We start from the raw sequence: 230,686 nt of genomic DNA, 5'->3' as shown, positions 1-230,686 counted from the left end.
TGCGCAGAAACCCGGCGCCGAGCCGGTGTGGTGGTTCGGCGGTGGCTACGATCTCACTCCCTATTACGGCTTTGAAGAGGACGTGGTGCATTGGCACCGCACCGCGAAGGAGGCCTGTGCGCCCTTTGGCGAGGATATCCACCCGCGCTTCAAGCAGTGGTGCGACGACTACTTCTATCTCAAACATCGCCAAGAAGCCCGCGGTGTGGGCGGGCTCTTTTTCGACGACTTCAACCAGGGCGGTTTCGACAACGCCTTCGCGCTTATGCGCGCGGTGGGCGACAGCTATCTGGACGCCTACCTGCCTATAATGCAAAAACGTAAGGACACCGACTACGGCGAGCGCGAGCGGGATTTCCAACTGTACCGCCGCGGTCGCTATGTGGAGTTCAACCTGGTGTATGACCGCGGCACCCTGTTCGGGCTGCAGAGCGGCGGGCGCACTGAATCCATCCTGATGTCGCTGCCGCCGCTGGTGCGCTGGCGCTACGACTGGCGGCCGGAACCGGGCTCCGCGGAAGAGAAGCTGTACACGGATTTCCTGCCCGCGCGGGATTGGGTCTGACGAGGAGGCTGTTTTGCACAAGGCACGGCTGGAAGAAATCAACAAACTGTTCCTGCAGTACCGCCGCCATTTTGAAATCGGCGATGCGGACCAGATCGCGGACTTCTATCGTTTTCCGCTGCACTATTACCGCGAGGATGGCAGCAAGCAGACAGTGGCGCGGAGCGAATTCATACCGCAGGTGGACAAGCTGCTGCACACCTACCGCCGCCTGCAGGTGAGCCAGATTGTCGGCACCGTGACCGATGTGATCGAACTGAACGGCAACAGCAGCCTGGCGACCCTCAACTGGATACTGCTGCGCCCGGAGGGTGACAAGAGCGCGGAACTCTACACTGCCACCACCCGCTACCTGGTGAGCGAAACCGAAGACGGGCTGAAAATAGACAGTATGATCCTGGTAGACGAGGCCACGAAAATCCGCGGCGCAGTGCGCGCGCGCAAAAAGGCGGCTCCATGACAGATCACTATGCGGTTGTCGGCAACCCCATCGCCCACTCGCTGTCACCGCGCATACACCGGGCTTTCGCCGCGCAAACCGGCGAGGATATCGCCTACGAAAAGCAGCTGGTGGAAAAGGACGGTTTCGCGGAGTTCGCGCGGAATTTTTTTGCCGCCGGCGGGCGCGGGCTGAATATCACCGTGCCCTTCAAGCTGGATGCCTGCGAATTTGCCGACCAGCTCACCGAACGCGCCCGCGCCGCCGGCGCGGTGAACACCCTGGCGAAACAGGAAGACGGCAGCGTGCTCGGCGACAACACCGACGGTGCCGGCTTGGTGGTGGATATCCTGCACAACCTGCGCTGGCCGATTCGGGACAAAAAAGTGTTGCTGGTTGGCGCCGGTGGCGCTGCCCGCGGGGCCCTGCTGCCACTGCTCGGCGAAGAACCCGCGCTGGTGCATATCGCCAACCGCACCATGCAGAAAGCCGAACAGTTGGTCGCGGAGTTCGCCGGTCACGGCTCTCAGAATGGCCGCGGCGCTCAAAATAGCCGCAGCGCCCTGAGCGCCGGCGGCCTGGAGGTTTTTCCCGGCGGCTTCGATCTGGTGATCAACGCCAGTTCCGCCAGCCTGGGCGGCGAACTGCCGCCGCTGCCCCCGGAGATTATCGGTCCCGGATGCAAAGCCTACGATATGGTCTACGGTGCCGAGCCCACGCCGTTTATGCGCTGGGCCCGCGACTGCGGCGCCGAGGTGGCGGACGGCCTGGGCATGCTGGTGGGCCAGGCCGCGGAATCCTTCGCGCTCTGGCGTGGAGTGATGCCGCAGGTGGCGCCGGTGCTGGAAGCATTGCGGAAAGAATTACAAAACCAATAAAGAGGTAGATCGTGCGCGAATTTCTGCGGAATCTCTCTTTCAGTTTTACCGCCGGTGCCCTCGGCGGCCTGTGTTACCTGCTGGCCCTATGGTTGATGGGGCGCTACGGGTTCATGCATTGGGTGGGGGTGGATCTGGGCTACGGCCTCAGTCGTTATTTCATTTACCACTATGTTATTTGGGGTGGCATCTGCGGCCTGATCTTCCTGCTGCCCTGGCGAAGATCCTGGGTATCACGGGGTTTTTTCCTGTCCCTGGTGCCTGCCGGGATTCTGTTGCTACTGCTGATGCCCATGCAGGGCAATGGCCTCTTCGCCCTCTACCGCGGCGCCCTGGCGCCGTTGGTGGTTGTGCTCGCCTGCGCCGCCGGCGGCATCGCCGCCTCCGGTCTGTTGCGCGCGCAGGGAAAGTAGAGCAGCGTCTAAATCCAATACTGTTAAGTTAGGGAGAACCTCCCTGTAGGAGCCTGCTTGCAGGCGAATGGCTACGGAGCTCCGCACTTGTTGGCTTGCAAGCAGGCTTCTAAATGACATAACTCAACAATATTGCACCTACACTTCGCGGGTCTTCCACCCGCCGCGCGAGAAGAGCCACAGAGTAAACAACCCCACTGAAGTCTCGGTGACAAATACGCCCCAGAAGACCCCCGAGTGCTGCCAGTCCAGAGGCACCGCCAGGTACCAACACAACGGAATCTGGATCAGCCAGAAGAACACCAGGTTGATTTTGGTGGGGGTGGCGGTGTCGCCGGCGCCGTTGAACGCCTGCATCGAGACCATCCACCAGCCGTACACGAAATAGGAGTAGGAGAGAATCCGCAACCACTCCCCGCCGATGGCGATCACCGCCGGGTCCGCGGTGAACAGCTCCATCAGCTCCCGGGGATACACGAAATAAACCACGGATACACCGAGTAGGAAACCCATATTGTACAGGCCGATCAGCCACACGGAGGATTCCGCGCGGCTCGGCTGTCCGGCGCCCAGGTTCTGGCCCACCAGCGTGGCGGCGGCATTGGACAGGCCCCATGCAGGCATCAGGGTGAACATCATGATACGCACGGCGATGGTAGCGCCGGCCACCGCCTCGCTGCCCGCATCGGCGAGAATGCGCATTAGGAAAATCCAGGAGGTCATGGCCACGATCATCTGACCGATGCCGCCCAGGGAGGTGCGCACGATATTGAGTGCCACTTTCGTATCCCACACCAGCTGCGAGCCCAGCACGCGAATATGCTTGCCGCCGCGGAAGAGTATCCACAGTTGCATCAATACGCCCACCCCGCGCCCGATATTGGTGGCGATGGCCGCGCCCTCCACGCCCAGGGCGGGAATGGGTCCCAGGCCGAAAATCAGAATCGGATCGAGCAGTATATTGATGCCGTTGGCGATCCACAGCACACGCATGGCAATCGCCGCGTCCCCGGCCCCGCGGTAGACAGCGTTGATCACGAACAGCAGCACAATCACCGCGTTGCCGCCCAGCATCCACTGGGTGTACCTGTAGCCCTGCTCCAGGCTCCAAGCGTCCGCGCCCATCAGTGCCAGCAGCTCCCGCGCATAGAAGATACCCGCGCAGGCGAAGGGCAGCGAAATCAATAGCGCGATATAAATCGCCTGCACCGCGGCGAGCCCCGCCTCGTGTTTTTTCTTCTCGCCCACACGGCGCGCCACTATGGCGGTGACCGCGGTGGCCATGCCGATGCCGATGGCGTAGAGCAGGAACAGGTAGGTTTCGGTGAGGCCGACGGTGGCAACCGCCGAGGCGCCGAGCTTGCCCACGAAGTAGATGTCCACCACCGCAAAAGTGGCTTCCATCACCAGTTCCAGCATCATCGGCACCGCAAGCAGGAATACCGCGCGGCGCATACCGATACGGGTGTAGTCCGCCTCAGTGCCGCGGACGGCGTCACCGAGTTCGCGCCACATGGAGCGCGCAGGCGCGGGGGTAAGGCTATCGGCGTTGAGTTCGGTCATGGTCGGGTATCCACTGTGTTGTCCGGTTGAAACTGCTGATAAGACCTCCGGGCGGATTCCCGAGGGAGTACGGGCTGGTCGATTCCGCCTGCGGTCGATCGACAGCCGGTGGGAGAATAAAACCTCGAGCAGCCTTCAGGTCAAGCCTGGGTGGCCATTCATCCATAGGTGGCTTCATATTACTGACTATATATACAGCCTTGGCTTAAATGTCACATATCACTAGCCGAATTCAGCAGCAGCTTCGTCTATCTACGGAGAATTCCCGCTAAGTCATTGACTTTTAAGGGGTTCCCAATATGATCAAAAGCACTTTCGTGGGAGAGATATAAAGCAGCGCTGCACTATCTGTTTGTTGAAAATCCCGCCAACCTGACTTAACTCTTTGATTTTTCACAAAAGTTCCGGTGGCGGCAACGCGAGAGATTTGTAGATAGTGAGCTGGTAGATATAAAGCAGCGTCTTTTGAATTAACTGTTCTGCTCTATTGAGGTCGAATTAGATGGAAGTTGCTGAAGAGGCTTTCACAATAGCAAAGAGAGTATTCGATGGAGAGCTATCTCAAACTGAAGGGGCTCTCCAACTGAACACGGAACATGGAGTCAATGTTAACTCCGCGAAAATCATGATAACCGTCTATGGAAAGTTGGTGAGAGGGCTAGAATTCAAACGTGCGCTGAGCGTGCCTCACATGAGTTATTTCTTGGCTCGTCTCATGAGCGAGGGAGGTACCAATGCTCTGGCTAACCCGGTCGAGGCATTGTGGAAACACATTACTTACTACGAAGCGAAGAATAACGTCACGCTTAAGTCTCTCCGTGATCTTCATTCATCTTACCTTGTTATCGAGAAAGGCATCTCCAGCCTAGAAAATTTGAATGAATCCTTCGATAAGGAAGTCGAAAAAGCGATAAATACGCCAAAGGATGAGCGCCAAAAGCGAATCTCTGAATCGAGTGTGCTACCAAGAACCAAGCCAGTACTCGTCCATGTATATGAGCGTAATCCGTTTGTGGTGGCAGAGGTGCTTGCCCGAGCAAATGGCGTATGTGAAAGATGCAAGGCCGACGCCCCTTTTAGAAAGAAAAAGGATGGAAGCCCATACTTGGAAGTTCATCACAAAACTAGGCTTGCTGACGGAGGCGAGGACACAATAGCTAATGCCGTTGCGCTGTGCCCAAACTGTCACCGAGATTTACACTTTGGCGAGCAGAACCAGGCGTTGCACCGGACAAGCCGGTGAACGCGGCGTTAAGTGCAATAAGAAATGAATACCGAAGAAATACTCATAAAGTTCGAAAAGCTTGAAAAACAGCAAAGTATTGTCCGATGGGTAAGTGCCGCTTCGGGTTTAGTAATAATTGGAATGGCGGTTTACCTGATCGGAGATCATGATCTTGGATATAGAGATAATTTTAGTTTAGGAAATGCAATCATGCCGATCGGAGGCGCTTTGCTGGGGTTTACAATTTTCAGTTGGTCTGGTAGTTCATCGCATAAACTTCTAAGACAGATTGTCCTAAACATTCGAGGTTCCGCTGGCCGCACTTAACCAGGCCAGGCTGACGGACGGTTTACGCAACGCGCTTCGCGCTAAAAGCGCTACAATCGTCGCAGCTGGCAACGTTAGAAAAAAAGTGTTGCTGCAACCGATTCATGATTTTGGAGTAAAAAAGCTCGTATGATACATAAACTACTAATATTACTGTTCTGTATTGTATTTTCCCATTTATCCATCGCTCAAACATGGGACGAGCTGGTATTCCAAGGTCGACAATTTCATGAGAATGGTGAATTGAACAAAGCAGTCGAATACCTCGCGCTTGCAGCCGACACAAAAGGGAAAAACAACGAAAATTTATATTTGTATGCCGGAATTCTCGCCGCCCGCCTTGGCAAGGCTAACGGATCCTTCGATTTGTTGCAAAAGGCGGTAGATGCTGGCATGTGGGACATTCCACGACTGGAACGAAACAACAGGCTAGCCGAACTCAGGGAAGACGAAAGATGGGACGCTCTCATCAAGAGAATTCGAAGAAAGGAAAGTGAATACGTTGAATCTACGGATATGTCCCATCCCGAGCTTAGGGTCGAATTGAAGTCTATGTGGGTAAAGGACCAGGATCTTGTCGGAACTGAAAAGCAAAAGAGCATCATAGACTCCAATTCTGAGCGTCTGAAAGATATTGTAAATGAATACGGCTGGCCCACCAAATCGATGGTTGGCGAGGACGGGTCTTGGTTCGCATGGGCGATCGCACAGCATTCCTTTGACGGCGAATTCCAACGTACTTGTTTGGATCTAATGAAGCCTCTTCTGTCGGTCCAGGAAATCAACTCAGAGCTTTATGCAGAACTTCATGATCGAATCTCTCGGAACGCCAATGAAGAACAAACCTATGGAATGGCAATAATTTGGATTGATGGTAAAAAAGTGTTCCATCCGATTTCTAATATAGAATCGGTCGACCAAAGGAGGCAATCCATTGGATTGCCCCCACTGAAGGTCTGGGCCAACGAGAACGGCGTTGCTTATGATTCGAACTAAACTTGCTAACAAGGCCAATCACGGCGACAGCTTTTCCGTTGCGGCTTCGCCTCCACTGCAAAGCTGCGCGTGTTGGCGGCGTTAGCCACACAAGGAGAGTAGTCCTATATGAAAATACGAGCAGCATTGGCAAGCGATGCTCAGAGTATCGCCGATATACATACCACGAGCTGGCGTGATACGTATAAAAATGCCTTAACTGCGCAATATCTTTCGGATGTCGTGCCTAAAGAACGAAATGAGGTGTGGACAAGTCGGCTTGATATGCCAAAGCCTAACCAGTATGTGGCCGTTGCTGAGCAGCATGAAGAGATCGTGGGGTTCGCGTGTGCTTATGCAGGCGAAAATTCCAAATGGGGCTCCTACTTGGACAATTTGCATGTGCGTAAAACCCATCAATCAAAGGGTATCGGAAAATCGCTTTTGATCGAGGTTTCCCGTTGGTGTCACCAACAGGAGCCAATCGGCGGTTTGTGCTTGTTGGTGAACCAAGATAATGTAAAAGCGCAAGAATTCTATAAATCGCTTGGAGCTCGTAACGCGCAAGAGGGTGTATGGAATGCGCCAGATGGTAATACTGTTCCAACCTACTGGTTTGTATGGGATAAAATCAACACCTTGGCAGAAAATGGCTAACCAAGCTAGCCAAGGGACAAACTTTCCGCTGGCACTCCAAGTTTGCCCTTGCGAGCGGCGTTATACGAGGAGAAGTAAGTGAAAATCATCACAATTAATGCATTATCTATCGTGATTCTGCTGGGCGGTTGTGCTGTTCCTTATGCAGAAAAAGGAACGAAAGGGTTTAAGGGCGGATATCAAGATAAGAAGCTTGGAGAGAACCACTTTGCAATAGAGGTGGAAGGGAATGGATTTACAGATTACGCCATGCTTGAAGGTTACTTCAACCGAAGAGCAACAGAGCTTTGCGAAGGACGTGAATATGAGCACTCTTGGGAAAGAACTACTACGCAACATAGCAATTATTATTTTTCTGGCGGCGTAGGAGTAAGCAATCATACATTTCCAGTGCTTGTTGGTGAGGTTAAGTGCAAGTAGTAGGCCCATATAACCAGGCCATGCTGACGAACAGCTTACGCAACGCGCTTCGCGCTAAAAACACTCCAGCTGTCGCAGATGGCAACGTTATACGGTTGGTGCAGTAAGTCCGATTTCGGCCAAAAGCGGTCGTTGTATGAGCAGCATCGCCCACTAATAAGCAAAAAACGCCGGGATTTCCCCGTCATACATTGGGGTCAATATTAGCATTATCACTCGCTGAAAAAGGAAATTACCAATGCCGTGTTTAAAACTTGACTTAGAAAACTGCTACGGCATTCGCAAGCTTGAGCACTCATTCGATCTTGGAAAACATGAGGGTAGAGGGGGCGCATTTTCTATATACGCTCCTAATGGGGTGATGAAGAGTTCGCTGGCTAGAACATTTAAGGACTATGCGGACGAAAGGGATAGTAAAGATCTGATTTTCCCATCTCGAGCAACAACTCGGGAAATTTACTGGGACGAAAAGGATCTCGACCCAAAGACAGTTTTTGTGATTAAACCCTATGTGGAAAGTTATGAATCTGAAACGGTATCGACACTGATTGCGAACCCCGCTCTTCAGGAAGAATATTCAACGTCAGTTAAAGCTCTTATAAAAACACGGAAAACCTTAACAGATGAACTGAAGAAGTTATCCGGAATTAGCAGTCGGACAGAGACGCCTGATCTAATATTGATGTCCGACCTAGGAGCGAGTGAAGGAGACTTTCCTGAAAAGATCCAGAATCTATTGGATGAGGAGATGGCTGTTGACCACTTAGACGGGGTTAAATATGCAGAGGTGTTTAATCCAAATACACTCAAAGTTCTTACGAAAAATGATTTTCAAGAATCATTGACAGAGTATGTCGATCTTTACAATAGACTCGTTGATGAATCCCCTATTCTATGTCGAACATTTAATCACCAAGGCGCTTCCTCTGTTTGCAAGGGACTCAATGATTCAGGATTTTATACCGCAGGGCACTCTGTCACCTTAGAAAATGGTGCTTCATCTAAAGTTATAACAACACATGAAGAGCTAGATAAAACCTTCCAGCAAGAGCACGAAAAGATACTTGCAGATAAAGATTTAAAAAAGCGCTTTGAAGCTGTGGATAAATCACTGGGAAATGTAGATACAAAGAGGCTGAGAGCGCTTGTTGAGGATAATAAAGAGCTGCTAGCAGATTTAAGTGATTTAGAAATACTTAGAAAAAAGCTCTGGTATTCATATCTTCGGTCATGCGGGGATGAGTTGAAGGAGTTTTTAAAATGCTCACAGAGCACGAAAGATGTACTTGAGCAGTTGATTGCTTCGGCAAAAGAGGAGGAAACTCAGTGGAAAAAAGTGATAGACATATTTAATCGCAGGTTTGATGTCCCCTTCAATGTTTCAATAGGCAATCAAGCTGAGGTAATTCTTAAAGGTGCTGAGCCAGTCAAGGTTTTTTCGTTTTCTGACCGTGAATCTTCAGACGAAGTGGATGAAAAGACCCTGCTTTCTGTTTTGAGCCAAGGTGAAAGGCGTGCGCTTTATATCCTGAACCTATTGTTTGAGATAGAAACAAGAAAGGCATCTAACGAAGAAACTCTTTTTATCGTCGATGATATTGCAGATTCATTCGACTACCGTAATAAATACGCTATCGTGGAGTACTTGCGAGATCTTTCACAGAGGGACGAATTCTATTTTTTATTTTTGACTCACAACTTTGATTTTCACCGGACTATTTCCAGTCGTCTTGGTTTGCAACGAAATAAACGACTGGTAGGCTCCAGAGGAGCAGAGACTATCGATTTGAGAGTCGAGAAATATCAAAAGGATGTATTTGCATACTGGCGGGATCATATGGGAAATAACGAGCGAATGTTTCTAGCCTGTATTCCCTTTGTGAGAAACCTAGCTGATTACAGCGGCCAAGATGCAGTCTTTGAATCACTTACAGAGGTTCTTCATATAAAATCAAACTCTAAGTCAAAGACATTTAGAGATGTGATCAGTGACTATGGCCATATTCTGCAGAATCTACCAGCCTTTGCCCACGATAACGATGTAATTGTATTGGATAAGATACAGGCAGTTTCAATAGATATAGTTTCAGTGGAAGCAGACCATATTGATTTAGAGGAAAAAATAATTCTCGCAATGGCTATTCGGCTGATGGCAGAGGAATATATGCTTAAGCGCTTAAACAACCCGGACTGGGAGGAGCCTTCATCCAATCAAACCCGTGTTCTGTTTGATGAGTTTGCGGGTAGCTTTGGGTCAGAAGAAGACGTAATAGCAACACTTGATCAAGTCAATCTGATGACTCCGGAGAATATCCATATTAATTCGTTCATGTTTGAGCCCATTCTCGATATGTCACCTGGGCACCTTTATAGACTATACAAAGACCTAAAAATACTGATTGATGCCCTTGAATAACAAATAGAATATATGGGTAAAAGTCCTTAAGCCTGAGGGAAAATCAAAATGTCCGCTATTGACCAAAATTGGATTTAGCGAAGTTGATGCAGGTAACGTATAACAAGCGCAAGCAGTCGGAAAAATTACTCGCTGCGCTCCCAATTTTCCGCTGTTGCGAGCGTTCAGGCTGTAGAAAAACTCGAGCACTTCTTGAAGTGGCAAATTTTTCGTGCGGAGAGTGCTCTGAAATGCTTTTCACCATGCAAAACAGGACCAGAATTCACGTAGGAACGCGATTTGCTGGGCAAAATACAACCAGAAGGAAGGGGCTGGAGTTTTTCTACAGCCTCGTTATGCACGAAGGTAGCTATGAAGTACTTAGAAAAGAATCTTGTAACGATCTACGGAAAACAGGCTTTCCTTGATTGGCTGATTTCTGTCGAGCCACGTTTACATAGATGGACCTTAGATCATCTCAATAGCGATCCTGGCGCATATTTGATTGAGGTTGAAGATCAGAATTGCCAGGGAGACGCTATAGAAAAGCACTTTAAACCTATATTTGTAGAAGAACTAGGAAACCATATTTCCGAAGAAAAATGGCCAAAAGAAATGACTTACGAGAACTTTTGCAATTGGTTCACTATTAAATACCATACATGTGTAGCAGACATGACATTAAATGACGGTAAAAATGCATAACAATCACAAGCAAGGGACCAAACTACGCTTCGCCAATTTGCAGTTCGCTTCGCTCACTTTACCGCAAATTAGCTCCACTCCGTTTGGCCCCTGTTGTGGGCGTTCAGGCTGTAGAAAAACTCGAGCACTTCTTGAAGTGGCAAATTTTTCGTGCGGAGAGTGCTCTGAAATGCTTTTCACCATGCAAACAGGACCAGAATTCACGTAGGAACGCGATTTGCTGGGCAAAATACAACCAGAAGGAAGGGGCTGGAGTTTTTCTACAGCCTCGTTAGGGCTCCAAACCTATGAAAGTCGTGCCAATTGGAGAAAATGATTGGGAGTCATTAAAAGATATTCGTTTAGAGTCACTTCGTGATTCACCTGATGCATTTGGTATCACATATGAGGAAGCGAAAGAACTTTCTGCAGAAAAATGGAAATCAATCGCATCCGGGGAGAGCGGGTTAAAATTTTTACTTGCGCGTTGTAATGGCGACGACATCGGGTTAATTGGTGGGGTTTACGCTGATGGAGAGTACGAGCTAGTTTCAATGTGGGTAAACCCCACGAATAGAGGGTGTGGAGTCGGTAGCAGTCTTGTCAAAGCGTTGCTCCGCCACGCTCAGTCTGAAGGGTTTGTAAACGTTGTACTGAACGTATCTCCAACTAATGAGGCGGCATGCAGCCTATATTCGAAAATTGGGTTCAAAGCCTTAGAAGAAGCCGGCACATTAAATGGAAATAGTGGTAAGGAGCTACAGAAAATGGCTTGGCACTCCGCCTCCGAGCCCTAACCAAGCGCTGCACCGGACGGCCAACGCTAAGCACCTTTGTGCTGGTCGCTGCGCTCCCATTTTCGCACAAAGGTGCTTAGCATTGTCCGCCGGTGAGCGCGACGTTCAGGCTGTAGAAAAACTCGAGCACTTCTTGAAGTGGCAAATTTTTCGTGCGGAGAGTGCTCTGAAATGCTTTTCACCATGCAAAACAGGACCAGAATTCACGTAGGAACGCGATTTGCTGGGCAAAATACAACCAGAAGGAAGGGGCTGGAGTTTTTCTACAGCCTCGTTATGTGATTATCCTATTGAAGTATTTATATGAAAATGAGCAATACGGGGCAGGTACTTGTTGAAAAAGCATAAATACCTTGCCCTTTACTGGTGGTAGATTCAAAACCTAAATCTTAGAATCAAGGAAGGAGCATTCATAATGTCAATCATAATAAAGAACTTAGTGACAGGAGACCCCAACGTAACTTGGAACCCGGGTGCGGTGCTAAGTGTTATCGGTACGCTTGAGCTGTCAATAGGTCATGCTGCAGTACAAAAAAACATTACAAGATTGACAATCGTTCGACGCGCTGACGTTGAAGATGGTCACTGGGAACTGTTTTTAGAGGGTAATGAAGGGCTCTGCGTAAAAATTGATCTCACTGTGCATGGGTACCGGATAATCTATGGCGCAGGCATTCCACAGGTCACCGCCGAGACTGACCCCGTACAAATACATAACGCGACGCTGGGCCAAATGGTTGAATGTTTGGTGACTGTATCAACAGCGCGAGGTGATTGGACCGGTACACAACTATACAATTGCCAGGACTTCGCTGTTGAATTCATGAAAGAGCTAAATAGACAACAGATATCTACTGGGCAAGGTCTAAGCTCAAGAAGTTTCAAGTATGAACTAATGCGAAAAGTCCGAAAGAACAGGTCGCCACTGGACTGGATGGACACCAATAGCATTAGGGATTTATACGGCCTATAGAGATAAAATAAGCAATCAATAGCAAGGAGTCCATTCCAAGTTTCCTCAATTGTAGCTGAATGGAATATGCAACAAATGCTAGTGAGCCAAATAGCAGAGATTGGGTCAGTTTATATGTTTGCATAGGTTATGTGATTCTTGCAAATGTCACATAACAAACGCGTCAATCAGGACGCTCGCAGGCTCGCGCCTATTACGCGGGCGTTATCGCGCTGGGCGAAGCCCGGCGTATCTTGCAGGGTGAAAGTCCCTGCCGGGTAAGGGGCTAGCCGCCCACCCGTATCGAGTGTTGATCTCATTGCGGAGCAGGTAACTGCGAACAATATTATGAGGTAAGCGTACACAGAGAATCCAGTAGGCCGTAGGGGAGATCGCGCTCCCTGAAGAGCTGTTACAGCTTCGAAACGTCGTCGAGGTCGCCGAGGGCTTTAACGCACTCGAAGGCAACACAAAGCATCCGTTAATGGCAAGGATGTGGAGGGCCTCCGGAGTATAGGCCGTGGCATGCTGGAAGAGATACGACGAGGAACCCAGGAAGCCCCAAAAGCTCCCGGTACGAAGTGACGTGATGACATTGACAGAGTTGGGACACGGAAGGGTGAGGAGCCCGGACACGGTGTGGGCTCGGATGGAATCATGGAACAAGGAGCGACCGGGCAGGCCTGTAAAGGCCGTATGCCGAGGGGTGTCTTATCAGGCATAGTACTCCGAGAACGGGAAAGCCGTTTACATGGGGAAGGACCTGACGGAAGTACGTAGCCCGTAAAGGAAACTCATGCCGGACACAGCAGGATCGGAATACTTTGAGTCAACCTCACTGCGGGGAATAGCCATGCGGGCACGCGCCTGCAAACACCACCGATTCAGGAATCTCTATCGGGAAATCAACCTGGACCTCCTGCGGCGCAGCTTTCGAGAACTCAATCCGAAGGCCGCCAAGGGCGTGGACGAAGTCACCTACCATGACTACGCCAACGGACTGGAGGAACGGCTGAAGGACCTGGTGGAGCGCCTGAAACACAAACGCTACCGTGCCCGACTGGTGCGGCGCGTGATGATCCCAAAGGGCAAAGGCAAAGAGAGGCCCCTCGGCATCCCGGCGCTCGAAGACAAACTCGTCCAGCGGGCGGCAGCCAAACTGCTCAACGCCATCTACGAGCAAGACTTCATCCAGAGCAGCTACGGATACCGACCGAGGCGGAGTCCGAAAGAGGCCATAGAAGACCTCACCTTCAACCTCCAATACGGCAGTTACGGTTACCTCGTCGAAGCCGACATCAAAGGCTTCTTCGACCACCTGGACCACGACTGGCTCATCACCATGCTCGAACAGCGTGTGGATGACAAAGCCTTCCTGCGCCTGATCCGCAAATGGCTCAAAGCCGGCATACTCGACACAGACGGACAAGTCCTCCACCCGGAAACGGGCAGCCCGCAAGGCGGCATTATCAGCCCCATCCTGGCCAACATCTACCTTTACTACGCCCTCGACCTCTGGTTCGAGAAAGTCGTGAAGCCCGGATGTGCAGGGCGGGCGATTATCTGCCGCTACGCGGACGACTGTGCGCCACGAAGGCGCACTGGAGGATGTGAATCCTCCGTGCAGCCGTGCTGCACAAGAGATGAGGGCGGGCCCCTCGGAGCCGCCGTGCAGGCGGAGGCTTCAAACCACCTACTGCTGCTGCACTTAAAAGGTGTGGTAGTGAGCGAGTATGGAAAAGGCCGGTCAAGAACCGGTCAGGTAAGGGCCGTGAAGTCGAACGCAAGTGAACCGCTGATGACGTGTCGAAAGCGTAGGGACGACGTCAAAACCGGGGGGAAGTCGTTAACCCGGGATAAGTCTGGGAGAAACCTGTCTACTGCCCAGGCGGCGTCCGGCATAAAGGCGGCGAGAACACGGCTCAGGCTCTTGTGTGGAACGTGGGAACCTGTCACCCCGATGCTAAGGGAGCGATGCAAGTGGAAGCCCCACGAGTATCTGAGTACCAATGCGGGGTACAGGGGCGGAGCAACCTGTAGTAGTGAGGAAGGCTCTGTAATGGAGCTGGAGCGAAGGGGTTGCCCTATCCAGCCTGAGACAAGAGTGCAACCAGCAATGGGAGGACACTCTTGAATCAGGCGAAGTCATTTCCTATCACTAAACGTCAGGTGTGGGAAGCCTACAAACGAGTCAAGGCCAATAAGGGCGGGGAAGGCGTAGACGGTCAGACCCTGGAGATGTTTGAAGAGAAGCTGGAAGGCAATCTCTATAAACTCTGGAATCGACTGGCGTCTGGTAGCTACATACCCCCACCGGTCAAACGCGTGGAGATTCCCAAGGCGGACGGTGGTGTTCGTCCACTGGGAATTCCAACGGTTGCGGACCGGGTTGCCCAAATGGTAGTCAAACAAGCCCTGGAGCCGGACCTGGAACGTCATTTTCATCCGGACTCCTACGGCTATCGGCCGGGCAAGTCAGCCCGTCAGGCGATTGGACAGGCGCGCAAGCGCTGCTGGCGCAACGACTGGGTCGTTGATCTGGATATCAGGGGTTTCTTCGATAACATCGATCATGAACTCTTGATGCGAGCGGTGCGCCACCACACCCAAGACAAATGGGTGCTGCTCTACATCGAGCGATGGCTGACAGCCCCGGTGCAACTGAATGGTGGGGCATTACAGGAGAGGACCAAGGGCACCCCGCAAGGGGGTGTGGTCAGTCCTCTGCTGGCGAACCTGTTCTTGCACCATACCTTCGATGCGTGGATGCAAAGGCACTATCCGAGCATTCCCTTCGAGCGGTACGCCGATGATAGTGTTTGTCACTGCCGCACACGGAAGCAGGCCGAACATCTGAAAAATGCGCTGGAACAGCGCTTTGCAGATTGTGGACTGGAACTTCATCCGGAGAAGACCAAGATTGTCTACTGCAAAGACGACGATCGACGTCTGGACTATCCCGCCACCAGTTTCGATTTTCTGGGTTACACCTTTCGCCCGAGAAGATCGAAAAATCGGAAGGGAAAGTTCTTCATCAACTTCAGTCCGGCGATCAGCAACAAAGCGGCGAAAGCAATCCGGCAGGAAGTACGCAGCTGGAAACTGCATCTGCGCAGCGACAAGTCACTGGAAGACTTGGCAAGGATGTTCAACGCGGTGATCCGCGGCTGGATCAATTACTACAGCGCATTTTACAAGTCAGCGCTGTATACAACCCTCCGGCGGATTGACCGTAGGCTCGTAATTTGGGCAACTCGCAAGTTCAAAAGACTGCGGGGCCACAGGAGGCGAGCAACCCACTGGTTGGAGCGTATTGCGCGCAGACAGCCGGGGTTGTTTGCCCATTGGCGTTTATTACATGGACAGGCTGGGTAGGAGGAGCCGGATGAGCGGAGACGTTCACGTCCGGTTCTGTGAGCGCCTCGGGGGGAGGGTCCCCGGGGCGACTCGACTCGTCTGCGCCTTCCAGTACAAGGTAGACGCAGACGCCTTCTACCGAGAGCTGCCGAAGAGGCTGGCAAAGTTCCATCTGGCCATAGCGCAGGAGAAGACACGGATCTGTCGCTTCAGCCGCTTCCACGCCGGTCACCAGAGCGAATCAAGGATCAGCTTCCTCGGCTTCGAACTCTGGTGGGGCTGGAACCGGTGCGGAATGCCCCAAATCCAGCGACGCACGGCGCCGAAGAAACAACAGGCTGCCGAGCAGCGCATAAGGGACTGGATCAAGAGAAATCGCAACCTCCCCGGCCACGCCTTCGTGGCTGGACTGAAACGGCGATTACAGGGACACTACAACTACTACGGCATTACAGGTAATCAAAAGGGGCTCTACCGCTTCTACCGAGAAGTCCTTGGACAGGTGTTCAAATGGCTGAATCGGCGGGGAGGAAAGCGCCGCAGCTTTACCTGGCCGCAGTTCAAGCGGGCGCTTGCACGCTTATGTATCCCGAAGCCAGTCATCAGGCCATGGGCAAGGAAGCGATTGGTGTATGCATGAGTAGCCCGTCGCGAAAGCGAGTACAACCGAGGAACCGGATGCGGGAAAACCGCACGTCCGGGACTGTGCCGGGGGCCTTGGGTGACCGGGGTTCCTACGGCGAGAAATTTCTATGGTCATATTTGTAGCAACAAAAGAAGGCTTTAAAGAGCTTAAGGAAATAATCCTTACTGGTAGATACCCGGTATGGGTTGGTGCAGATGTTCTTTCAAAGGAAGAAATGGCTGAGGTTAGAGAGGATGGCGTTTACCTTACCAATTTCTTGTACCCTATAGATCTCAACAATGCGGAGGTCGTTAGTGAGGCACTGGAAAGCATAGCTTTGCATTCAGAACCAGCGGCGTTAGTGGAGAAGGTTCGTGCACTCATCAAAATGTAACGAGGTGCTGCAGCCGACGCCTTACTTTGTGCACGGTCGCTGCGCTCCCATTATCGTGCAAAAAGCACACAAATTAAGAAAAGTCTGAAAAAATTGGAGGCTAATGTATATTCGCTGGGAGAAGCTTATTCTTGCCAAATGGCTCGGAATCGACAATCCGGCGAAGACAGTGCGCAAGTCTCTGGAAGGTAAATAGCACCATGAGCAAAGTATTGTTTATCTGCAGCCGTAATCAGTGGCGAAGTCCAACGGCCGAAGCTGTGTGGCGTAAACAGCCAAACATAAGTGTTCGGTCTGCGGGTACAAGCCCAAAGGCTCGGAGAACAGTCAGCCAAGCGGACATTCGCTGGGCTGATATTATTGTTGTGATGGAGCAGAAGCATAAAAATAGGCTGGTGACAGAATTCACTTGTCTTTTAGATCACAAGCCTATTCATGTGCTGGAAATTCCCGACGAGTACAAATATATGGACCCAGAACTTGTTGAAACTTTGAAGGAAACTGTAGGTGCTTGTCTCGAACTTCAATGATCAGCTCCCCTTAACCAATTGTTCAACCGGACGCCCACTGCTGACGCAATGGCCACCGATTAATTCCGAGTTAGAAATCAATCAGGAGTAGCATGGATATCAACTGGCAAGGTTTAATCACCGGCGCAATAACAGTTTTTGTGATTACTTACTTTACGAAAAGAGCTACCTACGCTGCGCAGGAAGGCGAATTAAAATTTGGATTGTTTATGAAAGGATTGGGTCTAGTGTGCTTACTATTCTCGGCGGTTCCGTTTGTCGTATTTTTAACTGGAAACTATCAGATTGATAAACCTGGAGAAACAACAGCTCTTATTGGTTTAACCATTGGTTTTGGTGTGGGTGCTATTTACACGTTAGCTGAAGGGTTCTTTGTTAAAGGCTCTTATGATGACACTTCAATTTACTTCTCAACGCCTTGGACCGGAAAAAAGAATGAGAAATGGGATGATCTTGAATCAATAAATTTTAACGGTTGGTGTTATTGGTATGTACTCAAATTCAAAAGCGGTAAGGTAATTCGCGTATCCTCGTACTTAGGTGGTCATGGTTATTTGTTGGAGTTTTTGCAGGATCGTGGCCATGACTCTTAGTATCACTTTGAACCGCGGAAAAAACCTCAAGCGGACGCTAGAAAACGCGCCGCTTAGCTGCCGGTGTGTCCATTGATCTGGCATCGTGGGCACCGCGAGCAGGAATACCGCGCGGCGCATGTCGATACGCCGGGTGTAGTCCGTCTCGGTGCCGCGGATGGCGTCACTGAGTTCGCCTCACATAGAGCGCGTGGGTGCCGGGTTAAGGCTATCGGCGTTAAGTTCGGTCAGTGGCCGAACAACAACCGCACAGCCACGCTGAACATCATGATGGCCACACCGAGATCGAGCAGGCGCCAAGTCGCCGGTCGCGCCAGCCAGGGCGAGAGCCAGGCGGCGCCGAGGGCGAGGCCGAAGAACCAGGTCAGCGATGCGCTGGCGGCGCCCAGCGCATAGGCGCCCGGTTCGGTCTGTTGGGCGCCGAGGGAGCCGATCAGCAGCACAGTGTCCAGATAGACATGCGGGTTGAGCAGGGTCACCGCCAAGGCGGTGAGCAGTACCGCGCGACGCGAGCGCGGTCCGGCTTCCGCGGCCCCTTCGAGCCCCTGCGGGCGAAGGGCGCGGAGCAGGGCCTTGAGTCCGTACCAGAGCAGGAAGGCCGCGCCGCCCCAGCGCGCCATCGCCAGCAGCGCTGGGCTCTTCAGCAGCAGCGCGGCCAGGCCGAACACGCCGGCGGAGACCAGCACCGCATCGCACAAAACGCAGAGCGCGGCCACCGGCAGGTGGTGTTCGCGGCGCAGGCTCTGCGCCAGCACGAAGGCATTCTGCGCGCCGATGGCGACGATCAGCCCGGCGCCCAACAGCAGTCCGTTGAGGTAGCTCTGCCACATATCGATATTCCTCCGGGTTGGCCTGCCGGTACGCGGTGAGGCGGGCAGTGGTGATGCTGGCGAGTCTGGACCGGAAGGTGATATAAGAAAAACAAATCTTGCTGATTACCCATTAGGAAAATCGATATGTTCGACTACAAGCTGCTCTCCGCGCTCGCCGCCGTGGTGGAGCAGGCCGGTTTCGAGCGGGCCGCGCTGGTACTGGGCCTGTCGCAGTCGGCGGTATCGCAGCGGATCAAGCTGCTCGAGGCGCGGGTCGGCCAGCCGGTATTGGTGCGGGCGACACCGCCGCAGCCCACTGACTTGGGCCGGCGACTGCTCAACCATGTGCAGCAGGTACGCCTGCTCGAGCGCGACCTGCAGGGCCAGGTCCCGGCGCTCGACGAGGGCGGCCAGCCGGAGCGACTGCGCGTCGCGATCAACGCCGACAGCCTGGCGACCTGGTGGGCGCCGGCGGTGGCCGATTTCTGCGCTGGGCACCGGGTGTTGCTGGATCATGTGGTGGAGGATCAGGATGTCGGGCTCAAACGCATGCGTGCCGGTGAAGTGGCGGCCTGCGTCTGCGCCGCCGAGCGGCCGGTGGCCGGCGCGCGCAGTGTCGCGCTGGGGGCCATGCGCTACCGGGCGGTGGCCAGTCCGGCGTTCATCGACCGCCATTTTCCTGCCGGGGTGACGCCCGCCGCGCTGGCGCACAGCCCGGCTATCGTTTTCGGGCCGGACGATTTTCTCCAGCATCGCTATCTGGAATCGCTGGGCGTCGCGGGTGGTTTCGCCTATCACCTCTGCCCGTCTTCCGAGGGATTCGTCCACCTTACCTCGGGTGGTTTCGGTTGGGGGCTGGTGCCGGAGTTGCAGGTGGCCGGTGAGTTGGCCCGTGGCGAACTGGTCGAGCTGTTGCCGGAGCGGCCGGTGGATGTGCCGCTCTACTGGCACCACTGGCGCAACGGTGGCGAGTTGTTGGGGGAGCTCACCCGCCAGCTTGTACGGCTGGCCGAACGGCTATTGGTGCGGTAGAGGCAGGCTTACCCTCCCATGGGAGCCAGCCCTGCTGGCGAAGAGGGCTTGGCAGATAGCACCCGGATTAATCGCCTGCAAGGCAGGCTCCCACAGAGCCGGGCTGGAATATCAGGCCGCGAACTCGATTTCCACCAGGCTGCAGCTCTGCGTATAACCCATCGCCCGCTTGATGGTGGGATACACCGAGGCGGTGGCCACGCAGACTCCCAGTTCGATGCGCTGGGACTTGTCCAGCTGCGCGTCGATGCGCTCCTCCAACTGCGGATCGATATTGCGGTAGTTGGCCACCGCGGTGGCGAAATCGAAAACATCCTTCAGGTTCTCCGGCAGCCGGCTGCCACCTTGGAGGCAGGCCTGTACCAACTGCTGGTCCACGCCGGCCTCCAGCGCCATGCGCACATTGAGCTGCAAACACTCGCCGCAGTCCGCAACCTGCATCGCGGCGAGCTTGCTCACCCAATAAGTCTCCAGCGGCAGGAACTCCAGGTGGTAGGACAGCGGGCGGAAGTCGGCGAACTTTTGATAGCCCTCCGGTGAGCTTTGCAAAAACTCCTTCAGGTAGTTCACGTTGTAGCGGTAGTGGCTGGAAAAGCTCTCCAGGTTCTGCAGGTGTTCTTCGGTGGTCATCGCGTTTCTCCTAACGTTGATGAGGAGATCTCATCATCCACCAGCAAAATCGCCGGTAAAAGTTAGATTCCATCAGCTATTTCGATAGGTGGGCTGTAGTAGTTGCCATACAGGCGCCGGGCCTCCCTGGCGAACCAGCGCGCGGCGGTGCCCTGGGGTGTTTTGCCGGACCACAGCAGGTCCACGCCCAGGCTCCAGGCGCTCAGCGCGTTGGACAGGTTCAGCTCCACCAGCTTGCCGCTCTTCAGGAAATGGCGCGCCAGCTCGTAGGGGGCGTTGACCCAGCCCACGCCCTTGCAGGCCAGGTCCAGCGCCTGCAGCAGCGAATCGCTGCTCCAGGTCTGCGGGGACAGCTGCCAGCGGCGGTTGCCCGAGGGGGAGGCGGTGATGATCTGCCGGTGCCTGGCCGCCTCGTTGAGGGAGGCGGAGGGGGTTTGCGCCAGCGGGTGGTCCGGGCTGGCGAGGGTGAGAATCCGCTGCTGCCCCAGGTTGTTGAAATCCAGTTCGTCCGGATAGCCGTCGCGGGCGGTGACAAAGGCGAAATCCGCACCGCCGTCGGCGATCTGGCGGATGGCCTGTTCGTCGGTGGCGGTGCTGGCGTGGATCTGGGTGTGGGGAAAACGCTCGGCGAAGGCCGCCAGCATGTCGTTGAGCTTGTCGGGCATCACCAGCTCTTCGAACAGGACCCGCAGCAGTGGCTCCTCGCCTCGCTGGTAGGAGTCTGCCGCCTGCTGGAAGCGGCGCAGCTGGCCGATGGCCTGGCGCGCCAGGGGCAGCAGCGACTGCGCCGCCGCCGTCGGGGTCGGGTACTTGCCGCTGCGGTCGAAGAGCTCCAGCCCCAGGTCCAGTTCCAGGTTCTGGATCTGCGCGCTGACCGCCGACTGGGCGCGCCCCATCTCCCGCGCCACCGCGGAGAAGGAACCCTTTTCGCAGGCGGCGACGAAGGTGCGCAGCTGGTCCAGGTTGAGGTTGTTCATTTGGGGGTCTCTGACGAAGTATCTGTAGGAGCGGCGGGGCGGCCATCCGCCCATGGCCGCGATCAGTGGTTTTTGCGAAGTCCGATCGCGGCCATGGGCCGCTCCTACAAGGGGAGGAGGCTCAGGGCTGTTCGTGTTCGGTCAGGTACTGGTTTTTCAGTTTTACGTAATTGTCGGCGGAGTAGCGGAAGAATTCCCGCTCCTTGTCCGACAGCGGCCGCGCCTTTTTGCAGGGCGCGCCCACGTACAGGTAGCCGCTCTCCAGGGTGCGCCCGGGCGGCACCAGCGCGCCGGCGGCCACCACCACCTCGTCCTCGATCACCGCGCCGTCGAGCACAATGGCGCCGATGCCGATTAGCACGCGGCTGCCGACGGTGCAGCCGTGCAGGCAGGCCTTGTGGCCGATGGTCACGTCGTCGCCGATGGTGAGCGGCCAGCCCTCCGGATTGAAGGGGCCGGCGTGGGTGATATGCAGTACCGAGCCGTCCTGAACGCTGGTGCGCGCGCCGATGCGGATCTGGTGCATATCGCCGCGCACCACCGCCATGGGCCAGACCGAGCTGTCGTCGCCGAGGGTGACATCGCCGATCACCGAGGACTGTGGGTCGATATACACCCCGCTGCCGAGCTGGGGGGATTTCTCCCGTTCGTTGTCGCCGTGGGGGCGCAGTGGGGACATAACGCATCTCCTGTACAATCGGTCCATTATCATAGCCTTATCGATTTTTCTGCGCAGGGTGCTGTATGTCCAATCCGCTGTTGAATTTCCCCCTCCTACCATCCTTCGACCAGTTGCAGCCGGAGCAGGTGGAACCCGCTATCGCTGAATTGATTGAGCGCTGCCACGCCGAACTGGAGAGCGGGCTGAAGAACCCGGGCTGGGACACCACCCTGGCCCCGCTGGAGGAGGCCCAGGACAGGCTCAACCGGGCCTTTTCCCCGGTTGGCCACCTGAACAGCGTGCTCAGCGGCCCCTGGCGGGCGCCCTACGAGGCGGCGCTGGCCAAGGTCACCGATTACTGGACCGAACTGGGCCAGAACCGCGATCTCTACCGGGTCTACCAGCAGCTGGCCGAGACGAAGGAATTCACCGGCTGGCCCCAGGCGCGCCGGCAGGCGGTGAAGCTGGGCCTGCGGGATTTCGTGCTCGGCGGCGTGGGCCTGGAGGGCGGGGCGCGGGAGCGCTTCGCCGCCAACAGCCGCCGGCTGGCGGAGCTGGGCAGCCGCTTCGCCAACAATGTGCTGGATGCCACCAATGCCTGGACCTACCACACAGAGGACGAAGCGGAGCTGGCCGGGCTGCCGCAGACCGCGCTCGCGGCGGCCGCCGCCGCGGCGCAGGCGAAGGACCTGTCCGGCTGGCTGATCACCCTGGAGGGGCCCAGCTACCTGGCGGTGATGACCCACGCGGACAACCGCCAGCTGCGCGAGCGGGTGTACCTGGCGTTTGTCACCCGCGCCTCGGAGACCGGCCCCCAGGGCGGTCAGTTCGACAATTCCGCGGTGATGGAAGAGATACTGGCGCTGCGCGCCGAGCAGGCCAAATTGCTGGGCATGTCCAATTACGCCGAGCTTTCCCTGGCCAGCAAGATGGCACCGGACTGCGAAAAAGTACTGGAATTCCTCGAGGACCTGGCGGCGCGGGCCAGACCCGCCGCCGAGCGCGAGTTCGCCGAACTGCGGGAATTCGCCGCGGAAAAGCTACACCTCGAAAAAACAGGACTGGAAGAGCTGCAACCCTGGGATATCGCCTGGACCGCGGAGAAGCTCAAGCAGGAGCGCTATGCCGTCAGCCAGGAGGAGCTGCGCCCCTATTTCCCCTATGAAAAAGTGCTCGCCGGGCTCTTCGCGGTGGTGGAAAAACTGTTCGGCGTCACCGTGGAGGGGGACACCTCGGTGGCCACTTGGCACCGCGATGTGCAGTTCTTCTGGCTGCTGCGCGGCGGCGAGCGCATCGCCGGCTTTTATCTCGATCCCTTCGCTCGCGAGAACAAGCGCGGCGGTGCCTGGATGAATACCGTGTGCGTGCGCCGGCAGGGGGCTTCGGGCCTGCAATTGCCGGTGGCCTACTTGGTGTGCAACTTCTCTCCTCCCGCTGCAGGCGCCTCTTCACCCGCTGCGGGCGCTTCTGCTCCCGCTGGTGGCGCTCCATCGCTGCTGACCCACTACGAAGTCACCACCCTGTTCCACGAATTCGGCCACGGCCTGCATCATATGCTCACCCGGGTGAATGTGGCCGCGGTGTCCGGCATCAACGGCGTGGCCTGGGACGCGGTGGAGCTGCCCAGCCAGTTCCTGGAGAACTGGTGTTGGCAGCCCGAGGCCATCGCGATGATCTCCGGCCACCACGAGACCGGCGAGCCGCTGCCGCAAGCGCTGCTGGACAAAATGCTGGCGGCGAAGAATTTTCAGTCCGCCATGTTCACCGTGCGCCAACTGGAGTTCGCCCTATTCGATTTCCGCCTGCACTGCCGCGACAGCGGCGCCAGCGCAGAGGAAATCCAGCAACTGCTGAATGCCGTGCGCGCACAGGTGGCGGTGGTGCCGGTGGCGGAGGAGAACCGCTTCCAGCACGGCTTCAGCCATATCTTCGCCGGCGGTTATGCGGCTGGCTATTACAGCTACAAGTGGGCCGAGGTGCTGTCTGCGGACGCCTTCTCGCTGTTCGAGGAGAAGGGTATTTTCGATCGGGACACCGGCGACAGATTCCTGCACAGCATCCTCGAACAGGGCGGCAGTCGCGACGCACTGGACCTGTTCACAGAATTTCGCGGCCGCGAACCTAAAATAGACGCGCTGCTGCACCACAGCGGCATCGTAGAGTGCGACGAGACCGCCCATGAGTGACGATAACTTGAGTAACAACAGCTTGAGTAACACCAGCAAAAAACCCGTGAAGAAGCGCTTTATCGCCGGGGCCGTGTGCCCCCGCTGCGGGGAGATGGACCGGATCGTCAACTACCGCCAAGAGGGCAGGAATTTCCGCGAGTGCGTGGCCTGCGGTTTCGAGGACGAAATCCGCCTACAGTCTGCGCCGCGGGTGCCGGGTACGCGGGTCGACAATAGTGAAACCGCGAAAGAGATCGAAGTTCCGGTAAGAATCATTCAACCACCCAAAAAATAAAGCGTGAAAAAATACTATCCACTGCTGGCCTTCCTGCTGGTTATCGCCATCGCAAGTCTTTACGGTCTGGATCACTACCGCGAACTGCGCGAGCGGCAGCGGGAGCAGACGGCGCTGCTGCTGGCTCGCTGCGTCAACCAGGGCATCCTGTCGCTGTTCAAGCTGCAGGCCAACGACTGGCGTGCGCGGCCGGACTTCTACCGCGAACAGGAGGAAAAACTGGATGCGGCGGTGGCGCAGTTGCCGCCGCAGCTGCTGGAGGGCAGCCCCTTCGCCGAGTGGCAGGCGGCGGTGGAAATTTGCGGCAAGCTCACCCGCCATAGCAACCTGCAGCACCGGACTATTTTCCGCCCGCTGGGGCAGTTCTCGTCGCGGGAAATGTTCGCCCCGACGGCCCTGAAGGACCGCAGGGCCCAGGGCCAGCGCCGGCGGGTCATCGGCAAGCTGCAGGTCTCCGCGCAGGCCGCGGAACGCTACCTGGAGGACCTGCGCGCGGATGTCCGCAATCAGGTGAACAGCGGCGGCCTGTCGCCGGAGAGCCGGGAAAAGGTTCATGCGGAAATCGACGCGCAGGTGCTGGACTACTACCGCCGCGGCAACTTTTCCTCGCGACAGGTCAACGCCCACCTGGAGCGGGTGGCGCGCTACTACCAGCTGCTGGCGGAAAACCCGCGCGGCTATACGCTGCGCGGCGGCAGCCTGTACTTCTACGATAAAAACCTGCGCCGGGAGATCGACGATCTCAACAGTGCGATTCTGCAGGGCGAGGCGGAATTCTACGCAAACTGGCAGCAGATCCTGCAGCATCAGCAGGTGCGTATCTGAGAAGCTATTCGCAATCGAATGCTCCTTCGTAGGATGGGCACAAATCGGCAGGATTGCCGATTTGGACGCCGCAGGCGCCCGCGAAGCGGGCGAGCGCCATGGATGGCGCGAGTCAACGGAGCGTAGCGACGTGCCCATCTTCCGCCATGTTGATGGGCACGCTGCGCTTTGCCCATCCTACGAAAAATGCCGGGCTTACGCTTAAGTCAGTGCCATTCGGCTTTGGGCCCCCTGATTTATTAGGGCTTGCCGCCCGTCCCGCAAAGAGCCTTCCCACCCCGTCACGCTGAGCGCTGATAGCGGCGCAATTTCCAAGAACGGTGGGCCGCGGCGTGGCGCGTGCCGAGGCCGCAGTCCGGCAGCCTGCTAGGCTGAGAGATGGAACCTCGAAAAGGAAGCTCGACGGACGAAGTCGATGGAGAGACTCGGGGAGTATCGCCGCAAGCGCGACTTCACACGCACCCGCGAACCCACCGGGGAAGCGCGCAGCGCCTCGAGTTCGGGGGACCTTTACGTCATGCACAAGCACGCTGCGAGCCACGATCACTTCGACCTGCGCCTGGAACAGGATGGCGTTCTCAAAAGCTGGGCACTGCCGAAGGGGCCGAGCCTGGAGCCCGGCGAGAAGCGCCTGGCGGTGGAGGTCGAGGACCACCCCCTCGACTATGCCGACTTCGAAGGCGTAATCCCCAAAAAGGCCTACGGCGGCGGCACCGTGATGCTCTGGGATCGCGGCACCTGGCGGGTCAAGGGGCGCCCGAAAAAGGATCGCATTGATATCGAGCTCGACGGCGAGCGGCTCAAGGGAAGCTGGGTTCTGACCCGCATGACCGGCAAGAACCAGGACAGGCAGGGGCGCAACTGGTTGATGATCAAGCGCCACGACGACAAGCCGCGCATGGATGCCTCGCTCAGCGTCGACGAAGACATCAGTATCGCCAGCGGGCGCAGCATGGCGCAGATCGCCGAGGACCGCGACACCACCTGGACCTCGGGCCATGCCGAGACTTCGACATCCCCCGCCCCGCCCGATCCTTCGGAACTCGACGGCGCCCGACGCGCAAAGCTGCCCCGCGGGATCAAGCCACAGCTGGCCACCGCGGCCTGCGAAGTCCCCTTCCGGGGCGACTGGATCTACGAGATAAAGCTCGACGGCTACCGCCTGCTGGCCCGCCTCGAGCGCGGCGAGGTCCGCCTGATCACCCGCAATGGCCAGGACTGGACCGGCCGTTTTCCCGAACTGGCCGAGGCCCTGGAGGTGCTTCCGGTGGATTCGGCGCTGCTCGATGGCGAGGTGGTGGCGATGGGCAGGGATGGCATCTCCCGCTTCGGCCGGCTGCAGGAGGCGCTCTCCAGCGGCCGCACCGCCCGTCTCATCTACCAGGTCTTCGACCTGCCCTATCTCGAGGGGTACGACCTCGCCGGCGTGGCACTGCTCGAACGCAAGCGCACCCTCGAGACGTTGCTCCGCGCCGCCGATATGAAGGGCGGCATCATTCGCTACTCCGACCATATCGAGGCAAAGGGGGCAGCCTTCTTCGAGCGCGCCTGCCAGCTGGGGCTCGAGGGCATCATCTGCAAGCGCGCCGACAGCCATTACCAACAGCGGCGCAGCCGCGACTGGGTCAAGGTCAAGTGTGTCAGCCAGCAGGAGGAGTTCGTGGTCGGCGGCTATACCGACCCCGGCGGTGCGCGCCCCGGCTTTGGCGCGCTGCTGATGGGCGCCTATGGCGGCGGGGAACTGGTCTACGCCGGGCGCGTCGGCACCGGCTTCAGCCAGCGCCTGCTGGAGCGCCTGAGCGAGACCCTGCGGGCGCTGGAAACCGAGCATTCGCCCTTTCACGGCGCCGTGCCGGACAGCCGCTCGGTGCACTGGGTGCGCCCCGAGCTGGTGATCGAGGCGGAGTTCACCGAGCGCACCCGGGACGGTCGCCCGCGCCACCCGGTGTTTCGCGGGCTGCGCGAGGACCGGAATCCCCGGGAAATACGCATGACCAACTCCAAGGAGTTGGCCGCCGGCAACGGGGAGACGGACGAGCGCAAACCCGCCCGACGCAAGGCCGGCGTCAGCCGCAATGGCGAGACGGCGCTGCTCGGCGTGCGCCTGACGCATCCCGACCGGGTGCTGTTTCCCGAACTGGGGCTGACCAAGCTCGACCTGGCGCGCTTCTACGACCGGATCCAGGACTGGGTCCTGCCGCACCTGGCCCGGCGGCCGCTGGCGCTGCTGCGCTGCCCCGAGGGCCGCGACGGGGAGTGCTTTTTCCAGAAGCATCCCCGCACCGCCATTCCCCAGCGGGTGCCGCGGGTCGATGTGCCCGGGAAGGAAGGCAGTAAGGAGTACCTCTACGTCGAGTCCGCCGCCGACCTGGTCGGCCTGGTCCAGGCCGGCGCGCTGGAGATACATCCCTGGGGCAGCCGCATCGATCATCTCGAGCAGCCCGACATTCTGGTGTTCGATCTCGATCCGCACGAGGGTGTCGCCTGGCGGGAGGTCCTGCGTGTCGCCAGGACCCTGCGCGAGCGCGTCGAATCGCTGGGGCTCACGCCGTTCCTGCGCACCACCGGCGGCAAGGGACTGCACTTGGTAGTGCCACTGGAACCCGACGCCGACTGGGATCGGGCCAAGGCCTTCGCCCGCGCCATCGCCGAACAGCACGCCAGGGAGGACCCCAAACGGCTGACGGCCAACCTGTCCAAGGCCAAGCGCGAGGGGCGCGTCTTTATCGACTACCTGCGCAACGGCCGCGGGGCGACGGCGGTGGCCTCCTACACGGTGCGCGCCCGCAAAAACGCCCCGGTGGCGGTGCCCATCCGCTGGGACGAACTCAACCCGGCGCTGCGCGCCGACCGCTACAACGTTGGGAACCTGCCCCGCCGGCTCGCGGCCCTGCGCCGGGACCCCTGGGCCGGCTTCAGGGAAGCGGCCCGCCCGCTCGACGCCGGGCTGCTCGCATCGGTAGGCGTGAAATGACCGCAATCGGGAGGTGATATGAGCGAAGCACCCTGGTGGCTGCAACCCGGCCCCGAAACCTGCCAGTTCTGCCTGCGCGCATTCCACCATGAAGCGGGCTATCACTGTCTCCACTGCGACTGGGCCGTTTGTCCGGGATGCGTGGTGGAGCGCTTCGAGAATCGCGAGGCGGTGTGTCCGCAATGCCGCGGGGAGGACGTCTGATGGCCGCAAGGGCGATATGGAAGGGCGTGATTCGTTTCGGCGAGGTGAAAGTGCCCGTCAAACTCTACTCCGCGGTGCAGGACCGCAGCGTGCACTTTCGGCTGTTGCACGCCAAGGATCACTCGCCGGTGAAGCAGGCCATGGTCAACCCCGAAACCGACGAGATAGTTCCCTACGCAGAGACCCGCCGCGCCTACCGCATTGACGAGGGCAGCCTGGTGATGTTCGACCAGGAGGAGCTAGATGCGCTGGAACCGGAGTCGGAGCGCGATATCGAAGTCATCCGTTTTATGCCGCAGGAGGCGATCGACCACCGCTGGTACGACCGCCCCTACTACCTGGGCCCGGATGGCAGTGAATCGGCCTATTTCGCCCTGGCCGAGGCACTCGAGCACAGCGGCCGGGAGGGCCTGGCGCGCTGGGTCATGCGCAAGAAATCCTATGTCGGCGCCCTGCGCCTGCATCGCGGCGTGCCCATACTGATGTCGCTGCGCCACGAGGAGCAGGTGGTGCCGATGGACGCCCTGGAGCCCCCAAAGGGCAAAGCGCTCGATGCCAGGGAGCTCGACATGGCCCGCCAGCTTATCGGCATGCTGGAGGCCGAGTTCGAGCCCGAGGAATATCACGACGAATACCGCGCCCGGGTGCTGGAGTTGATCGAGGCCAAGCGGCAGGGCAAGAGCGTCAAGGTCACCCCCTTCCGCCGCCCCGAGCCCTCCGAGGATCTGTCCAAGGCCCTCGAGGCCAGCCTGAAGAAGGAGCGAAAACGTGCCTAGCCAGAGCAAGCGCAAGTCGAAGGACAAGAAGTCGAAAAACAAGGCAGAGCGCAAAGAGAAAAAGCACTTCCACCCCAGCGGCCCTCACTCATTGTGGTCGGGCACCATCACTTTTGGCCTGGTCAGCCTGCCGGTGAACCTCTACCCGGCCAACCGCCCCAAGCCGGTGTCGCTGCGCATGGTCGACCGCGACGGCACACCGCTCACGCGGTGCTATTTCTGCGAGAAGGAAGAGCGTGCGTTGGACAACGACGAACTGGTGCGCGGCTACGAGATCGAGAAGAACGAATTCGTGGTGATCGAGGATCGTGAACTCGAATCGCTGGCTCCCGAGAAATCCCAGGAGATCGACCTCAAGCGCTTCGTCGGCCTCGACGAGATCGACCCCATGTACTTCGAGCGGGCCTACCTGATGACCCCCGATAGGGGGGCCACCAAGGCTTACCGCCTGCTGGCCGAGAGTATGGAGGCATCCGGGCGTGCCGGCATCGCCACCTTCGTTATGCGCGGCAAGGAGTACCTGGTGGCGATCATCGCCGAGAAGGGCATCCTGCGCGCCGAGACCCTGCGCTTCGCCGAAGAGATACGCTCGCCGGAGGAGATCGGCCTGCCCGGGGAGCGGGCTCCCGATAAGCGGCGCGTGAAGGCCATGGAGAAAGCCATCGCCGCGCTCAGCCGCGAGACGTTCGAGCGCGAGGCGCTACAGGACCTGCAGAGCCAGCGCATCATCGAGCGCGCCGAGGAGAAACTGGCACGGGGCCAGGATGTGGTCGAGCTGGACGAAGAGGCGCCGGAAGCCGAACTGGAGCGGGGCGGCGAGGTGATCGACCTGATGCAGGTGCTCAAACAGGGCCTCGCCGAGGGGCGCCCGCCCGGAGAGCCGGGCCGGGGCCGTCGCGCGCCCTCAAAGGCCGGCGGAAAGGGTAACGGCAAGTCGGCCCGGCGGGGAAAGGGCCGCCGCACGGAGTTGAAACAACTCTCGCGAGACGAGCTGTATGAGCGCGCCCAGAAGCTCGACGTCCCCGGCCGCAGCCGGATGAACAAGGCCGAACTGGTGGAGGCAATCGCCACCCGGCGCTGAGCGTGCAGAGATCAAACGAAGGCGCGGCCAGTGGTGGTGGGTAGCAAATTGTCCCTTGGGATAACCTCTGCTGGAGCCGAAAATCGGCAAAGGCGTCACCGCAGCACTGAACCCACAGAAAGAAGATCCAGAATAAAATCGCCGCGTAACGAAAAAAAGGCGACAACTATCCTGAAAAACGCCGGTGGTATGGCGCGCTATACGACAATTTTTCGGTGCAAAAAATCCTCGAGGTTTATCCGCGACGACGCTCCAAAACTGCTGCTGTCCTGGCTCGCTGCAAATTCTAATCCATATATGGTATTTATCGTATATATATTTCCTTTGAAGTTTCGCTTTGTTAGAGTGACCCGGGTTGCGGAAAATAAACCCTGAATTGAACGCAGCCCAACCGGCCGATCATTTTACGAACAGGTAATGATGAGGTTGTCGGCGGAATTTTAATAAAGCCAAATCTTTATTTACCTTGCTGCTTGTGTCTGATCGAACTAGTTTCTAACTATTAGAAGGTGCAAGAATGAGATTCAAGAACAATAAACTCTCAGCAGTTATGGCTCTCATTACCTCAGGTGGCTTTGCCGCAATTCCTGGTGAGTCCCTGGCGATGCAATTAGAGGAATATGTAACGGATCAAGCCGGCGAACTGGAGGAAGTGTCAGTCGTTGGCATTATGGGAAGTAACAAGCGAGCGCTGGACAAGAAGCGCGCGGCTGACTCAATCGTTGACGGCATTGCTAGCGAGGACTTGGGAAAATTTCCCGATCAGAACGTCGCGGAATCCCTTCAACGCATCACCGGCATTTCAATCAACCGGAGTGGTGGTGAGGGGCGCTTCCTGACGGTGCGTGGGTTTGGGCCGGAATTTAACGCGGTGCTCTACAACGGCAGAGTACTGGCAACAGAAAACGCCGGTCGGGAATTCAGTTTCGATGTGTTGGCCGCAGAGGTAATCAGTGGTGCCGACGCCTACAAGGCTGGTACAGCAGACTTGGTCACAGGCGGTATCGGGGCCACCATCGACTTGAGCACGGCAAAACCGATGGATTTTGACGGAGTTAAAACGGCTTTTAGTGTAAAAGATACCTATGACACCCTGGCTGAGGATCACTTCCCACAGATGTCGGGCGTCTATAGCATTTCTAATGAGGACTTCGGTTTCCTGATCTCTACCACCTATTCTGAAAGAAAGTACCGTGTAGACAATGCTGGTACCGGTGGTTGGATGGAGCGGGACTTGAGTTATGTTCCCAGCCAGGTAGGTGACGCTGATTTTAGCAAATTGCGCGTTCCGAGGAACATGGATTTTTTCAGTGATATCGGAACGCGTGAACGCCTCGGCGGTACTGGTGTATTCCAGGCGAAGATCACCGATGACATTGAAATGACGGTGGACCTGCTGTATTCCAAGTTTGTCGTCGACTCATCCGTGATGACCAGCGCTAACTGGACCCATGACTGGGGGGAGTTCTTCGATTCCGTCACTGCGGACAAAAATAATACTCTGCTTGCATACTCCTATGACGGTGAATTTGACTTGGCATCGGACTTTGTGCAGCAAGAATTCAGTCGCCCAACAGAAACCCGACAGGTGGGTGTGAATTTGGCATGGGATGTAACGGAAAACTTTATCGTTGATTTTGATGCATCCTATTCAGATGCCAAAAATGACAATCGAGGTCGTGGCAAATTTGTCATTGTCGGTTCGCCAACGGCCAACCCAAGGTATGACTATACCAATGGGGGAGAATACCCGACGATCAGTCTCGATAGGGGTATAAGCGCGGCAGATCTGCGCAGCCACCAAACCTGGTTTAGCGGCGGTCTTAACGAAGACAGTATTGGCCAGTTCAGCCTCGATGGTGAATACCATTTGCCTTTCGGGAATTTTGAGAAGGTCAGCTTTGGCATTTACGGTTCTGACCGGACAAAAGGCGGCAGTGATACCGGAACCACGGAAGGCGGCATCTTTGCCGGGTACGGCTATGATTTACCGGATGAACTGTTTACCGCCGTTAACCAAGGTAGTTTCCTGGATGGCGGGGTTCCATCAACCTGGTTCACTTTTGATCCGATCGAATATGCCGAATATCTCTGGTCAACTGAGCATCTGGATAGAGTTTTTGCGGATTCACCAGAAGAACGGGCAGAAGCGGAGCTGCTTAAGCGTTCCGGCAACCCCTTCCCCCGAGCTAATCGAACTAGCGAGCACGAAGTCGATGAGCAGGTGCTCGAAGCCTTCGTGAAACTGGACTTCACTGCCGAAATAAGCGACATGGCGCTTTCCGGCAACCTGGGCGTTCGCTATGCGCAAACTGATGTTGCTTCAACCGGTTTTACCTCGGTACTGACAGATATTACCCAGGTAGAGAGCGACCCGACACTGCTTGATTTGAGATTTACGGATCCTCAAACTGTCACCGTCAAGCATGATTACAGCAATGTATTACCATCGCTTAATTTAAAGCTTGATGTCACCGACGAGCATGTAGCGCGCTTCTCTGCGTCTAAAACCATGTCTCGACCAACCCTGACCCGACTTGGCGTCGGCCTGGGCGGGTATGTGGGACGTCTGGGCGCCAGCACGGCGTCTGGCGGTAACCCTGAACTGGAACCATTTGAGTCAACCAACTACGACTTGTCCTGGTCCTGGTATTACTCCGATGCGAGTTATGTCGGTGCAGCCGCTTTTGTCAAAAAAGCTGAAAATTTCCTGTCTCAGACCACCTTGCCGGAAGACCTGCTGCCGGGCAATCCGTTTGGTGAATTCCAGGTGACGCGGGCACGCAATACGGCATCGGCAACCGTATCCGGGTTTGAGATTGCGGCGTTGCATAACTTCAGCAATGGTTTTGGCCTGCAGGCCAACTACACCATCGTTGAGTCCGACGATGATTTCGACCCGATTACAAGACCCGAAGAGTTTGCGCTGGAAGGCCTGTCTGACTCTGCAAACTTTATCGCTTTTTATGAAGCCAATGGTATTCAACTACGCGCAGCTTATAACTGGCGCGATGAATATCTGGCGCGGGCCATCGGAAGACAGAGCCAGGCAGAAATGGTCGAAGCCTACGGCCAGGTAGACTTGAGTGCGAGTTATGACGTAAACGATCGCCTCACTATTTATGGGGAGGGGATCAATGTGACCGATGAAAAAACGCGCTCATTCTCCATCTATAAGGAGCGGCTGCTGGACTACAGCGCAACTGGCGCACGCTTCTCATTAGGCTTACGCGCTAACTTCTAATTCTTACACCACACTAGGAACTGTTTAAAGCGAATGAAGAACTTGATCCAGCCAGCGACCAAGAACGGTCGCTGGCTGGATGTCCCCGGCCGCAGCCGCATGAGCAAAGCCGAGCTGGTCAAGGCAATCGCCGCCCGGCGCTGACGATGCTCTGCGGAGCGGATCAATGGGAGGTATCCACCTGCGGCGTTGCCAGCGGCACTCGCAGGGCGATGTCCAGCCGCCCGGCAAAGTCCGGCCACACTCCCGGAGTCTCGATAAAGCGATGCTTGCGCAGGACCAGCGCCACCAGGCTGTCCGGACTCAGTTGCAGGCCGCTGAAGCGGCGGCCGATCTCCACGCTGATCGCGTCCAGTTCTGCCGCGAACTCCTCGCCCAGCAGTTCGCGCACCACCAGGTTGGCCGCCATCGGGTCCATGGGCAGCAGCGGGGTCCCACAGGCGGGCTGCAGCTGGTCGTTGATCTCCTCCAGGGTGCGATGCGCCAGGTAGGCCTCGTCCAGCAACGCCCCCAGGCCCGTATGTTCCGGGTGTCGCTCCGGTGGCTGGGCGAAGGCGCAGCGGATCAGTTCGCGTACGGGCGCCAGGTCCAGTCCGGCGGCTCCACACAGGATTTCCAGCCGCTCGAGCCAATCCGGCACAGCCTGGACATAACGGATTGCAAAACCGGTGAGGTGTTTGGGGCCGTCGCCCCGGGGAAGGCGAATACTGTGGTGCAGTCCGGGAAGCGAGCGTCTGAGCGCGCGGCAGAAGCGCCCGCTGTGTCGCTCCAGGGTAACCGCGCGATCGATGCATCTCCGCATGATCTGATAGTCATCGTACATCGTTACCACTGTCGAACGGTGGAATCCCCTTTTCCGTTCTTCCGCAGCACCGCATAACGCGAAAAAAAGATTGCCTTGTACCGTCGCTCCAGTTACGTCCAGGATTTGCTTGAAGTGTAGTAGCGATAGAAAAGTAGTAGACCTATGGAACGAGCGCCAGTCCACAAAAACAGGCTGAACCAGATGCCATGGTTGCCCCAGGAGCGGGTGAACCACCAGGCAGGAAAGAAAACCAGCGCGGTGGCCACGAACATGGTATCGCGCATCTGCCGGCTTCTGCCGGCGCCGATAAAGATTCCGTCCAGTTGGTAACTCCACACCGCGACCAGGGGGAGGGCGCAAAGCCACCAGTAAACCCCTTCCGCCTGCTCGAGCACCGCCGGGATATCACTGAACAGCGGCAGTATCAGCGGCTGGCCGGCTACATAGATAGCGGTGATGGCCGCGGCGCTGGCCAGGGCCCAGGTGCCTGCGCTGCGCACGGTGGTATGAAAAAGCCTCGGCGATTTCCTGGAGATCGACTCCCCCACCAGGGCCTCTGTGGCGTGGGCGAAGCCGTCCAGGGCGTAGGAAGTCATCATCAGCAGTTGCAGCAGAATCGCGTTGGCTGAAGCACCGCATCTCCCTGCGCGGCGCCCTGGGCGGTGAAAAAAGTAAAGGTGAGCAGCAGCAGGCAGGTGCGCACAAACAGATCGCCGTTGATGCGCAACAGTTCGGTCCAGGGCGCGGGGTCGCGCCAGGGTAAAAAGCCCGGCCGGCGCAACAGGCGCACGAGCCTGGAGAATATCACCGGTTCGACGCGCCCCAGCAGGCGCAGGCCGAGTACAAAGGCCGAGATATCCGCACACACCGTCGCCATAGCCGCACCGCGGGCACCCAGTTCCAGGCCGACGATAAACACTAAATCCAGCAGGATATTGAGGGCGTTGGCGGCCAGCAGGATAAACAGCGGCGCGCGGCTGTCCTGTCGGCCGATAAAGAACCCCAGCAGGGCGAAGTTGGCCAGCGCCAGCGGCGCGCTCCACAGGCGGATCTGCAAATAGGCCAGCGCGTGGGGCCCGGTCTGCTCGCTGGCGTTCATCCAGCGGACTATGAACGGCAGCAGTGGTGAGGCCAGCAGCAACAGTACCAGGCCCAGCACCAGGGCCAGCCCAAGGGCGCGCATCAGCCACTGCTCGCCGCCGTCCCCCGAGCGGGCTACCAGGCCGGTGGTACCCATACGCAGGAACCCGAAGGCCCACAGCAGCATGGACATCACGCTCGCGCCTATGGCCACGCCGGAAAGGTATTCGGGGGAGGGCAGATGGCCCAGGATCGCGGTGTCCACCGCGCCCAACAGGGGCACCGAGATATTGCTCAGGATCATCGGCCAGGCCAGGCCCCAGACGCGGGAATGGGGCTGCTCGGCTACCTGTGACTGCTGCATGTAGAACGTTCTTATGGTTGGCGGTTTAATTGACTTTTCGACGGCGATATGTTCCTTTTAGCCGTGCAGTAGATGCGACAAATAAGTAACAGGTTGTTGGTTGACCCTTCCGGACGACGACATCTGAAGTAAAAAATCTTTGATTAGAATAACAAGTTGCACTGACGGCAGTATCGCGGGGAATCTTCTCCCCGCCCAGTGTATGTAGTCTTGTGTTACTACAGCATGTCCACAATTTTTGTGTGGAATTTCTCCGAGGCTGGCATGCCGGCGGCGGGGGGACTCCAGTTATCCGTGACGGCCGACGGCTGAAGATAAGAATAACGAGTTTCCGCACGGAGACTCGCAACACACGGAGATCTGTAGGCGATGTTGAGAGGCTTCAATCGGCTGTTCGCCTTGCTGGCCACCTCGGGTCCGGCCCATTTCGCGCTGGCGGAAGAGGGGGCGGAGCGCTGGGGGGTCAACATGACCCAGGGAGTAACTGAGGTATCCCGTACCACCTACGACCTGCACATGCTGATCTTCTGGATCTGCGTGGTCATCGGCGTACTGGTGTTCGGGGTGATGTTCTACAGCATGTGGCGCCACCGCAAGAGCAAGGGCTATCGGGCGTCGCAGTTTCACGAGAGCACCGCGGTCGAACTGGTGTGGACCATCATTCCCACCCTGATCCTGGTCGCCATGGCCGTCCCCGCCACCAAGACCCTCTACGATATCTACGACACCGGGGAAGCCGACCTGGATATCATGATCACCGGCTACCAGTGGAAGTGGAAATACGACTACCTGGGCTCCGATGTCTCCTTCTTCTCCAACCTCTCCACCCCCCGTGCACAGATCGACAACCAGCTGCCGAAAGGTCCGGACTACCTGCTGGAAGTGGACGAGCCGCTGGTGGTGCCGGTGGGCAAGAAAATCCGCTTCTTGCTGACCGCCAACGACGTAATCCACGCCTGGTGGGTGCCGGAGCTGGCGGTGAAAAGAGACGCCATCCCCGGCTTTATCAACGAGGCCTGGACCCGCATCGAAGAGCCCGGTATCTACCGCGGTCAGTGCGCCGAACTCTGCGGCAAGGACCACGGCTTTATGCCCATTGTGGTCAAGGCGGTGCCTGAGGCGGAGTACACTGCCTGGCTGGGCGAACGCGCCGAGGCCGCGGCCAAGGCCAGGGAGCTCACCGAGAAGACTTTCACCTTCGACGAACTCTACGCCCAGGGTGAGAAAGTCTACAACCGCACCTGTGCCGCCTGCCACCAGCCCAATGGCCAGGGGGTACCCGGCGCTTTCCCGGCCATCGCCGGTTCCAAGATCGCCACCGGTCCGCTGGAGGGCCACCTGAATATGGTAATCAACGGCTCGCAGAAAAACCCGGCGATGCAGGCGTTCGGCGAACAGCTCTCCGAGGTGGATCTGGCGTCGGTAATCACCTACCAGCGCAACGCCTTCGGCAACGACATGGGCGATACGGTCCAGCCCATCGACATTCTCAATTTTAAGAATAAGCAGTAAGCGCGGAGAGGAAATTCAGTATGGCACACGGTCCTCAACCCGGATTCAAGCGGTGGCTCTACACTACCAACCACAAGGACATCGGCAGCATGTACCTGTGGTTCAGCTTCGCGATGTTCCTGCTCGGCGGCTGCATGGCGCTGGTGATCCGCGCCGAGCTGTTCGAGCCCGGCCTGCAAATCGTGCAGCCGGAATTCTTCAACCAGATGACCACCATGCACGGCCTGATCATGGTGTTTGGCGCGGTGATGCCGGCCTTCGTCGGCCTCGCCAACTGGATGATCCCGATGATGATCGGCGCTCCGGACATGGCGCTGCCGCGCATGAACAACTGGAGTTTCTGGATTCTGCCCTTCGCCTTCACGATGTTGGCTTCCACGCTGTTCATGGAGGGCGGTGCCCCCAACTTCGGCTGGACTTTCTACGCTCCGCTATCCACCGAGTATGCGCCGCCGAGCGTGACTTTCTTTATTTTCTCCATCCATATTATGGGTGCCAGTTCGATCATGGGCGCGATCAATATCATCGCCACCATCCTGAACATGCGCGCGCCGGGCATGACCCTGATGAAGATGCCGCTGTTCGTGTGGACCTGGCTGATCACCGCCTACCTGCTGATCGCGGTGATGCCGGTACTGGCCGGCGTGGTGACCATGATGCTGATGGATATCCACTTCGGTACCAGCTTCTTCAGTGCCGCCGGTGGCGGCGACCCGGTGCTGTTCCAGCACGTGTTCTGGTTCTTCGGTCACCCGGAGGTGTACATCATGATCCTGCCGGCGTTCGGAATCGTGTCGGCGATCATTCCCACCTTCGCGCGCAAGCCGCTGTTCGGTTACAGCTCCATGGTGTACGCCACCGCGTCCATCGCCTTCCTGAGCTTTATTGTGTGGGCGCACCATATGTTCACCGTGGGCATGCCGGTTGCCGGTGAGCTGTTCTTTATGTATGCCACCATGCTGATCGCGGTGCCCACGGGAGTGAAGGTGTTCAACTGGGTCAGCACCATGTTCCGCGGCTCCATGAGCTTCGAGACACCGATGCTGTTTTCGGTGGCCTTTGTGATCCTGTTTACCATCGGCGGTTTCTCCGGGCTGATGCTGGCGATCGCACCGGCGGACTTCCAGTACCACGACACCTATTTCGTGGTGGCCCATTTCCACTATGTGCTGGTGCCCGGCGCCATCTTCTCGATCACCGCCGGCGTCTACTACTGGCTGCCCAAGTGGACCGGCAATATGTACAACGAGACCATGGGCAAGGTGCACTTCTGGCTGGCATTCATCGGCCTCAACCTGACCTTCTTCCCCATGCATTTCGTCGGCCTCGCCGGCATGCCGCGGCGGATCCCCGATTACGCGCTGCAATTTGCCGATTTCAACCAGATCGCGAGCATGGGCGCCTTCCTGTTCGGCGCCGCGCAGCTCGTGTTCCTGTTCAATGTGATTCGCACGGTGCAGGGCGGCAGGAAGGCCACCGACAAGGTCTGGGAGAATCCGGAGGGGTTGGAGTGGACGGTGCCTTCGCCCGCTCCCTACCACACCTTCAGCACACCGCCGGCCGTGCGTTGACGGGGCTGTGATCGATGCGGTGGAGTGAAAACGCAAAAGTAACTATCCAGATGCTGGCGCTCGCCGCCGGCATGCTGGTGTTCGCCGTTTTCATAATGCCGCCGCTGTACGACGCCTTTTGCGAGGTCACCGGCCTCAACGGCAAGACTGGCGGCCGCTACGAGGCGGTACCCGCGGCGGTGGACAACAGCAGGCTGGTCACCGTGCAATTCGTTGCGAGCAACAACGAAAACATGCCCTGGAGCTTCAAGCCCAGTGTGGTTTCAATGAAGGTACACCCGGGAGAGGCGATGGACACCGTGTTCCTGGCCGCGAATCCCACCGGCCGGGACATGGTGGGCCAGGCGATACCGAGTCTCGTGCCCTTCAAGGCCGCGGGGTATTTTCACAAAACGGAGTGCTTCTGCTTCAACCAGCAGATACTCAAGGCGGGAGAGAGCGCGGAATTGCCGCTGCGCTTTATCGTCGATCCGGACCTGCCGCCGAGCGTCAATACCATCACCCTTTCCTATACGCTGTTCGATGTCACGGAAAGAGTTAAACCTGAATCTGTAGCTTCATTGCGGCGCAGAGCACAAGCTCTTGACGCCATAGAGAATTTTCCTCAGTCGGCCGTAATCGCGGATACGCCACTCCCTCGGAAAATCCACTATGACGCCAATATCTTGCACTCTGCATCCACCCTGAAGCCACAGATCCAGGTTCCAGGCAATAACAACAAATCCGACCCCCAGCGAGAGGGATAAAAAACTATGGCCAGTGAAAGCAGCTACTATGTGCCCGAGCAGTCCCGGCTGCCCATATTCGCCACCATCGGTATGTTTATGACCGCCTTTGGTGCCGCCAATTGGATCAACGGCGGCAGCGCCTATATTTTCTTCGCCGGCGCCCTGGCCATGGCGACGGTGCTCTGGTTCTGGTTTTCCGCGGTCATCAAGGAGAATATGGCCGGCCTGAACAGTGAGCAGCTGAAGCGCTCCTATGTCTGGGGCATGGGCTGGTTTATTTTTTCCGAGGTAATGTTCTTCGCCGCCTTCTTCGGAGCCCTTTACTATATCCGCACTTTCGCGCTGCCCTGGCTGGGGGGAGAGGGCGATCGCGGAAGCTCCAATATGCTGTGGCAGGGTTTCGAAAACACCTGGCCGCTGATGGTGACTCCTGACGCCGCCGCCAACGGTGACGCGGCCCGGTTTGTCGGCCCCAAGGACATCATCGATCCCTGGCACCTGCCGCTGATCAACACGGTAATCCTGCTCGCCTCCAGTGTCACCGTGCATATTGCCCATGTGTTCCTGAAGAAGAACAAACGCACCGGTTTTAACCTATGGCTCACCGCCACCGTTGCCCTGGGTGCACTATTCCTGTTCTTCCAGGCAGAGGAATATTACGAGGCTTACCAGCACCTGGGCCTGACCCTGGAGTCCGGTATCTACGGCACCACCTTCTTCATGCTGACCGGCTTCCACGGCGCCCATGTGACCATGGGTACCATCATGTTGCTGATTATGTTGCTGCGCTCAGTGATCGCGCAGCACTTCAAGCCGGACGATCACTTCGGTTTCGAGGCGGCCAGCTGGTATTGGCACTTTGTGGATGTGGTCTGGGTGGGCCTGTTTATTTTCGTTTACGTACTCGGCGCCTGACGGCCGTTGTAGGAGCGGGCCATGCCCGCGATCGGTTTTTGTAAAGACCTCTATCGCTGGTTCGCACCGTCCCTGGCGCTCACCCTTCGGGCGCCTTCGGCGTCCAAATTTGTTCCAGACAAATTGTCGCGGGCATGGCCCGCTCCTACAGGGAATGCAGGTTTAGTATTTATCCGCCCAGGGCGCAGTATTGGAAAGGATTCCACTGTCAAACCCATACCAGATGGCCAGCAGCAACAGCGCCGCCAGGGTAATGCGGATACCCAGGGCGTAGAGGGTGCGCTTTGATTGTGGTGCACCCATGTCGCGGAGCAGGAAAAACAGCGCGCTGGACAGGCTGGCCAGCACCGCGAGAAACAAAAATACAATAACGATTTTCAGCCACATATTATTATTCGCCACTTGTTGTAGAAGATCGGCATGACGGTACATCCCCCCGCAGCGCAAGCGAAGACGGCCAGTGTAGCACCGATTCGCAACTGGCCTCTCACCCTGTTGAGCGGCCTGCTGCTACCGGTGTTGCTGGGATTGGGCCTGTGGCAGTTGCAGCGCGCGGAGGAAAAAGCGCAGCTGAACGCGGCCATCGATGCACGCCTGTCCGCGCAACCGCGGAAGCCCGCCGAGCTGGAGGCAATACAGGCCTATACGCCGGTGCGCCTGTCGGGTTACTACCGCGACGAGATCCGCTACCTGGACAACCGTACCCGCAACGGCCGCGTCGGCTACGAAATCCTGCAGGTGTTTGTCTCCGGGAAAGAGCGCTGGCTGGTCAATCGCGGCTGGGTGCCCGCGGGTGCGAACCGCGAGCAGTTGCCGGAAGTCCCGTGGCCGCGGGCGGCCAAAGTGATCACCGGCTTTTTGTATCCGCTCGATGATGCCGGCGAAGTGCCCGCCGGGCCGCGGGTCCAGAGCGCCAATCGCGCCCTGGGCAGGGAATTGGCGCTGGAACAGCCGACCTGGTCCGTCCGCCTGAGCGCCGATTCCGATACCGCGCTGCTGACCGGCTGGCAACTGATCAACAGCCCGCCCCAGCGCCACACCGCCTACGCGGTACAGTGGTTCGCCATGGCGGCCGCGCTGCTGGTACTGTGGCTCTTCGCCGCCACGGATCTGCCGCGGAAGCTGCGCAAAAAATATAGAGCCTGCCCACAGGCGGACAGCGATTAGAGGTAACCACTGTGAACAACAACTACAACCCAGCCACAGAAGAAAAGCCTACCGGTGTCGGCCGCTTCCAGGCCCTTTCCGTGATTGCCTCGGTGGTGCTGCCAATGCTCGCCGCCTATATCGTTTTCCGCACCGGCATCGGCATGCCCGAGGGCACGGTCAACCAGGGAGAACTGCTACAGCCAGCCCGCAGTATCGAGCATCTGCCGCTGTTGGAGCCCGGTGGCGCGCCCCTCGATCTCCTCTCGGAAAGCCCCAAGTGGCGCTACCTGATCCTTCCCGGTGGCGACTGTACGGCGGAGTGTGAGAAGCTGCTCTACACCACCCGGCAGGTCCATATCCGCCTGGGAGAAAAGGCGGACAGAGTGGAGCGGCTGCTGGTCAGCTCCACCCCCCTGAGCGAGGAGCGTCGCGCCCAGCTGCGGGAACAGCATCCACGTCTGCGTTTCGCTGTGCAGGAATCGGCGGCACTGGATGGGCTATTGCGCGATACTAACCATCCCCGCCTGGAGCGGGTGAGCACCCTGTTGGTAGACCAGCGGGGCTTCGCCATGATGGTGTACGACAATCACCACAGCGGTAATCAGCTGCTGAAGGATATCAAGCGGCTGTTGAAATACTCCTACGACAAATAGGTCTATTTGTGCAGCCGCGGGCTGCCCCTAGGAGTGACGCACAAGGACGTGGGTCACAAGAAGTAACCGGGAGAGATGCATGCACAATTTCACGACGGACCCCACCCAAGCCGCCAGGCCCGACTGGCGCCTGCGCCTGGCCCTCGCCGGCACTGCCCTGGCGGTGGTGGTAGTGGTACTGGGGGCCTTCACCCGCCTGGCGGATGCCGGCCTCGGCTGCCCGGACTGGCCCGGCTGCTACGGGCACCTGACCTGGCCCGATGAACATCACGAAATCGAAGCCGCCAACGCCGCTTTCCCCCACGCTCCGGTAGAAACAGGAAAAACCTGGCCGGAAATGGTGCATCGCTATTTCGCCGGCATGCTGCTGCTCCTCGTGGGCGGGCTCACGGTCATGGCCTGGCGCCGCCGCGGTCAGCGTGCTTTTATACAGATCCATATCTTGCTGGCGCTGATACTGCTGCAGGCCGCTTTCGGCATGTGGACGGTAACCCTGAAACTCTGGCCGCAGGTGGTGACTGCACACCTCCTCGGCGGTATGGCCACACTCTCCATGCTATGGCTGATCGTGGAGCGGCTGCGCAACGCTCCTCCAAATGAGGGCCGTACCATTCCCGTGCACGAATTCCGCATGTTGCAGAAAATCCGCCCGCTGGCATTTGTCGCCGTGGCTGCGGTTGCGCTGCAAATCGCCCTCGGCGGATGGACCAGCTCCAACTACGCCGCGCTGGCCTGCGCAGACTTTCCCACCTGCCACGGCCAGTGGTGGCCGCAGACCGATTTCCGGAAAGGTTTCGATCTCGCCCAGCAGATAGGCCCAAATTATCTCGGCGGCGCGCTGGAGAGCGACGCGCGCACCGCCATACATATCACTCATAGAATTGGGGCGCTGGTCGTAAGCCTGTTGGTACTCACTCTGTCCGCCCTCGCCTGGCGCGCCGGTTCGCGCCGCTGGGCCGTCGGTCTGGCCGGAGTCCTGGGCCTGCAGGTCTGCCTGGGTATCGCCAACGTGGTGATGTTCCTGCCGCTGGCAATTGCCGTTGCTCACAATGCCGGCGCGGCGCTGTTGCTGCTCGGGTTGCTGACATTCTGCTATCGGATTCAGACGGCACAGGCAGCGGGCGCAAGAGAGAGTTCTTTCGAAAAGACGGATGAGCACGAAACTGCTTTGGCGGGAGGCCTATGAAAAAAGTCACAACTCTTTTTATTACAGTCATGCTCTGCAGTTGCAGCGGCATCGAGTTCAACACTAATTTGGGAGCTTACGTCGGCAGTAAGGTGAAAACCAAGGGTGTCAAAGAGTACTCACCGGAAGAGATCGATCAATATGATGCGACCCCACTGGGTTTTGTCGAAGCCTCTTACTGCCAGGAAAAACCCGGCGAACGCAAGCCCACCAGAAGAGCACTGGTTAATGACCTGAAGGTGAAAGCTCACGGTCTGGGAGGAAACGGCATAGTGGTCGAATCCTGTGGGAAAAGTGTAGCTGCCATCTGCCAACTTTATATGGAATGTCGGGGACTTGCCTACGCGGTTCCCGAACGGAAGGGCTCGCCATAGCGTACACTTCGCCGAGCGGCCACCCAAAGATCAAGATAATAACGAGGTGAAACCATGAGCATACAAACCGCCGCATTGAGCCGCGCCAGCTGGCGCGACTACTACGAGCTCACCAAGCCGCGGGTGGTGATGCTGATGATCCTCACCTCGGTGATCGGCATGTTGCTGGCGGTGCCGGGTATGGTGCCGCTGGATATCCTGATACTCGGCAACCTGGGTATAGCGCTCTGCGCCGGCAGCGCGGCGACGGTCAATCACCTGGTGGACCGGCATATCGATCTCAAGATGGCGCGCACCAGCAACCGCCCGGTGGCGCGGGGCCGGGTCGAACCGCAAAAGGCGCTGGCCTTCGCACTGCTGCTCGGCTGCGCCGGCATGTCGATCCTGCTCGCGTTCGTGAACGCGCTCACCGCCTGGTTGACCCTGGTCTCCCTGCTCGGCTATGCGGTTGTTTACACCATGTTTTTGAAGCGCGCCACGCCGCAGAATATCGTGATTGGAGGGATCGCCGGCGCCGCGCCGCCGCTGCTGGGCTGGACCGCGGTTACCGGCGATCTGCACGGCCACGGCCTGTTGCTGGTACTGATCATCTTTGCCTGGACGCCGCCGCACTTCTGGGCACTGGCGGTGCACAGACGGGAGGAATACGCCAAGGCGGATATCCCGATGCTGCCGGTGACCCACGGCGTCGCTTATACCAAGCTACATATCCTGCTCTATACCTTCGTTTTGTTCGCCGTCAGCCTGCTGCCCTTCGCCACGGCGATGCTCGGCTGGCTCTACCTCCTCGGCGCCGTGGTGCTGGGGCTGGGTTTTGTCTACTGGGCGGTGGAAATGCTGCGGGACAAAAATCCCAATGCGGGTATGGAGACTTTCAAGTACTCCATCGTCTACCTGATGGCGCTCTTCTGCATCATGTTGCTGGACCATTATTTGATTGCGGTGTAATCCCATGGCCAATAAACCTACAGCGGAACAAAAGCGCGGTATCCTTCTAACCGTCGCGGTACTGGTGCTGTTTATGCTCGCCGTACTCGCCGGTTTCCTGCACAAATTGAATCAGCCGCGGGTGATCAGCGACTCCGAGCTGCGCGCCAACGGCGCGGTCAAGCTCGAGCGCCCGCGTATCCTGGACAATTTCGAGCTGCTGGCGGACAGCGGCGAGCCCTTCCAGACGGAAGACCTGGGCGGCCGCTGGACCCTGGTGTTCTTCGGTTTCACCCACTGCCCGGACATATGTCCCACCACCCTGGCCACCCTGAACAGTTTCTACCAGACCCTGGATGAGGAAACCCGCGCGGATACCGATATCCTGCTGGTCTCCGTGGACCCCAAACGGGACACCCCCGCGCAGCTGCGCGACTATGTGCGTTATTTCAATGACGATTTCCGCGGCGTCACCGGCGAATTCCTCAATCTCAAGCGCTTCGCCAACCAGCTCAACGTGCCCTTCAACAGGGTGTCGCTCGAGGACGGCCAGTACACCATCGACCACGGTTCCCAGGTGGTACTGATCAACCCCCGCGGCCACTACCACGGCTTTTTCAGTGCGCCGCTGGACCCGGCAAAAATGAAGCTGACTTACCGGTCCATGCGCGCTACTTTTAACGGCTGAATTCCCAACCGACAGACAGGACGCGATGCCCATCGAACAAAGGATTGAACACAGGGAAGGATCATTTGACATCAGGCGCCTCGGCTACAGCTATCTGCTGCCAGCCGCACTGCTGTTGCTATGCGCCATTCCCTTCGGCCCGACCGGCGCCGCCGCTCCACTGATCTGGCTTTCGCTCTGCGCAATCGAAGCCCACAGCGGCTGGAAACGTGCCCTCGGCTACCTGATATCCGCACTGCTGATGCTGGTCGTCGCCTTGGGCATTCTGCCCGGCGGTGCGCGCATCGAGCTGCTGCCGCCCTATAGCGACGCCGCTGGCAACACCATCTACGCCAGCTTCAATCCCGGTAAGGTGGTGATTGCCATAGCAGTAGTCGCATTTATGGTGCGACAGCGCTGCTGGCTAAAGCGGGCGGACCTTCCCTATATCCTGGCTGCAATGGCGCTGCCGTTTCTGTGCGGGCTGGCGGCGATTGGCCTGTCGCCCAAGTTCGGTGTTGCTATCGTCGTCGCCGCAATGGTCAACCTGTTGGTGGTGTGCATCAGCGAGGAGGGTTTCTTCCGCTGGGTACTGCAGCGGGGCACCGAGGAACTGCTGGGGCGTTGGCGCTGGATAGCGATATTGCTGGTGACGGCAATATTTACCCTGCTGCACATCGGCTGGGCAGCCTCGCTGCTGGCGCTGACCCTGGTGGGCGTCGCCGGCTTTTGCTATTCGCTGCTCTGGTATCTGCGCCGTAACTTCTGGGCTTGTGTGCTAGCGCATTGGGGTGTGAATGCCCTGCATCTGTTTTTGTTACCGTACCCATTGCCGGGCTAGCAACAAGTACATAACGATTTAAACGCACTAGTCTGAGTTAGAAATGAAATAGCATAATGCGAATGTGGATCTATACATTCGCAAATGAGGGTAACTTATGAGCGAACATGAAAAACTAAATTATGTCGAATTGCCATCAAGAAGCCTTCCCGACACCAAAGCCTTCTTTGAAAACGCCTTTGGCTGGTCATTTGTAGACTATGGCCCCGACTACACGGCGTTTTCCAATCAGGGTCTCGACGGCGGTTTCTTTAAGGCGGATATGAATTCATCGACGGAAAACGGGGCGGCATTGCTGGTTTTCTATAGTAGCGATCTGGAAGGCACGCTGGAGAAAGTGGCAAAATCCGGAGGCAAGATAGTAAAGCCCATATTTTCCTTTCCGGGCGGCAGGCGTTTTCATTTCACCGAGCCTTGCGGTAATGAGTTTGCGGTGTGGTCTGATATCAGCGCTGATCAACCGGACCCATAGTGGAAAATCGGCGCGCTAATTGTGTAGGCCAGGATTTGGCGATTACCAAAGAGGGTTTCCGCCATGAAAGGAGTAATATTTATCGGCCTTCAAGCCAGTGGCAAATCCTTCTTTTATCTCGAGCACTTCTATCGAACTCATATCCGCCTCAACCTGGACATGCTGAAGACAAGGCATAGAGAGAAGATTCTCTTTAATGCCTGCCTAGAGTCGAAGCAGCCGGTAGTCATCGACAACACAAACCCCACCAGGGACTGCCGGCGGAGGTACATCAGTGGCTTCAGGGAGCACCGCTTCGAGGTTGTGGGCTACTACTTTGCCGCCGGCCTGGAAGAGTGCCTGCGGAGAAATGCGCTGAGAGAGGGAAGGGAGCGAATTCCCGAGGTGGGCATCAGGGCAACCCGCAACAAGCTTCAACTGCCAGGTTATGAGGAAGGCTTCGACCAACTGTACCGGGTTTTCCTAAAAAACGGTGAATTCGTGGTGGAAGCGTGGGAAGATATGGTTGATAAATAAGAGGCAGACAAGAAAATTTACGCCACGGTTCGCGACCTGGTAGCGCGAATAGGCTGATTTCCGTCTGATACAAGTGCCAGATGGCATTCGGGTTCGCCAACAATAAATACAAGAAGGCCAACAAGTGGAACTGGATTCTCACATCATACTTTCCCTGATTTCCTACAAGATCACCTCGCTGCTGGTGGGCTGTGTGTTTGCCTATATGAGCTACCGCCTGGTTATGTCGAGGATCTTTCGTGGAGATAGCGGAAGAGGGCGACACGGATATGCCGGGGAAGGAGACTCTCTCGGCTATCGATGATGCGGAGCAATGAATAGCAGGTGGGCAGGAGATGGTTTTATGCACCAGGTTCAACATATCAGCATTTATATAGATCGCCCGCCGGAGGAGGTCTATGGGTTCGCCTCGGATCCCGCTAACCTGCCGCAGTGGGCCGCCGGCCTGGCGAGCTCCCGGGTTGAGAAGGAAGGGGATGAATGGGTCGCGGATGCGCCCTTTGGCAGGGTGAAGATAAAGTTTACGGAGCGGAACCCTTTTGGTGTCATGGACCACGACGTGCAATTGGCGTCGGGACTTACTGTCCATAACCCCATGCGGGTTATGCCCAATGGCGAGGGCAGCGAGTTCCTGTTCACCCTGATCCGGCAGCCGGACATGTCTGAAGAGCAGTTCGCCGAAGACAGGGCTGCCGTCGAGAGGGACCTGAAGGCATTGAAAGACCTGCTTGAGAATGCATAACAGTTTAATGGGACCAGCTTATGGATAAGTTTATGCAGGCAGCCATCGACGAGGCCAGGGCGGGACTGTCCGAGGGCGGTATTCCCATAGGTTCGGTACTGGTCTGCGACGGCAGGATTATCGGGCGCGGACACAACCAGCGGGTACAGAAAAAGAGTGCCGTGCTGCACGCGGAGATGGATTGCCTGGAAAATGCCGGCCGTCTCAGCGCAGCCGAATACAAAAAGTGCACTCTTTACACCACCCTCTCGCCCTGCGATATGTGCAGCGGCACCGCGCTTCTCTACGGTATTCCAAAAGTCGTCATCGGCGAGAACGAGACTTTCAAGGGCCCGGAGGACTACCTGCACTCGAGGGGAGTGGAATTACTGTTGCTGGACAGCGAGGAGTGCAAGGCGCTGATGCGTGAATTTATCCACGCTAAGCCTGAACTTTGGAATGAGGATATAGGCGCCTGACGGTGTTGTATCCCGATATATAGAAAACTCTTCCTTATGGAACTATCCGCGCCGTGGCATACAGCGTGGCAGTGAGCCAATGCTCATCCCTACCTGGAAACTGGCGGCCATCCTTGCCGATTTTCGTACCCGCGTCTCCATCCATTCACCGGGCTTCCCTAGGACGTTAAACCGTAGTCACGCAGCTACGGCGGGACTTGCAGACGAATGTGACGGAATCGGTCTTACCATCATCAGGAAAGTGGTATAACACCATTTCAGGTTTTGTCTTTCCATCACTATTAAATCAATCGACATAGGGAAGCCAAGGATATGCAATCCTTATTAGAAAAAAGTTGGCTATGCAAAGCCCACTTTATTCGCACGACTGCGCCGGATATCACTATTGCACCACCATAACAGTGGCGTAATTAGTCGGCGTTGAAAAACGTTTTCTATAACCAGCAAGGCCGGGCAGGGAAGTCCGGCTAGGCGTTGGGCGGAGTGTGAGTGATGGGTGGTAGTGCGCTGTCAAAACGCAAGAGTAAGAATGCATCGGTATGGTTACAGTTGTTACTGGTTGCCGCGTTTGTCGGAACTATCGCCATTGCGAGTTCTACGCACGGCTATCCGCCGGAAGTACTCTATTTGATTGCAGGTATGAGTCTGCTGGCGCTGATCTGTTATGGAAAGGATAAGTTGGCCGCGAGAACTAATAGCTGGCGTATCAGCGAAAACTCGCTGCATCTGATTTCTCTGATCGGCGGCTGGCCCGGTGCGATTCTGGGCCAGCGGCTGTTCAACCACAAAACCAGCAAACAGTCTTTTCGGGCCCTGTTCTGGCTGACCGTGATTATCAATTGCGGGCTGGTCGCATGGACTTTTACCGCCAGTGGAAAACAATTTTTGTATCAAGGTTTATCGGAGCTAAAGCGGTATCTTCAACCGGTAGTCGGGCATGCAATCTTGAAGAGTAATGACTTCGTGGTGAGCGATTGGGAGGCCGGAAATTCATAAAGTAAAAGCCGATACAAAACTTCGCAAGAAAATAGACGACCGGCCAAATTGGAATTTTTACAGAATATTTCCAACCGGGTGAAGTTGAAATTATATCAACCATATGAACCATGTCGCTCTTTGCCCATACCCTATGTATTAAGATTGACCCCTCAGCGAAATACGTTGATACCGATCATTTACAGACTGAAAAAAAGGAAAAAGAAATGCCTCTGCTTGACAAGTGCACAGCGGATTTACTCGCTCGAGTGACGGGCAAGTTTTCGGTACTGCTGTTGACAGCCCTGCTCGCCGCCTGTGGTGGAGGCGGAGGGGGCAGTGATGACGGAGGCAGCGGCTCTTCCAGCAGCAGTTCAAGCAGCTCTTCTTCCTCAAGCGGTTCCTCTTCTTCAAGTAGCTCTTCCTCCTCAAGTGGTTCGTCCTCGAGCAGCTCGACTTCCAGCAGCTCTTCGGGAGGCTCGGCCCAGGCGTGCGATGCCGGCACCACCACCACCGACTGGGCCACTTCCTGCCCGGTTGAGTTCAGCTGCCTCAGCGGTGAGTGGCAGGCGCCCAAGGATGGTAGCGAAACCGGCGCGCCACTGCGGCTGGAGAGCGAGCACTTCGCGTTCTACTGGCCCGACGGCACAAACGTTACGATGGAGGACGCGCAGAAGGCCGCCGATACCCTGGAAATGGTCTGGGACAATTATTTCGGCGCGACCATCGGTTTCCCTCAGCCCTACTGCGACAGTGCGACCAAGTGGAAGGCGGCGATTCATTTCGACAATGACTTCCCCTTTTTGGGCGGTGGATGGTTCCGCAACGGCATCTCTTACATGGGCATGTGGGTCGGGCCGTCTGCCGCCAATGAAGCCTGGGTGCTCGCCCACGAATTTATGCACGGCGTACAGTCACTGACGCCGGCCTTCCCCGAATGCGGCGGCAAGGGCTGCGGGATCTACGAGAGCCACGCCAACTGGATGCCACACCAGATTTTCCGCGACGACGCGCACTGCTCGGAAATGCTGGTAAACAGCAGCCATCTGCACTACGGCAACACCCGCAACCGCTACTGCAACTGGCAGATCTTTGAATATATCAAGGACAAACACTGTCCCAGTGCCGTGCACGAAATGTGGACCAGCGAGGCACCGGTGGGCCAGCGCGATCCCTGGCAGAAACTCATGTACACCCAGGGCTGGGGAATCGAGCAGCTCAATGACCTGTTTGGCGAGTGGGCCATGCACAACGTGACCTGGGATTACCGCAACCTGGATGGCTCCGATCAGGGCGCCGTTTACCGCAACGCCTACGGCCCGATCACCGACACCGATTCCAGTTACAGCCAGCGCAGGCTGCGCCTCACGCAACTGGAAACACTGGATGACAACTGGCAGCAGAACCGCCGCTTCAGCTCCCCCTATTACTGGGCGCCGCAGCGTTGGGGTTACAACGTGATCCAACTGAAACCGGAAGACAATGCAGCGAGCGTGGATATCCGCTTCCGCGGCGTAACCCAGAGCGGCGCCGACTCCGGCTGGCGCTGGGGGCTGGTGGCGACGGATTCCAATCTCGCCAATCCGCGCTACAGCAGCTTGCAGAGCGGCACCGACGGCGAGTTGTCCTTCTGCATTACCCCCGGCGAGCAGCTGTTCCTGGTGGTGCTGGCGGCACCCACCGCCTACCAGAAAATCACTTGGGAGCAGCCCATGGACGGCACTCCCTATCCCAGCATCTACCGCTATCCCTATATGGTGGAAGTGCAGGGCGCCTGGCCGGACGGCTTTACCAACGGCACGCGCGACACCTGTCCATCAGGCACCCAGCGCCACAGCAACGGCGGCGGCTGTGTGTTGCCCGGCACCCCCGACTCGGTATACGTAGGCCCCTACGCCCAGGTACTGGGCGGGAATGTGAGCGGCAATGCGCGCATCGAGGACCATGCGGCAATTATCAGCGGCACTGTGAGCGGCGGCACCGTCGGTGCCTTGACCACCCTGGGTGTTCAAGCCAATCGCCACCACGGGCCGGCGAGCTTCAATGTGAGCGACAACGCCACATTGCTGTCCACCTTCTACCCCATGGGCTGGTTTACCAATAACGCGTCCATTGGAGGTTCGGCGGTCTATATCGGCGACCTTGAAGTCCTTGCCGGCAGCAAAACCCAAAACACCTTTTACGGCAAGGTGAGTGACGACACCACCGGTGTAAGCAGTGCCACGGAAGTCACCGTTGCGCCGCCGTACCAGTGGCGCAATTAAACGGTTGGTAATAGCGGCACAGGATGTGCCGCTGCCGGCCCGTAGCCGAGGTGGAATTTTCGAAGACGTTGAACAGGTGCTTAGAGCCTGGCGCGGCCAAAACGGAGGTGGCTGTAGCGATGGATAAATTTATGAAAGCGGCCGTGGAATAGGCCAGGAAGGCGCTGTTGACGAGCGGTATCCCCAACTGCTCCTCTCACTCACACGCCGGTGCTATCCGCAATATATTCCGCCGCTTGTCGATATTCGGCCAGCCCGTTCGATTACTGCCTATAACTGTATTCAAACGGAGAACTGGTATGAAAATCTACTGGATCAGGGCCCAGGCACCGCGCCGTGTGCTGGCGCTGGCCAAGCATCTCGGCATCGAGGCGGAGCTAGTCGAAAAGGACGTGGTCACCGGCGAACTCAAGGCTCCCGACTACGTCGCGCTGAATCCCAATATGAAAGTGCCGACCCTGGTGGAGGGTGACCTGGTGCTGTGGGAATCCTCGGCGATTATGGCCCACCTCTGTATCAAAGCGGGCTCGGATATGTGGCCGGCACAGAACCCCGCCGAGCAGGTCGAGGTGTTGCGCTGGCTGTCCTGGAACGATTGCCACTGGTCACCGGCGGTGGCGCCCTTTTATTTCGAGCATATCGTCAAGGCCACCTTTGGAATCGGATCTCCGGACAGGGAATCGCTCAGGGAGAAGGCGCCGGATCTTCTCAAATACGCCGAGGTGCTCGATGGCCACCTGGAAAACCGCACCCATGTGGCGTGTGGCAGGCTCACCATCGCCGACTTCCAATTGGCATCTATGGCGAACTATTGGCGGGAGTCGGAGATGCCGCTGGAGCCATTTCCCCATATCGTTCGCTGGATCGACGAGCTGGAGCGCATCCCCGCCTGGGCCGACCCCTGGCCAACCGAGGCCGCGACACAATTGGGCGGGGCACAACATGCGTAGACGTATTTTGATGCCCTTGATTGCAATGTTGCTGGTGAACTGCGCTTATGCGCGAGAGAGCACACAGGGAGCTGTAGATATGACACCAGACCTTCAATCGAAACCACTAGAAAGCGGCCGCGCCCCGGTCAACGGCATCGATATGTACTACGAGGTGCATGGCCGTAAAGACGGTGTTCCGCTGGTCCTGCTGCACGGCGGCGGGTCCACGATAGAGGTGACTTTCAGCAAGGTAACCCCGGTTTTTTCCCGCAACCGCAAGGTCATCGCGGTGGAAGAGCAGGGACACGGCCGCACCAGCGACCGGGACGCGCCCGTCACCTTCGAGACCTCCGCAGACGATGTGGCGGCCCTCCTTCGATACCTGAAAATCGAAAAGGCGGATATCTTCGGCTTCAGCAACGGCGCCAGCATTGCGCTCCAGGTTGGGATACGGCACCCGCAGCTGGTGCGCAAAATGATATTCGCTTCCGCCGCGACCAGGAGGGATGGCTACTATCCGCAACTCTGGGAGTTTATGAAAAAGGCGAACTTCGCGAATATGCCCCAGCCGCTCAAGGACGCCTTCCTGCGCGTAAACCCGGACCGCCAGCAGCTCAGGACCATGCACGACAAGGACGCCGAAAGAGTGCGGAATTTCGAGGATGTTCCGGACGAGCTGGTGCGCTCGGTCCGCGCCCCCACACTGATCGTCCTCGGCGACCGGGATATCGTGAAACCCGAACACGCCGCCGAACTCACCCGCCTGATTCCCGATGCGCGCCTGCTGATCCTGCCCGGCGGGCACGGGGACTATATCGGCGAGATCGTGGCGACACAGGGGGACAGTCACTATCCCGAGCTGACGGGGCAGCTGATCGGCGAGTTCCTCGACGGTCGGTAATGATCGCGCGGGGTTTAACTGAGTCATGCAAAAAGGAAGGCCTGGGCCTTCCTTCTCGGTTACTTCGGGTCAGAGATAATTTACCGCAGTCGAAGCGGCTGATGGATTACTAAAAACTGTAAACCATCTTCCCATAAATAAAACGACCCCGCGGATCATGCTGACTCTGCACATAACCGTAGAGATCGGAATCGCCGTCGCCGATGGCGAAAGGCGGTTCCTCGTCCAGGGCGTTGTCGGCGCCGAGACTCAATACCATATTCTGGAAGCCGGTGTAGCGCGCCTGCAGGTTCAGCGTCACAAAGGCATCGACGGTGCGCGAGGAGTTGGTGTCGTAATCCAGGGTGCCGTCGAAGTCGATATCCGGGGTGTCTTCGAACTCGCCGATATAGTTCAGCCCCGCGGTGAATGCGAAGGTATCCCACGCCCAGTCCGCAGATGTGGACCAGCGATGCTGCGGGTACTCATATTCGCCAGCCAGGTCGCGGGTCAGGAAATTTTCGCCGGACGAGTCCAGCTCCACCCGCTCGAACTCCCGCAAGTAGGAGTAATCCAGACGCAGACCCAGATCGCCGCCGGCCAACTGCAGTCCTGAGTAGACCAGGCTCAGGTCGACGCCGGATACATTCTGCTCGCCGATATTGATAAAGCTGCTGTTGATGGACTGCAGCGAACCGAGGGAGTCCCCCGGCAGGGGTGCGGAGCGCACACATACGGTGCTGTTCTGGTCGTTACAGAACTGGCTGTACAGGTAGCCGAAGGGCACCTCGTCGATCTTGCCCTCCTGGGTGATTTCCCAGTAGTCCAGCGATAGCTGCATGCCGTCGATCGGCTTCAGAACGCCGCCGATATTGAAGGACTCGGATTCCTCAGCCTCCAGGTCGGGGTTGCCGGCGAACACGATGTTGTAGTCGGTGCTGGCGCAGTAGGCGTCGTTGATGGCGCAGCCGTAGCTGTCGGCGAAAAAGATGGACTCCTGCGACGGACCCAATCCTATCTGTGCCAGGGAAGGGGCGCGGAAGCCGGTGCCCCAGGAGGCGCGCAGGGACAGCATATCGCTGGCGGTCCACAGCAGGTTAACCATCGGATTGGTGGTGGTGCCGAAATCGCTGTAGTCGTCGTAGCGACCGGCGAGGGTCAGGTCCAGGCTGGCGGGCAGCGGTATCGCAAATTCCACGAAGGCAGAGGTGATGTCGCGGCTGGCGGAGGCGGATACCGACTCGGTGCCGAAAATCAGGCCGCGCTGGAATTGGTCGTCGGGGATATCCGAGGCCTCTTCCTCGCGGCGCTCGAGACCCGCGGCCATGGCGACAGCGCCGTTGGCGGTGTCGAACAGTTCGCCGTTGATGGTGAAGTCCACACTGGTGAGTTGCGATTTGCCCTGGCGCACCAGGCTGGTGGTGATGGCGTCGATCACCGATTCCGGGTTCTGTACGCCGCCGAAGGGGTTGTAGCGGCCCGCGTCGATTTCCTGCTGCAGCAGGTCGGTGCGCACCCAGCCCTGGGAGCGGTCGCCGGTCTGGGTGGACTCGCTGCGCGAGCGCTGTATCGATGCCTCCCAATCCCAGTCCGAGATGTTGCCGCGCAGACCGAAGACACCGCGCAGGTTGTCGGTCTCGATATCCCACTGGCGCGCGCCGGCATCCACGGTGCGGTACCGGAATATGTCAATCTCGCTGGCACCGGTGAAGGGATTGTCCGGGTGGTCCACCGGCGCCGTCAGGCCGGCGCTGTCGTCCAGCGGCGTGGGCGCGCCCTGGGCGACGGAGGTGTTGTGCTGGAAGGCTACTTGGTAAAGAACTCGACGCTGTCGCTCAGCTGGTTTTTACCCAGCAGCAGCACACCGGTGCGCTCGGCTTCAGGGGTCAGCAGGGTCCAGGGGCCGTAGTCGTAAACACAGACCTCGCCTGCATTGCGTTCAGCCGGGCAGCCCGGATCGGGCACAATACTTCCGTCGACATTAAAGCTGCCCGGATAACCGCGGGATGAACGGAAATCCATACCGCCACGGGAGGACTGGTCGGCGGTGTCCAGGCCACGGCGCTCCACACTCGCCAGGGTGCTGTTCTTGTGGTGGTCGAAGATCAGGGTCAGGTTGGAATTCTCGCCGTTGATTCCCCAGATGGCAGAGGTGGACTGCTCGTCGTAACCATCGGCGCCGCCGTAGTCGACGGAGATTTCCGCCCCTTCAAAATCGTCGCGCAGTACCAGGTTGACCACACCGGCCACCGCGTCGGAGCCGTAGATTGCGGAGGCGCCGTCCTTCAGCACCTCTACCCGCTCCACCGCCGCCAGCGGAATGGTATTGATATCGACAAAATTGGTGGTGATTCCCTCAGCGAAAGCGCTGATGGCCACGCGCCTGCCGTTGACCAACACCAGAGTCGCATCGGCGCCCATACCGCGCAGGCTCACCGCGGAGGCGCCGTTGGCGGTGGAGTCCTGGTTATTGCCGCGGGTGGAGAAAGTCCCGTTGCCCGCCGCCGGATTTTTTTCGAACATCTGCTGCAGGTTGGTGTAGCCGGATTTCTCGATGGCCTCCCGGTCCATCACCTGAATTGGTGTGGCCGTCTCAAATTCGGCATTGCGTGCGATGCGCGAACCGACAACGGCAACTTCCTCTATGGCCGTATCCTCTGCGGCGAACAGGGTATTGGGTGCGGCTGCCGCTGCGGCGGCGCTCAGTATTGCGGTTACCAGTGCCCTACGATGAAAAATTTGCTTGTCCATGATCGGTGTTCATCCTTAATTTTGATTATGGGTAGGCGACCGAAAAGTGGTCGAAGGTCAACACTAGCAATGCCCGCAAAGCGAGACAATTAGTCGAAGACAGAAAGAGGTTATATTGCGTGGGTTGGTGATCGAGATCGCAATGCTGTTGTGGCGTCGGATCCAAAATTGTACCGGCATACAACCGGATCAGATTTAAAAAAGTACTGTAGTACCAGCGGTAAAGGAACGAAAGACTGGGTATCGGCGGGTAAAGCCCCGGTTCCGGCCAGCCGGGCTCAATTCGTTTTGTGCTTTATCAAAGGGTGTAAAGGACCAGGAATGGAAGGATAGGAGAAGTGGCACAAATTTCTTTCTTAGAGCCTGTTCATAGTCTCCTGAGAAGGTTGGCAGACTGGGTGGGATGATCCTTTGCGGGACCGTATGAGGCAGGGATGCCGATTACGAGCGTACAGGGATGTATTCACAGCGTGTCCCGTAAAGGATCATCCCACCCAGTCACGCTCAGAAACATAAGATTATGAACAGGCTCTTAGGTATTCCGGGCAGACGCATCCGCCCGGCATTGGGATAACCTTCATTGGTTAGAACGCAATTGCGCAGCCAGAAATAATACGCCGGCTGCGAGCACAATCGAAGGGCCCGCCGGGGTATCCCAAAGAATCGACGCCAGCAATCCAAAAATCACTGCGCAGCAGCCGATTGCAGATGCGAAAATAGCCATCCGCTCCGGCGTGCGCGAAAGCCGGCGGGCGCTGGCGGCGGGGATAATCAGCAGGGCGGTGATCAGCAGTATGCCCACCACCTTCATGGCGATGGCGATCAGCAGCGCCAGCATCAGCATCAGCGCCAGGCGGGTTTTTTCCACCGGTACGCCTTCCACTGCGGCCAGCTCCTCGTGGAGGGTAAAGGCCAGCAGTTTTTCCCACAGGAAATACAACAGCGCGGCGATCGCGGCGGCGGCGATCGCCATTAATACCAAGTCCTGCCTGCCCACTGCGAGCAGGTCCCCCAGCAGCAGCGACAGCAGGTCCACATTGATGCCGAACAGGCTGACGGTGACGATACCCAGCGCCAGCATGGAGTGGGAGAGAATGCCGAGCAGCGTATCCACTGAGAGCTTCTGCCGGCGCTGCAAGTAAACCAGCAGTATTGCCAGCGCACAGCAGCTGGCGCCCACGGCGATGGTGGGCTGGATCTGCAGGATAAATCCCAGGGTCACGCCGAGCAGTGCCGAGTGGGCCAGGGTGTCGCCGAAGTAGGCCATGCGCCGCCATACTGCAAAGCAGCCCAGGGGGCCGCTCACCAGTGCCACCAGCAGGCCGGCGGCCAGGGCGAACCAGAGAAACTGGGTCTGCAAGAGTTCGCTGAGCTGGGTCACTGCTTGTGCTCGTCCTGATCGTGTGAATGTGAATGTGGATGAAGGATATCGCCGCCGAAATCGTGTTCGTGGTTGTGCTGGTGGGTATAGGGCACCACCTTGTCGCCGAACAGTTCCAGGTAGGCAGGGTCGCGGCTCACCTGCTCCGGGAGGCCTTCGCAGCAGATATGCTGGTTGATGCACAGCACCTTGTCGGTGGCCGCCATCACCAGGTGCAGGTCGTGGGAGACCAGCAGCACCCCGCAGCCCAGTTCGTCCCGCAGCGCGGCGATCAGCCGGTAGACCTCCCCCTGGCCGCCCAGGTCCACCCCCTGGGTGGGCTCGTCCAGCACCAGCAGCTGCGGCTTGCGCGAGGCGGCGCGGGCCAGCAGCACCCGCTGCATCTCGCCGCCGGAGAGTTCCGCCAGGCCGGTGTCCGCCAGCCGGTCCGCCCCCACCCGCGAGAGCGCCTCGCGCACGTCGACCTGCGGCTGGCCCAGCTGCAGGAAGCGCGCCACCGACATGGGCATGGAGGGGTCTATCTGCAGCCGCTGCGGCATATAGCCCAGGCCAAGGCCGGGGCGGCGCCACACCTTGCCACTGGTGGGCTTGCTCAGTCCCAGCAGCAGGCGCAGCAGGGTGGTCTTGCCGGCGCCGTTGGGGCCGATCACGGTGACTATTTCCCCCGGTTGCAGCGCCAGGTTGATATCCTGCAGCAACTGCCGCCCGGCGATTTCCAGGCCCAGGTTCTCGGCGGTGATTAGCGGTTCGGTCTGACTCAGGGGGAAATCTCCGCGGGAAAAAGTGTATGACTGGCAGGTGAAAGCTGTGTGTGATTATATCGCATTCCTTTTGCCAACCCGTGAGCCAGATGAAGTCCGCCAAGCGCTTTTTTGTTGTACTCCTGTCGATTGCCGTCACCGCCTGCGGCGAGCCCCGGCCGCAGGGCGGAGAGTTGTTGGTCAGTGTGCGCCCACTGGCGCTGATCGCGCGGGAGATCGCCGGGCCGGAACAGCCGGTGCGGCCGCTGATCGACAATGGTGACCCGCACTACTACGCACCCACGGTGGCGGACCGCGCGGCCCTGGAACGGGCACTGCTGGTGGTCTGGGTGGGGCCGCAGCTAGAGGATGTGCTGGCGAAACAGATGGCGCTGCTGCCGGCGGAGCGCCAGCTGCAGCTTCTGGAGGCAAATAGCTACGAGTATTCCGGGGCCTCGGCCAACGACGCTCACCTGTGGCTGCGCCCGCGCAACGCCGCGGTGATCGCTGCGCAGATTGCCGAGCGGTTGGCGCAGTTGCAGCCGCAACAGGCGGACGTATACCGCACCCGCGCGCGGGATTTCTCCCGCCGCATGGCCAACCTGCAGAAAGTGCTGGAGCGGGCACTCTGGGGCTACCGGGACGTGCCGGTAGCGGTGACCCACGATGCCTACGGTCACTTCTTCGGCCCCTCCGGGGTGAAGACCCTGGCCCTGAGCGACAGCAGCTTCAGCCGCCGCGGTGCCAAAACCCTGCTGGAACTGCGCGGTGTCGGGGATGGCTGCCTGTTCGGCGAGGTGCCTGCCAACGACCGCGATCGGCAGACCGCCGCCAACCTCGGCCTGCGCTACGCCACCCTGGACCCGCTCGCCACCAACCTGCCGGCGGATGCCGATTACCAGGCGCTGGTGGAGCAGCTGCTGGCGGACGCGCGCAGCTGCCTGGCGCAGATTCCCGACCGCTAAGCGGGTATGCTATCGACCTGACATTGGCCTGCGGCCAATATCCACACATCCGTGTGCGGAAGGATTAACCCGTCGGGAAAAAAAATTTTCAATTACAGAATCACTATGAGTAAAAACCAGTCCAATCGACCACCACTGATCCTGGTGGACGGCTCCTCCTATCTCTACCGTGCCTTCCACGCCCTGCCGCCGCTGGCCACCAGCAAGGGCAATCCCACCGGCGCGGTGCGCGGGGTGATCAGCATGCTGCGCCGCCATCTAAAGGAGCATCCGGACAGCACCGTCGCGGTGGTGTTCGATGCGAAGGGCAAGACCTTCCGCGACGAGCTCTTCGCCGAGTACAAATCCCACCGCCCGCCCATGCCCGACGACCTGCGCGAGCAGATACAGCCGATCCATGACCTGATCGATGCCATGGGCCTGCCGCGGCTGGTGATCGACGGCGTGGAGGCGGACGATGTGATCGGAACGCTTGCCCTTGAAGCCCTCCGGGAGGGACAGGAGGTGATTATCTCCACCGGCGACAAGGACATGGCGCAGCTGGTGCGCCCGGGTATCACCCTGGTGAACACCATGTCCAACACTTCGCTTGACAGCGAAGGTGTAAGAGAAAAGTTCGGCGTGGGCCCGGAGCTGATCATCGACTTTCTCGCGCTGATGGGTGACAAGTCCGACAACATTCCCGGGGTGCCCGGCGTCGGTGAGAAGACTGCGCTGGGACTGCTGCAGAACCTCGGCAGCCTGGAGGACATCTATGCCAACCTGGACGCGATAGCGTCATTAAGTTTTCGCGGAGCGAAAACCCTGGGTAAGAAAATGGAAGAGCACCGCGAGGCTGCGGAGCTGTCCTACAAGCTCGCCACCATAAAGACCGATGTGGAAATGCCGGTCCATCCCCGGGACCTGCACCACGGTGAACCGCACAAGGAACAACTCAAGCAGCTCTACGGTGAACTGGAATTTCGCGGCTGGCTGGAGGAACTGGACGGCGACAGCGTACAGGAAGTGGTACAGCAGGCCGCCGCCGAGCGGAATTATGAAATCATCACCGATATGGGGGATTTCGACCGCTGGCTGGATAAACTGAAAAACTCGGAAGTTTTCGCCTTCGACACCGAGACCACCAGCCTCAACTATATGCAGGCCCGATTGGTGGGCCTGTCCTTCGCCGTGGAATCCCACGAGGCCGCCTATGTGCCCCTGGCCCACGACTATATGGGCGCGCCGGACCAACTGCCCATGGAAACGGTGCTGGAAAAACTCCGGCCGCTGCTGGAGGACCCGGCGCAGAAAAAAGTCGGGCAACACCTGAAGTACGACAGCCATATCCTCGCCGGCTGCGACATCCAACTGCGCGGCGTCTACCGCGATACCATGCTCGAATCCTACGTGCTCGACAGCACCGCCAGCCGCCACGATATGGACAGCCTCGCGCTCAAGTACCTGGGCGAGCACACAGTGCATTTCGAGGACATCGCCGGCAAGGGGGCCAAGCAGCTCACCTTCAACCAGATAGAACTGGAAAAGGCCGGGCCCTACGCCGCCGAGGACGCCGACATCACCCTGCGCCTGCATAATGAGCTGAGCACGCGCCTGGCCCGCGAGCCCTCCCTGGAAAAAGTGCTGGACGAAATCGAGATGCCGCTGGTGCCGGTGCTCGCGCGCATGGAGCGTTACGGCACCTATATCGATGCCGCGATGCTGGCCAAACAGAGCGGGGAGCTGGAACAGAAAATGCGCGATGTGGAGCAGCAGGCCTTTATCGTCGCCGGTGAGGAATTCAACCTCGGCTCCACCAAGCAGCTGGGCACCATCCTGTTCGAAAAACTGCTGATCCCGGTGATCAAGAAAACCCCCAAGGGCGCCCCCTCCACCGCCGAGCCGGTGCTGCAGGAACTGGCCCACAGCCACGAGCTGCCGGCGCTGATCATGCAGTATCGGGGCCTGGCGAAACTGAAAAACACCTACACCGACAAGCTGCCGCTGATGATCGATCCTGCCAGTGGCCGCGTGCACACCTCCTACCACCAGGCGGTGGCGGCCACGGGGCGGCTGTCCTCCAGCGATCCGAATCTGCAGAATATCCCCATCCGCACCGAGGAGGGCCGGCGCATCCGCCAGGCGTTCGTGGCCCCCGAGGGCCGCGTGATCATCGCTGCGGACTACTCGCAAATCGAGCTACGCATCATGGCGCACCTGTCCGGCGACAAGGGCCTGGTGGATGCCTTTGCCCAGGGGGCCGACATCCACCGCGCCACTGCCGCCGAGGTGTTCGAGGTGGCGCCGGAGGCGGTCGACGGCGAGCAGCGCCGCCGCGCCAAGGCGATCAACTTCGGGCTGATCTACGGTATGTCCGCCTTCGGCCTGGCCAAGCAACTGGGCATCCCCCGCGCGGACGCGCAGACCTATATCGAGCGCTATTTCGAGCGCTATCCCGGTGTGCGGCGGTATATGGACAGCACCCGCAAGCAGGCGGCGGAAAAGGGCTATGTGGAAACCCTCTTCGGCCGCCGGCTCTACCTGCCGGAGATCAACTCCCGCAATGCCATGCAGCGCCAGGCTGCCGAACGCACCGCGATCAACGCGCCCATGCAGGGCAGCGCCGCGGACATCATCAAGCGCGCGATGATCACCGTGGACGCCTGGCTGGCGGAACAAAAGCTGGCCAGCAAGCTGATCATGCAGGTGCACGATGAACTGGTGCTGGAAGTGCCGGAAGACGAAGCCGCGCGGGTGAGCGAAGGCATCACCGGGCTGATGCAGGGCGCCGCCGAGCTGGCCGTGCCGCTGATCGTGGACCTGGGGCGGGGGGCCAACTGGGACGAGGCGCACTAGTGGCCCGCGGACCTTCGTTGTCTGTAGGAGCGGCGGGGCGGCCATCCGCCCATGGCCGCGATCGGACGCGCTACGTAGTGGGATCGATCGCGGCCATGGGCCGCTCCTACAGGAATTCGGTATATAGGATATTGGAAATGAGCCCTGGATTCTGGATTCGCCGCTTTCTACTGTTATACCTCGCCGCGCTACTGATGATCGTCGGCGGACAGCTACTCAGGGGACGAGCGTTTGACGACGTGGTCGGCTACGGCCTCTTCTGGGCGCTGGTGACCGCCAGCGTCTACACAGGGGCATTGTTCTACCGCCGTGCGCGGTGCCGCCACAGGGGCTGATTCCCTTTTTGTAGGAGCGGCCAGCGGCCGCTCCTACAGATACTCGTTCCCGCAGATAAAAAATTTTCATTTTTTTAAGATTTTTGGGGAACCGTTCCGGCGGCGGGCTCTCTAAACAGGCAAGATCGTTGGAATGCGTCATCATCCCCCAAGGAAGTCAGATGTTTCGCCCCGGTGCCCCCCCAAGCCCGGGGTGTTTTTTTATTCCCGATATCAAAATCGGGCGTCCGATTAAAAACCTGAAAGATCAACGGCAGTAGGCCAGCGCAGCATCCAGGTAGTCGCGGGTTTTGCGCCGCCATTTGTCCGGTTCGGGCACCTCGCCGTCCTGCAGGTGCGCCGCCGCCAGCTGCGCGCGCAGGAACGCGCGGCGGCCTTTGTAGAAGCGCAGCAGCGCTTCCGGGACCTCATCGCCGGCGTTGCGGCAGTAACCCTCCAGCAGCACCTCTCCCAGATCCTTTCGCCCCAGCAGCTCGCACTCCAGGGCCAGGTAGCCCAGTTCGTCTACCGGGTCCAGGCAGCGCAGGGGGCGGCTGAATTCCAGGCAGTCGATGATCTGTGGCGGGTCGGTCAGGAAGCAGTGCTCCGGGCGCAGGTCGCCATGGCCCTCGACGATTTTCCCGCCGTCCGCGCGCCGGGCCAGCAGGTCCGGCTGGTGCTGGATAAAGGCCAGCAGCGCCCGCGCGATATTTTCTATCTCTTCCTTCGCCAGCCCCAGTTCCGGAGCCAGCAAATCCCGGCGCAGCTGCTCGCAGTGGCGGCGCAGCCGCTCCAGGTATTGCTCCCCAATCAACGGAATCACTTCGGCGGTGCGGTAGAAATCGCACAGGCGCTGCAGCAGGGGAGCCAGGGTTTCCGCCGTGGCACTGTCGATGCGGCGGGGCAGGCTGGCCTCCTCCGGCAGGCGGCGCATCTTTACCAGCCACTCCACCGGCACCCCCGGCCCGCCCAGGGTCAGTTGGTTCTCCGCAGTCAGTCGCAGGGCCAATACTTCCAGGTAGACGCCGTCGGTCAGTCGTCGGTTCAGGCGCAGCTCCTCGCGACAGTCGCCGTAGCGCTTGTCCAGGGTACTGAAATCCAGGTAGCTGGAGCGCACCGGCTTTTTCATTTTGTAGGCGAAGCGCTCGGTCAGGAATACCCGCGCCATATGGGTTTCCACCAGTTCCACCCGGCGGGCGCCCTCCGGGTAGCTGGTGGGCGAGAGCAGGAAGCGGGTCTTCTCGCTTAAGCCCGGTGTCTTCACGGGGAAATCTGTCATAAGTCGGATTTCTAAGGCGCCTGTTTGCTAGTCTAGTTTTATCGACCACTCAATGAGCTGTACGAGGGCCGGGTTTTGATGACGCCCTTCGAGAACCGCACCGAGGCCGGCCGTCAGCTGGCTGAATCTCTCCGTCACTCTTTTGGCGACCGCAAAGACCTGATCGTCCTCGCGCTGCCCCGCGGCGGCGTACCCGTGGGCCTGGAGGTGGCGCGCGCGCTGAAGGCGCCGCTGGATCTGATACTGGTGCGCAAACTGGGGGTGCCCGGCCACAAGGAGCTGGCCATGGGGGCCATCACCAGCCACGCGCGGGTACTCAACGAAGAGGTGATACGCAGCTGCGGTGTCAGCGATGAGGCGTTGGAGGAAGTGGCCCGCGAGGAACAGCGGGAACTGGAGCGGCGCGCCGGGCGTTACCGCGGCGACAGGCCCTGGCCGGAACTCAAGGACCGCTGCGTGATCCTGGTGGACGACGGCATCGCCACCGGTGCCACCATGGAGGCGGCGGCGCGTGCAGTGCGCGAGCAGAAACCCGCGTCTCTGGTACTGGCGGTGCCGGTGGCGCCGCCCGAAACACTGCGGCGGTTTTCCTCCCTGGCGGACAAGGTGGAATGCCTGATGACCCCGGAAGCCTTCTGGGCGATCGGTGCCTGGTATCGCGACTTTTCCCAACTGAGCGACGAACAGGTGATCGCGATGATGCGCGAGGCAGAGGATTTACAGCCATGAGCGAGGTGGAGGATATAGAGCCATGAGCGAGGCGGAGGATATACAGCCATGAGCGAGCGCGAAGTAACCGTCGATGCGGCCGGTGAGCGGCTGGAGGGATTCCTTTCATTGCCGCCGGGTACGGAGTCCCTGGTGCTCTTTGCCCACGGCAGCGGCAGCAGCCGCTTCAGCCCGCGCAACCGCATGGTGGCGGAGCAATTGAACCAGGCGGGTATCGGCACCCTGCTGTTCGACCTGCTCACCGCCGACGAAAACCGTGTCGACGAGATCACCCGCGAATTCCGCTTCGATATCCCGCGCCTGGCCCGGCGCCTGGCGGCGGCGGTGGACTGGGCAGCGGGTGAGGCGGACACCGCGGAACTGCACTGCGGCCTGTTCGGCTCCAGCACCGGCGCCGCGGCGGCGCTGATCGCCGCCGCCGAGCGCCCCCGGCGGGTGGGGGCGGTGGTGTCCCGCGGCGGTCGGCCCGACCTGGCAGATGAGGCGCTGCCGAAAGTGCAGGCGCCAACCCTGCTGATCGTCGGCGGGGAGGACCTCCAGGTGATCGAACTCAACCGCGACGCGGCGGCGTGCATGACCAACGAGCCCCATCTGGAGATAGTGCGCGGTGCCACCCATCTGTTCGAGGAGCCCGGGACACTGGAAGAGGTGATCCGCCTCGCCATCGACTGGTTTCAGCACTACCTGCGCCATGCCACCGCTAAAGCTGTTTAGCCTGGATTCCGGCGTCGACTTTGCCCGCAAGGTGGCAGACGCCCTCGGCGAACCCCTGGGTGAACACGAGGAGCGGGACTTCGTCGACGGCGAGCACAAGCTGCGCCCCCTGGAGGACGTGGAGGGGGCGGATGTCTACCTGGTGCAGTCCCTGTACAGCGATGCCGAACACAGCGTGAACGACAAGCTGGTGCGCCTGCTGTTCTTTATCAGCGCGCTGAAAGACGCCGGCGCCGCCCGGGTCAGTGCGGTGATTCCCTACCTCTGTTACGCGCGCAAGGACCGCCGCACCAAGCTGCGCGATCCCCTCTCCATCCGCTACCTGGCCGGGCTGTTTGAATCCGCGGGGACGGACTGCGTGGCGACCCTGGACGCACACAACCTGGCCGCGTTCGAGAACGCTTTCCGCTGCCGCACCCTCCACCTGCCGGCGCAGCCGCTGTTTGTGGACTTCGCCGAGGCGCAGCTGCGCGACGACGACGGGCCGCTGGTGGTGGCGTCGCCGGACGTGGGCGGGGTCAAGCGCGCCGAGGCTTTCCGCCAGGCGCTGGGGGAGCGCCTGGAGCGGGAAATCGGCAGCGCCTTCGTGGAGAAGTACCGCAGCGCGGACCAACTGAGTGGCGGCACCCTGGTGGGCGAAGTGCGCGATGCCAGCGTGCTGATTGTCGACGACCTGATCTCCGGCGGCGGCACCATCCGTCGCGCCGCGGACGCCATGCACAAAGGCGGCGCCAGGCGCCTCTTCGCCCTGGCCAGCCACGGCCAGTTCTGCGGCGACGCCCTGGAAAAGCTCGGCCGGTTGCCGCTGGAGGCGATCGCAGTCACCGATTCGCTGCCGCAGGCGGACGGCTCGGACAGGCTGCAGGTGGTCAGCTGCGCGCCCCTGCTGGCGGAGGCCATCCGCCGCCTCCATGAAGGGGGTCCGGCGGTGGAGTTGAGCCTCTGATATGCACCACTTCGAGGCGGAGATATCCCGCTTTATCTGGGACACCAAGTACCGCCACCGCAACGGCGAACAGGTATTCGACAAATCGGTGGCGGACAGTTGGCGGCGGGTGGCCAATGCCCTGGCCGGGGTGGAGCCCGCGGATCGCGAACTCTGGGCCCAGCGCTTCTACCGCAACCTGGAGGGGTTCCGCTTCCTGCCCGGCGGTCGCATCCTCGCCGGCGCCGGCACCGGCCATCAGGTTACCCTGTTCAACTGCTTTGTGATGGGGGTGATCGAAGATTCCATGGACGCCATCTTCGATCAGCTCAAGGAAGCCGCGCTGACCATGCAGCAGGGCGGCGGCATCGGCTGCGACTTTTCCACCCTGCGCCCGGCGGGCAGCCGCGCCCACAAAACCGGCACCATCGCCTCCGGGCCCGTGTCCTTTATGCGCATCTGGGACAGCATGTGCGCCACCCTGTTGTCCACCGGCAGTCGGCGCGGCGCCATGATGGCCACCCTGCGCTGCGATCACCCGGATATCGAGCGCTTCGTGGCGGCCAAGAAGGACCCGCGGGAGCTGCGCCATTTCAACGTCTCGGTTCAGGTGAGCGACGACTTTATGGCCGCGGTGGACGCGGATGGCGACTGGCCGTTGGTGTTTCCCGAACAACAGTTGGAGGGGGAGGGTGGTGAACTGCTGCCGCGCCGTTGGACCGGTGAGCCGGCCGCGGTGCCCTGCCGGGTGCTGAAGCGGGTGCGCGCCCGCGAACTGTGGCACAAGATCATGCGTGCCACCTACGACTACGCCGAGCCCGGGGTGCTGTTTGTCGACCGCATCAACCAGCACAACAACCTCCACTACCGCGAACAGATCACCGCCACCAACCCCTGCGGCGAAATCCCCCTGCCGCCCTACGGCGCCTGCAATCTGGGTTCGATAAACCTGACCCGATTTGTGCGCGAGCCGTTTACCGGGCACGCGGACCTGGACTGGCCCGGTATCCGCGACTGCGTGGGCCTGGGGGTGCGCATGATGGACAATGTGATCGACCTGTCCCGCTACCCGCTGCCGGCCCAGGCGGAACAGGCCCGCGGCAGCCGGCGGCTGGGGCTGGGAATCACCGGGCTGGCAGACGTGCTGATCATGCTGGACCTGAACTATGACAGCGAAGCCGCGCGCACGCTGGCTTGGCAGGTGATGAAAGTACTGCGCGACACCGCCTACAGCGCTTCCATCGAGTTGGCGGCGGAGAAGGGCAGCTTCCCATTCTTCGAGCGCGAGGCCTACCTGGAGGGTGCCCACGCCCGCGCGCTGCCTGAGGTGCTCCGTGAGGGCATTGCCGCCAAAGGCATCCGCAACAGTCACCTGGTGGCCATAGCCCCCACCGGCACCATCAGCCTGCTCGCCAACGGCGTGTCCAGCGGCGTGGAGCCGGTGTTCGACTTCCACCACCGCCGGCGGGTGCTGACCCCGGACGGCAACTACCGGGAGTTCGATATCACCGATCCCGCCTACCGGCTCTGGTGCAAACTCGGCAACGACCCGGAGATGCTGCCGGAAATCTTTGTCTCCGCGCGCAAGCTGTCGCCGAGTGCCCACCTGCAGATGGAGGCGGCGCTGCAGCCCTATGTGGACAACGCCATCTCCAAGACAGTGAATATTCCCGAGAACTATCCCTTCGAGGACTTCGAGTCTCTCTACCGGGAGGCCTTTGAACTGGGCCTGAAAGGCTGCACCACCTTCCGCCCCAACCCGGTCACCCAGGCGGTGCTGATCGGGGCGGACGATGTTCCCGCGAGCCATTGCTGCGATATCGAGCGGGAAGGGGAATAATAATCGGACGCTTTATTGGACTCGTCATAGCGGCGCATGCGGTATCCAGTCGGTGGCCCCTGGGTTCCGGCGTGCGCCGGAACGACGGGAACAGGAAAACAAAAATTTACCGACTTACCCTGCCTCTATCTCCATCAATACCTCCCCCGGCGTCACCCGATCCCCCTTGGCCACGTGGATGGCGGTCACCACGCCGTCGATGGTGGCCTGCACCTCCGCCTCCATTTTCATCGCCTCGGTGATCAGCACCGGCTGCCCGGCGGCGATGTGGTCGCCTTCCTTCACCAGCACTTCCACGATATTGCCCGGCATGCCGGTGGTGACGTGGCCCGCCATGGTGGCCTGTTTTCGGCCGCTGCCGCCCTCCGCCCGGTATTCATTGAGCGGTTCGAACACCACCTCCTCGGGCATCCCGTCCAGGGTCAGGAAGAAATGGCGCTTGCCGGTGCCTTTCACGCCCACGCCGGTGATCGCCACCTGGTAGCTCTCCCCGTGCACGTCGATGACAAACTCGGTGGGCGTCCCCCCGTCGGCGGTCTTGAGCTGCGTTCCCTCCGGCGGCAGCAGCGGCTCCGGCTGCAGGGTGCCGGCGGCGCGCTGCTCCAGGAAGCTTTTGCCCAGGTCGGGGAACATGGCGTAGGTGAGCAGGTCCTCCTCGCTCTTCGCCAGCTCGCCGATCTCCGTGCGCAGTTTGTCCAGCTCCGGCGGCAGCAGGTCGGCGGGGCGCACGTCGATGACTTCCTCGCTGCCCACCGCGCGCCGGCGCAGTTCTTCGTTCACCGTGCCCAGGGGTTTGCCGTAGTGGCCCATCAGGTAGCGCTTCACCTCGTTGGTGATGGTCTTGTAGCGGCTGCCGGCGAGCACGTTCATCACCGCCTGGGTGCCGACGATCTGCGAGGTCGGCGTTACCAGCGGCGGGTAGCCCAGGTCCTCGCGCACCCTGGGGATTTCCGCGAACACCTCGTCGATGCGGCCCAGTGCGCCCTGTTCTTTCAGTTGGTTGGCGAGGTTGGACATCATGCCGCCGGGAACCTGGTTGATCTGCACCGACACGTCCTCCCGGGTGAACTCGCTCTCGAACTGGTGGTACTTCTTGCGCACTTCCCAGAAGTGCCGGGCGATGTCGTTCAGCAGTTCCAGGTCCAGCCCGCTGTCGCGGTCGGTGCCGGCCAGCGCCGCCACCATTGTCTCGGTGGCCGGATGGCTGGTGCCGTTGGCGAAGGCGGAGATGGCGGTATCGATGTGGTCTACGCCGTTCTCGATTGCCTTCAATTGGCACAGGGTTGCCAGTCCCGAGGTGCCGTGACTGTGCAGAAACAGTGGCAGGTCGAGTGCCTGTTTCAGCGCTCCCACCAGTTCGCCGGTGGCGCTGGGGGTGAGCAACCCGGCCATATCCTTGATGGCGATGGAGTCGCAACCCATATCCACCATGGTCTTCGCTTGCTCAACGAAAGTATCCACTGCGTGCAGGGGGCTGGTGGTGTAGCAGAGGGTGCCCTGGGCGTGCTTGCCGGATTGTTTCACCGCACGGATGGCGGTCTCGATATTGCGCAGGTCGTTCATGGCGTCGAACACCCGGAAGACGTCGATGCCGTTCTCTGCCGCCTTGGAGATGAAGGCCTCCACCACGTCGTCGGCATAGTGGCGGTAACCCAGCAGGTTCTGGCCGCGCAGCAGCATCTGCAGGCGGGTGTTTGGCAGGGCCTCGCGCAGCTTGCGCAGCCGCTCCCAGGGATCCTCCTTGAGGAAGCGCACACAGGCGTCGAAGGTGGCGCCACCCCAGACCTCCAGGGACCAGTAGCCCACCCGGTCGAGCTTGTCGCAGACCGGCAGCATGTCCTCGGTGCGCAGGCGGGTGGCGATCAGCGACTGGTGGCCGTCGCGCAGGACCACATCGGTGATCTGTATCGGTTTGGCGTTGTTCATGGTTGTGCTCCGTACTTGTTTTGGAGAGCCACAGGGCTACAGGCCGGCGTGGGCGGCGATGGCGGCGGCGATGGCCAGGGCGATGTCCTCCGGGCGGCTGCGCTCCGAATATTCGAGCAGCTCCGGGTGCTGGTCGACAAAGCTGGTATCAAAACTGCCGGCGCGGAAATCCGGGTGCTTGAGAATCTGCCGGTAGTAGGGCGCGGTGGTCTTGATGCCCTGCAGGCGCATGTCGTTGAGGGCCCGCTCGGCGCGGTTCAGCGCCTCCTCCCACTGCAGGCTCCACACGATCAGCTTCAGGCACATGGAGTCGAAGTAGGGCGGAATGTCGTAGCCGGTGTAGATGGCGGTGTCCACGCGCACGCCCGGGCCGCCGGGCGCGTAGTAGCGGCTGATGTGGCCGAAGCTGGGCAGGAAGTTGTTCTTCGGGTCTTCCGCGTTGATGCGCAGCTGCAGCGCGTAGCCGCGATAGCTGATGTCCTGCTGGCGGTAGCCCAGGGGCAGGCCCGCGGCGATGCGGATCTGCTCGCGCACTATGTCCACCCCGGTGATCTGCTCGGTGATGGTGTGCTCCACCTGCACCCGGGTATTCATCTCCATGAAGTACACCTGGTTGCCGGCGAGCAGAAATTCCACGGTGCCCGCGTTGACGTAGCCCACCGCCTCCGCGGCGCGCACCGACAGCTCGCCGACATAGGCGCGCTGCTCCCGGGTGAGCTGCGGCGACGGAGCTATCTCGATCAGTTTCTGGTTGCGGCGCTGCACCGAACAGTCGCGCTCGAACAGGTGGATAGTGTTGCCGTGGCCGTCGGCCAGCACCTGCACCTCGATGTGGCGGGGATTGACGATGCACTTTTCCAGGAAGACGTCGGCGTTGCCGAACGCCTTGGTGGCTTCCGAGATCACCCGATCGTAATTGCGCTTCAGTTCCCCCTCGTTGTCGCAGCGGCGTATGCCGCGGCCGCCGCCGCCGGAGGTGGCCTTCAGCATCACCGGGTAGCCGATGCGCGCGGCCTCGCCGAGGGCGTCCTCGACGGTGGCGAGATTGCCCTCGCTGCCGGGGGTAACCGGCACGCCGGCGGCGATCATCGCCCGGCGCGCTTCGGTCTTGTCGCCCATGCGCCGGATCACCTCCGCCGAGGGGCCGATAAAGACGATGCCGCGCTCGGCACAGATTCTCGCCAGCTCCGCGTTCTCGGACAGGAAGCCGTAGCCAGGGTGGATGGCGTCGCAGCCGGTCTCCACCGCCAGGTTGACGATATGGTGGGGGTTCAGATAGCCCGCCAGCGGGTCGCTGCCCAGGCTGTGGGCCTCGTCGGCGCGTTTGACGTGCAAGGCGTACTGGTCCGCCTCGGTATAGACGGCCACCGAGCGGATACCCATCTCGGCGCAGGCGCGCACGATGCGCACCGCGATTTCGCCCCGGTTGGCGATCAGAATTTTTTTGAACATGCCGTTTGCTCTCCCGCTGTTTTCCCGGGTTTAGGGGCTGGGAAACAGCCGACAAGCTAGCGAATGATGGCGGGGAAGAAAAATTGATATTAGGATAATCATCTATAAGTAATTCTTTATGGTAGCTACTCCCTCCCTTGTGGGAGCGGGCCATGCCCGCGATCGGCCTCAACTACGTAGCTGATGCCGATCGCGGGCATGGCCCGCTCCTACGGGGAAATTCAGTTCTGAAAGCCTTAAACCATGAAACCCTCCTACCTCCACCGCCTAACCCTGCGCCAACTGGAAATCTACCTCGCGGTCTGTCGGCTGCGCAGCTACTCCCGCGCCGCGGATGAATTGGCGCTGACCCAGCCCGCAGTCAGCGCGCAGATCCGGCAACTGGAGCAGCTGGTGGGCGAGCCCCTGCTGGACTATGTGGGTCGTCGGGTCTACCTGACGCCGGCGGGAGAACTGCTCGAGCGGGCGGCGCGGGAACTGCAGCAGCGGTTGGTGGCGGTGGAGATGGAGCTGGCGCAGTTGCAGGGGGTGATGCAGGGCACGCTCAGCATTGCGATCGAGTCCAGCGCGCAGTATTTCATGCCCGCGGTGATCGCCGACTTCTGCGCCAGCCACCCAGCGGTGGATGTGCAACTGGAGGTGGTCAACTGCGCCCGCGCACTGCGGCGGATTGCCGAGCACCGGGACGAACTGGCGGTCATGGGCTCTGTGCCCGAGGATCGGGCGCTGGCGTTTATCCCTTTCCGCGAAAACCAACTGGTCGCACTCGCCGCGCCGGACCATCCCTTCGCCGGGCGCGACTCCCTGAGCCTGCTGGACTTCGCCGGGGAAACCCTGCTGGTACGCGAGGCCGGGTCCGGCACCCGCCGCATCTTTGCGCAACATCTCCAGGAACAGGGAGTGCGCTCTTTCCGCAGCCGCCAATTGGGCTCGCTGGAGGCGGTAAAGGCCGGGGTGCTGGCAAAGCTGGGCGTCGCTGTACTGCCCCTGGACAGCTGCCGCAGCGAGCTGGAACAGCAGAAACTGGTGTCGCTGCCGGTTCAGGGATTCCCCCTGCGGCGCTCCTGGTGTGCGCTCTACCCCCGCGGCAGGCACCTGACGCCGGTGGGGCAGCGTTTTCTGGACCATTTACTCGGCGGGAAGTGAGCGCCCGGCAGCTCGTTAACGCTTCTTTACCGCCGGCCGGGGAACCCGCGCCAAAACCGCCCCTCTAAGTAGACAGATCGCAGGATGGTGCCCGTAACCCAGACAGTCAGCTTTCCCCTCGCCCCGAACAATATCGGGGCTCTTTTTTTGTAGGGCCCGATTTGTGGAATAAATTGCCGAGGCAGTTGCACCGCAAATTTTATGGGGAAACCGGTATCCCCAGCTTAAGCTTCAAATACGATTGGAAGCGGGAAAGATTGGGCGAGAGCCCAAAAGGCGTATCCGTCCCCCTGGATGCGTCTTAAGTGCCCATCCCCAAGGGCACAGACCCCTGGCCGGCAGTCCCCATCTGCCGGCTTTTTTTTGCCTTCTCGGCACCTTCCATCCCCTCTCTGCTGTAATTCTGGCGGCAGGTGTCTAGCCCGGACATTGCACCACGCCGCTCAATTTTTCTCATAACGTCAGGTGACTGTTTGCAACCCACCACCGCTGGCCGCGCCTTCACGGCCCGTGGCGCAATGTCCGGGCTAGACTTTTGTTGCAAATGATAATGAGTCGCATTAGCATGAATTATGGTTTGGGAGACTTGCTTATGAACTTGAAATTCTTGTGCGCCAACCACCTCCAGTGGTTGACCTCTGATACACAGAGATCGGAGCGCTACTGGTTGGACTGGATGGAGCAGGGCTGTGCGCTGTTCGACAGCGGAAAATACGGCGAGGCCGCGCCCTATTTCGGCTGTGCCTACGAACTCGCGGATTATCTGCTGGCGGAGAGCTGGCCCAGCTATCCGGTGGCGGTGGGCCGTTTCACCAATTGTGTGGTCTCCCTGATGTCGTCCTACCGGCAGCAGGGAGAGAGCGGCCTGTACAATTACCTGCTGGTGGGCGCCAGCTCGCGGCTGGCCCGGGAGCTGCAGCGCGACCGCAACTGCCAGGTCACCGCGGACTGTATCGAGGCGCTGTACCGCAGCGAACCGCGGATTCCGAAACACTACGAGCTGGCCGGCCGCAGCGGGGGCGCGCAGCTGAACACCTATCACTGAATCGGGGTAGCCATGGAATCGCGCTATCTGAAAATAGAGATCAGGGAGGACACCCTGGCGCTCCTACTGTTGCAGCGGCGCCTGGTCGCGGAGGAATTGCGCGGGCTGACCCCGCGGGCGCGCAGGCAGTTGCGGCGGTTGCTGCTCAATTCCCTGCTGACCCCTTCGGTATCGTGACCCTGTAGGAGCGGCCCCTGGGAACGCCGAGCTCCAGCTCGGCAAGGCCCGCCGTCGATTCGCCGCTTCCCTATGGCTCGCCCCCGGCATCCAACTTTATCGCGGCCAGTGGCCGCTCTACAGGGTTTCCGCCAGCCACTCCTTCAGCTTGCGTTCCAGCTTGTCCAGCCCGGTTTTCCTGGTGGCGGAGAAAGTCTGTACCGACACCCCGGTATCCAGCCCCTGTTCCTTCAAGGCCTTTTCCACCGCGAAGCGTGTATTGTTGGCCGGGCCGTTTTTCAGCTTGTCCGCCTTGGTCAGCAGTATATGGACCGGCAGGCCGGCGGTGTTGGCCCAGGTGAGCATATGCAGGTCGAACTCCTTGAGCGGCTGGCGGATATCCATCAGCAGCACCAGTCCCCGCAGGCATTGGCGCTGCTCCAGGTAGAAAGCCAGGTGGCGCTGCCACTCGTCCTTCATCGACCGCGCCACCTTGGCGTAGCCATAGCCGGGCAGGTCCACCAGACGCTGCTCGTCGCTCAAGCGGAAGAAATTGATCAACTGGGTGCGCCCCGGTGTCTTGGAGGTGCGCGCCAGTTTGCTGTTGCCGGTGAGCGCGTTGATCGCGCTGGACTTACCGGCGTTGGAGCGCCCGGCAAAGGCCACCTCGGCGCCGCTGTCCGGCGGACACTCCGCCAGGGTGGGGGCGCTGATCAAAAACTGTACTGCGCGGAAATTGAGAGGTTCTGGGGGGGCTTCAGACATAGGAGTGCACCGGGTACCTTCGCTTGGCGCGCAAGTATATAATGCCGCGGTTTTTGCGTCGCAGAACTCTTTTTGTTGGAGTTATTAGAGGGGGCGGCGCCAGATGGCATATTTCAGCGCGCAACGGGACGACGTATGAACAGCATTATAAAGAACACCGCTCTGCTTCTCGGCCTGGCGATGGCCGCACCCTTCGCCCTGGCGGCCGGAGATGCCGCCGCCGGCAAAGAAAAGGCCGCGGTCTGTGCCGCCTGTCACGGTGCCGATGGCAACAGCCCGGCCCCGACTTTCCCCAAGCTGGCCGGCCAGGGGGAGAACTACCTGGCCAAGCAGCTGGTGGATATCAAGAGCGGCGAGCGCAGTGTGCCGCAGATGGCCGGGCTGCTGGATAACCTCGACGAGCAAGATCTGCAGGACATCGCTGCCTACTTCGCCTCCCAGCAGACCCAACTGGCCGGTTCCGAGCCCATGTCGATAATGCTCAACAGCGGGGAGAAGGTGGATGGGCTGGCGCTGGGCCGCAAAATCTTCCGCGCCGGCAATCCGGAGACTGGCGTGCCGGCCTGCATGGGCTGCCATTCCCCCACCGGCAAGGGCAACGCCCCGGCCGGCTATCCACGCCTCTCCGGCCAATACGCCGAGTATGTGGAGACCCAGTTGAAAGCCTTCCGCGAGGGCACCCGTACCAACGACGGCGACACCCGGGTGATGCGCAGCGTCGCCAAGCCGCTGTCCGATGCCGAGATCAAGGCCCTGGCCAACTATGTGGCGGGCCTGACTGACTGATTACCCGCTGTCATTCTCCCAAAAGGCCGGTCCGAGACCGGCCTTTTGCGTTTTGAGTTTCGCTTCCTTGCTTCCTGGCCGGGGAACTTCAATAATCTGCGCTGTCCTACTGAGTCGATCGGCCCGTTTGCGGGGTCGCGAGAATAACGATTGGAGAAGACTATGAGAGCCGTCGCCGCCCCCCTTTCCCTGCTGTTCGCCCTGCTGCTCAGCCTGACCGCCTGTGCGCAGGACAGCGGCCAATTCAAAGAGGGCCAGCACTACCAGGTGTTGCCCCAGGCGGTACCGCAAAAGGATGACAGCAAAATCGAGGTGACCGAGCTGTTCTGGTATGGCTGCGGCCACTGCTACCACTTCGAGCCGATCCTTGAGAACTGGAAGAAGGGTACGCCCGAGGATGTGGCGTTGCTCAAGGTTCCCGCCATCTGGCAGCCGGTGATGGAGGTGCACGCGCGTATGTACTACGTGGCCGAAGCCATGGGGGTGCTGGACAAGATGCACCAGCCCATCTTCAACGCCATCAACAACGAGCGCAAAATGTTCGCCACCCGCGAAGGCCGCGAGTGGAACCCGGACCTGAAGGCCATCGAGGCGCTGTTCAACCAGCACGGCGCCGATGGCGCCAAGGCCGCCAAGCTGATGAACTCCTTCGCCATCAGCAGCAAGGTGAAACAGGGCTCCGCCAGCCAGCGCGCCTACCAGCTTTCCGGCACCCCGGAAGTGGTGGTGGCCGGCAAGTACCGCATCAGCACCTCCCTGCCGGGCTTCAAGGGCAAGAGCGACGGTCAGCAGATGATGCTGGAAGTCGCCGACTACTTGATTGCCAAGGAGCGCGCGGACAAAGGCTGAGCCGGCCCCCGTTTCCCGAACCCCGCCCCGTGCGGGGTTTTTTATCCGCGGTGTGCGTCGCACACCGCGGTGCTAATCTGTTGCGAAACCCCGCTAAATACCCGCCTATGCGATGTACCTGGCTATTCAGTCTCTGCCTGCTGACTCTCTCGTGGCTATCCGGCGAAGTGCGCGCCCAGGAGTCGCTGGCGTCCGAGGCCAGTAACCTGCTGTCCTACATCGCCGTGGACTACGCCGAGGCGGTGCAGGAGGGCGAGGTGCGCGATCCCTTTCTCTACCGCCAGCAGCGGCGCAATCTGGAGCGCGCATTGGAGTTGGTGCGCCAACTCCCGGATAAGCCGGGCCGCGCAGCGCTGGAAAACAGCATGCTGGAACTGGACGCGGCCGTCGCCGCAAAGCAGGATGCCGAGGAGGTGCGCCGCCGCGCCAACGCTGCCGCCGACCGCCTCGCGGCCCTCTACCAGTTACAGCGCTCGCCGGCGGATGTGTTGCCCGCGGCGAGCGCGGCGGCTCCCCTCTACGCCAGGCGTTGCGCCGCCTGTCACGGGGGACGCGGCGAGGGGGGAACCGGGGGGCCCGCGCTGGGCGATCCCGAGCGCATGGCCAATTTCAGCCTCTACGACCTCTACAACACCCTCGACCCCGCCGCGGACGCGGTGCACGGCGGTGGCATCGACGGTGACCTCACAAGCCGCCAGCGATGGGCCCTGGCGGTAACCGTTGCCCATCTGGCGGCGGCCGCGTATAAGCCCCCACCGGTGGAGCTGGCCCAGCGCTATCCGGCACTGATCGGCCTGCCCGGGATGGCCACAGCCCGGCCGGTGGAGCTTCCCGAGGACGCCGCCGCGGCACTGATGTGGTGGCGGGGAAATCCACAACGAGTGCGCGCGCTGGAACACCCCCTGGCGCGTGCCGGCGGTTTGCTGCAACTGGCGGAGACCAGCTACCGCGCCGGCGACAGTGCCGCCGCCTACCACCAGTTGATGCTTGCATTCCGCCAGGGCTACCAGCCGGTGCACGAGCAGTTGGCCGGGCGCGACGCGCCCCTGGCAACACAGCTGGCGGAGCGGTGGCAGTCGCTGCGGGGCGCGATACTGGGCGACGCCCCCAGCACTGAAGTGATTGCCGCTTTCCAGCAACTGCGCACGGCGCTGGCCCAGGCCCAGGCGCGCCTGGAACCTCCCGCCGAGAGCGGACGGGTGACTCTCTGGGCCTGGTTGCTGTTCGCCGCCGCCGCGGCCCTGGGGCTGCTGCTCTGGCTCGGACTGCGCCGCCGGCGTCTAGACTGAACAGAGAGTTTTCGCGCCAAGGGGTCTGCCATGCCGCTACGCTGTGCCCTGTTCGCCGCACTGCTGCTGTTTACCACTGCCGCCGCCTGCTCCGACCTGGACGCTTTCCCCGAGAGCCTCGACGGCAAGCGGCGCCAGGTGATTCACCTGCCCAGGGTGGCGGACGAAAGCCGCTTTATGGTGGAACTGGTGCCCGGCAAGTACGAAATGGTGGACTGTAATCTGCGCGGTTACCGCGCGCCGCTGAAACGCGGGACCCTGTCCGGCTGGGGCTATGGCTACTACGTGCTGGGCGAGCCCCGCCCCGCCCCGACCACGCTCAAGGCCTGCCCCGAAGGCAGCGAAGCGCGGCGCTTCGTACGTGTGCGTGACGAGGGCCTGATGGTCCCCTACAACAGCGAGCGGCCGCTGGTGGTTTACCTGCCCGAAGGCTTCGAGCTGAAATACCGTGTGTGGCGCGCGGACAAGACCCTCTCGGACGCCCACTCAAAATAGACTCTTCCCCGGGTTCTGTGGCGGATCAATAAAGTTTTTTGTCGTTTCCGCTGCCACGGTAGGTTTTTGCGTCTAGCCTTAAATTAGGCGGTGGCGTTCATCGCCATTGCCCAAACCCTATCTCTCAGCAGTAACAGAAGAGTTGCGCATGAAGTTTTTGCGTCGCCTGTCCCTCAGCCAAACCCTTCCCTCCCTCTGTGCCATCGCTTCGCTGATATTCCTCTTGTCGCCACCGCCGGCCGCGGCGGAGTTCCCCCAGCGTCAGTGGGCCGGCAACTGGCTGGTGGTGGGCGAGGGCGACGAACAACTGGTGTGGCAATTGCACGCCGACGGCACCGGTTTCGCCTATGGCTTCGGCGATGGTGGTCGCTTGTCCCATGGCTTCGCGATCAACTGGAAGCTGCAGGGCGACCGGGTGCGCGTGCGCACCGGCGCCTCGGTGCGCTGCACCGGCGGCGTGGTTGCGGTGGCTTTTACCGGTTGGAGCCCGGTCACCTTAAACTTCGCGATAGTGGACGGTCGCCACTGGCTCCAGGACGGCGGCGGACTGTTGAGCTTCCAGCGGCGCCTGAGCCGCTGGCAGACTCCGCGGGCGGGCAATGAGTGCCCGAAGCTCGCGGGCTCCTGAGCGATGATGAAAGCCGCCGGTTGAGACTGGAGAAACAGGAAAAAACTTCACGGAAGAATAAAGCGGATTTGGAGTAAGGCTGTGCTACAGCGGCGCTTTATTCTAGCGCTGGTGCTGATGAGTGCCTGCGCTGCGGCCCTGGCGGCGAAAGACGACGAGGACGAAGAGGTCGAGGGCTGGCAAGCCGAATCCCGTCTTTCCGCCGAACAGTGGGTAGGTTCCTGGCTGATCTCCCGGGACGGCGAGGCGCGCCACGTATGGAGCCTGAAAGGAGACGGCAGTGGCCGTTCTTACGCGTTTATCGAGCGCAACGGGGAAATGCGCTTTGTCTACGGCTACGACATCCGCTGGTACTTCGATCCCTTTACCCAGATGGCCAATATCAAAACGGAGCGGCGCATCGTATGCCGGGGCGGTAGGCTCTATCCCTATTTCCTCACTCTCAAATCCTACGAGAGCGATTACGCGGTAAAGGGAAAATTCGCCTGGCAGACCACCTGGACCGAAGCCAGTATCGGCGAAAATCACCTGCACAAATCCCTGATCGTATTTGTGGCCCCGTTGTCCGGCTGGCACAACCCGGTGAAAGATGCACCCTGCCCGGAATTTCCCGACGTCGAGCTGGAAAAAGATATCGATCTGGTGTTGGACCGCTGGGAGCGGGAGGCCCGGCGCGATATTGCCGTGGATACCACTCCGGCGGAGGGCGAGCCGGAATTTGAAGGCGAAGAGTTTACAGAGATGCCGGCCGGTGGCACCGACCCCAAGGCGAGTCGGGACTGACGGCCCGCGCCGTTGAAAAAGAGCAACAACCCGGCAACTTACCAATAAGGCGGAAGGGAAGGATACCCCTCTCCCGGGACCGTATGAGGCAGGGATGCCGATTACGAGCGTACAGGGATGTATTTACAGCGTGTCCCGGGAGAGGGGTATCCTTTCCTTCCGACCCGGTAGTATGTATGAATGCAGAAGTGCGTTTGCAAAAACTGCTACAGAATATGGAGCCCCGCCTGGAGGATGAAACCTATACTTTCTGTCTGCTGGATGAAGAGCGGGCGCGGTCCCTGTGGCAGGACTGCCTGTGCCTGTTTCGCGAAAGAGAGGGAGTAAGTGTGATTCTGCCGCAGTCGGTAGCGGAACGCGAGGAGCTGGAGGCAAGCGGCAGTTTTTGCCAGATCACCCTCCGGGTCTACTCCAGCCTCGAGGCAGCGGGCCTGACTGCCGCCATCGCCAGCGAGCTGGCGAGCGCAGGCATTAGCGCCAATGTGGTGGCGGCGCTGCGCCACGATCATGTCTTCGTGCCGCGGGATAGCGCGCAGGAGGCACTGCAGATCCTGCGCGGCGCCAGCAACCGGGCGCAGTACTCGTGACCGGCCGGCGAAACCGCGGCAATTCCCATGCGGATCGCCTACCCCCCTGCTCAACCCCACGGTAAAATCCGGCGACTGCTGCCGGAATTCTTCTGCCTGCCGGGCACAACGAAACTCGCTCCTGCCACCGTGGTCAAGCGCAATATGGGCATAGTGCGCTGTGGTGACGACCTGATACTGGTCAACCCGGTGCGCCTGCGCCCGGCGGTGGAGGAAAAACTGCTGGACTTGGGCAATATCCGCCACGCGGTGCGCCTCGGCTATTACCACGGCTGCGACGATCTCTACTACCGCGACAAATTCAATCTCACCTTCTGGCGCCAGCCCAACTCGACCTTCTATCCCGCGCCGGCGGCGGACCAGTGGCTGCGGGAGGGCGGTGATTGCCCGGTGCCCGGCGGGTACTTTTTTGAATTCAGCCGCGGCCGTTTTCCCGAGGCCGCACTTTGGGTCCCCGGGGATGGCGGCTTGCTGCTGACCTGCGACGCCCTGCAATACTGGGAGAACTGGTGCGGCTGCAGTTGGTGCGGCAAACATTTACTGCGCCTGTCCGGCTTCCGGCGCGGCATGCAGGTAGCGCCCATCTGGCGCATGCGCATGACCCCGGAGGGAAAGGACCTGGCCCACTGGCTGCTGGCGGATTTCCAGCGCCTGTTGCGCCTGCCGTTTGCGCACCTGCTGTCGGCACACGGGGATTTTTGTCCGGATACCGCCCACGAACAGGCGGCGAGAGCGATAGCGAAAAGTTTTCCGGGCGAATGAAATAAAGGCTCTTCACCTGCGCCCTGGGTAATTTGTTATCTTACGACAAACAAAAAATATCTCGGAGCACGTCGGTGATAAATCTCTCCCTGCCTGTCAAGCTTGTGGTTATAGCCGCCTGGATACTGCTGGCCCATTTTCTCGCCGGCGCGGCGGTGGGTGAGGGTCCGGAAAAGCTGGGGCTGTTTATCCTGATCTCCGCCGCCGGCCTGTGGATGAGCGAGATAGTTCCGCTCCCTGTCACCGCGCTGTTGGTGCCGGCGGCGGCCTACTTCAGCGGGTTGATGCCCGCGGCCGATGCCCTGGCCCCCTTTTCCAGTACCATTATCTTCCTGTTTATGGGCGGTTTTACCCTGGCTTCGGTGCTGCACACCCACGGTATCGACCGCCGTCTCGCGGCGGGGGTGCTGCACCTGGGAGGCGGGCACCTGTGGCTGACACTGATCGGCTTCATGGCCGTCGTATCCTTCCTGTCCATGTGGATGAGCAATACCGCCACCACTGCGATGATGTTGCCCATCGCCCTGTCGCTGGTGGACGAAAAGTTTCCGCGCACCCGCACCTACATCGTCCTCGGCACCGCCTATGCCGCCAATATCGGCGGCCTGGCCACCATCGTCGGCAGTCCGCCCAACGCCATCGCCGGACGCGCCCTGGGATTGGATTTTGCCGCCTGGCTGAAAGTGGGCCTGCCGGTAACCCTGGTGATGTTCCCCCTGGTGCTGGCCGCGCTGTGGGTGGTGCTGCGCCCGGGCAGAGAAAACGCCCGGATCATGCACGCCGAAGTGGAGACCGCCAAATGGACGCCCAGGGCTACCGGCGCGGTGGCGCTGTTTGTATGTACGGTGATCGCCTGGGTTTTCTCCTCGCAAATCAGCCGCGCGCTGGGGCTGGGCAGGAGTTTCGATGCGATCGTCGGGCTTACCATTACCGCACTGGCGCCGCTGTTTGGGCTGGTCACCTGGCCCAAACTCCAGGAGCACATCAACTGGGGCATACTGCTGCTGTTTGGCGGCGGCCTGTGCCTGTCGGTCATCCTGAAGGAAACCGGCACTTCCGTGTGGCTGGCACAGTCGCTGCTGGCAGGTCTGGGCAATGCCCCCGGCTGGCTGCTGGTCATGGCCGGCATCGCGCTGATGATCTTCCTAACAGAATTGGCCTCCAACACCGGCAGCGCCGCCATCCTGGTGCCGGTGATCTACGCCCTGGCGCAGCAGTTCGACCCGGCGATCAGCTATGCGTTGGTATTCGGTGTCGGTATCGCCGCCACCTGCGCCTTTATGCTGCCGGTGGCCACACCGCCCAATGCCCTCGCCTACGGCACCGGCGCAATCCGCCAGGGCCAGATGCTGCGCGCCGGCCTATTGTTGAACCTAGCCGCAATCCCGCTGCTGTGGGCCATGGTAACCTTACTGGCTTAATGCCCCCCTCTCCCCTCCGGGGAGAGGGCCGGGGAGAGGGACTTGTCGGACTCTCCCTCTTTCATTGATCCAAGAAAAAAGAATTCCGGATGAGAATAAAACTTCTGCTCGGCGCCCTGCTTACATGCGCCCTGGGGGCCTGCACCTCCCTCGAACCGCTGCCCACCGCCAACAGCGAAAATATCCGCCGGCATGTGGAGTACCTGGCCGCGGACGAACTGGCCGGGCGCGAGACCGGCAGCCCCGGCTACCGCCAGGCGGCGGACTATGTGGCGCGGCAATTCGAGATCCTGGGGCTGCAGCCCGCCGGCACCCAGGGCTACTTGCAGCAGGTGCCCTTCCGCCAGGCCAGTTGGGGTAATCGCGAACCCACCCTGGTGATACACAGCCGCGACGGCGATATCACGTTCAATTTCGGTGAGGACTTTATCGCCGCACCGCCCACCGTCAGCGAGGACACTGTCACCACCGCCGGACTGGTATTTGTCGGCTACGGCATAGAGGCACCGGAATACGGCGTGGACGACTACGCGAACCTGGACGTCCAGGGCAAGATCGTGGTGATACTGAGCGGCCGTCCGCAAAAACTGCCCAGCGAAGTGGGGGCTCACTATTCGTCCCGGCGCACCAAGCGCGAAACCGCCGTGCGCCACGGCGCCGTCGGGATCATCAGCCTGAACACGCCGCAGCGCGAACAGCGCTGGTCCTTCCAGCGTTCATTGGAACACCTGCACGACGACACTTTGGACTGGCTCCGCGCCGACGGCATTCCCGGCGACGCCGTCCCCGGCCTGCACCCCGGCGTCATGCTCGATATGCCGGCGGGGCGCCAGCTGTTTATCGGCGCCGAGCGCAGCCTGGACACCATCTTTACCGAGATGGAACACGGCCTGGTGCCGCGCGGCTTCGCGCTGCCCTACAGCGCCTCCCTCACCAGCGGCGCGGTGCACAAAAATATCCACAGCCCCAATGTGGTAGCGCTGTTGCCGGGCAGTGATCCCGATCTGAGAGATCAATACGTCGTGTTCTCCGCGCACCTGGACCATATCGGCGTGGACAGCGAGGGGCGCATCAACAACGGCGCCCAGGACAATGCCGCCGGCATCGCGGTGATGCTGGAGGCCGCGCGCCTGTTCCGGGAATCCGGCCGCGCGCCGCGCCGCTCACTGCTGTTCGTGGCGGTCACCGGCGAGGAAAAGGGCCTCCTGGGCTCCGACTACTTCGCCCAGCACCCCCCGGTACCGCCGCAATCCATGGTGGCCAATATCAACCTCGATATGCCCATGCTGCTCTATCCCTTCAACGACATCATCGCCTTCGGCGCCGAGCACTCCACCCTCGGCGCCACCGCTGAGCGCGCCGCCAGACGCACCGGCCTGAAGCTGAGCCCCGATCCCATGCCGGAACAGGTGATCTTTGTGCGCAGTGACCATTACAACTTTGTGCGTCAGGGCGTTCCCGCCATCTACCTGATCACCGGCCGCGAAGCGCAGAACCCGGAAATCGACGGCACCGCCATGCAGAACCGCTTTCTGCAAGAGCGTTACCATCAGCCCACCGACGTGGCGGACGAACAGATCGACTACATCGCCGCGCAGCAGTTTGCGGAGGTGAACTACGCCATTGCGCGGGAAGTGGCGGACGCCGATGAGAGACCGCGCTGGTATGAGGGGAATTTTTTTGGGGGGTTGTTTGGGGGTGAATAGCTTCGTTAAAGAACCGGGGACCGGGATACGCTCGCATTGCCTCGGTGAGCCCAAATGATGGGCGAGTAGAAAGTTCCATAAAATCAATGACTTACCGGCCTTTAAGAGAGGCATGGATATAAGGTTCACCGAATGTTTTTTTGATAGTGAGCAAATGCTGGCATTTTGCTGTAAGCTTGACGCTTCAATGGCTCCAAAGCATTGTTATACCCAAAGTGCACCAAGTAAGATTGATGCCGGTTTTTGGGCACGCTATAAATGTTATGTGTCAATTGAATTCACAGACTACTTCCGTAATAGTGGTAGCGGAAATAGAATTTTAAGATCACCACAGTGAGAAAGACGCAATATGATTAAAGGTACAGTAAAGTGGTTTAACGCAGATAAAGGCTTCGGCTTTATTACTCCCGAAGACGGTAGTAAAGATCTGTTTGTTCACCACTCGGAAATTCAAGCGGGTGGCGGCTATGCCACATTGAACGACGGCCAGGCCGTTGAGTTTGAAGTGGGTCAGGGCCAGAAAGGCCCCTGCGCAAACAAGGTTCGCCCGCTGTAAGGGAAAGCATATAATCAGGCTGGCCACCTATGCCCGCTTGGCGGGCCGGGCCTCCGCAAGCTGCGCTTGCTTTGGCCCGTACCAGCCTGGATATTGCACGAATTCAGATGCAGGAACGGCGGAATTTCTTATCGAACTGTATTAATGCAGTAATGATAAGAGGTTCCGCCGTTTTTGTATGTGCATGATGAAAAATCGAGGCTGATCCTATGGCTTTGTTGTTGGATTGGCGGCAGAACCTATGAACACGTGCGTAGATTTCAAATCGGATCTATTTCAGCCGTTTCTATCTGAAGACGCCCAGGTAAATCCCCAATGCTATGGTGCGGAACTGGCTTGGTGGCTTTCTCAAGAGCTTGCAAAGAGGGGGGTTGAGTCCAGTTACCCCAACTCCGAGGATTGGGGCTGGTTTGTCGAGTACATTGTTGATGACAATGAGTACTGGCTGTGTTGCGGTAACCTGGATGGTGAAAAGAACCACTGGAGAGTGTATCTGGACCCTAAAGCCAAGAGTATGTTTGGCCGAAACAAAGCTCCGGTTGAGATAGCGGCTCCATTACTGGAAGCCTTATCTCGGGTGCTTTCGGAATCACCGGAAATCAACGAGATTCAGTGGAGTACCGGGGCATAATTGCCGTATCCAGTTTTCTGATTGCCATGGAATCGTATGTATTTTTCAAAAAGTGCGTAAAACATGGCGCTTGACCAAAGAAGATCTTTTGTCGCTTCCCACTGCTGTTGAAAATCACAAATTTCTAAAAACTTTCTCAATGTTCATGAACGGAACGGTTTAAATTCGCCTGCAAAGCCCTGCCCAGAAAAGTAAAGTACTCTCTGAAGGCAGCATTAATGCGCTGGCGATGGTTGCCCGTTGGATAGAGACCCATGTGGGCTTCTTTAGTGGCTTTGGTTCCGGACACGAGAAAATTGTTACTGATACTGGAATCCTGGACGAATGCTTCAAACGCACGGGCGCACAGCTCTGCGGGATCGCCGTAATACACACAGCCTTTTTCTTTGTCGAACTGATTGGATATTCGCACCAGATCACTGGGTTTCCCGGTTTCCTCATCCAACATAATGCATCTGAAGCAGGCGTAGAGACAATCATTGAGGGGATGGGGCGCCGGAGTGGCGTCGCGCAGCCAGGCTTCCGATGCGAACATTCCGCGGGGAGCATCGCTGAATGCCTTGTCGGCAAGATAGTGGTCGAGTGCATGAAACCACTCATGGGCAATGGACCCAGGGCCGGCATTTTTCGCCAGTGAGAAATTCCTGGTCGAAGGCTCGTAGAAGGCCGATATCCCCGGGCGCCCGCCGATACCATATTGAAAGGACAACGTTTGCCGGAGGGAGATCAGGAGCGGAGGCCCCTGTAGTATCCACATCAAATCGGTGAGGGCCTCATAAAAAAGGCCGGCGGCTCGATCGCGCTCCTCCTGCGTGACCCAGCGGCCGATACCGATGGACCTGAAACCAAATTCTCTTCTGACGTCCGCAAAGGTGACCGGATGCTGACCCAGTCGATGGGGTCCACGGCGATAAAACTTTCGGAATGACACCATAAATTTTTCTCACTCAAGTTCCCAGAACCGGCTGAGCCCGTTTGACAGCGCTTCACCACTACTGCAGGTCTGCAGCTGCCAGTGCTCCGGATACAGAGCCCGGTAAAAGGGATCGGCGAAACGGTAATCGGCCAGGATCAATACCCCCCGGTCCGACTCAGTGCGAATCACCCGGCCAGCGGTCTGCAGCACCCGGGTCATGCCCGGGTAGCGATAGGCAATATCGAAACCGCTACCGCCAAGATGGTCTCCGGATGTATCGCAAACCCGGCGCAGCAATTCCTGCTCCTCGTTTACTTGCGGCAGGCCCACACCCACGAGGATGGTGCCCACCAGCCGTTCGCCCACATAATCCACTCCCTCGCCAAAAACGCCGCCCATAATGGCAAATCCCAGGCTCTGGCGGCCCTCGCTGAAGCATTCCAGAAACACGGCGCGTTCGCGGTCGCTGGCCCCGGGCTCCTGCAGCAGCAGCTCAATCTGCGGGAACCGCTCTGCAAAACGCTGGGCCACCTGCTGTAAAAAACGATAGGACGGGAAGAACACCAGGTAATTGCCCGGGCGACTGTGATAAACCCGGATCACCATATCTACCAGAGCATCGGTGGCCCGGTGCCTGGTCTGGTAACGGGTGTCCACATAGGAACAGAGATAGACCCCCAGCTGTTGGGACCGAAACGGCGATGGCAACATCAGGTAGGGCGACTGCGCCTGCAGCCCCAGCTGGCGATAGATATAGGCGGCAGGCCGCAGCGTGGCAGAAAATGCAATCACAGCGTGAAACTGTTGATAACACTGCTGCAGGTAATCGGCGGCGTTCAGGCACAGCAATTTCAGCTGCTGTTCCTGCCAGGGAGTGTCCCGGTTTTCCACCCGGGTCAGGCAACGATGCTGCTCCGCCTGCAATTGTTCAATACACAGGTAGCGGTAGAGCGCGGTTAACCAGTCGCCGATCGCTTCCGGAGGCGGCTGGGATAGCTCCCACAGCTGGCTGACCTCTGTCACAACTTTGTGGGCGGCGCGGGTGACGGCTGCCGGGTGGCATTCAGCTTCGGACAGGGGAGTTACCCACAGCTCGACATTCCGGTCCGCAATTGCCTCTGGTGTTGCGCCCTCCTGTCGTCGTTGCGTCACCCATTTATCCAGGGATCTCACCAGTGACTGAATACTCCGGCGCAATCCCGGGTGTGAGCCTTTACAGGCCGCCGCGGCGCGGCGACTGTCTCTGCGGCTCAAGGTGGCGCTGTACATCGCCCGGGCGCGGTCGCTCAGATTGTGGGCTTCGTCCACCAGCAGCGCCCGCCGCTGCTGTTGATCCTGCAGGGCATTCAGCCGGACCAGGGGATCAAACACATAATTGAAATCGCACACCACCAGATCGACCCAGGGCAGCATCTGCAGCGACAACTCAAACGGACACAACTGCAAGCGGTCCGCCACCCCGGCAACCACCGGCGGGGTTAACAGGGCTTCGCCCAGCAGTTGCCGTCGCGCCTCGGGCAGGCGATCAAAAAAGCCCCGGGTGCGTGGGCAGATACCATCGGCATCCCGGCTGCACAACCCCAGACGGCAGGCACAGGTTTTGTCCCGCGCCTGTATTTCCAGCAGTGAAAGTTTTAGTCCCTTGTCGTGCAGCCGCGCTGCTGTTTCCCGCACCATCTGGCGACCGGAATTTTTGGCGGTCAGGTAAACCAGCTGATCCACCTGGGCTTCCCCCAGTGCCTTGATGGCCGGGAACAGGGTGCTTACCGTTTTGCCAATGCCGGTGGGCGCTTCCACCACCAGCTCACCGCCATCGCGCAGGCAGCGGTATGCCGCCACCGCCAGCTCTCGCTGACCGGGCCGATAATCGGGAAATGGAAACGCCAGCGCCCGGGCCGACGTTTGCACCTGCTGGCGATGCTGCTGCCAGCTTCGATGCCAATGGAGATACTCGCTCACCGCTGCGTGGGCGAAGTCTTCCAGATCGGACCAACTGAACTCGTGCAGCTCCGGGTAGGTTTTTTGCTCTTTCAGGTTGTGCCACAACATCTGCAGAGCCACGCGGCCGTCATCGGTAGCGGGGTTCTCCGCATCAGCCCGCCGCTGCAACAGGTAACAGAAGCCGTAGACTTTAAGCTGGGCCCAGTGCAACTGGCGCACCGTCTCCGGCAATTGCCGGGGCGGGTAGTAGGTGGTTTTAATTTCATCCAGCTGTACCGGCCGGTGCAGGTCCGTTTGTGGGTGCAGGATATCCACCCGGCCGCTGAGGATCACCGCCTGGCCCTCGCAGTTCCATTGCACCTGTAGCCTGTACTCGGCTTCACTGCCCGGTGGGCGCTGTTTTTGCAGTTTCTGGTGAGCGCGAATTCCCTCTTGGGCCGAGGGCCCGCCCGGGGTATCGCCGATCAGGTCACCGCGGCGGCAGGCAAACGCGACCAGTTGTCCCACCGGCAGTTGCAGGGGCGGGGCATCACTCTCGGCTGTCATGTCGCTCAAGGCTGTCGTTGTCCCGCTCAAGGCTGCTGCCACTCCACATGCAAGACCCGGTGGGGGATTTGGTGTTCGGCAAAAAACGCCAGCCAGCGCAGCTGGTTTTGTTGCAGGCGATCGCCGGGCCCCTTCACTTCCACCAGCTCATAGCCGCCCGTCGCCGGAAACAGAATCAGGTCCGGCAGGCCGCTTCGGTGATGGGCGATGTCGCTCAGCAGGCGCTGAAACAACTGCCGCCAATGGTCGGCGGGGATGCGCGTCAGCGCCAGTTCCAGCAGCGTTTCCGGTAGCGCCTCCCAGGCCACCAGCGGATTGGCGATGCCCTTTTTCTCGCGATAGTGCTGCCACACCCGATGCGCCAGGCTGTTGCTGTCGAGTTCGGCCAGGCGCTGTTCGAACGCGGCCCGGCGCAACGGATAAAAGTCGGGGGTGCGAAAGTCGCTGGGCGCCGCTTGAAATGGATTAAAAAAAGCCCCGGGCACCGGGGCGAAAACGATGTCCCAGGCAAAGAGCCCCAGTATCCCGTTAAACAGGCTGTTTTCCACGTAAAAACACTGGTCTGCTTGCGGGCGGGGAGAACCCTCTTGCAGATAGGCGGCGGCCAGCAGCTCCACCCGCTCCGGCGCCTGCGGCAGTACCTCGGTTTGGGTGGGCGGCTGGTATCGGGCCGGTGGTTCCCAGCCCGCCAGGTGCCCCTCCCGCCTGGCGGTGCGGTAACCAAAACTCTCCGCAAAAACCCGCTCCGCTTCGTTGTGGGGCGCCGTCAGTATCTCCCGGCACAGGGCCAGTCCCGCATCGATATCGCCGCGCTTGACGGCGATACGTGCCCGGCGCTCCCGGGCCGGCGGCCGTGTGCAGCGCCGGTACAGCTGGTCGGCTGCCTCCAGTTCGTCCAGTCGTTCCAACTGCCTGGCCAGCGCCAGGCGCAGGCGATCCAGGCGCCGGTGCAGGGTGGCATCGCCCTCAGCCTTATCTTTGTTCTCGGGCAGTTGCTCAGCCAGCGCCAGGATCGTGTCCGGTCCGGCGCACAGCGTGCTTTCCAGCTGCTCCAGGCAGTCGTAATAGCGCAGGTGCTGGATGATCTGCGCCCGGCTCTGGAACGGCAGGTGCCGTCGATCCAGTGGGTAATTCTCGTAGCGGTACAGCCCCAGGTCCCGTAGTACATAGTCGGTCAGGTCCTGACGCAAGTTGCCAAAAAAGCAGAGCTTAAAGGTTTCGAAGTGCTCCGCCGCCTGCACCGCCAACAGGGATTCAGTCGACAACAAGGCGTCCAGCAGCGCCGTCTGGTCCGCGCCTTGCTCCAGCAACGCCAGCTCCAGTGCCTGGCGTTTCAGGGTTTTGGACAGAGGTATGGGGCTGCGGGCCAGCAATTCCGCCTTGCTGAACAGCGGCAGGCATTCCCCCAGGGGCAGTTCCGGGTCGCGCCGCAACAAACCGGCCTCAACTAACCGGTCCGCGGCCCGGGGCAGGTAATCAATTTCGGCGTAAACCAGCTTGCTCTGGCGAAACAAGGACCCCGCCGAGGACGGCACCCCCTTGCGTGACAACAGCCGCACGTACAGCCGCTGGCTGTCGATATCCAGCGCCCCGAAAGTGGTGTAAAACTGCTGCTCCCCATCCGAGAGCAGTGGCTCATAGCGAGCCATCACAAAGTCCACCAGGGCGCGGAAGTTGGTCAGGTAATAATCCGGTGCCAGTTCAACGGGGACAGCCATGTTCTACTGCGTATTGCTCGTGGTTGGTTTTCCAGGGGCTTCTGCCCCAGTACTTCTATTGGGAAGGCGTGTTCGAGGAGCTATGTGGAGAGCTTTCCCTGTCGCCTGGATACTGTACAGTTATACAGGATGCATAGGGCATGAACAAATCCCGGGAGCGACCGCCCAGCCATCCGGCGGTCAGATATGCGCAAGCTTTGTGCGCTTGCCGCGCTTCCGCTTTCCGCAAAGAATATGCACAAATTTAGCCGCGCCCGATTGCGTGGCGGTCGCCAGAGAGAGTTGTGAGGGCCGAGGTGGTCGAACGGAAGGCCTGCCGAGCGAAGATCAAACGGAATAGAGCAAGGAGCAAAAGGTATGAAAGCAAAACAATATGAAGAGCTGCTCAGTATATTGAAATCCCGTTTACAGAACTTCGCGCCCTTAAATCCTGATCGTGTGGTTTAGAAATTGCAGGCGAAAAACGACATCCGAATCTAGTGGCCAGGTGATTGCTATGCAGAGAGTCGCGGACTATTTCAATTTTCGCCAGCTGGAGACCGGTAGGGAGCACGTGGAGGTCGGCTTCTGGCGGCGGGAGGTGTTGGCGGGGTTTACCACGTTTCTGGCCATGGCCTATATCTCCATCGTCAATCCGGCGATTCTCTCCGAGGCGGGGATGGATTTCGGGGCGGTGTTTGTGGCGACTTGCCTGGCGGCGGCCTTTGGGTCCATTGCCATGGGGCTGCTGGGCAATTACCCGGTGGCGCTGGCGCCGGGGATGGGGCAGAACGCTTTCTTTACCTACGCGGTGGTGCTGGGGATGGGGCACGCCTGGCAGACAGCCCTGGGGGCGGTGTTTCTGTCCGGGATTCTGTTTGTGGCGCTGAGCCTGCTGCCGTTCCGGGAGTGGCTGATCAATGCCATTCCCCGCAACCTGAAGCTGGGTATCTCCGCGGGCATCGGGCTGTTTCTGGGCATTATCGCCCTGAGCAAGGCCGGGGTGGTGGTGGACAGCCCGGCGACCCTGGTGGCGCTGGGGGACCTGACTACGTTTGAGCCGCTGATGTGCCTGGTCGGCTTTGCGCTGATCGCCGCACTGGCGCAGCGCCGGGTGACCGGCGCGGTGGTGATCGGCATTCTGGCGGTGAGCGTTGCCGGTTGGGTGCTGGGGGAGGTGGAGTTCAAGGGATTGATGTCCCTGCCGCCATCGCCCGCGCCGGTATTTTTACAGTTGGATGTTGCCGGCGCTTTCGAGGTGTCCATGGTCACGGTGATTCTCACCATGCTGTTGGTGGATGTGTTCGACACCGCCGGCACCATGGTGGGTGTGGCCAACCGGGCGGAGCTGGTGCGCGCCGACGGTTCGCTGCCTCGGCTGGGCAAGGCGCTGCTGGCGGATTCCGGGGCTACTGTAGTGGGTGCCCTGGTGGGCACTTCCTCCACTACCAGCTATATCGAGAGCGCGGCCGGCGTCGAGGCCGGCGGGCGCACCGGGATGACGGCGATTGTCTGCGGCCTGTTGTTTTTGCTGTGTCTGTTGTTTGCGCCGCTGGCGCAGAGTGTCCCCGCCTGCGCCACGGCGGCGGCGCTGCTGTTTGTGGCCTGCCTGATGGCGCGCAGCCTGGGGGATGTGGACTGGTCCGATCACAGCGAGAGCGCGCCGGCGGTGATTACTGCGCTGGCCATGCCCCTGGGCTATTCCATCGCCGACGGTATCGGGTTGGGGTTTATCGCCTATGCGGCCATCAAGTTGTTGAACGGACAGGTGAAAACCTGCCCGCCGGTGGTTTATCTGGTGGCCGGGATTTTTGTATTGAAGTTTGGTTTTTTGTAGGAGCGGCGGGGCGGCCATCCGCCCATGGCCGCGATCGGCATTGCTTCGTAGTGCAGGCCGATCGCGGCCATGGGCCGCTCCTACAGGTGGGGGCGTGGGGCGGTGAAGCCCTGTTGCTCCAGGTGGTTGGCCACGCGCAGGCACCAGTCCTCACGCCAGGGCGCGGCGATAATCTGCACGCCGATAGGCAGGCCGCTTTTCTCGTCCAGGGTGGGAACGACGCAGCAGGGCAGGCCGGCGGTGGAGATTGGCTGGGTGAAGTAGCCCAGGTTGGGCCGCAACGGCTGTTCCTCGCCGCGGATATTCAATATTTTCTCCCCCATCCGCGGCGCCACGCAGGGCGTCGCCGCGGCGACAATTACGTCCACATTGGCGAACACCTCGCGCACCTTTTCCGCATACCAGTGCCGTACCTGCTGGGCGCGCGCGTACCAGGCCGCCGGGAGCAGGGCACCGGCGATAAAGCGGTCGCGGGTGTCCGGGTCGAAATCCTGCGGCCGGGTTTGCAGCCGCGACAGGTGCAGCCGGCTACCTTCCACATTGGTGATCAGGTAGGCCGCGGAGCGGCCCTCCAGGGTGCCGGGCAGTTCGATTTCGTCGGTGCACTCCAGGGCCCGGCACACCTTGTCCACCGCGCGCTGCGCCTGGGGAAAATCCTCCAAAGAGAAATAGCCAGCGGCGCGGGTGATGCGTAAACCATCTACACCCTTTTCCAATTCGGCCATCGTATCCATGGGTGCCCGATCTGCGCAGGCGTGGTCGCTCGCGCTGTAGCCCTGCATGGCGTCGAAACTGCGGGCCAGGTCCTCGCAGCTGCGCGCCAGGGGCCCGACGTGGTCGAGGCTGTCGCAGAACGGGTAACTACCGGTGCGCGGCAGGCGCCCATAGGTGGGCTTGAGGCCGAAGATGCCGCAGAAGGACGCGGGTACACGGATGGAGCCGTTGGTGTCGGAGCCCAGTGCCAGCGGCACCAGTCCACCGCCCACCGCGGCGCCGGAGCCGGAGGAGGAACCGCCGCTCATATGCTTGGTGTTCCAGGGGTTGGCGCAGTTGCCGTAGTGGCGATTCTCGCCGGTAAAGTCGTAGGCGTATTCGCCCATGCCCAGGGCGCCAATGAGTATCGCCCCCTTTTCCTCCAGGCGCTGGATCAGCAATGCGTCTTCGCGGGCGGGTGGGTTGCCGACGTTGATCGCCGAGCCGGCGAGGGTGGTGAGGCCGCGGATATCGAACAGGTTTTTCGCTGCAAAGGGCACTCCGGCGAGCGGGCCGGGGTTTTCTCCCCGGGCCGTCATCGCGTCCAGTTGTGCGGCCCGCTGCCTCGCCCGCTCGGCCAGCACCCGGGTAAAGGCGTTCAGGGTCGGATGCTGCTCCTCGATATGGGCGAGGAAAAAATCCACCACTTCGCTGGTGCTGAAGCGGCCGCTGTTTACACCGTCGGCGATGGCGCTGGCGGAGGAAAAGAGCAGTCCGTTCACGGCGACTTCACCCGGAAAACATTGGCGAGGTCGATGGTGTCCGGGTCTATCTCCGCCGATTCCACAATTCCCGCCATTTTTGCTGCGGTGGCCAAGTGCTGGGCCACGCCGGTTTTCCACTCGTCGCGGACGGGAATGCCCGCGACGGTTTGCATCAGTTCCAGATAAGTCTGCGGATCAAAGTGGCTTTCTGTTGCCATAGAGACTCTCAATAGTTGCGTAGGGTGGATGCGCTGTGCTTATCCACCCTATGGATCGGCCCGCTGCTCGCGGTCTGCGTACTTATTGTGGGTGTGTGTGCGCAGTTTGTACACTGGCCGCCCGGGTATCCCCCTGCTTTGGCTCCGCACCGTAGCCCAGCGGGTCGCGGGGGTAGTGGTCGGTCATGATTGTGTTTATCCTCCGTTGCGGATTAATACCCGATGCAAAAAGCTGTCCATTCGGCCTGGGGTTGGCATACCGATTGCGACTTGGTACGGCGGTTGTGACATGGATAAAGTGCGATGATCGACATAGGGAGAAAAATCCGATGCGGTGCAAATTTATAGGTCGTTTTCTGTGTGTCATGCTTTTTTCTGGTGCGGCGATCGCGGATGACAACTGGTTCGAAGTGTTCAAGCGCGACGCCAGTGACGCGGAACTCTACCGTTTCCTGTACGCCATGCCCAAGGGCGGGGATCTGCACAATCATATTTCCGGGGCCGGCTTCTCCGAGTGGTGGTACCGGCTGGCGCTGCAGCAGGAAGAGCGGGGCTACCGCTACTACACCAAGGTGCGGATCGAAAACTGCCGTGACTATGGCACCAATGAATTTTCCGCGCAGCCCTACCTGCTGCTGTTCCAGAATATCCTTTCCGCCACCTACGACAAACTCCCCGACTGCGAAAAACGCGAATACAAATCGCTGGCGGAACTGAGCAGCGAAGAGCGGCTGGGCTGGCAGAACAGCATCCGTCTGGACAAGCCCCACGAGGGCCGCGATGAATTTTTCCAGACCCACTGGCAGCGCCTGAACGAGCTGTACAAGAATCCCTATATCATCGCCGAACTGATCTACCTGAATATGAAGTATTTTGGCGAAGAGGGCCTGCTGTACTTCGAACCCCAGGTGGGCGTGCACGGATTCCTGCGCGCGGACGGCGGAGCCTTCAGCCCCGACGAGGTGGCGGCCATCTACCGCGAGCGAATCCGTCGCGCGGACGCGCGGAAGACCGGCGTGACGGTGCGCTTCCAGAGTTCGCTACTGCGCTTCCACCCGCGGGCGGAAGAGATTCTCGGTACCCTCTACCGCTTCGTGCACAACAACAGCGATCTCTGGGTGGCGGTGAATATGGTCGGCCGCGAGGACAACGATAAGGGTTACCCGCTGCGCTTCCTGCCGACACTGCGCAAACTGCGCCGGCAGTATCCCGGGGTGAAGCTGTCCATCCATGCCGGCGAGGTGGACGAGCCCAACCGCCATGTGCGCGACACATTGCTGCTGGGCGCCGACCGCATCGGTCACGGTATCAACCTGATCGATGATCCCGACACCCTGCTGGCCATGCGCCATGGGCCCTACCTGGTGGAGATCAACCTGATCAGCAACCTGCTGCTGGAATACGTGAACGACTACGGCGAGCACCCCTTTCCCGAATACCTGCGTACCGGCGTGCCGGTGGCCCTGTCCACCGATGACCGCGGCATGTGGGATTCCATCATGACCGATGAATTTTTTGTGGCGGTGAAGGAGTTCAACCTCTCCTGGGAGGAATTGGTGCTGCTCGGCCGCAACTCCCTGGCTTACAGCTTTGCCGACGAGGAGACCCGAGGAGAGCTGGTGGATAAGTTCGAGCGCCGCGTCGCCGCTTTCGAGCGCCGGGCGCAACGGGGACATTTCTGGACGCAGGGGGAAGTCCCCGTGCCGCGGGGGTTTATCTGTGCGCACTATGAGCTCTGCGCACTGAACTGAAAAAATTTGCAATTGCAGGGTGCACAAGGTTGCAACCTCCGCGACTCGCTGGATGAAGTACGCCGAAGATCCCCAGCGCCAGGCACAAAACCGCCGAGGTTGATTGCGCTCCCTGTAGACATCATGGATTGACCTGCCCAGCCTCGACATCGTGGGTTATGTTTGGAGGTTGGGAAAAAACCCTAAACACAGAGCCACATCGAGGGGGCAGGTCATGCAAGAGTTTAACAATATCTACGTCGGTTTGGATGTTCATAAGAACAGTATTGCGGTTGCGGTGGCCCGGGAAGGTCGGGACAACCCGGAGTACTTGGGAGAAATTGCGCACGACAGCACCTCTATCCGCAAGCTGCTCAAGCGCTTGAGCCCCAATGGTGAGGTACTGAACGTCTGTTATGAAGCGGGCCCCACCGGCTACGGGCTGTATCGCGAGCTGACCAACCGGGGCCATGAGTGCGACGTGGTAGCGCCATCGCTGATCCCCCGCAAGCCGGGGGAGCGGCTAAAGACGGATCGCCGGGATGCCCAGATGCTGGCGCGCCTGCACAGGGCTGGAGAGCTGACCCCGGTGTGGGTTCCGGACCAGGAACAGGAAGCCATGCGCGATCTGACCCGCGCGCGGGAGGACATGAAGGCGATAGAGCTGAAATCCCGCCAGCGACTGGGCGCCTTCCTGCTCCGGCACGGTAAGGTTTACCAGGGGAAGAGCCGCTGGACCCAGGCCCATTGGCGCTGGCTGGAGGAAGTGAAGTTTGACAGTCCCGTCCAGCAGATCGTCTTGCAGGAGTACGTCGATGCGGTCAGTGCGGCTCAGCAGCGGGTAGAAGACCTGGAGAAGGTCATGCGCGAGGCGCTGCAAGGTTGGACATTGCAGCCGGTGGCGGAAGGCCTGATGGCCCTGCGTGGTGTCGACGTGGTTACCGCGATGACGATCCTGGCGGAGCTGGGAGACATCACCCGCTTCGACTCCCCACGGGAACTGATGGCCTATCTTGGCGTGGTACCCAGCGAACACTCCAGCGGGGAGAGTCGTCGCCAGGGCGGCATCACCCGCACGGGCAACGGCCACGTGCGGCGGGTACTGGTGGAATCAGCGCACAGCTACCGCTACCCGGCGCGCAAGACACGCTGTATCCAGCGGCGGGCCGAGAAGACCTCAGACCGGGTGCAGGCCATAGCTTGGGAGAGCCAGAAGCGCTTGTGTGGGCGTTACCAGAAGCTGCTGCAGGCCGGCAAATTGAAGAACGTGGTCGTCACAGCGATAGCCCGCGAGCTGGCGGGTTTTATCTGGGCGATCGCCTGTGAAGTAGCCGGCAAGCCGCACGGCAGCAAGGTTGTGGCATGAACTGTTGTCAGTGGCTTCGGGTCAGGGCATGGGAGGCCGGTGAGGAGAACCCTAGAGGCTCCTATGTGGCGCCCTTCGAGCCCGGAGGGTGACCCACGACAGTAGAGAAAGGCAGCTCCGCGACGAAGTGAAGTCAGGTCGGTAACCAACCCACGCATATCAGAATGATCCACCGTCGCAAACAGCCTTTCATGTCCTGACCCGAAGCCACTGACAGAGAGGAACAACGGAAAATGCAGTGCCAATAGTTGACAGGTCAATCCATATCAGGAGCCTGCTTGCAGGCGAACGATTCGGAGCAGGGAAACTCCCGTAGGATGGGCAAAGGAGCGAAGCGACGTGCCCATCATAACCTACCGGAATGATGGGCACACTCGCTGCGCGAGCTTTGCCCATCCTACAAAAATAGGAATTTAACAATGCTGAAAAAAATATCAATTGTCTTTCTCACCCTCGGCCTGCTCGCCTGCAACGCCGAGCGCGAAGCCATAGCTCCGCTAACAAAAAAAGAAACTCCGCTACCGGTAAAAGTAGTGGTAGTCACCATGTTCGAAATCGGCGAGGACAGCGGCGATACCGCTGGCGAATTCCAGTTGTGGAATGAGCGCCGCAAGCTGGACCAGGTACTGCCCTTTCACGGCCATCACGACCTGCACTACAACGCGGAATCGCAGATCCTCGGCATGGTCACCGGCATAGGCACCGCCAAGTCCGCCGCCTCGGTAATGGCCCTGGGTATGGACCCGCGCTTTGACCTGAGCAAGGCCTATTGGCTGGTGGCGGGTATCTCCGGCTTCGACCCGGCAGACGCCTCCATCGGCTCCGCCGCCTGGGCCGACTACGTGGTGGACGGCGACCTGGCCCACGAAATCGACCCGCGGGAAATTCCCGAGGACTGGCCGTTCGGTTATTTCGCCCGCGACAGCAAGGGCCCCATGGACAAACGCCCGGAACCCAGCGGCGAAGTCTTCGCGCTGAATAAATCCCTGAGCGACTGGGCCTACGGGCTCACCAAGGATATGAAGCTGCAGGATTTCCCCGGCATGGAGCCCGTGCGCGCGCTCTACACCGGAACCCCTGCGGCGCAGCGCGAGCCGTTCGTGCTGAAGGGGGACAACCTGGCGGCCATGACCTACTGGCACGGCGACCTGATGAACGACTGGGCCAACCGCTGGGTGGACTACTGGACCGACGGCGAGGGCCAGTTTGTCTCCTCGGCCATGGAGGATACCGGCACCTACCAGTCGCTGCTGTGGCTGAGCAAAACCGGGCGCGCGGATGTGCAGCGCCTGATGGTGCTGCGCACCGCCAGCAACTACACCACGCCGCCTCCCGGGATGACCGCGGTGGAAAACCTGCTCAAGGACAACGAGGGCTACCCCGGCCTGCAGGCCTCACTGGAATCCGCCTACAGTGTCGGCTCGGTGGTGATCGACGAGTTGCTGGCTAACTGGGACAGCTATAAAGACACCATTCCACGCTCAATAAATTAACTTAATGACCCAAATCGCCTTCACCGCCCCCCACTTCAAGGCTACCGAAGCAGGCATGGCGATACTCCGCCGCGGCGGCTCGGCCGTGGACGCGATGATCGCCGCCGCCGCGGCCATCGCCGTGCATTACCCGCATATGAACAGCCTGGGCGGCGACGGCTTCTGGCTGATCCAGCGCAAAGATGCGCAGCCGGTCGCCATCGACGCCGCCGGCTGCGCAGCTATGGCCCTGGAACCGGAAACGGCACCGCCGAGCCGCGGCGCCGGCGCGGCCCTGACCATGGCGGGCACGGTAGCCGGCTGGCAGGCGGCGCGGGAAACTACTTCGGAATTTGCCGAGCCGTTACCGCTGGAAATTCTGTTCGCCGAAGCGCGGCGCGGCTGCGAGGAAGGCATAGAAGTCACCGCCAGCCTGCGGGCGGCGCTGCGCAAACTGGCGGGCGAGGGCTGCACGGATATCCGGAAACTCTATTACCCGGACGGGCGAATGCCGCAAGCGGGCGAGGGGCTGCGCAACCCGCGTCTGGGCCGGCTTTTCCAGCGCCTGGCGGCGGAGGGGCTGGACAGCTTCTACCGAGGCTCCCTGGCGGAGGAGATGGCCCTGGCACTGGAGGTGGCGGGCAGCCCGTTGCGCCTGGGAGATTTCCGCAGGTACCGCGCGCAATGGCAGTCGCCCCTCAATATACAGACTTCACAGGCGCAGCTGTTCAACCTGGGCCCGCCCACCCAAGGGATCGCCTCGCTGCTGATCCTGGCCATCTACGACCAGCTGTATCAATCCCACTGGGAGGAGGTGCAGCGGGTGCACCACCTGATCGAGGCCACCAAACAGGCCTTCCTGGTGCGCGACCGGGAGGTGGCGGACCCGCGTTGCCTGAGCGAACGCTGGTCCGAATTATTGCAGCCGGACCATATCCGCGAACTGGCGGGGAATATCCGCGCGGACCGGGCGTTGCCCTGGGGCAAAGAGGCGGAACCCGGCGACACCGTGTGGATGGGCGCACTGGATAAAGACGGCACTTTGGTGAGTTTTATCCAGAGCATCTACTGGGAATTCGGCTCCGGCCTGGTGCTGCCATGCCTGGGGCTGGTGTGGAACAACCGCGGCCTGGGCTTCTCCCGCGATCCGGCGTCGCGCAACTGTGCAGCGCCGGGCAAGAAACCCTTCCACACATTGAACCCGGCCATGGCGCAGTTCGCCGACGGCGCGCGCGTCGCCTACGGCACCATGGGCGGCGAGGGCCAGCCGCAGACCCAGGCGGCGCTGTTTGCGCGTTGCTTCTATGAAGGCAGGCCGCTGGCCGAGTCCGTCGCCGACGGACGCTGGCTGCTGGGGCGTACCTGGGGCGAGTCTTCCACCGACCTGAAACTGGAAGAGAACTTGTACCGGCGCATCGGCCCCGAACTGGAAGCGCTGGGACACGAAATTTCTGTAGTGCCGGAGCACAGCGAAATAATGGGTCACGCCGGCGCTATCCATATCGACGCCGCCGGCCGCGTAGAGTGCGCCACCGATCCGCGCAGCGACGGCCTGGCGCTGTGTGAAACTTATTAACCCGACAACCGAATAAGTCATTCTTGATCTATTTGGTTGTTGCCCTTGAAATACTGGCGGATGGCCGCCCCACGCATTTGCGGTCGGCGAGCGCGTCTAAAAAGCATTGCGCGCCACCGCATGGACTGCCGGGGTCTATATTCCAAATGAAGTGGACGGGGAAAAATCCGCGCGCGGGAATGCGGGAATGCGGGAATGCGGTACTGCGGACTCTCACCTGGAGCACTATTGAATTTGAATGGCGTCAAAATCCAAACCGACGCCATCCCCGCCGCCATGGACCAATACAATAGCGCCCTGTAGAAGCCTGAGAAAAAAGCGAGTAAGGATGATGAGCGAACAGAAAAACTTCGAAGACTGGCTGAAAGCCGCCCCCAAATCAGAATTGCACCTCCACCTGGACGGCACCCTGGAGGCCCGTCGCCTGCTGTCTCTGGCGGAAAAAACACATGTGCCATTGTCCTTCCAGACTCTTGAGGAAGTGGAAGCCGCCTATCAGTTCGAAAACCTGCAGAGCTTTCTTGACCTCTACTATTTGGGCGCCTCGGTGCTGCGCGACGAGGAGGATTTTTACCATCTGATGATGGACTATCTCCAGCGCTGCCGGGAAAACAATATCGTCCACACGGAAATAATGATCGAACCGCAAATCTATTTACCCAACGGTATTGAATTCCCGGTATTTATGGCCGGCTTCAAACGCGCAATCGCCGATGCCCACAGTCAGTGGGGCCAGTCCGCGCTGATGATCTTGAGCTTCCTGCGCCATATGCCGGAGGCGGATGCGCTGCACGTGCTGGATTTGGCGGAAGCCTACCGCGACGACTTCGTCGCCGTAGGCCTGGCCAGCGGGGAGAAGGGCAATCCGCCGCAAAAATTTACCGAACTCTACCGCCGCGCGCGGGAGCGCGGCTACCGCCTGACCGCCCACGCCGGCGAGGAGGGGCCGCCGGCTTATATCCGTTCGGCGCTGGAGGACTTGCAGGTGGAGCGTATCGACCACGGTGTGCGCTGTGTGGAGGACGAATCGCTGGTGGAAGAGCTGCGCGAGCGGCAAATTCCGCTGACCGTCTGCCCGTTTTCCAATGTGCGTCTGCGCGTTTTTTCCGAAATGAAACAACACAATATCCTGCAACTGTTGCAGCGGGGCCTGAAGGTCACAGTCAACTCCGACGACCCCGCCTATTTCGGCGGCTACCTGAACGACAATTTCATCGCCCTGTATCGCGAATTGAATTTAAACCGCGAACAGGCCCTGCAACTGCTGCAAAACGGCTTCGAGGCCAGTTTTCTACCAGCGGAAGCCAAACAGAATTACCTCCAACAACTGCGCAATTTCGCGGAGGGCCGGTGAGGCCGCATCTGCTGCAGCGCTGTGTTCGACTGGCGGCGACAAGGTGCAGCCAGCGCAGCGACAAGTAGAGCCAGTCGAAAGCAGTGTTTCGTTTTATTTTTGAACGAATCTCCGTATAGGGGCGTCGACCTCCAGGGATGGCGGGGTGCCGCCCAGCGGAAATGCAGATTTTGCAGGAGCAAAAATCTGTCCATGCCCGCGATCCCGGGAACGCGGAGCTCCAGCTCCGCAATGGGCCGCAGGCCCACCGTTGACTCGAGCCATCTCCGGCGCTCACCCTGCGGGCGCCTTCGGCGTCCAAATTTGTTCCAGACAAACTTGTCGGGGCCTGCGGCCGATCCTACGTGGCGATGTCCCGCGCCAGCGGATTGCGGTAAGCCAGTCTGCCGGCCACATAGGTGCGCTCGACGATGCGCTCGTCCGCCAGGGTCATGTACATAAACAGCTCCTCGCGGATATCGCGGCAGTGGCGCAGGCGCTCGCGCAGCAGGGGGTTGAGGGCGCCGTTCAGCAGCAACAGGTCCGCCTCCTTGCCCGGCGCCAGGTTGCCGATATGGCGATCCAGGTGCAGGGCGCGGGCGGCGCCCAGGCTGGCCATGTAAAAAGCTTCGGCGGCTCCCAGCGGGTAGCCCCCCAACTGACATACCTTGTAGGCATCGCCCATGCTCTGGAGCTGGCACAGGCTGGTGCCGGCGCCCACGTCCGTGGCCAGGGCCACGGGGATGCCGCGCTCGCGCAGCTTTCGCAGTTTCAACAGACCGCTGCCGAGAAACAGGTTGGACGAGGGGCAGAAGGCCACGGCGGCGCCGGCATCGGCCACGCGTTCCAGTTCCGAATCGCTGAGATGAATACAGTGGGCGTAGACGCTGCGCCCGCCGTGCAGGCCGTGCATTTCGTAGGTATGCAAATAGTCGCGGGCCTCGGGAAAGAGGGACGCGGTCCACTTCACCTCCTCGGGGTTTTCGCTTAAGTGCGTCTGCAGCCACAGGTCCGGGTGGTCCCGCAGCAGTTGCCCGGCAACGGCCAATTGCTCCCGGCTGGAGGTGCCGGCGAAGCGGGGTGTGACGGCGTAGCCCAGGCGCCCCTTGTTGTGCCACTTTTCGATCAGCGCGGCGGATTCGCGTCGGGCGCGCTCCGCCGTATCCAACAGGCCTGCCGGCGCGTTGCGGTCCATCAGCACCTTGCCGGCCACCAGGCGCATGCCCGCGCGATAAGCGGCCTCGAACAGGTGCTCCGCGGAGTGCGCGAAGCTTGTGGTGAATACCATGGCGCTGGTAGTGCCGCGGGCCAGCAGGGCGTCGATAAAGAAGTTCGACTGCCGCCGGGAGATTTCCTCGTCGGCGTACTGCAGCTCTGCGGGAAAGGTGTATTTCTCCAGCCAGTCCAGCAGCTTTTCGCCGTAACTGCCCATCACTGGCAGCTGTGGCGCATGCACATGGGCGTCGATAAAGCCGCAGGTCAGCAGCGCCTCTGGCTTGTACTCGGCGGCGGCCAGGTCCAGGCCGCGGGCGCGAGCCGCGCGTGCGTCTTCCAGCAGCGTGATGTGGCCGCCGGCAAAACCGATCACGCCGTCTTCGAAATACTCCAGCGCGGCATCGGGAGAACCGTGCCCGTCGTCGCGGAAGTGAACGATGCGGCTGCGCAGCAGCGTCTGTTCCACTCAGCTCCCCCGATAGGCGGTGTAGCCGTACTGGTTCAGCAGTAGCGGCAGGTGATAGCGACCGCCGCAGTCACCGACGCGGAATGCCAGCGATACCTGTGGAAAGAGGCAGTCCCGCTGCTGTTCGGCGAACCAGGCTTCCAGGTGAAAAACCAGGGTCCAGCGGCCGGGGTCGAGGACCAGGGGGCTGTCCCACTGATCGATACGGCCGTCGCCGTCGCTGCGGGCGGAGGTGAGCAGCTCGCCCTCCCGGTGGAGATCGACGGCAATACCCGCGGCCGGCTCGCCCCGGTGCAGGTCGAGGATATGGGTGGTGATGGGGGATCTTTGCATGTTGACTCCAATGGTTGCTGCGTAGGATGGGCAAAGGAGCGCAGCGACGTGCCCATCACTGACCGGTCGATGGGCACGCTGCGCTTTGCCCATCTGCGGGTTCTGCGCGAACAATTTCTCCCGCAGGCGGGTGATCTCCGCCTGCCGGCGGCAGCAACGCACGGTTTCCGCGCGCGGTTGTTGCCGATGGGTGCGCGTATCAGCGCAAGCATTCTCTCGCGGATTTTCCACTCGCACCGATATTGAAGATAAAATCAAACTTGTCGAAATGGGCGTCTTGAGCCGCTGCGGCTCACCGAGGGTGGTTTCGTCCGCCACGTTCGGTTCCAGGTCCCCGTGCATTGCCAGTAACAGGAGTGCAGATCAATCGTCGATGGCCATATCCGTATCGAAAATCACCGGCCGCGGAGGAGAGCCATTGGCGCTGGTGAGCAGGACGGAAAGCAGCAGGAAGAGGCAGGTGTGGATAAAGAATGGCATCGAGTGCTCGAGCTGGTTGCCGGCCGGAGGACCCGCCGCTGTTCGCGGCGGGTCCATACGTTCAAGCAAGCGGTGTGCCAGGCGGAGCGGTATCTGCCTGAGTAGAAAGCCCATTACTTGAGGGTGACCACTTCCCCTTTTAGGGTGACCCCGGCCATCACCGCTCCAGCCCCGCATTCGAATTCAGTGGGGCTGTTTATTTCGTTCTTTTTGTAGTAGCTGCGGATATTGACCACCGCGTTGCCGCCTTCCCGACGCGCGCGGTCCTGCAGTGCGATCATTGCGGAAAGGAACACCCAGCGACAGGCCTCGGTATCGGATTTGTTGAAAGCGTTGGTTTTCTTGTTGGCGGTGAATTCCCCATGGCGTTGGGTGATAGTGCCTTTTGGGGCCGCGCCGAATTGGAGCTGGATATCCCCGTCCAGCTTCGCTTTGGCATCGGGAGTGGACAGTGCATCCTGGATGGACAGCATATGCCGGGTATCCCGTGCCTGGGCGGTGTTAAGCGTAATCAACAGCAGAACAGCGGTTGCTGAGGCCAAAGTGCGTTTCATCATTTGATCTCCCTGGTTTTCCTGAATGAGCCTCCGTGTTGACGGAAGCTGGGCGAATCATACGAGAGCGCTGTGAAAACAAAAGCGCGTGGCGAAAGGAAATGAGACGCCAGTCAAGGACAAAATGTCAATTTGCTGGCGGAAATTGGTCAGTTTGGGTACCATTTCCGGCTTGTTTGCCGGTGCGGTGGCAAGCCCAAAGTGGCCGGGCTCTGATCAGAGCCACTGGGCTGTCGTATGAGGGACCGCCGGATATTGATTTCTTGGGGGGTGGGACCAGGTCCCATGATTAGCTGGTGCCAAATCATTTCACACTCTCTGCCTGGCGGGCCTGGGCACCGGGAATTGGGGATCAATCCGATTGGGTTCGATGGCGGCGAGGCGAGCTGAGCCTGGCCGGCGATGCCCTGCCGGACGTGTCATTCCTGCCCGCCATGCAGCGCCGACGCCTCAGCGCGCTGGCCAAGGCCGCCTTCTCCACTGCACAGCCGCTGCTCGCCGGGCGCGATATGCCCCTGCTGTGCTGTTCGGTGCACGGCGAGGCCCGGCGCACCTATTCCCTGTTGCAGGATGTGGTCGGTGGTGAGCCGCTGTCCCCCACCGCTTTTGGCCTGTCGGTACACAATGCCATCGCCGGCCAGCTCTCCATTCTCTGCGGTATCCGTTCCCCGGCGCTGGCCCTGGCGGGCGGCGATCTGCCATTGCAGGCGGGTCTGTTGGAGGCGGCGGGGATGCTGGCGGAAGGGCTCCCCGAGCTGGTGCTGCTGTTCTGCGAAGAGCCGCTGCCGGAACTCTACCGGCACAGCGCGCAGAGCCCGCCGTTTATCTGCGCCACCGCTCTCCATCTGAGCGCTGGCTCCGCAGAGGGGGCCGCAATCTGCGAAATGGTGCAGGCCGACGCCGGCGGGCCGGAATCCGCATTCGAGTCCGCCGAATACCAGCTGCCGTTGATTGCGGCGCTGGTGGATGGCGGCGGTCGTGTGCCCCTGGGGCAGGGCTGGGAGGTGCGCATTGGCGGTTGAGAAGATTTCCAACCTGCGGAGAGATTGCTATTGGGGGCGTTTGCTGGCCACCGCCGCCGCCTTCAGCCTGTTCGGGCTCGGCGGCCTGGTGCTGGGCCTGCTGGTGTTCCCGCCGCTCAAACTGATCTACCGCGACAGCGAAGTGTGCCGGCGCCGGGCGCGCCTGCTGGTGCACCATGCCTTCAGGGCCTTTATCGGATTTATGCATATCACCGGCATTTACACTTACCGGTTTTGCGACGAAGCGCGGCTGCGTCAACCGGGGCAGCTGGTGCTGGCCAATCACCCGTCGCTGATCGACGTGGTGTTCCTGATTTCGCGCATTCCTAACACCAACTGCATCGTCAAGGCGAGCCTGTTCCGCAATCCGTTTATGCGCTGGGTTGTGAGTACCGCCGGATATATTCCCAACGACGACCCGGAAAAAATTATCCAGCTGGCTGCGGAGTCGCTGGCGTGCGGCGAGTCGGTGGTGCTGTTTCCCGAGGGCACCCGTTCGGTGCCGGGCAGGGGGCTCAGGCTCCAGCGCGGTGCCGCCTATATGGCCCTGCGCGCCCGGGTGGCTCCCACACTGGTGACCATTCGGTGCAACCCGCCAATGCTGATGAAGAATGTTCCCTGGTACAGCATTCCGCTGTCCCGCCCGCATTTTCAATTCGAGGTCGCCACTGGCGACAGCGTCCTGGAACTGCAGGGCATCCAGGAAACGCCGCTGGCCGCCAGAAAAATAACCAGACAATTAAAAGAGTATTTCACTGAGGAGTGTGTCGCGTGAGCGAATTGGTAGAAGAGCTTAAGGGGCTGATCATAGAAGTGCTGAACCTGGAGGATATTTCCCCCGAGGATATCCAGCCGGAGGAGCCTCTATTCGGCGAGGGCCTGGGCCTGGATTCCATCGATGCGCTGGAGCTGGGTCTCGCACTGCAGAAAAAATACAACATCACTATCGACGCCGAGAGCGAAACGACAAAAACCCATTTCGCCAGTGTAAGCAACCTGGCCAACTTCGTTGCGGACAGTCGCCGCGGGTGAGAGAGATACAAAGATGTTGAATAGTAAAGAAGCGATTCTGTCGGAACTGACCGACATTCTGGTAGAGATGTTTGAAGTGGACGCCGCGGATATAACCCCCGAGGCACACCTGTCCGACGACCTGGATATCGACAGCATCGACGCGGTGGACCTGATCGTGCGGTTGAAGGAGCTTACCGGCAAAAAAATCGCCCCGGAAGAGTTCAAAAGCGTGCGCACCGTGGGCGACGTGGTCGCCGCTATCCAGACGGTTATGGGCCAGGCCTAGAAGTGTCGCGGTTCGCACAGCTGTTGCTGGCCGTTGTTGTCGGACTCTATCCGTTTGCGGTGTATTTCGGCATTCAGTACCTGTCGCTGGGTTCGCTGTTGCTGTTGCTGCTGGCGGTTGCCGGCTTGCGTCTCGCACTGGGCGGCCGCAGCGCAAAGACCGGAGCCAGGCTGGTGGCAGTGGCGATGCTGATCGTCGCCGCCTTCGCCTGGTTGCGCGGCGATGCACAGGGCCTGCTGTGGTATCCGGTGTTGTGCAACAGCATTTTGTTTGCGGTATTCGCCTACAGCCTGCGCCAGCCGCAGACGATCATCGAGCGCCTGGCGCGGCTGCGCGAACCCGATCTGCCGCCAGCGGGCGTGGCTTACACCCGCCGGGTGACCCAGGTGTGGTGCGGTTTTTTTCTGCTGAACGGCGGTATCGCGGCGGCCACCGCATTGGCCGGTGATATGCGGCTGTGGACCTTGTATAACGGCCTGATTTCCTACGGGCTGATGGGAGCGCTGTTCGCCGGTGAGTGGTTGCTGCGGCAGAGACTGATCCAAAAGGTGTAGGCGGATGCAGTTCAATTCGATATTCGGTTACGCCACCGATGACAGTCCCCTGTGCTACAGCGACGGGGGCGTGCTGAGTTTTGGCGCTTTCAAGCGGACGCTGGCCGGCGCCTGCGATGTGTTGCGCGAGCGGCTGCCGCGAGATGCCGACCGACCTTCGGTGGCCCTGTACAGCGGCGACAGCTACGAGTTCTGCGTGCTGCTGTTCGCCGCACTGGCCTGTGATTCGCAGGTGGTTATCCCGGCCAACAACAAGCGCAGCACCGTGCAGTCGCTGCAGCAGGATGTCGACCTGTGGCTTGGGGAGTGGGATGCGGAGGGAGTTGTGACGCTGGACGAGATGCCCGCGGCCGACAGCGGACTGCCGCAGAGTTTTTCCGGCGCTATCCAGCTATTCACTTCCGGCAGCAGCGGCGAGCCGCAGCGGGTGGATAAGACGCTGACGCAACTGCTGCGGGAAATCGCCGCGCAGCAGCGACACTGGGGGTCGCTGGCCGACGCCGCCACGGTGTTGGCGACTGTGAGCCACCAGCATATCTACGGCCTGCTGTTCAAAGTGTTGTGGCCGCTGGCGAACGGCTGTGCCTTTGTCGGCAAGACCTACGTGGATGTGGCGGCACTATTGAGGGACGCGCAGAGGCTGGCCCCGGCGATCTGGGTGGCCAGTCCCGCGCAACTGAGCCGTCGTATCGAAAGCTGGCCCTGGGAACGGGCGGCTTCGCTGCGCGCAATTTTTTCCTCCGGCGGACCGCTGGCGGCGGAGGATGCGAAGCAGATAGAAGCGCTCAGCGGCCTGGCGCCGATCGAGATCTACGGCAGCACCGAGACCGGTGGCATCGCCTGGCGGCGCCAGGCGGAGGGCGACCTGTGGCATCCGCTGGACGGTGTCGAGGTCGATTGCAGCGGCGAAAGCCTGCTGCGGGTGAATTCCCCCTGGCTGGACCGACCCTTCTCCGGGCAGGACCGGGTGCAGCTGGAGGCGCGGGGCTTCCGCTTGCTGGGGCGCGCGGACCGGATTGTAAAAATAGAAGAGAAACGTATCTCGCTTTCACAGATAGAGACACTGCTGTGCCGCAGCGATTGGATTGCCGCGGCCCGGGCGCTGACCCTGAAGCGCGGGCGCGAATGCGTGGCCGCAGTGGCAGTCCTCAGTGAAGAGGGCCGGCGCGAACTGGCGCAGCGGGGCAAATCCGCACTGGTGCGCGCACTGCGCGGCTATCTTGCGCCGGACCTGGAGAGTGTGGCACTGCCGCGACTGTGGCGCTTCATGCGCGAGATACCCACCAATCAGCAGGGCAAGAGCCCGAGAGAATTGTTGATGCAAGTTTTCGATGCGACGCCGTCGGCGATGTTGCCGCGGGTCGAAAGCCGCGAAGCGGAGTTGAACCGCGCGCGGATGGTGATAACTGTTCCCGCAGAACTGATCTGCCTCCCCGGGCACTTTGCCAGCGCCCCAGTAGTGCCCGGCGTGGTGCAGATCGATTGGGCAATGCACTACGGTCGCGAACTGCTGGGCATCGGCGACCGCTTCGATTCGATGGAAGTGATCAAGTTCAAGCAGCTGATGGTGCCCGGCGAGCGGGTAGAGCTGGAGCTGGAATTCAATCCTGAAAAAAACAAACTGAAATTCCGCTTCCGCTGTGCAGAGGATGAGTCCCGCGAGTACAGCAGCGGACAATTGTGTTTCGATCATGGTTAAACCCTGTTTCGTTATCCCGGTCTACAACCACGAGCGCGCCATCGCCGGTACGCTGGATTCCCTGCGCGGCTTCGGGCTGCCCTGCGTGCTGGTGGACGACGGCTGCAACAATAGCTGCCGTGAGGAATTGCAACGGCTTGCGCGGGAGCAGGGCGACTGGCTGCACCTGGTGGTGCGCGGGGAGAATGGCGGCAAGGGTGCCGCGGTAAAAACCGGCCTGCGGGCCGCGCGCGAACTGGGTTTTTCCCACGGTATCCAGGTGGATGCGGACGGCCAGCACGATCCGGCGGACATTCCCCAGTTTCTGCACCACTGCCGGGAGAACCCCACCGCGCTGATCTGTGGCTACCCGGTGTACGACCGCTCCGTGCCCCTGGCGAGGCTGCTGGGCCGCTACCTGACCCACGTGTGGGTGTGGATCAATACCCTGTCGCTGGAAATCCGGGATTCCATGTGCGGCCTGCGCTGTTATCCGCTGGTGGCGACCGTGGCGCTGATCGACGGCGAGTACACCGGTGACCGCATGGATTTCGATCCCGAGGTACTGGTGCGCTGGCACTGGCGCTGTGGGGAGCTGGTACAGCTGCCGGTGCAGGTGCGCTATCCGGTGGACGGCGTGTCCCACTTCCGCGGCCTGCAGGACAATATGCTGATCTCCGCTATGCACACCCGCCTGTTTTTCGGCATGCTGGCACGCCTGCCGCGCAGGTTGAAACCGGAGGCGGCGCTGTGAGCAGTGTGCACTGGTCGCGCTACCGCGAGCAGGGATTTTTCCTCGGGATCAAATTCCTGTTCTGGCTGCATCACTGCCTGGGGCCCGTCGCCTTCAAAATCGCGGTCTACCCGGTAGTGCTCTGTTATTACCTGAAAAATCGCAACGGGCGCCGGGCGATACGCGAATACCTGCAGCTTTTTTCCACGAAATATCCGCAGGCGGAAATTAAAGCAGACTGGTACACCGGCTTTCGGATTTTCCTGAATTTTGCCAACAGCGCGCGGGAGAAACTCGAAGCCTGGTTTGTGGGCATTCCGGCGAGCCAGGTCAATTTCCCCGAGCGCGGGGCGTTTCACCAGCTGGCCAGGAGTGGCCGCGGCGGTATACTGATCGGCTCGCACCTGGGCAACCTGGAAGTCTGCCGCGCCCTGGGCAGCGTGACGGATGTGTCGGTCAATGTATTGGTGCACACCAAGCACGCGGAGAAATTCAACCGTATGATGCGGCTGCTCAACCCCAGGAGCCAGGTGCGCCTCACGCAGGTGACCGAGGTGACCCCGGCGTTGGCCATGCAATTGTCGGAGTCGGTGGAGCGCGGCGAGTTTGTGGTAATCGTCGGCGACCGCACGCCGATCAATTCCGTCGGCCGCACCTGCATCGCGGAATTTCTCGGCCGCCCCGCACCCTTTCCCCAGGGGCCCTACATTCTCGCGGCATTGCTCAAGTGCCCGGTGTACACCCTGTTCTGCCTGCGCAGCCGCGACGGCTACGACATTTATATGGAGCAGCTGTGCGAGCAGGTGCGCATGGCCCGCGGCAACCGCGAGGGCCATATTCGCGAGCTGGTCGCCAGCTACGCGCAGCGGCTTGAACACTACTGTCGCCTGGCGCCGCTGCAGTGGTACAACTTCTATCCGTTCTGGGATCAAAATCGATGAATACAGCAGTGTTACAGCGCACGCCGGTGCTGTTCGACGGCTCCGAACTGAGCGTCGAACAGGTGGACGCAATCGCGCGCGGACGCGCCGCGGTGCAGCTGTCGGACGACGAGGGCTTCGTCGCGCGAATCAATCGGGGCGTGGAGTTTCTCGACCGCCTGTGGCAGCAGGAGGGGGTGATCTACGGCGTAACCACCGGTTACGGCGATTCCTGCACGGTGAATATTCCCGGAGAACTGGTGGAGGAACTGCCCCGCCACCTGTACACCTTTCACGGCTGTGGCCTGGGGGAAGTGTTCACCCTGGAGCAGAGCCGCGCGATTGTCGCCGCGCGCCTGGCCAGTCTCGCCCGCGGCAGTTCCGGAGTCCGTTACGAATTGCTGCAGCAGCTGGCGCGCCTGCTGCAGCAGGACGTGATTCCGGTAATTCCCCAGGAGGGATCGGTGGGCGCCAGCGGCGACCTGACCCCGCTGTCCTATGTGGCCGCGGTGGTGGCCGGTGAGCGCAAGGTCTGGTTCAAGGGCGAGCAGAGACCCACCGCGGAGGTTTTCGACGAATTGCGCATAGCGCCGCTGAAACTGCGCCCCAAGGAGGGCTTGGCGATTATGAACGGCACCGCGGCGATGACCGGCCTCGCCTGCCTGGCTTATCGCCGCGCCGAGTACCTGTGCCAGCTGAGTGCGCGCATCACCGCGCTGATGAGCGTGGCGCTGCAGGGTAACGCCTATCATTTCGACAACGCATTGTTTGCGGTCAAACCGCACCCGGGGCAGAACCGCATTGCGCGCTGGATTCACGACGACCTGAATGTGGGCGAGGCGCCGCGCCAGAGCAGCCGCCTGCAGGATCGCTACTCGCTGCGCTGTGCGCCGCACGTGATTGGCGTGGTCCAGGATTCGCTGCCCTGGCTGCGTCAGTTTATCGAGAACGAACTGAACAGTGCCAACGACAACCCCATCATCGACGGCGAAAACGAACATGTGCTGCATGGTGGCCATTTCTACGGCGGTCATATCGCCTTTGCCATGGACAGCCTGAAAAATGCCGTGGCCAACCTCGCCGATCTGCTCGACCGCCAGATAGCGCAACTCGTCGATGTGAAATTCAACAACGGCCTGCCGGCCAACCTTACCGGCGCCGAAGGTGAGCGCCGGCCCCTCAACCACGGCTTCAAGGCGGTGCAGATAGGAGCCAGCGCCTGGACCGCGGAGGCCCTCAAGCAGACGATGCCGGCGAGTGTCTTTTCCCGCTCCACCGAGTGCCACAACCAGGACAAGGTGAGTATGGGCACCATTGCCGCGCGGGATTGTATGCGGGTGCTGCAGCTCACCGAACAGGTGGCCGCCGCGGCGCTGATGACAGCCTGGCAGGGCGTGCAGCTGCGCCTGCGTGATGGCGTTGTACAGGAAGAAAATCTGTCGCCGGCGCTGCGCGCCAGTCTCCGGCAGGTCGCGGACAATTTCGCGTTGCTGGGGCAGGACCGCGAACTGGAGAGCGACCTGCGCAATTTCGTCAAACTGATACAGCAGCGCCACTGGCGTCTGTACGACGGGCAGCAGCATGGCTAAGCGGGAATTGCCGGCAAACTGGGCCGCGGAAATCGAACTGCAGGTACCCTTCCACGATGTGGATATGATGGAGGTGGCCTGGCACGGTCACTACGCCAAGTATTTCGAAATCGCCCGCTGCGCGCTGCTGGACCAACTGGACTACAACTATCCGCAGATGCGCGACTCCGGCTACGCCTGGCCGGTGATCGACCTGCGTATCCGCTACGCGAAACCGCTGCGCTTCCAGCAGTGGGTGGTGGTGCGCGCGGAAGTCGCCGAGTACGAAAACCGTCTCAAGATCGATTACCAAGTGCGCGACCGCGACAGTGGCGTGCGTCTGACCCGGGGTCATACGGTGCTGGTGGCGGTGGAGATGAGCAGCGGGGAGATGCTGTTTGCTTCGCCGCAGGTGCTGTTGCAGAAGCTGGGGGTGGAGTGATGGCTAAATTGGGTGGCTCTGATTTGAGGGGAGTGGCGGCCCTGCTACCGGTGGCCATCGCATCGCGTTTGGTTTTCGTAGGATGGGCAAAGGAGCGCAGCGACGTGCCCATCAAACCCTCGGAAGATGGGCACGCTCCGCTTTGCCCATCCTACAAGAAGAGGTGGCTTAATTTAGCGCTTTTTATAAAGACGCTTTTTGTTCTTTTGTCCGCACCGGTACAGGCCATCGACCGCCCGACGCTGGAGCAGATAGAAGCCCGGCTGCAAAAGTCCCCCAATATGCTCGGCCGTTTCGAACAGAAAAAAACACTCCCCCAGTTACCGCGGCCGCTGTTGTCCAACGGCGTGGTGGCGCTGTCGGAGGATCGCGGGGTCAGCTGGCGGGTACTGGAGCCTATCGGGTCCCACCGGATTTTCGACGGGGAAGGGCGGGACCCTATGGCCAAGCAGATCGCCTATCCGCTAATGCAGATCTTCCGCGGAAATTTCGCCGCGCTGGAAGAGCTTTTCCAGGTGGATGCTCAGTTGCTGGAAAGCGGTTGGCAGGTGACTTTGATTCCCAAAGGGGACGCGCTTGCCGGATTTGTGCAATCCATCGAAGTCTCCGGCAACGGCGATATCGAAAAACTCCGCCTGGCCGAGACGAACCAGGCGATTACCGAAATGCGCCTGATCGGATTGCAGGCCGTGGATGAACAGGACCCGAAATTCGCTGCGGAATTTGCCAGCGAACCACAAGAATAAGAATATGAAATACCGGTTTGTAATCTGGCTACTGATCGCGGCCGCCTTCGCCCTGGGCGCGGGCTCCCGCTATCAGTCCGGCTGGCTGCAAACCGATATTCTCGCCCTCGCCGGAGACATGTCGGCATCGCCCGCGGTGGCGGCGGCGCAGAAAAAGCTGAACGGCCAGCTGCAGCGGGAACTGCTGTGGATGCTGGTCGCTCCCGCTGGCGATAGCGAGCGGTTGGCGGAATCCACCGAAATACTGGCGCAAAAGCTCCAGGCCTCCGCGGCAATCGAAAAACTGGAATACCGCTGGGCCCGCGGCGAGCGCTACCGGGAGGAGTGGGCGCTGCTGTTTCCCGCGCGCCAGCAGCTGTTGTCCCGCGGCGACCGCAGCCTGCTGGCGGAGTCCCCGGACCAATTGGTGCAGAGGCAGCTGGCGGCCATCTACGGTCCCGAGGCGGGCGGCAGCCTGGACCTGGAGCGGGACCCGCTGGCGGTATTCCGCCACTATTTTGTCGCCGACGTCGCCGTTGATGCCAGCGTGTACCGGGAGATACCGGTGCAGCGCAGCGGCGAGCGCGAATTCACCCTGGTCCGCGCCACCGCAAAGCCGGCGCAGTTGAATGGAAAAATCCGTACACCGCTGCTGGACCTGCGAACGGAATTGAACTCCTGGGCGGAGGAGCGGGGATTTGAGCTGCGGGTGGCGGGCGCGCCGCTGCATACCGAGTACGCTGCCGCCGGCGCGCAGCGGGAAATCCGCCTGATCGGCGGCCTCTCCCTGGCGGCCATCTGCCTGCTCTCCCTGTGGGTGTTCCGTTCGGCACGCCCGCTGTTGCTTTCGGTGTTCGCTATCGGCTGCGGTATTTCCAGTGGCACCGCCGCGGTGATCGCGCTGTTGGGGCAGATACATATCCTCGCCTTTGTGTTCGGCACCACGGTGACCGGGCTGGCCATCGACTACGCATTCCACTTTATCTGTAACCGCCTGCGCCCGGGGCCGGCCCGGGACGGCGATGTGCTGCCCGGCCTGCTGCTGGGGCTGTTGTCCAGCTGCCTGGCTTTTTTCGCCCTGGCGCTGACACCCTTCCCGCTGCTGCGGCAGATGGGGCTCTTCGTCGGCTTCGGCCTGCTCGGCGCCTGGCTCACGGTGATTCTGCTGTTTCCCGCACTGCTGCGCCTGCGGCAAAAGCCGGTCGCACTACTGAAATACCTGCCGCGACTGTCGCGGCGCTGGTACGGCGGAGCGCTGGTCGCGCTGCTGCTGGCCGGGGGGGCAGCGGTGGGGCAGATACGTTTTGCCGACGATTTGCGCCTGTTTTACCGCGCGCCGGAGTTTCTCGCCGGGGACGAGCGCGCGCTCAACCGGCTTCTGCCGTCGCGCCCGGAATCCAGTTATTTCCTGGTGCAGGGGCGGGACCGGGATCAGGTACTGCGCCGCGAATGGCGGTTGACCGACAAGCTTCGGCCGCTGGTGCAAAAAGGACAGCTTCAGCGTTACCAGGCGCTGAGTGAAAGGTTGCCACCAGAGGAAATCCAGCGCGCTGACTGGACCCGTCTCAATCAGCTCTACGCCGGCGAATCCGTACAGGGTTTTTACACCCAACTGGGTTATTCCTCTTCGGAGGCCCGGGATCTGACCGCCGGGCTGCAACAGCCATTCCGGGAAATTTCCCTGGGGGACTGGCTGCGGGTGGCCGGCCCCGAATACCGGGACCTGTGGCTGGGCTGCGGCGACCATGGCTGCGCCTCGATAGTGCGCCTGTACGCAGTGGCTGACGATGCGGTTTTGGAGAATGTGGTCGCGGAGGGCGCGATACTGGTGGACCCGCCGCGGACAATTTCACGGGTGATGTCCCAACAGCGGGACCTGCTGCTCAAGCTGCTGCCGCTGGTGATCGCAATCGCCTACCTGGTGATTGCACTGCGTGCCGGTTTTGTCCGCGCATTGAGTATTGTGGGCCTGCCGGTGGCCGCCCTGGCGGGCTCGATGGCGGCGGTGACGATAAGCGGCGCCGGGGTGAGCCTGTTTCACGTGGCGGCGCTGCTGCTGATTTTTGGGATCGGTGTGGACTACGCGGTATTCAGCCACCTCAGCCGGCAGCGGGAAAAAAGCTACACCCTGCTGGCCATCGCGATGGCCGGGGCCACCACGCTGCTGGGTTTCGGGCTGCTGGCCCTGTCGCAGACACCGGCGATTGCCGATTTTGGATTTACTCTCGCCGTAGGCACTGGACTGACTCTATTGCTGGCGGCACTGTTTTTTTGCGAGAGCGAAAAGAGGCTTGACCGATGAAAGAAGTGGTATCGGATGTGGTAGTGATCGGCGCGGGCCCCGCGGGTGCCGTCGCCAGTGCGCTCCTGGTGCAGCGTGGCTGGAAGGTCTCGGTGGTGGAGCGGCAGGAATTTCCGCGCTTTTCCATCGGCGAGAGCCTGCTACCCCAGTGCATGGAATTCCTGGAGCGGGCGGATATGCTGGAGGCGGTGAAAAGTGCCGGCTTCCAGTTCAAGAACGGCGCCGCTTTCGAGAGGGACGGTGAGCGCACCGCCTTTGACTTTAACGACAAATTCTCCCCCGGTCACGGCACCACTTTCCAGGTGCAGCGGGCCGCCTTCGACAAGATTCTCGCCGACGAGGCGGAGAGGCAGGGAGCGGAAATCCATTATCGTCACAGCATCCGCGAGGCGGACATCAACGAAGAGGGCGTGCGCCTGCTGGCGGAATGCGACGGTGAAGAAGTGATTTTTCGCGGGCGCTTCGTCCTCGACGCCAGCGGCTTCGGCCGTGTGCTACCGCGATTGTTGAAACTGGACAGGCCGTCGGATTTTCCCGCGCGGGAATCCGTGTTCACCCACGTGCAGGACAATATCAGCGATGCCCAGTTTGACCGCAACAAGATCCTGATCACCGTGCACCCGCAGCAGCGGGATATCTGGTACTGGCTGATACCGTTTTCCGGCGGCCGCGCGTCCCTCGGTGTGGTGGGCGACAGTCGCAAAATTTCCGTGTTGGGTGACAGCCCGGAGCAGATATTGCGCCGCGCGGTGGAGGAGGCACCGGAACTGTCGAAAACCCTGCGCGACGCCGAGTTCGATACCCCGGTGCAAAAAATTTCCGGCTACGCCAGCGATGTGACCTCCCTCACCGGGCCCGGCTTCGCGCTGCTGGGCAACGCCGGGGAATTTCTCGACCCGGTGTTTTCCTCCGGCGTGACCATCGCCATGAAATCCGCTCAGCTCGCCAGCGACTGCCTGCACCGCCAGCTGGGTGGCGAGAGCGTGGATTGGCAGGCAGAGTTCGCCGAGCCGCTGAAACACGGTGTGGATGTATTCAAGACCTATGTCACCGCCTGGTACGACGGCCGCTTCCAGGACGTGATTTTCCATCGCACCGGGCAGACGGAAATCAAACGCATGATCTGCTCCATTCTCGCCGGCTACGCCTGGGACAAAAACAATCCCTACGTGGCCGGGGCGGAGCGCCGGCTGAATACCCTGGCGGAAATATGCGCGGCCAGCTGATTCTCGCAACAATTCTGGTTCTGTTCACCGGCTGCAGCAGCGCCGGAAAGGGTCCGGCGCAGATGCGACCGCTGGCCCCTCTGTTGCCCGGTGATAGCCGCCAGCTGGTGCAGCATATCGCCGTGCAGTACCGTGGCGAGCAAAAGGATCTGATGGGCGCGTCGCTGCTGGGGCCGGAGCTGGTGAAGATTTCCTTGCTCACCCCGGAGGGCGTCGGGTTGCTGGATATCTGCTACGACGGACACGAAGTGCGGGCGGAGCAGTATCTGGGCGGCAAGAGCATTCCGCCGGAGGCGCTGCTCGCGGATATGCAACTGGTGTACTGGCCGCTGCAGAGCCTGCGGGATGCGCTGCCGGTGCAGTGGAGCCTGCGCGAGGAGCGCGACGGCGGCAAGCGCAGGCGGCAACTGTTTTTTCGCGGTGAGCTGTTCACCGAAGTGACTTACAGCAGCGACGATATCTGGCGGGCCCGGGTGCAACTGGACCAGAAAGTGCTGGGTTATTCGCTGAATATCAAAAATTTGTAGATGCCTATGAGCCAGTATTTTCTCAACCAACTGGGGCTCGCCTGCGCCCTGGGCAGCGATCGGCGGGAAGTCGCCCGGCGCCTGTTCGCCGGTGACACCTCGGCTATGCGCCCCGGCTCCCCCTGGCTGGACGGACACCAGGGGCGCTTCGGCGCCATCCGGGAAAGCCTGCCGGAGCTGCCCGCGCACCTGCGCCATTTCGATTGCCGCAACAACCGCGTCGCCGCACTGGTGGCGGAACAGATAGTGCCGGCTGTCGCCGAATTGCGGGAATCCTTTGGCGCTGCCCGCCTGGGCGTGGTGATGGGTACTTCCACTTCCGGTATTGCCAGCGGCGAGGCGCGGGTGGGTGGCGGGGAGGAAACCGAATACAGCTACCGCTACCAGCAGCAGATGGCGGGGCTGGCGGAGTTCGTCGCCGGTTACCTGCACATCGAGGGGCCGCGAATCACCGTATCCACCGCCTGCTCCTCCAGCGCCAATGCCTTCGCCAGCGCGCGGCGGCTGCTGGCCGGAAATATCTGCGATGCGGTGGTGGTCGGCGGGGTGGATACCTTTTGCGGTATGACGATAAAGGGATTCCACTCCCTGAGCGCATTGAGCGGCGGGCTGACACAGCCGTTCAGCGGCGCCCGCGACGGCATCAACCTGGGCGAGGCCGGAGCGCTGTTTGTATTGAGCCGGCAGCCCGGGAAAATCCGCCTGTGCGGCGTGGCCGCCAGTTCCGATGCCCACCATATGTCGGCGCCGGAGCCGGGCGGCCGCGGTGCCGAGGCCGCGATGCGCAGTGCGCTGGCGGATGCAAATCTGGCCGCGACAGATATCGATTACCTGAACCTGCATGGCACCGGAACGCCGCAGAACGACGCCATGGAGGCACGCGCGGTGAATGCGGTGCTGGGCTCGGGCGTCCACTGCTCCTCCACCAAGCCGCTGACCGGCCACACCCTGGGTGCCGCCGGCGCGCTGGAGGCCGCATTCTGTTGGCTGGCGTTGGACGAGGGCCGGCTGCCGCCCCACCGCTTCAATGGCGATTACGATGCGGAGCTGCAGCCGGTAAAATTGTATATCGGCGAAGAGCCGGCGCAGCGATCGCTGCGCTACACCATGAGCAATTCCTTCGCCTTCGGCGGCAGCAACTGCTCGGTCATTCTCGGTTTGCAGGGGGAGCAGTAGTGCAAAACTACCCGGCGGAAGAACTGGTACCGCACAGTGGCGATATGGCGCTGCTGGACGAAGTGGTCGGCGTGGGTGAGGAAACCCTCACGGCAACGCTGCGCGTGCGCAAGGACGGGATCTTCGATCGTGAAGGCCGGGTGCCGGCCTATGTGGGCATCGAATATATGGCGCAGGCGGTGGCCGCCTTCTCCGGTTACTGGGCGAAACAGGTGGGGGAGGAGGTGCGCCTGGGCTTCCTGCTGGGTACGCGCAAGTTTCTCAGCAATATCGACAGCTTCCGCTGCGGCGACCAGCTGACTGTCGACGTGGAGCGGCTGCTGCAGGCGGAGAATGGCATGGCCACCTTCGAGTGCCGCATCAGTGGCGAAGGCGTGGAGCAGAGCGCGCGCCTGAATGTGTTTCAACCGGAAAATATCGAAGAATATCTGAAGGGAAAAAAATAAATGTCCGAGTGGATTTTGGTCACCGGCTCCAGCCGGGGAATCGGCCGCGCCATTGCGCTGCAGCTGGCGCACGACGGCTACAACATCGTGCTGCACTGCCGCAGCCGCCGGGAGCAGGCGGAAGCCGTGGCGAAAGAGATCACCGAAGTGGGGCGGGAAGCGAGAATCCTGCAGTTCGATATCCTCGATCGCAGCGGCGCGCGCGAAGCGCTGACAAACGATGTGGAAGCGCACGGCGCCTATTACGGGGTGGTGTGCAACGCGGGTCTCACCGCCGACAACGCCTTCCCGGCGATGCCCGAGGAGGATTGGGACCGGGTGGTGCACACCAACCTGGACGGTTTCTACAATGTGCTGCACCCGCTCACCATGCCCATGGTGCGGCGCAAGGCGCCGGGGCGCATCGTGGTGATGACCTCGGTCTCCGGGCTTGCCGGCAACCGCGGCCAGGTAAATTACTCCGCGTCCAAGGCCGGGTTGATCGGCGCCAGCAAGGCGCTGGCACTGGAGCTGGCCAAGCGCCAGATCACCGTCAATTGTGTGGCCCCCGGGCTGATCGATACCGAAATGGTGAACGAGGATCTGCCGGTGGATGAAATCCTGAAAATGGTTCCCGCCCGCCGCCTGGGCAAACCTGAGGAGGTGGCTGCGACGGTGGCCTTCCTGATGCACGAGCGGGCCGGCTATATCACCCGCCAGGTAATTTCCGTAAACGGTGGTCTCTACTGATGAAACGCGTGGTAGTAACCGGCATGGCCGGCATTTCCCCCATCGGCCAGGGTTGGCAGCAGGTCAGGGAATCCTTGCAAATGCGCCGTTCCGGCGTGGTGTATATGGATGACTGGGACAAATACGAGGGATTGGAGACGCGCCTGGGCGCGCCGGTGGTGGATTTCGAAAAACCCGCGCACTACACCCGCAAGCGGGTGCGCAGCATGGGCCGGGTCTCGCTGATGGCGGTGCGCGCCACCGAGCTGGCGCTGGAGGAGGCTGGCCTGCTGGACGACCCGATCCTGAAAAGCGGTGCCGCCGGTGTGGCCTACGGCTCCTCCGCGGGCACCCCGGCGGCGATCGGCGACTTCGGCAATATGCTGATCAACCACCGCACCGACGGCCTCAACGCCACCAGCTATATCAAAATGATGTCGCACACCACCGCGGTGAATATCGGTGTATTTTTCGGCCTGTGCGGGCGCGTCTACACCACCAGTTCCGCCTGCACCTCCGGCAGCCAGGGCATCGGCTATGCCTACGAGGCGATCCGCAACGGCAGCCAGACGGTGATGGTCGCCGGAGGCGCCGAGGAACTTTGCGCAACCGAGGCGGCGGTGTTCGACACCCTCTTCGCCACTTCCACCAAAAACGAAACGCCGGGCGTCACCCCGCGCCCCTTCGATCGCGAGCGCGACGGTCTGGTGATCGGCGAGGGCGCCTGCACCCTGGTGCTGGAGGAGTACGAGCAGGCGGTAGCTCGCGGCGCGCGGATTTATGCGGAGATTGTCGGCTTCGGCACCAACTCTGACGGCAGCCACGTCACCCAGCCCCAGTCGCCCACCATGCAGGTGGCCCTGGAACAGGCTATCGCCCAGGCGGGCATCGATGCGCAAGCCATCGGCTATGTCAGCGCCCACGGCACCGCCACCGACCGCGGCGACGTGGCCGAGAGCCACGCCACCCTGAACGCCTTCGGTCGCGCCGTGCCGATCAGTTCGATGAAAAGCTACACCGGCCACACCCTGGGCGCCTGCGGCGCACTGGAGTCCTGGGCCAGTATCCAGATGATGCGCGAATGCTGGTTCCACCCCACCATCAACCTGGAAAACATCGATCCGGACTGCGCCGAGCTGGACTACATCCAGGGCGATGGCCGCGCGATCGATACCGAGTATGTGATGAGCAATAACTTTGCTTTTGGCGGCATCAACACTTCGTTGATCTTTAAGCGGCGGGTTTAAGGAATAAATCATCAGGGCCTTCGCGGTTTGCTAGAACCTCTTTGTAGGAGCTTGCTTGCAAGCGAACTGTGCGGGTAGCCAATCGGGAGTTGCCGTCCTTGGCGCAACCTTACAGTGTTCGATCAAGCCCCGGCTCCGCCATCCATGGCGGAGCGCCAATCCGCGCACAAAGCGATGCTTTGTATACGCGCGGCTTGGCCCTGCAAGCAGGCTCCTACAGGGAAAGATTGTAGGATGGGCAAAGCGAAGCGTGCCCATCAATTGAATCGAGGAGAAAGCGGTGAAACAAGTTCTGATTGTGTTGGCCCTGCTGTTGCTGTGCCAATCGGCATCCGCCAACGAACTGCTGCTCAGCGCCGGCGGCGGCCCGCAGCCGGACTCCGACCAGCGCAACCGCACCTACGGCATCGACTACTCCTTCAAAAAATTCGAAAAGAGCCACCGCCAGCATATCCACCTGGGGGTGAGCTACACCAAGGTGGAAACCGATACGGACGAGCACCGCTCCTTCTACGCGATTTCCATTTACCCCCAGCTGAATCTCTACCCGCGCCGGCAGAGCTGGGGCCAGCCGTACTTTTTTGTGCGCGCCCTGGGCCCCAGCTATATCAGCAGCAACCAGCTCGGCGACCGCCACCAGGACAACCACTTCGCCTTCCAGGCCCAGGTGGGCTACGCCGCGCGTATCGACTGGCAGGGCAGGGAGGATTTGGTGCTGATGGTGTCCTGGAAGCACTTTTCCAATGCCAATATCTTCAGTGACAACGACGGTATTGATATGCCTTTTGTGGTCAATGTAGGACTGAATTTCTGATTTTCAGAAATGGTCGCGGTTCTGCAAGGTGACTTGCCGCGATGCTTTTATTTCACCTGATCCAAGAAATAAGGAAAAACCAATAATGAAAAGGCTAATTGCATTTGCCGCAGCATCTCTTGTTCTCGCCGGCTGCTCAACTTCAACCTATCTCAAGCTACCGGAAGATTCGGTACTGAAAATCAAGCGGGGAACCGAAGAACCCTTCGTTGAGGGCAAGGTGACACGGACACCGCTGTCCTGGTCTTCCGCCGGCGGCATTCCATACAAGATCGAACAGAATGGAGAAGTTGTTCAGGAGGGCAGGTTGCGGTCCAGCTTTCGACCCGCGTCCATTTTCTGGCCGCCGGCCGGCGCCATCTATTGGCCGATGGGATTTGCTTATCCCTGCTACGACCTGACGCAGAAGGACGATCAAAGATGTTCCGCTGAAACCCTGCAGGCACTGAAGTCCAAGGATCAATAAGCGCTTGATGCGAAAGGGCACAACTATTGATACTAATGGCCGTGTCGGATCCAACAATTTCAGTCAAAACTCATGCTTTCGATACAGGCAGTATTTTGATCTGGCTGAATTTTTAGAACAATAAACTGGCTATCTTGAATATTCAGATTATCGGTGCGAGCTTTGGCCGCACCGGCACCCTTTCCCTACAGCGGGCGCTGGAAGAGCTCGGTTTTGGTCCCTGCTTGCATATGAGCAACTTCGCTGCGGATACGGAGCGCTGTCGCGCATGGCTGAAGGAGTTCCATGCGAAGCGGATAAACTGGTCGCGCCTGCTCAGTGGCTTCGCATCGGCGGTGGACTGGCCTGTGTGTGTTTTCCCCGAAGAGATTCTGGAGTGGGCTCCGGAGGTCAGGGTGATTGTTACCGAGCGGGATTTTGAGAGCTGGTACCGGAGCGTCTCAGATACCGTTTTCCCAGCATTGCGCTGGGCGGAATTGATACCCGAAAAGGCGAGGCCTGAATTCGTGCAGTTGGCCAGAGAGGTGATCGGCAACAGGACTTTCGCGGGAGAATTTGATCGAGAGTCTGTCTATCGCCTCTATCGGGTCCATTTGGAAAATATTGTTAAAATGGTACCCGCGGATCGGCTGTTGCGCTTCAGTGTCAGTGACGGTTGGGGCCCGCTGTGTGGGTTTCTCGGGAGACCGGTGCCGGACAGGCCTTTTCCCCGGGAAAACTCTTCTGGCGAATTTTTTTCGCTGCTGAGCCGGATGCGGCGGGTTGAAAAGTAGAAGGGGCGAAGTGGGCCATCCGGCAACCAGGCCGCCGGATGGAAGTGTGGATTACGCTTACTTACAGGGCCAGCCGTTTGTGGATAGCGTCATACAGGTAGCTAATCCAGCTTAATAAACACAGTTACCGGCACCTGCCGAGCAACATCAGAGTCCGTCAGAGGTTTCCAAAGTCTGCCGTGCGATTTCCTCTGGATCTTTGGAAAGCCATTTGGTGAGATAGGCATCTTTCTTGGATTCAATACTCGCAGCGTTGTTTTCGGCCCACAGCAGTGAAGTCTCGGAGTTCTCTACCAATTTGGTACTGGTTGCCCAATCGTCGAAATCCTTTGAAGAAGTGCTGAAGCTGCTGTCCGCGTTCTTCTTGATCGGTTGGAAGCTGAAGCGCGCCTTCCAGGCGCCCATGCGCGGGGTTACCATCGCATAATAGGTTTTACCCGCTTCCACGTCGGCCTTCATAAAGTCGGCGGCCTCGGAAACCACCATAAAAGTATGTTCGCCGGGCTCCACTTCATGTGAGATCTTGGTGCCATTGGCTATGATGCCGATAAATTCGTTCTTATCGCCTTTGACTTCAAACAGCGAAGCGTTGATTGCTGAACCGACGAAAGACGAGCGCATAAAAACAACTTGTGCTTTGTCCGGATTCGGAGCGGTGACAGTCTGGTTGGTGCTGACAAGCATCGGATTGCCGGCACAGGCGGCCAGCCAGATGGAGCTGGCGGCAAGTACAAGTTTAACCAAGCGCAACATATTGTTATCTCCCTTTATGGTGAAAAGCGCTAGCGCAGTTTGACATTTTTTAACTTGCCTGGATAGGCTGGCGGCGGAGGAGGATAGAAAGACAGGTCAGTCCTGGATGGCACCAAGTTGAGCGATGACCATGATGCGAAGAGCCTGATGCCGGGGCTTCTTTTGTAGGAGCTTGCTTGCAAGCGAACTGTGCGGGTAGCCAATCGCGAGTGCCGTCCTTGGCGCAAGCGTACAGTGTTCGATCAAGCCCCGGCTCCGCCATCCATGGCGGAGCGCCAATCCGCGCACAAAGCGATGCTTTGTATACGCGCGGCTTGGCCTTGCAAGCAGGCTCCTACAGGGAAAGATCGTAGGATGGGCAAAGCGAAGTGTGCCCATCGACTGAATCGAGGAGAGTAGGCTAAACAAGTTCTGAATGTGTTGGTTCTGCTGTTGCTATACCAGTCGGCATCCGCCAACGAACATCCGGCAGAAGCGCTGCCGGATGGAAGTGTGGGCTGGCTTACTACAAGGCCAGCCGCTTGTGGATAGCGTTATCAAGGTAGCTGATCCAGCGGTTGTAGTTCCGGTGAATGGTGTTGTTTCTCTCGTTGTAGTCCAGCATGGAGCTGTTCTTGTAGAGAATGTTGTAGCTGTTCTTGTTGTAAGAGATTTCAGTGGTGGCCCGGTGATTGCGCACCTTGATTGAGGCTTCGATCAGGCCGGGGCTGATTTCGCGGCAGTTCCAGCCCTTGTCCACGCAGCCGGCGAGAATGCCCTGTCTGACAGTTTCCGCGGTTTGCGGCACCCCGTTCAGGCGATTGGGTACCGGGCTGTCGTTGATATTCATTACCGAGTGACTGGTACAGCCGGCCAGAACTAGTGTAAACAGGGCGATAAAAAGCCCATGTATAACTGAACGCATAAGAATTCCTCAAGTTTCAATTAAACAAAGAGTTGATGTGATTTCGGAGGTCGATTTAACCCTGGTGCTTGTTCTTGATCCACTTGGCGACGTCATTTCCAAGCGTGTGCACGCAGCGCTCCAATACCTGGCATGACCCTTTAAAGCCGCCACCAAAGCCACCACTGGAGTTTCTGGCATTTTGAAAAGAGTCGATCAGTTCGCCGTCCCTATAAAGTTCGGCCTCAACGGTTACCGACTTGCGGTGACCGGTCCAGGCATTGCCGGAGCTGACAGCGTTGAGGATACTCAATTTGAGATTGAAGCCTTCGGTTTTCAGATCCAGCTCGGGCTGCAGTGCTGCGGAAAAACCGTACTTCTCCAGGAATTGTTTCGTCGAATCGGAAAATTTGTACCCCAGATTGGTGCATTCTCGAACGATATTCGGTGCAATTACCTTGGTATCGTAGTATTCCGCTTTCTGGTTGATGATGATCTCGGCATTGTCCTGTGCCAGCGTTGAAGCACCCAACAGAGTTCCGGCCAAGAAAACTACAACTTTCCCTGTTTTCATAATTCCCCCAAATTTGATTGCTATTTGTTCATTTGATTTGTGGCTATTGAAATGCGGGCAGGTTGTTTCCGCTCAAGCACGCGAGCAAAGTTACCAGAAATTGGGGAGGGGCCAAAGTGCAAGTGGCGGGACTGATGGGAATCCTTAACTTGGCGGTATTCGAGTCAGGCCCCGGTGGCGGGGGACCTTCGCACCACCACCGCAGTACGCAACCTCTCCCGCCCAAACAGCGACATCCTGGCAAAGTCCTCCCGCGCGATCGGCAGGTACTGGCTGTCGAGGGGATTCTGCTCGTCGTCGTAGTCCGGATCGTGCACATAGAGGCACTCATCGTCGAGTCCGGTCAGGGTCACCCAGTGGGGTACCTTCCTGCCGTCCAGGCGGTAGGTGCTGATCAGCAGCAGCGCCAGGGCGCCCTGCTCCAGCCACTGTTGTAGCTGGTCCTGGGTGAAGTCCTCCTCGATAACCGGAATATCCCGCTCGTGGGCGGACCGGCGGAAGTCTGCGTCCACCTGCCGAATGACCGTTTTTTTCCTTTCCGAGCGCACGCCGTGGGCGAACAGCGGCGTCCCCTGGTTCAGATAGACGGTGCAGTGAAAGCCGCGTGCGCGCATTGCCAGCGCCAGGCCTATCGGATGGCAGCCGCCGGTCCCGGACGTCATAAAGATGGTGGTGGCCTCGCGCCAAAGGGCCAGCTCCTCGCTGACCGAGGGCCGGTAGTCGGGGCGGAGCGCTGCCATCGCCATCATCGCCGCCGCCGGGCCGCAGGTGAAATCGGTGGTCTGGCCGTACCAGGGCACTTGCAGCCTGTGCAGATTCTCCGGGCGGTAGCGGATGCGCTTCTGCATGCGCAACGCATTGGCGTCGTCTTCGTAGTAATTGGGATAGCTGCCAAAGGTGCGGTAGCCCTGCCGCTGGTAGAGGGCGATGGCGTCGTGGTTGTCCTCGGCCACCTCCAGGCGCATAAAGAGGCGACCGCTGTGGCTGCTTTCCTCTTCAGCCGCCGACAGCAGAGCGCCGCCGATTCCCTGGCCGCGCCCGGCCGGACTCACCGCCAGGGAGTAGAGCCGCGCCAGGCGGGTGCCGCGGCGCAGCAGCACCAGCACATAGCCGAGCAACTGCCCGGCCCGTTCCGCCACCAGGAAGACGCGATTGTCCGCCGCCACCCAATGGCGCAGGCGCCGGCGGGAGAGGCGGTCGCTGCTGAAACAGGCCTGTTCCAGCGTGTGCAGGGCAGGCACATCCGCCGGGCAGGCGGGGCGAATCTGGTAAGTCGGAGAGTCGGAAGAGGGCATCTGGGAGTCCGCCAACCGGCGGCCGGAAACACCGCGAAGCTGCGGCTGAGCTACATTAGCAAAAGGCGCAAAAAAAGATAGGAGCTGGACAAAATTTCTTCTATCTTTCGCGCAGTTTTTCACCCTTACCGAGGCGCCTTTCCGAATGTCCCAGGTGCTGATTGTGATCGACCAACCCGCCGACTGGGCTCCCTACTATCCCAGCGAGCGAGTGATCACCTTTGCCGACTACTTACAACTGCCCGGCCGCCACCAGCGAGTGCGGGTGATCAACCTGTGTGCCAACTACGAGTACCGCAGCGAGGGCTACTACTGCTCGCTGCTGGCGGAGGCGCGCAGCCACCACGTACTGCCCAGCGTGCGCACCCTGAACGACCTGGCGGCGCCGCAGCTGTACAAGCTGCAGCTGGCGCGGGTGCTGCCGGCGTTGGGCAAGCTGCCCCGGCCCGAAGTGCCGGGGGAGACCCTGGTGGTCAAATCCTACTTCGGCCAGTGCCCGGAACCGGCGCTGCAACCCCTGGCGCGCCTGCTGTTCGATCGCTTTGCCTGCCCGGTGCTGGAGATCCACCTGGCCTGCCAGCAGCAGTGGGAGATCGTCGACCTGCGTATCTGTTCCCACCGCGAACTCAATGAGGCGGAGGAGACGCTGTTCGCCGAGGCCCTGGACAGCTTCAGTAATAAAGTGTGGCGCCAGCGCAAAAACCAGGGCAGCACCCGCTACGACCTGGCGATCCTGGTCAACCCGGAAGAGGCGTTGCCGCCCTCGGATAAGAGTGCGATCAAGAAGTTCGTCAGCGCCGGGCGCGAGCTGGGCTTCTCGGTGGAGCTGATCACCCCCGCGGACTATATGCGCCTGCCGGAGTTCGACGCCCTTTTTATCCGCGAGACCACCGCGATAGACCACCACACCTACCGCTTCGCTAAAAAGGCGGAAGCGGAGGGGCTGGTGGTGATCGATGACCCCACCAGCATCCTGCGCTGCACCAACAAGATCTACCTGGCGGATCTGTTTGCCACCCACAAGGTGTCGGCGCCCCGGACCTGCATTCTGCGCCGCGGCGACGAGGACAGCCTGCAGAAGGCGCTTTCAGAACTGGGCCTGCCGATGGTGATTAAAATCCCCGACGGCTCCTTCTCCCGCGGCGTGGTCAAAGTGAAGAGCGAGGAGGAACTGCGGGACAAGCTGGGCGAGTTGTTCGCCGAGTCCAGCCTGCTGCTCGCGCAGGAATACCTCTATACGGAATTCGACTGGCGCATCGGCGTGCTGAACAACAAGCCGCTCTACGCCTGCCGCTACTACATGGCGAAAAACCACTGGCAGATCTACAACCACAGCAACAAGAAAAACGCCAGCGGCGGCTTCGCCACCCTGCCCACTTTCGAGGTGCCGAAAGCCGTGCTGCAGGCCGCACTCAAGGCCACCAAGCCCATCGGCAACGGGTTCTATGGCGTGGATGTGAAGGAGTCCGCCGGCCGCGGCTATGTGATCGAGGTGAATGACAACCCGTCCATCGACAGCGGCGTGGAGGACAAATACCTGGGCCGGGAACTCTACCGGCTGATTCTCCAGGAATTTCTGCAGAGGCTGGATGCGCGGCGGGCGGGGCAGCAGCAGGGATAACCGCTGAGAAGGTCCTTACAGCGCACTTTCGTCGTTCCGGCGCAGGCCGAAACCCAGGTGTCACTGGACTGGACTTGCGCTGATCATCACGGCGCCTGCCGGCACAACTCCAGCCAGCGCTCGATCCCCGCGCTGCGGTACTTCTGCCGGTGCAGGGCGAAATAGAACTCGCGGGAGAAATCCCGCTGCGGCACCGGCAGCTCCACCAGCGAGCCGCGCTTCAGCGCGTCGGACAGGGACACCCTTGAGAGACAGCTGATCCCCAGCCCCGCCTCCACCGCGCGCTTGATCGCCTCGGTGTGCTGCAGCTCCAGCCGTATATGCAACTGCGGCAGCAGCCCGGCGAGAGCGCGCTCGAAGGTCTGGCGGGTGCCGGAGCCGGGCTCGCGCACTATCCAGGTGGCTCCGCACAGGTCTTTGTCGCTCAGCCGTTTGCGCCCCGCCAGGGCATGCTGCGGCGCGCAGAAGACCACCAGCTCGTCGTCGCGCCAGGGGATCATCTCCAGGTCCGGATGGTTGAGCTCCCCCTCGATCAGCCCCAGGTCCAGCTCGAAATTCAGCACCCGCTCGGCGATGGCCGCGGTATTGGCCACCTCCAGCTCCACCCGCGCCCCCGGTTGTTCCTCCATATAAAGGGCCATCACCCCCGCGGCCAGATAGTTGCCGATGGTCAGGGTGGCGCCGATCTTCAGCCGCCCCAGGTCCTGGTGTGCGGCCAGCGTCCGCTCCAGCTCCCGCGCCCGCTCCAGCAACTCCTCCGCCCGCGGCCAAAGCTGGCGGCCCAACTCGTTCAGGCGCAGGCGTTTGCCGGTGCGTTCGAACAGGCGCAGCTCGAACTGCTGCTCGAATTCCTTGAGTGCCGTGGAGGCGGCGGACTGGGACATATTCAGGCTGACCGCCGCGCGGCTCACGTTCTCGTAGTGGGCGCAGGCGAGGAAGACTTCCAACTGGCGAAGGGAATAGCGCACGGGAAATTCTTTAATTGAGTAAATCGATAAGGAATATCGAAATATCCCATTTTGCCAATAGATATTCTAGGGCTAAAATTCAATCATTAAGAGAATTCAGGAATAAGTGGTTCTAAACTTATGTCTAATTTGAATATAGAGAAGGTGCTCGAAGTCCATCACTGGAACGAGACGCTGTTCAGCTTCAAGACCAGTCGCGATCCGGCTTTTCGCTTCGAGAACGGGCACTTTACCATGATCGGTCTGCCGCAGGACAACGGCCGTCCGCTGCTGCGCGCCTACTCTATCGCCAGCGCCAACTACGAGGATGAGCTGGAGTTCTTCAGCATCAAGGTGCCGGACGGACCGCTCACCTCCCAGCTGCAGAAGATCAAGCCCGGCGACGAGATCTTCGTCAGCCGCAAACCCACCGGCACCCTGGTGGCGGACCACCTGCTCCCCGGTAAGCGCCTGTGGCTGCTGTCCACCGGCACCGGCCTGGCGCCCTTCCTCAGCATTATCAAGGACCCGGACGTGTACGAGCGCTTCGACCAGGTGATCCTCACCCACGGCGTGCGCCACGTGTCCGAGCTGGCCTACCAGGACTATATCGAAAACGAACTGCCGAACCACGAGTACTTCGGCGAGATGGTGAGCGAACAACTGCTCTACTACCCCACGGTGACCCGCGAGCCCTACCGCAATAACGGCCGCCTCACCGACCTGATGCTGTCCGGCAAGATCTTCAAGGACCTGGGCGTGCCCCAGCCGAATGTGGAAGAAGACCGCTTTATGCTCTGCGGCAGCCCCGCGATGCTCAAGGACCTCACCACCATTCTCGATGACTGGGGTTTCCGCGAGACCCGCGCCGGCGTGCCCCACGAGTATGTGATCGAGCGGGCCTTTGTGGAAAAGTAAGCGCCGCTAATTCGTCTTTTAAAAAAACCACCCGCCGGGTGGTTTTTTTTAGCGCGCAAAGTCTCTTTAGCTCAGCAATCCCAATCTTCTTAAACTGCCAAGTAACTGCTCACCCGTAGGAGCGGCCCATGGCCGCGATCGGCTTAGCTACGAAGTCAGATCGCTGAGATAGCTCGACACATCCATGTGCCCCGGCCTTTGGCCAGCTAAAGCTGCTCAAACCCGTTCCCAGCGTATTTGCCCGTGGCGTTCACCCTACAGGGAAAATATCGGCGTTTCCGTTATGCGCCGGGCGAGCAGTTACGCTGCCACTCCATAAATCGCCACCGTTTCAGCGATCCCATGTGGCGGCTGCATCTGGTCCATCGGACTCAATACGCCTTTTCCACCCCGGTTTACCACGTGGGTATAGATCTCCGTGGTACTGATATCCGCGTGTCCTAGCAATTCCTGGATAGTGCGAAGATCATAGCCCGCCTCCAACAGATGAGTGGCAAAGCTGTGACGAAATGCGTGCGCACGTGCCGGCTTGTTGATACCCGCCTTCCGCACCGCGGCTCTAATCTGGCGGGTGAGCGTGGTCGGGTGCATATGGTGTCGGCGCAGCACACCGGAGCGAGGACAACGCCCGATAGCGTGGGCTGGGAAGAGGTATTGCCAGCCCAGTTCGCTGGCAGCGCGGGGGTATTTCCGTTCGAGGGCGTCCGGCAGATACACTCGACCATAGCCATCGAGCAGGTCTTGTTGGTGAAGCAGAGCCACGCGCCCTATTTGGTGCTTGAGGCTTGAAATCAACCCCTGTGGCAGCATCGTCGTTCGATCCTTGTTTCCCTTGCCTCCGCGCACAAAAATGTTGTTGCTGCCAAAATCGATATCCTTTACGCGCAGGGACAACAGCTCAGCACTGCGCAGCCCGGAGCCATACATCAGCGCAACCTGGAGATGATGGACTCCTTGCAAATGGGCGAGAATCGCCTTTACCTCCTCCCGGCTGTAAACCACCGGCAGGCGCCGATGCTGTTTGGCGGGATTAAAATTAAGCAGATTGATATCTTTGCTGAGGAAGCGCTTGTAAAGATACACCAGCGCGTTGAGCGCTATACGCTGGGTGTTGACAGAGCAAAAGCGTTGCGAGGCAAGAAAGCTAAGAAAGCCCTCAATTTCCACCTCCCCCATCTCGTTTGGATGCCGTAAGTCGTTGAAATGAATAAACCGTTTGATCCAATGGACATAGGTATGCTCAGTTCGATAGGCCAGTCCGTTTTGCCGAATATGATGCCGCAACTGATCCATAAACTTTTCCGGCTTCCGAGGCAATCTGTGGCGTATGTCATCCATGAGAGACTCCCAGTGAGCTGTTTATCTATACAGTATTGTCTCGAATCGCCACATGTCAATGGCAGAATTCAGCAGCAGGTTCGTCTATCTACGGAAAATTCCCGCTAAGTCATTGACTTTTAAGGGGTTCCCAATATGATCAAAAGCACTTCTGTTGAGGAGATATAAAGCAGCGGTGCGCTATCTATTTGTTGAAATATCCGCCAATATGACTTAACTCTTTGATTTTTCGCAAAAATTCCCGTGGCGGCGATGCGAGAGGCCTGTAGATAGAGAGCTGGGTAGATATAAAGCAGCGTCTTTTGAATTAACTGTTATGAGTCAAACGAACATTAAGGTATGGAGCTAGGAAAAATATATAAAGGGGTTTCCGTTGATGAACTCCACGTAAAACGTGAGGGAGATTCATTTCTAGTTTCTTTTTCTTTCGTTGCTTCTGACGACGCTGTTAACGTAAAGCTGAGTGGCGTTCGAGATCCCGATGACCTATGTGAAATATTGAGTGCTGACAGGTTGTGGATAGAAAAGTCTGAGGGCACCCAGGTTGAATTCGGAGGCTACACATTGGGCGTATCCCATGAGTATTATACGGAGATTGTCTTCGATGCATTGTTGTAGTCCAACTCATAACAAGCGCAGGCTGTCGGAACGCCTTTCCGCTCCTTCGTCGCTACAAGGCGTCCGCAGCTGCGGGCGTTAGCATCTTCCAGTGGGGATAAACTAAATATGGAAATCACCCCGGGATTTATAAAAAAATTGTGCGATGACTGGGTATGCGCGGCGTGTAAGAATGGTGGCATTTCCATTGGTTCTGATTCAGAAAAGTACAGGCTATTAGCTAATGGCGTTCAATTTCACTTGCTAGATTTCGATTCCCTAATAGCCTCGGTTTTAGGCTTGTCCAAAGTGATTTTGCTTCCCGGTATGAACAGCTTTGTGGTGCAAGACCATTTTGGTTTGTGGTCTTGGTGTGGAGAGGTTATAGCTGGAGCGGGTTCCCATTACTTTGAACCAAATGAAAGAGAGATTAAATCGCTGTTTGAAGCGTGTATTAGAGCATCCTTGACTCATTGCAGGAAACCGGCAGCGAGTCCAGAAGAGCATATGAAGCAAAGTGAGGTAGAGCAGCAGCTCCCACACAATGCACGATATTTCTTGCAGGATTCATCGCTAATTTTGGCTTACGTTTCATTTCCCATGTTGGAGGCCATTCTTAAGAAGACGTGCTCTGAATATCTCCGTATGGATGGGTCGGTTAAAAAACAGTTCCAAGTCATGAACCGAGCAAAAAAACCTAGAACATATAAGGTAAGTTCACTGTGTTCAAGCATCAGAGATGAACTGTTCTTACTATATGAGAAGGTGGCTGACAAAGAGCTGAAGACTAATCTCGATGAGTTTAGGGCGCACATTAGTTCTTTAGATTCCAGTAGCGACCCATTTGATTTGATTTACGAATGGAGAAACCAGTCGCTCCACGGCAGTTCAAATTTCCAAACTATAGGTGGAACGCTATTGAACCTTTGCATTCTCATTGCGTTACACTCTATGAAAGTCGAATTTGGCCAGTGGATCGGCAATATTTTACGGAGGTGTGAGCGAGAATCGGACCATGGATTCAGAGCAAGCTGGTCATTTTATCCTCCGTATTAATGCTAACCAAGCGATGCAGCCGACGGCTAAATTTGTGCACTTTTTGCGCGGCCGCTACGCTCCCATTATTGCGCAAAAAGCGCACAAACGTAGCCGCGTCTGATCGCGGCGTTAAGTGTCACTAAGGGAGTTTTGTGAAAAAATTTAAATATGATGAATCAATGAAGCAACGCGGAGAAGTCCTTTTGTATGCGTTTCATCATGATTTGCTTTCCGCATCAGAAAATGAACTTAAAGAGTTTCTAGAAGTGCTTACGAAGTACATCCCAAAAGAAGAAAATCCATGGAAAGGCGAGCAGCCACAATTTTGCAGCTTGGTTTTTAACCAATGGCAGCAGGCGCACTCTAATGTGTCCCAGCTTATAAAGGAAAAGATTGACTATCAGCACAACAACAGGATGTTCTTTCTTTCCTTTTTTTCTGTTTTAATTTTAGCCATAGCGCTTGGTTACAGAGTATTTGTGTCAGATTCAAAAGTTGCCAATCTTCAAGATCAGCTGAAAGCAATAGAATTACGTCAGCTGTCTAATGCAGAAAAACAACCGGCATCAAAGTTGAACAAGGACAGAACACTTAACGATCCCAGGCACAGCGACAGCTAACGCTGCGCGTGCTGGGGGCGTTATTTGCGACATGAAGTTGCATAAATATATGTTGTAATTCGAGGTTTTTCGCAGTTGACGAGTTCGTGCACTACTGGCGAATTCAACAGAAAAGTTTTCGAAAGCGCAACCTGGTGTTCTACCACCAGTATCCTACCCACCATGCGAAACGGATTTGGTATGAAGCGCTGGGGACAATGAACCCTGTTAAGAGGAACCGTGAGGGGAATCGGAACTGCCAGTGTCAGGCGGTCGGGGGCTAGGATGGAGTGACATGATGAACATATGTGAAGAATCGTTGACGTCCCGTGAGACGCCAGATCTGCCAAAGACACTGATAGGCAGTCACCAAAACGGTAAGCAATCTCGGTCGTAACCTTGATAACGTGGGTTGCGCGTAGACACCGCATTGCCGGGATACAGATTCCATCTAACTCGCTCGTTAAGGTATTTATGCAGAACATGGCAATGTCGTAGAGCCTTCACGGAGGAAGAAGGTAGCCAGTGATGGAGCCGGAGACTCTGCGTCCATGAGATGGGGGAAAAAGCGAATGATTTTCTGTAATGGAGAATATACGGATTCAAGATTTGTCCGGCACGAAAGTGAGCAGACGTCCCCTCGGTGCTTTGTTGCGAGAGAATTTGCAGAATGGATTTTATGAAGGAAGGCAAATGATGGCTGAAAAAGCTGGTGCACCTTCAAGCGATGCCCAACGATGGCTGGCGATTGACTGGCCGGAAGTGGAAAAGCACGTTTATCGACTGCAAGTGCGTATCGCAAAATCTATACGCGAACAGCGGTGGGGTAGAGCTCGCGCTCTGCAACACCTGTTATCGCGCTCGTTTGCAGCGAAAGTATTGGCTGTTAAACGGGTCATATCCAATAAAGGAAGCCGCACAGCGGGTGTTGACGGGGTGCTCTGGACGTCACCGGGTCAATACTGGCGTGCGGCGCAAAAACTAAGGACAGCCGGTTATCGAGCGCAACCGCTGCGCAGGATCTATATTCCGAAAAAGAACGGCAAACGCCGCCCTTTAGGAATACCTACCCTTCACGACCGGGCAATGCAAGCGCTCTATGCGCTGGGGCTTAAGCCGATTGCGGAAACCACGGGAGATAAACATTCCTACGGATTTCGAGAGAAGCGCAGCCTGCACGATGCCTGCAAGCAAGGTTTTATTGTTCTGGCCCAAAGGACCGCAGCACAATGGGTTCTGGAAGCTGATATCAAAGCCTGCTTTGATCGCATCAGTCATGAATGGTTGTTGACGCATATCCCGCTGCCCAAGCGGGTGTTAAGGCAATGGCTTAAAGCGGGGTATATGGACAAGGAAGCACGCTACGAAACGGAAGACGGCACCCCGCAAGGTGGCATTATATCGCCGATCCTGTGCAATATGGCACTAGACGGTTTGGAAGAGTTGGTCGTTCCTGCCTCGCGCAGTCGCGGGCGCAGTAAACTGCACGTCATTCGATATGCAGACGACTGTGCGCCACGAAGGCGCACTGGAGGATGTGAATCCTCCGTGCAGCCGTGCTGCACAAGAGATGAGGGCGGGCCCCTCGGAGCCGCCGTGCAGGCGGAGGCTTCAAACCACCTACTGCTGCTGCACTTAAAAGGTGTGGTAGTGAGCGAGTATGGAAAAGGCCGGTCAAGAACCGGTCAGGTAAGGGCCGTGAAGTCGAACGCAAGTGAACCGCTGATGACGTGTCGAAAGCGTAGGGACGACGTCAAAACCGGGGGAAGTCGTTAACCCGGGATAAGTCTGGGAGAAACCTGTCTACTGCCCAGGCGGCGTCCGGCATAAAGGCGGCGAGAACACGGCTCAGGCTCTTGTGTGGAACGTGGGAACCTGTCACCCCGATGCTAAGGGAGCGATGCAAGTGGAAGCCCCACGAGTATCTGAGTACCAATGCGGGGTACAGGGGCGGAGCAACCTGTAGTAGTGAGGAAGGCTCTGTAATGGAGCTGGAGCGAAGGGGTTGCCCTATCCAGCCTGAGACAAGAGTGCAACCAGCAATGGGAGGACACTCTTGAATCAGGCGAAGTCATTTCCTATCACTAAACGTCAGGTGTGGGAAGCCTACAAACGAGTCAAGGCCAATAAGGGCGGGGAAGGCGTAGACGGTCAGACCCTGGAGATGTTTGAAGAGAAGCTGGAAGGCAATCTCTATAAACTCTGGAATCGACTGGCGTCTGGTAGCTACATACCCCCACCGGTCAAACGCGTGGAGATTCCCAAGGCGGACGGTGGTGTTCGTCCACTGGGAATTCCAACGGTTGCGGACCGGGTTGCCCAAATGGTAGTCAAACAAGCCCTGGAGCCGGACCTGGAACGTCATTTTCATCCGGACTCCTACGGCTATCGGCCGGGCAAGTCAGCCCGTCAGGCGATTGGACAGGCGCGCAAGCGCTGCTGGCGCAACGACTGGGTCGTTGATCTGGATATCAGGGGTTTCTTCGATAACATCGATCATGAACTCTTGATGCGAGCGGTGCGCCACCACACCCAAGACAAATGGGTGCTGCTCTACATCGAGCGATGGCTGACAGCCCCGGTGCAACTGAATGGTGGGGCATTACAGGAGAGGACCAAGGGCACCCCGCAAGGGGGTGTGGTCAGTCCTCTGCTGGCGAACCTGTTCTTGCACCATACCTTCGATGCGTGGATGCAAAGGCACTATCCGAGCATTCCCTTCGAGCGGTACGCCGATGATAGTGTTTGTCACTGCCGCACACGGAAGCAGGCCGAACATCTGAAAAATGCGCTGGAACAGCGCTTTGCAGATTGTGGACTGGAACTTCATCCGGAGAAGACCAAGATTGTCTACTGCAAAGACGACGATCGACGTCTGGACTATCCCGCCACCAGTTTCGATTTTCTGGGTTACACCTTTCGCCCGAGAAGATCGAAAAATCGGAAGGGAAAGTTCTTCATCAACTTCAGTCCGGCGATCAGCAACAAAGCGGCGAAAGCAATCCGGCAGGAAGTACGCAGCTGGAAACTGCATCTGCGCAGCGACAAGTCACTGGAAGACTTGGCAAGGATGTTCAACGCGGTGATCCGCGGCTGGATCAATTACTACAGCGCATTTTACAAGTCAGCGCTGTATACAACCCTCCGGCGGATTGACCGTAGGCTCGTAATTTGGGCAACTCGCAAGTTCAAAAGACTGCGGGGCCACAGGAGGCGAGCAACCCACTGGTTGGAGCGTATTGCGCGCAGACAGCCGGGGTTGTTTGCCCATTGGCGTTTATTACATGGACAGGCTGGGTAGGAGGAGCCGGATGAGCGGAGACGTTCACGTCCGGTTCTGTGAGCGCCTCGGGGGGAGGGTCCCCGGGGCGACTCGACTCATTATTACAGGGAAGAGTCCAGCTGCTCTGGAGGAAGAGGTTCGGCCAAAGGTTGAACGTTTCCTGGCAGAGCGCGGATTACAGCTCTCAGAAGAGAAAACGCGCATCAGTCATATTGAGCAAGGCTTCAACTTTCTGGGCTTTCATTTTAAAAAGTACCGAAAAACCTTGCTGATCCAGCCTCAAGACGGTAAAACCCGAGAGTTGCTTATGAAGGTGCGAGGCGTGCTGAAGCAATATCGCGGCATTCCGTTTCACGCCCTACTGGCAAAACTCAACGCTGTGATCAGAGGCTGGGCCTATGCGTATCGACACGTGGTAGCAAAAGAACGCCTGAGTTACGTCGACGACAAGATCTATCCACTGGTGAAAAAGTGGCTTCAAAGGGAACACCGATCTAAGACGTGGGCATGGATCAGAAAACGCTACCGTGAGCGCTTCAAAGGTCGTATTGAGTACGGGTGCTACTATCCGACAACGTCGGGTCCAAAACTCATACGGTTGTTCAAGGCCAGTGACCTGCCGATTCGGTATCACAGCAAGATACGCAGTGATGCCAATCCATATGATCTGGAGGACAGCGATTACTTTGAAGCGAGAGCCAAGAAGCAGCGGGTGAATGCACGACGGGATCGAAGGTTCCTGAACAGCTCGTCGTATGAGAAACTGGCCGCCTAAATGGAGGCCATATTGGATATGAATAGGTGGGTCGCTTGTGCGGCCTTCAAAGGGCTTGAGCTGTATGATGGGAAACTATCACGTACAGTTCTTATGGGGCGAAGGGCCGCAAGGCCCTTAGCTACCAGGTGTTTGAGTGAGGGCATGCAATATTCTAAAGAAGAGATAGAAGCCGCAAGAATACGCGTAAGCACTCATGCTAAAGCGGTAGTTAATGCTCTCATGGATAGATTTTCTCTTTCTCATGCAGATGCTGCTGGGCTCCTAAATACTGTCTTGAAAAATATCGCATGGAAGAAGCGTGATCCTATAAAAGGTGATATAGAATCATTTGTCCGCTGCCAGGAAAAACCTCACGAAATAAATGAGGTGCAACTAGCAGCCTACTTGGAGGAGATGGCCATATGTCCTGCGTGGGTAGCAAACAACCTTAGAGCGGCACTAAACGACAAATTCATGAAAAACATAACTAGGCCAAGCTGACGGACAGCCTACACAATGCGCTTCGCGCAAAAAGCGTTCCGGCTGCCGCAGTTGGCAACGTTCAGGCTGTAGAAAAACTCGAGCACTTCTTGAAGTAGCAAATTTTTCGTGCGGAGAGTGCTCTGAAATGCTTTTCGCCATACAAAACAGGTCCAGAATTCACGTAGGAGCGCGATTTTCTGGGCAAAATATAACCAGAACGAAAGGCCGGAGTTTTTCTACAGCCTCGTTAGTCTTAGAGAGCGTATGAACTCGAATTTACTTCCATTCGCTGGGATAGCCATATACTTTTTCCTAGGCGGATTATTGGAGGGCTACACAGAAAAGAAAAAAATTCAGCCAGCTAAAGCATTCTGGCTGGGGTTTTCCTATCCCGTTCTAATTTTCATCCCAATGCTAGTTGGTGGATTTGTCTACAGAAAATCTAACGAGATAGTTTATAATCAAGAGTACTTAATGCCAATTTTTTGTTTAATGGCTATAGGGTTGGGGATTTATAGGGGAATAAAGCTAAAAAATCATGCGGTTGAAGTGGCAGAAAATATTTGATGTCTTAAAGAATGGGCATGGTTCGGTGCCAGGAACAAGACTAACCAGCGCAGGCACCGAGACGGCCTTTCCGTTACGGCTGCGCCTTCACTACAAGGCCGCGCGTGCTGCGGTCGTTATGCGTAAGTAGCGAACCATGACATATACGAAGTGTTTCAGATGCGGTGAAGAGTTTCATTTGAGAATTACCTCGAGTGAGGCGCTCGGTGAGCTGAGGAAGAAGGAGGCAGCAGAGGAGGTCCTTTGTCTCGGCTGCTTCAAAAGCCTCAAAGAGTATGATGTCGTTAAAGCGATCTCAAAAAACACGAATGTCCCGGAAGCTCAAGTTGGAGAACTGGGAACGATCGTTTTGGCGCACGATGACGGGCGCGATTTCGAAGTAGAATGTGTCCTAGACAATGGCGAGACAAAATGGCTGGGGACTTTCTCAAGAGAGCAATTAAAATGGGTTCAGTCACCGGCCGAGTAATCCAGAATGCGGCCCCGCATAACAAGGCCAGTCACGGCGACGGCTACTACATTGCGGCTTCGCCTTCATTTCGTAGCCGCGCGTGCTGAGCGGCGTTAGTGCGACAAGCAAAGCTTGTCGCATCTTGCAGGGTGAAAGTCCCTGTCGGGTAAGGCCTAGCCAGCCACCCGTATCGAGTCTTGCGCGCTGTGCGGAACCCGGAAATTAGGAATATTTGTGTGGCAGGAAGCACAAGGCGAACAAGCAGCGTGAAGCGTAGACAGAGAATTACATAGGCCATAGGGCGTGCCGTGCGCCTGAAGTGTTGGTATCGCTCCGAAAATAGCGAATCCTGGTTGACGAGGCTTGTAACGCCGTCGAAGTCCATGCAAAACAGCCGCCAAGGGCGAGGTTGTGGCGAGCCAGCGGAGTTATCAAACCGTGGCATGTGTAAAGAGATGCGACAGGAACTTGTGAGATCCAAGGAGGTTCCCGCAGGAAGTGGGTAGGGCTGCCGAGTAAAACGCGAGGCGAACGAAGGCCCCTTGGAAGTCGGATCGGTTCATAGTAGTCCGAAAGCGGGAAAGCCGCTTGCATGGCGAAGGGGCCGACAATGGAATCGTGGCGTTTAACAGAAACATAGTCCGGACAGGGTAGGGCTGGAAACCACTATGACAACCGCCTTAAACGCCATAGCATTTAAAGCACGTACCCATCCCCGGCACCGGTTTCAGAATTTATATGGAGAACTGAATCCCGGTTTGCTGACGCGGGGCTGGGCTAACCTCAACAAGCGATCTGCTCCCGGTGTGGACGGCGTAGAAGCCGAAGACTTCGGGGCGCGATTGCCGGAAAATATCCACCGCATCCATCAGAATCTCAAGGCAAACCGCTTTCGGGTAAATGATGTAAAGCGGGTATACATCCCCAAGGCAAACGGCGCAGAGCGTCCCCTCGGACTGCCCACGATAGAAGACAAGCTGGTGCAGCAAAGTGTTGCGGAGTTACTCCAGAGCATCTGGGAGCAAGACTTTTTGCGCAATAGCTACGGCTACCGCCCGCACAAAAGCGCGCATCAAGCCGTACACAGCTTACAGCTCAATCTTCAGTTCAAGGGCTACGGGTACATCGTCGAAGCGGATATTAAAGGCTTCTTCGATAACATGGACCACGGGTGGCTGCTGCGGATGCTGGAACAGCGCATCGACGACAAACGTCTACTCAACCTGATCAATCAATGGTTGAAGGCGCGCATCATCGAGCCGGACGGCCGTTATCACAAGCCGCTTAGCGGAACCCCGCAAGGGGGCGTGATCAGCCCGGTGCTGGCCAATATCTACTTGCACTACGTGCTCGACCTGTGGTTCGAGAAAAGGGTCAAGCCCGGACTCAGGGGGCGCGCCATGCTCATCCGTTACGCGGACGACTGTGCGCCACGAAGGCGCACTGGAGGATGTGAATCCTCCGTGCAGCCGTGCTGCACAAGAGATGAGGGCGGGCCCCTCGGAGCCGCCGTGCAGGCGGAGGCTTCAAACCACCTACTGCTGCTGCACTTAAAAGGTGTGGTAGTGAGCGAGTATGGAAAAGGCCGGTCAAGAACCGGTCAGGTAAGGGCCGTGAAGTCGAACGCAAGTGAACCGCTGATGACGTGTCGAAAGCGTAGGGACGACGTCAAAACCGGGGGGAAGTCGTTAACCCGGGATAAGTCTGGGAGAAACCTGTCTACTGCCCAGGCGGCGTCCGGCATAAAGGCGGCGAGAACACGGCTCAGGCTCTTGTGTGGAACGTGGGAACCTGTCACCCCGATGCTAAGGGAGCGATGCAAGTGGAAGCCCCACGAGTATCTGAGTACCAATGCGGGGTACAGGGGCGGAGCAACCTGTAGTAGTGAGGAAGGCTCTGTAATGGAGCTGGAGCGAAGGGGTTGCCCTATCCAGCCTGAGACAAGAGTGCAACCAGCAATGGGAGGACACTCTTGAATCAGGCGAAGTCATTTCCTATCACTAAACGTCAGGTGTGGGAAGCCTACAAACGAGTCAAGGCCAATAAGGGCGGGGAAGGCGTAGACGGTCAGACCCTGGAGATGTTTGAAGAGAAGCTGGAAGGCAATCTCTATAAACTCTGGAATCGACTGGCGTCTGGTAGCTACATACCCCCACCGGTCAAACGCGTGGAGATTCCCAAGGCGGACGGTGGTGTTCGTCCACTGGGAATTCCAACGGTTGCGGACCGGGTTGCCCAAATGGTAGTCAAACAAGCCCTGGAGCCGGACCTGGAACGTCATTTTCATCCGGACTCCTACGGCTATCGGCCGGGCAAGTCAGCCCGTCAGGCGATTGGACAGGCGCGCAAGCGCTGCTGGCGCAACGACTGGGTCGTTGATCTGGATATCAGGGGTTTCTTCGATAACATCGATCATGAACTCTTGATGCGAGCGGTGCGCCACCACACCCAAGACAAATGGGTGCTGCTCTACATCGAGCGATGGCTGACAGCCCCGGTGCAACTGAATGGTGGGGCATTACAGGAGAGGACCAAGGGCACCCCGCAAGGGGGTGTGGTCAGTCCTCTGCTGGCGAACCTGTTCTTGCACCATACCTTCGATGCGTGGATGCAAAGGCACTATCCGAGCATTCCCTTCGAGCGGTACGCCGATGATAGTGTTTGTCACTGCCGCACACGGAAGCAGGCCGAACATCTGAAAAATGCGCTGGAACAGCGCTTTGCAGATTGTGGACTGGAACTTCATCCGGAGAAGACCAAGATTGTCTACTGCAAAGACGACGATCGACGTCTGGACTATCCCGCCACCAGTTTCGATTTTCTGGGTTACACCTTTCGCCCGAGAAGATCGAAAAATCGGAAGGGAAAGTTCTTCATCAACTTCAGTCCGGCGATCAGCAACAAAGCGGCGAAAGCAATCCGGCAGGAAGTACGCAGCTGGAAACTGCATCTGCGCAGCGACAAGTCACTGGAAGACTTGGCAAGGATGTTCAACGCGGTGATCCGCGGCTGGATCAATTACTACAGCGCATTTTACAAGTCAGCGCTGTATACAACCCTCCGGCGGATTGACCGTAGGCTCGTAATTTGGGCAACTCGCAAGTTCAAAAGACTGCGGGGCCACAGGAGGCGAGCAACCCACTGGTTGGAGCGTATTGCGCGCAGACAGCCGGGGTTGTTTGCCCATTGGCGTTTATTACATGGACAGGCTGGGTAGGAGGAGCCGGATGAGCGGAGACGTTCACGTCCGGTTCTGTGAGCGCCTCGGGGGAGGGTCCCCGGGGCGACTCGACTTGTTGTAGCGTTTCAGTACCGCGACGAGGCCAACGCCTTCTACCGAGCGTTGCCATCGAGATTAAAGCAATTTAACCTTGATGTCGCGGCCGGTAAAACATCGCTCAAACGCTTCAGCCGCTTTCATCCGGGCCAGGAGCGGAGCTTTGAATTTCTGGGTTTCAGGTTCTATTGGGATGTTGACTTCGGTGGCGGACCTCGTCTGCGGCGGAAGACCGCCCCGAAGAAACACAAATCTCTGCTGCAAGCGCTCTACACATGGATCAAGGAGAATCGCCACAAACGGCTGAATCGCCTGATGCCCATGCTGAAGAGGAAGCTTGACGGAATCGGGAATTACTTCGCCCTGCCGGACAACAGTCTGAGCGTATCCCGTATCTACGGGCATGTTTTGCATAGCCTGTATAAGTGGTTGAATCGACGCAGTCAAAAGCGGAGTTTCAACTGGGTAGGCCTGAAGGAAATGTTGAGATATTACCGAATCCAGCCGTTAACAGTGCGTAAGCGCGCTGTCCCGGCGGATTGGTACTGAGGGGCCTGTGCTTTACACGGGCAATGATTCTATTGAGGAGCCGGATGCGGTAATTCCGCACGTCCGGATCTGTGTGGGGGCGTCCCGGTGACGGGGCGTTCTACCACGACTTGAGGCGGGTTCGGAAACAGAAATCGGCCTGTTGTAGCGAAAAATTTGGAGTTCTTTTTAGGTACGCAGTTGCAAGTCGTGTAAGAAATTCCAGTCCTGCAGCTTCGTTCCTGGTGCCTTCGTCAGAGATCCAGGGGCCGGCAAGTTACAGCAAGTATTGTGGGTTGCCAGTAAGAGAAATTTTGGTTGGGGAAAGCACGGTAATCTTTCCTCGTTTTATCGGGCGGTGGCCCTTCGCTGCGCTACGGGCAAAGTGCCCTTAGCGAGATCGGAGACCGCCTACAATAACCAGGCCATGCTGCGGACGGCCTACGCAACGCGCTTCGCGCTAAAGGCGCTCCGGCCGCCACAGATGGCAACGTTATTGAGGCGGGTTCGGAAACAGAAATCGGCCTGTTGTAGCGAAAAATTTGGAGTTCTTTTTAGGTACGCAGTTGCAAGTCGTGTAAGAAATTCCAGTCCTGCAGCTTCGTTCCTGGTGCCTTCGTCAGAGATCCAGGGGCCGGCAAGTTACAGCAAGTATTGTGGGTTGCCAGTAAGAGAAATTTTGGTTGGGGAAAACACGGTAATCTTTCCTCGTTTTATCGGGCGGTGGCCCTTCGCTGCGCTACGGGCAAAGTGCCCTTAGCGAGATCGGAGACCGCCTACAATAACCAGGCCATGCTGCGGACGGCCTACGCAACGCGCTTCGCGCTAAAGGCGCTCCGGCCGCCACAGATGGCAACGTTATGGTTTCAGAGAGTCCATGAGAAATTTCATACTTTTGCTAGCTGTCTTTCCAATTTTCGCAGTGGCTTATGACACAACCAGCTTGCATTCCCATCACGTCTATATAGAAGGGGTTCTTCCAGAGCCATATAAATCGGTCTCTGTAGAGATATACCTAGATCCAGAAAATGATGATTTGAAGAGTATTGCTCTCAATGTAGATGGTAAATTAATCAGTTTTCCCGAATCAGAGAAGGCAAAACTTACTGATCTTGATTTGCATACCATGAAGGTTGAGCACGGCATATTTAGTGCTCATGATAGCGAAATGAGTGATGTTCTTTATGTGAAAATTGCTAAAGGAGATAGAAAGTCATTGAAATGCAATTTTGATGAAGAAGAACTAAACCACGGCGTCTACGATGTTGCGTTAATCCAGTATAACTTCGAAGACCCGCCGGTTGTCAGGTTGGATAGCCCATATAAATACTATCGTGGCCGTTACCTGTGGTGCTTAGAGGGATGAAAAACCATAACAATCGCAGGCACCGGGACAAAATTTCCGCTGCGCTCCAATTTTTCCCATGCTGCGGGCGTTAGGGCTTGAAATGACCCTCGATGAACTTGCGAACGAACTGCACGCTGCTTCTGACGAGAAGGCCGTCCGAGATCTCGCAAAGTACATCGAAGAATGGAAAGGCGATGATCGAAATGCCGAGGCGCTTGAAAAAATGGTCGAGCGCTTCTTTGGCAACGTCTGGGTATCGAAAGAGGAAGAACATTTAAAGGCATATGGGCTCTGGTCTTCGTTCAGAGATGATGCAATTCACGGCATCGGCGGAATGACGATGAACGAAAGGCTATATGCGTTCGCTCTGTTCGAACGCTTCGATTCCTGTAAGTCCGAAGCGGAAAGGCGCGAAGTTTATGGCAAAGTGCATGCAAAGCCCTAACAATCGCATGCACTCGGACAGCAAAAAGCGGCGCTCCTCGTGCCTCGTCGCTCTGCTTTTTGCTGCCGGTGATGCGAAGCGTTAGTTTGGCGCGTTCATTACAAAACATGTGAAGTTGGTAGCGGAAAGTCCGGGGCAAGTAGCCGGCAATTCGGCATCAAAGTCAGTGCCAGATTGCCGTTAAGTAGTTTCGTTCCTGGTGCCTTCGTTCTGGCCAAAGAGTTTCGGCAGCCGCAAACCAGTATTATGTGTAGCCGGTAAGAGAATTCATCGGTGGGGAAAGTCTGGTATTCTTCTCCATATTATTCGGGCGGTGGCCCTCCGCTGCGCTCCGGGCAAAGTGCCAGTAGCAAGGTCGGTACGGCGCCGCCACTAACCATTCGTTGCAGGGGACAGTCTACAATATGCACCTTTTGCGCAGGTCGCTGCGCTCCCATTGTCGCGCAAAAGGCACATATTGCAGCCTGCCCCTGAACTCGGCGTTCAGGCTGTAGAAAAACTCTTAAAACCCAGCGTTTTTTGGTAAAATTTGACCCTCAAAGGGAGGGGATATGCCAAATTTCAGAAAATACAGCTACAGCCAGGACGCCATGGTCGTCATTAACTTCGAAGACCAACTCCAGCCTGGCACTTTCGAGTTCACTCTCCACCGTTTGATCGACGGGCGTATCGACCTCTCCCCCTTCTACGACAAATACAGCAATGATCAGGGCGGCAGAGCCGCTTACGATCCAGCGATTCTGCTCAAGATCATCCTGTTTGCCTACGCCAAAGGCATCACCTCCAGCCGCGAGATCCAGTGGCAATGTGAAAACAACATCATCTTCAAAGCCCTCTCCTGCGACGCCGTCCCCCACTTCACCAGTATCGCGAGCTTTGTCAGCGGCTACCCCGACGCCATTGAGTCTGTCTTCGAGCAGGTACTGCTTGTCTGCGACCAGCAGGGCCTACTGGGCAATGAACTCTTTGCCATTGACGGCTGCAAGATGCCCTCAGACGCCTCCAAAGAGCATTCCGGCACTTTCAAAGAACTGGAACAGAAGCGAGACAAAATCCAGAAGAAGATCCGGCATTGCATCGAAGAGCACAAACGGCTCGACGGGCGAAAGCCCAAAGAGCGAGACCGAAAGAAGCAGCTCGCCCAGGCCACTGAAACCCTCCAAAAGCACTTCGACAAGATTGATCAGTTCCTAAAGACGGCAACCCCAAGGAAGGGGCAAGGAAAGAACCAGAAAGAAGTAAAGAGCAACATCACCGATAACGAATCCGCCAAAATGACCACCAGCAAAGGCACAATACAGGGCTACAACGGTATTGCCGCCGTCGATAAGGAACACCAGATCATTGTCGAAGCCCAGGCCTTTGGCTCCGGCCAGGAACAGCATACGTTGAAGTCGATTCTGGACGGTATCAGAAAGCGGTATCGTGATACCGGAATCCATGACGATATCCTCAAAAGTCAGGTAATCGTAACCGCAGATACCGGGTTCTCCAGTGAGGAGAATAATGATTATCTCCGCAAAGAGAACATCAACGCCTACATCCCTGACAATAAGTTCCGATCCAGAGACAAAGCTTTCTCTAAGCAGAAAAAGAAGTATGGTAAGCGGAATCAGTACAATGCCAAAGGCCAGAAGAAGATCATCCCGGCCAGCGAATTTCAAATCGATGCCAAGAACAAGATCTGTATCTGTCCGGCCGGAAAGTCTCTTTGGTTCGTTGGTGAATCTCGACCTGTCAAAGGTAAAAGAAAGCTGGTCTTTGAAGGTAACCTGACCGACTGTCGCAGCTGCCAACTGAAAGACCAGTGTATGCGCAATCCAAGTGCCGCCGACACAAGGGAGGGGCACGGTCGCCAGGTATCGATTACAGTGACCAATGGCCACACCGCGACAGATTGGATGAAGCGACGCATCGACAGCCAGGAAGGAAAGGTGATCTACGGGCACCGAATGTCCGTGGTGGAGCCGGTATTTGGCAATACAGGCACCAACAAGGGCCTAAATCGATTCACGTTACGCGGCCTGGACAAGGTCCAGGGGCAATGGAGGATGTTCTGCTTGGTGCATAACATTGAAAAGCTGATGAATTATGGAGCGATTCACTGAGCCAGAAGGCTCTTGACGAAGCCTCTCGATTGACTGCGCAGATTGGATGACTATATGGAAGGACTGTGTTTAAATCGGGCTCAATGATCAATCAAAATATGGCTGGAAGAGCTGATTCTCCGAAATAGTTTTTCTACAGCCTCGTTAGCTGCATGAGAAAATAGTTCAGTGAAAAAAGTAAACCTAGATGGACAGAATCTAATTTTTCTAAATCAAGATGACATTTCTCATATATTAGAAACAGGTTCCTTTGAAGGAGATAAACTTTTTCATCTAGAGACACTCTCTCGTGCACTTCATGAATATCGAGAGTACAGAGGCGTTGAAGTCGCTTTAATGGGAGCGAAAGGCCGCTACCAGTTAATTTGCTTTATCACCATCGCTGGAGAAAAGCATCGAGTTCACATCGAAGATGTAATATGCGAGCACTGCGACAAGAGAAGCGGAATATCGGGAACCCCAGGCGTATGGGATCTCTACTTTTTCTGTACAGATCCACGTGACATGTGGAAGAGGGCAATGGCCTTACCGGTCAAAAAATGTGTACATTGTTCAGGCTCATTAAGCCTTAGGCATACTATATGGTTCGAGCATGAGGAACGCAGCTAACCAAGCGCTGCAGGGGACGGCCAACGCTATGCACCTTTGTGCTGGTCGCTGCGCTCCCATTTTTGCACAAAGGTGCATAGCATTGTCCGCCCTTGAGCGCGGCGTTAGCGGGTGAATATCGGAGCAATAGCATGATTCCCGGAATACAGGGCTACGCGGAGCAGGCGGACGAACTAATTAAACGTTACGAAGCAGTTTCGTTCGCCGAAAAGCATCAGTCGGAGCTCCACATTCTGCCTACCTCGCCGGGCCTTATCTTAGATGTTGGAGCCGGGACAGGGGCTGATGCTGCTTGGTTTGCCTCTCAAGGGCATTCTGTCGTAGCTGTGGAGCCGACCGACGAGCTGCGCGAACCCGGCAAGGCTTTGCATCCTTCCCCCTCAATCGTATGGTTAAAGGATAGCCTCCCGGACCTTGCCTTGGTGCTTGCGCGTGAGCAACAATTTGATGCCGTCATGCTCACTGCCGTATGGATGCATCTCGACGAAGAGGAGCGCCGCATAGGGATGCCAAAATTGAGCTCCCTGCTTGCTCCGGAGGGTGTCTTGGTGATATCGCTTCGTCACGGGCCGGTGCCAGCAGGGAGGCGAATGTTTGATGTAAGTGGCGAGGAAACCATTGCTTTAGCTACGGCGAGTGGTCTACGGACAGTCCTTTGCGCTCATACTGAATCAATCCAGGATTTCAATCGAGTCCAAAACGTAACTTGGACCCGCCTCGCGTTTCGGCGGTCAACTTGAGGGCGCTAACAAGCGACTATGACCCAAAGTCAACCCAATAATCCAAGTCGTAGTTTTTCAAACGTGTCAGCAGACCTCGCCACTTCGATGTGTCCACTGCTTGACCTGATAACAATAGCTCAACGATTTTGAACAGTAAGACAGCTGTATCAGTCCAGAATAAAACCCAACTGACGTGCTTTCAGTACAGCCTGCGTGCGGTTATCACAATTAAACAGCGCCAGTATATCTGACACATATTCTCTGACAGTCGCGGGAGAGATATTGAGCTGTGCTGCTATCTCCTTGTTTGGCAGGCCAAGCGCCAGCAGCTCGAGGGTATCAACCTGGCGTGGTGAAAGTGCGACAAGATCGTCGTTATCTTGTCCGCTAATAATAACCACCTCGCCTTCCATGACTTCCTTTAGCGCTTTGACCATTGTCGCTTTGGAACTGGTTTTGGCAATAAAGCCATCAGCCCCTAGCTGCAACATCTGCTGGATGCTGGCCTGATGATCAATAGTGGATACGACTACCAGTGGCAGCGCAGGGTAACGGGCTTTGATCTCCTTCAGACCATTGAGCCCACTGGTGCCCGGAATATGGATATCAAAAAGCACCAGAGCAATGTCCCGGTGAGCGGTCAGGGTGGCTTTGGCTGTAGAAAAGTCGCCCGCCTCGATGACTTGAATGGCGGGAAATGCCTCCTGCAATAATAACCGTAAACCATCCCGATAGAGTTCGTGATCTTCGGTTATCAGTACCTTAACTGTCATTCTTATGGCTCATTCTGGCCGATCTGCTTTGCCGCTTAACAGCAGATCCTTACCGGGAGTGTAATTTATCACTTCCAGCTCCCTCCCACCATATTCACTTATGCGGGTGTGAGGCTCAACTGCGACCGGCGACGCCTGAGAGCAACATTCAGCAGAGCGCGTAACTGAGAGGGGAGAACAGCGGTAGATAGAGCAATCCAGTTATCCGGCAGGGGGGTATCGGGATCACAGACACAGGCCGCCACAGTCTGCTGTGCCAACATGCCTGCAGCCTCTGAAGACAAAGATGCACTTCCGAGGCTGGGATACTCGCATAGCAGTACAGAGGCGAATGTACTGGACTGACGCGCCGCCTCGACGGAACTGAACGTCAATACTGAGCAGTGCCACCTTTCCAGTCGCTCTATAAGAGAATCCCTGAGCTCGTTGTCCTGAAAAACCAGTGCTACTACTGGCATATCCTCGGCAGGTTTAACCGTCTCATGCTGACTCGGCGACACCTCTCCCAGTCGTGGCACGCTGATTGTGAAACTACTCCCCTTTCCCGGAGCGGATGTCATATTCACCGGATGGTTCAGTAATTCAGAGATATGCTTGACGATGGACAGGCCGATACCGGAGCCATCCGTCTGTTTTGGATCTCTGGCCGAACGGTAATAAATATCAAAGATATGATTCTGGCTTTCCTTATCAATACCACACCCGGTATCCAGTACCTGGATAACAACGTTCTCGCCTCGGCGCCGACAGCCTACAATCACTTTTCCTGAATCAGTGTATTTAATCGCATTGGAGATCAGGTTGCGCAGTATCCGTTCCAACAGCACCGGATCACTGAATACTTTCAGGGAGCATGGTTGAAAAGAAAGTCCAATGTTCTTTTCTGTCGCCAGCATCCGGTACTCATGTTGTAACCGGGAAAATAAATCCGCGAGATTTACCGGTTTTGGCTCGGGTCTTATAGTCCCGGATTCGAGCTTGCTCAAGTCCATGATGGATTTGAATGACTCGCTCATCTGTCGGTGCGTATTTTTTAACCGATCAAATATTTTTGTTCCATCCAAACCATGAATATGTGGCTTTAAATACTCCAGAAAAATACTCATCGAATTGAGCGGTTGGCTCAAGTCGTGGCTGCTCTGGGCGATAAAGCGGGACTTTGCCTGGCTGATGTATTCCGCCCTCAGTTTCTCCTCCCGCAAGGCCCGTATAAGCAGTATCAGGGCGATGGTATGCAGGAACATGTGCAATATCTGTATATAGAGAACGTGAATCATCTTGTAGGAGACAGTCACTTCCCCGAGGGTTTCCCGTGGGCCCTGGGTCACCCAGGCCACCTGCAGTATGGACAGCACCATGGGAAACCACCCGAGCAGATAGATGATGTAGTAGCTGCCCTCGGTGCGGACCTTGGCAACACCCGAACCGAGAATAACCAGCGCCACAACCAGATAGCTCAATGCCGCAAGGCCCATGTTTACCTGGAATGGCAGGACCAGGCTGGCAATGCAGAGAAAGAGCGTTGTCAACGCGGCTCCTAAAAACGCGTAGTACCACTTTCCCGAGTTGCGGTTAAGCTTGAGAAAGCTCCCAGCGAACGCCAGTTGTGACAACATGGTCGAGTAGATCAATAACCAGAACAGCGCCGTCTTTTCATAGGTCGATTGCCACAGGATCGCGGGGATGCTGCTGTGTTCCAGGTAGTAGGCAAGTTGCAGACTTGCAGAAAGTGAAGCCCAGAAGAACGCTCTCTCTCTGGTTAGCAGCCAACAGGTCAGGCCAAGCAGGATAAGACCGAGAATCACTCCTACTGCAAGTTTGTAGGCAAAGTCCTGCTGAGTTTTCCAGGTCTGGTAATGGCGGTCGCTCATCAATGCGATGTACGGATGCCAGGCGGCGTGGTGCGCTTTCAGTTCAACTACCATGAGGTAGGACTTTCCCGCCGGCAGCCTGACCTTCACCGCCCGGCCGATGGTATTGATATCCGTGCCACTTTCGTAGCCTGAGTTACTGAACGTTTTGATTGTCTGCCCGCTGCCATCCCGTATCAGGACCCTGGGCCGCAGAAAACCGAAATTGCTGATGTGAAAAACCCAGTCGCTGTTTTCCGTGTTGTTCTCGATGCGCGTGTATAACCAGTACCGGTGGTGCAGACGAAAGTCCGGATCGAGGCCGAAAGTGGTTTCCTGCGGTACCAGATCCGGGGCATTGTCCAGTGCCACACCCTCCGGCGCGGGTATAAAGCCGGAGGAATTATTGAGAGATGCCAGACCGTAACGAGTATCAGTCCGTGTTAACTCTATAGGTGAGAAGCCGTTGGCCACCTGCACGGGGGAAGCCGGGCTCTTTGCCTGGGTGGGACTAAACACCATCAGCAGCACCACCACCAGACTACCGATCAGGGCCGGATAGAATTTGGATAAGTATCCAGGCAGGCACAAGGCTTGTCGATTCATGCTACTCCCCAAAGTACCTCTCGAAAATCCAGTGGTAACAGTGGCTTACGGGGGTCAAAAACAATGGTATGCAGTAGGCCGGAGATTCGGAGCGATTGCCGATTGAGTCAGAGGCTCCCCAAGCATTGGGCCAGGCTAGAACCCGGTAACATGCCAAGCTCCCCTGATTCTGTCAATGCCGCCTGAGATATTCATCAGCCGGCTTACCCCGACATCTGTCGGGTTTTCGGCTACCGCCTTATGGCGTAATGTTAACCGAACAACTTAGATCCAAATCGGGAATACACATTGCTCGTTTCGCTGCAGCGACTCGCCATACCGTGGGATGCAGTTTGGCGCCGTAAGTTGCACGACGGAATTGATAACGAATGTTGTTATCCATGAATAAAACGCAGGAAGTAGTTAGAAGGAGGATTCTATATGAGCGGCTGTTGGAATATATTTGTATGCGGCGCCAGTTCTTTCATGCCATACCAGGATATGGCCTGCCATACCTGGGCTCTGAGTGGAAGCCAAAGGTCAGGCAGAAGAACAAATGAGCGCTATGTGCAGCAGATGGATGGGTTTGGGCGACACTTTGACTACGGGGGGAACTTGAGAGGGCAAACCCTGGTTGATATACGGGAGGAGTGTATAGAATCTCTGCGCCGGCTTTGTGCGAGAAGAAAGCGGTTAACAGGGCATAGAGTATATTTATGCGGAGGTTTTAGACAGGGACAGGTTTGCCCGGAACATTTGTGGCTTGAGGATCACACCGCTGGATGGACATACGATACATTCATTGATCAGCGTATTCGCAGGGTTAATCGTATCGGTGGAAATCACCAACCGTTCCAGCCGGGGTGTGAAGCGAGACCTTTTGATGCTAATGGCATTGCCAGAATCCGGGTTGATGGATTCACTATCGGCCAACACGAATCGATTCTGAGATACTCCGAAGACGGATAGACAAGAATGGTCGGTATACGTAATTACTTTCTTCATGACCCCGCCAACTACCAGGAAAAGGTATCGTTTCATTTTTGGCCCAGATTTTTGGTCGGTGGCTGGAATTGAATGCAATTTAACAAGCGCGAGCGGTTTACTCAGCGTAGCGACCTGAGTTCCCTCCACCAGCTGAACCCCAGCAACAGTATCAACGCCAGCGCAATCCAATGCCGCGGCAGCGGATTGCGCGGGGTCTCTATATCCGCGACCGGGCCCAGGCGGGCGCTGGCCATTTGCCTGGTGTCGGTGCGCGCTATGGCCCGCTGCCACTGCGGCCAGGCGTTGCGGGGGAATACGTAGAAATCGAATTCGCCGTTACCGCCGTCGATGCGATGCCAGCCGGCCTGTTTGGGCCACCAGGAATGGCAGGCACCACCACCATCGGAGAGAAGGACCACACCGGTCAGCGGATTCCCTGTTCTCTTGTTGTCCACTGCGGCCAATTTCGGCGTCGCCTCGGAAAAAGCCGTGCTGCACAGGGTTACCCGCTGCTGCTCGCGTGGTAGCCGGGGTCGCAGTTTTATCGGCGGTCGGCTGCCGCGGTGGGCCAGCTGGTGGTCGAACAGGGTTTTCCACAGGCGGGCGTAGTCCGCGGCAAATCCGGCGGTGATCCAGCGGTAACTGCGGTCGAAGAGCACAAAACCCAGCGACTGGCCAGGATTGTTGCGCACCCAGTAAATCGGCTGGGCACCGAGTTCGATATCGCCGGGACGCGTTTGTTGCGGTTGGTAGCCGGCCAGCGCCAGCAGTGGCATTTCTCCACTGCTCGCCAATGGATTTTCGATCTCGGAGTTATTGACGGGGGCGAGTGGCATACCCTGCGCGTGGGCGTAATCCAGAAAGCCCCGCGGAGTATCGGCACTCACCAGCCACAGCAGGGATTTTCTTTCGGCCAGGGCCGGCAGTAGCCGGCGTTGCGCGGGGCTCAGTTGCGGCCATAGATGGCTGTCCAGGAGCAGCAGATCGAAGGGGCCATTGGGGGCGAGCAGCTGTGGGGTTTTTGCGTCCAGCCCGTTGAAGGATTCCCGCCGTATGATTTCCGGCGCCAGCTGGGTGACGACCCGGGCGGGGGCGCCGGACTGGCGCAGCCAGCGCGACAGGGCGGCGGTCTCAAATCCCGGGCGTGCCAGCCACAGCAAAATTCTCGGCGCCTCCGGCGCATGCACTTGGACCGGCAGTGGCTCACGGCGCACGATGGTGCCGCCGTCGGCTTTCGTCTCGATACGCAGTTGGTAGAGCCAACGGCCGGCGAGCTTGGGTGTGTCGCTGAGAACCGCCGCGCCGCCTTCCGCGGACAGCACTGCACTGTCTACCTCGCCGCCAAACGGATCTTCAAGAAACAGCCGGCTCGCGATGCCGCTACCGTGGGCGATGCGCAGCTGCAAGGGTTCGCCCAGTGATAGCCGCTGCGGCCAGTTCACCTGCCAGCCGGGAGCGTCGCTCTCTGTTTCCACACGCAGTCGCGTCGGCGGCAGGTCGCGCAGTGCGTCCCGGCTTTGCGGCAGTGCAATTTGCAGCGCGGTGGTGTCAGCCGGTGGCAGCAGCGCTGGGGGATTTACCAGTGCCCAGACGAGTCCCCAGATGGCGATCTGCAGCAGCATCGCGCCGGCGCGATGCGCACCGCCTTTTTCCCGGCGGGCGATCAGCAGCAGGGAAATTCCCAGGGTGACAATGCAGATGGCGGCGATCCAGAAATTCATTCGCGCTCTCCGCCTTGTTCCTGCAGCCAGTTGTCGAAACTGCCTGTAGTAGCGCGCTCCCTCGGCAGCGACGGCTGCGCCTGCGGCGCCGGCAGCAGCTGATACAGCAGCGCGGAAAGCTGCCGGCGACAGTCGGTGCAATCCGCCTGCTGTCGGTACAGACGCAGGTTTTTCGACAGCTCCACGCGCAATTGCGGTTGCTCGCGCAACTGCGGCAGCGACAGCAGTTCCTCCGCTGTGCCGTCATCCGGCGCGTCGCCTGCGCGTACCCGCTGCAGCAGTTTTAATAGCTGTTCGCGCTCACTGTCGCTACGCGTGGCGCTTACACGCGGTGGCTTTACGCCGTCCCGCTCGCCGCTGAGGCGTCGACTTTGGTCCAGGGCCGGCGGCTCGAAACCCACACGTTGCAGATAGATACGGGAGGCCTGCTGCACTTCCTTGATGTAACGCAGGGCAGTGTGCTGGTGGGGCAGGGAGGCGCGGGGTTCGATGACCGACAGCTCGCGCCAGGAACTCCACATGGCATTCAGCGCGTTGCGCAGCAGCTCCTTGGTCTGCGGATCGAATAGGGTTGCGTGTTCCGAGGTGTCGTGACTGTGCCCCGCAGCGGCGATTACACCGCTGGCATCGCCGAACTGTTGTGTCGGGGCTTCGTGGTCGTCTCCGTGATCTCCGTGGTTTCCATGGTCTTCGTGATCCCCGTGGTCTTTGTGTTCCTCCCCATGTGCGTCTACGCTTTCGCCGTGCGCTTCATGGTGGGGTCCGGATTCATCATCGTGTTCCAGCGCCGAGTCCTCCTCGCCGAGGAAATGGCCGTAGCGCATACGCAGCAGGTTCTGTTCGTAGGCCAGGGATTCCGAGCGTTTTCGGAAATCCCCCTCGCTGAGCTGCTCCCGTTCCGCCAGCAGCGCCTCGGTATCGATGATCAGCTGGCGCTGGCTACGGAAATATTCCGGCAGAACCTTGATCGCCATGCCCTCGGCATCGCTGAGGCCGAAAATCTCCGCCTGTGGCCAGCGGATAATAAAGTGCTGGCTCTTCCGCAGGTTCGGCTCGGGTTCGCGGTTGTCGCGCGCCTGCAGGAACCAGTAGAGTTCATCGCCGGGCTCGATCTGGTACCGCTTCACCGGCACGCTGAAGTGGTAACGCTTTGCGCCTTCAGTGGTGTCGGCCGGCTCCAGTTTTATTCTGTCATTTCGGAAGCGGACATTTTCGCCGTCGCCGCTCGCCAGGGTGATCAGCAGATCGGTTTCCGCCACCTGAAAGTCGTCCGTCACCTCGACATCGACCTGCAGCAGCGACGACCTCTCGCTGTCGGTATTGATCGTCGTCACATTGTCCCGTGGCAGGCTGAAGGAGAATTCCGGTGCGCGATCGGCTTCGATCCCGATATTGTGAATCTGTGGCAACAATATCTCCTCTTCGCCCCTGCGCGCGGACAGCTGGTAAAAATCCGCTTCCGCCAGCGTCCGCGTCAGTTGCCAGTGGCGGCTGGGCAGCGTTTCCGTTGGGGAAAAAACGAAATTCTCGCGGGCGGCGAGCATCGTCAGCGCGCCGGCGGGTGTATTCAGTGTGATCCGCCAGGTGATACGGGACTGTTCCGGCGCCTTTACCTGCAGCGACTGGGTTAGCGCGGGCAGGTCGGTGTAGGCGGGCGGGCGGATCTCGGTAATGGCCTCCACCACCTCGATCGACCCCGCTGCAGCGGCGGCCTGTGCGGCGGCCACCTGGCCGGGCGCATCCCGTTGCGGCAGCGTATTGGCAATAACAAACACCAGCAGGCCGAGACAGGCACCGGCGGCGTTGGTTACCGCGCTGCGGTGCCAAGGAGGTCGGAAATTCTTCAGTGCACTGCTATCCAGCAACTGTTGCAGTGTGGCGGCCGTGCGTTGCCGCTGTACTTTTGCCAGCGGCCCGAGTGTCTCCGGTGGCTTGTTCAATAGCTGGCTGCTGTCCTGTAGCACTGGAAAGCGGCCGTCCAGCTTGCGGCAGATGTCGGCAGTCGAGAGGCGCCAGTTGCGATCCAGCAGCAGTGCCAGTGCAATCGCGGCCAGGCATGCGAAGGGAATCCAAACCGACCACTGCAGTTGCACAATGCCGATTGCACTGATCCCGGCGACGGCCGTTGCGAGCCAGAAATAGGGCCACAGACTGCCGCTACGCCAGTTGCGCCCCGCGCGTCGCAATAATTGAGGGGCGTGATCAGTCACGGTCGCGACTCCCCGCTGCGGGGCGCGCAAGCGCGACTGTGCGCTCCAGCGCGAGCAGCAGCACAAATGCCAGCAGCAGCCAGTGCTCCATCGGCACAAGGCGCGATCGGCCCACTTTGGATTCAGGTATGGCAATGCCTGGCGGCGCGGTGACAGACCAGAGGCCGCGGCTGCGCGTTTGCAGCGCCCAGTCCTGAGCGAACCACTGTTGCCACAGTTTTTCCGGGAGATCCGGGTGCCGGAAAAAATCCTCGCTGTGCCAGTCCCGCCCGTAGCGCAGCCAGCTGCCGCGACCCAGTGCGGCGGACTGCAGCGATCCGTCGTCCGCGACTTCGACAAACGGCATTTCATCCGCCGGCTGTACGCGCCGGTCCGTGATCAGCAGGCCGCCATCGCGGATAAATTCCCGCAGCGCTGCGGGCAACGCACCGGCTGTGTCGTAGATCAGCCAGTCCTGCTCGGTCGCGCCCACGCTGTCGATCGTATCGAGTTTTTGCAACTCCAGTTGCGGCAGTTCGGTTTCCCGCAGTTGCCGCAACGCCGCTTCGAGCCACGGCGGCCCTTCGTCCAGCAATGCCAACCTCGGCAGCGGTGCGGAATTTTCCGTATTTGCATTTTCCAGCGCATGCCACTGCCAATGCGGGCTGATCCGCAGGGCGCCGTGGCCGCTCGGGTTTTCCGCACTGCGCAGCAGAATATGAGCGCGGCGGAATTCGCCGGCATCGGCGAGGCCGGAAAGCGTCTTCCAGAGATCTGGTGCCTGTGGCCGCGGCGCGGTGACCGGCACCGGTTCCGGCTGCAGCCACAGAACGGATGCAAAGCCGGGGTTTTCCTGCAGAAATGTTTCCAGTTGCCCGTGCTCGATGCGTGGGTCCACCAGCAGCAGGTCTGGGGAAGTAATACCGTCCCGTTGCAACAGCGGCTGTGCGAGCATTAATACAAGAAGCGCCAGCAGCAGCATTCTCAACAACAACAGCCATTTCTCCCGCAACAGCAGGTGCTTTGTGAACTGCGGTTTCTGTCGCAGCCAGTGCACTGCGGCAAAGGTGATTTCACGGGAGGCATTGCGCTGCAACAGGTGAACCAGCAGCGGAATCGCCAGGGCGCACAGCAACCACAGCCATTGGGAGGACTGCCAGAGCATTTCAGTCGATCCTCCCCAGATCAATCCTGGAATGCGCGCGGATAAACCGGCGCAGTGACTGATCCAGCGGCTGCTCTATGGCGACGCTGGTCAGCGGGCACTCCTGCACGGCGAAACGCGCGGCAAGCGCCTTTTGCGCGGCGCCGAACGCGTGCAGGTAATCGGCGCGCTGCTGGCGGGCACTGAGTTCGGTTACAGCGGGTGATTCCGGATCGCGGATTTTCAGTTCGCCGTCGAACGGAAATGTCTCCTCGGCTTCCACCAATAACTGCATCGGCAGGCAGGGACGGCCGGCGGCGTGCAGGCGGCCGGCGAAGGCGCTGATCTCTCCGCTACGTTCAAAAAAATCGCTGACCAGCACCACTTGGCAAGGCTGTTCAAACCGCTTCCAGAGTGGTGCCAGTTGGTCTTCTCCTGGCCAGTGACCCATTGCCTGCAACCGCTCCAGTTCCAGCGAGACGCGTCGGTGGTGCTCCTCGCCCTGGTCCTCCGGCACAAAGCGGGTGCCGCCGTCGTTCAACGCCAGCAGGGAGAAGCGATCGCCCTGGCGGTGCAGCATCCAGCATAGGGTCGCGATCCAGCACTTTGCGTACTGCAGTTTGTTCAGTTGCGGATGGATAAAACTGGGTTGCGCCATGGAGGCGCTGGTATCGAGCGCGATGCACACGTGCATCTGGCTCTCCCGTTCCGCCTCGCGCACATAGTAGCGGTCCGAGCGCGCGAACAGTTTCCAGTCGATATGACGGATGGAGTCGCCGGGCTCGTAGCTGCGGTACTGCTGGAACTCGATACCGGCGCCGCGTCGCTGGCTGTGCTGCATTCCCAGCAGCATGCCCTCGGCGATATGCCGCGACAGCCAGGCGAGGTCGCGGGTGGCGGCCAGCGTCAGCGGGTCCGTCAGTTTCAAGGTATTAGTCTCACGGTATCAGTCCCGCCCGGGTTCCGGGACGCTGTCGAGCAGCTCCCGCAGCAGTTGCGGAACCGTGACACCGTCCGCCTGGGCGTGGAAGCTGAGCAGGATGCGGTGGCGCAGTACCGGCAACAGCAGCGCCTGAATATCCGCGCGGGTGACCGCGAGGCGCTGTTGCAGAAACGCACGCGCTTTTGCGGCGACAATCAGTGCCTGGCCGGCCCGCGGTCCGGCGCCCCATTTGATCCACTGCTGTAATTTCGAATTGGTGCTCTCGCCGGTGCGGGTCGCGCGCACCAGGCGTGCGACGTAGTGATAGAGATCGTCGCTGACGTGGATCTCGCGCACCAGCCGCTGCATTTCCAGCAGCTCGGCGGCGTCCAGGCAGGGCGCGGGTTTTTCCGGGGCGCCTCCTGTCGTTGCGCGCAGTATTTCCACTTCGTCCTGTTCCGCCGGGTAATCGATATGGATATTCAGCAGGAAGCGGTCCAGTTGTGCTTCCGGCAGCGGGTAGGTGCCGGCCTGTTCGATCGGGTTCTGGGTCGCCAGCACGAAGTAGGGTTCCGGCAGCGCGATGGTTTCGCCGGCCACGGTTACCGCGTATTCCTGCATCGATTCCAACAGCGCCGCCTGGGTTTTCGGCGGTGTGCGGTTGATTTCGTCCGCGAGCAGGATATTGGTGAAAATCGGGCCGCGCTGGAATTTGAAGAAGCGTTTTCCGGTGGAGTGATCCTCTTCGAGAATCTCGCTGCCGAGAATATCCCCGGGCATCAGGTCCGGCGTGAACTGCACCCGCTTGAATGCCAGCTCGGTGCAGTCCGCCAGGGTTTTTACCAGCAGCGTCTTGCCCAGGCCGGGCACGCCTTCGAGCAACGCGTGGCCGCGGGCCAGCAGGCAGATCAGCAGTTGGTCCACCACTTCCCGCTGGCCGACGATGACCTTGCCGATCTCGCTTCTGAGTTTTTCCAGGCCGGTCAGGCGCTGCTCTACTGTTTCTTCGATGGTGCTGTCAATGGTATTTGGCATGGGAATTCAGCTTGTCAGTGCGTAGATAACGATGTTCACGGCGAATTTGGTATTGTCGATGGCGAGCCAGCGCTTGTTGCGATAATCGTAGTCCCACTCGCAACCGAAGTCCTTGTTGCTGTAGAGCACCGCGATGCGGTCGTCGACGATAATGGCTTTCAGGTAGTCGTGTACCAGGTCGTCGCCCCAGCCGTTCAGTTCGAAGCTGGTCACCGGCAGTTCATCGAACTGGAAGAAGCAGTTGTACAGGTCGTGATCGTGCGGCAGTTTCTGCAGGCAGTCTTCGCCGAACAGCTCCGCCATCTGCGCCTCGAAGGACTTGGCGAAGAGACCGTCGATATCGTGGTTGCAGTCATCCACGAAAACGAAGCCGCCGCGGTTGACGTAGTCGCGAAAATTGCGCGCCTCTGCCGTGGTGAACTCCAGCAGCTTGTGCCCGGCCAGGTAGCAGAAAGGCGCCAGCAGCATTTCCGGGTCCGCCAGCGGGACTATGTGCTCCTTCGGGTCCACCTTGAGGTTGGTGTACTCGATCAGCGAATTCAGCAGGTTGGAGGGCATGCGCTGGTCCACGTCCCAGTCGCCGGATTCGTACATCAGGCGGGTGAAGTGGAAGTCGTAGTGTTGCTCCGGCTGTGCGCGTGTGCCGATTGGCAGGAGAGCACTGCTGGTCAGCATCAGGTTTTGCAGGAAGTGTCTACGGGTTAGCGGCATGGTTTTACAGCATTAGGGTTTGATGGGCACGCTGCGCTTTGCCCATCCTACGATATTCTACTTGTCGTCATACCGGCGCAGGCCGGTATCCAGTTTCGTGGCTTCTGGATTCCGGCCTGCGCCGGAATGACGAACTAGCTTTGTAGGAGCCTGCCCTGCAGGCGAATGGTTACGGAGCTCCGCTCTTGTTCGCCTGCAAGGCAGGCTCCCACATCAGTCCTTCGGACTAGCCAATATTGCGCTTGGTATTGATTACATTCACCCCATCAAACCGCGCCGTCGAGCTGCCGTGGGACACAGCGCTGACCTGGCTCGGCTGGCCCTTGCCGTCGAAGAAGGAGCCGCCCAGGCGGTAGTCGCGCTCGTCGCAGATCTGCGAACAGGAATTCCAGAATTCCCGGGTGTTCGACTGGTAGGCGACGTCCTCGACCATGCCGGTGATCTTGCCGTCCTCGATCTCGTAGAACAGCTGGCCGCCGAACTGGAAGTTGTAGCGCTGCTGGTCGATGGAGAAGGAGCCGTCGCCGATAATGTAGATGCCTTTTTCCACATCCTTGATCATCTCGTCGACACTCAACTTGTCCTCGCCCGGCTGCAGCGACACGTTGGCCATGCGCTGGAACTGCACGCTGGACCAGCTGTCGGCGTAGCAGCAGCCCTGGGACTCTTTCTGCCCGAGCATATGCACCTGGTCGCGGATCGCCTGGTAGTTCACCAGCACGCCGTCCTTGATCAGGTCCCAGCGCTTGGTCTTCACGCCTTCGTCGTCGTAGCCGACCGCACCGAGGGAGCCGGGCTGTACCTTATCGGCAAAGAGGTTGACCTTGTCGCTGCCGTACTGGAATTTGCCGTCGCGCCATTTGTCGATGGTGGCGAAGGAGGTGCCGGCGTAGTTGGCCTCGTAGCCCAATACGCGGTCCAGTTCCAGCGGGTGGCCGACGGATTCATGGATAGTGAGCCACAGGTGGCTCGGGTCCAGCACCAGGTCGTACTTGCCAGGTTTGACGGACTTGGCCTTGAGCTTTTCCTGCGCCTGCTGCGCGGCCAGCTTGGCGTCCTCGATCATATCGTAGGAATCGCGGTACAACACCGTCTGCGACTGTATCTTGTCCTCGGCGCGGCCGTCGAGGTATTCGAAGCCGCGGCCCACCGGCTGGCCCAGGCCTTCGCGGGTGCGGAAGCCGCCGTCCTTCTTGTCCACCGCGGTAACGCTGAACGGCGCCCACAGGCGGTGTACATCCTGGTCGACATAGGAGCCGTCGGTGGAGGCGAAATACTTTTGCTCGTTGACCAGGTACAGCATGGAATTGATGAAGCTGGCACCGGCATCCAGTGCGGATTTGTTCACTTCCATCAGCAGGTCGACTTTCTCCGCCAGCGGAATCTCCATGGCGTTTTTGCGGATCGGGGTCTTCCAGCTAACTTCACCGTAGCCTTTCTGCTTTGCCAGTTGCACCGGCTCCTTCTGGTATTTGGAATTGGCCTTGGCGGTGGCGACAGCCTGTGCGGTGGCGCGGGCGATGCCGTCTGCAGTCATATCGTTGGTGGCGGCGAAGCCCCAGGTGCCGTTGGCGATCACGCGCACGCCCATACCGATGGACTCGGTATTGACCACGTTCTGCACTTTCATTTCGCGGGTGATCACATACTGGTTCAGGTAGCGGCCGATGCGCACGTCGGCATAGCTGGCGCCCAGCTTGGTGGCGGTGTTCAGCGCCGCATCCGCCAGTTCTTTCTTGACGGCGACGTCCATACCACTGTGGACCAGCTTGCTTTCCGCCACCAGGTTGCCGGACAGCGGCAGCATGGAAAAGCCCAGGCCGGCGCCGCTCAGCTGGAGAAATTTTCTTCTGTCCATTTCTGAATCCTCGATTCGCTATGGCCGTTACACGGCGTCGGAAAGGCTGCTGAAGGTGAAGTCGCGCACTTTCAGTGCGGGGATCATCGCCGAGTAACCCCACATGCCCACGCGCTCGGCGCGGCCCATGTCCTCGATGTTGTTCAGCATGATCACCGGGCTCTCATTGAAGCGGAAATTCTTGATCGGGTATTTGATCTTGCCGTTTTCGATATAGAAGGTGCCGTCGCGGGTCAGGCCGGTGAGCAGCAGGGACTGGGGGTCCACCATGCGGATATACCAGGTGCGGGTCACCAGTACGCCGCGGCGGGTGTTTTTGATCAGTTCCGCGGTCGACTTGTCGCCGCCGACCATGATCAGGTTGTTCGGCTGTGGAATCGCTTTTTCCTTTTCCTTGGATTGACTGGCCCAGTAGCGGCTGCGCGGGAGGTTCTTCACCACGCCGTCCCTGATCCAGTCGACGCGCTCCTGGGCCATGAAATCGTCCTCCGCCCAGGGCATCGCCGGCACATCCGGGTCCGCCGGGTCCGAGTAGATGTGCACGCGCTTGTCGAACATCTTTTCGCCGATGCGGTTGCCGCCGCCCTTCTTGCTCATAAAGCTGCGGCCCTCGTCGGCGCTGCGTGCGTCGTAGTTCCACATCATAAAGCCGACCAGTCCGGACACCGCACTGGGCTCCAGAATCACCGTGTATTTGCCCGGTTCCAGTGCGCGCGCTTCCTGGGATTGCACCGCCTTGTCGATGGCGATATTGGAGACGGCGCCGGTGTTCATGGTGGAGAAATCGGAAACGTCACTCTGCGCCCAGCCGGAGCCCAGGCCATTTTCCGTGCGCATGGTTACGGTGAAATTCGCCGAGGTGGAAACGTGGTAGCCGAACAGGCCCTTGGTGTTGGCCACGGCGGCGAAGGAGCGCGCGTCCTCCAGGTAGCCGGCGGCGATCACCTTTCTCTCCCTGGCCGCCATGATGGAGTCGGCCGCCGCCTTGGCGCGCTGGTCCGGAGTGATGTCCGCGGTGGATTTGGCGAAGCCGTTCACCTTCGGGTATTTCTGCTCGCCCAGCAGCGGCATGGCCTCCGGGTTGTCCGGTGACAGCTTGGCCAGCTCCTCGGCGCGGCGCATGACTTTTGCCAGCGCCGCATCGCTGAATTCGTTGATGGTGGCGATGCCGGACTTCTTGCCGAAACGCGCCTCCACCGCCAGTTCGATATCGTTGACGATACCGCTGGTGGAAACACTGTTGCGTGCGTAGCGGATATTGCCGGTCTCGGCACCGGTGAGCTGGGCGCTGGCCGCTTCGGCTTTGCTGTATTTCAGCACCTTGTCGAGAATTTGTTTCGCTTCACTTCTGGATAAAATTGCCATTTCTTTTTCTCCAAAAACTTATTGTTGTTCGTTGCTGCCTGAATAACATTTGGACCTCGTCATTCCGGCGAAGGCCGGAATCCATAGAGCTCGTAGGTAGATGGATTCCGGCCTGCGCCGGAATGACGATGTCCTTAACTAATATTGCGCTTGGTGTTGATAACGTTGATCTTGTCGAAACGGCTGGTGGAACAGCCGTGGGACACGGCGCTCACCTGGCTCGGCTGGCCCTTGCCATCGAAGAAGGTGCCGCCCAGGCGGTAGTCGCTGCTGTCGCAGACGGCGGTGCAGGAATTCCAGAATTCCTGGGTGTTCGACTGGTAGGCGACGTCCTCCACCTGGCCGACGATCTCGCCATCTTTTATCTCGTAGAACAGCTGGCCGCCGAACTGGAAGTTGTAGCGCTGCTGATCGATGGAGTAGGAGCCGCGGCCGAGAATATAGATGCCCTTCTCCACGTCGCGGATCATGTCCTTCGCCGAATACTTTTCCTTCCCCGGCGCCAGGGACACGTTGGGCATGCGCTGGAATTGCACACTGGACCAGCTGTCGGCGTAGCAGCAGCCGTGGGATTCCTTCTGGTCGATCATATGCACCTGGTCGCGGGTGGCCTGGTAGTTCACCAGAATGCCGTCCTTCACCAGGTCCCAGCGTTTGGTCTTCACGCCCTCGTCGTCGTAGCCGACCGCCCCCAGTGAACCCGGCTGCACCTTGTCAGCGAATAGATTGACCTTGTCGCTGCCGTACTGGAATTTGCCGCTGCGCCACTTGTCCAGGGTGGCGAAGGAGGTGCCGGCGTAGTTGGCCTCGTAGCCGAGTACACGGTCCAGCTCCAGCGGGTGGCCGACGGATTCGTGGATGGTGAGCATTAGGTGGGAGGGTTCCAGCACCAGATCGTACTTGCCCGGCTGGATGGATTTGGCGGACAGCTTGGCTCTCGCCTGCTCCGCGGCGAGGCGCGCGTCCTCGGCCATATCGTAGGAGTTTGTGTACAGGGTGGTCTGGCCGTGGATCTTGTCTTCCGCGCGCCCGTCCAGGTATTCGTAGCCGCGGCCGACCGGGTCGCTGAGGCCATTGCGGGTCTTGAAAACACCGGTCTTCTTGTCCACTACGGTCACTTCCATCGGCGCCCACAGGCGGTGCACGTCCTGGTCGATATAGGAGCCGTCGCTGGAGGCGAAATACTTCTGCTCGTTGACCAGGTACAGGGACGAGTTGATAAAGCTGGCCCCGGCCTTGAGCGCGCCGTTGTTCACCTCCATCAGGAAGTCGACCTTCTCGCCGATGGGTACCTCGAAGGCGTTTTTCTGGATCGGTGTCTGCCAGGAGACTTCGCCGACGCCTTTCACCGGCGCCAGCTGCACCGGCTCCGTCTGGTATTTGGCGTTGGCCTTGGCCACGGCCACCGCCTGGCGCGCCGCGCGGGCGATGCTGTCCGGGGTCAGGTCGTTGGTGGCCGAAAAGCCCCAGGTGCCGCCCGCGATCACACGGATGCCGGCGCCGAAGGATTCGGTGTTGACGATATTCTCGACGTTGGTCTCGCGGGTCAGCACGAACTGGTTCAGATAGCGGCCGATGCGCACATCGGTATAGCTGGCGCCGGCCTTGCGGGCGGTATTGAGCACGACGTCGGCAAGGGCTTTCTTTTGCCGCACATCCAGGCCATTGCCGGCCAACTGCTCCGCGGAGACCGGAACGCCGTAGACCGGCAGCAGGATACCGCCGGCGCCGACACCGGCGAGTTTGAGGAATTTTCTTCTTTGCATGGCACCTCCGGGCTGTCCCCATAACCTGGCCGTGTGGGCGGGGTCGGGACGGTTTTTATCGTTATCGCTGCCGCCCGGATCACGGGCGAACAGGTGCTCACCAATATGCGAGACTCACGCCAAAGTAAAGTGCCATGTCGTTGAGATGAGCGGGATCGGGGGCGAATCGAAGCTATCGCTATAATTCAGGCAGGTCTCGCATAACAAGCTTCAGTTGCTAGCTCCGAGGCCGGGTCTGGCATGCCTTCGACGCACAGCCTTCGCATAGCAAACCACCGGGACGATCACCAGGAACGCAAGTGCCCCCAGGACCGGGGCATGGGTCTGGTCTAATGCCGCCAGGTTTACGATCTCTCCTGCCTGCTCGTTGTTTATCTGGTTGGCGATCGAGATTGGTCCAATTGCCGCGTCTTTTGCAACAGAGAAGCCTCCGCTGAAGGCGCTCTCCCAGCCCATGGCAGAGAGCGAAGCATAGGCCTTGTATCCGATTGCCGAGGCGCCCAATGCCAGCAGGCCAATCCCTACGGTGCCCATTCCTACGATGCCAATCCCTATGGCGCCGGCTGTCACCAAACCACAGGATACGATTCCAACGCTTATCGGTGCCACTGCGAAGCCACCCCATGCGAATACCAAGCCGTACGCCCTGTCGCCTGCGGCGATCCAGCCTACAGCGGGCGCATCGCCCGCCTCTGGCTTCGCAAGTTTGACATGAAGAAGCGGCAGGCCGAACAGATGCAAGCGGCTACGGATTTCGCGCCGTTTCGACTCAGGTTGATCCTCAGGGGCCTTGAACAGATCTGGCCGTCTCAAGCGCTCAGACGCTCTCAAGGTTCGCTGGCTCTTGAGCAAATGATACGTCATCGCAACATAGCTGATAGAAAATCCAAGAACCATCGCTTGGGCCAATACGGAATAGAATTGGACGTCTTCATGCGACCCCATTGCGAGTTGCCTGAGCGCAAACATCCCTGCCACGAAGACAACCGCCGAGCCAAAGAACAGCAACGACCACTTTACGACGGACCGGCGTTCACGCCTGGTGCGCGATTGATCCAGGCTTGCACGCATGCCAAAGACCGAGCTGACCAATCCGGAAACCGTTGCCATAAACGTAGCCACACCGGCCCATTTGATCCAGGAACTCGCATGGGCCGCCAGCATGGCGGCGGTGGCAGCTTTGGCGGGAGGGGCGATCGTCGGCAAGGCGGCGAGTACGCCTATTGTAAATACCGATCCAGGAGTACTCTTGGCCAGGGCGCCTTCTACGAAAGCCAACATTCGCTCCTGCAGGATTTTTCGACCGCGTGACAGGCGCTGCTTCACTGCATCCTCTGAAAGATCGAGCTCGTCGGCCACGCGCTCCACGGACCGGTGCTCCCGGTAGTACAGAATCAAGGGTTCGCGATAGATTTCCGGCACTTTCTCCAAAGCCGTCCATAGCAAGGCCTGTTCTTCTTCCTTGATCGCCATCCCCTCGATGCCTTCATCATCGGATTCAAACGCTTCCGCTTCCTGCAAGTCCTCGGCGTGCCGCACTGGCTGCCGGGCCTCCTTTCGGCGGTGATGGCTGATCTTGAAACGCAGGATCCCGCACAACCAGGGCTTGAGTTTTTCTGGCTCGCGCAGGCTTTCAAGGCTCTTCCAGGCCTCAACAAAGGTTTCCTGGGCGACATCCTCGCTTTCGCCGAAGCTGCCCAGCGATGAATAGGCCAAGGAGCAAAGCAAGCGCTGGTAGCGGCTTACGATGCTTCCAAAGGCTTGCTGATCACCTCCAATCGATGCCAGCACCAGGGACGCGTCGCTGGCGTCTTCCAGAGTCGATCTTTTTTCGAATAGTTTCATGAGCGTCCAAATAGCCGGTGCCTGTATAGCAGGTGCCCGGTCCTGGCCCAAAGGTGACAGGATCTTTCGAAAAGGCCAAAAAAAGCGCTCCAGGGGGAATACATGAGATTTCCGTGTCACCTCCCTTTCCTCGATGGGCACTTACCGGGTGCAACAGCAAGCAATCGTCCGAAATCGCCGGACTCCGATCTGAAAATAACCGCAACCCACCAGGAAAAGCATCATGACTACATTCAACTCGCTCAATCGCCTTGTCTCCAGGACGCTGGCGACGATCGCCGTGATCGCAATCATCAACCCGGCTGTTGGCGATGAGGCACTGCAAACGGTCGACGACTTCAGCGATTCCCAGCGCAACAGCCTCGGAATCGAGCGTCAATTTATCGACGACACGACGGCGGGGGGAAATACCGCCGTTCACTATAGCATCGAAGACGGCATCCTCGTCGCCAGGGGCGAAATTGCGCCGCCACGCGGACAACCGGGTTGGGCTAGCGCGGTATTGCTACTCGATCCCCAGGGGCTGCCGATAAACGTCAGCAAATTCCAAGGCGTTCGTCTCCTGGTACGCGTCAACAAGGGCAATCTGTCCATTTCGGCCATTAGTCCGGAGGTTACGAATTTCGACTACCATGCCGCGCCGATTGCACTCCAGGCCGATGGTCAGTTCCACGAAGTCAAGATCCCCTTTGCGAGCATGAAGCGAGCCTGGTCGGAGCAAACGCCCTTGAATACGGAAACGATTTCCAGTCTCAGCATGGTCGCTTTCGACGTGCGAAGAAACGCCTTCGATTTCGAAGTGGACGAGGTGAGCTTCTACTAGCCGATCCAATCGTATCCGAATATTCAATCCAGGAATCTCGACAACCATGACTGCCACAATCGAAAGCAATCGACTCGACTACCTAGACGCCGTGCGGGCCTTCGCCCTGCTGCTCGGAATCGTCTTCCATGCCAGCTTGTCGTTTCTGCCGATCTTCATCGGCTGGGCAGTCATGGACGTGTCGACCAGCTACCTCTTGTCAAATGTCGTAATGGTAAGCCATTCCTTTCGCATGGAGCTGTTTTTCCTGATCGCAGGTTTCTTTAGCCACATGACCTTCCACCGCCAAGGGGCCGGTTCTTTTCTTCAATCGAGACTGATTCGAATCGCTATCCCATTCGTGGTTGGCTGGTTCATCCTGAGACCCTTGCTCGTCGCTTCCTGGGCCATGGGAAGCGAAAGCATGCGAGGAGAGGTCAACATCCTTTCCGGTTTGAAAATTGGCTTTCAATCGCTTGCCGAGCTTCCCAAGGGGCTTTTTACCGGCAGCCATCTCTGGTTCCTCTATTACTTGCTATTGGTGACCGGCATCACGCTTGGACTGCGTTCTCTAATTGGCCTACGGCCCCAACTGCGTGAATTCTTGACCCGAAAAGTCGATTCGGCAATCACCCGGCTGTCGGATTCTCGATTCGCCCTCATCGTCCTGGCCGCTCTCACCGCAATCAGCCTTTGGCATATGAAACTGTGGGGCATGGACACGCCCGATCAGTCGCTGGCGCCCCACCTACCTGTCCTGTTGGTGTATGGAAGCTTCTTCCTCCTCGGCTGGCTTCTGCAGCGGCAGCAGTCGCTCATCGGCCAATTCGCTCGCCTGTCGATTGCAACCGTCGCGCTCTGCATCGCCGGAATTGCCACGTCCGTTTACCTTGCTAAGTTTCAGTTAGAGTCCGGCCATCCCCAGATCACGCTGATCCGCGTCTTGTTCGTAGCCGGCTATGCGATCATGATGTGGACCTTGGTCGCCGTTGGCATCGGACTCTTCAAACGATTCTTCGACAAGCCCAGCAAGCTGGTCCGCTACATCGCGGACTCCTCTTACTGGGTCTACCTAATTCACCTGCCGATCGTAGTCTGGTTGCAGATTGCCTTCGCCGAAGTGGCCTTGCATTGGTCGCTTAAACTGGTCGCCATTTCGGCCATCACTATCGGCCTTTCGCTGATACTCTACGATCTGGTGGTTCGCTCCACTGCCATTGGAATGGTCCTCAACGGTCGAAGGAGAGATCGAGTCCTTTTCGCTTTCCCGGGATTGTTGTCGGCCAAGCTTGACGAAGGTGGCGAACGCGGGTGAGGGTGCGAGCAGGAGTGGGTGGGAAGAGGCTCGTTTCCTTCCGACACTTACTGTGTGTCGTCCAGTTTCGCAAGCGGCAAAGCCCCCACGAACAGCTTTCGGCGGGACACTGCGAGGATGGCATGAAGGGGCCTTGGTTTTTAGCGCAGCTCAGCCCGCGCGCGCACCTGGTCGAAGGATGTCTCCGTCAGTAGCCGTCCGTCCCGGAACACCGGCCGCAGCAGGTTCTCCCGTTCTCCCTGCTGTTCCAGTCGGATCGTCTCCATTTCCCCGTCCGGGTTCTCGATCAGCGCCAACCGCCCGCGCTTGGATTTCTTCTCCGGCCCGGTCACCGGATTCTTGTACACATCGTGCCACTGGCCATCGATGCGGATGGCGCTGGCCTTCATCGCGAAGCTCAGGATGTCCCGGTGCAGCTTCTGCAGCAGTTCGCCGCCCATACCGAAGGTGACGTTGTCGGCACTCTGTTTGCGCTCCTTCATCGCCTGCAGAATTTTGGGAATGGAACGCCGAGAGATGCCGTCGCCCTGGATGATGCGGATAAAGTCCGGCAGCATCCGGTAGCCCTTGCTATTCGTCTGACAGCCGAAAATACGCATCAGCCGCTCCAGGCTTTCGGTGACTATTCTCACCGGCTCGCCGGAGTCCGGCCTGATGACCAAGGTGCCGCCGTTGTCGATCACCCGCTGCCTGAGCACGCCGCCCCAGATATTCTCGATCGCATTCCAGATGTCGTAGCTGTCGCTGACCACCGCCACCAGTTTGTCCGGCCCGGCGAACTGGTCGAGCATATTGGCATAGGCGTCCGCCTCCCTTTCCTTCCCCCAGGCGGTCATGGTGCTGTGCTCGGCGGCGGGGATCGAGTAGCCGGCCATATCCGCGCCGTAATATTTTCGTGTCGCCACCAGCCCGGACACCGTGTCCGTGCCGTGGAAATTCACCAGGTGCGCCATGCCGCCGAGCATGGCCGTCTCCAGGCTGCTGGCGCCGCGGGCGCCGAAGTCGTGCAGCTTGAACGGCAGGCCGTCCAGGGAATCCGCGGTCTCCTCCAGGTAATGGGCAATGATCTTTTTGATCTCACGGCTCTGGGTGGCCACGGTCACCGGATACCAGATGGCGCGCACCAGGGCGGTCTCGATATAGGTAGTGAGCCAGAAACAGGCGGGGCAGGTGTTCACCACCTGCAGCATCACATTGTGCAGCGGCACCGCCGTGCCCTCGGGTACCGCGGATATCTCCAACGGGAGCAGGCCGCCGTGCTCCTCGACGATATGCTCCCAGCCGGCGCGGTGGCAGGGCAGGCCGTGGGCGTGCAGCATCGCCTCCGCCTCGTCGATATCCGCGGCGGAAACCGGCTGCTGCAGGTACTGCTTGATAAATGCCTGCAGCCCGAAAAACACCGCCTCGGGAAATTCGCCGCCGCGGCACTCCATGTAACTGCTCACATACTCGGAACCCGGCGGGTACTGCAGGTAGTGGCTGGCCTTGTAGCTGTCGACGTTGAGGATCAGGTTGTGCTCGGTCATCATCGGATTGTAGTTCCGCGGCCGCTCAACTTTTGCTCAAGCGGTGTCGCGGAGCCAAGAAAGGCGCGCGGCTATTCCTTCTCCTCTCCCCTTTATTTGGCGTGTATTTCTTTATAAGGAGAATTTCATCATCGGCGAAGCCGCCTCCGGCCCACCGGCAGAAGTGCGCTTCAGCGACCAGTTTGGCACCACCCATTATGTGATGGTGGAGCATCGCGCAAGGGCACCAGGCGCTGATCACCAAGGACCGGATGCGCGTGGATGTGCTCGCGGAATTCTACCTGCGGGTCAAGCCGGATAACGACGCCATCGGCAATGCCGCGCAGACTCTGGGGGTGCGCACCCTGGACCCGGAAGCCCTGGTCGGCAGCGCCCTCAAGCACCGCGCCATGGCGCCGCTGGTGGATTCCCTGCTGAAGGAGACCGGTGTCGGCGACTTCGCCAAGGTGCCGGAAACTGAAGCCTGAAACCAAAGCCGCCCAAGGACGGCTTTTTACTGGGCGATAAGACTCAACACAAATACTGGTCGAAAAAACGCAATCATGTTGTCTAATGTATCCGGTGTCCTCTTCGAAACAGCCGTCGAGAAACTCATTGTGTCCGTCGAGAAAGGCTCGTGTAACATTGCCGCATCACTTGAGGCTGACACCAGGAAGTAACTTTGAAAACGATAAATCTGTTGAGGACAATCGGCTCAATGAGCGCCAGCTTTCTGCTGGGCGCTTGCAGCGGCGATGGAGGCGAAGATTCCGGCAACGATGAGCGGGTACTTGCAACCCAGACCATTGAGGAGTTGCTGAATATCGGCGAACTCAGCGACTACATTTCTCTATATCCCACTACTCCCATGCGCGAGAGCCGCTGTGAGCTCGGCCAAGGACCGACATCAGGCGAGCTGATTGAAGAGGATGACTGCATCTACCGTTACCAGCCGGACAGCAGTTTTCTCGGCGACGATCAGGCGGTTATTAATATCCGCGGCGAAGACAGTGACGGAGGGGCGGTGCGACAGCGATTTAAGATCAATTTCTCAATACGTCTGCGCGAGCTGGATCTGGAGGCCCTCGGGGATACCGACGTGGTGAAGTTTGTCACTTTCCGGGTGGGGCCTGAATCTTTCTCTCCGCGAAACGATGTCGCTGGTCTGGGCGATTTCAACGGCGACGGGCGCGACGATTTCGGCATCCTATACAAGCGCGCGGAGACGAGTTATCCCGAAATGGCGGTGCTTTACGGCCGAGGCCAGTTCGACAGCCACTACGACCTGCTGGCGTGGCCCGAAAACATGGATCCGGCACTGGGCCACCATTTCAACTGGGGGGACTACCTGCTCGAGGTCAGCCCCCTCGGCGATTTCAATGCCGACGGCTACGACGATATCGCCCTCGGCAACCGCGTCTCCGCAGCCATCTTTGGTGGAGCCGACCCGGTGCCGGAGCCCTATACGGAAGTCACTATCAACAACAATACCCAAGTGGGCCTGCAAACGGCTGAGTTCAATGCAATCGTATCGGGGGAATCCCGCTACTTTACCCGCGGCGTGGGTGATATCAACGGTGATGGTGCCGTCGATATGGCGATGACCGGTGTCGAACCGACGGAGCCGAGCTACGGGCAGTTCTTTGTCGTACCCGGTGGAGCGGACGTCAGCGAGATTCCATCGACCGACGCGGAGTACGGAATCTATACCTTCCAGATGGCCGAGGCCGGTTACGCCGGGGACAGCTTCGGCTGGATACCGCAGGATGGTTTCGGCGACGTCAACGGAGACGGTATCGACGACCTGCTCACATCGGAAACTTCCATTGATGACCAATCCGAGGGGCGCGCCTATCTGTTTTACGGCAACGGTAATTTCCCCCGTGTGACCACGGTGGATACGTTCGCGCAGACCATCCCCGGTGGCATGGTAGTCACCTCCGTACCAGAAACCGGAACCCGCCTCGGTCGCTGCCTATCCATCGTCAATGATCTCAATGGCGATGGCTTGGACGAAATAGCCCTGGGCCAGGACGGCAACGACGAGGGAAGCGCTGAGAGACTGCGCATTATTTATGGCAGCGGCAATTTCCCGGAGACGGTGCAGCTGCAATCGGAGGAAACGGTGTTTGACGACGCGCCGAACGGCGGTTTTTCCGTGATCGGCAGAGGCTCCTGTCGGGCCTTATCCGTGGGGGATGTGAATGGCGACGACTACAACGATCTGGCCGTCATGGACACCCACGACACCTATATCAATGCGGGCAGTTTTACCCTGATTTACGGCGGTGCCGATATCCCCCGGGAAGTCTCGCTGTATGAACGTTCAAACCGTATGGTCCGCTTCTATACTGGCGGAACCTCCTTGACTGGCTATACCGGCGAAGTCTCCACTGTTGCCGGTGTGGGAGATGTCAATGGCGACGGCTACGACGACATGCTGGTGCCCACCCGCGAGAACGAAACAGGTGATGTATTCCTGTTGCTGGGAGGCAGCTACTTTTTCGAATAAGCGCCGGGGCGAGCCGGAGGAGGAGAGCGGTACGTCAGTCTCGTGGAAAATGCGGTGCTTTTCGGCTTTCCTGAATTGAGAGAGTGCCGAATCTGGTCGCAACCCCGAGCACGCATGGAATACAAGGACTACTACAAAATCCTCGGCCTCGAACGCGACGCCAGCCAGGATGAGATCAAGCGTGCCTACCGCAAGCTGGCGCGCAAATATCATCCGGACGTGAGTGCGGAGGCGAGTGCCGAGGACCGCTTCAAGGAGGTCAGCGAGGCCTACGAGGTGCTCAAGGACCCGGAGAAGCGCGCCGCCTACGACCAGTTGGGCAGCGGCTGGCAGTCGGGGCAGGAGTTCCGCCCGCCGCCGGACTGGGACCAGGGCTTCGAGTTTCACGGTGGCGGCTTTACCGAGGCGGATCCGGAGATGTTCAGCGACTTCTTCGAGAGCCTGTTTGGCCGCGGCGGATTTTCCCCGGGATTCGGCGGCGGCTTTCGGCGCGAGTACCGCGCCCGGGGCGAGAACACCTACGCCAGGATCGCCATCGACCTGGAGGACAGCTACCGCGGCGCCACCCGCCAGATCACTTTGAAGCACTCCGAACTGGGCCCGGACGGCCGCCCGCAGCTGCGCGAGCGCACCCTCAACGTGAAGATTCCCAAGGGTGTCACGGAGGGCCAGCAGATACGCCTGGCGGGTCAGGGAGAACCGGGATTCGGCGGTGGCGGCACCGGGGACCTGTACCTGGAGATCCACTTCAATCCTCACCCGTTCTATTCGGTGGAGGGCAAGACGGTGTACCTGGACCTGCCGGTAACTCCCTGGGAGGCGGCGCTGGGAGCGAAGGTGCGGGTGCCCACGCCGGAGGGCGCGGTCAATCTCACCGTGCCCGCCAACAGTGCCACCGGCGGCAAGCTGCGGCTCAGGGGCCGCGGCATACCGGCCGCGGAGCCCGGAGACTTCTATGTAGTGTTGAAGGTGGTCCCGCCGCCGGCTGACACCGAGGCGGAGAAGGAGGCCTACCGCCGCTTCGGCGACGCCTTCGACTTCAATCCGCGAAGCGGCATGGGAGGCTGACGCAATGAAAACCCAACTTGCGGAGGAGATCAGCGGCGCGCTGCTCGACGAGCGCTACGAACTCACCCTCAGCGAACTCTGCCGCGCCTGCGAACTGCCGGCGGAGGAGGTTCTCGCGCTGGTGGAGGAGGGAGTTATCGAACCCCTGGGCCAGGGGCGGACCCAGTGGCGTTTCAGCGGTATCTGCGTGCGGCGGGTGCGACGGGTGCGGAGCCTGAAGCGGGACCTGGGTGTGAACCTGCCCGGCGCGGCGCTGGCGATAGAACTGCTGGAGGAAATTGAGCACCTTCAGGCACAGCTGCGCCGTTTCGAAGAGCAACTGTAGGAGCGGGCGCCCTGGGAACGCCGAGCTCCAGCTCGGCATGCGGGCCGGAGGCTCGCCGGAGTGTTAAACCACCGCCCGCGTAATCGTCATCACCAGATAGGCGTTGTAGACGATATAGGCGAGCAGCAGCACTCCGCCCCCCCAGCGGTTGATCTGCCCCTGGCCGCGAAAGCCATAACCGAAAACGAACAGCGCCACCGTCAGCCCCACCATCACCGGCCAGTCCCGGGTCAGCACTTCCGGCGGAACGTTCGACATGGGCGCGATGGCGCCAGCGATCCCCACCACCGCCAGCAGGTTGAACATGTTCGAACCCACCACATTGCCGATGGCGATATCGTGCTCGCCCTTGCGCGCGGCGATCACCGTGGCCGCCAGTTCCGGCAGCGAGGTACCCAGGGCGACGATGGTGAGGCCGATGATCAGGTCGCTGACCCCCAGCGACTCGGCGATGGTCACCGCGCCCCAAACCAGGATGCGCGAACTGACGATCAGCAGCGTGAGGCCCACGGCCAGCCAGAAGAGTGCGCGCGGCAGCGTCATTGGATGGGCTTCCAGCTCGCTCTCCATTTCCTCGCCGAAGTCGTCCCCCTTCCCGCGCAGGGCGGAGAAAATGGACCAGCCCACCAGGCCGAAGAAGCCCAGCAGCAGCACCAGCGCCTCCCAACGCTCCAGGCTGTCGTTCCACAGGAAAGCGCCGGTCAGGCAGCTGATCGCCAGCAGCAGCGGCAGCTCCTTGCGCACAATCCTGGAGTGCATTGTCAGCGGTATCAGCAGCGCGGTGAACCCCAGGATCAGCCCGGTGTTGGCAATATTGGAGCCGTAGGCGTTGCCCAGCGCCAAGCCCGGGCTGCCGTCCAGGGCCGCCATCGCCGACACCACCATCTCCGGCGCCGAGGTGCCGAAACCGACGATCACCATGCCGATCAGCAGGGGCGGCATACCGGCGTGCTTCGCGGTGGCCGCGGCGCCGTCCACGAAGCGGTCGGCGCTCCAGATCAGCAGGGCGAAACCGGCAGCGATGGCGAGGGCGGCGAGGATCATAGGGCGTCCTGTTGTCAGTGAACTCGGGGTGGGGCTCCGCGACACGGGCCTGCAAACGGGGGCCGATTGTAACGGCTCAGCGGAATTCAGAAAGGGCGTAATTGCGATTCAGGACAAATCGCTGCTGGGCTACAGTGAATACATATCCGGTCGAGTATGACTAGGTGCCGGTGTCCACAGTGGCCGATAACCCATAGCCCCGCCGGTGCGGGGTGCCGATATGTACCCGAGAGGAGGTACCCATGAGCGTAAAGGCTTCAGCCAAAGTACTGGCGGTATTCGCATTGACCGTGTTGTTTGCGGCCTGTGCTCCACCGGATGACCAGCGGGAAAACGAACAACAGAACAGGGCTGGGGGGCCGACCGGGTGCTGCCAGAGAACGGAAACATCCTGCGCGAGCCCGGTTACCAAGGAGCAGTGCGATGAGATCAGGGGTGCTTTTCACGAGGGTGGAGACTGCAGGTCCGACACCGGCAGCTGTGGCGTGGAGCACGAATAGATTCTCCGACGCGGCCTGAGCGCCGCAGCACCCGCAAACCGCCCGCGATTCCTCCCGGCCAGGTGGCAGAGTTGCCTGGCCGGGTTCCGCCAGTTCGCTGCAGATAGGCGGCGAGATCCCAAATTCAGCCCCCTTGACTGTAGTTGCAATTGTAACTAAATTGGTTGCACTTGAAACTAATGAGTCTGCTGCCGCGCCCCGACGGCGGTGCAATGAGAGAAAAAAAGGGAGGGCCGAATGTCCGATTTGTTTGAAAACCCCATGGGTCTCGACGGCTTTGAATTTGTGGAGTTTACCGCTCCTGAGAAAGGCATCCTCGAGACCGTATTCGAGGCCATGGGCTTCGAGAAGGTCGCCCGGCACCGGTCCAAAGACGTGGAGCTGTGGCGCCAGGGCGATATCAACTTTATCACCAACTACGAGCCCAACAGCCACGCCTACTACTATGCGCAGGAGCACGGCCCCTCCGCCTGCGGCCTGGCCTTCCGGGTAAAGGACGCCAAGTTCGCCTACAGCGAAGCACTCAAAAAAGGCGCCCAGCCGGTCGACGTAGCCACCGGCCCCATGGAGCTGCGGCTGCCGGCGATCAAGGGCATCGGCGGCGCCACCCTGTACCTGATCGACCGCTACCGGGAAGGCGAAGCCATCTACGATATCGACTTCCAGTGGCTCGAAGGCGTCGACCGCCATCCGCAGGGCTGCGGCTTCCACACCCTGGATCACCTGACCCACAACGTCTACCGCGGCCGCATGGAGTACTGGGCCAACTACTACACCGAGCTGTTCAACTTCCGCGAAATCCGCTACTTCGACATCAAGGGCGAGTACACCGGCCTGCTCTCCAAGGCCATGACCGCACCGGACGGCAAGATCCGCATCCCCCTGAACGAAGAGGCCGCCGGTGGCGGCGGCCAGATCGAAGAGTTCCTGATGAAATACAACGGCGAGGGCATCCAGCACATCGCTTTCGCCTGTGACGATCTGCTCGCCTGCTGGGACAGGCTCAAGGCCCGCGGCATGGAATTCATGACCCCGCCGCCAGAGACCTACTACGAAATGCTGGAAGAGCGCCTGCCCGGCCACGGTGAGCCCACCGGGGAATTGAAATCCCGCGGCATCCTGCTGGACGGCACCACCGAGGGCGGCCAGCCGCGCCTGCTGCTGCAGATCTTCTCCGCCAACATGCTCGGCCCGGTGTTCTTCGAGTTTATCCAGCGCAAGGAAGACGAGGGCTTCGGCGAGGGCAACTTCAAGGCCCTGTTCGAGTCCATCGAGCGCGACCAACTGCAGCGCGGCGCAATCAAGAAAGAAGAGAAGGCGAGGGCCTGATGGCGATCAAACGCATTCACCACGTGGCCTATCGCTGCAGGGATGCCAGGGAGACGGTGGAGTTCTACCGCGATCTCCTCGGCATGGACTTCCAACTGGCCATCGCCGAAGACAAGGTGCCCTCCACCGGCGCGCCGGACCCCTACATGCACGTGTTCCTCGACGCAGGCATGGGCAATGTGCTGGCTTTCTTCGAGCTGCCCAACTCCCCGGAGATGGGCCGCGACGAAAATACGCCCCAATGGGTGCAGCACATCGCCCTGGAGGTGGAGAGTATGGACGAACTGCTGGCGGCCAAGGACAAACTGGAAGCCGCCGGCATCGACGTGCTCGGCCCGACGGATCACACCATTTTCAAATCCATCTATTTCTTCGACCCCAACGGCCATCGCATCGAGTTGGCCGCCAATACCGCCAGGCCGGGGATGCACAAAGAGCTGAAGCGGGTGGCGGAAGACATGCTCGAGGAGTGGTCCAGAACCAAAAAAGCACCCAGGCACGCCGCGTGGATGCACGGCGAGGAAGAGTTTGTACCGATTGTTGACGAGAAGCGGAGTTGAGCCTGCATTGATTGCGAAAGCCGGCGGAGCGCCTTTCCGGGACAGTCGTAGGGTGCGCCGTGCGCACCAAAAAACCTGAGGTCCCCGGCAGCCCTGGAGCGGTGCGCACGGCGCACCCTACGGTTGAACTCCGAAACTTGGAAAGAACTACTCTGTAGGAGCCTGTTGTGACCGCCATGGATGGCGGAAATGCAGATTTTGCAGGAGCAAAAATCTGCCAGGCGAACGGCTGCGGAGTTCCGTTGTTGTTCGCCTGCAAGCAGGCTCCTACAGCGGGGAGTAGTTCGCGACGGGCAGTTGGTGGTGGTCTTAGGTGAGGGGCGCCGCGCGGCAATGCTGCTCGATAAACTCGTCATGTGTCGGCATGGCCTCGGCGCCGCGGCGCAGTAACTGGCGCATCTCCTCCAGCATACCCAGCAGTTTCCGCTCCGGCTTGTTGTCCACCACTGGATCGTGGTGCTCCGGGACAATACCCTGACCCATCAACACCGCCAGCCAGCTTGCGCTCTTGAACAGGTCTTCCTCGCGCTCAAAGATGCGGCCTCGGTTGCGGAACAGGGCGACGCGGTGTGCGAGCGTCTGCGGAACCGGCATCTCGCGACAGTATTGCCACAGCGGTTCGCTGCGCGCATTGGCGCAGTAGTGGAGGATGATGAAATCGCGGATAAACTCATATTCCCGGGCCGTTTGCGCGTTGAATTCGTCGATGTCCGCTTGGTGGAACTCGCGTCCGGGAAACAGCAGCAACAGCCGCGAAATACCGGTCTGTACCAGGTGGATGGCCGTCGACTCCAGCGGCTCCATAAAACCCGCCGCCAGTCCCAGCGCCAGGCAGTTCCGGTGCCAGAATTCCCGGCGCCGGCCGGTGGTGAAGCGCAGGCGTTTCGGTTCCGCCAGCGGCTGCCCCTCCAGGTTGGCGAGCAGTGTGGCGACGGCTTCGTCTTCGGAGAGGTGGTCGCTGCAGTAGACCAGGCCATTGCCGGTGCGGTGCTGCAGGGGAATACGCCACTGCCAGCCGGCGGCGCTGGCGGTGGATTGGGTATAGGGCCTTGTAGGACCGACATTTTCCGAGGGCACCGCCACGGCGCTGTCCGCCGGCAGGTGGTGAGACCAGTCCTCGTAGCCGACGTTCAGGGCCCCGCCAATCAGCAGCCCGGCAAAGCCGCTGCAGTCGATAAAGAAATCCCCCTCCAGCATCTGCCCCGACTCCAGCACCAGACTGCGGATATGGCCGTTACCCGTGTGCAGGGTCACATCCACCACCTTCCCCTCTACTCGCTTCACGCCCAGCCCCTCGGCGTAATGGCGCAGGAATTTCGCGTAGAGGCCGGCATCGAAATGGTAGGCGTAGCCGAGCGAGGAGAGTATCGAGCCGGGGTCGGAGTTCGCGGGCAGGAAGCGCCCCAATTCCGCCGCCACGGCGCACAGGGAGTAGTCGGACAGGCTGCCGCAGTCGGCAATGGTGCTGCCGCGCAGCCAGTACTGGTGAAACGGAATCGAGTCGAATTCGCGGCCGTAGTGACCAAAGGGGTGGAAGTAGCGGCCGTCGGGTTTGCCCCAGCCGCGGAATTCGATACCCAGTTTAAAGGTGGCCTGGGTCGCGCGGATAAAATCCACTTCGCGGATTCCCAGCATTTTGTGAAAAGTCTGGATGGTGGGAATGGTGGCCTCGCCGACACCGACGGTACCGATGGCCTCGGACTCGACCAGGGTAATGTCGCAGTGGTCCCGGCCCAGTACCCGCGCCAGTGCCGCAGCTGCGGTCCAGCCGGCGGTGCCGCCGCCGGCGATAACGATGCGGCGGATTTTATTGTTGCTTGTCTGCTGTTCTGTCATTGTTTTTATAGAAAGTTTTTCATAAAAGTAACTACTCACCCCTGTAGGAGCGGGGGGGCGGCCATCCGCTCCTACAGGGTGGTTCCCTTAAGCCAATGCAGGTTCCCTGTGAGTGAGTAGTTACCCATAAAAAAGGGTCCAGCCGCAAGCGGCTGAACCAGGGCGTCGTGCGGTACAACGTAACAACGCGAGAGGGCTTCTGATTAAAAGCGATAGGCAAAACGCAATCCGGCCTCCCGCGACGGAGCCCAGGTGTAGGCAGTCTGGACGCCGCCGATAAACAACTCCTGTTTGATGCCCTCGTCGGTCAGGTTGTTGCCGTAGAGTTCCGCCGTCCAGCTGTCGTCGGCACTGGCATAGGTCAGGCTCGCATCGAATTTCGCATAGGCTTCCTGCACGTCGAAATCCCTTTCGCCGGGGTCATTCGGGGCCAGGGTGCCGGCGGGTCGGTCGCCGCGGTTTTCGTAGGTCAGGTAGGTATCATCCTGGTAGGTCACGCGAATCCGCGGTGTGAGGATGTCCCCGTTGCCCATGGGAATATCGTGCTTGTAAGACACGCTCAGGGTTACCTCCGGCGCGTTCGGCAGGGTGTTGCCGGAAAAATCCCACAGGTCGTTTTCACAGGTGGAACCGGCGCCGGGGCCGATCGCGCAGGAGTTCCAGTTCAGGCCGGCATCGCTGTTGAAATTGGTTTCCTGGCCGTCGTAGTCGTCGTAGGTGGCATCCAGCAGGGAACCGGTGGCAGTGAGCACGCCGTTTTCGGTCACCGCGTAATTCATGGTGAATTCCAGCCCTTGAATAGTGGCGGAACCGGCATTGGTTTTGGTCAGCCGCGACTCGCCGGTAACCGGATCGATCACCGCGGAGGTCACCTGCATGTCGGTGTAGTCCATCAGGAACAGGTTGGCGTTCAGCGTCATGCGGTTGTCGAGCAGGTAGGACTTGATACCCAGTTCCAGGCTGTTGTTTTCTTCCGGTTGCTGAACCAGCTGGCTGTTGCCGGCTACATCCGGATTTTCATTGGTATTGGTGGGGCTGGCGTTCTGGCCGTCCTGCAGCACGCCGGACTTCCAGCCGGTGGCGTAGGACAGGAAGAGCATCACGTCCGCGCTGATATCCTTTTCCAGGCGGACGAGGTAGGTGGTGTCGCTCCAGTCGTCCTTCATGTCGTTGATCTGGCGGTAGTAGCAGCCCTGGCCGCCGTCGGCAACGATTTCAGCCTGGCTGCCGAAGCCGATATCGATCGGGCCGGGCCCGTGGGCATAAGTGCAGTCGATGCTGCGGCCGCCCTTGTCCTCGCGGGTGTCGTCGGTATAGCGCAGGCCGGCGGTGGCGCGCCAGGTGTCGGTGAGATCCAGGGTGCCCTGCACATAGGCGCTGCGGGATTCGGTGCTGCGGTTCGGCTGCTGGAAGGAGGACAGGGTGACATCCTGGTCCTGGGGGGTGAAGCCCCAACTGCCGTGCAGCATGTCGAAGCGGATATCGTTTTCCTCCTCGAAAGCGTAGAGGCCGGCGGTCCAGCGAAAACGGTTGTCGTCGGAGTTTTTCAGCTGCAGCTCGTGGGAGCTGGCCTCGTGACCCGAGGACACGGTGTTGCGGGTATCGCCCTGGAACTGGTTGCCGTACAGCTGGCTCTGGGACATGTCGGTGTAGCCGCCGATATAGCTCAGCATCATGTCGTTGCCGAAGGTGTAGTCGAGGCGGGTGCGGATGGTATCGGTTTCCAGGTCGATGTCACCGGCCGCGGTTGCATCGTTCACTTGATCGTCGAAATCCGTGCTGGGCAGGTCGCCGGTCCCCTGATTGGCGAAATATTCGTAGGACAGGAACCACTCCAGGTTTTCCGTCGGCCGGAACAGGGAGCTGGCGCGGAAAGACGACAGGTCTTTGGTGCCGTATTCATCTTCTCCCGCAAACGGATTGCCGTCGGCGTAGTCGGTTTCCCCGTCCTGCTGGTCGGTGACGCCGGCAAAGCGCAGCGCCCACTGGTCGTTGATCGGCGTGTTGAGCATAAAGCGCAGCGCCTGCCGGCTGCGCTCGCCCAGGGTGGCGCTGACCGAACCGGCGAAGTCGTCACTGGGCTTGGCGGTCACCAGCGATACCGCACCGGCGGTGGAGTTGCGGCCGAACAGTGTCCCCTGAGGCCCGCGCAGAACCTCCACTCGCTCCATATCGTACATCAGCGCGGTGGCGCCCTGGGCGCGCGCGGAAAAGACGCCGTCGGTATAGAAGGCGACACCGCCGTCGCCGGCTTCCGTCTGGTCGATGGTGCCCTGGCCGCGGATGAAAATCAGCGGCACGCCGTGGTCGCCGTTGGAGCGGATCTGCAGGCTGGGGGCCATGCCGCGCAGATCGAAGATATTGGTTACGTGGTTTTCCACCAGGGTATTTTCGCTGAAGGCAGAAATGGCCAGCGGGGTATCCTGCAGGTTTGTGGTCCGCTTGGTCGCGGTCACAGTCACTTCTTCCAACTCGTAGGCCAGGGCGCCGCCGGCCTGCAGTGCCACCGCGGAAGCGATCACGGTGGCCAGCTTGTTATTCCTGAATGACTTGCTCATTCTCTCTCTCCGTTGTTTTCTCCATGAAGGGCGCGCATTTGTGATAATGCATTTTGCGCGCAAACATGAAACGGACAGGGAGGGTAAAACGTCTCCCCCGGAGTGCGTTTTATTTCTTAATTCGCCGCGAACCGAGGCTGATCGCGGGCATGTCGGATGGCCGCCCCGCCGCTCCTACAGGTGGCTCCCTTAAGCCAATGCAGGTTACCTATGAGTGAGGAGTTACCTTAGGGAACCTCTGAACATCGTCATTCCGGCGAAGGCCGGAATCCAAAGGACGGTGATTTCTCTGGGCTCCGGCCTTCGCCGGAGTGACGAAATAGAGTATTCAGAACTTGAGTTAATTTGCAGTCGTCCGCGGCCAGATCACGATGCGGTTGTCGGCTTCGCGATAGACGCTGACCGGCAGTGATTGTTCCAGCATGGAAATCATGGTCTCCACCTGGTTCACGGAAAAGGAAGTGGTCACTCGCAGCTCCGCCAGCTGCGGCGCACCGAGAAGGATGCCGCCCGGCCGATAGCGGTTGGCGTCCGCCACTACTTCAGAGAGCCGTGCATTCCGGTAGACGAGCTTGCCGCGGCGCCAGCTCGCGAGTTCGTCTGCGCCGATTGTTTCCACGTTGCCGCTGCCCTCCGCACTCACGCGCACCCGTTGGCCCGCGAGCAGTCGCACTCTTGTAGCCGCGGTGTTGCGGTTTTCTTTGCGGCTCTTGTGATCCACGTGATCCACGTGAGTTACGTCCACTATGCCCTCCTCGACGGACACCTTCACGCCGCCGGGCGCGCGATGCACCTCGAAGCGCGTACCCACCACCCTGACGCTGGCATTGTCCGTGTTGACGAAGAAGGGCCGCGCGGGATCGGTGGCGACCGAGAAAAAAGCCTGGCCCTTCAGCAGGGAGATATCGCGGCGGCGCTCCGCGAAAGTGAACTCGATCTGCGAGTCGGCCCCGAGGGTGACTTCGCTGCCGTCCTGCAGCGTGATGGTGCGCGTCTGCGCGATACCGGTCTTATAAGAGCCGGGTGCGGGGTCACTGCCGGGTGCCCCCAAATTGATACTTGCCAGCCCTACAGCCATAAACACTACCAGTGCCATAGCGAGCGCCGGGGCCGGCGCCGGCGCCGGCGCGCCGCGCAGGAAACCGCTCAGGGTTCTCTGCAGTCGCTCGCGCCAGCCAGTTCGCGCAGTCTGCGCGCGCAGACGCTCGCCCTCCGCGGTGGCGGCAATCGCCAGCAGGCCGCGGTCCACCTGTTCCAGTTGCCGGTAGCTGGCCCGGTGCGAAGGCTCCTCCATCCACCGCTCGAATTCCGCCTCTTCCCGCGGGCTGAGGTTGCGCTCGTGCCGGAGCATAAACCACGACCGCGCCCGCTCATCCACAAGCCTCTGACTGCGCCCCTGCGCCATTACAAGTCCCCCCCATTGGCACGAAGCTCGGCCTGGCACGCGGCCAGCGCTTTAGCGACATGCTTTTTAACTACGGTTGCCGACAGACCCTCCCGCCGCGCTATCTCCGCGTAAGACAGCCCGTCGACACGATTCATCAACAACAGTCTCCGCCGCTTCTGCGGCATGCCCCAGAGCGCGCGACTGATCAATCCCAACAGCTGGCGCCCGACCGCGACCCGCTCCGGGCTGACGCTGTCGATTTCGATTTCGGGGTCGCTCTCTGCCGATTGCGCGAAGTCCCTGCGTACCTGGTTGCGGCGCAGCAGGTCGATGGCGGCGTTGCTGACCGTCCTGTACAGGAAGGCGCGGACATTCTCCACTTCCGCCGACTCGAACAGCGGCGCAAACCGGGTAAAGGCGGCCTGCATTACGTCCTCGGCCTCGACCGCAGTCAGGCCGAACTTACCGGTCGCGTAGCGGCACAATTCCCGGTGGTGTTCGCGGTAGTAGTCGCTCAGGGCTTTCCCTCTATCGCTGAGGGCTTTTTCCTCGCCGAGCGCTTTTTCTTCCCCGCTGAGGGCTCTTTTGTTATTGGCCGCCAAGGGGCTGGCCGAGGCTTGCAACATGGAAATTGTTCACCATTTCTTCTCTCTTGGGGATTCCCCGCATCGTTTTTTGCCCGGGAATTCCGCGGCGGAGTTCCGGGCATTTTTTTATTCTCGACCGCTTGAGACGCAGCGGCCTTGGCAATCGTCCCCCCTTGGATGGAAAAAGGTTGGTTAGTCGAACTGCACGCCCAGGTGAACGCCGAGGGTGCGCGGCGGGGCGAGGTAGAATTCCGGGCGCGTCAGCTCCGGGGTCTCGACGTCGTAGCGCACCAGTTCGTCGGTGAGATTCTCTCCGTACAGCTCCACCCACCAGTTGCCAGCGCTCGGCTCTATCCTGATACCAGCATCCCACAGCCAGTAGGCCGGCTGAGAGTCGATGCTTGCGGCGGGGCCATTGGGGTCTTCCACCCAGAGGCCGGTGCGATTGTCCCGCAGCTTGCCACTGCGCTGTCCGCGGTTGGCCTCATCGAAATAGACCCGGTCGGAATAGCGCACGCCGAGCCGCGAGGTGAGCCGCGCCAGGTCGCGGATGGTCACGCTGTGGCTGTAATTCAGGCCGAAGCTCAGCTTCGGCGCCTGCTTGAGCTGGTTGCCGCTGAAATCCATCAGGTCGGGGATGTCGGTATCGCCAGCGCTGGGGTTCCAGGTCTGGCCGTAGCGCGGAAAGTCGTTGTCGACACCGAGAAAACGGTCGTAGCGGGCATCGAGCAGCGACAGGAAACCGCCCAGATGCCCGTTGAGGCTGGTGGCCCAGTTGAGTTCCAGCTCCAGGCCGCGGATGGTGGCCGAGGCGGCGCTGGTGCTGCGCACCCGCTCAAAGCCCCGTTCGTCCACGGCCACACCGGACACCTGCAGATCCCGGTAGTGTGTATTGAACAGGGCGCCGTTGAGGGTCATGGCGCCGTCGAGGAGCCCCAGCTTGAAACCCAGCTCCAGGTTGGTGCTGGTCTCCGGTTCCACATAGGCGCGCGCCTGGGGATTGTCGCTGTTGTTGGTGGCGATCAGATCGGCCAGCGCCGCGCGGAAGCGGGGATCGTCGGCGCCGGCATAGACACCTTCCAGGCTGCCACCATCCTCGACGATACCGGGCTTGAAGCCTTCGGCGTAGAGCAGGTACAGCAGGGCTCGCGGCCGCGGTCGCCAGGACACCCGTGCCATGGTGGTGGTGCTGTCCCACGACTGCGATACGTCGTTGTAGTTGCTGACGAAACACTGTCCCTCCGCGGCGGACTCCCGGTTCACCGCCACCTGGCCCAGCTCTCCGCCGCGGTCGGAGCGGATCAGGTCGGGGCAGCCGATATTGCGTCCGCCGCGATCATAGCGCCGGTCGCGCCCGGTCCTCGCGCCGGCGGACAGCTGCCACTGGTGTGGCAGATCGATATCCAGCTGGCCGTAGAAGGCACTCAGCCGCGAGCCGCGGTCCGGCTGCTGGAAACTGTGCGCGGGCGCACCGCCCCAGCCGCTGCCGTCGCTGGTCTGGTGCTCGAGGTCGAAGCGTATATCGTTGCGTTCACTGAAGTCGAAATAGGCCAGCAGCCAGCGCAGCGGCTGGTCGTCGTCGCTCTTGAGCTGCAGTTCGTGCTGGCGCGAGATATGGTCCGCCCAGACGGTGCGGTTGCTCTGGTGGTATTCGCGCGGATCCGTCTCGCTGCCGAGAGCGCCGCTGCGGTCGCCGTCCCAGTCCTGGCTGCGGTGCATGCGACTGTAGCCGGCGATATAGGTGAGGCCCATGCCGTTGTCGAATGTCCACTCGAGGCGGCTGCGATAGGTGTCCTGCACCAGGTCCGTCTTGCCGGGGGTGTCGATCCGCACCGGTGTGTGGTGGTCCGCCACTGGCAGGCTGCCCGCGCCGCGATCTTCGAAGCGCTCGTAGCTGGACCACCAGTTGAGGTTGTCGCTCGCGCGCCAGCTGGAACTCAGGCGGTAGCCGAAGCGGTCCGCATTGTTGTAGCGTTCCGACGCGCCGGCGGACGCGGAGTCCGGCGCAAACCTGGTATAGCCGTCGGCCTCGTCGGAGGCGCCGGCCAAGCGCAGTGCCCAGTCGTCCGTCACCGGCAGGTTGACGACGCCGGTCAGCTTCCTGCGCCGGTAATTGCCGAAGGTGGCGCCGAAGCGGGAAAATGCCTCCTGTTCCGGCCGCGCCGTGTGGTAATTGATGACCCCGGCAGTGGAGTTGCGCCCGAACAGGGTGCCCTGCGGGCCGCGCAGCACCTCCACCCGGCCCAGGTCGTAGAACATTGCGGAAGAGCCCTGGTTGCGACTGCTGTAGATGCCGTCCACATGGGTGGCGAGACCCGGGTCGCCGGCTTCGGTGTAATTGTCCGAGCCGACGCCGCGCAGGTACAGCATCGATGCCGTGTGGTCGCCGTTGCGCGCAATCTCCAGGCTGGGAACCTGCCGCACCAGCTTGAACAGACCGTCGATCTGGCGCTCTTGCAGCAGTTCGTCGCCGAGCGCGGTCACCGCCATCGGGGTTTCCTGCAGCTTGGTGGGCCTTTTACTGGCCACCACCACCACCTCGTCGAGATAGGGTCCGTCCTCCGCCGTTTTTGCAGAGGCGCGGTCTCTTCCGGCCCGGCCGGCAGGCGCGGGCAGTATCACCAGACCCTGGCCGTCCACCTGCCTGAAGGTCAAGCCGGAACCCTCCAGCAACAGCGCCAGTGCCTCCCGGGCCGGCATTTCCGCGTTGAGTGGTGGCGACTCTCCCGTCAGGTCGAGCTCCGATGAGGCCAGTACCGCGAGTCCCGACTGGTGGGAGAATTCCAGCAGCGCCTGGCTCAAGGGTTGCGGGGGAATATCGAAGCGGAAAGGTGCATACGGCTGCGGAGCCGCTGCGGGGACAGTTTCCGCCGCGTACGAGAGGGCGCCACCGGCACCCAGAAATGCCGCCAGCAATAACGGGAAACCTGACCTCGTACGGGCCGCAAGCATGGGCATTTCATATCGCCGGAAGGCGCGGGGCGGGGCCGGAGAGGCCGCAGACAACGGCGGGCCGCCAACGCAAATTTTATTTTCGTGAGCGCCCGAAAATACACCAGTAAACCGAAGCAAATCAACAGCGCGCGGCCGCCCGAGATTATGGGGCGACAGCGCGTTGCAAACGACCGGAATTTGCCGGACCGTTCATCGGATGACCTTTTAATGGCCCCTTGACATTGGTTTCAGTTGCAACTAATTTCGCTGCCTCTGAAACTAAGAGGCTTGCCGCACCGCCAGGCCCGGCATGCACGGCGAAGAAGAATTTGTACGACTGTTAAAGGGGAGGCACAGTGAAGTTAGCCAGTCTTAAATCCGGTCGCGACGGCCAGTTGGTGGTGGTCAGCAATGACCTGACCCGCATGATCTCCGCCGCCGGAATTGCGCCGACACTGCAGAGTGCGCTGGACAACTGGCCCGCGGCGTCGGCAGACCTGGAAGCGTTGCACGCCAGCTTGGAAAGCGGCGAAATCCGGGGCGAAGCCTTCGACCAGGCCAAATGCCACTCGCCCCTGCCGCGGGCCTACCACTGGGCCGACGGCAGTGCCTACGTCAACCACGTCGAACTGGTGCGCAAGGCCAGGGGCGCGGAAATTCCGGAGAGCTTCTGGACCGACCCGCTGATGTACCAGGGCGGCTCCGACACCTTCCTGGCCCCGCGCGAACCGATCCTGATGCCGCAAAGCGAGGGCTTCGGCATCGACTTCGAAGCGGAAATCGCCGTGATCACCGACGACGTGCCCATGGGGGTGTCCCCGGGAGATGCGCTCGCGCACATCGTGCTGGTAATGCTGGTCAACGACGTCTCCCTGCGCGGCCTCATTCCCTCCGAACTCGCCAAAGGCTTCGGCTTCTACCAGTCCAAACCCTCCAGCGCCTTCTCCCCGGTGTGCGTCACCCCGCAGCAGCTCGGCGAAAAATGGCGGGACGGCAAGCTGCACCTGCCACTGGTCTCCCACCTGAACGGCAAAAAATTCGGCGAGCCCAACGCCGGCGTGAACATGACCTTCCACTTCGGCCAACTGATCGCCCACGCCGCCAAAACCCGCAGGCTCGCCGCCGGCACCATCATCGGCTCCGGCACCGTGTCCAACAAACTGGACGGCGGCCCCGGCAAGCCGGTCTCCGAGGGCGGCGTCGGTTACAGCTGCATCGCCGAGATCCGCATGATCGAGACGATTCAGAATGGTGAGCCGGGCACGCCGTTTATGCAGTTCGGCGACCGGATTGCGATCGAGATGCTGGACGACAACGGCCAATCCATCTTCGGGCGTATTGAGCAGACGGTTCAGCAGGCCTGATGCCGTAAGGGGGGGCAGGTTTACACCGTGCCATCACAGTGCGAAATCGCTATTTAGCCTGCTCCAATGCACTTTCAGAGCTTCTTTGTGCCCGCTATTCATCGGCGCTTGCCGGAGATAATCCGGCCACAGGCTGCGGGCTTTTTCCATCACATCATCCAGGTGTGGCTTGATCGTTCGCCAAGGCACGCTAACTGAATTCGCCCAGGATTCAAAATGCCCTAAATGCAATTTGTACCAGTCCTTGCTGCCGGCCAGATTAAGCGAAGCTTGCGACTCGCCGGGAATATACGCCTGGGTATAGACAATATCGTATGCCGGGGCCAGCTCTGCAGTTATTTGATCCGGGTAAATCAGGCTCCAGTTTTTCAGGTGGGCATCGCCATTGCCCAGCAGAATATTTACCAGCAGGCGCCTCGCCAGTTGTTGTGTGTTAGCCAGTTTGTGCCCGGTGAACTGGTAAACAACTCTGCCGATATGTTCGAAATTGGTGGAGCCATATTTTTCGTGGGCGTACTTGAACAGCACCTGGGCGAAATCTTCGGCGTGAATGCGCTTGCGGTGAGCGTCCCGGTCATAGCGGCGGATCGCGTAGGCGTAATGCTCCTCAGGCAGATTGATCGGCGGCAGGTCCAGCAGTTGATCCAGCATAATCAGCTTTACCTCGGGAATATCCACCCCCACCAGTTCCGCCAGCTTCATCGCAGTGTACTCGTTGAGCGGTACATCGCGGTGGCGGGTGGAAGGCGTTTTTACGATCCACTCGCCGAGGCTATCCGGCTGGGAGATATTGAAGCGCCCGTCAGATTCGTGCATGGAAAACTTCATCTGCACGCCCGCCAGGGAAAAGTGTGGACGTCCGTCCATAATCATACGCGGCACCGACTCGATCCGCGTGCGATGATCCAGCACACCTACGGGGATTTGCTCCGGCACAACCGGTTCGGCTGTCAGCGCGCCGGGCAGATCCGCGGCCAATTGTGCGAACAGCGGGAATTCGTTGTCCGGATGTACCTTGAGCATCTGCGCAAACCAGTCACGCAGAGCGCCCTCGGGCAGCAGGTTGGATAGCACTGGGTGGAGCCGCTGCTGCCTGACCCAGGGGCTCGCATACAACTTTCTGCAGGCAGGATGATCGGCAATGCCTGACAGGGTAAAGGTGGGACGATCGGGATCAGCGATATAGGCCGGGTTAAAAACCAGAATGTTCCTGCCGCCCTGATAGCCGGCCAGATGGCCCAGGGTGACTCCATGCAGGCGGAGCTCGAGCACCTCAACAGCTTCAGTTGCCATTTTTTGCTTCCGCGCTATTTCAGAATATCTGACCAGGGATCTTCGTCTGCTCTGGGTTTATCCTTACCTTCGTTTTTCCTTGGCCCATTGTCGCTGAGCAGCGTCCTCACGGCTCGAAGCTTCTCTTTTGGTATCAGGAGCAGCTCCGCATCCAGTCCTTCGGCAACCAGCTCCAAGGTATTCAGGCGCGGATTACCGCCGGCCTCTATGCGTTGGAACTGCTGCTGGTTCATTCCGATGCGCAGCTTCATGTCCTTCTGTTGAAGGCCCAGTTGCAGACGACGGTTCTTGATTTGCGAGGTCAGTTTCACAGGAGGCACCCGATCAAACATCAGATAAATTGTCTATAGCATAAATACAACTTTTATATTGTTCAATATTGAAATTACAGCATATAAATTGTTTCTGAGTCCCTCTATAGTTGGCCAGAGTAAATAACAACTCATAAGTTGTACTGAATAATGGGCTTTCGCGCTGGACTTTGGTTCACTATAGTGATCCATCAGTTCAGTATCAGGCTCTTTGGATCACTATAGTGGCCCAAAGAGCTGGCCGCGGAGGCCTGCGCCAAACAACACCAAGGGTTGAGAAGATCGAATGAAGTTGACCCGGGAACAGATTACGGAGCAAAAGCAGCTCCTGAAACAAAATATAGAGAAGGGCGAGCTGACCCTCGGCCAGGCCGTGCGCCAGATGCGCGGGATCACCGGCATGAATCAGAAAGAATACGCACAGAAAATTGTCGGCATCTCCCCGAGGATCCTCGCAGAAATCGAACGCGATGCCGGCAACCCGACGCTGGAGACACTCAACAAAATCGGCCGCCCCTTCGGCTATCGGGTTGGCTTTGTTGCGAAAAAACCAGCAGGTTAGATTTGACTCCAATGTATGGATTTAAGACGAACTCCATGTAGGAGCCTGTTGTGACCGCCATGGATGGCGGAATGCCGCCCAGCGGAATGCCGCCCAGCGGAATGCCGCCCAGCGGAATGCCGCCCAACGGAGTGCCGCCCAACGGAAATGCAGATTTTGCAGGAGCAAAAATCTGTCAGGCGAAAGAAAAATGCACCAAAGCCCGACGAATTGCTGAGCCTTGGGCAGAACGGGAAAAGTAACAGTAGGATGGTCATAAGAAGTGCAGCGACGCGCCCATCATCTGACGTTCGGACTCGAAGATAAACCGGAGAACAAAATAATGGTATCAAGGCTTCAGAAATTTCTGTCTGTCCTTTATGTAGTCGCCTGGTTATTCGCCCCCGCTGCCCAAGCCGCCACGGCCACCGAGCAGCTGCAAAGCATTATCGACGACCACTGGCAGTTCAGCCTCAAAGAAGACCCGATCATGGCAGGCCGCATGGGGGTGCCCGACTACAACGACCGCCTGCCAGCCGTCGCCGCCGAAGACCGCGCGCGGCGCCTGAAGAAAGAGAAAGAGTTTCTCACCCGCCTCGAAGCAATTGACGCGGCCCAGCTGAGCGAGTCGGACCGGGTGAATCGCGATCTGCTGACCTGGGTGCTGGAAAACTCCCTCGAGTCCAACGAACTGTTCCTCGACCGCATCCCCCTCAACACCTTCTACAGCTTTTACACATCGGCGCTGGACGCCAGCGACGGCCTGGCCATGAACCGTGCGGCCGACTACCAGGACTACATTGCGCGGATTCGGGATTTCGACCGCTACTTCAACGAAAACATCGTCAATATGCGCGAGGGAATCAAAAGCGGTTTCGTGCTACCGAAAATCGTCGTCGAGGGCATAGCGCCCACGGTGCGCGCCCAGGTCTACAGCGACCCGAAAAAGAGCAGCCTCTACGAGCCGTTTGAGAATATGCCCGCGTCCATTCCGCAAAAGGAACAACAGCGGCTGCGCAAAGCCGGCGAGCACGCAATAAAAGAAACCGCCATTCCCGCCTTCGCCCGGGTGGCGGACTTTCTCGAAGGCGACTACATGCGAGCCGCCCCCGAAACCCTCGGCGCTGAACAGCTGCCCGGCGGCAAGGCTTACTACCGCCACACCATTCGCACCTACGTCACCCAGGATATGGACCCGGCAGAAATCCACAAAATCGGCCTCGCCGAAGTGCAGCGCATCCGCGCGGAAATGGATGAATTGATTAAGGCATCCGGCTTCGACGGGGACTTCAAGGCATTCACCAAATTCCTGCGCACCGACCCGCAGTTCTACGCCAAAACCCCCGAGGAACTGCTCAAAGAGGCCTCCTATATCGCCAAGCGCATCGACTACCGCCTGCCGGAATTCTTCGGCAAACTCCCGCGCCTGCCCTACGGCATAGTACCGGTGCCGGACGAAATCGCCCCCAACTACACCACCGCCTCCTACAATCCTGCGGCCATCGGCGGCGTCCGCGGGGGCGCCTATTGGCTCAACACCCACGGCCTGGACCAGCGCCCCCTGTACGAACTGCCGGCCCTGACCCTGCACGAAGCCGTCCCCGGCCACCACCTGCAGAACGCCCTGTCCCAGGAACTGGAAAACGTCCCCGACTTCCGCCGCAACCTCTACCTCAGCGCTTTCGGCGAGGGCTGGGGCCTTTACTCGGAACGCCTGGGCAAAGAGATGGGCATCTACACCACCCCCTACCAACACTTCGGCCGCCTGAGCTATGAAATGTGGCGCGCCTGCCGGCTGGTGATCGACACCGGCATCCACTCCCAGGGCTGGACCCGCCAACAGGCCCTGGACTTCCTCGCCGACAACACCTCCCTGTCAAAAGCCAACGTGCGCGCGGAAGTGGACCGCTATATCTCCTGGCCGGGGCAGGCGCTGTCTTACAAGATGGGAGAGATCGAGATTCGCGAACTGCGGGCCAGGGCTGAGAAAGCGCTCGGGGATCAGTTCGATCTGCGGGAGTTTCACGATGCGGTGCTGGCCAATGGCGCCTTACCGCTGTCGATGCTGGAAGAACAGATGGAGCGCTATATTATCGAGGTAAGAAGCCAGTAAGAACCGAGAGCGCAGTGCCCGCCGGCATTTTGGCGGGCATTAGCTATTTTCCTTTGATTCGATGCAAAAATTCTTTGTATCCCTGCTCCTGTCCTTCATTACTATGCCAGCTTTCCAATGATTTCAGATTAATTGGCTGGGCTTTGGCAACCAAAACAGCCTGTTCGAGGCACTGGTTATCCCTGAAATAGTAGTAGTTTGCCAGGCGATCCTTAACACAATCGGTCGGCGTGAGCAGACGCAATGTTCCTATTGTTGTATGCAAATTATTGACGGCTGATGAAGGGATGTGTTCGTCACCCACTGTCAGGGGTGCAGAGGGAAATTCCACGCTCAAGTCGGACTCCGAATGGACGAAATGTCGGCTGTTCCTGGGCCAGTTTTCAAAGCCCAGCGATTGAATCGCCTTGGCTACCTGCCGGTTGGATTTCAAGCTGATATCAATAAAATCCAGGTCTTTTGAGACATACTGCTCTGATGAGTAAATTGAAACGCAAGAGCCGCCGGATAACACGACATCAATGCTCTGTTTTCTCAGGGTTTCGCAAATCAATGCAGCCAGTTCCAGGCGCGTTAGCCTGGCAATCGGTTTCATAGCGGTTTAGATTTCTTGCGAGGGCGGCGTCTATCGAGGAGCAGGCTGTTTTTTATTTCCTCCGGGTATAGATCCAGGGCTTTATTTAGTAGTGATTGCAACTCTGCGACAAAGGGGTTGCGGGGATTGAACTCGTAAACTCGTGTCCGGCCCACGGTGCGGCTAATGAGCAAGCCGTCGCGCTCCATTCTTTCCAGCTGCTTCTGGATAGGGCTGAGGTCTGTTTCAAATGCCCTGGCTATTTCGGCTGCATAGCCGCTTTCCCTTGCACAGAGAAACAGCAGAACACGTTCGGCGCTTGTTGAACCTAAGATAGCTTCGAGCACGGCGATCACTAAAACCTTAAAAGTAGGTTTATACACCTACATTATAGGTATGTAAACTTGAATGATGTCGATGGGCTTCCTCCCACCAGGGTGCAAGCCCAGCCCGCCCAGGATTGCGTCTACCCATTTCATGTAATACTCTAAGTTACATGAAAAGAGACAGCAGACTATCCGGCGTACTTCACGTACTCCTGCATATGGCCGAAGCCGAAGGCCCCGTCACGTCCGATGCCCTCGCAGGCATGATGCACACCAATCCCGTGGTGATCCGGCGCATTCTGGGCGGCCTGCGCAAGCAGGGCCTGGTGCAATCCGGGAAGGGCCACGGCGGCGGTTGGCGGCTGGCCCGCGACCTGGAATCTGTCACCCTGTACGACATCCACCTCGCCCTCGGCGCGCCCGGCGTACTCGCCCTCGGCCATCGCACTGAGGAGCCCGACTGCCTGGTGGAGCAGGCTGTGAATGCGGCCATGAATGACGCCTTTGCCGAGGCCGAGGCGTTGCTGCTGAACCGATTTCGCACCATCACCCTGGCGGCCCTGAGCCGGGATTTCCAGCGGCGAAAAAAGTGCGGGGGCCGACAGTGTTCCGTCCACAAGCGGAGCCCATCGAAAGAAAACCATTGATGCAGTGATCGGCAGTGACAGTTATGTCGTCGGGCGGTCACATGGATTGATTTTCGGAGAACCAAAATGCAGCGCGATTCAATACGAAAAATTTTTGACCAGCAGGCCGCATCGTACGACCAGCAGTGGAGCAAAATGGCCCCGCTGCGCGATGCGTTGCACCTGCTGATGGGGGCGGTGTTTTCCGACCTTCCCGAAGACGCCCATATTCTCTGCGTGGGAGCGGGAACCGGTGCCGAGTTAATCTATCTCGCCGAGCGCTTCCCGCAGTGGCGCTTTACCGTGGTGGAGCCCTCCGCGGCGATGCTGGAGGTCTGCCGTCGCCGGGCCGGGGAGCAGGGGATTGCGCCCCTCTGTCACTTTCACGAAGGCTATGTCGAAGCGCTCGACCCCGAGGAAAACTTCGACGCGGCCACCGCCCTGCTCGTTTCCCAATTTATCCTGGAGCGAGAGGCCCGCGCTGAATTCTTCCGCGCTATCGCCCGGCGACTGCGCCCGGGCGGCATGCTTGCGAGCTCGGATCTGGCTTCCGATACGGATTCCGCCGCCTATCAACGCCTGCTCGAGGTTTGGCTGCAAATGATGCGGGCCGGCGGTATCCCGCCCGAAGGCCTCGAGCGAATGCGTGCCGCCTATGACCGCGACGTTGCCCTACTGCCGCCAGAGCAGGTGGAAGACATCATCATGTCCGGCGGCTTCAGGACGCCAACACAGTTCTTACAGACGGGCCTGATTCGCGCCTGGTATGCCAAGCGGGCGCCAGACGCCTGACAGGCCCTCGCCGGGATTTCGTTGTCCATTTTTGAACTCCGGTTTGCTCGTGACCGGTAGGCGCCTCTGGATTACAGTCGCCGGAAGAACTTACTTACCGCCGTAGAGTGGGCCGTTTCTTCCCGTGAATCAACGGGTTACGATAAGAGACGATCGCCACTAAAACTGGAAACATTCGAAGGCACGATGATAGAAATAGAGAGCGCCCTGCAAAACCTGGACCGCGCCGCCATGGCCCGCCTGCTGGAGAGAATCTACGGCATCCACCACGATATCGATGAAATCATCGAGTCCCATATCGAATCGGCAGGCTTTGCACCGGGGGAGAGCAACAACGTTGCCGCGAGCATGATGCGGCGGATAGAGCAAATTGCCAGCGAACACGAATTTGTCGGTTACCGCCAAAGCTACGCCTTTGCCGGCCGCCTGCGCAGCCTGCTGGAGGATATCGACACCCTGCTGCGGGAGCAGGAAGCGATTGCGGCACTGGAGTCGACCGAGCGCTTCCTGCAACTCATCGAGCCGGTGATGAATCGCGTGGACGACTCGGGCGGAGATCTGGGGGAAGTATTCCGCCAGGCGGTGGACCAGTGGCTGGACACGGCCGCCCAGGTGCGGGCCGTAAGTCCGGGCCACCTGAACTGGGTGGAGAAGGTTCTCTATTTCTTCGATCACAACGACTACGGCTGCCTGGACAATATCATCAGCCACAGCCGCAAACTCCTCAGCGAAGAGGAACTGCGGCAGCTGGCCTGGCGTTTCGAAAATGAAGCCCGCAAGGCGCTGGCATCACAGGCCAACGACCGCGACTACAACTCCGCCGCCGCTCACGCCTGTCTGGGCCTGCGTTCCGTGGCCGAGGCGCTGGACGATATGGGCCTGTATGAGAAAAGCACACTGATCGCCAGCCCAGAGCCCAATCACCGGCAACTGGAATCCATCATCCAGTTCGCTCTGGAGATCAACGATCTGGAGCGCGCCGACTACTGGCTGCAGCAGCCCCAGTGGCAGGGCGACCCCGCCCGACAGTCACGCCTGCGCGCCGAGCTGCTGCGGCAGCAGGGCTGTATCGAGCAACTGAAAGCCCACTTGCTGCAGGCCTTCCTGGACCGCCCCAGTGAATCGACTCTGGGCCACTACTGGGGGTTTGCCAGCGAGCAGGAGCGCGCGGGTATCAAACAACAAGCGGAAACGATGGCCCGGGAATGCGATGACCCGGCGAATGCCATCGGGATGCTGCTGACCCTCGGCAATACTTTACTGGCGGCCGAGACGGCTATAGACAGGGCGGACAGTCTGCCGGCGCGTCTCTACAGCACAATGCAGGAGTGGGCAGAGCAGTTTGAGGCCGCGGGACAGACGTTGGCCGCTGCAGTCTGTTACCGCGCCTTGCTGACGGACCTGCTCGGGCGCGGCTACAGCAAAGCCTACCACCACGGCGCGCGCTACTTTCACAAGCTGATCGAGCTGGACCGGCACATCGACGATTACGGCGGCCTCGCCGACGGCGAGGCCTTCATCCGCCAGTTGCAAAAACAGCACTGGCGCAAACGCGCCTTTTGGGCCGGGGCCGGATATCCGAACAAAAGCCCATAGGTCAGATTGCGAGACGCATCTTGTTGGGCCTGCTGTCGCTTAATATTCTGAAGTTTGGCGCTCCGGTGACTCTTACTCATAGTTGTCGGGCACCATGATCCTCACCCGCAAACCTGCTAATCTTCGCAGCTAAAATCGCCGCCATTGGTCGTGACGATTGCTCGTTTTTTGATCGATTTTCGTTCGATATCCACGGCTGCTGGTGATAAGGAAACCCTGTGACCACGACTTTGCGCAAGCGCGACCTGCTGGCATTGCTGGAGCGCAAAACCCTTTGCAAGATCGTCGATGCCTTCGAGCTGTCCAGGCGGGCCAACGCCGCCGAAGCCTCCTTGACCAAGACATTGATGAGGAAGTACAGCATCAAGGTCAGCGACCTATTGCCCTTCCTGGGCCGCCTGGAATTGAAGGCGGCCTGCGAGGCGGCCGGAATTAGCAACCACGGCAACAAGGCGGAGCTGCGCCACCGGTTGCAGGTGTACTTCGGCATCACCAAGGCCCCGGCGCCGAGCAGAGAAATAGAACAACAGCCGCGCACACCCCGTCCCGCGGACAAGCAGTATCAGGCAAGAACCAAAATGAGTAGTAAAAAGGCGGCGAAGGCCGCACAAGAAGACCAGACACTGGCGAATATCGAAAAGACCCTCTGGGCCGCCGCCGACAAGCTGCGGGCCAATATGGACGCCGCCGAGTACAAGCATGTAGTACTGGGACTGATCTTCCTCAAATACATCTCCGACAGCTTCGACGAGTTCCGCAGTCAGCTTAGCCGTCGCATCCAGGACCCTAAGGATGAGCTCTACTGGGAGGACGCCAGCGAAGAGGATATCGAGGCAGAGCTGGAGGACCGGGACTATTACCTCGCCGCCAATATCTTCTGGGTACCGGCGGAGGCCCGCTGGGCGAACATTCGCGGGAAAGCCAGAGAGGCGGATATCGGTCGCACCATCGACAACGCCATGGCCGCCATCGAAAAAGAGAACCCGCGTCTCAAGGGTATCCTCAACCGCGAGTACGGCCGCGAGCGCATGAAGCAGGTGCGCCTGGGCGAGCTAATCGACCTGATCGCCACCATCGGCTTCAACGACACCCAGCACCGCGCCAAGGACGTGCTCGGCCATGTGTACGAATACTTCCTCGGCCAGTTTGCCAGCGCCGAGGGCAAGAAGGGCGGCCAGTTCTATACCCCCAAGTCCATCGTCGGCCTGATCGTCGAGATGCTGGAGCCCTACAAGGGCCGCGTCTACGACCCGGCCATGGGCTCCGGCGGCTTCTTCGTGTCCTCCGAGAAGTTCATCGAATCCCACGGCGGCAAATTAAAGAATATCTCCATTTACGGCCAGGAATCCAACCCCACCACCTGGCGGCTGGCGTCCATGAACATGGCAATCCGCGGCATAGACTTCAATTTCGGCAAGGAGCCGGCGGACAGCTTCCACAACGACCAGCACCCGGACCTCAAGGCCGACTACGTGATGGCCAACCCGCCGTTCAATATCTCCGACTGGGGCGGCGAGGCACTGGCGAGCGACAAGCGCTGGCAGTTCGGCACCCCGCCGGCGGGCAACGCCAACTTCGCCTGGGTCCAGCATATGCTCCACCACCTGGCGCCCAACGGCCGCGCCGGTATCGTGCTGGCCAACGGCTCCATGAGTTCCAACACTAATAACGAGGGCAATATCCGCAAGGCGCTGGTGGAGGCGGACCTGGTGGAGTGCATGGTGGCGCTGCCGGGGCAGCTGTTCACCAACACCCAGATCCCCGCGTGTATCTGGTTCCTGGCCCGCAACAAGCCGCGCAGAAGCGAGGTGCTGTTTATCGATGCCCGCGGGAGGGGCGAGATGGCCAGTCGGGTGCTGAAGACCTTTCCGGATGAGGATATTGCCGCGATTGCCGATGTGTACCACCAGTGGCGCAACGGCGATGCCGAGTATCGGGACGTGCCGGCCTTTGTGAAGAGCGCGGCGTTGGAGGAGATCCGCAACCACGAACACGTGCTGACGCCGGGGCGCTATGTGGGTGCCGCGGATGAGGAAGATGATGGGGTGCCGTTTGCTGAGAAGATGGCAATACTAACCGATCTGCTAAAAGATCAGTTTGAGGCTGGAGAAGTGCTAAGCGCAGAAATCTCTCAAAATTTGAGGGGGCTTGGCTATGAACTCTGATTGGAAGCTTTCGAAACTAGGTGAGTTACTGGAAACGATAATTGATTATCGTGGTAAAACGCCGCCAAAGTCCCCGAAAGGCATCCCTACACTCACGGCAGCTAACGTTAAGTCTGGTCGTATCGATCTTTCCAAGGTTTCGTATGTTTCTCGGGAAACGTATGACAGATGGACCACTCGAGGATTTCCCGAGGGTGGTGATGTTTTAATAACGACTGAGGCTCCGGTCGGAGAAGTCGCTCCCTTCCCAATTGATCAAACGTACTTAATTACGCGTCGTGTAATTGCATTAAGAGCAAAAAAGGGCGTGCTAGATAGTAAATATCTACTCTATGCTTTGCTGTCGCCAAAATACCGCGACGCCCTGTTGACAAATGTCCGAGGCTCCACAGTATCTCGAGTTCTGAAAACTGATATCACTGGTCTAGATTTACTACTTCCAGAGTATGAGTATCAAAGATCGGTTGCAAAGATCTTTCATGATATAGATTCAAAAATTGATCTAAATAGAAAAACCAACCAAACCCTAGAACAAATCGCCCAGACCTTGTTCAAAAGCTGGTTTGTGGACTTCGAGCCGGTGCGCGCCAAGGTGGTCGTGCGCGAGCATTTCGAGCGGCGCGCCGCCGAGCAGGGCGAGCCGCTGCCGGCACCAGGCGCCCTCGAGCAAGCCCAGAACACCGCCGCCGCCGCCACCATCGCCGGCCTCAGTTTCGACCCCGCCGATATTGACGGCACCCGTGCGCTGCTGGAGGCCAAGTTGGCCGGCATGGGGGTAGAGCAGCGGGAGCAGTTGATGGAGACTGCTGCGCTTTTTCCGGATGAGTTTTCTGAAACCGAGCTGGGTAAAACACCTGCTGGATGGAACGTAACCACGCTAGATGAGCTTCTTGAGTTTAATCCGCGCAGAATATTGAAAAAGGGAGCGAAGGCTCCGTACTTGGATATGAAAAATGTGCCTACGCAGGGGCATCTCGCGGAAGACGTTTATCAACGTGAATTCGGTAGTGGTACCAAGTTCATTAATGGAGATACTTTACTGGCCCGGATTACGCCATGTTTGGAAAACGGTAAAACCGCCTATGTAGATTTTCTTGACGCGGAGCAAGTGGGTTGGGGCTCGACAGAGTTTATAGTTTTGAGGCCGAAGGGCGGGCGCCCGCTGTCGCTAGGTTATTTAATGGCTCGCCTAGAAAGTTTTCGATCTTTGGCCATCCAATCGATGACCGGAACAAGTGGTCGACAACGAGCCAATGCTAAAGCATTGGCAATGGCTCGTTGGCTTGATTACCCGCTAGATCTCCTAGAACGCTTCGATGATATTGCCGGAGCGTATCTAAGAATGGCGAAAAATAACGGTATCGAAAGTAAGGCCCTGTCCCAGCTTCGCGATACGTTGCTGCCAAAACTCCTTTCCGGTGAAATCCAGCTCAACCCAGAACCCGTTGCCGAGGCCAGCTAGTGTACCAGATTGACAAGGACGCCAACCGCATCTCCCCACTGCAGCAAAAGAGATTCTCCGAACTGGGCCTCCGCGAGCGCGAGCATCTGCAGGAGTGGCTCGCCGCCAATCCTGAAGTGCTGGGCGAGGATCTGCTGATTATCCAGAAGGAGTTCGACGGTTTCGACGAAACCCGCGAGCGCCTCGATCTGTTGGCGTTGGACAAGCAGGGCCACTTGGTAATCATCGAGAACAAGCTGGACGACTCCGGCCGCGACGTGGTGTGGCAGGCGCTCAAGTACGCCTCCTACTGCGCGGGCCTCACCAAGAGCCAGCTAGTCGCCATCTACCAGCAGTACCTGGAAAAGTACGAACCCGGTCAGAGCGCCCAGCAGCGCCTGAGCGAATTCTTCGACGATACCGAGTTCGACGAGCTGACCCTGAACCCCGGCTCCGACCAGCGCATCATTTTCGTCGCCGCCAACTTCCGCCGCGAGGTCACCTCCACCGCTCTGTGGCTGATGGAGCACCGCATCCGCATTCAGTGTATCAAGGCCGCGCCCTATGCTTTGGGCGATCAGCTGTTCTTGAGCCTGGATCAGATAATCCCGGTGAAGGAGGCCGAGGAGTATATGATCGGGATCAGGGACAAATCTGAAGAGGTGCGTAGCGAGCGTCGGCAACAGGAGAATAACAGGGTTGTATTCGGGAGATTCTGGAGTCAGTTTCGTGAAGTTTTGGAAGGTGACATAAAGGAGATTTTTTCCGAAAGAGGCGAGACACTAAATGGGTACTTGATTCATCACTGTCGCAGTGGCGATGTGAAGATCGTGCTCAGATTGATGAAGACGCAGGTGCGCGTAAAACTGGAGTTTAAAGGTAAGTCTGCGGGAGATATCTACCAGAATTTTGATAGGGCGAGATTTCTTGAGGCCATCGGCATGGGGGTTGAAGAAAAATCGGTATCTGCGGACTTCTATCAATTTATCATCAAGGAACCCGTTTCCGGTTTCGACGAATCTCAATGGCCGAGCATCAACAAGTGGATGGTCGCTACATTGCAAAGAGTGATTGATGCGGCAAAACCACAATTAAAGAATCTGGACATCGATTTATTAGTCTGACTTTCGGTATTGATCCAGGGAGAATGGAATATGGAGCAATTCAGGACTGTTGAGGATTTGCGTGAGTACATCAAGAAGCTGGGGCCATTCTATGCTCGCCCTACGGAGCAGGGAGCTCACCCCACTTTATATAGAAACAGCAATGATTCCTCTATCATATTCGGCGTCAGGAAACGGGATTACCTTTTTTCGCAGGATGAACGATGGGTCTTGCCTCACCCGGAGATGGGGCTTTCATTTTCTGCCCACTGGCAGCACCTGAAGCGCATCTACAAAATGAAGAAGAAGGTAACCAGAGGGGCGTCAATCGACGTTTTCTGGGTGATAGAGAAGGCCGATATTCCAAGTGGCCTAGCGTTTGTTGCTGACCCGAAAGACGAGAATCATTACCTGTTGGCAGTAACCGAAAGAATGCGTATAGAAACCCTGGCTGAAAAGTTGACCTGGGTTGCAGACAGAATGTCAGTCATCAGGGAGGCGCAGGAGGCACTATGATCGAGTACAAATACCCGGAAGAAGAAGCCATTCTCCTCCACTACGCCGATAAAATGGGCGATGAGAAAGCCAGGACCATCCTCGAAAACCGCGGCGTAAAAGACAGCCGCGAGGCAGAAATCTTATCCGCTTTTTACTGGAAAATGCTCGATGTCATGGCCGATGACGGCGGCAAGGGTGTGCCGGTCCTGGAGCGGGAAGGGTTCGAGGCCTGGGCCGAGTATATATTCCATTCCCTGAACGGCTATTTCGTGAGCAACGGTTATGAAGCAGAATGGGACAGGGAAGAGTAGCTCCCTGTCTACTCGGTATCTGGTGGCCTAGGCTGCCCAGTCCAGCAGTGCGAACAAAAGAAAAACAATGATCAGTGAAGACCAGCTCGAAACCCTCTGCCAGACCTGGTTCGAAGACCTCGGCTACCAAGTGATTGCCGGCGAGACCATCGCCCCGGACAGCGACGGTGCCGAACGCAACGACTGGCAGCAGGTGATCCTGCGCCCGCGCCTCAAGGCCGCCATCGAGCGACTGAACCGCTACCTGCCGGAAGTGGCGCGGGAGGAGGCCTTCCATGTGGTTACCAACCACGAGACGCCGGTGCTCGCGCAGGCCAACCGCGGCTTTCACAAACTGCTCGTGGATGGCGTCAATGTGGACGTGGCGGGCAAGGAAGTGACCGAGGGCGTGTTCGTGCGTCTGCTGGACTTCGATCGCCCGGAGAATAACGACTGGCTGGTGGTGCGCCAGTTCACCGTGGTGGGCAGCCGCAAGCGGCGGACAGATATGGTGGTGTTCGTCAACGGCCTGCCGCTGGCGGTGATCGAACTCAAGAACCCCGCCGACGAGAAAACCGATATCTGGTCCGCCTACAACCAGATCGGCACCTATAAGGAGCAGATTCCGGACCTGTTTGCGCCCAATGTGGCACTGGTGATCTCCGACGGCCAGGAAGCGCGTCTTGGCTCCCTCACCGCCAATCGGGAACGCTACCTGCCGTGGCGCAGCATCACCGGCGCGCGGGACGAGGATACCGGCAAGCTGGAGCTGGAAGTGCTGGTGCGCGGCCTGTTCGCCCAGGGGCACTGGCTGGACTACCTGCGCCACTTCGTGATCTTCGAGGAGGACCGCGGCAAGGTGATCAAGAAGATCGCCGGCTACCACCAGTTCTTTGCCGTGCGCGCGGCTACCCGCACGGCCATCGAGGCGCATAAGGCTGGCAGCAACCGCGGCGGCGTGGTCTGGCATACCCAGGGTTCCGGCAAGAGCATCTCCATGTGCTGTTTTGCCGCCAAGCTGGCCGGCAGCCCGGAGTTGGGCAACCCGACGCTGGTGATCGTTACCGACCGCAATGACCTCGACGGCCAGCTGTTCAAGACATTCAGCCAGGCGCGGCAACTGCTGCGCCAGTTGCCGGTCCAGGCAGACAGCCGCGACGAACTGCGCCGGCTGCTGTTGGAGCGGGCTTCCGGCGGCATCATCTTTACCACCATCCAGAAGTTCGCCCTCCTGGACGGCGAGCAGCGCCACCCGGTGCTGAGCGAGCGCGACAATGTGCTGGTGATCAGCGACGAGGCCCACCGCAGTCAGTACGGGCTCAAGGCGCGACTGACGGAGTCCGGCAAATACCAGTACGGCTACGCCAAGCACCTGCGCGATGCCCTGCCCAACGCCGCCTTCGTCGGTTTTACCGGCACGCCCATCGAGCTGGAGGACAAGGACACCCGCGCGGTGTTCGGCGACTACATCCATGTGTACGACGTGGAGCAGGCGGTCAAGGACGGCGCCACTGTGCCGATCTTCTATGAATCGCGCTTGGCCAAGATAGAGCTGCGCGAGGATGCGCTGCCGAAGATCGACGCCGAGGTGGACGAAATCACCGAGCTGGACGAGGAAGAGGTGGGCGAGCGCTTCAAAGGCCGCTGGGCGGCGCTGGCAGCGGTGGTGGGCGCCGAGCCGCGCATTCAGCAGGTGGCCAAGGATCTGGTAGGGCACTTCGCCAACCGGCAGGGGGCGATGCCGGGCAAGGGCATGATCGTGTGTATGAGCCGCGCCATCTGTGTGGATATGTACAACGCGATCATCGCCATACACCCGGAATGGCACGATAGAGACCCGGAAAAGGGCGCGATAAAAGTGGTGATGACCGGCTCCGCCGCCGATCTGGTTCAGTTCCAGCCGCATCTCTATAGCAAAGAGACCCTCAAGCGCTTCGAGGAGCGGGTGAAGGACCCGGACGATCCCCTGCAACTGGTGATCGTGCGCGATATGTGGCTAACCGGCTTCGACGCCCCCTGCCTGCACACCCTGTATATCGACAAACCCATGAAGGGCCACAACCTGATGCAGGCCATCGCCCGGGTTAACCGGGTATTCGGCGATAAACCCGGCGGGCTGGTAGTGGACTATATCGGTATCGCCACCGAGCTGAAGGAGGCGCTCAAGACCTATACCGCCAACCACGGCCGCGGCAAGCCCACCGTCGACGCCCACGAGGCGCTGGCACTGCTGTTGGAAAAGCTGGAGGTGGTACGGGCGCTGCTCCACGGCTGCGATTATTCGGACTTCGCCAGCCGGCCGCTGCAGCTGATGGCCCCGGTGCTGGATTTCGTGCTCGGGCTCGAGGACGGCAAAACCCGCTACTGCGACACAGTGCTGGCCATCAGTAAGGCCTATGCCCTCTGCGGAACCTTGGACGAAGCGGCGACCCACAAGGAAGAGATCGCCTTCCTGCAGGCGGTGCGGGCGGCACTGATCAAGCGTGGGCAGTCCGATAAGAAACTCACAGACGCGGACAAGCAGGCGCGCATGCGCCAGGTATTGAGCAACGCCATAGTCTCCGACCGGGTGGTGGATATCTTCGAGGCAGTGGGGCTCGACAAGCCGAATATCTCCATCCTCTCCGAGGAGTTTATGCAAGATGTGGCGGCGATGAAGCACCGCAACCTGGCAGTGGAGATTCTCGAACGGCTGCTGGCGGACGAGATCAGGACCCGCAGCGCCAAGAACGTGGTCCAGGCCAAGAAGTACTCCGACCGGCTCAAGGATACCCTGGTGAAGTACCAGAACCGCTCCATCCAGACCGCCCAGGTGATCGAAGAACTGATCGCCATGGCCAGGGAATTCAAGGCGGCCGCCAACCGCGGCGAGCAATTGCGTCTGAGCGACGACGAACTGGCCTTCTACGAGGCGCTGGAGGCCAATGAAGCCTCCGTGCGAGACCTCGGAGAGGAAGTGCTGCGTACCATCGCCGTGGAACTCACTTTGCGGCTGCGCAACAGCACAACGGTAGATTGGCAGAAGCGGGAATCTGTGCGGGCAAAATTGCGGCTGCTAGTGAAGCGGATACTGAAGAAATACAAGTACCCGCCGGATCGGCAAGAGGAGGCGGTGGAACTGGTGCTGAAGCAGGCTGAGGTTTTGTCTGAAGGTTGGGCTGCGTAACTACATAGTTAATAATGGTGCAATCATTAGTCGATCTTCCCCGTGGACAGCCAACGTGCGTGCCGAGGTAGACCGCTATAGCTTCTGGCCGGGGCAGGCGATGTCCTACAAGATGGCAGAGATCAAGGTTCGGGAGTAGCGGGAGAAGCCTGAGGGGAGGAGCTTGGGGATAAGTTTGATCTGTGGGAGTTCGATACCGAACGGCATCTGCTCTACGTAGCCTGGACCAAGGCTCGGAACCACCTATTGATCAGTGGAGTTGATCCAATTTCCGAGTTCTTGGACGATTTTGGCGCGTAGCTTTAGCTGCCGGGGATCCATAGCGTGAGTAGGCTTAATCTTGGCTGTACCTGTAGTCTTGTGACCGTGGCGGCCGATTGGTCACCATGGGTGTCAGTATTTGATAGCGCCTCTAAATTTCATTCAGCGGGCAAACCTCGCTATCATTGCACTCCACGGGAGTGAACATACTATGGCTACGGCAGAGCAGATAAAGGCACTATTGAAGAGTCACGCTGATCATGATGACCAGCGATTCTATTCTATTGCCTTGCAGGTGGCAGCAAAGGAGGCTAGACAGGGGCATCATAAACTGGCTCGCGATATAAAATCTCTGATTGAGAAATCCCAGCGCGAAAAGAAGGAAGCGAATCTCTCTTCTGTCAAACCGACTCCATTGGTACAACAGCCCAAAGGTGACCTGAAAGGACTACTTGAACTCACACACCCTTCAGTTAGAAGTGGTGAACTGGTCCTTTCGCCCGAGGTCAAGGACCGGCTCAATCAAGTCTTGCTTGAACAGCGTCAAAAGGATCGACTAGCTAAGTTTGGGCTCCTACCCCGGCGTAAACTTCTGTTTACCGGCCCTCCTGGAACAGGAAAGACGATGTCCGCTGCCGTCTTGGCGACAGAACTGCGACTACCGATGTATACCATCGTATTGGATAACTTGATCACCCGTTTTATGGGCGAAACTGCGGCGAAGCTTAGATTGATCTTTGATCATATCCGCCAGGCTCGTGCCGTTTACTTGTTTGATGAATTTGATGCGATTGGTACACAACGGGGAGCACAGAACGACGTCGGCGAAATCCGCCGAGTATTGAACTCTTTTTTGCTGTTTGTAGAGCAGGATGCGTCGGAAAGCGTAATCGTAGCTGCAACCAATCACCCTGAATTACTTGATAAGGCACTTTATCGTCGGTTCGATGACATCATTCCGTTTGAAAAGCCGGGTGAAGAGCAAGTCAGGAAAATTATTGAAAACCGGCTCAATCTATTTGATACAGAGTCAATGAAATGGTCTGAGATTTCTTCGGCTGCTGTCGGGCTGAGCTCGGCAGAGGTCGCGAGAGCATGTGAAGATGCCGCCAAAGATGCGGTGCTTCACCACGATGCCCAAATTAATACGGCATTGCTGCTAAAAGCGATAAAACGTCGACAATCTGGAAATATATAAGTAGCGGCCCCTATGGCGGAACGGAAACCCCATATTTTATTGAGCGGATTTGTTCAGAACGAAGACTTTCAATCTCGCCGAACGGGGCGTGGTGCACAGGTTCCTCTCCAAAACCGAGCCTCTCACGGTCAAGAATTGACTCAGCAGTATGCCGCGATCCAGAGCGGCTACGACAGCCAGCGAGAGGTAGCCCCTGAACCAATCACTGAAGATATCGGAATTTATGTCGAGATCATCGGCATACCAGATTACCCATTGGCGCTGGATAGCTTGGATGGCCGCGATTTTAAACTCAGGTCTTGCCGAAAAGTTGATGATCGAGATGTGGCTGTCGTCTTTGTTCCGGAAAGCCGCAGAAATGTATTCCAGAAAAAGCTGGATCAATACCTAGATCCACAGAAGGACAGCAAGGGCGGAGAGCCCAGAAACCATAAGTTGATTGACAGCATATCTGAAGTCAGGCTCGCTGATCTCCATTCATTCTGGACCGATGATGTTTCGCTATTTCCGGAAGATGAGCAGCAAGTGGTTTGGTGGGAGCTTTGGCTGAAGAGGCGGCCTGAAGACGAGGATTCTATCGGTATCGCGCATCAGTTGGCGCAACGCATTGAGGCTCGCTTAGGCAATACCTCTCTTAGCTTTTTTGACAGCGTGGTAGTGCTCATCCGGGCATCAGCAAATCAGCTGAAATCTGCCCCGGAATTGATCTCGAACCTGCAAGAATTAAGGCGCGCAAAAGAGACTCCAACTGTACTGGTTGAGTCTTCACCAAAAGAGCAGCAGGAATGGGTGGCTGACCTCAATGAGCGCGTTCAAATCGACGAAAAGGTATCCACGGCGGTAACCATCCTTGATGCTGGGGTTAACTACAATCACCCATTACTGAAGCTGGTTTGCTCTGATGATCAAGCAGCATGTTGGGAACCTGATTGGCCACACTTCGATACTTATGGTGCGCTCGAATTTAATGATCACGGGTCCAGGCTGGCGGGACTTGCGGTATTTGGAGATTTACACTTAGCGGTGGTAAGTAAAGAGACTATCGAGCTAAATCATTGCATCGAGTCTGCCCGAATTCTGCCGCCAACCGGTAATAACGAGCCGGAGCTGTATGGGGATATTACTGTGGGCACAGCCTCAAAGCTGGAAATTGGCGCCCCAGATATCAATCGTATCTTTTCTCTGTCGGTAACCGCAGAGCCTGATTCCCTAGGGGGTCTACCATCCTCCTGGTCCTCGGAGCTAGACCAATTTTCTTCGGGGTTTGAGGATGGAAAGCAGAGATTGTTCGTAATTTCAGCCGGCAATAACCGTTCTATAGCTGCGGCTCTCGACTACTGGGAGCAAGTTCAGTTGGCTGAGATAGAGGACCCGGCACAATCCTGGAATGCATTAACGATAGGCGCTTATACAGAGCTCACTACGAATGATGACCCGAGTTTCGCAGAGTGGTCTCCGCTAGCGGTTGCCGGCGATATAGCGCCCGCTTCACGCTCATCGGTTAATTGGGATTGGAGGAAGTTTGCTCCTTTTAAACCAGAATTGGTCGCAGAGGGTGGAAATCGGCTGCTCTCGCCTGACAAAACTGAAGTTACTGACGCTGACACCGTCTCTTTACTGACGACGTCCGGCCGAAGCAGTGTGCAGTTGTTCGAAGTGTCTGCAGATACAAGTGCAGCCTGTGCTCAGGTATCGGGACATGCCGCTATTTTGATGGCTGAGTATCCAGAGTTTTGGCCGGAATCCATCCGCGCATTACTTGTCCATTCGGCCGAATGGACTCCCAGAATGTGGGAGCGATTCGGGCTGCTGAATAAAAGCCATAGTCCGAAAGTCGCGAAAGAGAGTATGCTGCGAACATTTGGATTTGGTGTGCCCAATCTGGAGCGGGCGCGGTACAGCGCGAATCATATGCTCACACTGATTGCACAAGGTGAATTGCAACCATTTGTAAAAGAGAGCAGTGCGTCGGCTTCAGCGGATCCGAAGCTGAACGAGATGAGGTTGCATGAATTGCCGTGGCCAATCGAGGCGCTACAACAGTTACCTCCTGAGCTCGAAGTACAGTTTCGTGTGACTCTGTCGTATTTTGTAGAGCCGAACCCGGGACGCCGAGGTTATAGAAGCCGGTATACCTACCCATCTCATGGGTTGCGATTCGACGTCATTCGTCCCGGTCAATCGCTTGAAAATTTCCGCGCTTCAATCAACAAAGTAGCAAACGAAACGATGGAGGGTTATACCGGTCCTGAGGGCGACAACGACGGGTGGCGTTTAGGTCCTACATTGCGTTCGCGAGGCTCATTGCATTCTGATACCTGGATTGGCTCCGCAGCGGACCTTGCAGATATGCACACGATTGCCGTTTACCCGGTCGGTGGCTGGTGGAAGTACCGCACGGCACTGGATCGCTGGAAGAATGAGGTGCGTTATAGTCTCGTTGTCAGTATTGATACCCCTGATGAAAGCATCGATATTTATACGACAGTTGAGACTCTAGTGGAGGCTTCAGTAGCAGTGACAGTTTAATGTGCGGTAGATTTGCAGTAACTATGCAGAATACCCATCTACTACATCATTGCTTATTAATGAGAATAATCTGTTGAGACTAGCGTGGCACTGATGAATGCCTGCAATTTATTCGGTTCTGGTTATTGCTGAACTTGATAGCGCATCAACAAAATATCGCGCCCCTGCCTCCGGTAGGTTTGGAACCGATCGACGATTGCCGAGGGCTGCCCATCCGTATCTGCCTCTACAAATCCCAAAGACCGGTAAAATGGCACCAGATGCGAATAGGGAAAGTAAAGGTCCGCTCGTCAAAAGCTTCTGCCATGCTGTTCAGCAGTTGTCGGGCAACACCCTGACCCTGGTAGTCCGGCACAACCGCAACCCCCGCCAGCAATTGACACTCCGCTGACTGCCTCAGGCACCCGCAGGCAATAATCTGCTTCTGCTCGTCCCTGATCACCATACAGGGATCATGCCGCCGCGCTTTGCCGCGGAATTTATGCGTGCGGTAAAATTTGTTGGCCAGGGGTATCTCTGCTTCAGAGAGCCACTGCGCCGAAAAAGAGTGAGCCGGGGAATCCTGATTTTCAGTCATCTATGTCGCGTCAAATCTGCCCAACCTGCCAACGCCCGCTGAAGGTCTGTTACTGCAGCGCACTGGTCCATATCGCCAATCGCATCAGGATGCTGATCATACGGCACCCCCCCTGGAACAGAAGCACCCGTTCAACACCGGGCGCATGGCACCCTGTGCCTGGAGAACAGTGAACTGGTGGTGGCGGAGAGCCTGTCTGAGGCGGAGTTGGCGCGGTTCCTGGTATCCTGTTCGGCCTTGCTCTATCTTTCCTTGAGCTGGCTGCCGGCAGTACCCGAGACCAGAAGCAGCTGGTGGTGATTGACGCTAGTTGGCGCAAGTCCAAGAGAATACTGCGCCTTCACCCGGCGTTGCAGCAGTTGCCCCGGGTCAGCCTTGAGGGAGACCTGCACTCCAACTACCAGATTCGTCACTCCTCTCTCGCCCAACAGTCTGTCGACATTCGAAAGCATTGTGGTGGCCATGGAGAAACTGCAGTGGGGCGGGATTTTCTGGGGATGCTGCAGTCGTTTGCAAAGATGATCAGCTCGACTGGGGCATATTCAGGGGAGTTAAGGCCGTCCGGCCACTGCTTGCCATCGGCCATGGACAGGTCGGTCAGCGGCAGCTGCTTCTAGCCCAGCTTGAAATCTCCACTGTCGCCGTCGTGGCTGATAGGTGCACCATAGTCGGTCTTCTTCCGGGCCCATCAGGGCTTCCAGCGACTTGAGGCCTTCCTGCGCAATGGTGCGTGTGGCCTGGGGCATAGGTGGTATTCCTGTAAATCCGTCGCGCTTATGGCGCAGCTGGTAATTGAAATCCTGCCACAATCGGGCATAGTCGTTACTGAGCAATAAACAGAAGGTGAAGGATCATGGCTCTCGATTACGCACTCCTCAATGTATTTGCCGATGTACCTTTCCAGGGCTCCCAGATTCCGGTGGTGAAGCTGGATGGGGCAACTGTCAGCGATGACGGTAAGATGGCCATCGCCGGTGAGTTCCAGCAGACCCAGACGGTGTTCATCGAGCCGGATAACGCCGCCGCGCCGGTGAGCGTGTTCAGCAGCAGGGGGAGGGAGTTGTTTGGCGCACACACCATTCTGGCCGCTTCCTATGTGGCCCATGAAATGGGGCTGACCAAGGACGAAGGGAGTTTCGCTTCCTTCCTGCTGAAGCAGAATGACCAGCTGATCGAGAGCTTTATCGACAAGGGGGACGGGGCCCCGGGCTCCATCCAGTTTGCCCGCCTGCTCAGCCCCACCATCGACCGCTACACCCCGGAAATTCCCCGCTTGGCGGCGGCTCTGAACATCGATGAAAAGCACATCGCGTTCAGCAAGTACAAGCCCATGGTGGTGAGTGTGGATACGCCGACCCTGATAGTGCCCTTCACCCGCCCGGAACATGTGATGGCGGCCAGCCTGAACCACGGGTACTGGGCGGAGCTGTCCGGCGATGTGTACACCTCTGAGCTGTTCCTGTTTGCACCGGGTTCCATTACCGGTTCTTCCCAATTCCACGGCCGCCTGCTCAACCCGGATATGCCCCGGGGTGCTTTTCCGCCTATTGGTAATGTGATGCCGGAATTTATTGCCTATCTGGCCGAGCAGCCGGATACCGCGGCCGGTACCCACACATTCTCTATCGACCGCGGCAGCAACGATACCCGCAAGAGCATTCTGCATGCGGAATTCGACAAGAAGCCGGGCAAGGAAGTGCGTTGCCGGATCGGCGGCAATGTGATCAAGATAGGGGTGGGTTCGCTGCTGTATCCCTGAGCCGTTCACCAGGTATATGGGCTCCTATGACAGCATGATTGTCGGTCATGCCAGGGCCCAAATGCCTGGGGCTGACCAAACGAGAAGAGCCTCAAGCGGTGCGCGAACCGGAAGTAGCTTCAGCCTTCCCACCAGCGCAGAAACAGCTTTCCGATAGTCTCCTTTGCTGCCGCCGGCCAGAGGCCGGCGCAAACCTGCGGAATACCAGCGGATTATGCCCTCGGCAGATTTGCTGTGGTCTCGCTTCGGTCGGCTCGCGCACTTAGGCCATTATTTCGCGAGTGGTGATTAGTTGACCAGAAAAGTCTATTTGGTCGCAGGTTTAATAATAAAAGCGTTAATTAAGCTCTTGGAGTAGGGGGATCATGGAGCTCGCTTCTTGTGTGTTTCCTCCGAAATTGATCAAATGGATAGGTTGTTGGATGATTGGTTCTCTTGCCGGAATTGTCCAGGCCTGAAGTTTTATTCCATCCTTTGTTCGTAATTCTTCGGAGAAATCTGCAAATTTCCTGTAGTTTAGAAAATCAGGTTTGCTTGGATAGAATACAAGATGGCTTTGGGCCAGATAGAGTGTGCTTATATAAAGAAAGTAGGCTCCTGACAAGGAGCCTACTGTGACCATCGCAATGGTAAGAAGCATTGGTCAGGGACAGTTTATTTGCGTTATATCAATATCTGCCGACTCAACCGGGACGATGCAGATACAAACATCTTTATCGACAACGCCAAGAACGGCGTAACTCCCAGCCTCTATTTCTTCTGCTTCGGGCTTTGGTGCGACTACCTTTAGACTTTTCCCGTTAATTACGGTGCCCTTGTTCTGGACAACGCCTGTAATGACGGTGGGCTCTGGGATATTTGATGCGAAAGACGGTGATTTTTTCAGTCCAAAAAGACCTGAATCCTGGGCCTTAACCTTTTCAACCTTGATAAGAAACCGGTCTTCAATCGCTCGATCAGCCGGCCACTCCCATTTCAATTCTATGTCTGCGGACATTGCACATCCTCCGATAAGTGATAGCGTCAACATGGCGACGAATTTGACTGCTATTGAAGTTTTCTTACTCAACGACAAGATCATATCTATCTCCGCCACGGGCTCCGCCCCCATGTGTCCACTATACAATTTTTGTGTGTTTTGATGTTTGGCTTGCCGAGGGTGAAGTAACCTCAACCTCCCCAATAGCCTTCTGCGGCAGCGAGCGACACCGGGAGGTAGATAAACTTCATGTCGAATCCGCTCTTAGAGATTCTTCAGATAACCGGCGCCACCCAGTTTCCGCACCTGTCTGTGAATGGTCGATGCGCGGCTGCGCACATAACGGGAAGGCGCTTTTACGGACATCCGCTTCGGGCTTGGCAGCACCGCGGCCATAAGCCCCGCCTGCCAATGGCTGATATTTTGCGCGGATGCGCCGAAAAAGCTTCTTGCCGCGGCCTCGGCACCGTAAATCCCCTCCCCGAATTCGGCGATATTCAGGTAGACCTCCAGAATCCGTTCCTTGGGCCAGAGCAATTCCATCAACAGGGTAAACCAGGCTTCCAGCCCTTTGCGCAGGTAGCTGCGGCCGTTCCACAGGAACAGGTTTTTGGCGGTCTGCTGGGTAATGGTACTGGCGCCGCGGGTGCGTTTGCGGTTTTCGCTGATGGCTTTTTTGAGCGCGGCGAAATCGAAACCGTAGTGCTCGGGGAACTTCTGGTCTTCCGCGGCGATAACGGCCATCTGCAGGTTGGGGGAAATCTTCTCCAGCGGGCGCCACTGCTGCTGCGCCCTTTGGCCGCTGTGCTGCTGCCAGAACTGGATCACCGCGGAAGAGGGTGGATCTACCCAGCGCAGCATCAGCACCAGCAGGACTGTTGCAGTCGCGAAGGCAGCGCAGAGCCAGAGGACGAATTTGAAAGGGGTTCTCAGAAATCGGAGCATAGTGGGGTCTGGTTGCCGGTTATCCTGGCCTAAGCAGTGAGATGCCTGCGGGCGCTGGAGGTTCCGGTACCCAATATATCGTGCATTTTTGTTGTCACATAGGCCTGGTCGGGGTGGTTGACGACTTCCGGGTGCAGGTAATCCAGCAGTCTCTGCTTGCGCTTCCCGGTGAGACGACCGGTCTTCAAGTGCGTGACCTGCTGGTCAAGCATGTTCGCCAACGTCTCGGCTTTACAGGCTTGCAGGGCACACAGCCACAGTATCACCGGCCAAAGCTTGTCCTGGTGAGCCTTGGGCGTAAGCGCTGCTTTCCGCTCCTGTAATGCGGATGGAAGGTCACCTGTATCGATATCGAGGTCACTCGAATTTGCGCCCGCTTCACCACCGTCAAGAGCATTCGCACAGAAGCTGCATCGGTTCTCAATAGTTGATGCCATTTCATGAGTGCGATGATAAGTAAAGGCCAACAAGTACCGTGCCAGAGTCAAAAATAAATGGTGCCAGAGTCGAATTTATGGACTTTCTGTTGAGAAATTAATCTGTTTAAATATCTCTCAATGCAACTCACGGGCGTTTCCCGCGCGTGCCATTAAAAAGGAGTCTACTTAATGGAAGTGGTATCTGTATGGCTTATTTACCATAAAGCCTCTCTCGATGAGCTTTCCCCAATGAATGAGGATGGTTCGGAGTACATGGTGGGCACCGGGTTTGTGCCAGCCACAAGTATTAAAGAAGCTGTCTCTCTCTTTGAGAAGTACCTCGAAGGGCAGAAGATGGAAATTCTGGAGCTTACCAAGTGTGCGCAATTCGATCCCGCCAATTTTAGCGAGTCTAACGAAGATGATAGACAAATCATCCGTGCGGCCTCTAGCTCTCTGGAAGATGGGCAGATCCGCTACGTAGGCATTTCCTCTGAAGCAATGGAGTGTGACGAGGGTGAGGATGATGACTAAGCAACCTAAAGGAGCTATGACATTTGCCGAAGGCTTGTATGACTACAAAGTGGATGTAGATATCATCTTTAATAACGGCAAAGAAAAGAAGGATTTTGTACTTAGAACTTGTTTGGATCAGTACAGCGTCTGGAAAGCCAGGTATGCGAAAGGTGCATCTCCCTTCAAGGCCTTTATCAAGGGAGCCATGAGGGAAGCGGCAATCATTGATCGTGAGGTTTGGGTTTTTGGCATTGATGCTACCAACTCTCATGATATTGTTGCTGCTGTGAACATAGGTACAGATTACTTTAAAGTTAGGCCCGATGACATAATCGGTGATGTCTACGTCAAGAACTTAAATGCTGAAAGTGAGCACGATATGCTTCGTCAAGCTCTGGTTAAGGCGAATAAAAGTCTGTATGAGAAGACTTGTAGTGCGATCATGGAAGCAGCGAGACTTCTGGGCTGTTCGAAGCCATTGAATTTCTGGGTCTACAGCAATAGCAAGAACCCTAAAATTAATCAGGAAGCTTTGCATAATGCCTTAAGAGATGGTGGGGCATCTAGCGTTGAGACTGATACGGCTAAGCACAACTACTGGGTAGGTAGTAATGATGGTTTGCAAGAAAGGAAAATTAGGACCAACTTGCATTTGGCTAAGCTGAATATCCAGTAAGTAATGACACCCTCTCAGTAGCTCGCCGGCATTCATTCCCAATAAGCTATAGAGAGGGTGCTGTTAGCTGGATTGGTTAAGATCTTTGCTCCTGTCATCTGCTCGTATCACCGTCCCCACCGCAAAAACTCCGGCCCCACCGCATGCTGCGGCAGCGAATGCGACTCCCCCTCAATCCCCTGTTCTTTTTCCATTTCGGTAACCCGCTCATTGGCGGCGGCGAACCAGGCGGCGGGGTCGGCGGCACTCGTGTCCAGCGCATCGCCATACAGGGCCGCGCTGAACCAAGTGCGCTCGGAGTCGTCCCCGCAACCGAAGGAGGTGCGGTCCGGGGCGGCGGAGGTGAATACCACCCGGTTGGGGTTGGCCTGGGCCTCTTTCCACAGGCCGGGAGCGGTCTGCCTGGCGGCGGTTCTTTTATCTACCGTTTAAGCATCTACCCGGTATTCGCGTACCGCTTCCTCTATTTTCCGCTGTACGAGCGCCCGCTCCCGTTCCAGCTCGCGTTTCAGTTCCTCTTCGCTGGGCAATATGGTCAGGTATTTGGAGGCGAAGAGCTGTTGGCTGTCTTTGAGCACTGAATACTGCGCAACCGTGTGGTTGTGCTCACTGCAAAGGATCAGGCCGATGGTGGGGTTGTCGTCCGAGCCGCGTTTCTGTTCTTCGTAAAGCCGCACGTACATATCCATCTGGCCAACATCCTGGTGCGTAAGCTTGTTCATCTTCAGGTCGATCAGAACGAAGCATTTCAGGTAGTAGTTGTAGAAGACCAGGTCGATATAGTAATCGCCATCCTCGGTGCGGATGCGCTGCTGCCGCTCGACAAACGCGAAGCCCTTGCCCAGTTCCAACAGAAAGCGTTGCAGGTTGCTGATGATGCCCTGCTCGAGATTGCTCTCCTGATAAGGTTGGCTGTCCAGATTCAGGAAATCGAGGATATAGGGGTCACGCAGATAGTCTTTGGGGTCTTCGGCAAGGGGCTCGGTTTTCTCCTGGGCCTCGATCTCCACTGGGACCCTGTCCTTGCTGGAGAGCAGACGTTCGTAGTAGAGCACGCCTATCTGGCGTTCCAGGGCGCGGACACTCCAGCCTTGGTTTGCTGCTTCCTGCATGTACCAGATACGGGCCTCGGGGTTCACCACCCGGGCCAGAATGTTGTAGTGAGACCAGCTCAATTCGAGAGACAGTGTCTCTCGAATTGGGAAGGTCTCATAGAAGCGCCGCATATTGCGCAGATTGGTGACGTCGAACCCCTTGCCGAACCGACCAGTCAGCCGTTCGGATAGAAGTTTGAGTTGTCCCTTGCCGTAGGCCGCGCGCCGCTCACCCTGCTGTTCGTGCTCCAGAATCAGGCGCCCTATGTGCCAGTACGTCTGCACCATGGCCGTGTTTACACTGCGCTGCACCCGGTTGCGGGCTTGCTCGACTATCTGACTGATTTCCTCGAACAGGTCGTCGGGTCGGGGCAGGTTATTCATGTTTCGGTTCCTTCGAGTGGTTGTTTTCCTTGTATTGGTTCGGGTACGAATCGAGATCATTTTGCAGGGGTGGAGTTAATGTTTCCACCACCGCAGGAACTCTTGCCCAACCGCGTGCTGCGGCAGTGAGTGCGATTCCCCCTCAATCCCCTGTTCCTTTTCCATCTCGGTAACCCGCTTGTTGGCGGCGGCGAACCAGGCCGCTGGGTCGCCGACACCCGTATTCAGTGCCTCATCGTACAGCGCCGCGCTGAACCAGGTGCGCTCGGAGTCGTCACTGCAGCCGAAGGAAGTGCGGTCCGGGGCGGCGGAGGTGAATACCACCCGGTTGGGGTTGGCCAGGGCCTCCTTCCACAGACCGGAGTAGCAGGCGGAGATCACTATCCATTGGTGGCGTGCGTTCAGGCCGTCCAGCCATTGCTTGCCGTCCGCCACCGACAGATCGTTCAGCGGCAGCTTCTTCTCGGCGAGCTTGAAGTCTCCATTGTCGTCGCCGTGGCTGACCAGGTGCACCAGCAGCAGGTCTTCTTCCGGGTCCATCAGGGCATCCAGCGCCTTGAGGCTTTCCCGCACGCTGGTGCGGGTGGCGAGAGGAAATTTATCGCCGCCGCCGTTGGAGAGGCGCAGCTGCCGTTGCTTGACATCGAATACGCTGCTCAGCCGTTCCGACACCCAGTCCACTTCCTTGGCAAACACGGGTGAGGTGCCGTCACCGCCAACCACCAGCAGGTATACATCGCGCACGCCCGGCCGCTGCGGGGCCAGTGAGGCGAGTGTCGATTGCAGTCGGTCGGCCTCGGAGTAGAGGCGCGCTTCCACGGCTGCCTTCTGTTGCCTGTGGTTGCCCTGCCAGGCCTGTTTGCTGGGGTAATACTGGCCGGATGCGAAATAGCCCGTTTCCTCCAGCGGTTCGCCCTTGTCATCCTTGCGAATGCGAACACCCTCGCCATTCGCCTCGCCGTACTCGAAGGTGGCCCGGATAACGGTGCCGTCCGGCTGGGTCAGCTCCCCCTCGCCGGCGTAATAGGAGTATTCAAAACCGCCCTGGTAGCGATAGCCCTGTTCGTCCCGATAGCTGCCCTGCACCAGATAGCCGTCTTCAAAGGTGCCTTCGTAGTGGGCGCCCTCGGTGGTCGTCTGGTGTCCCTGGCCGTGAGGCTCCCAGTCCTGGAACTCCCCTTCGTAGGCTCCCCCTTCCTCCCAGGAAACCGATCCTTTCAGCAGCTCTCCCTGCTGGAATTGCCCCTCCCAGGCGGTCTCTCCACATTCATAGCGACCGCTGCCATTGAGATCGCCGTCGAGAAATTCACCCTCGTAGATACAGCCATCGCCGTAATCGAACCGCCCCCGGCCGGTCATCCGGCCCTGCCGGAATTCCCCCTCGTAGAAGCGGCCATCCGGCCAGGTCAGCTTGCCCTGGCCGTGAAACAGGCCATTCTCCAGATCTCCGGCATAGATGGAGCCGTCCGGCAGGGCGGTGCCGCCGGCGAACTGCACCGGCTCGCAGCCGGTGAGGAGTAGCAACAGGGCGGCGAGATAGGTGTGTTTCATGGTCGATTTCATATTCTTAGCGGTGCTTTTCTGGCTATTGGAGGCAGGCTAACAAATTGGTGTCTGTCCCGAATCACTTGGGCTATCTGCCGATTGGACTTCAAACTAAAACGTACCGTTCTGATGAATAGATAGAAACGCAGGAGCCGCCGGATAGCACCACGTCGATCCCGTGATTTTTCAGGGTTTCGCAGCAGGGCCGCCAATTCCAGCCGAGATAACTCGCCGATCGATTTCATAGCGGTTTGCTCTTTTTGCGAGGACGTCGTCGATCGAGGAGCAGGTTTTCTTTTATCTGTTCCGGATACAGATCGAGCGCTTTTTGCAGGAGTGATTTCAACTCAGGGACAAAGGGATTGCGGGGATTGAATTCATAGACCCTCGTGCGGCCGATAGTGCGACTGATCAGCAGGCCATCGCGCTCCATCCTCTCCAGCTGTTTCTGAATGGGGCTGAGGTCAGTTGCGAATGCCCTGGCTATCTCGGCGGCGTAGCCGCCTTCTCTGGCGCAGAGGAATACCAGAACCCTCTCGGCGCTGGTTGAGCCCAATATGGCTTCAAGCACGGTAATCACCAAAACCTTAAAAGTAGGTTTATATACCTATATTTTAAGGTATGTAAACAGGGTTAATGCGGCACAAGGTCTTGTTCCGGGTCCGTCAGAACATCGGCTCAAATTTGCAAAGAGCTGAGAGGGCGACGCTGGCCGTAACCAACTAGCCAGCTTCTCCGTTTCTTAGTACAGCTGTCATATTCTCCCCTTAGCCTGATAGAGTACCCCCAACAACCAGAAAAAAGACAACCGTGAAAAGATTCACCCGACGCGATTTTATCAAGGCCGCCCTGGCCGCCTCCGGCGGCGTGCTGGTATCCACCCCGCTGCAGGCCATGACCAGGCCTGCCTTGCCCTCCGAGGTCACTTTCCAGCACGGCGTCGCCAGCGGCGATCCGCTGCAGGATGCCGTCATCCTCTGGACCCGGGCCACGCCGGCTAAGGGCGGTGAGCCGGTGGGCCCGGTGAAAGTGACCTGGGAGCTGGCCCGGGACAGCCAGTTCACGGATGTTTTGCGTAGGGGCAGCGCGAATACGGATCTCGCCCGGGATTACACCATCAAGATCGACGTGCGCGGGCTGGAGCCGGGCGCCAGCTACTTTTACCGCTTTATCGGCGCCAGTGAACAAAGCCCCGTGGGCCGCACCAGGACCCTGCCCGAGGGCGGGGTGGAGCAGGTGAAACTGGCCGTTTTCTCCTGCTCCAACTATCCCGCCGGCTATTTCAATGCCTACCAGTTGGCGGCGCAGAGAGACGATTGGGACGCGGTGCTGCACCTGGGCGACTACATCTACGAATACCCCGCCGACGGCTATGCCACGGAGCGCTCCGCGGAAATAGGGCGCGCGCTGCCGGAAGACAACGGCGGCGAACTATTGACCCTGACGGATTACCGCAAGCGCTACGCCCTCTACCGCACCGATGCCGGCCTGCAGGCGCTGCATGCGGCCGCGCCCTTTATCGCCGTGTGGGACGATCACGAGATCACCAACGATACCTGGACAGGCGGTGCGGAAAACCACAATGAGGGCGAGGGCGATTTCTTCGCCCGCCGCGCCGCCGCGGTGCAGGCCTATTATGAGTGGCTGCCGATCCGCCCGCCGCGGGGGGAGAGAAATCCGCAGATCTACCGCAGCTTCCGCTTCGGCGATCTGCTGGACCTGCACATGCTGGACACTCGCGTCATCGGCCGCGACCAACAGGTAGACTTCGCGGCCTACATCGGCGAAGACGGCGCCCTCGACGGCCAGTCCTTCGCCGCGGCGCTGGCGGACCCGGCGCGTTCCCTCCTCGGCCGGAAGCAGCTCTCCTGGCTGGAGAAAACCCTGGAAAAATCCGATGGCCACTGGCAGCTGCTGGGCCAGCAGGTGCTGATGGGCAGAATGCACCTGCCGGCGGAGATCATGACCAATTACGCCACCGGCGGAAAGGAAAATCCCACCGCCGAACTGGTGGCGTTGAAAGCGGCCAGCTTGCGGGGCGAGCCGTTGAGCGACGCCCAGCGCGCTCGGCTGGAACAGCTTGTGCCCTACAACCTCGACGCCTGGGACGGCTATGCCGTGGAGCGCGAGGCGCTGTACCGGCGCGTTACCGAGCTGAACAAAAACCTGGTGGTGGTGGCGGGGGATACCCACAACGCCTGGTACAGCCACCTGAAAGACGTCAGTGGGCGCATGGTGGGGCTGGAATTCGCCACGCCCAGTGTCACTTCACCGGGGATGGAAAGTTATCTCAAGCTGGACGACAAGTCCGCCCAGGAACTGGCTCAGGGTATGTCGCTGCTGATCGACGACCTGCAGTACTGCAACCTGCACCAGCGCGGTTATATGGCGCTGACTTTCAGCAAGGCACAGGTGCAAGCGGAGTGGAAATTCATCGATAACATCGACAGCACCGAATTTGCCGAGGCCGGCAGCCACAGCGTAGTGCACAGCCTGGCCTGATCCGGGCTCTCTGAATCAAGCCCATTCGTCGCTCCGGCGTAGGCCGGAGCCCAGGTGCCACCAAGCTGGATTCCGGTACCGGATCAAGCCCGGCACAGGCTCTACGCCGGAATGACGAATGTACGCTGTAGGAGCCAGTTTGTAGGATGGGCACACTGCGCTTTGCCCATCCTACACAACAAATGCCAGCGCCCGGGTTGGTGGGAATCTTAAGAAGGGTGACTCGCCGAATATCGCGAATCCGCTCCAGAGGATTAGCTTCGCCCTGCGGGCTTGCTGCTCTCCGCTACGCTCCGAGTCGAACGGAGGTTCTCATCGGGCCCTGAGGCAATCCGTATACAAAAAAGGCCACCGCAAGGGTGGCCTTTTTTGTATATGGCCCCCCCAGATGGTCCGAAAAGCATGCATAAGTTATTGATTTTATTGTGACTGGCTAAGCTGATTTGTCTTTGATACCCCCAAATGTACCCCCAAATGCTTCTGCTTGAGGGGCTTCCAGCCGGTGGTCGTGCGGCTTCCGGCGGTCTCATGAGCGACAGAATGCTCAGCCCCCGTCAGTGCGGGGCGCCCTTAAAATGCGAGCGGGCCGTATCAGCAGAGAACCGGAAAGCAAGGACAGCGCTGTCAGTACGGGGTGGTTGTGGTTGGTTATCCGCAGGGGCGCCGGTGCCGCAAGGGGCCGCCCCCGCGGAGAACAGGGCGAACTTCACCCGCTCAAGGGCGAAGCCGGCCCCGGCCGCCAGCAGACGCACGGGGTGGTGTCGGCGAGGGATCGGCAGGCGGCCCCCAGGGTCATTGCGTGTCTTCGGTGAGAGTGTCGGCGTGGCCCCATCTGAGGCGGTCCACATCGTCGAACACATCCATACGCGCGGCCTGTGCGTACAGCAGGCGCTCCAGATGGGAGAAAAAGCCCACATGGCACCCCTTGGCGGCGGTGCTGTCCTGATAGTCGATATCGGCCAGGATATGGCCCAGCAGGTTCTTGCCCACCCAGAACGGATTGTCTTTCAGGTACTGGACGAAGTGGGCGGCGTATTCGCGCCCCAGGTCGCAGGCCAGACCGTAATCATCGACCGGCGGCAGCTTCCAGTTACTGCGCTTGGCTTTCTTGTTGCCCCGGCCCGGCCGGTAGACGAAGGGCAGGGTTTCCAGTGGGGCGGGCTCAGGTCTGTAGTCCCGACGAGCGGGCAGGGTGATCTTCATGGCAATAGCTCCTGATATGAGGTGGCCACCGCCGCGGTTCCAATCGTGGTTGGGTGGCAGGCTGAACGTAGGTTGGAACTACCGCTATCAGGTAACGGCGGGCACAAATGTCCCCTACGCCAGCCCGCCATAACAGGGAGCTGTCGCGCACAAAAAAAGCCGCGTACAACGGTAGGCGACTTTGACGCGCCTGATAGTTCCGGGGTTCCAATCCCGGCCGCGGATTTTGCCGCGACGGAATTAGGATAGGCCATTAGATTAACTGGGGTCAATAACTGCGGGGCTGTTCATCAGCTGGGGGTGGCCCCTGATTCGTGAATGGCCTTGAGGCGCCTGTGTGCCGTTCTGAGCGCGTTTTCTTGTTCGGGGCATGTTGGCCTGGCCCATTTACTTCGCCCCTGTATTTCCGTACAGGGCCGCTTTTGTGGCCTGGCAGCATTCAGCGGGGCCGCCAGTAGGGGAGGCGACCGCCCCCCTCCTCGCGTAGGGGGCTCGGCGCCGAGCCCGCGGGGCGCCACGGTGACACCCATGCCAGACTGTCACCCCTGACAGAGAGTCCGCCCCGGCACCAGGTGCCGCCCACTCCGGTACAGGGCCGCTTCGCTGGTAACGCATAGGTAACTCCGGGTGCGTTACTCGATTGGGCAGCCGGCACCAGGAACAGGAGCGCACGCCGAATGCCAAACACGGAACCGCCGGCTGTGAGGGCTGTAGTTGGTCATTCGCGCCGGCCCCGGTGGATGCCGCCAATGCGGTTGCGGCCTATTTTTCTAGGGGTTTTGGGGCCGCGCCCCGTAATGGCTGCGCCGCACCAATGACCAACCACCAACCCCCTGAAAAAATGCGCTGTAAATAGCGAAACCACGCGCTGCTGCGGACCCGTGAGCGCGAACCCCCGGGAAGGACCCGCGCCGCCCAGGGGAGGCGGCGGTGTAGCCGGCGCGCACGCTCCTGCGAGCCCGCCCACTGGATAAATACCCTATGGGTACATGGTATATATCTAGAAAGGTGTCCGTGTGGCGGCCTAGGGAAGGGGCGAAAATCGCAAATATAGGGCCGTGTGGCGGTCTAGAGGCGAACGAATTGCCGCGCTATAGGGCCGCATGGCGGCCTAAGCCTAGGCCGTGTGGCGGCCATCAGAAAATCGAAAGTTGTTACCTCTGGCCCTCCCAGCTGTTCGGCGCGGTTACCGTTGCCGCCAGTTCGTGCTTGCCTGCGCACTCGTCGATTGGGCGCCAGCTCAGTGCGTAGAGGCTGGCCAGGTTCGGGCGGCGGCCCTGGCGAGTCTGGATCAGGAAGCCTGCGGCCAGCAGCTCCCGCAGCGCTTTCTGTAGCTGGTCATTGCTGGTCCAGCCGTGCGGGCGCATAACCGAAAAGGAGGCGCACAGGTCGCCGTTATTACGCCCGTTGTACTGGGCTGCCAGCGGGAACAGCAGGGCCTTGGCTCGAGGGGAGAGCGCGGCAAAGTTCTGGTGATTCAGCATGCGCGCAGGAAAGGCGGCAAACTTAGGCCCGCCCGCCTTCCGCGCCCCCTGCTTGTATCCCTTGGCCATTACTCCCCCAGCTTCCTCGCGGAGCGGATCCGCGGCAACTGCGCTATGGGGTCACCCACCGATTCGGGGCCGCCGGCCGGCGATCGCTGTAGCAGCTGCGTTGCCAGCGCCCGCGCCTCCCGCTCGCTGTTGGCCTCCACCACCATGGGGACAGTTATTACCTGCTCTATCTCGACAACAAATCTCATGACGCACCCCCAAGGCGGGAAGGGGTCTGGGAGGCAATGCACAACCGCCGGAATAGTGGTTTCCAGCGCTTTTCTATCCCTTGGGTGGCCCTACCTATTGCTGCCGCCCCTTTGTCCCCTATAGTCCCCCGCATTTTTTCCACGCCGCCAGGCTTCACATACTCAAGCATGTACATGCAAACCGGCTCGCCTTTCAGGTAGGTGCGCTTGTCCCGCCCGGGATCGAATGGGCAGATAGGCGCGCTACAGCTGTCGAACTTGGGGCACTTCATGGGGATACCCCCCGGCGCTTGCGCATTGCGAAAACCCGTTGCCACGCTTGCGCCTGTTCTTCCCGCCCCAGCCAGTAACGGGCGACGCGGGTAGGGTGGCCATGCCAGCCAGGGACGGTTTCATACCTCACCCGATAGGGAATACACAGGCCGTGCTTAATCTCGCTCATGGTGCTGGGGAGGCAGTGGTCGTTAACCTCCCGCTCTGCCTCAAAGCGGTGGAGGCTGCGCCCGGTGGCCAGATAGGCCAATACCCGCTCCAGCTTGGTGGGATCTTTGGGGGTGTTATTATTCGGGGTGATAACAGCTTGTTTGGGGCCGCTTCTGCTCGGGGTGGCCTTTTTCTTTTCCATGGTTCACCCCCAACTATGCGTTTGCTTGTTCGATCAGCTTGCGCTGAAACTCGCGGATATAGCCGGCCTTCCAGACGGATGTTTTCGGGCCCAGCTTGATGGGGCGCTTCACCTTGCCCTGATTCACCCATAGCCACCAGGTGCTCAGGCCAATGCCCAGATAACGGGCACATTCCTTTGCCCTGCAAAAGGCGTCGGGATCTTGGGGAAGAATGGAGGTGGTCGCGGTAGCGGTCATGATTGTTCCTCGCGTTGTCTAGTTAACGCAAAGAAATATAAAAACCGCTACTGTGTAAAAATACAGCAAAAAATTTCGCCGAATCAGCGCCTTTGATTTTCTAGAAAAATCAGTGGATCAATTTTTATACTGTTTCGGTTTGGCATGCTGCGAAGAAGAAAGACGGCTCCAAGGCTGCTTCTGCCAGGGGGCGCAGCGTAGTGCGGACATAATCTTCCCGCTTGGGGGCCATCGGGAATAGAACCCGGATATAGAGGGGGTTGCTGATAGTGTGGCCATGAATCTCGGCCCACAAACTCAGGTCCACAAACGCCAAAATCTTGTTTTGCCGAATCCTTGCCAAGTTGAATCCCGATCCTCCGCCATAAACAACGGGGGTGATACCAGCTGCTTTGCGGTATTTGGTGATTAGACTCTGAACGGCTTCTAGAATTTCCGCGTCAGTTGCTCTTAGTCTGATAGCTATATGTGCGCGATCAATACCATAAACGTCGTCTACGGCGACCCCGTCTGATTCGCTCCCGCTAAAGGTTCTTGCGATATGTTTTATCTCTGACATGGAGATGGGGGCGGCAATGCGGTTGCGGGCGTCTCGGAACCTCGAATTTTTGAATGCTTCCTCGAGCAAATCTGAATCATCAGAATCATCTGAATGATCAGATGCGGCCTGATTCACGCAAAACGACTCCTCCCACTCGGCTGGGTCCGGGATTGGTGCCCTTTCCCCATCGATTTCGAACCTGGCGCAAAATCTCGCTATCCGCCTGGCTTCGAAGTTGTCGGCCCATTCTTGAGCAGTGAAGCCATCGCAAATTTGGTAATCAGCAAGATTAAACCAAGGCGCGAGTTCTCTTAGTCTCTCGACGGTTGTAATTTTGGCCAATGATCTCCCCCTTACAGAGAACCCCCTTGATCTAGATTCAGCGCCAGGCCGCCAAGGGTCGCGGCTTTTCGGGAGCTACCCTAGGCGCTGAAATTCGGTGGCTATTGGGCGCCGAACTTGACGGTTACCACGTTGCCCGCCTTCGTCTGCTCGCGCAGGTTGTCCAGGTAATCCGCCCACCGTTGCATCATGACCACTCGCTGCGGCAGGTGCTTTGTGCGGTTGTAGGCGGTGCCGTTGGCGTCCCTGACTGAGTGCGCCAACTGATGCTCGATGTACTCCACCCGCTCGTTAAGCTCTTCGTCCAGCAGGGTGCGCGCCATTGCGCGGAAGCCGTGGCCGGTCATTTGGTCATTGCCATAGCCCATATTGCGCAGGGCGACGCGTACGGCGTTTTCAGACATGCAACGGCTGGCCCCCTTGGGAGAGGGGAACACATAGCGGAAACGGCCTGTAAGCGGCTCCAGCTCGCGCAGAATGGCCACCGCTTGGCGGGCCAGTGGGATTATGTGCGGTTCCCGCATTTTCATCTTGGAGGCGGGCAGTTCTATCCGCTGGTCCTCCCAGTTGATTTCCGCCCACTCCAGGGCGCGGAGCTCGCCGGGGCGACAGAACAGCAGCGGGGCCAGTTTCAGCGCCGCCCGCACTGTTGGGGTGCCCTGATAGCCGTTTATGGCCACCAGCAGCTTGCCGGCGGCCGCTGGGGTGGTTATCGCGGAGAAGTGCCGTTTCTGCGCCGGTTGCAACTGGTCGCCCACCACGGCGGCGGGGTCATTGGTGGCGCGGCCCCCGGCAATGGCGAAGCGGAAAACCTTGCTCGCGGTTTGCTTGGCGCCCTTGGCTGTGTCGATAGCGCCGCGCCCCTCGATCCGCTTTAGGACGGTCAGCAGTTCCGGCGGGGTGATTTCGGCAACGGGGCGGCTGCCCAGGTAGGGGAATAAATCGCGCTCCAGCATTCGCAAGGTGCGGTACCGGTAGCTCTCCGACTTGCCGCCCATCTTAGTTGCGTACCATTCGCGGCCCACCGCCTCAAAGGTGTTGGTGGCTGCGGTGTAGTTCTCTGCCTGGCGGGCTTTGCGGTGGTCGCTCGGGTCTATGCCGTCCACCAGCAACTGGCGGGCCTCGTCGCGCTTCTGGCGGGCTTTCTTGAGGCTGGTTTCCGGGTACACCCCCAGGGCCAATACGCGCTCTTTTCTGGTGTGGGGGTGGCGGTACTTGAGCCGCCAGTAACGGGCGCCGGTTTTCGTCACCAGCAGGAACATTCCCTTTCCGTCGCTGAGCTTGTAGTCCCTGTCCCGTGGCTTCGCCTGCTTTACCTGTAGTTCCGTCAGTGCCATTGCGCTATCCCAATATTGGCGGGGCCTGCGGCGGAGTTTGGGGGTATCTATTGGCGCGGCCCCCCCCAAATACCCCCAAATGTGCCCCCAGATACCCCCAGTTTTGGGGGTACAAGTTAGACTAATCTGGACGCAAATATAACGCGGAACACTAGGCGTGTCGCGGGGTGTAAGGCTTTACTGGATTAACTGAGAAGAGGATATGGCCCGCCCCAGAGGATTCGAACCTCTGACCTTCGCCTCCGGAGGGCGACGCTCTATCCAGCTGAGCTAGGGGCGGGTCGCGGTCTGGCCTGTTGCCAGTGCGGACGCGGATTATACAGAAGGGGGGCTACGCGGCAAAGCGGATTGGGGCTATAGAGGCTATAAAGACCGGCGCTCTTCGCAGCGGGCGCCGCAATGCTTATAATGCGCCGCTTGGTAGAGGTGTGCGGCACAGTGCCGAAAGTCTACGAGCCGCCTGTAGCGGCCGCTAGGGGGATTTGATGAAGAGTATTCTGGGTGTAGTGGCGGCGCTGGCCTTGGGCGCGGCGGCCGCGGTGGCGCAGTCGGTGGACGAAGAGATTGCCGAACGTATCGCGCCGGTGGGCGAGACCTGCATGAAGGGCGAGGAGTGCGCCGCGGCGGTTGCGGCGGCGCCCGCGGCAGGCGGCGGTGCACGCAGTGGTGAAGCAGTGTACAAAGGTTCCTGTTTCAGCTGCCACGGCACCGGCGCTGCCGGAGCCCCCAAGTTCGGAGACGCCGCTGCCTGGGGGCCGCGGATCGACAAGGGCATCGACACCCTGTACACCCACGCGATCAACGGCTTCAACGCCATGCCGCCCAAGGGGCTGTGTATGGACTGCAGCGAGGACGAGGTGAAGGCCGCTGTGGACTATATGGTGGAAAGCAGTAAGTAAATAGTTGCTTACTTCTGTTGCGAAAAGGCCGCTCGTTGAGCGGCCTTTTTGTTTGGGGAGGTGGATGTGTTCACCCTCTGGCGGGCCTTTGGCCCGCTTGCCGAGCTGGGGCTCGGCGCTGACTCGCGCCATCCATGGCGCTCGGGGCCTTTGCCCCGCCGCCGCAAGCGGCGGCGCCCAAATCGGCTGTCCTGCCGATTTGTCCCAGGGCGGGCCTGCGGCCCGCTTGCGGAGCTGGAGCTCCGCGGTCCCGGGGCGGCCCTCTCCCATAAATGGGAGAGGGGAGCATTCAATCAAACATGCTGAGCAGCGACCCCAGCGTCTCCTCCCCCTTGGCCTGATTCTGCTCCGGGGTGGCCTTGCCGAATCCCTCCAGTTCCACATCCTCCTCCGGCAGCTCATCCAAAAAGCGGCTGGGGGTGGTGTCGTGGTTTTCGCCGAACATCTTGCGTTTGCCGGCCAGGGTCATGGTGAGGGTCTTCTGGGCGCGGGTGATGCCCACGTAGGTGAGGCGGCGTTCTTCCTCGATATTGTCGTCTTCGATGCTGTTGCGGTGCGGCAGCAGGTTTTCCTCCATGCCGATCATAAATACGTGGGGGAATTCCAGGCCTTTGGCCGCGTGCAGGGTCATCAGGCTGACCTTGTCGGTGGCCTCTTCCTCTTCCTGGCGGTCGAGCATATCGCGCAGGATCAGCTTGGCGATGGCCTGTTCCAGGCGGATGTCCTGCTCCAGTTCGTCGTCGATCTTCTCCATGCTCTTGTTCAGGGATTCCAGCAGCCAGAAGACGTTCTCCATGCGCTTCTCGGCGACTTTTTCGCTGCTGGCGTTCTGGTTCAGCCAGCCGGCGTAGTCGATATCGTCGAGCATTTCGCGCAGGGCGGCGTCCGGGCTGTTCTCGCGGCAGTTGCGGGCCACGCCTTCCAGCCACAGCGCGAAGCGGTTCAGCCGCTCGTAGCCCTGCTCGTTGATATGCTCCTTGAAGCCGATCTCAGAGCAGGCGCTGAACATGGAGATTTCGCGGGTTTTCGCATAGTTGCCCAGGGCCTCCAGGGTGCTGGTGCCTATCTGCCGGCGCGGGGTGTTGATGATGCGCAGGAAGGCGTTGTCGTCGTCCGGGTTCACCAGCAGGCGCAGGTAGGCCATCACGTCCTTGATCTCGGCGCGGGCGAAAAACGAGGTGCCGCCGGACATCTGGTAGGGGATCTGGTGCTCCTGCAGTTTCATTTCCAGCAGGCGCGCCTGGTGGTTGCCGCGGTAGAGCACCGCGAAGTCCATGAACTTGCAGCCGCGACGGGATTTCTGCAGGAAGATTTCGTTGGCGATCCGCTCCGCCTCCTCGTTCTCGCTGCCCACCTTGATCACGCGGATCTCCTCGCCCATGCCGCGGTCGGACCACAGCGCCTTGTCGAACTCGTGAGGGTTGTGGGCGATCAGGTGGTTGGCCACCTTGAGGATGCGGCTGGTGGAGCGGTAGTTCTGCTCCAGCTTGATCAGGCGCAGGTTGGGGAAGTCCACCTTCAACTGGCTCATATTCTCCGGGCGCGCGCCGCGCCAGGCGTAGATGGACTGGTCGTCGTCCCCCACCACGGTGAGGCCGCCGCGGCCGCCCACCAGCAGTTTCACCAGCAGGTACTGGGAGTTGTTGGTGTCCTGGTACTCGTCCACCAGCAGGTAGCGGATCTTCCTGCGCCAGCGGGCCAGCAGTTCCGGGTCCTGCTCGAACAGCTGCACCGGGATCAGGATCAGGTCGTCGAAGTCCACCGCGTTGTAGGCCTTGAGCGCGTCGCAGTAGCGCCCGTACGCAATAGCGATGGCTTGCTCACCGGCGCTCTGGGCCTGTTCCAGGGCCCGGCGCGGCGTGAGCATGTCGTTCTTCCAGTTGGAGATCTGGTTCTGCACCCGGTCCAGCAGGTCGGTGTCCAGGTCGCCGTCGCGCAGCATCAGCTCCTTGATCAGGCCGCGGCTGTCCTCGCTGTCGAACAGGGAGAAGCCGGGCTTGAAGCCGGCGGTGCGGTACTCCCGGCGCAGGATGTTCAGCCCCAGGTTATGGAAGGTGGACACGGTGAGCCCGCGGGAATTGCGCGATTTGCTGCCGCCGGGCCCGCTCAACAGCTTGCTCACCCGCTCCTTCATCTCCCGCGCCGCCTTGTTGGTGAAGGTGAGCGCGGCGATATGGCGCGCGGCGTAGCCGCACTCCTCGATCAGGTAGGCGATCTTGCGGGTGATCACGCTGGTCTTGCCGGAACCGGCGCCGGCCAGCACCAGGCAGGGCCCGTCGATATACTTCACCGCTTCCGCCTGGCGGGGGTTGAGCTGGGACATGGACAGAGATACATCGCAAATGGGTGTCGAGGCGGCGATTCTACCAGTCCTGGCTGCCTGTGAGTGGTTGCCCGCAGCCGCGCCTGCCGCTCCGGCGAAGCCCCGGCCGGCAAGCGCTCAAAAAACAACCAAATCGTAAGGAAAACTTTGTGGCCCACTAGGGGAAAATTTTCCGCGAGTCGTCTACCTGCGTGGAGACATCATAATTTCAATAATTCAGAGATGTTCTATGGCGAAGGATGAGACTCTGGCGGACATCTTTATCGGCGTTCGCGGCAGCCTGGCGCGGCTGGTTTCCAGCATAGCGCCGCCGAAGGAGATAGAGGACATAGTCCAGGAGACCTATGTGCGCGTCTGCCAGGCGGCCAGGCGTGGGCCTATCGACCAGCCGCGCTCCTTTATGATGCGCACCGCCCGCAACCTGGCGCTCGACTACGTCAAGCGCGCCGAGTCGCGGCTGGCGGTGAGCATGGATGAGGAATTCGATCTCAGCCCTGAGCTGGGTCACGGGACTGACCGCACCTACGAAATTGTCGCCAGCAACGAGGAATTCGCGCACTTCTGCGAGGCGGTGCGGCAGCTGCCGGTTCAGTGTCGCCGCGCATTCGTGTTGAAAAAAGTTTACGGCTATTCGCAGCGGGAAATCGCCCGCCAGCTGAATATCAGTGAGAGTACGGTGGAAAAACATATCGCCACAGGAATCAAGCGCTGCACCCTGTTCATGCTGCAGCAGCGCAACAGCGGCTCCCCGGATGCCGGCCCGCGCACCGTGTCCGGCGCCGGCCGTGGGGGGCGCCCATGAGCAACGTCTACCAATTGCCCGACCGCGAGCGCTGCCTCGACGAGGCCAGCGAATGGCTGGCCAGGCTCGACCGCGGCCTGGACGAATCCGAGACCCGCGACTTCCAGCGCTGGCTGGCGGCCAGCCGTGAGAACAGCGACACCTTCATGCAGATTGCCGAGCTGTGGGACAAGATGGACGCGCTATCGCGGCTCGCCGA

Annotated in this window: 220 protein-coding genes and 1 tRNA gene (2 of these 221 cut by a window edge); 148 read left to right on the top strand and 73 right to left on the bottom strand. The window is 59.1% G+C overall.

The window, feature by feature from the left end; all coding sequences use genetic code 11:
* The 4 genes in view from hemF to PP263_RS15560 are tightly spaced (at most 13 nt apart) and all read left to right on the top strand, a layout consistent with a single transcriptional unit that may run on beyond the window.
* Positions 1-565, top strand: partial view of an oxygen-dependent coproporphyrinogen oxidase gene (gene hemF / locus PP263_RS15575; protein ID WP_308364580.1) — the 3' portion only. 341 nt of this gene lie to the left of the window's left edge; only the last 565 of its 906 coding nucleotides appear in the window; its start codon lies off the left edge, out of view; the stop codon is at positions 563-565.
* A gap of 13 nt (positions 566-578) precedes the next feature.
* Complete coding sequence (locus PP263_RS15570) at positions 579-1,025, top strand: hypothetical protein (RefSeq protein WP_308364579.1); 447 nt, start codon at positions 579-581, stop codon at positions 1,023-1,025.
* Entirely contained in the window at positions 1,022-1,882 is an 861-nt protein-coding gene (gene aroE / locus PP263_RS15565; RefSeq protein ID WP_308364578.1) for a shikimate dehydrogenase, read from the top strand. Before PP263_RS15570 ends, aroE begins: the two co-directional genes overlap by 4 nt.
* 11 nt (positions 1,883-1,893) lie before the next feature.
* A complete protein-coding gene (locus PP263_RS15560) occupies positions 1,894-2,295 on the top strand; it encodes a hypothetical protein (protein WP_308364577.1) in 402 nt (133 codons plus the stop codon).
* A gap of 138 nt (positions 2,296-2,433) precedes the next feature.
* Here PP263_RS15560 and PP263_RS15555 read toward each other — a convergent pair whose 3' ends face one another.
* Positions 2,434-3,858 (bottom strand): MATE family efflux transporter, encoded by a 1,425-nt coding sequence (locus tag PP263_RS15555; RefSeq protein ID WP_308364576.1) that lies wholly within the window; start codon positions 3,856-3,858, stop codon positions 2,434-2,436.
* 502 nt (positions 3,859-4,360) lie between these two features.
* Between PP263_RS15555 and PP263_RS15550 the strand changes: the two genes are divergently transcribed.
* From PP263_RS15550 to PP263_RS15480, 15 genes are all read left to right on the top strand, one after another.
* Positions 4,361-5,101, top strand: coding sequence for an HNH endonuclease (locus tag PP263_RS15550; RefSeq protein WP_308364574.1), 741 nt, complete (start codon positions 4,361-4,363; stop codon positions 5,099-5,101).
* A gap of 24 nt (positions 5,102-5,125) precedes the next feature.
* Positions 5,126-5,410: a hypothetical protein gene (locus PP263_RS15545; RefSeq protein WP_308364573.1), complete on the top strand. Its 285-nt coding sequence runs from the start codon at positions 5,126-5,128 to the stop codon at positions 5,408-5,410.
* A gap of 129 nt (positions 5,411-5,539) precedes the next feature.
* Positions 5,540-6,406 (top strand): DUF6624 domain-containing protein, encoded by an 867-nt coding sequence (locus PP263_RS15540; protein ID WP_308364572.1) that lies wholly within the window; start codon positions 5,540-5,542, stop codon positions 6,404-6,406.
* A 108-nt stretch (positions 6,407-6,514) separates the two neighbouring features.
* Positions 6,515-7,042, top strand: coding sequence for a GNAT family N-acetyltransferase (locus tag PP263_RS15535; RefSeq protein ID WP_308364571.1), 528 nt, complete (start codon positions 6,515-6,517; stop codon positions 7,040-7,042).
* A 78-nt stretch (positions 7,043-7,120) separates the two neighbouring features.
* Entirely contained in the window at positions 7,121-7,462 is a 342-nt protein-coding gene (locus tag PP263_RS15530) for a hypothetical protein (protein ID WP_308364570.1), read from the top strand.
* A gap of 238 nt (positions 7,463-7,700) precedes the next feature.
* Positions 7,701-9,878, top strand: coding sequence for a hypothetical protein (locus PP263_RS15525; RefSeq protein ID WP_308364569.1), 2,178 nt, complete (start codon positions 7,701-7,703; stop codon positions 9,876-9,878).
* A gap of 351 nt (positions 9,879-10,229) precedes the next feature.
* A complete protein-coding gene (locus PP263_RS15520; RefSeq protein ID WP_308364568.1) occupies positions 10,230-10,562 on the top strand; it encodes a hypothetical protein in 333 nt (110 codons plus the stop codon).
* 287 nt (positions 10,563-10,849) lie between these two features.
* On the top strand, positions 10,850-11,338 hold the full coding sequence (locus PP263_RS15515) for a GNAT family N-acetyltransferase (protein WP_308364566.1): 489 nt from the start codon (positions 10,850-10,852) through the stop codon (positions 11,336-11,338).
* Between the two features lie 415 nt (positions 11,339-11,753).
* On the top strand, positions 11,754-12,311 hold the full coding sequence (locus PP263_RS15510; RefSeq protein WP_308364565.1) for a hypothetical protein: 558 nt from the start codon (positions 11,754-11,756) through the stop codon (positions 12,309-12,311).
* Between the two features lie 832 nt (positions 12,312-13,143).
* Positions 13,144-14,424, top strand: coding sequence for a reverse transcriptase domain-containing protein (locus tag PP263_RS15505; protein WP_308364564.1), 1,281 nt, complete (start codon positions 13,144-13,146; stop codon positions 14,422-14,424).
* 35 nt (positions 14,425-14,459) lie between these two features.
* Positions 14,460-15,665, top strand: coding sequence for a group II intron reverse transcriptase/maturase (gene ltrA / locus PP263_RS15500; RefSeq protein ID WP_308364412.1), 1,206 nt, complete (start codon positions 14,460-14,462; stop codon positions 15,663-15,665).
* 10 nt (positions 15,666-15,675) lie between these two features.
* Positions 15,676-16,287, top strand: a complete 612-nt coding sequence (locus PP263_RS15495; protein ID WP_308364562.1) for a group II intron maturase-specific domain-containing protein — start codon at positions 15,676-15,678, stop codon at positions 16,285-16,287.
* A gap of 112 nt (positions 16,288-16,399) precedes the next feature.
* Positions 16,400-16,666 (top strand): hypothetical protein, encoded by a 267-nt coding sequence (locus tag PP263_RS15490; RefSeq protein WP_308364561.1) that lies wholly within the window; start codon positions 16,400-16,402, stop codon positions 16,664-16,666.
* 200 nt (positions 16,667-16,866) lie between these two features.
* The gene (locus PP263_RS15485) at positions 16,867-17,196 is read left to right on the top strand and encodes a phosphotyrosine protein phosphatase (protein WP_308364559.1); all 330 of its coding nucleotides are present in this window, start codon (positions 16,867-16,869) and stop codon (positions 17,194-17,196) included.
* 92 nt (positions 17,197-17,288) lie between these two features.
* Positions 17,289-17,789, top strand: coding sequence for a hypothetical protein (locus PP263_RS15480; RefSeq protein WP_308364558.1), 501 nt, complete (start codon positions 17,289-17,291; stop codon positions 17,787-17,789).
* 227 nt (positions 17,790-18,016) lie between these two features.
* Here PP263_RS15480 and PP263_RS15475 read toward each other — a convergent pair whose 3' ends face one another.
* Positions 18,017-18,619 carry a LysE/ArgO family amino acid transporter gene (locus tag PP263_RS15475; protein ID WP_308364557.1) on the bottom strand — a complete coding sequence of 201 codons (603 nt, stop codon included), beginning with the start codon at positions 18,617-18,619 and terminating at the stop codon, positions 18,017-18,019.
* Between the two features lie 126 nt (positions 18,620-18,745).
* Between PP263_RS15475 and PP263_RS15470 the strand changes: the two genes are divergently transcribed.
* On the top strand, positions 18,746-19,633 hold the full coding sequence (locus tag PP263_RS15470; protein ID WP_308364556.1) for a LysR family transcriptional regulator ArgP: 888 nt from the start codon (positions 18,746-18,748) through the stop codon (positions 19,631-19,633).
* Positions 19,634-19,744: 111 nt separating this feature from the next.
* Here the strand turns inward: PP263_RS15470 and PP263_RS15465 are convergent, their stop codons facing one another.
* From PP263_RS15465 to PP263_RS15455, 3 genes are all read right to left on the bottom strand, one after another.
* On the bottom strand, positions 19,745-20,263 hold the full coding sequence (locus tag PP263_RS15465; protein ID WP_308364555.1) for a hypothetical protein: 519 nt from the start codon (positions 20,261-20,263) through the stop codon (positions 19,745-19,747).
* A gap of 62 nt (positions 20,264-20,325) precedes the next feature.
* Positions 20,326-21,240 carry a LysR family transcriptional regulator gene (locus tag PP263_RS15460; RefSeq protein ID WP_308364553.1) on the bottom strand — a complete coding sequence of 305 codons (915 nt, stop codon included), beginning with the start codon at positions 21,238-21,240 and terminating at the stop codon, positions 20,326-20,328.
* A 121-nt stretch (positions 21,241-21,361) separates the two neighbouring features.
* Complete coding sequence (locus tag PP263_RS15455; protein WP_308364552.1) at positions 21,362-21,919, bottom strand: gamma carbonic anhydrase family protein; 558 nt, start codon at positions 21,917-21,919, stop codon at positions 21,362-21,364.
* Positions 21,920-21,984: 65 nt separating this feature from the next.
* Between PP263_RS15455 and PP263_RS15450 the strand changes: the two genes are divergently transcribed.
* The 8 genes from PP263_RS15450 (at position 21,985) to PP263_RS15415 (ending at position 33,468) form a co-directional block, all read left to right on the top strand.
* Positions 21,985-24,087 carry a M3 family metallopeptidase gene (locus tag PP263_RS15450; protein ID WP_308364551.1) on the top strand — a complete coding sequence of 701 codons (2,103 nt, stop codon included), beginning with the start codon at positions 21,985-21,987 and terminating at the stop codon, positions 24,085-24,087.
* On the top strand, positions 24,080-24,364 hold the full coding sequence (locus tag PP263_RS15445; RefSeq protein WP_374693665.1) for a YheV family putative zinc ribbon protein: 285 nt from the start codon (positions 24,080-24,082) through the stop codon (positions 24,362-24,364). Before PP263_RS15450 ends, PP263_RS15445 begins: the two co-directional genes overlap by 8 nt.
* A gap of 3 nt (positions 24,365-24,367) precedes the next feature.
* Entirely contained in the window at positions 24,368-25,189 is an 822-nt protein-coding gene (locus PP263_RS15440) for a hypothetical protein (protein ID WP_308364550.1), read from the top strand.
* A gap of 415 nt (positions 25,190-25,604) precedes the next feature.
* Complete coding sequence (gene ligD / locus PP263_RS15435; protein ID WP_308364549.1) at positions 25,605-28,163, top strand: DNA ligase D; 2,559 nt, start codon at positions 25,605-25,607, stop codon at positions 28,161-28,163.
* 18 nt (positions 28,164-28,181) lie between these two features.
* Positions 28,182-28,367 (top strand): hypothetical protein, encoded by a 186-nt coding sequence (locus tag PP263_RS15430; RefSeq protein WP_308364547.1) that lies wholly within the window; start codon positions 28,182-28,184, stop codon positions 28,365-28,367.
* The gene (locus PP263_RS15425) at positions 28,367-29,143 is read left to right on the top strand and encodes a Ku protein (RefSeq protein WP_308364545.1); all 777 of its coding nucleotides are present in this window, start codon (positions 28,367-28,369) and stop codon (positions 29,141-29,143) included. The genes PP263_RS15430 and PP263_RS15425 overlap by 1 nt, the downstream gene beginning before the upstream one ends.
* Positions 29,136-30,224: a Ku protein gene (locus PP263_RS15420; protein ID WP_308364543.1), complete on the top strand. Its 1,089-nt coding sequence runs from the start codon at positions 29,136-29,138 to the stop codon at positions 30,222-30,224. The genes PP263_RS15425 and PP263_RS15420 overlap by 8 nt, the downstream gene beginning before the upstream one ends.
* 517 nt (positions 30,225-30,741) lie before the next feature.
* Positions 30,742-33,468, top strand: coding sequence for a TonB-dependent receptor (locus tag PP263_RS15415; protein WP_308364542.1), 2,727 nt, complete (start codon positions 30,742-30,744; stop codon positions 33,466-33,468).
* A gap of 163 nt (positions 33,469-33,631) precedes the next feature.
* Here the strand turns inward: PP263_RS15415 and PP263_RS15410 are convergent, their stop codons facing one another.
* The 3 genes from PP263_RS15410 to PP263_RS15400 form a co-directional block, all read right to left on the bottom strand.
* Complete coding sequence (locus PP263_RS15410) at positions 33,632-34,291, bottom strand: hypothetical protein (protein WP_308364540.1); 660 nt, start codon at positions 34,289-34,291, stop codon at positions 33,632-33,634.
* 92 nt (positions 34,292-34,383) lie between these two features.
* Entirely contained in the window at positions 34,384-34,872 is a 489-nt protein-coding gene (locus tag PP263_RS15405) for an MATE family efflux transporter (protein WP_308364539.1), read from the bottom strand.
* Positions 34,872-35,717, bottom strand: coding sequence for an MATE family efflux transporter (locus PP263_RS15400; RefSeq protein WP_308364537.1), 846 nt, complete (start codon positions 35,715-35,717; stop codon positions 34,872-34,874). Before PP263_RS15400 ends, PP263_RS15405 begins: the two co-directional genes overlap by 1 nt.
* A gap of 369 nt (positions 35,718-36,086) precedes the next feature.
* Between PP263_RS15400 and coxB the strand changes: the two genes are divergently transcribed.
* From coxB to PP263_RS15380, 4 genes are read left to right on the top strand one after another with little or no spacing between them, the layout of a single operon-like run.
* Complete coding sequence (gene coxB, locus PP263_RS15395) at positions 36,087-37,229, top strand: cytochrome c oxidase subunit II (protein ID WP_308364535.1); 1,143 nt, start codon at positions 36,087-36,089, stop codon at positions 37,227-37,229.
* A 20-nt stretch (positions 37,230-37,249) separates the two neighbouring features.
* A complete protein-coding gene (gene ctaD, locus PP263_RS15390) occupies positions 37,250-38,800 on the top strand; it encodes a cytochrome c oxidase subunit I (protein WP_308364533.1) in 1,551 nt (516 codons plus the stop codon).
* A 14-nt stretch (positions 38,801-38,814) separates the two neighbouring features.
* A complete protein-coding gene (locus tag PP263_RS15385) occupies positions 38,815-39,546 on the top strand; it encodes a cytochrome c oxidase assembly protein (RefSeq protein ID WP_308364530.1) in 732 nt (243 codons plus the stop codon).
* 6 nt (positions 39,547-39,552) lie between these two features.
* Positions 39,553-40,443, top strand: coding sequence for a cytochrome c oxidase subunit 3 (locus PP263_RS15380; RefSeq protein ID WP_308364528.1), 891 nt, complete (start codon positions 39,553-39,555; stop codon positions 40,441-40,443).
* A gap of 162 nt (positions 40,444-40,605) precedes the next feature.
* Here the strand turns inward: PP263_RS15380 and PP263_RS15375 are convergent, their stop codons facing one another.
* A complete protein-coding gene (locus PP263_RS15375) occupies positions 40,606-40,830 on the bottom strand; it encodes a DUF2909 domain-containing protein (protein WP_183463911.1) in 225 nt (74 codons plus the stop codon).
* Between the two features lie 33 nt (positions 40,831-40,863).
* Here PP263_RS15375 and PP263_RS15370 point away from each other — a divergent pair, with 33 nt between their 5' ends.
* From PP263_RS15370 to PP263_RS15300, 15 genes are all read left to right on the top strand, one after another.
* Entirely contained in the window at positions 40,864-41,610 is a 747-nt protein-coding gene (locus PP263_RS15370; RefSeq protein WP_308364526.1) for an SURF1 family protein, read from the top strand.
* Positions 41,611-41,621: 11 nt separating this feature from the next.
* The gene (locus PP263_RS15365; RefSeq protein ID WP_308364525.1) at positions 41,622-42,245 is read left to right on the top strand and encodes a hypothetical protein; all 624 of its coding nucleotides are present in this window, start codon (positions 41,622-41,624) and stop codon (positions 42,243-42,245) included.
* A gap of 79 nt (positions 42,246-42,324) precedes the next feature.
* Entirely contained in the window at positions 42,325-43,431 is a 1,107-nt protein-coding gene (locus PP263_RS15360) for a COX15/CtaA family protein (RefSeq protein WP_308364524.1), read from the top strand.
* Entirely contained in the window at positions 43,428-43,805 is a 378-nt protein-coding gene (locus tag PP263_RS15355; protein WP_308364523.1) for a hypothetical protein, read from the top strand. The genes PP263_RS15360 and PP263_RS15355 overlap by 4 nt, the downstream gene beginning before the upstream one ends.
* 54 nt (positions 43,806-43,859) lie before the next feature.
* Positions 43,860-44,753: a heme o synthase gene (cyoE, locus tag PP263_RS15350; protein ID WP_308364522.1), complete on the top strand. Its 894-nt coding sequence runs from the start codon at positions 43,860-43,862 to the stop codon at positions 44,751-44,753.
* Positions 44,754-44,757: 4 nt separating this feature from the next.
* Positions 44,758-45,420 carry an SCO family protein gene (locus PP263_RS15345; protein ID WP_308364521.1) on the top strand — a complete coding sequence of 221 codons (663 nt, stop codon included), beginning with the start codon at positions 44,758-44,760 and terminating at the stop codon, positions 45,418-45,420.
* Between the two features lie 25 nt (positions 45,421-45,445).
* Complete coding sequence (locus PP263_RS15340) at positions 45,446-46,240, top strand: CPBP family intramembrane glutamic endopeptidase (protein ID WP_308364520.1); 795 nt, start codon at positions 45,446-45,448, stop codon at positions 46,238-46,240.
* Positions 46,241-46,337: 97 nt separating this feature from the next.
* Positions 46,338-46,712, top strand: coding sequence for a VOC family protein (locus tag PP263_RS15335; protein ID WP_308364519.1), 375 nt, complete (start codon positions 46,338-46,340; stop codon positions 46,710-46,712).
* 63 nt (positions 46,713-46,775) lie between these two features.
* Positions 46,776-47,228 (top strand): ATP-binding protein, encoded by a 453-nt coding sequence (locus PP263_RS15330; RefSeq protein WP_308364518.1) that lies wholly within the window; start codon positions 46,776-46,778, stop codon positions 47,226-47,228.
* Positions 47,229-47,571: 343 nt separating this feature from the next.
* Positions 47,572-47,970: an SRPBCC family protein gene (locus PP263_RS15325; RefSeq protein WP_308364517.1), complete on the top strand. Its 399-nt coding sequence runs from the start codon at positions 47,572-47,574 to the stop codon at positions 47,968-47,970.
* Positions 47,971-47,990: 20 nt separating this feature from the next.
* The gene (locus tag PP263_RS15320; RefSeq protein WP_308364516.1) at positions 47,991-48,428 is read left to right on the top strand and encodes a nucleoside deaminase; all 438 of its coding nucleotides are present in this window, start codon (positions 47,991-47,993) and stop codon (positions 48,426-48,428) included.
* Between the two features lie 492 nt (positions 48,429-48,920).
* A complete protein-coding gene (locus tag PP263_RS15315) occupies positions 48,921-49,424 on the top strand; it encodes a DUF1294 domain-containing protein (RefSeq protein ID WP_308364515.1) in 504 nt (167 codons plus the stop codon).
* A gap of 581 nt (positions 49,425-50,005) precedes the next feature.
* Entirely contained in the window at positions 50,006-51,667 is a 1,662-nt protein-coding gene (locus tag PP263_RS15310; RefSeq protein ID WP_374693723.1) for a DUF6055 domain-containing protein, read from the top strand.
* Positions 51,668-51,966: 299 nt separating this feature from the next.
* The gene (locus PP263_RS15305; RefSeq protein WP_308364511.1) at positions 51,967-52,617 is read left to right on the top strand and encodes a glutathione S-transferase family protein; all 651 of its coding nucleotides are present in this window, start codon (positions 51,967-51,969) and stop codon (positions 52,615-52,617) included.
* Between the two features lie 79 nt (positions 52,618-52,696).
* Entirely contained in the window at positions 52,697-53,500 is an 804-nt protein-coding gene (locus PP263_RS15300) for an alpha/beta hydrolase (RefSeq protein WP_308364509.1), read from the top strand.
* A 109-nt stretch (positions 53,501-53,609) separates the two neighbouring features.
* Here the strand turns inward: PP263_RS15300 and PP263_RS15295 are convergent, their stop codons facing one another.
* The 4 genes from PP263_RS15295 to PP263_RS15280 all read right to left on the bottom strand — a co-directional run bounded on the left by PP263_RS15295 (position 53,610) and on the right by PP263_RS15280 (position 58,372).
* On the bottom strand, positions 53,610-55,211 hold the full coding sequence (locus tag PP263_RS15295) for a TonB-dependent receptor domain-containing protein (RefSeq protein WP_308364507.1): 1,602 nt from the start codon (positions 55,209-55,211) through the stop codon (positions 53,610-53,612).
* A 74-nt stretch (positions 55,212-55,285) separates the two neighbouring features.
* Positions 55,286-56,230, bottom strand: a complete 945-nt coding sequence (locus PP263_RS15290) for a TonB-dependent receptor plug domain-containing protein (protein WP_308364506.1) — start codon at positions 56,228-56,230, stop codon at positions 55,286-55,288.
* Positions 56,231-56,807: 577 nt separating this feature from the next.
* Complete coding sequence (locus PP263_RS15285) at positions 56,808-57,611, bottom strand: iron chelate uptake ABC transporter family permease subunit (RefSeq protein ID WP_308364505.1); 804 nt, start codon at positions 57,609-57,611, stop codon at positions 56,808-56,810.
* Positions 57,608-58,372, bottom strand: a complete 765-nt coding sequence (locus PP263_RS15280) for an ATP-binding cassette domain-containing protein (RefSeq protein WP_308368620.1) — start codon at positions 58,370-58,372, stop codon at positions 57,608-57,610. The genes PP263_RS15285 and PP263_RS15280 overlap by 4 nt, the downstream gene beginning before the upstream one ends.
* A gap of 89 nt (positions 58,373-58,461) precedes the next feature.
* On the opposite strand from PP263_RS15280, the gene PP263_RS15275 reads away from it, so the two are divergent.
* The 3 genes from PP263_RS15275 (at position 58,462) to PP263_RS15265 (ending at position 62,486) form a co-directional block, all read left to right on the top strand.
* Positions 58,462-59,316: a metal ABC transporter solute-binding protein, Zn/Mn family gene (locus PP263_RS15275; protein ID WP_308364503.1), complete on the top strand. Its 855-nt coding sequence runs from the start codon at positions 58,462-58,464 to the stop codon at positions 59,314-59,316.
* Positions 59,317-59,421: 105 nt separating this feature from the next.
* Positions 59,422-62,151 (top strand): DNA polymerase I, encoded by a 2,730-nt coding sequence (polA, locus tag PP263_RS15270; protein ID WP_308364502.1) that lies wholly within the window; start codon positions 59,422-59,424, stop codon positions 62,149-62,151.
* 137 nt (positions 62,152-62,288) lie between these two features.
* Positions 62,289-62,486, top strand: a complete 198-nt coding sequence (locus tag PP263_RS15265) for a hypothetical protein (RefSeq protein ID WP_308364501.1) — start codon at positions 62,289-62,291, stop codon at positions 62,484-62,486.
* A gap of 247 nt (positions 62,487-62,733) precedes the next feature.
* Here PP263_RS15265 and PP263_RS15260 read toward each other — a convergent pair whose 3' ends face one another.
* The gene (locus tag PP263_RS15260) at positions 62,734-63,744 is read right to left on the bottom strand and encodes a hypothetical protein (protein ID WP_308364499.1); all 1,011 of its coding nucleotides are present in this window, start codon (positions 63,742-63,744) and stop codon (positions 62,734-62,736) included.
* Between the two features lie 78 nt (positions 63,745-63,822).
* Between PP263_RS15260 and PP263_RS15255 the strand changes: the two genes are divergently transcribed.
* From PP263_RS15255 to PP263_RS15240, 4 genes are read left to right on the top strand one after another with little or no spacing between them, the layout of a single operon-like run.
* Positions 63,823-64,473 carry a phosphoribosyltransferase gene (locus PP263_RS15255; protein ID WP_308364498.1) on the top strand — a complete coding sequence of 217 codons (651 nt, stop codon included), beginning with the start codon at positions 63,823-63,825 and terminating at the stop codon, positions 64,471-64,473.
* A gap of 48 nt (positions 64,474-64,521) precedes the next feature.
* Entirely contained in the window at positions 64,522-65,187 is a 666-nt protein-coding gene (locus PP263_RS15250; RefSeq protein WP_308364497.1) for an alpha/beta family hydrolase, read from the top strand.
* Entirely contained in the window at positions 65,165-66,133 is a 969-nt protein-coding gene (locus PP263_RS15245) for a ribose-phosphate pyrophosphokinase (RefSeq protein ID WP_308364496.1), read from the top strand. Before PP263_RS15250 ends, PP263_RS15245 begins: the two co-directional genes overlap by 23 nt.
* A gap of 1 nt (position 66,134) precedes the next feature.
* Positions 66,135-67,952 (top strand): adenosylcobalamin-dependent ribonucleoside-diphosphate reductase, encoded by a 1,818-nt coding sequence (locus PP263_RS15240; protein ID WP_308364495.1) that lies wholly within the window; start codon positions 66,135-66,137, stop codon positions 67,950-67,952.
* 114 nt (positions 67,953-68,066) lie between these two features.
* Here PP263_RS15240 and oadA read toward each other — a convergent pair whose 3' ends face one another.
* Together oadA and PP263_RS15230 are read right to left on the bottom strand one after the other, a co-directional pair.
* Positions 68,067-69,878, bottom strand: coding sequence for a sodium-extruding oxaloacetate decarboxylase subunit alpha (oadA, locus tag PP263_RS15235; protein WP_308364494.1), 1,812 nt, complete (start codon positions 69,876-69,878; stop codon positions 68,067-68,069).
* Between the two features lie 36 nt (positions 69,879-69,914).
* A complete protein-coding gene (locus PP263_RS15230) occupies positions 69,915-71,330 on the bottom strand; it encodes an acetyl-CoA carboxylase biotin carboxylase subunit (protein ID WP_308364492.1) in 1,416 nt (471 codons plus the stop codon).
* A 243-nt stretch (positions 71,331-71,573) separates the two neighbouring features.
* On the opposite strand from PP263_RS15230, the gene PP263_RS15225 reads away from it, so the two are divergent.
* The 3 genes from PP263_RS15225 to PP263_RS15215 all read left to right on the top strand — a co-directional run bounded on the left by PP263_RS15225 (position 71,574) and on the right by PP263_RS15215 (position 73,698).
* Positions 71,574-72,476, top strand: coding sequence for a LysR family transcriptional regulator (locus tag PP263_RS15225; RefSeq protein ID WP_308364491.1), 903 nt, complete (start codon positions 71,574-71,576; stop codon positions 72,474-72,476).
* A 592-nt stretch (positions 72,477-73,068) separates the two neighbouring features.
* Positions 73,069-73,521 (top strand): hypothetical protein, encoded by a 453-nt coding sequence (locus PP263_RS15220; protein ID WP_308364490.1) that lies wholly within the window; start codon positions 73,069-73,071, stop codon positions 73,519-73,521.
* Positions 73,522-73,533: 12 nt separating this feature from the next.
* Positions 73,534-73,698: a hypothetical protein gene (locus PP263_RS15215; protein ID WP_308364489.1), complete on the top strand. Its 165-nt coding sequence runs from the start codon at positions 73,534-73,536 to the stop codon at positions 73,696-73,698.
* Positions 73,699-73,815: 117 nt separating this feature from the next.
* On the opposite strand, the gene yihA is transcribed toward PP263_RS15215, so the two are convergent.
* The gene (gene yihA / locus PP263_RS15210) at positions 73,816-74,442 is read right to left on the bottom strand and encodes a ribosome biogenesis GTP-binding protein YihA/YsxC (RefSeq protein WP_308364487.1); all 627 of its coding nucleotides are present in this window, start codon (positions 74,440-74,442) and stop codon (positions 73,816-73,818) included.
* Positions 74,443-74,577: 135 nt separating this feature from the next.
* Between yihA and PP263_RS15205 the strand changes: the two genes are divergently transcribed.
* From PP263_RS15205 to PP263_RS15150, 12 genes are all read left to right on the top strand, one after another.
* Complete coding sequence (locus PP263_RS15205; RefSeq protein ID WP_308364486.1) at positions 74,578-75,228, top strand: c-type cytochrome; 651 nt, start codon at positions 74,578-74,580, stop codon at positions 75,226-75,228.
* 162 nt (positions 75,229-75,390) lie between these two features.
* Positions 75,391-76,077: a thiol:disulfide interchange protein DsbA/DsbL gene (locus PP263_RS15200; RefSeq protein ID WP_308364485.1), complete on the top strand. Its 687-nt coding sequence runs from the start codon at positions 75,391-75,393 to the stop codon at positions 76,075-76,077.
* Positions 76,078-76,184: 107 nt separating this feature from the next.
* On the top strand, positions 76,185-77,366 hold the full coding sequence (locus tag PP263_RS15195) for a c-type cytochrome (protein ID WP_308364484.1): 1,182 nt from the start codon (positions 76,185-76,187) through the stop codon (positions 77,364-77,366).
* 30 nt (positions 77,367-77,396) lie between these two features.
* The gene (locus tag PP263_RS15190) at positions 77,397-77,861 is read left to right on the top strand and encodes an ecotin family protein (protein ID WP_308364482.1); all 465 of its coding nucleotides are present in this window, start codon (positions 77,397-77,399) and stop codon (positions 77,859-77,861) included.
* A 148-nt stretch (positions 77,862-78,009) separates the two neighbouring features.
* A complete protein-coding gene (locus PP263_RS15185) occupies positions 78,010-78,489 on the top strand; it encodes a hypothetical protein (RefSeq protein WP_308364481.1) in 480 nt (159 codons plus the stop codon).
* 81 nt (positions 78,490-78,570) lie between these two features.
* On the top strand, positions 78,571-79,272 hold the full coding sequence (locus PP263_RS15180) for a hypothetical protein (RefSeq protein ID WP_308364479.1): 702 nt from the start codon (positions 78,571-78,573) through the stop codon (positions 79,270-79,272).
* A gap of 176 nt (positions 79,273-79,448) precedes the next feature.
* The gene (locus PP263_RS15175) at positions 79,449-79,859 is read left to right on the top strand and encodes an ACT domain-containing protein (RefSeq protein WP_308364478.1); all 411 of its coding nucleotides are present in this window, start codon (positions 79,449-79,451) and stop codon (positions 79,857-79,859) included.
* Between the two features lie 27 nt (positions 79,860-79,886).
* Complete coding sequence (locus tag PP263_RS15170) at positions 79,887-80,621, top strand: hypothetical protein (protein ID WP_308364477.1); 735 nt, start codon at positions 79,887-79,889, stop codon at positions 80,619-80,621.
* Between the two features lie 74 nt (positions 80,622-80,695).
* Positions 80,696-82,042: an SLC13 family permease gene (locus PP263_RS15165; RefSeq protein ID WP_308364476.1), complete on the top strand. Its 1,347-nt coding sequence runs from the start codon at positions 80,696-80,698 to the stop codon at positions 82,040-82,042.
* Positions 82,043-82,131: 89 nt separating this feature from the next.
* Positions 82,132-83,748, top strand: a complete 1,617-nt coding sequence (locus tag PP263_RS15160; protein WP_308364475.1) for a M20/M25/M40 family metallo-hydrolase — start codon at positions 82,132-82,134, stop codon at positions 83,746-83,748.
* Between the two features lie 349 nt (positions 83,749-84,097).
* Entirely contained in the window at positions 84,098-84,304 is a 207-nt protein-coding gene (locus PP263_RS15155; RefSeq protein ID WP_183462604.1) for a cold-shock protein, read from the top strand.
* A 241-nt stretch (positions 84,305-84,545) separates the two neighbouring features.
* On the top strand, positions 84,546-84,935 hold the full coding sequence (locus PP263_RS15150; RefSeq protein WP_308364474.1) for a hypothetical protein: 390 nt from the start codon (positions 84,546-84,548) through the stop codon (positions 84,933-84,935).
* A gap of 136 nt (positions 84,936-85,071) precedes the next feature.
* Here PP263_RS15150 and PP263_RS15145 read toward each other — a convergent pair whose 3' ends face one another.
* The 3 genes from PP263_RS15145 to PP263_RS15135 are packed head-to-tail and all read right to left on the bottom strand — an operon-like array spanning position 85,072 to position 90,056.
* Positions 85,072-85,869, bottom strand: coding sequence for a CLCA_X family protein (locus PP263_RS15145; protein WP_308364473.1), 798 nt, complete (start codon positions 85,867-85,869; stop codon positions 85,072-85,074).
* A gap of 9 nt (positions 85,870-85,878) precedes the next feature.
* Positions 85,879-88,338 (bottom strand): ATP-dependent DNA helicase, encoded by a 2,460-nt coding sequence (locus tag PP263_RS15140; protein WP_308368619.1) that lies wholly within the window; start codon positions 88,336-88,338, stop codon positions 85,879-85,881.
* A gap of 26 nt (positions 88,339-88,364) precedes the next feature.
* The gene (locus PP263_RS15135) at positions 88,365-90,056 is read right to left on the bottom strand and encodes a VRR-NUC domain-containing protein (protein WP_308364472.1); all 1,692 of its coding nucleotides are present in this window, start codon (positions 90,054-90,056) and stop codon (positions 88,365-88,367) included.
* Between the two features lie 496 nt (positions 90,057-90,552).
* Between PP263_RS15135 and PP263_RS15130 the strand changes: the two genes are divergently transcribed.
* Positions 90,553-91,872, top strand: coding sequence for an NCS2 family permease (locus PP263_RS15130; protein WP_308364471.1), 1,320 nt, complete (start codon positions 90,553-90,555; stop codon positions 91,870-91,872).
* An 80-nt stretch (positions 91,873-91,952) separates the two neighbouring features.
* On the opposite strand, the gene PP263_RS15125 is transcribed toward PP263_RS15130, so the two are convergent.
* Together PP263_RS15125 and PP263_RS15120 are read right to left on the bottom strand one after the other, a co-directional pair.
* On the bottom strand, positions 91,953-93,347 hold the full coding sequence (locus tag PP263_RS15125; protein ID WP_308364470.1) for an AtzE family amidohydrolase: 1,395 nt from the start codon (positions 93,345-93,347) through the stop codon (positions 91,953-91,955).
* Positions 93,344-93,547, bottom strand: coding sequence for a DUF4089 domain-containing protein (locus tag PP263_RS15120; protein ID WP_308364469.1), 204 nt, complete (start codon positions 93,545-93,547; stop codon positions 93,344-93,346). Before PP263_RS15120 ends, PP263_RS15125 begins: the two co-directional genes overlap by 4 nt.
* Before the next feature lie 329 nt (positions 93,548-93,876).
* Between PP263_RS15120 and PP263_RS15115 the strand changes: the two genes are divergently transcribed.
* The 5 genes from PP263_RS15115 (at position 93,877) to PP263_RS15095 (ending at position 101,045) form a co-directional block, all read left to right on the top strand.
* Positions 93,877-95,298 carry an adenosine deaminase gene (locus PP263_RS15115; RefSeq protein ID WP_308364467.1) on the top strand — a complete coding sequence of 474 codons (1,422 nt, stop codon included), beginning with the start codon at positions 93,877-93,879 and terminating at the stop codon, positions 95,296-95,298.
* A gap of 214 nt (positions 95,299-95,512) precedes the next feature.
* A complete protein-coding gene (locus tag PP263_RS15110; protein ID WP_308364465.1) occupies positions 95,513-96,643 on the top strand; it encodes an IS110 family transposase in 1,131 nt (376 codons plus the stop codon).
* A gap of 419 nt (positions 96,644-97,062) precedes the next feature.
* Positions 97,063-98,136 carry a purine nucleoside permease gene (locus tag PP263_RS15105; RefSeq protein ID WP_308364464.1) on the top strand — a complete coding sequence of 358 codons (1,074 nt, stop codon included), beginning with the start codon at positions 97,063-97,065 and terminating at the stop codon, positions 98,134-98,136.
* Between the two features lie 4 nt (positions 98,137-98,140).
* Positions 98,141-99,691: a gamma-glutamyltransferase gene (locus PP263_RS15100; RefSeq protein ID WP_308364463.1), complete on the top strand. Its 1,551-nt coding sequence runs from the start codon at positions 98,141-98,143 to the stop codon at positions 99,689-99,691.
* Between the two features lie 331 nt (positions 99,692-100,022).
* Positions 100,023-101,045: an adenosine deaminase gene (locus PP263_RS15095; RefSeq protein ID WP_308364462.1), complete on the top strand. Its 1,023-nt coding sequence runs from the start codon at positions 100,023-100,025 to the stop codon at positions 101,043-101,045.
* 340 nt (positions 101,046-101,385) lie between these two features.
* Here PP263_RS15095 and guaD read toward each other — a convergent pair whose 3' ends face one another.
* Both guaD and uraH read right to left on the bottom strand, forming a co-directional pair.
* Positions 101,386-102,705, bottom strand: coding sequence for a guanine deaminase (gene guaD / locus PP263_RS15090; RefSeq protein ID WP_308364461.1), 1,320 nt, complete (start codon positions 102,703-102,705; stop codon positions 101,386-101,388).
* A complete protein-coding gene (gene uraH, locus PP263_RS15085; RefSeq protein ID WP_308364460.1) occupies positions 102,706-103,038 on the bottom strand; it encodes a hydroxyisourate hydrolase in 333 nt (110 codons plus the stop codon). It lies immediately after the preceding gene.
* 48 nt (positions 103,039-103,086) lie between these two features.
* Here uraH and PP263_RS15080 point away from each other — a divergent pair, with 48 nt between their 5' ends.
* On the top strand, positions 103,087-103,284 hold the full coding sequence (locus PP263_RS15080) for a hypothetical protein (RefSeq protein WP_308364459.1): 198 nt from the start codon (positions 103,087-103,089) through the stop codon (positions 103,282-103,284).
* 347 nt (positions 103,285-103,631) lie between these two features.
* Here PP263_RS15080 and PP263_RS15075 read toward each other — a convergent pair whose 3' ends face one another.
* Positions 103,632-104,075: an excinuclease ATPase subunit gene (locus PP263_RS15075; RefSeq protein ID WP_308364458.1), complete on the bottom strand. Its 444-nt coding sequence runs from the start codon at positions 104,073-104,075 to the stop codon at positions 103,632-103,634.
* A 293-nt stretch (positions 104,076-104,368) separates the two neighbouring features.
* Between PP263_RS15075 and PP263_RS15070 the strand changes: the two genes are divergently transcribed.
* The 21 genes from PP263_RS15070 (at position 104,369) to PP263_RS14970 (ending at position 122,699) form a co-directional block, all read left to right on the top strand.
* Positions 104,369-105,094, top strand: coding sequence for a beta-ketoacyl synthase chain length factor (locus PP263_RS15070; protein WP_308364457.1), 726 nt, complete (start codon positions 104,369-104,371; stop codon positions 105,092-105,094).
* Positions 105,084-105,869, top strand: coding sequence for a lysophospholipid acyltransferase family protein (locus PP263_RS15065; protein ID WP_308364456.1), 786 nt, complete (start codon positions 105,084-105,086; stop codon positions 105,867-105,869). The genes PP263_RS15070 and PP263_RS15065 overlap by 11 nt, the downstream gene beginning before the upstream one ends.
* Positions 105,866-106,126: a phosphopantetheine-binding protein gene (locus PP263_RS15060; RefSeq protein ID WP_183462536.1), complete on the top strand. Its 261-nt coding sequence runs from the start codon at positions 105,866-105,868 to the stop codon at positions 106,124-106,126. The genes PP263_RS15065 and PP263_RS15060 overlap by 4 nt, the downstream gene beginning before the upstream one ends.
* 13 nt (positions 106,127-106,139) lie before the next feature.
* Positions 106,140-106,394, top strand: a complete 255-nt coding sequence (locus PP263_RS15055) for an acyl carrier protein (protein WP_308364455.1) — start codon at positions 106,140-106,142, stop codon at positions 106,392-106,394.
* Between the two features lie 2 nt (positions 106,395-106,396).
* Positions 106,397-106,948: a hypothetical protein gene (locus tag PP263_RS15050; protein WP_308364454.1), complete on the top strand. Its 552-nt coding sequence runs from the start codon at positions 106,397-106,399 to the stop codon at positions 106,946-106,948.
* A gap of 4 nt (positions 106,949-106,952) precedes the next feature.
* Positions 106,953-108,647, top strand: coding sequence for an AMP-binding protein (locus PP263_RS15045; protein WP_308364453.1), 1,695 nt, complete (start codon positions 106,953-106,955; stop codon positions 108,645-108,647).
* On the top strand, positions 108,640-109,380 hold the full coding sequence (locus tag PP263_RS15040; RefSeq protein ID WP_308364452.1) for a glycosyltransferase family 2 protein: 741 nt from the start codon (positions 108,640-108,642) through the stop codon (positions 109,378-109,380). Before PP263_RS15045 ends, PP263_RS15040 begins: the two co-directional genes overlap by 8 nt.
* Entirely contained in the window at positions 109,377-110,300 is a 924-nt protein-coding gene (locus tag PP263_RS15035) for a hypothetical protein (protein WP_308364450.1), read from the top strand. The genes PP263_RS15040 and PP263_RS15035 overlap by 4 nt, the downstream gene beginning before the upstream one ends.
* Positions 110,297-111,868: an aromatic amino acid ammonia-lyase gene (locus tag PP263_RS15030; RefSeq protein WP_308364448.1), complete on the top strand. Its 1,572-nt coding sequence runs from the start codon at positions 110,297-110,299 to the stop codon at positions 111,866-111,868. The genes PP263_RS15035 and PP263_RS15030 overlap by 4 nt, the downstream gene beginning before the upstream one ends.
* Positions 111,861-112,289 (top strand): thioesterase family protein, encoded by a 429-nt coding sequence (locus PP263_RS15025; protein WP_308364447.1) that lies wholly within the window; start codon positions 111,861-111,863, stop codon positions 112,287-112,289. Before PP263_RS15030 ends, PP263_RS15025 begins: the two co-directional genes overlap by 8 nt.
* A gap of 206 nt (positions 112,290-112,495) precedes the next feature.
* Positions 112,496-113,035, top strand: a complete 540-nt coding sequence (locus PP263_RS15020) for an outer membrane lipoprotein carrier protein LolA (protein WP_308364446.1) — start codon at positions 112,496-112,498, stop codon at positions 113,033-113,035.
* Positions 113,036-113,039: 4 nt separating this feature from the next.
* Positions 113,040-115,316, top strand: a complete 2,277-nt coding sequence (locus tag PP263_RS15015; RefSeq protein ID WP_308364445.1) for a hypothetical protein — start codon at positions 113,040-113,042, stop codon at positions 115,314-115,316.
* A complete protein-coding gene (locus PP263_RS15010; protein ID WP_308364443.1) occupies positions 115,313-116,542 on the top strand; it encodes an NAD(P)/FAD-dependent oxidoreductase in 1,230 nt (409 codons plus the stop codon). The genes PP263_RS15015 and PP263_RS15010 overlap by 4 nt, the downstream gene beginning before the upstream one ends.
* Positions 116,527-117,069: a DUF3261 domain-containing protein gene (locus PP263_RS15005; RefSeq protein WP_308364442.1), complete on the top strand. Its 543-nt coding sequence runs from the start codon at positions 116,527-116,529 to the stop codon at positions 117,067-117,069. The genes PP263_RS15010 and PP263_RS15005 overlap by 16 nt, the downstream gene beginning before the upstream one ends.
* A 6-nt stretch (positions 117,070-117,075) precedes the next feature.
* Positions 117,076-118,245, top strand: a complete 1,170-nt coding sequence (locus PP263_RS15000) for a beta-ketoacyl-ACP synthase (RefSeq protein WP_308364440.1) — start codon at positions 117,076-117,078, stop codon at positions 118,243-118,245.
* Entirely contained in the window at positions 118,245-118,691 is a 447-nt protein-coding gene (locus tag PP263_RS14995) for a hotdog family protein (protein WP_308364439.1), read from the top strand. Before PP263_RS15000 ends, PP263_RS14995 begins: the two co-directional genes overlap by 1 nt.
* Positions 118,692-119,420, top strand: a complete 729-nt coding sequence (gene fabG, locus PP263_RS14990; protein ID WP_308364437.1) for a 3-oxoacyl-ACP reductase FabG — start codon at positions 118,692-118,694, stop codon at positions 119,418-119,420.
* Positions 119,420-120,646 carry a beta-ketoacyl-ACP synthase gene (locus PP263_RS14985; protein ID WP_308364436.1) on the top strand — a complete coding sequence of 409 codons (1,227 nt, stop codon included), beginning with the start codon at positions 119,420-119,422 and terminating at the stop codon, positions 120,644-120,646. Before fabG ends, PP263_RS14985 begins: the two co-directional genes overlap by 1 nt.
* Before the next feature lie 280 nt (positions 120,647-120,926).
* Positions 120,927-121,460: an acyloxyacyl hydrolase gene (locus tag PP263_RS14980; RefSeq protein ID WP_308364435.1), complete on the top strand. Its 534-nt coding sequence runs from the start codon at positions 120,927-120,929 to the stop codon at positions 121,458-121,460.
* A gap of 85 nt (positions 121,461-121,545) precedes the next feature.
* Positions 121,546-121,926 carry a hypothetical protein gene (locus PP263_RS14975; RefSeq protein ID WP_308364434.1) on the top strand — a complete coding sequence of 127 codons (381 nt, stop codon included), beginning with the start codon at positions 121,546-121,548 and terminating at the stop codon, positions 121,924-121,926.
* A 134-nt stretch (positions 121,927-122,060) separates the two neighbouring features.
* Positions 122,061-122,699: a sulfotransferase gene (locus PP263_RS14970; RefSeq protein ID WP_308364433.1), complete on the top strand. Its 639-nt coding sequence runs from the start codon at positions 122,061-122,063 to the stop codon at positions 122,697-122,699.
* Positions 122,700-122,846: 147 nt separating this feature from the next.
* On the opposite strand, the gene PP263_RS14965 is transcribed toward PP263_RS14970, so the two are convergent.
* The 4 genes from PP263_RS14965 to PP263_RS14950 form a co-directional block, all read right to left on the bottom strand.
* Positions 122,847-123,452 (bottom strand): hypothetical protein, encoded by a 606-nt coding sequence (locus PP263_RS14965; RefSeq protein ID WP_308364432.1) that lies wholly within the window; start codon positions 123,450-123,452, stop codon positions 122,847-122,849.
* Between the two features lie 505 nt (positions 123,453-123,957).
* Positions 123,958-124,356, bottom strand: a complete 399-nt coding sequence (locus tag PP263_RS14960; RefSeq protein ID WP_308364431.1) for a hypothetical protein — start codon at positions 124,354-124,356, stop codon at positions 123,958-123,960.
* 55 nt (positions 124,357-124,411) lie between these two features.
* Positions 124,412-124,909: a hypothetical protein gene (locus PP263_RS14955; protein ID WP_308364430.1), complete on the bottom strand. Its 498-nt coding sequence runs from the start codon at positions 124,907-124,909 to the stop codon at positions 124,412-124,414.
* A 164-nt stretch (positions 124,910-125,073) separates the two neighbouring features.
* On the bottom strand, positions 125,074-126,204 hold the full coding sequence (locus tag PP263_RS14950; RefSeq protein ID WP_308364428.1) for a GNAT family N-acetyltransferase/peptidase C39 family protein: 1,131 nt from the start codon (positions 126,202-126,204) through the stop codon (positions 125,074-125,076).
* Between the two features lie 145 nt (positions 126,205-126,349).
* On the opposite strand from PP263_RS14950, the gene PP263_RS14945 reads away from it, so the two are divergent.
* Positions 126,350-127,825 carry a RimK family protein gene (locus PP263_RS14945; RefSeq protein ID WP_308364425.1) on the top strand — a complete coding sequence of 492 codons (1,476 nt, stop codon included), beginning with the start codon at positions 126,350-126,352 and terminating at the stop codon, positions 127,823-127,825.
* Positions 127,826-127,911: 86 nt separating this feature from the next.
* Here the strand turns inward: PP263_RS14945 and PP263_RS14940 are convergent, their stop codons facing one another.
* Positions 127,912-128,793 carry a LysR family transcriptional regulator gene (locus PP263_RS14940; RefSeq protein ID WP_183462490.1) on the bottom strand — a complete coding sequence of 294 codons (882 nt, stop codon included), beginning with the start codon at positions 128,791-128,793 and terminating at the stop codon, positions 127,912-127,914.
* Positions 128,794-128,913: 120 nt separating this feature from the next.
* Between PP263_RS14940 and PP263_RS14935 the strand changes: the two genes are divergently transcribed.
* Positions 128,914-129,690, top strand: coding sequence for a ferredoxin--NADP reductase (locus PP263_RS14935; protein WP_183462488.1), 777 nt, complete (start codon positions 128,914-128,916; stop codon positions 129,688-129,690).
* A gap of 300 nt (positions 129,691-129,990) precedes the next feature.
* Here PP263_RS14935 and PP263_RS14930 read toward each other — a convergent pair whose 3' ends face one another.
* Entirely contained in the window at positions 129,991-130,983 is a 993-nt protein-coding gene (locus PP263_RS14930; protein WP_308364424.1) for an integron integrase, read from the bottom strand.
* Between the two features lie 771 nt (positions 130,984-131,754).
* On the opposite strand from PP263_RS14930, the gene PP263_RS14925 reads away from it, so the two are divergent.
* The 10 genes from PP263_RS14925 to ltrA (PP263_RS14880) all read left to right on the top strand — a co-directional run bounded on the left by PP263_RS14925 (position 131,755) and on the right by ltrA (PP263_RS14880) (position 142,020).
* Positions 131,755-132,681 carry a hypothetical protein gene (locus PP263_RS14925; RefSeq protein WP_308364423.1) on the top strand — a complete coding sequence of 309 codons (927 nt, stop codon included), beginning with the start codon at positions 131,755-131,757 and terminating at the stop codon, positions 132,679-132,681.
* A gap of 134 nt (positions 132,682-132,815) precedes the next feature.
* Complete coding sequence (locus PP263_RS14920) at positions 132,816-133,283, top strand: hypothetical protein (RefSeq protein WP_308364422.1); 468 nt, start codon at positions 132,816-132,818, stop codon at positions 133,281-133,283.
* Positions 133,284-133,847: 564 nt separating this feature from the next.
* Positions 133,848-135,038 carry a reverse transcriptase domain-containing protein gene (locus PP263_RS14915; protein ID WP_308364421.1) on the top strand — a complete coding sequence of 397 codons (1,191 nt, stop codon included), beginning with the start codon at positions 133,848-133,850 and terminating at the stop codon, positions 135,036-135,038.
* A 319-nt stretch (positions 135,039-135,357) separates the two neighbouring features.
* Positions 135,358-136,563 carry a group II intron reverse transcriptase/maturase gene (gene ltrA, locus PP263_RS14910; protein ID WP_308364412.1) on the top strand — a complete coding sequence of 402 codons (1,206 nt, stop codon included), beginning with the start codon at positions 135,358-135,360 and terminating at the stop codon, positions 136,561-136,563.
* Positions 136,564-136,573: 10 nt separating this feature from the next.
* The gene (locus PP263_RS14905; protein ID WP_308364420.1) at positions 136,574-137,320 is read left to right on the top strand and encodes a group II intron maturase-specific domain-containing protein; all 747 of its coding nucleotides are present in this window, start codon (positions 136,574-136,576) and stop codon (positions 137,318-137,320) included.
* An 18-nt stretch (positions 137,321-137,338) separates the two neighbouring features.
* Positions 137,339-137,803 (top strand): hypothetical protein, encoded by a 465-nt coding sequence (locus PP263_RS14900; RefSeq protein WP_308364419.1) that lies wholly within the window; start codon positions 137,339-137,341, stop codon positions 137,801-137,803.
* Between the two features lie 246 nt (positions 137,804-138,049).
* The gene (locus tag PP263_RS14895) at positions 138,050-138,352 is read left to right on the top strand and encodes a hypothetical protein (RefSeq protein WP_308364416.1); all 303 of its coding nucleotides are present in this window, start codon (positions 138,050-138,052) and stop codon (positions 138,350-138,352) included.
* A 136-nt stretch (positions 138,353-138,488) separates the two neighbouring features.
* Complete coding sequence (locus PP263_RS14890; RefSeq protein WP_308364415.1) at positions 138,489-138,821, top strand: DUF4926 domain-containing protein; 333 nt, start codon at positions 138,489-138,491, stop codon at positions 138,819-138,821.
* 650 nt (positions 138,822-139,471) lie between these two features.
* Positions 139,472-140,779 (top strand): reverse transcriptase domain-containing protein, encoded by a 1,308-nt coding sequence (locus PP263_RS14885; protein WP_308364414.1) that lies wholly within the window; start codon positions 139,472-139,474, stop codon positions 140,777-140,779.
* A gap of 35 nt (positions 140,780-140,814) precedes the next feature.
* Entirely contained in the window at positions 140,815-142,020 is a 1,206-nt protein-coding gene (ltrA, locus tag PP263_RS14880; protein WP_308364412.1) for a group II intron reverse transcriptase/maturase, read from the top strand.
* Between the two features lie 138 nt (positions 142,021-142,158).
* On the opposite strand, the gene PP263_RS14875 is transcribed toward ltrA (PP263_RS14880), so the two are convergent.
* Positions 142,159-142,485, bottom strand: a complete 327-nt coding sequence (locus PP263_RS14875) for a hypothetical protein (protein WP_308368669.1) — start codon at positions 142,483-142,485, stop codon at positions 142,159-142,161.
* Between PP263_RS14875 and PP263_RS14870 the strand changes: the two genes are divergently transcribed.
* From PP263_RS14870 to PP263_RS14845, 6 genes are all read left to right on the top strand, one after another.
* Positions 142,384-142,629 (top strand): hypothetical protein, encoded by a 246-nt coding sequence (locus PP263_RS14870; RefSeq protein ID WP_308368557.1) that lies wholly within the window; start codon positions 142,384-142,386, stop codon positions 142,627-142,629. The two genes, PP263_RS14875 and PP263_RS14870, sit on opposite strands and share 102 nt — an antisense overlap.
* A gap of 856 nt (positions 142,630-143,485) precedes the next feature.
* On the top strand, positions 143,486-143,974 hold the full coding sequence (locus PP263_RS14865; RefSeq protein WP_308364411.1) for a hypothetical protein: 489 nt from the start codon (positions 143,486-143,488) through the stop codon (positions 143,972-143,974).
* An 82-nt stretch (positions 143,975-144,056) separates the two neighbouring features.
* Entirely contained in the window at positions 144,057-144,401 is a 345-nt protein-coding gene (locus PP263_RS14860) for a hypothetical protein (RefSeq protein ID WP_308364409.1), read from the top strand.
* A gap of 551 nt (positions 144,402-144,952) precedes the next feature.
* On the top strand, positions 144,953-146,509 hold the full coding sequence (locus tag PP263_RS14855; protein ID WP_308364408.1) for an IS1182 family transposase: 1,557 nt from the start codon (positions 144,953-144,955) through the stop codon (positions 146,507-146,509).
* Positions 146,510-146,677: 168 nt separating this feature from the next.
* Positions 146,678-147,118, top strand: coding sequence for a hypothetical protein (locus PP263_RS14850; protein WP_308364407.1), 441 nt, complete (start codon positions 146,678-146,680; stop codon positions 147,116-147,118).
* A 131-nt stretch (positions 147,119-147,249) separates the two neighbouring features.
* Positions 147,250-147,858, top strand: a complete 609-nt coding sequence (locus PP263_RS14845) for a class I SAM-dependent methyltransferase (protein WP_308364406.1) — start codon at positions 147,250-147,252, stop codon at positions 147,856-147,858.
* Positions 147,859-148,007: 149 nt separating this feature from the next.
* Here the strand turns inward: PP263_RS14845 and PP263_RS14840 are convergent, their stop codons facing one another.
* From PP263_RS14840 to PP263_RS14780, 13 genes are all read right to left on the bottom strand, one after another.
* Positions 148,008-148,613, bottom strand: coding sequence for a response regulator transcription factor (locus tag PP263_RS14840; RefSeq protein WP_308364405.1), 606 nt, complete (start codon positions 148,611-148,613; stop codon positions 148,008-148,010).
* Between the two features lie 98 nt (positions 148,614-148,711).
* The gene (locus PP263_RS14835) at positions 148,712-151,069 is read right to left on the bottom strand and encodes a sensor histidine kinase (protein WP_308364404.1); all 2,358 of its coding nucleotides are present in this window, start codon (positions 151,067-151,069) and stop codon (positions 148,712-148,714) included.
* Positions 151,070-151,762: 693 nt separating this feature from the next.
* The gene (locus PP263_RS14830; protein WP_308364403.1) at positions 151,763-152,053 is read right to left on the bottom strand and encodes a hypothetical protein; all 291 of its coding nucleotides are present in this window, start codon (positions 152,051-152,053) and stop codon (positions 151,763-151,765) included.
* Positions 152,054-152,154: 101 nt separating this feature from the next.
* Positions 152,155-153,756: a hypothetical protein gene (locus tag PP263_RS14825; protein ID WP_308364402.1), complete on the bottom strand. Its 1,602-nt coding sequence runs from the start codon at positions 153,754-153,756 to the stop codon at positions 152,155-152,157.
* Positions 153,753-155,966, bottom strand: a complete 2,214-nt coding sequence (locus tag PP263_RS14820; RefSeq protein WP_308364401.1) for a hypothetical protein — start codon at positions 155,964-155,966, stop codon at positions 153,753-153,755. Before PP263_RS14820 ends, PP263_RS14825 begins: the two co-directional genes overlap by 4 nt.
* Positions 155,959-157,110, bottom strand: coding sequence for a BatA domain-containing protein (locus PP263_RS14815; RefSeq protein WP_308364400.1), 1,152 nt, complete (start codon positions 157,108-157,110; stop codon positions 155,959-155,961). The genes PP263_RS14820 and PP263_RS14815 overlap by 8 nt, the downstream gene beginning before the upstream one ends.
* A 1-nt stretch (position 157,111) precedes the next feature.
* Positions 157,112-158,017, bottom strand: a complete 906-nt coding sequence (locus PP263_RS14810; protein ID WP_308364398.1) for a DUF58 domain-containing protein — start codon at positions 158,015-158,017, stop codon at positions 157,112-157,114.
* 18 nt (positions 158,018-158,035) lie between these two features.
* Positions 158,036-159,046 carry a MoxR family ATPase gene (locus PP263_RS14805; protein WP_308364397.1) on the bottom strand — a complete coding sequence of 337 codons (1,011 nt, stop codon included), beginning with the start codon at positions 159,044-159,046 and terminating at the stop codon, positions 158,036-158,038.
* Positions 159,047-159,052: 6 nt separating this feature from the next.
* On the bottom strand, positions 159,053-159,757 hold the full coding sequence (locus PP263_RS14800) for a DUF4159 domain-containing protein (protein ID WP_308364394.1): 705 nt from the start codon (positions 159,755-159,757) through the stop codon (positions 159,053-159,055).
* Between the two features lie 226 nt (positions 159,758-159,983).
* Complete coding sequence (locus PP263_RS14795) at positions 159,984-161,615, bottom strand: TldD/PmbA family protein (protein ID WP_308364393.1); 1,632 nt, start codon at positions 161,613-161,615, stop codon at positions 159,984-159,986.
* 27 nt (positions 161,616-161,642) lie between these two features.
* Positions 161,643-162,980 carry a TldD/PmbA family protein gene (locus PP263_RS14790; protein ID WP_308364392.1) on the bottom strand — a complete coding sequence of 446 codons (1,338 nt, stop codon included), beginning with the start codon at positions 162,978-162,980 and terminating at the stop codon, positions 161,643-161,645.
* Positions 162,981-163,114: 134 nt separating this feature from the next.
* Positions 163,115-164,746, bottom strand: a complete 1,632-nt coding sequence (locus PP263_RS14785) for a TldD/PmbA family protein (RefSeq protein WP_308364391.1) — start codon at positions 164,744-164,746, stop codon at positions 163,115-163,117.
* Between the two features lie 210 nt (positions 164,747-164,956).
* A complete protein-coding gene (locus tag PP263_RS14780; protein WP_308364390.1) occupies positions 164,957-166,591 on the bottom strand; it encodes a sigma-70 family RNA polymerase sigma factor in 1,635 nt (544 codons plus the stop codon).
* A 223-nt stretch (positions 166,592-166,814) separates the two neighbouring features.
* Between PP263_RS14780 and PP263_RS14775 the strand changes: the two genes are divergently transcribed.
* A complete protein-coding gene (locus PP263_RS14775) occupies positions 166,815-167,414 on the top strand; it encodes a CIA30 family protein (protein ID WP_308364388.1) in 600 nt (199 codons plus the stop codon).
* A gap of 46 nt (positions 167,415-167,460) precedes the next feature.
* Complete coding sequence (locus tag PP263_RS14770; RefSeq protein ID WP_308364387.1) at positions 167,461-168,708, top strand: acyltransferase family protein; 1,248 nt, start codon at positions 167,461-167,463, stop codon at positions 168,706-168,708.
* Positions 168,709-168,848: 140 nt separating this feature from the next.
* Here PP263_RS14770 and PP263_RS14765 read toward each other — a convergent pair whose 3' ends face one another.
* Entirely contained in the window at positions 168,849-170,237 is a 1,389-nt protein-coding gene (locus PP263_RS14765) for a nicotinate phosphoribosyltransferase (protein ID WP_308364386.1), read from the bottom strand.
* 40 nt (positions 170,238-170,277) lie between these two features.
* Between PP263_RS14765 and PP263_RS22730 the strand changes: the two genes are divergently transcribed.
* The 5 genes from PP263_RS22730 (at position 170,278) to PP263_RS14745 (ending at position 174,118) form a co-directional block, all read left to right on the top strand.
* Complete coding sequence (locus tag PP263_RS22730) at positions 170,278-170,535, top strand: OB-fold-containig protein (protein WP_374693664.1); 258 nt, start codon at positions 170,278-170,280, stop codon at positions 170,533-170,535.
* Complete coding sequence (locus PP263_RS14760) at positions 170,486-170,701, top strand: hypothetical protein (protein ID WP_308364385.1); 216 nt, start codon at positions 170,486-170,488, stop codon at positions 170,699-170,701. The genes PP263_RS22730 and PP263_RS14760 overlap by 50 nt, the downstream gene beginning before the upstream one ends.
* Before the next feature lie 230 nt (positions 170,702-170,931).
* A complete protein-coding gene (locus PP263_RS14755; RefSeq protein ID WP_308364383.1) occupies positions 170,932-172,725 on the top strand; it encodes a hypothetical protein in 1,794 nt (597 codons plus the stop codon).
* Between the two features lie 114 nt (positions 172,726-172,839).
* Positions 172,840-173,793: a DnaJ C-terminal domain-containing protein gene (locus PP263_RS14750; RefSeq protein ID WP_308364382.1), complete on the top strand. Its 954-nt coding sequence runs from the start codon at positions 172,840-172,842 to the stop codon at positions 173,791-173,793.
* A gap of 4 nt (positions 173,794-173,797) precedes the next feature.
* Entirely contained in the window at positions 173,798-174,118 is a 321-nt protein-coding gene (locus PP263_RS14745) for a chaperone modulator CbpM (RefSeq protein WP_308364380.1), read from the top strand.
* A 63-nt stretch (positions 174,119-174,181) separates the two neighbouring features.
* Here PP263_RS14745 and PP263_RS14740 read toward each other — a convergent pair whose 3' ends face one another.
* Entirely contained in the window at positions 174,182-175,162 is a 981-nt protein-coding gene (locus tag PP263_RS14740; protein ID WP_308364379.1) for a calcium/sodium antiporter, read from the bottom strand.
* Between the two features lie 242 nt (positions 175,163-175,404).
* Here PP263_RS14740 and PP263_RS14735 point away from each other — a divergent pair, with 242 nt between their 5' ends.
* The 3 genes from PP263_RS14735 (at position 175,405) to PP263_RS14725 (ending at position 177,551) form a co-directional block, all read left to right on the top strand.
* Positions 175,405-175,662, top strand: coding sequence for a hypothetical protein (locus PP263_RS14735; RefSeq protein ID WP_308364376.1), 258 nt, complete (start codon positions 175,405-175,407; stop codon positions 175,660-175,662).
* 237 nt (positions 175,663-175,899) lie between these two features.
* Complete coding sequence (hppD, locus tag PP263_RS14730; RefSeq protein WP_308364374.1) at positions 175,900-176,991, top strand: 4-hydroxyphenylpyruvate dioxygenase; 1,092 nt, start codon at positions 175,900-175,902, stop codon at positions 176,989-176,991.
* Positions 176,991-177,551 carry a VOC family protein gene (locus tag PP263_RS14725; protein ID WP_308364372.1) on the top strand — a complete coding sequence of 187 codons (561 nt, stop codon included), beginning with the start codon at positions 176,991-176,993 and terminating at the stop codon, positions 177,549-177,551. The genes hppD and PP263_RS14725 overlap by 1 nt, the downstream gene beginning before the upstream one ends.
* A gap of 309 nt (positions 177,552-177,860) precedes the next feature.
* Here PP263_RS14725 and PP263_RS14720 read toward each other — a convergent pair whose 3' ends face one another.
* The 5 genes from PP263_RS14720 to PP263_RS14700 all read right to left on the bottom strand — a co-directional run bounded on the left by PP263_RS14720 (position 177,861) and on the right by PP263_RS14700 (position 186,835).
* Positions 177,861-179,387, bottom strand: coding sequence for a tryptophan 7-halogenase (locus tag PP263_RS14720; protein ID WP_308364371.1), 1,527 nt, complete (start codon positions 179,385-179,387; stop codon positions 177,861-177,863).
* A 203-nt stretch (positions 179,388-179,590) separates the two neighbouring features.
* Positions 179,591-181,945, bottom strand: a complete 2,355-nt coding sequence (locus PP263_RS14715; RefSeq protein ID WP_308364370.1) for a TonB-dependent receptor domain-containing protein — start codon at positions 181,943-181,945, stop codon at positions 179,591-179,593.
* Between the two features lie 340 nt (positions 181,946-182,285).
* Positions 182,286-183,350, bottom strand: a complete 1,065-nt coding sequence (locus PP263_RS14710) for a FecR domain-containing protein (protein ID WP_308364369.1) — start codon at positions 183,348-183,350, stop codon at positions 182,286-182,288.
* Complete coding sequence (locus PP263_RS14705; protein WP_308364367.1) at positions 183,350-183,958, bottom strand: sigma-70 family RNA polymerase sigma factor; 609 nt, start codon at positions 183,956-183,958, stop codon at positions 183,350-183,352. Before PP263_RS14705 ends, PP263_RS14710 begins: the two co-directional genes overlap by 1 nt.
* A 153-nt stretch (positions 183,959-184,111) precedes the next feature.
* Positions 184,112-186,835, bottom strand: a complete 2,724-nt coding sequence (locus PP263_RS14700) for a TonB-dependent receptor (RefSeq protein ID WP_308364366.1) — start codon at positions 186,833-186,835, stop codon at positions 184,112-184,114.
* Positions 186,836-187,209: 374 nt separating this feature from the next.
* On the opposite strand from PP263_RS14700, the gene PP263_RS14695 reads away from it, so the two are divergent.
* Entirely contained in the window at positions 187,210-188,217 is a 1,008-nt protein-coding gene (locus PP263_RS14695) for a fumarylacetoacetate hydrolase family protein (protein WP_308364365.1), read from the top strand.
* A 33-nt stretch (positions 188,218-188,250) separates the two neighbouring features.
* Here PP263_RS14695 and PP263_RS14690 read toward each other — a convergent pair whose 3' ends face one another.
* The gene (locus tag PP263_RS14690; RefSeq protein WP_308364363.1) at positions 188,251-189,510 is read right to left on the bottom strand and encodes a type II toxin-antitoxin system HipA family toxin; all 1,260 of its coding nucleotides are present in this window, start codon (positions 189,508-189,510) and stop codon (positions 188,251-188,253) included.
* A 14-nt stretch (positions 189,511-189,524) separates the two neighbouring features.
* Positions 189,525-189,821 carry a helix-turn-helix transcriptional regulator gene (locus PP263_RS14685; RefSeq protein ID WP_308364361.1) on the bottom strand — a complete coding sequence of 99 codons (297 nt, stop codon included), beginning with the start codon at positions 189,819-189,821 and terminating at the stop codon, positions 189,525-189,527.
* Positions 189,822-190,107: 286 nt separating this feature from the next.
* Between PP263_RS14685 and PP263_RS14680 the strand changes: the two genes are divergently transcribed.
* The 3 genes from PP263_RS14680 (at position 190,108) to PP263_RS14670 (ending at position 192,475) form a co-directional block, all read left to right on the top strand.
* Positions 190,108-190,383 (top strand): helix-turn-helix domain-containing protein, encoded by a 276-nt coding sequence (locus tag PP263_RS14680; RefSeq protein WP_308364359.1) that lies wholly within the window; start codon positions 190,108-190,110, stop codon positions 190,381-190,383.
* 50 nt (positions 190,384-190,433) lie between these two features.
* Positions 190,434-190,625, top strand: coding sequence for a hypothetical protein (locus PP263_RS14675; protein WP_308364357.1), 192 nt, complete (start codon positions 190,434-190,436; stop codon positions 190,623-190,625).
* An 80-nt stretch (positions 190,626-190,705) separates the two neighbouring features.
* The gene (locus PP263_RS14670) at positions 190,706-192,475 is read left to right on the top strand and encodes a DUF885 domain-containing protein (RefSeq protein ID WP_308364355.1); all 1,770 of its coding nucleotides are present in this window, start codon (positions 190,706-190,708) and stop codon (positions 192,473-192,475) included.
* Positions 192,476-192,518: 43 nt separating this feature from the next.
* Here the strand turns inward: PP263_RS14670 and PP263_RS14665 are convergent, their stop codons facing one another.
* Positions 192,519-193,070, bottom strand: coding sequence for a hypothetical protein (locus PP263_RS14665; protein WP_308364353.1), 552 nt, complete (start codon positions 193,068-193,070; stop codon positions 192,519-192,521).
* Positions 193,067-193,432: a winged helix-turn-helix domain-containing protein gene (locus PP263_RS14660; protein WP_308364351.1), complete on the bottom strand. Its 366-nt coding sequence runs from the start codon at positions 193,430-193,432 to the stop codon at positions 193,067-193,069. Before PP263_RS14660 ends, PP263_RS14665 begins: the two co-directional genes overlap by 4 nt.
* A 113-nt stretch (positions 193,433-193,545) precedes the next feature.
* Between PP263_RS14660 and PP263_RS14655 the strand changes: the two genes are divergently transcribed.
* The 11 genes from PP263_RS14655 to PP263_RS14605 all read left to right on the top strand — a co-directional run bounded on the left by PP263_RS14655 (position 193,546) and on the right by PP263_RS14605 (position 209,040).
* Entirely contained in the window at positions 193,546-194,022 is a 477-nt protein-coding gene (locus tag PP263_RS14655; RefSeq protein ID WP_308364349.1) for an Rrf2 family transcriptional regulator, read from the top strand.
* 66 nt (positions 194,023-194,088) lie between these two features.
* Complete coding sequence (locus PP263_RS14650; protein ID WP_308364348.1) at positions 194,089-194,793, top strand: class I SAM-dependent methyltransferase; 705 nt, start codon at positions 194,089-194,091, stop codon at positions 194,791-194,793.
* 186 nt (positions 194,794-194,979) lie between these two features.
* Entirely contained in the window at positions 194,980-196,389 is a 1,410-nt protein-coding gene (locus PP263_RS14645) for a DUF6880 family protein (protein ID WP_308364346.1), read from the top strand.
* A 218-nt stretch (positions 196,390-196,607) separates the two neighbouring features.
* A complete protein-coding gene (locus PP263_RS14640) occupies positions 196,608-198,554 on the top strand; it encodes an N-6 DNA methylase (RefSeq protein WP_308364345.1) in 1,947 nt (648 codons plus the stop codon).
* The gene (locus PP263_RS14635) at positions 198,544-200,016 is read left to right on the top strand and encodes a restriction endonuclease subunit S (protein WP_308364344.1); all 1,473 of its coding nucleotides are present in this window, start codon (positions 198,544-198,546) and stop codon (positions 200,014-200,016) included. The genes PP263_RS14640 and PP263_RS14635 overlap by 11 nt, the downstream gene beginning before the upstream one ends.
* Positions 200,016-201,119, top strand: a complete 1,104-nt coding sequence (locus PP263_RS14630; protein ID WP_308364342.1) for a hypothetical protein — start codon at positions 200,016-200,018, stop codon at positions 201,117-201,119. Before PP263_RS14635 ends, PP263_RS14630 begins: the two co-directional genes overlap by 1 nt.
* Positions 201,120-201,149: 30 nt before the next feature.
* Complete coding sequence (locus PP263_RS14625) at positions 201,150-201,614, top strand: hypothetical protein (RefSeq protein WP_308364339.1); 465 nt, start codon at positions 201,150-201,152, stop codon at positions 201,612-201,614.
* Positions 201,611-201,907, top strand: a complete 297-nt coding sequence (locus PP263_RS14620) for a hypothetical protein (protein WP_308364338.1) — start codon at positions 201,611-201,613, stop codon at positions 201,905-201,907. The genes PP263_RS14625 and PP263_RS14620 overlap by 4 nt, the downstream gene beginning before the upstream one ends.
* 67 nt (positions 201,908-201,974) lie before the next feature.
* Positions 201,975-205,052 (top strand): type I restriction endonuclease subunit R, encoded by a 3,078-nt coding sequence (locus PP263_RS14615; protein ID WP_308364335.1) that lies wholly within the window; start codon positions 201,975-201,977, stop codon positions 205,050-205,052.
* A 472-nt stretch (positions 205,053-205,524) separates the two neighbouring features.
* Positions 205,525-206,511, top strand: a complete 987-nt coding sequence (locus PP263_RS14610; protein ID WP_308364334.1) for an ATP-binding protein — start codon at positions 205,525-205,527, stop codon at positions 206,509-206,511.
* A gap of 12 nt (positions 206,512-206,523) precedes the next feature.
* Entirely contained in the window at positions 206,524-209,040 is a 2,517-nt protein-coding gene (locus PP263_RS14605; RefSeq protein WP_308364332.1) for a S8 family peptidase, read from the top strand.
* A 226-nt stretch (positions 209,041-209,266) separates the two neighbouring features.
* Here the strand turns inward: PP263_RS14605 and PP263_RS14600 are convergent, their stop codons facing one another.
* Positions 209,267-209,617 carry a GNAT family N-acetyltransferase gene (locus PP263_RS14600; protein ID WP_308364331.1) on the bottom strand — a complete coding sequence of 117 codons (351 nt, stop codon included), beginning with the start codon at positions 209,615-209,617 and terminating at the stop codon, positions 209,267-209,269.
* A gap of 224 nt (positions 209,618-209,841) precedes the next feature.
* Between PP263_RS14600 and PP263_RS14595 the strand changes: the two genes are divergently transcribed.
* Both PP263_RS14595 and PP263_RS14590 read left to right on the top strand, forming a co-directional pair.
* Positions 209,842-210,234 carry a DTW domain-containing protein gene (locus PP263_RS14595; RefSeq protein WP_374693722.1) on the top strand — a complete coding sequence of 131 codons (393 nt, stop codon included), beginning with the start codon at positions 209,842-209,844 and terminating at the stop codon, positions 210,232-210,234.
* A gap of 236 nt (positions 210,235-210,470) precedes the next feature.
* Positions 210,471-211,376 (top strand): PhzF family phenazine biosynthesis protein, encoded by a 906-nt coding sequence (locus PP263_RS14590; RefSeq protein WP_308364328.1) that lies wholly within the window; start codon positions 210,471-210,473, stop codon positions 211,374-211,376.
* Positions 211,377-212,019: 643 nt separating this feature from the next.
* On the opposite strand, the gene PP263_RS14585 is transcribed toward PP263_RS14590, so the two are convergent.
* The 3 genes from PP263_RS14585 to PP263_RS14575 form a co-directional block, all read right to left on the bottom strand.
* Entirely contained in the window at positions 212,020-212,472 is a 453-nt protein-coding gene (locus PP263_RS14585) for a hypothetical protein (protein ID WP_308364327.1), read from the bottom strand.
* Positions 212,473-212,619: 147 nt separating this feature from the next.
* Complete coding sequence (gene mtgA, locus PP263_RS14580) at positions 212,620-213,300, bottom strand: monofunctional biosynthetic peptidoglycan transglycosylase (RefSeq protein WP_308364326.1); 681 nt, start codon at positions 213,298-213,300, stop codon at positions 212,620-212,622.
* Positions 213,301-213,329: 29 nt separating this feature from the next.
* Complete coding sequence (locus PP263_RS14575) at positions 213,330-213,512, bottom strand: hypothetical protein (RefSeq protein ID WP_308364324.1); 183 nt, start codon at positions 213,510-213,512, stop codon at positions 213,330-213,332.
* A gap of 396 nt (positions 213,513-213,908) precedes the next feature.
* On the opposite strand from PP263_RS14575, the gene PP263_RS14570 reads away from it, so the two are divergent.
* Both PP263_RS14570 and PP263_RS14565 read left to right on the top strand, forming a co-directional pair.
* On the top strand, positions 213,909-214,253 hold the full coding sequence (locus tag PP263_RS14570; protein WP_308364323.1) for a hypothetical protein: 345 nt from the start codon (positions 213,909-213,911) through the stop codon (positions 214,251-214,253).
* Positions 214,243-214,911, top strand: coding sequence for a hypothetical protein (locus PP263_RS14565; RefSeq protein ID WP_308364322.1), 669 nt, complete (start codon positions 214,243-214,245; stop codon positions 214,909-214,911). Before PP263_RS14570 ends, PP263_RS14565 begins: the two co-directional genes overlap by 11 nt.
* Positions 214,912-215,018: 107 nt before the next feature.
* On the opposite strand, the gene PP263_RS14560 is transcribed toward PP263_RS14565, so the two are convergent.
* The 4 genes from PP263_RS14560 to PP263_RS14545 form a co-directional block, all read right to left on the bottom strand.
* A complete protein-coding gene (locus tag PP263_RS14560; protein ID WP_374693663.1) occupies positions 215,019-215,264 on the bottom strand; it encodes a hypothetical protein in 246 nt (81 codons plus the stop codon).
* Positions 215,265-215,339: 75 nt separating this feature from the next.
* Positions 215,340-216,389, bottom strand: a complete 1,050-nt coding sequence (locus PP263_RS14555) for a PDDEXK nuclease domain-containing protein (RefSeq protein ID WP_308364321.1) — start codon at positions 216,387-216,389, stop codon at positions 215,340-215,342.
* 75 nt (positions 216,390-216,464) lie between these two features.
* Positions 216,465-217,940, bottom strand: a complete 1,476-nt coding sequence (locus PP263_RS14550) for a C13 family peptidase (RefSeq protein ID WP_308364320.1) — start codon at positions 217,938-217,940, stop codon at positions 216,465-216,467.
* 235 nt (positions 217,941-218,175) lie between these two features.
* Positions 218,176-218,505 carry a winged helix-turn-helix domain-containing protein gene (locus tag PP263_RS14545; RefSeq protein WP_308364318.1) on the bottom strand — a complete coding sequence of 110 codons (330 nt, stop codon included), beginning with the start codon at positions 218,503-218,505 and terminating at the stop codon, positions 218,176-218,178.
* A 239-nt stretch (positions 218,506-218,744) separates the two neighbouring features.
* Between PP263_RS14545 and PP263_RS14540 the strand changes: the two genes are divergently transcribed.
* Positions 218,745-220,436, top strand: a complete 1,692-nt coding sequence (locus PP263_RS14540) for an alkaline phosphatase D family protein (protein ID WP_308364315.1) — start codon at positions 218,745-218,747, stop codon at positions 220,434-220,436.
* 792 nt (positions 220,437-221,228) lie between these two features.
* Here the strand turns inward: PP263_RS14540 and PP263_RS14535 are convergent.
* From PP263_RS14535 to PP263_RS14500, 8 genes are all read right to left on the bottom strand, one after another.
* The gene (locus PP263_RS14535) at positions 221,229-221,639 is read right to left on the bottom strand and encodes a hypothetical protein (RefSeq protein ID WP_308364314.1); all 411 of its coding nucleotides are present in this window, start codon (positions 221,637-221,639) and stop codon (positions 221,229-221,231) included.
* Positions 221,640-222,793: 1,154 nt separating this feature from the next.
* Positions 222,794-223,192, bottom strand: coding sequence for a hypothetical protein (locus PP263_RS14530; protein WP_308364313.1), 399 nt, complete (start codon positions 223,190-223,192; stop codon positions 222,794-222,796).
* The gene (locus PP263_RS14525; RefSeq protein ID WP_308364312.1) at positions 223,192-223,380 is read right to left on the bottom strand and encodes a hypothetical protein; all 189 of its coding nucleotides are present in this window, start codon (positions 223,378-223,380) and stop codon (positions 223,192-223,194) included. The genes PP263_RS14530 and PP263_RS14525 overlap by 1 nt, the downstream gene beginning before the upstream one ends.
* A gap of 268 nt (positions 223,381-223,648) precedes the next feature.
* On the bottom strand, positions 223,649-224,005 hold the full coding sequence (locus PP263_RS14520) for a hypothetical protein (RefSeq protein WP_308364310.1): 357 nt from the start codon (positions 224,003-224,005) through the stop codon (positions 223,649-223,651).
* A 13-nt stretch (positions 224,006-224,018) separates the two neighbouring features.
* Positions 224,019-224,243 (bottom strand): hypothetical protein, encoded by a 225-nt coding sequence (locus PP263_RS14515; RefSeq protein ID WP_308364308.1) that lies wholly within the window; start codon positions 224,241-224,243, stop codon positions 224,019-224,021.
* 124 nt (positions 224,244-224,367) lie between these two features.
* Complete coding sequence (locus PP263_RS14510; protein WP_308364307.1) at positions 224,368-225,126, bottom strand: DUF6387 family protein; 759 nt, start codon at positions 225,124-225,126, stop codon at positions 224,368-224,370.
* 101 nt (positions 225,127-225,227) lie between these two features.
* On the bottom strand, positions 225,228-226,463 hold the full coding sequence (locus tag PP263_RS14505) for an integrase arm-type DNA-binding domain-containing protein (protein WP_308364306.1): 1,236 nt from the start codon (positions 226,461-226,463) through the stop codon (positions 225,228-225,230).
* 203 nt (positions 226,464-226,666) lie between these two features.
* A tRNA-Arg gene (locus PP263_RS14500) sits at positions 226,667-226,743 on the bottom strand.
* Between the two features lie 205 nt (positions 226,744-226,948).
* On the opposite strand from PP263_RS14500, the gene PP263_RS14495 reads away from it, so the two are divergent.
* Positions 226,949-227,362, top strand: a complete 414-nt coding sequence (locus PP263_RS14495) for a cytochrome c5 family protein (protein ID WP_308364305.1) — start codon at positions 226,949-226,951, stop codon at positions 227,360-227,362.
* A gap of 289 nt (positions 227,363-227,651) precedes the next feature.
* Here PP263_RS14495 and rep read toward each other — a convergent pair whose 3' ends face one another.
* The gene (gene rep, locus PP263_RS14490) at positions 227,652-229,685 is read right to left on the bottom strand and encodes a DNA helicase Rep (protein WP_308364304.1); all 2,034 of its coding nucleotides are present in this window, start codon (positions 229,683-229,685) and stop codon (positions 227,652-227,654) included.
* 229 nt (positions 229,686-229,914) lie between these two features.
* Between rep and PP263_RS14485 the strand changes: the two genes are divergently transcribed.
* Positions 229,915-230,487: a sigma-70 family RNA polymerase sigma factor gene (locus tag PP263_RS14485; RefSeq protein ID WP_308364303.1), complete on the top strand. Its 573-nt coding sequence runs from the start codon at positions 229,915-229,917 to the stop codon at positions 230,485-230,487.
* Positions 230,484-230,686, top strand: partial view of a FecR domain-containing protein gene (locus tag PP263_RS14480; RefSeq protein WP_308364302.1) — the 5' end (the start) only. The gene runs 865 nt beyond the window's last position; 203 of the gene's 1,068 nt are visible here — the first part of the coding sequence; it begins with the start codon at positions 230,484-230,486; its stop codon lies beyond the right edge, outside the window. The genes PP263_RS14485 and PP263_RS14480 overlap by 4 nt, the downstream gene beginning before the upstream one ends.

Source organism: Microbulbifer sp. TB1203 (assembly GCF_030997045.1).
Classification (GTDB): domain Bacteria; phylum Pseudomonadota; class Gammaproteobacteria; order Pseudomonadales; family Cellvibrionaceae; genus Microbulbifer.
This window is presented reverse-complemented; position numbering and strand designations above follow the sequence as displayed.

Bases quoted from the DNA above. Each gene is read 5' to 3' on its own strand.
- PP263_RS15455 (WP_308364552.1), bottom strand. From the start codon at position 21,919: ATGTCCCCACTGCGCCCCCACGGCGACAACGAACGGGAGAAATCCCCC.
- PP263_RS14615 (WP_308364335.1), top strand. From the start codon at position 201,975: ATGATCAGTGAAGACCAGCTCGAAACCCTCTGCCAGACCTGGTTCGAA.
- PP263_RS14825 (WP_308364402.1), bottom strand. From the start codon at position 153,756: ATGAATTTCTGGATCGCCGCCATCTGCATTGTCACCCTGGGAATTTCC.
- PP263_RS15335 (WP_308364519.1), top strand. From the start codon at position 46,338: ATGAGCGAACATGAAAAACTAAATTATGTCGAATTGCCATCAAGAAGC.
- PP263_RS14720 (WP_308364371.1), bottom strand. From the start codon at position 179,387: ATGACAGAACAGCAGACAAGCAACAATAAAATCCGCCGCATCGTTATC.
- PP263_RS15550 (WP_308364574.1), top strand. From the start codon at position 4,361: ATGGAAGTTGCTGAAGAGGCTTTCACAATAGCAAAGAGAGTATTCGAT.
- PP263_RS14950 (WP_308364428.1), bottom strand. From the start codon at position 126,204: ATGCCCTCTTCCGACTCTCCGACTTACCAGATTCGCCCCGCCTGCCCG.
- PP263_RS15515 (WP_308364566.1), top strand. From the start codon at position 10,850: ATGAAAGTCGTGCCAATTGGAGAAAATGATTGGGAGTCATTAAAAGAT.
- PP263_RS14635 (WP_308364344.1), top strand. From the start codon at position 198,544: ATGAACTCTGATTGGAAGCTTTCGAAACTAGGTGAGTTACTGGAAACG.
- PP263_RS15005 (WP_308364442.1), top strand. From the start codon at position 116,527: ATGCGCGGCCAGCTGATTCTCGCAACAATTCTGGTTCTGTTCACCGGC.
- PP263_RS14890 (WP_308364415.1), top strand. From the start codon at position 138,489: ATGACATATACGAAGTGTTTCAGATGCGGTGAAGAGTTTCATTTGAGA.
- rep (WP_308364304.1), bottom strand. From the start codon at position 229,685: ATGTCCCAGCTCAACCCCCGCCAGGCGGAAGCGGTGAAGTATATCGAC.
- PP263_RS14530 (WP_308364313.1), bottom strand. From the start codon at position 223,192: ATGGCCAAGGGATACAAGCAGGGGGCGCGGAAGGCGGGCGGGCCTAAG.
- PP263_RS14670 (WP_308364355.1), top strand. From the start codon at position 190,706: ATGGTATCAAGGCTTCAGAAATTTCTGTCTGTCCTTTATGTAGTCGCC.
- PP263_RS15510 (WP_308364565.1), top strand. From the start codon at position 11,754: ATGTCAATCATAATAAAGAACTTAGTGACAGGAGACCCCAACGTAACT.
- PP263_RS14845 (WP_308364406.1), top strand. From the start codon at position 147,250: ATGATTCCCGGAATACAGGGCTACGCGGAGCAGGCGGACGAACTAATT.
- PP263_RS15490 (WP_308364561.1), top strand. From the start codon at position 16,400: ATGGTCATATTTGTAGCAACAAAAGAAGGCTTTAAAGAGCTTAAGGAA.
- PP263_RS15370 (WP_308364526.1), top strand. From the start codon at position 40,864: ATGACGGTACATCCCCCCGCAGCGCAAGCGAAGACGGCCAGTGTAGCA.
- PP263_RS15000 (WP_308364440.1), top strand. From the start codon at position 117,076: ATGAGCCAGTATTTTCTCAACCAACTGGGGCTCGCCTGCGCCCTGGGC.
- PP263_RS14715 (WP_308364370.1), bottom strand. From the start codon at position 181,945: ATGAGCAAGTCATTCAGGAATAACAAGCTGGCCACCGTGATCGCTTCC.
- PP263_RS14520 (WP_308364310.1), bottom strand. From the start codon at position 224,005: ATGGAAAAGAAAAAGGCCACCCCGAGCAGAAGCGGCCCCAAACAAGCT.
- PP263_RS14705 (WP_308364367.1), bottom strand. From the start codon at position 183,958: ATGTTGCAAGCCTCGGCCAGCCCCTTGGCGGCCAATAACAAAAGAGCC.
- PP263_RS14895 (WP_308364416.1), top strand. From the start codon at position 138,050: ATGAACTCGAATTTACTTCCATTCGCTGGGATAGCCATATACTTTTTC.
- PP263_RS15355 (WP_308364523.1), top strand. From the start codon at position 43,428: ATGAAAAAAGTCACAACTCTTTTTATTACAGTCATGCTCTGCAGTTGC.
- PP263_RS15410 (WP_308364540.1), bottom strand. From the start codon at position 34,291: ATGTACGATGACTATCAGATCATGCGGAGATGCATCGATCGCGCGGTT.
- PP263_RS15185 (WP_308364481.1), top strand. From the start codon at position 78,010: ATGAAGTTTTTGCGTCGCCTGTCCCTCAGCCAAACCCTTCCCTCCCTC.
- PP263_RS15325 (WP_308364517.1), top strand. From the start codon at position 47,572: ATGCACCAGGTTCAACATATCAGCATTTATATAGATCGCCCGCCGGAG.
- PP263_RS15010 (WP_308364443.1), top strand. From the start codon at position 115,313: ATGAAAGAAGTGGTATCGGATGTGGTAGTGATCGGCGCGGGCCCCGCG.
- PP263_RS14805 (WP_308364397.1), bottom strand. From the start codon at position 159,046: ATGCCAAATACCATTGACAGCACCATCGAAGAAACAGTAGAGCAGCGC.
- PP263_RS14815 (WP_308364400.1), bottom strand. From the start codon at position 157,110: ATGCTCTGGCAGTCCTCCCAATGGCTGTGGTTGCTGTGCGCCCTGGCG.
- PP263_RS15115 (WP_308364467.1), top strand. From the start codon at position 93,877: ATGCGGTGCAAATTTATAGGTCGTTTTCTGTGTGTCATGCTTTTTTCT.
- PP263_RS15215 (WP_308364489.1), top strand. From the start codon at position 73,534: ATGGAATCGCGCTATCTGAAAATAGAGATCAGGGAGGACACCCTGGCG.
- PP263_RS15330 (WP_308364518.1), top strand. From the start codon at position 46,776: ATGAAAGGAGTAATATTTATCGGCCTTCAAGCCAGTGGCAAATCCTTC.
- PP263_RS15130 (WP_308364471.1), top strand. From the start codon at position 90,553: ATGCAGAGAGTCGCGGACTATTTCAATTTTCGCCAGCTGGAGACCGGT.
- PP263_RS14625 (WP_308364339.1), top strand. From the start codon at position 201,150: ATGGAGCAATTCAGGACTGTTGAGGATTTGCGTGAGTACATCAAGAAG.
- PP263_RS15505 (WP_308364564.1), top strand. From the start codon at position 13,144: ATGCGGGCACGCGCCTGCAAACACCACCGATTCAGGAATCTCTATCGG.
- PP263_RS15175 (WP_308364478.1), top strand. From the start codon at position 79,449: ATGAATGCAGAAGTGCGTTTGCAAAAACTGCTACAGAATATGGAGCCC.
- PP263_RS15495 (WP_308364562.1), top strand. From the start codon at position 15,676: ATGAGCGGAGACGTTCACGTCCGGTTCTGTGAGCGCCTCGGGGGGAGG.
- PP263_RS14755 (WP_308364383.1), top strand. From the start codon at position 170,932: ATGAGCGCCAGCTTTCTGCTGGGCGCTTGCAGCGGCGATGGAGGCGAA.
- PP263_RS15385 (WP_308364530.1), top strand. From the start codon at position 38,815: ATGCGGTGGAGTGAAAACGCAAAAGTAACTATCCAGATGCTGGCGCTC.
- PP263_RS14855 (WP_308364408.1), top strand. From the start codon at position 144,953: ATGCCAAATTTCAGAAAATACAGCTACAGCCAGGACGCCATGGTCGTC.
- PP263_RS15030 (WP_308364448.1), top strand. From the start codon at position 110,297: ATGAATACAGCAGTGTTACAGCGCACGCCGGTGCTGTTCGACGGCTCC.
- PP263_RS15525 (WP_308364569.1), top strand. From the start codon at position 7,701: ATGCCGTGTTTAAAACTTGACTTAGAAAACTGCTACGGCATTCGCAAG.
- PP263_RS14835 (WP_308364404.1), bottom strand. From the start codon at position 151,069: ATGAATCGACAAGCCTTGTGCCTGCCTGGATACTTATCCAAATTCTAT.
- PP263_RS15425 (WP_308364545.1), top strand. From the start codon at position 28,367: ATGGCCGCAAGGGCGATATGGAAGGGCGTGATTCGTTTCGGCGAGGTG.
- PP263_RS15360 (WP_308364524.1), top strand. From the start codon at position 42,325: ATGCACAATTTCACGACGGACCCCACCCAAGCCGCCAGGCCCGACTGG.
- PP263_RS15315 (WP_308364515.1), top strand. From the start codon at position 48,921: ATGGGTGGTAGTGCGCTGTCAAAACGCAAGAGTAAGAATGCATCGGTA.
- PP263_RS14965 (WP_308364432.1), bottom strand. From the start codon at position 123,452: ATGTTGCGCTTGGTTAAACTTGTACTTGCCGCCAGCTCCATCTGGCTG.
- aroE (WP_308364578.1), top strand. From the start codon at position 1,022: ATGACAGATCACTATGCGGTTGTCGGCAACCCCATCGCCCACTCGCTG.
- PP263_RS15260 (WP_308364499.1), bottom strand. From the start codon at position 63,744: ATGACAGATTTCCCCGTGAAGACACCGGGCTTAAGCGAGAAGACCCGC.
- fabG (WP_308364437.1), top strand. From the start codon at position 118,692: ATGTCCGAGTGGATTTTGGTCACCGGCTCCAGCCGGGGAATCGGCCGC.
- PP263_RS14725 (WP_308364372.1), top strand. From the start codon at position 176,991: ATGGCGATCAAACGCATTCACCACGTGGCCTATCGCTGCAGGGATGCC.
- PP263_RS15145 (WP_308364473.1), bottom strand. From the start codon at position 85,869: ATGGTGTCATTCCGAAAGTTTTATCGCCGTGGACCCCATCGACTGGGT.
- PP263_RS14600 (WP_308364331.1), bottom strand. From the start codon at position 209,617: ATGACTGAAAATCAGGATTCCCCGGCTCACTCTTTTTCGGCGCAGTGG.
- PP263_RS15255 (WP_308364498.1), top strand. From the start codon at position 63,823: ATGACGCCCTTCGAGAACCGCACCGAGGCCGGCCGTCAGCTGGCTGAA.
- PP263_RS14690 (WP_308364363.1), bottom strand. From the start codon at position 189,510: ATGGCAACTGAAGCTGTTGAGGTGCTCGAGCTCCGCCTGCATGGAGTC.
- PP263_RS14515 (WP_308364308.1), bottom strand. From the start codon at position 224,243: ATGACCGCTACCGCGACCACCTCCATTCTTCCCCAAGATCCCGACGCC.
- PP263_RS14620 (WP_308364338.1), top strand. From the start codon at position 201,611: ATGATCGAGTACAAATACCCGGAAGAAGAAGCCATTCTCCTCCACTAC.
- PP263_RS15140 (WP_308368619.1), bottom strand. From the start codon at position 88,338: ATGACAGCCGAGAGTGATGCCCCGCCCCTGCAACTGCCGGTGGGACAA.
- PP263_RS14650 (WP_308364348.1), top strand. From the start codon at position 194,089: ATGCAGCGCGATTCAATACGAAAAATTTTTGACCAGCAGGCCGCATCG.
- PP263_RS15400 (WP_308364537.1), bottom strand. From the start codon at position 35,717: ATGCAGCAGTCACAGGTAGCCGAGCAGCCCCATTCCCGCGTCTGGGGC.
- PP263_RS14765 (WP_308364386.1), bottom strand. From the start codon at position 170,237: ATGATGACCGAGCACAACCTGATCCTCAACGTCGACAGCTACAAGGCC.
- PP263_RS15480 (WP_308364558.1), top strand. From the start codon at position 17,289: ATGGATATCAACTGGCAAGGTTTAATCACCGGCGCAATAACAGTTTTT.
- PP263_RS14505 (WP_308364306.1), bottom strand. From the start codon at position 226,463: ATGGCACTGACGGAACTACAGGTAAAGCAGGCGAAGCCACGGGACAGG.
- PP263_RS15025 (WP_308364447.1), top strand. From the start codon at position 111,861: ATGGCTAAGCGGGAATTGCCGGCAAACTGGGCCGCGGAAATCGAACTG.
- PP263_RS15345 (WP_308364521.1), top strand. From the start codon at position 44,758: ATGGCCAATAAACCTACAGCGGAACAAAAGCGCGGTATCCTTCTAACC.
- PP263_RS14535 (WP_308364314.1), bottom strand. From the start codon at position 221,639: ATGAAGATCACCCTGCCCGCTCGTCGGGACTACAGACCTGAGCCCGCC.
- PP263_RS15430 (WP_308364547.1), top strand. From the start codon at position 28,182: ATGAGCGAAGCACCCTGGTGGCTGCAACCCGGCCCCGAAACCTGCCAG.
- PP263_RS15470 (WP_308364556.1), top strand. From the start codon at position 18,746: ATGTTCGACTACAAGCTGCTCTCCGCGCTCGCCGCCGTGGTGGAGCAG.
- PP263_RS14565 (WP_308364322.1), top strand. From the start codon at position 214,243: ATGATGACTAAGCAACCTAAAGGAGCTATGACATTTGCCGAAGGCTTG.
- PP263_RS14485 (WP_308364303.1), top strand. From the start codon at position 229,915: ATGGCGAAGGATGAGACTCTGGCGGACATCTTTATCGGCGTTCGCGGC.
- ligD (WP_308364549.1), top strand. From the start codon at position 25,605: ATGGAGAGACTCGGGGAGTATCGCCGCAAGCGCGACTTCACACGCACC.
- PP263_RS14525 (WP_308364312.1), bottom strand. From the start codon at position 223,380: ATGAGATTTGTTGTCGAGATAGAGCAGGTAATAACTGTCCCCATGGTG.
- PP263_RS14925 (WP_308364423.1), top strand. From the start codon at position 131,755: ATGGAAATCACCCCGGGATTTATAAAAAAATTGTGCGATGACTGGGTA.
- PP263_RS15540 (WP_308364572.1), top strand. From the start codon at position 5,540: ATGATACATAAACTACTAATATTACTGTTCTGTATTGTATTTTCCCAT.
- PP263_RS15485 (WP_308364559.1), top strand. From the start codon at position 16,867: ATGAGCAAAGTATTGTTTATCTGCAGCCGTAATCAGTGGCGAAGTCCA.
- PP263_RS15105 (WP_308364464.1), top strand. From the start codon at position 97,063: ATGCTGAAAAAAATATCAATTGTCTTTCTCACCCTCGGCCTGCTCGCC.
- PP263_RS15250 (WP_308364497.1), top strand. From the start codon at position 64,522: ATGAGCGAGCGCGAAGTAACCGTCGATGCGGCCGGTGAGCGGCTGGAG.
- PP263_RS14735 (WP_308364376.1), top strand. From the start codon at position 175,405: ATGAGCGTAAAGGCTTCAGCCAAAGTACTGGCGGTATTCGCATTGACC.
- polA (WP_308364502.1), top strand. From the start codon at position 59,422: ATGAGTAAAAACCAGTCCAATCGACCACCACTGATCCTGGTGGACGGC.
- PP263_RS14885 (WP_308364414.1), top strand. From the start codon at position 139,472: ATGACAACCGCCTTAAACGCCATAGCATTTAAAGCACGTACCCATCCC.
- PP263_RS15040 (WP_308364452.1), top strand. From the start codon at position 108,640: ATGGTTAAACCCTGTTTCGTTATCCCGGTCTACAACCACGAGCGCGCC.
- PP263_RS14900 (WP_308364419.1), top strand. From the start codon at position 137,339: ATGAATAGGTGGGTCGCTTGTGCGGCCTTCAAAGGGCTTGAGCTGTAT.
- PP263_RS15205 (WP_308364486.1), top strand. From the start codon at position 74,578: ATGAACAGCATTATAAAGAACACCGCTCTGCTTCTCGGCCTGGCGATG.
- PP263_RS15155 (WP_183462604.1), top strand. From the start codon at position 84,098: ATGATTAAAGGTACAGTAAAGTGGTTTAACGCAGATAAAGGCTTCGGC.
- PP263_RS15475 (WP_308364557.1), bottom strand. From the start codon at position 18,619: ATGTGGCAGAGCTACCTCAACGGACTGCTGTTGGGCGCCGGGCTGATC.
- PP263_RS15265 (WP_308364501.1), top strand. From the start codon at position 62,289: ATGAGCCCTGGATTCTGGATTCGCCGCTTTCTACTGTTATACCTCGCC.
- PP263_RS14975 (WP_308364434.1), top strand. From the start codon at position 121,546: ATGAAAAGGCTAATTGCATTTGCCGCAGCATCTCTTGTTCTCGCCGGC.
- PP263_RS15555 (WP_308364576.1), bottom strand. From the start codon at position 3,858: ATGACCGAACTCAACGCCGATAGCCTTACCCCCGCGCCTGCGCGCTCC.
- PP263_RS15170 (WP_308364477.1), top strand. From the start codon at position 79,887: ATGCGGATCGCCTACCCCCCTGCTCAACCCCACGGTAAAATCCGGCGA.
- cyoE (WP_308364522.1), top strand. From the start codon at position 43,860: ATGAGCATACAAACCGCCGCATTGAGCCGCGCCAGCTGGCGCGACTAC.
- PP263_RS14795 (WP_308364393.1), bottom strand. From the start codon at position 161,615: ATGGACAGAAGAAAATTTCTCCAGCTGAGCGGCGCCGGCCTGGGCTTT.
- PP263_RS14785 (WP_308364391.1), bottom strand. From the start codon at position 164,746: ATGCAAAGAAGAAAATTCCTCAAACTCGCCGGTGTCGGCGCCGGCGGT.
- oadA (WP_308364494.1), bottom strand. From the start codon at position 69,878: ATGAACAACGCCAAACCGATACAGATCACCGATGTGGTCCTGCGCGAC.
- PP263_RS14745 (WP_308364380.1), top strand. From the start codon at position 173,798: ATGAAAACCCAACTTGCGGAGGAGATCAGCGGCGCGCTGCTCGACGAG.
- PP263_RS15095 (WP_308364462.1), top strand. From the start codon at position 100,023: ATGAGCGAACAGAAAAACTTCGAAGACTGGCTGAAAGCCGCCCCCAAA.
- PP263_RS14575 (WP_308364324.1), bottom strand. From the start codon at position 213,512: ATGCTTGACCAGCAGGTCACGCACTTGAAGACCGGTCGTCTCACCGGG.
- PP263_RS14905 (WP_308364420.1), top strand. From the start codon at position 136,574: ATGAGCGGAGACGTTCACGTCCGGTTCTGTGAGCGCCTCGGGGGGAGG.
- PP263_RS15160 (WP_308364475.1), top strand. From the start codon at position 82,132: ATGAGAATAAAACTTCTGCTCGGCGCCCTGCTTACATGCGCCCTGGGG.
- PP263_RS15200 (WP_308364485.1), top strand. From the start codon at position 75,391: ATGAGAGCCGTCGCCGCCCCCCTTTCCCTGCTGTTCGCCCTGCTGCTC.
- PP263_RS15300 (WP_308364509.1), top strand. From the start codon at position 52,697: ATGACACCAGACCTTCAATCGAAACCACTAGAAAGCGGCCGCGCCCCG.
- PP263_RS15220 (WP_308364490.1), top strand. From the start codon at position 73,069: ATGAACTTGAAATTCTTGTGCGCCAACCACCTCCAGTGGTTGACCTCT.
- PP263_RS14495 (WP_308364305.1), top strand. From the start codon at position 226,949: ATGAAGAGTATTCTGGGTGTAGTGGCGGCGCTGGCCTTGGGCGCGGCG.
- PP263_RS14865 (WP_308364411.1), top strand. From the start codon at position 143,486: ATGAGAAATTTCATACTTTTGCTAGCTGTCTTTCCAATTTTCGCAGTG.
- PP263_RS15120 (WP_308364469.1), bottom strand. From the start codon at position 93,547: ATGGCAACAGAAAGCCACTTTGATCCGCAGACTTATCTGGAACTGATG.
- PP263_RS14840 (WP_308364405.1), bottom strand. From the start codon at position 148,613: ATGACAGTTAAGGTACTGATAACCGAAGATCACGAACTCTATCGGGAT.
- hppD (WP_308364374.1), top strand. From the start codon at position 175,900: ATGTCCGATTTGTTTGAAAACCCCATGGGTCTCGACGGCTTTGAATTT.
- PP263_RS15190 (WP_308364482.1), top strand. From the start codon at position 77,397: ATGCCGCTACGCTGTGCCCTGTTCGCCGCACTGCTGCTGTTTACCACT.
- PP263_RS15340 (WP_308364520.1), top strand. From the start codon at position 45,446: ATGCCCATCGAACAAAGGATTGAACACAGGGAAGGATCATTTGACATC.
- PP263_RS15195 (WP_308364484.1), top strand. From the start codon at position 76,185: ATGCGATGTACCTGGCTATTCAGTCTCTGCCTGCTGACTCTCTCGTGG.
- PP263_RS15465 (WP_308364555.1), bottom strand. From the start codon at position 20,263: ATGACCACCGAAGAACACCTGCAGAACCTGGAGAGCTTTTCCAGCCAC.
- PP263_RS14955 (WP_308364430.1), bottom strand. From the start codon at position 124,909: ATGAAAACAGGGAAAGTTGTAGTTTTCTTGGCCGGAACTCTGTTGGGT.
- PP263_RS14775 (WP_308364388.1), top strand. From the start codon at position 166,815: ATGACTACATTCAACTCGCTCAATCGCCTTGTCTCCAGGACGCTGGCG.
- PP263_RS15135 (WP_308364472.1), bottom strand. From the start codon at position 90,056: ATGGCTGTCCCCGTTGAACTGGCACCGGATTATTACCTGACCAACTTC.
- PP263_RS15245 (WP_308364496.1), top strand. From the start codon at position 65,165: ATGCCACCGCTAAAGCTGTTTAGCCTGGATTCCGGCGTCGACTTTGCC.
- PP263_RS14770 (WP_308364387.1), top strand. From the start codon at position 167,461: ATGACTGCCACAATCGAAAGCAATCGACTCGACTACCTAGACGCCGTG.
- PP263_RS15100 (WP_308364463.1), top strand. From the start codon at position 98,141: ATGACCCAAATCGCCTTCACCGCCCCCCACTTCAAGGCTACCGAAGCA.
- PP263_RS14680 (WP_308364359.1), top strand. From the start codon at position 190,108: ATGAAGTTGACCCGGGAACAGATTACGGAGCAAAAGCAGCTCCTGAAA.
- PP263_RS14875 (WP_308368669.1), bottom strand. From the start codon at position 142,485: ATGCCCGTAGATACGGGATACGCTCAGACTGTTGTCCGGCAGGGCGAA.
- PP263_RS15110 (WP_308364465.1), top strand. From the start codon at position 95,513: ATGCAAGAGTTTAACAATATCTACGTCGGTTTGGATGTTCATAAGAAC.
- PP263_RS14570 (WP_308364323.1), top strand. From the start codon at position 213,909: ATGGAAGTGGTATCTGTATGGCTTATTTACCATAAAGCCTCTCTCGAT.
- PP263_RS15225 (WP_308364491.1), top strand. From the start codon at position 71,574: ATGAAACCCTCCTACCTCCACCGCCTAACCCTGCGCCAACTGGAAATC.
- PP263_RS15275 (WP_308364503.1), top strand. From the start codon at position 58,462: ATGAAGTCCGCCAAGCGCTTTTTTGTTGTACTCCTGTCGATTGCCGTC.
- PP263_RS14665 (WP_308364353.1), bottom strand. From the start codon at position 193,070: ATGAAACCGATTGCCAGGCTAACGCGCCTGGAACTGGCTGCATTGATT.
- PP263_RS14985 (WP_308364436.1), top strand. From the start codon at position 119,420: ATGAAACGCGTGGTAGTAACCGGCATGGCCGGCATTTCCCCCATCGGC.
- PP263_RS15460 (WP_308364553.1), bottom strand. From the start codon at position 21,240: ATGAACAACCTCAACCTGGACCAGCTGCGCACCTTCGTCGCCGCCTGC.
- PP263_RS15320 (WP_308364516.1), top strand. From the start codon at position 47,991: ATGGATAAGTTTATGCAGGCAGCCATCGACGAGGCCAGGGCGGGACTG.
- PP263_RS14780 (WP_308364390.1), bottom strand. From the start codon at position 166,591: ATGAAACTATTCGAAAAAAGATCGACTCTGGAAGACGCCAGCGACGCG.
- yihA (WP_308364487.1), bottom strand. From the start codon at position 74,442: ATGTCTGAAGCCCCCCCAGAACCTCTCAATTTCCGCGCAGTACAGTTT.
- PP263_RS15290 (WP_308364506.1), bottom strand. From the start codon at position 56,230: ATGGACAAGCAAATTTTTCATCGTAGGGCACTGGTAACCGCAATACTG.
- PP263_RS14740 (WP_308364379.1), bottom strand. From the start codon at position 175,162: ATGATCCTCGCCGCCCTCGCCATCGCTGCCGGTTTCGCCCTGCTGATC.
- PP263_RS15055 (WP_308364455.1), top strand. From the start codon at position 106,140: ATGTTGAATAGTAAAGAAGCGATTCTGTCGGAACTGACCGACATTCTG.
- PP263_RS15045 (WP_308364453.1), top strand. From the start codon at position 106,953: ATGCAGTTCAATTCGATATTCGGTTACGCCACCGATGACAGTCCCCTG.
- PP263_RS14930 (WP_308364424.1), bottom strand. From the start codon at position 130,983: ATGGATCAGTTGCGGCATCATATTCGGCAAAACGGACTGGCCTATCGA.
- PP263_RS15535 (WP_308364571.1), top strand. From the start codon at position 6,515: ATGAAAATACGAGCAGCATTGGCAAGCGATGCTCAGAGTATCGCCGAT.
- mtgA (WP_308364326.1), bottom strand. From the start codon at position 213,300: ATGCTCCGATTTCTGAGAACCCCTTTCAAATTCGTCCTCTGGCTCTGC.
- PP263_RS15380 (WP_308364528.1), top strand. From the start codon at position 39,553: ATGGCCAGTGAAAGCAGCTACTATGTGCCCGAGCAGTCCCGGCTGCCC.
- PP263_RS14860 (WP_308364409.1), top strand. From the start codon at position 144,057: ATGACCCTCGATGAACTTGCGAACGAACTGCACGCTGCTTCTGACGAG.
- ctaD (WP_308364533.1), top strand. From the start codon at position 37,250: ATGGCACACGGTCCTCAACCCGGATTCAAGCGGTGGCTCTACACTACC.
- PP263_RS14800 (WP_308364394.1), bottom strand. From the start codon at position 159,757: ATGCCGCTAACCCGTAGACACTTCCTGCAAAACCTGATGCTGACCAGC.
- PP263_RS14960 (WP_308364431.1), bottom strand. From the start codon at position 124,356: ATGCGTTCAGTTATACATGGGCTTTTTATCGCCCTGTTTACACTAGTT.
- PP263_RS15015 (WP_308364445.1), top strand. From the start codon at position 113,040: ATGAAATACCGGTTTGTAATCTGGCTACTGATCGCGGCCGCCTTCGCC.
- PP263_RS15230 (WP_308364492.1), bottom strand. From the start codon at position 71,330: ATGTTCAAAAAAATTCTGATCGCCAACCGGGGCGAAATCGCGGTGCGC.
- PP263_RS14935 (WP_183462488.1), top strand. From the start codon at position 128,914: ATGTCTAATTTGAATATAGAGAAGGTGCTCGAAGTCCATCACTGGAAC.
- PP263_RS14655 (WP_308364349.1), top strand. From the start codon at position 193,546: ATGAAAAGAGACAGCAGACTATCCGGCGTACTTCACGTACTCCTGCAT.
- PP263_RS14710 (WP_308364369.1), bottom strand. From the start codon at position 183,350: ATGGCGCAGGGGCGCAGTCAGAGGCTTGTGGATGAGCGGGCGCGGTCG.
- PP263_RS14790 (WP_308364392.1), bottom strand. From the start codon at position 162,980: ATGGCAATTTTATCCAGAAGTGAAGCGAAACAAATTCTCGACAAGGTG.
- PP263_RS14555 (WP_308364321.1), bottom strand. From the start codon at position 216,389: ATGAATAACCTGCCCCGACCCGACGACCTGTTCGAGGAAATCAGTCAG.
- coxB (WP_308364535.1), top strand. From the start codon at position 36,087: ATGTTGAGAGGCTTCAATCGGCTGTTCGCCTTGCTGGCCACCTCGGGT.
- PP263_RS15405 (WP_308364539.1), bottom strand. From the start codon at position 34,872: ATGATGACTTCCTACGCCCTGGACGGCTTCGCCCACGCCACAGAGGCC.
- PP263_RS14945 (WP_308364425.1), top strand. From the start codon at position 126,350: ATGTCCCAGGTGCTGATTGTGATCGACCAACCCGCCGACTGGGCTCCC.
- PP263_RS14915 (WP_308364421.1), top strand. From the start codon at position 133,848: ATGGAGAATATACGGATTCAAGATTTGTCCGGCACGAAAGTGAGCAGA.
- PP263_RS14590 (WP_308364328.1), top strand. From the start codon at position 210,471: ATGGCTCTCGATTACGCACTCCTCAATGTATTTGCCGATGTACCTTTC.
- uraH (WP_308364460.1), bottom strand. From the start codon at position 103,038: ATGCAAAGATCCCCCATCACCACCCATATCCTCGACCTGCACCGGGGC.
- PP263_RS15075 (WP_308364458.1), bottom strand. From the start codon at position 104,075: ATGATGAAACGCACTTTGGCCTCAGCAACCGCTGTTCTGCTGTTGATT.
- PP263_RS15305 (WP_308364511.1), top strand. From the start codon at position 51,967: ATGAAAATCTACTGGATCAGGGCCCAGGCACCGCGCCGTGTGCTGGCG.
- PP263_RS15445 (WP_374693665.1), top strand. From the start codon at position 24,080: ATGAGTGACGATAACTTGAGTAACAACAGCTTGAGTAACACCAGCAAA.
- PP263_RS14610 (WP_308364334.1), top strand. From the start codon at position 205,525: ATGGCTACGGCAGAGCAGATAAAGGCACTATTGAAGAGTCACGCTGAT.
- PP263_RS15520 (WP_308364568.1), top strand. From the start codon at position 10,230: ATGAAGTACTTAGAAAAGAATCTTGTAACGATCTACGGAAAACAGGCT.
- PP263_RS14760 (WP_308364385.1), top strand. From the start codon at position 170,486: ATGCGCGTGGATGTGCTCGCGGAATTCTACCTGCGGGTCAAGCCGGAT.
- PP263_RS15150 (WP_308364474.1), top strand. From the start codon at position 84,546: ATGAACACGTGCGTAGATTTCAAATCGGATCTATTTCAGCCGTTTCTA.
- PP263_RS15240 (WP_308364495.1), top strand. From the start codon at position 66,135: ATGCACCACTTCGAGGCGGAGATATCCCGCTTTATCTGGGACACCAAG.
- PP263_RS15375 (WP_183463911.1), bottom strand. From the start codon at position 40,830: ATGTGGCTGAAAATCGTTATTGTATTTTTGTTTCTCGCGGTGCTGGCC.
- PP263_RS15415 (WP_308364542.1), top strand. From the start codon at position 30,742: ATGAGATTCAAGAACAATAAACTCTCAGCAGTTATGGCTCTCATTACC.
- PP263_RS14830 (WP_308364403.1), bottom strand. From the start codon at position 152,053: ATGAAGAAAGTAATTACGTATACCGACCATTCTTGTCTATCCGTCTTC.
- PP263_RS14605 (WP_308364332.1), top strand. From the start codon at position 206,524: ATGGCGGAACGGAAACCCCATATTTTATTGAGCGGATTTGTTCAGAAC.
- PP263_RS15545 (WP_308364573.1), top strand. From the start codon at position 5,126: ATGAATACCGAAGAAATACTCATAAAGTTCGAAAAGCTTGAAAAACAG.
- PP263_RS15450 (WP_308364551.1), top strand. From the start codon at position 21,985: ATGTCCAATCCGCTGTTGAATTTCCCCCTCCTACCATCCTTCGACCAG.
- PP263_RS14550 (WP_308364320.1), bottom strand. From the start codon at position 217,940: ATGAAACACACCTATCTCGCCGCCCTGTTGCTACTCCTCACCGGCTGC.
- PP263_RS14750 (WP_308364382.1), top strand. From the start codon at position 172,840: ATGGAATACAAGGACTACTACAAAATCCTCGGCCTCGAACGCGACGCC.
- PP263_RS14645 (WP_308364346.1), top strand. From the start codon at position 194,980: ATGATAGAAATAGAGAGCGCCCTGCAAAACCTGGACCGCGCCGCCATG.